This window comes from Streptosporangium sandarakinum (assembly GCF_013409935.1).
GTDB classification, from domain to species: Bacteria; Actinomycetota; Actinomycetes; order Streptosporangiales; family Streptosporangiaceae; genus Streptosporangium; species Streptosporangium nondiastaticum.
Map to the genome: position 1 here is coordinate 2,337,744 of NZ_JACCCO010000001.1, position 228,192 is coordinate 2,565,935.

Below are 228,192 nucleotides of genomic sequence, written 5' to 3' on the forward strand. Positions count from 1 at the left end.
GGCACCCCGGCCAGCTCGGCCACCTGGATACGGGTGTAGCGGGGCCGGTCTCCGGCGAAGACGCTCTCGATCTGCTCGGCCGTCGGACGTCCGGTCACTTCCCCTCACCCCCTTCTCGCCTCCCCGCCCAGGAGGTTACGCCACGTGGCCGTGCCCGCCGCGCGGCCCCCGGCCGTACGGCGGGCACGGCCCCCACAGCGACCCCCGCACGGCATTCGGCCCGTACGGCGGCCCCGGGAGGCCCCTACCGTCTCCGGCGGCCCGTCCCGTCCAGGTCGCCCTTCGGCTCCGGGCCGCCCGCCCCGCCCGCGCCGTCGTCCTCGCCGTCCTCGCCGGGATCGTCGGCCTCGTCGATCGCCCGGAACAGCTCGGCCCGCACCGCCTGGAGGTGGGGGATGTCGCGCAGCTCGATCCGGCCCTGCTCGCCGGCCGACTCGACGTGGAGCGTGCCGGAGCCGAGGATCCGCTCCACCAGCGTCTGCTCCGCGCTGACCGTGTTGACCTTGGCCATCGGGATGTCGTCGTGCGACTTGCTCAGCACGCCGGTGCCGATGGACAGGCGATGCGAGGTGATCAGGTAGGAGGTGTTCTTCCACTTCAGGTACGGCACGAACGACCAGACGGTCAGCAGGCCGACGGAGATCACCGCGACCGCGATCCGGGCGTAGCCCGCGTACTCGAAGACGGGGATGTAGAACATCGCGGCGCCGGAGGCGACGACGATGACGACCAGCGCCAGGAACGGCACGACGAGCTGCCGCCAGTGGGGGCGGAACGAGCGGATGCGCTGCTCGCCCTCCGTGAGGTGGTGATCCGGGAGACCCATGGGCAAATCGTGGCACGTCCGGCCTCCGGCCGTCAGGAGGCGCGAGGACGGACGTGGACCACGTCGCCGGCGCTCAGCACGTGCTCCTCGCCCCCCGACTCCACCAGCAGGTGCCCGGAGGCGTCGACGCCGGTGGCCCGCCCGGCGAGCACCCGCTCCCCCGGCAGCTCCACCCGGACCTCGCGGCCGACGGTCGCGCCGGCCGCGAGGTAGGCGGCCCGCAGCCCGCAGGCGTCGGCGTCGCCCCGGGCCTCGGACCAGTCGCGGTAGTGGGCCTCGATCTCCCGCAGCACCGCGCGGACGAGCGGGTCGCGGTCGACGCACGCGGCGCCCTCGATGGCGAGGGAGGTCGCGGTCTCCACGGGCAGCTCCTCGGGGCGGGCGCTCACGTTGAGCCCGATCCCCACCACCACGGCGCCGTCGATGCGCTCGGCGAGCACCCCGGCGAGCTTGCGCTCGCCGATCAGCAGGTCGTTGGGCCACTTCAGGCGGACGTCCACCTCGGCGATCCGGCGCACCGCCGACGCCGCGGCCAGGCCGACGAGCAGCGGCAGCCAGCCGTGCCGGGCGGGGGGCGGGTCGGGGCGCAGCAGCACCGAGAGCGCCAGGCCGGAGCGCGGCGGCGCCGTCCAGGCCCGGCCCAGCCTGCCGCGGCCGGCGGACTGGACCTCGGCGATCAGCACGGTCCCCTGCCGGGCGCCGTCGCGGGCGGCCTGCGCGAGGTCGGCGTTGGTGGAGCCGGTCCGCTCGACGACGGTGACGCCGGACCACAGGCCGCCGGGCCGTACCAGGGCGCGGTTGAGCGCCGCCTCGGAGAGCGGCGGCCGGTCGAGGTCGGTGAAGGGCGAGTCGGGCACCCGTCCATCATCCCCCTCCCCCCGGCCGACCGTGACCGGACCGTGGCGACGACCGGGAACGACGCGGGGGAATACCGGGGAATACCGTGGGCGCGGCGGGGAAGTCAGAGGCTCCACCGGTTGCAGGCATCGTTCCGCGGGGCGAGGAAGATGAGAGACATGAGCACAAGTCGCGCCGATCTCCCTCGGCCGGGGCCGAGCACCCGGGCCCGCGTCCTCGCGGTGTCCGGCGACATCGTCAGGGAGCGGCGGGACGACCTGGCCACCGAGGAGCCGCTGGAGATCCGGCTGAGCGCCTCCCGCCACGTCGGCTCGGCCACCCCGCGGCCCCGGACGGCCGACGGGTCCACGTCCACGTCCGCGGGCGTCCCCGGGGACGCCCACCGCACCGTCGCGATCACCATGCGCACCCCCGGCCACGACTTCGAGCTGGCCGCCGGGTTCCTGTACGGGGAGGGGGTCATCACCCCCGGCGACCTGTCCTCGATCGCCTACTGCACCGACGAGGACCTGCCGCGGGAGGCCCGCTACAACACCGTCACCGTACGGCTGCGCCAGGGCAGGCTGCCCGAGCTGCCCGCCCTCGACCGGCACTTCATGACGTCGAGTGCCTGCGGCGTCTGCGGCTCCGCCGGCCTGGAGGTCCTGCGCGACCGGTGCGCGCCGCTGCCCGCGGGCACCGGCGTACAGATCGCCCCGAAGGTCCTGTACGGCCTGCCGGACCGGCTGCGCGCGGCCCAGAGCGTGTTCGGCAAGACGGGGGGCCTGCACGCGGCCGGCCTGTTCACCGCCGCCGGCGACCTGGTGGCGGTCCGCGAGGACGTGGGGCGGCACAACGCCGTGGACAAGCTGGTCGGCTGGGCTCTGATGACCGAGCGGCTGCCGCTGCGCGACAGCGTTCTGCTGGTCAGCGGGCGCAGCAGCTACGAGATCGCGCAGAAGGCCCTCAGCGCCGGGATCCCGGTCGTCTGCTCGGTCTCGGCGCCCTCCTCCCTGGCCGTCGAGCTGGCCAGGGAGTTCGGGATGACGCTGGTGGGCTTCCTGCGCGACGAGCGGTTCAACGTCTACTCGGCCCCGGAGCGGATCGCCACACCGTGAGGATCCGCTCCGGGGCGGGGCGGGTCAGCCGGTGTTCTGCAGGCCGGCGGCGACGCCGTTGACCGACAGCAGCAGCAGGGTGGACAGCCTCTCGCGCTCCTCCTCCGACACCTCGTGGTCGGCGCGGAGCCTCGACAGGGCGCGGAGCTGGAGGTGCGACAAAGCGTCCACGTACGGGTCGCGGAGCTGGACGGCGCGGGAGAGGACCCGGCGGTTCTCCAGCAGGCGGGTGTGGCCGGTGACCTCCAGGACCAGGCGGCGGGTGAGGTCGTACTCGGCCAGGACCTGCCGGACGAAGTCGTCCCGGCCGCCCAGCGCGAGATAGCGGGCGGCGATGTCGCGGTCGGTCTTGGCCAGCGACATCTCCACGTTGTCCAGCAGCGAGGCGAGCAGCGGCCACTCGCGGTAGGCGGCGCGCAGTTCGTCCAGGCCGATCTCGTCGATCACCGCGGCCAGGCCGCTGCCCAGGCCGTACCAGCCGGGCAGGTTGACCCGGGTCTGCGCCCAGGCGAACACCCACGGGATGGCCCGCAGGTCGTCCAGGGAGCGCGGCGCGCCGAGGCCGCGCCGCGCCGGGCGGGAGCCCAGCCGCAGCGAGCCGATCTCCTCCAGCGGACTGACCAGGGAGAACCACTCGGGGAAGCCGGGCGCCTCGGTCAGCGCCCGGTACGCCTTCTCCGAGGCCGAGGCGACCTGCCGGGCCACCCCGCGGAAGCGCGCGGCGGCCTTGGCCGTGCGGGCCTCGGCGGACGGGGTGGAGGCGAGCAGCACCGCCGAGGTGACCTGCTCCATGTGGCGGCGGGCGATGGCGTCGTGCCCGTAGCGGGCGAAGATGACCTCGCCCTGCTCAGTGACCTTGAACCGGCCGCCGACCGAGCCGGGCGCCTGGGCGAGCACGGCGCGGTTGGCCGGTCCGCCGCCGCGGCCCAGGGCCCCGCCCCGGCCGTGGAACAGCGTCAGCCGCACGTCGTGCACGACGGCCCAGGCGGCCAGCGCCTCCTGCGCCTCGTACAGCTTCAGCGTCGCCGCGGCGGGCCCGAGCTCCTTGGCGGAGTCGGAGTAGCCGAGCATGACCTCCAGGCGGCGCTCGCCCGTGGCCAGGCGGTCCCGGACGGCGGGGATGTCGAGCATGCCGGTCAGCACGGCCGGGGCGTTCGCCAGGTCGGCCCCGGACTCGAACAGCGGGACCACGTCGAGCGTGGGCGCCCGGTCGCCGAGCGCGTGCCGGGCCAGCTCGTACACCGCGGCGATGTCGTCGGCGGAGCGGGTGAAGGAGACGACGTAGCGGGAGGCGGCCGTCACGCCGAACCGCTCCTGGATCCAGGCGACGGTCCGGATGGTGGCCAGCACCTCCTCGGTCCGCTCGGAGGTCCGCCCGGCCTGGATCTCGGCCAGCGCCTCGGCGTGGACCTGCGAGTGCTGGCGCACCTCCAGCTCGGCCAGGTGGAAGCCGAACGTCTCCACCTGCCAGATCAGGTGCTGCAGCTCGCCGTACGCCTGCCGGGCGGCTCCGGCGCCGGCCAGGGACGTCTGGACCAGCCGCAGGTCGGCCAGCAACTCCTCGGGTGAGCGGTAGGCCAGGTCGAGGCCGCGCTGCCGGGTGGCGGCGACGCGGGCGGCGACGAACAGCAGCCACTGCCGGTGCGGCTCCCGCGGCGAGCGGGTGGCCATCTCCGAGACCAGCTCGGGGTGATGGTCCTCGGCGGCGGCGAGCGCCGCGCGCAGCTCGGGCGAGGGCGGGGTCTGGCCGGCGTTCAGGGTGAGGGTCCGGCCGATCCGCTGGGCGGCGTTCTCCAGGGCGATCAGCACGTGCTCGGCCTGGATGAGGATGGCGTCCCTGGTCACCCTGGCGGTGACGTTGGGGTTGCCGTCGCGGTCGCCGCCGATCCAGCTCCCGTAGCGGATGAAGGCGCGGGCCTTCGGGGCGCGGGCGCCGGTGTCCACGCCGAGGGCCGCGTCCAGCGAGCGGTAGACCATCGGGACCGCCCGGAACAGGGTCTCGTCGAAGGCGGCCATGGCCGTGCGGACCTCGTCGAGCGGGTTGAGCTTGGTGGACCTGAGCTGGGCCGTCCGCCACAGCAGGTCGATCTCCTCCAGCAGCCGCCGCCGGGTCTCGGCCCGCTCGGCGGCGCCCCGGCCGGGGCTGTTGTAGTCGGTGAGCCGGCCGCTGATCCGCTGGATCGCGGTGACCACCGCGCGCCTGCGGGCCTCGGTGGGGTGGGCGGTCAGCACCGGGTGCAGCCGCAGCCCCTCCACCAGCTCGGCGACCCTCTCCTCGCCGAGTTCCTGCACGGCCTGGGCGATGGAGTCGGGCAGCGGCTCCTTCCCGGTGTCGCGGACCCGGAGGGTGCGGATGCGGAAGTGTTCCTCCGCGAGGTTGACCAGGTGGAAGTAACAGGTGAACGCCCGGGCGATCTGCACCGCCCGATCGATCGGCCATTCGGCGACCAGGGCGGTGACCTCGTCGCCGGAGATCTCCCCGCGGCGGGCCGCGATGACGGCCTTGCGGAGGCGTTCGACGTCGGCGAGCAGGTCGTCGCCGCCGTACTCGGCGATGACCTGCCCCAGGAGCTCTCCGAGGAGCCGCACGTCCGCGCGCAGCTCCTCGGGCATCTCGGTGACGGCGGAGGAACGCTCTGCCTGCTGCGCGGCCTGCGCTGAGCGTTCTGCCTGTTCGTTCGCGATGGCGGGCATGCTCGCCAGCGTATCCAGTCCGTTATCTCCCGTGAGGAGCGGTCTCACCTATTGGACTAGACCACTGGCGGAATCCGGCGCGGGCCGCCCGCCCGGTGTGAGACGCGGGCGGGCGGGTGCGGGGCCGGAACAGGCGCGCGCCGAGGTGGGCGCGGGACCGGACGCGCCGGGCGGTCAGTTCGCCCGGGAGGTGGCGGCCAGGATCTCCGGGTAGCGGCCGAAGGCCAGCCCGCCGGCGAGCCGCCGCCCGCCCCAGGAGACCAGCAGGCCGTACGGCACCGCCAGGACGCAGAACCAGGGGGACGCCAGCAGCACCGGCAGCACGATCGGCAGGGACAGCACGCCGCCGGCGATCAGCCCGCCGAAGGAGGCGGCGAAGGCGACGCCGCCCTGCCCCGGCGCGGCGCCGGTGAAGGCGTTCAGCCGCTCCGGCACGGTGTACGGGATCAGCACGCTGGTCAGGGCCCCCACGCCGAGCCCGGCGCCGAGGACGCCCCAGGCGGTGAGCGCGGCGGGGACGGCCCACGGGAGCTCGCCCGCGAGGAGTGCCGCGACGACCGCCAGCACGGTCAGCAGCGGGACCGCGATCGTCGCGACGGCCAGGTGCCGCCCGGCGATGTCGGTCCGCCAGTCACGGGCCGAGCCGTAGGCGACGGAGTTCATCCACAGCGAGCGGCCGTCGATGCCGAAGAGGTTGATCGACTGCAGGGCGATCATCAGCGCGCCGATGCAGCCGGGGGCGATCGCGAGGACGGCGAGGCTCGGCACGGCGCGGCCGTCGCCGTTCATGGTGAACGCCATGATGCCGGTGACCACGATGGCGGCGAACCAGCCGACCCGGCCGCGCGGGTCGCGGCGGGCGTACTTGAGCTCCTTGGTCGCGACCGCGGCGAGCGGGCCGTCCGGCAGGACGCGGGCCAGCAGGCCCCGCGAGCTGCGGACGGTGGACGCCTCGGTGGAGGCGTCCGCCGTGACCAGCGCCCGGCGGAGCGCGGCGATCCACAGCCGGCCGATCACGAGGACCAGGACGGCGAGTACGGCCAGCTCGGCGAGGGCGGCCGGGCCGCCGTCGGCGACGGCGTGCGCGGCCATCCCGGACGGGGTCCAGCGCAGCGCCGACGCCAGAGCGCCCAGCATGGCGAGCGGGTCGGCGGCCAGCCCGCCGTTGACCAGCAGGTTGGGCAGCTGGGCCACCAGGACGACGAAGATCGCGGAGACGGCGAGCACGTCGCGGCCCCGGCGGGTGCGCAGCACGCCGGACAGGGCCGTGGTGACCAGCCGTGAGAGCACGATGCACAGGGCGAACTGCAGCAGCACCGCGACGGCGCCCACCACGGCGCCGCCGGCCCCCGTGGCCAGGCCGGCGACCGCGCCGAACGCGGCCACCAGCGTGGCCAGCGGCCAGACGCCGGTGATCGAGGCGGCGAACATGCCGGTCGCGAGCTGCCCGGTGCGCAGCGGGAACAGCGCCAGCCGGGACGGGTCGAGGGTGTCGTCCAGGCCGAACGCCAGCAGCGGCACGACCGCCCAGCCGATCAGCTGCATGGTGAACAGCACGGTCGTGACGTCCCGCGCGGTGTCGGCGGGCGCCGCGCGGAGCGCGGCCAGGAGGAAGAACCCGAAGCCGGCCACGACCACCGCGGCGATCACCGAGAAGACGAACCCGGCCAGGCGGGCGCCACTGCCGCGCAGGCCCCCGGCGACCAGCCGGAGCTTGAGCCGGACGAAGACGCCGGGTCCCACCCGCACCGCGTCGGTGGTCCGCACCGGCCGGTCGTCCCCGCCGACGGTCCCGGTGCCCGTGCCGCTCATGCCGCTCATGCCGCCGTCCGCGCCGCCGTTCACGCCGAGGTCGCGCCCAGCCATGACAGGCCCTCCTCCCCGCCACCGTGGCCGTGGGCGCCGACCAGGCCGAGGAACGCCTCGTTGAGGCTCCGCCCGGCCCGGACCTCGTCCAGCGGGCCCTGCGCGACGATCTGCCCGCGGCTCATCACCGAGACCCAGTCGCACAGGCGCTCGACCAGCTCCATGACGTGGCTGGAGAAGACGACGGTCGAGCCGGAGGCGGTGTAGCGCCGGAGCACCTCGACCAGCGTGTTGGCGCTGACCGGGTCCACCCCCTCGAACGGCTCGTCGAGGAAGAGCACCGCGGGGTTGTGCAGGAGCGCCGCGGCGAGCCCGATCTTCTTGCGCATGCCGGTGGAGTAGTCGACGACGAGCTTGTCGGCCGAGTCGACGAGGTCCATGACCCGCAGCAGTTCCGCCGACCGCCGCTCGACCTCCTCCTTGGGGATGCCGCGGAGCTGGCCGTTGTAGGCCAGCAGCTCCCGGCCGGACAGCCGTTCGAACAGCCGCAGTCCCTCGGGCAGGACGCCGATGCGGCCCTTCACCGCGATCGGCTCGCGCCAGACGTCGAGGCCGTCGATGTGCGCGGTTCCGCCGTCCGGGCGCAGCAGGCCGGTGACCATGCTCAGGGTGGTGGTCTTGCCCGCGCCGTTCGGCCCGACCAGGCCGGCGAAGCCGCCCCTGGGCACGATGAGATCGACACCGCCCACGGCCACCTGCTGGCCGAATCTCTTGACGAGCTGCCGGGTGCGTACCGCTTCGACGATGTCCGTCATGACCCCTACTCTGCCGTTTGTCGCTTTCGGAGGAAGTATTCCAGTCCGCTGAACGAATGAGCGCCCCCGATAGTTCGAGAGGGCCCGGGACGGTTACCCTCGCAGGGAGTTGACGACAAGGGTGAGGGACCGATGAGCGCTGAGCCGGTGGCCACCGGAATCGACATTCACACCACGGCGGGCAAACTCGCCGACCTGGAGCGGCGTCTGGACGAGGCGAAGCACGCCGGTTCCGAGCGCGCGGTGGCCAAGCAGCACGCCAAGGGCAAGATGACGGCCAGGGAGCGGGTCCTCGCCTTCCTGGACGACGACAGCTTCGTGGAGTTCGACGAGCTGGCCCGGCACCGGTCGGGCAACTTCGGCCTGGAGCGCGAGCGCCCGTACGGCGACGGCGTGGTGACCGGCCACGGCACGGTGGACGGCCGTCCGGTGGCGGTGTTCGCCCAGGACTTCACGGTCTTCGGCGGCTCGCTGGGCGAGGTCTTCGGCGAGAAGATCGTCAAGGTCATGGACCACGCGCTGAAGACCGGCTGCCCGGTCGTCGGCATCAACGACTCCGGCGGGGCCCGCATCCAGGAGGGCGTGGTCTCCCTCGGCCTGTACGCCGAGATCTTCAAGCGCAACGTCCACGCCTCCGGCGTGATCCCGCAGATCTCGCTGATCATGGGCCCGTGCGCGGGCGGCGCGGTCTACTCCCCGGCGCTCACCGACTTCGTGCTGATGGTGTCGGAGAAGTCGCACATGTTCATCACCGGCCCCGACGTCATCAAGACCGTCACCGGCGAGGAGGTGACGTTCGAGGAGCTGGGCGGCGCGCACACGCACAACTCCCGGTCGGGCGTGGCGCACTACGAGGCGTCCGACGAGGAGGACTGCCTGGAGTTCGCGCGGGCGCTGCTGTCCTACCTGCCGTCCAACAACCTGGACGAGCCGCCGGTCTTCGAGACCGAGCCGGTGCTGTCGGTCACCGACGCCGACCGCGAGCTGGACACGCTGATCCCCGACTCGGCGAACCAGCCCTACGACATGCACACGGTGCTCGAACACGTCCTGGACGACGGGGAGTTCCTGGAGGTGCACGCGCGGTTCGCGCCGAACATCGTGGTGGGCTTCGGCCGCGTCGAGGGACACCCGGTGGGGATCGTCGCCAACCAGCCGATGAGTTTCGCCGGCACGCTGGACATCGCGGCGTCGGAGAAAGCCGCGAGATTCGTCCGCACTTGTGACGCTTTCAACATTCCCGTGCTGACATTCGTAGATGTTCCCGGATTCCTTCCTGGAACCGATCAGGAATGGAACGGGATCATCCGCCGCGGCGCCAAGCTGCTCTACGCCTACGCCGAGGCGACCGTCCCGCTCGTCACCGTCATCACCCGCAAGGCGTACGGCGGCGCCTACGACGTCATGGGCTCCAAGCACCTGGGCGCCGACGTCAACCTGGCCTGGCCCACCGCGCAGATCGCCGTCATGGGCGCGCAGGGCGCGGTCAACATCCTCTACCGGCGCGAGCTGATGGCGGCCGACGACCCCGACGCCGAGCGCGCCCGGCTCGTCACCGAGTACGAGGACACGCTGGCCAATCCCTACCTCGCGGCCGAGCGCGGGTACGTCGACGCCGTGATCCGTCCCTCCGACACCCGCGTGCAGATCGTCCGCGCGCTGCGCGCCCTGCGCAACAAGCGCGCCACCCTTCCGCCGAAGAAGCATGGGAACATTCCGCTGTGACCGAGCTGAAGATCGTCCATGGTGAACCCGGGCCCGAGGAGGTCGCGGCGCTGGTGATCGCGATCACCTCGCGGACCGCACCGGAGGGTAAAACCGTACGAAAGCCCGGAAACTGGCGCGATCCCGCTTACCGACTGCGAAAGCCGCTCCCCACCGGACAAGGCGCCTGGCGATCGAGCGGATTACCGCGATAGATCTCGGGAACAGGGTGTCAAGCCGCACGAGAGTTGGGACTATCTAAGAAATGGGCGCATATAGCCAGCCGATCAGCTAGTCCGAGGCCTGGAGGACGACATGACCATCCTGGACCTCACCTCGCACCCCGTCATCGCGAAGTACGCCGTCCTGGTCGACGTGGGATACCTGTACGCCGCGGCGGGGGAGGTGTTGCTTGGCGCCAAGGAGCGCAAGGAATACCGCGTCGCGGCCGACGAGCTGATCCAGGCGCTGCAGAAGCACGCCGAGACGCGCATCCACGGCGAGCTGCTGCGGATCTACTGGTACGACGCCGCCCGTGACCGGGTGCCGACCGTCGACCAGCGCGTCATCGCCCAGCTCCCGTGGGTCAAGGTGCGCCTGGGCAACCTCAACGCGCGCGGGCAGCAGAAGGGCGTGGACGCGCAGATCCGCAGCGACCTGGAGGCGCTGGCCCGCCACCACGCGGTGAGCGACACAATCCTGCTCGCCGGGGACGAGGACATGGTCCCCGCCGTCGAGGCCGCCCAGGCGTACGGCGTGCGGATCCACCTGTGGGGGGTGGAGCCGCCGTACGGCACCAACCAGGCCGAGCGCCTGGTCTGGGAGGCCGACACGGTCGAGATCATCAGCGCCGACTTCCTGCGCTCCTTCTTCAGCCGCGCCCCCGCCCCGGTCCCGGTCGTCCCGGCCACCCCCTCCCCCGCCCAGGTCTTCGCCGGGCGGACGCCCGCCTCGATCAAGCCGAAGGTCTCCCCCGGCCAGGCCGCCAAGCTCGGGCCCAGCCGCCCGCGGGTCGAGGAGGTCGGCGAGCACGTGGCCCAGAAGTGGATCCTCACCCGCGGCCGCGACAACATCCGCGACCTGCTGCCGGGCCCGCTGCTGCCCACGGTGATCGACACCGAGCTGCTGATCGAGGCGGAGAAGGAGCTCGGCCACTCGCTGCGCCCCTACCCCGAGGCCCGGGTGTGGCTCCGCGACGGCTTCTGGGCCCGCGTCTACCGCGAGTTCGAGATCGGAGTGGGCATCTCCTCCCGCTGAACCCGATCCCGGTTCCCCCGGCACGGCTCCGGTCCGGTCCCGCGTCCCGGGCCCGGTCCCGCCGATCCCAGCTCCGCCGGCTCCGGTCCGGTCCCGCCGATCCCGGTTCCCCCGGCCCCGGCCCCGGTCCGGTCCCGCCTCCCGGACCCGATCCACGGTCGCGTCCGATTCCCGCCAGCCGTCCCGCCTGTGCTGGGACTAGCGTTTCAGGTGTGTCCACGACAGAGCTCGACTTCGACTCCTGTTACCGAGCGGTGGCCGCCCGGGACGCCCGCTTCGACGGGCGCTTCTACACGGCGGTCACCACGACCCGCATCTACTGCCGCCCGGTCTGCCCGGCGCGCACCCCGACCTCGCGCAACGTCCGCTTCTACCGCCACGCGGCGTCCGCCGAGGCCGCCGGGTTCCGACCCTGCAAGCGCTGCCGGCCGGAGCTCAGCCCCGGCGACCCCGGCTGGGACCACCGCGGCGACCTGGTGGGCCGGGCGCTCCGCCTGATCGACGAGGGGGCGGCCGACGACGGCGGGATCACCCGGCTGGCCGGGCGGCTGCACATCACCGAGCGGCACCTGCACCGGCTGTTCGCCGCCGAACTCGGCGTGGGGCCGCTGGCCGTGGTCAGGACCAAGCGCCTGCTGCTGGCCAAGCAGCTCCTGACCGAGACCGGGCTGCCGATCAGCGACGTGGCGTTCGCCGCGGGCTTCGGCAGCGTCCGGCAGTTCAACGCGACCATGAAGGAGACCTACGGCTTCACCCCCGGCGAGCTGCGGGCCACCGCGGGCCGCGCCGCCTCCGGCAACGCGCTGACGCTCCGGCTGCACCGGCGCGAGCCGTACGAGGCCGGGGCGCTGATGCGGTTCCTGGCGGCGCGGGCGATCCCCGGGCTGGAGCGGGCCGACGAGATCTCCTACAGCCGCGCGGTGCCCCAGGGGACGATCACCCTCACCCCGCTCCCCGACCACGTCCGGCTGGACGTCACCCTCGACGACACCCGCCACCTGGCCCGCGTCGTCGCCCGTGCCCGCCGCCTCCTCGACCTCGACGCCGATCCCGCGGCCATCTCCGACGCCCTCGGCGCGACCGCTCTCGCGCCGCTGGTCGCAGCCCGGCCCGGGCTGCGCGTCCCCGGCGCCTGGGACGGCTTCGAGGCCGCCGTCCGCGCCGTGATCGGCCAGCAGATCTCCGTCGCGGGCGCCCGCACCATCCTGGGCCGCCTCACCGCGCGTGCCGGCCGTACGGCCGGCGGCGAGATCAGCGGCGCGATCGGTGCGATCGGTGCGGCCGGCGGCGCGGGCGAGGTGAACGGCACCGGTGCGAACGGCACCCGCGCGGGCGGCACCGGCGCGGGCGGTCCGAACCTCCTGTTCCCCACCGCCGCCGACCTCGCCGAGGCCGACCTCGCCGGGCTCGGGCTGACCGGGCGACGGGTGACCACGCTGCGTGCGCTCGCCGCGAAGGTCGCCGGCGGCGAGATCGACCTGGACGGCGCGCAGGAACCGGCCGAGGCGGTCGCCCGGCTGCTGGAGGTGCCGGGGATCGGCCCGTGGACGGCCGGTTACATCGCGCTGCGCGCCCTGCGCGACCCGGACGCCTGGCCCCGGGGAGACCTCGGGCTGCGGCGCGCCATGGTGAGCCTGGGCATTCCCGAAGATCACATCGAGCGGTGGCGGCCCTGGCGGGCCTACGCCGCGCTGCACCTTTGGAGTTCAGAATGACGACTACGACGATCGAGGCGCAGGTCCTGCCCACCCCGACCGGACCGCTGTCGCTGCTCTCGCACGAGGGGATCCTCGTCGCGGCCGGCTTCACCGCCGACCCGGAGGAGATGTTCGCCAGGCTCTCACCTGCGATGCGGGCTCACGGCCTGACCAGGGTGGACGACCTGGGCCACGCGGCGCGGGCCGTACGCGACTATCTGGACGGCGACCTGACGGCACTCGACACCGTCGAGGTGTCCCAGCCGGGGTCGCCCGGGCGGCAACGGCTGCTGACCGCGCTGCGGGAGGTCCCGGCCGGGACCACGGTCACCTACGCCGAGCTAGCCGAACGGGCGGGCATGCCGAGGACGGCCGCCCGGGCGGCCGGCGGGGCGTGCGCGCAGAACCTGATCGCGCCGTTCGTCCCGTGCCACCGCGTCCTGCCGTCCATCGGGGGCTTCGGCGGCTACTACTACGGCACCCCGGTCAAGCAGTGGCTGCTCACCCACGAGAAGGCCCTCGGCTGACCACCCGCACCGCCCGGACCGGCCGGGGACGGGACTCGCCGGGACGCGGTACGGCCCGCCGCCCGTGCCCGTTCCGCGATCCCGGCCGGCCCGGCGACGTGCTCCGTACCTCAGTCGGTCCCGGTGACGGTGCTCTGCACCTCGCCCACCTCGACGTCGCGGGTCGCGCCGACCTGGATGGGGTCGTAGGCGAAGGGCACGACGCCGCCCTGCCCCTGGGCCGTCACCTCCCACACCGAGGTCACCGTCAGCTCGTAGACGCGACGCGGCTGGTCGACCGAGGCGTGGAGGTACTGGACGCCGCAGGTGAACTCCCCGCCCTTGGCGTACGGCTTGCCGGTCGGCCCGCAGTCCGTCATGACCTTGGCCCGGTCGTCGGTCGTCCCGGACTTGATCGTCATGTCGTTCAGGTTCGCGGTCACCGTGGCGCTCATGTAGCCCGGGATCGTGGCCGTCACCGACCTGGTGGTCTGGCCGGCGTCGTCGAGCCAGACCCAGGTCGGCAGGTTGACGTAGCTCTTGACGTCGGGGTTCAGCTTGATCTTCGGCTCGGGCACGGTCAGCGCGGCGCGGGCGATGTCGAGGAGCTCCTGCATGGTGATCCCGTTCGGCGGGGTCGTGTTCGGCGGCACCCAGATCTCGGGCTCCATGCCGCCGAAGCAGGCGACCCCGGCGTCGGTGCCGTCGTGCGCGACGTGCCACCAGCGGCCCTCCTGGCCCACCTTGTCCTTGTACTTGTCCAGGTAGGCGTCGTCGGGGGTCTCGCCCCAGGTCTTCTCCGCGCGCTGCTGACGGCCGTTGCGGAAGTTCATCTCGTCCTCGGCGTTGTTGCCCGGCTCGTACCAGCAGTGGCGCTTGACCTGGTATCCGTCGCTCTTGGCGCCCAGACCGGACCCGGACAGGCGGATCTGGGAGTTGTACAGCTCGATCCTGCTCGTGTTGCCGCTCTGGCTGGTCCGGACCCCGCCGCCACCGCCGCCGTCCGGCTGCGGGCCGGGGGCGAGCAGGAGCAGGCCCGCGACGGCCACATTCACGATCATCGAAGACACCCCTTCGCCGGTTCGCCGGGCAGTTCCTCGTACTGGAGCAGCACGATCCGCCAGACGCCGTCGTCGCCGCGGCGCATCCCGGCGGTCTGCAGGAACGGCCTCCTGGTCCAGGACGGCTGCCGGCGGACCGCCTTCCCCGTGCCGGCGTCCAGGAGCCGCATGCCGGTCTCGTCGATGCACGCCTTGAAGGTCGCCCCGCGGCCGTCGGCCGCGGCGACGTTCATCGCGTAGATCCGGGAGACGCCCCGCAGCGACGTGTGGTGCTCCAGGAACCGTCCCACCCACTCGCGGCCCTGCCAGGCCCCTTCGTCCCGCATCGCGTTCAGGTAGGCGGTGTCGGCGCCCCGGGTGACTACCGCGCTGTACGACCCGGCGCGGTAGTCGCGGAGCGCTTTGACCATCCCCGCGGTGTCGGGGTCGGACACCGCGGGCCACTCGACCACCACCCGCACGTCGGGGGAGATCACGATGGTCTCCTCCTTCGGCCCGGAGACGGCGCCGTCCGTGCGCCGAGGACCGCCCGTGCCCTCCGGGGCGGGGCTCCCCGCCGCGTCCCGCGACGCGCCCGGCGGGTCGGCCGGGAGGTCGACGGGGGTGAACGGCCGGGCGGGCGGCGAGGAGCAGCCCACCGGCGCGGCCAGGGCCAGCGCGGCCAACGCTCGCATGACGGTCACGTTAGGAGCGCCCGCCGCACGGAACCACCGGTATGCACGAATCAGCATGGTTCCGCTCCTCCCTCCGTCCCCGGTCATCCCTGTCCCTCGTCCTTCCACGTCTCCGGCTCTTCCCGGCCGCCACCGCGCTCCCCGCCCGGCGGCGCCGTACCGCTTCCGACCGGTCATGCCGACGGCGCCGAACGCACCCGCCACGAGGGCAGCAGTTCGTCGATGAGCGCCTCGGTCTCCGGCGCCATCCCGCCCCCGCCGGGCCGGTCGGAGCGCCGGTGCAGGCCGTCCGCCACGGCCCGCAGCCTGGCGGCGTCGCCGGTGAGGTGGGTGGCCCTCAGCAGGTCCCGCCAGAGCCCCTCGTCGTCGGGGGCGAGCAGCAGCCCGGCCCGCGCCGCGCCGACGGCCCGGTCGGCCTCGCCGCGGGCCAGCCGTACCTCGCAGAGCCGGTGGGCGGCGTCGGCGACGGCGGCGGTCACGTCGTACTCCAGGTCGTCGGCGGCCAGCCAGGCGTACCGGCCGCGCGGGCGGTCGGCGAGCAACGGGCCGCGCACCAGGCCCAGGGCCTTCTCCAGCAGTACGGCGCGCATGGTCGGGTCGGCCTGCGCCCGGCGCGCGAACGCGCGGAACAGCGACCAATCGGTCCGCACCTCCGGGCCCAGCCGGAGCCGGCCCGCGTCGTCGGTGTGGAGGTTGGGCCGGCCGGAACGGTCGGTGCCCAGCCAGTCCACGACCCGGGCGATGGTGGCGTCCCGGACCGCGGACTGCACGCCGCGCGGCCACAGGATGCCGCCCAGCACGACCGGGTGGACGCCGCCCGGGTGGGTCGCGAGGTAGACGACGAGCTCCACGGCCAGGGCGGCGCGGCCCTCCTCCATCGGCGGCGGGCCGAGCACCTCGGCCGGGCCGAGGATCCGCACCTCGACCGAGGGCGCCCCCGCGGCCGGCTGCTGCTCCGGCTCGTCGGGCAGCGGCTCGCCGTCGAGCCGTTCGGCCGTGCGGAACAGCTCCACCAGGGAGCGGTAGTGGCGGCGGGGCAGGAGCTGGGCGGTGACGTCGAAGCCGAGCGCGTCGACGAGCGCCCGGCCGTCCTCGGTGATCTCCCAGTTCCAGGTGGCGTGCGGCGCCTCGCCCGCCACGACATACCCGGCGGCCGTCCGGACGCCCTTCCTGGCCAGCAGCGCCAGGCGGCGGCCCTCCTCGGCGGTGGGGGCGACCGCGGACAGCACGTAGTGCGGCGGCCAGATCGGGTCGGCGGCGCGGCCGTGGATCCGGCCGGTGAGCACGTCGTCGCCGTGGCCGCGCTCGTTCGCGGTGGCCTCCAGCTCGGGCAGGACGTCCGCGAGAGTGCCCGCGCACCGGATCCGGTCGGGGGCGATCACGGCCAGTTCCTCCCCGAAGCCGACCAGCGTGACGCGCATCCGGTCGGACCAGCGGTTGGTGGCCAGCTCCACGGCGAGCGCGGCGAGCGCCGAAGTGGTCCGTTCCCCCTTCAGGCTGATCAGGCCGTGGGCCGCCTCCAGGTCCACGAGCACCCGGCCCTCGCCGTTGGAGCCGAGCGAGACCAGCCCCGGGTACGGCGCGGGCGCGTCGGCGAGGGACCGTTCGTCGATCATCCGGCCCTCCTGGGCGGGCAGCCGCCAGACCTGGCCCCCGTCGCAGGAGACCCAGGGGGCGGGGGCGTCCTCCTGCGGCGGGTGGATCCACAGGTCGAGGGTCTGCGCGGACAGGTACGCGGCGTAGACGGTCGGCGGGACGCGCCGCTGCTCGGCGAGCGACCTGCCGAGGAGCCGCAGCCCGAGGTCGAGCATCCGGCTGCCCGGCGCGTCGGCCCCGATCCGGAGCGCGACCTCGGCCTCGGCGGCGTCGTCGCGCGGCCGGACGACCCGGCGGCCGAGCGCCCGCTCCCAGAGCTGCCGCCTGCGCCTGCCGCCGAGTGCGGCCAGCACCCCGGCCGCCAGCAGGGAGGCCCCGGCGAGGTAGTCGAGCAGCGGCGCCCCGGTCTCGGGCTCGGCGGCCCAGTCAGGGGGGACCGGCCGCTCCGTGGCGCTCCCGCGGCCGGGGTCGCCCGGCGCGTGCTCCCGCCCGGTGGCGTGCTCACCGGTCCGAGCGGGGTCGGTGCGCTCGCCGGTCCGGGACGGCTCCGCGGTGCCGCGTTCACCGGTCCGGGACGGCTCCGCGGTGCCGCGGCCGGTCTCGGCGGGGGCGGGCCGTTCCGCACGGCCGGAGTCGCCGGGCCGCGTGGTGACGGTCCCCTCGCCGGTCCGGCGGTCGCCGGAGCCGTCGCCGGGCAGGACCGAGGTGTCCTGGGGAGGGGAGACCTCCGCGTGCCTCCCGGTCCGCGTCTCCTCCCCCGCCGGGAGGTCCCGGGTGCCGGGCGTGACGTGCTGGGTGCGCCCGTCGAGCTCGGCGGGCTTGTACGGATGATCCTTGAGGGTCTCGTCGCGCGGCTGGTCCACCGGGACGACGTGCACGTTCCTGGCGTCGTCCGGCATGTCGAGCACCCAGCCGGGCCTGATCAGGTCGGCCATGTGCAGGCGGCTGCCGTCGGGCTGCTCCTTGTGCTGGTTGAGCCGGTAGACCTCCGGGTAACGGCGGCCGTCGCCCAGGCACTTCTCCGCGATCTCCCACAGGCTCTCGTGGTGGCGGCCGTGCGGCGGCTGCACCACGTACACCTTCTTGACCTTCGCGACCGGCGCCAGCGGCGCCCGCTGCTCCCCGGAGACCGGGGCCGGCAGGGCCGACAGCGCGTCCGCGGCGGCCGCGGCGACCGGGGGACGGGGCGGCGGGCCGCTGGGCCGGGCGATCGGCACCACCACCGCCGACACGGTGAACAGCAGCAGCGCCGCCGAGACCAGCCGGTTGGCCAGCGCCTGGGTGCCGCCGGAGAACGGGACCTGGGCCGGCATGCCGACCCGGCGTATCCCGGCGTAGACCTCGACGATCACGCAGGCGGTCAGCTGCAGCCAGGCGAGCCAGACCAGCAGCACCAGGATCGCGATGATCGTGCTGGTGCCGACCTGGCTGGTCAGCACGTCCAGGTCGAGCAGTTCGGGAGGGACGGGCGGCCCGGCCAGCCGCAGCAGGGCGTAGGGGACCCCGCCGACGAGCGCGACCAGCAGGACCAGCGCGCCGAGTCCGGCGAGCACGTCGCCCGGCGTGCGTCTGGGCCTGATGCGCACGGGCTGTCGCGGTGGCATGCCTCTCCCTCTCAGTTCCCCTCCTCGTCCAGGTTCGCCCCGTCCAGGGGGCCGGGCGGGCGGTACGCCCCGATCGGTATGGCTCGCCGGTCGCGGCGGGCCGGGGCGGTGCCCGGGTGGGGCGGGGCGGGCCATCAGGCGTCGTCCCCGGTGTCCGGGCCCGCGGTGGCCTCTGCCTTCATGTCGGAGCCCGGAAAACCGAGCGCGGCGAGGAAGACCGCCTTCCAGGCGACGGTGACCCCCACGGTGACCTCCGCCTGCCCGGCGCCGACGGAGCACCCGGCGATCCGGACGTCGCCGGTGGCGTGGGCGGAGACGATCTCCTCGGCCTCGGCGCAGACCTCGCCCTCGTCCATGAGCCGGACCTGGCCGGTGGCGCGCAGCGTCTCCTCGTCGATCCGGTCGGCCGCGGCCCGGGCCGCCTGCTCGGCGATGTCGGCGGCCCGCAGCCGGGCGTTGATGGCGGCCCCGCCGTCCACCAGGAGTCCGGCGAGCAGGAAGACCGCCACGGAGAAGACCACCGTGAAGACCGACATCGACCCCCGCTCGCCCGCCCGCCGGACCGGTCCGGGACGCGCTGGACGCCCGGGAGACCACGGATGACCGGGAGGCTCGGCGTGCCCGGGGCACGGCGCCCGCCACCGCATGGCGTTCACCCGCCGTCCTCCTCCACCCTCCGGAACTCCTCCAGCGGGACCACCGAGTCGCCCTTGATCTCCTTGGCCGCGCCGAAGCCGAGGAAGCTCAGGTCGAGGGAGCAGGTGACCGCGGCCCGGACCCGGCCGCCCATCTCCCATCGGCTGCCCTCCAGGCTGACCTGCGGCTCGCACTGCCCCGACAGGGAGTCCTGCGCCGCCTGTTCCGCGGCGGACTCGGCGTCGGCGAACGAGCGCTCGACCGAGGCGGCCCTCGCCGCGTCCCTGGCCGCCCCGTTGACCTCACCCTGGGCCTCGACCAGCCGTCCGGCGCCGACGAGCAGCAGCAGGAACAGCAGGAAGACCGGGGCCAGCAGGACCGTCTCGGCGGTCAGCGAGCCGCGCTCGCCGCACCGGCCGCATCGGCCGTACCGGGCTACGGGTGTCCTGCCGCGCCGGCCGTGACGCGGGCCGCCGGCCCGGGGCGGCGGCCGTCCGCCGAGACTCGCGAAGGCGCTCACGGGCATCCCTCGCTCCCGTCGTCGGGCCGGAAGCACTCGACGGGGCCTCCGAACCGCGCGGTGATGGTGAGCGTCCTTTCCGGAAGCAGCGGGACCACCTGGACCGCGGTGGCGGTGATCTCGACGCCGCGCCGGCCGTTCTCGTCCCACGCCGTCACGGCGGCGCCCTCCAGGAGTTTCGGGCCGACCGCCCGGAGCACCTGTTCGGCCCGGGAGGTGGCGTCCGACTCCCAGGAGTCGGTGTCGATCCGGGCGAGGCGGGCCCCCTCCCTGGCGGCGGCGTCGGCGACCTGCCGCCCGTGGAACCACAGGGCGAACTGCACGACGAGCAGGATGATCGCCAGCACCACCGGCATGATCATCGCCAGCTCGACGGCGGCGGCCCCTCGCTCTCGGCGACGCTCAGCCGTCACCGAAGCCACCGCCGGCCCCTTCCCCGCCGCCCCCACCGCCGCCGCCTCCACCCCCGCCGAACTGGTTGGAGATCTCGGCCTGCTTGCCCTCGACGAGGGTCTTGATGAGGGTGGCCAGGCCGAGCGCGACCCCGGCGATGATCGCCGTGATGATGACCCACTCGACGGCCGAGGCGCCCCGGGTGGGGGCGTTGCGGGCCCGCTCGATCCTCGTGCTCAGGAACGCGGCCGTATAGACGATCCACGGATGGTTGCTCAGCATGGTCAGGACCCCAACATCTTCATAGCGGCCGGGTAACTCAGGAAGATCACGAAGCCCGCGCAGAGCAGGAGCTGGGCGACGAGCATCGACTGCGAGCGCTCGCCGGCCTGCCCCTCCACCTCGGCGAGCTCGCGGCGCCGCAGGGTCGCGGCGCGGGCGGTCAGGGACGTGCGGACCTTGGCGCCGTCGTCGGCGACCAGCCCGAGCGCGGCGGACAGGTCGCGCAGCTCGTCGACGTTGATCTCGTCGCCGAGCTGCCCGAGCGCCTGCCAGGGGGTGATGCCGACGATCCGGGCGTTGCCCAGGGCCTCGCGGATGCGGGCCATCGCCCAGTTGGCGCCGTCGTCGTCGGCGTTCGGGCTGCCCACCGAGACCGCCATCATCAGCGCCTCGGGCACGCCGCGCCCGCCCGCGAGGTTCATCGCGACCAGATCCAGAAAGGCCCCGACGACGTGCCGGAAGTCACGGCGCATCCGGGCGGCGTCCCTCTTGATCTGAAGATCGGGCAGCACGAAGAAGACCCCGGCGACCGCGAGCGCGGCCCACAGCGGCACGGTCAGCGAGATGCCCCACCCCATCAGCACCAGCCAGCCCACCAGCAGCGGGAACGCCAGCAGCCCGGAGGCGGCCAGCAACGCCTTGGTGGCCAGGAACCCCTCGAACGACCTGCCGAGCAGCGCGAGGTCGGCCCGGGCCGAACGGGCCTCCCAGCCGCGCGCCGCGTAGAAGCGCGCCAGCCGCTCCCCCAGGGAGCGCCGGAAGGCGCTGACCTCCTCGTCGGGCAGGACGAGCCGGGCGCGCGGCGCGTCGGTGCCCTCCCGGGCGGCGTCCAGCGCCAGCAGCCGCGTCACCAGGCCGGGCCGGGCCGGGAACAGCGCCCGGACCAGCAGGAACAGGCCGAGCCCCAGCACGCCGCCGGCGAGCACGCCCTCGGTCATTCGTGCACCTCCCCCGTGGACGGCAGGCCCAGCAGCCGGGCCGGCTTGTCGAAGCGGGCCAGGCGGCGCATCCAGGCGAACCCGGCTCCGAAGAACCCGGCGACCACCACGAGCACGGCCTGGCCGAGGGTGCTGTCGTACTCCTCGACGTAGGAGGGGTTGAACACCACCAGGGCGACGGCGAAGGCGACGGCCGTGCCGACCACGATCTGCACGCTGCGCCGGGTGGAGCGGCGCTCGGCCTCGACCCGGCGGCGCATGTCGAGCTCCTCGCGGGCCGACACGGCCAGCGCGCCCAGCACGTCGCGCAGGCCCGGCCCGCGCAGCTTGGAGTTGAGGATCAGCGCGGCCACCACCAGGTCGGCCGAGGGGTCGTCGAGCTCGTCGGCGAACAGCCGCAGCGCGTCGGGCAGCGGCATGCGGGTGTGCAGGCGGTCCACCAGGGAGCGCAGATGCGGGCGGAGGGTGGGGGCCGCGGCCCGGATGGAGGAGGGGATGGCCTGCTCCAGTCCGGCGGCCCCGGCGATGGTGTCGCGCAGGGACTCGGTCCAGGCCGCCAGCCCCTCCAGCCGCCGCATCGCGGTGCGCTCCTCGGCCGCGCCGCCGTACAGGCCGCGCCAGCCCAGGGCGAGCAGGACGGCGCCCACCGCCATGACCGGCCAGCCGGTCACCACGAGTACGACCACCCCGGCGATCGCGCCGACCGCCGAGCGGGTGGACAGGGCGCGCAGGACCTCCTTGCGGCGGGGGCCGCGACCGGGGACGGCCGGGCGGGGGCGCACGCCGTACAGGGCGAGGCCCAGCAGGAACAGGCCCGCGCCGACGGCCGCGCCGGCGAGCATCACCAGCGGGTCGAGCAGCCCGGGCGGGACGGCGATCATGACCAGCCTCCCGGGTCGTAGCCGTGCCGGGCCAGCTCCTCGGCGCACGACAGGGGGGCGTGCGGCACGACCCGGCCGTCGGGCGCCTGGGCGAACACCTCCGACGACAGCACCCGGCCGTCCACGCCTGCCACCTCGCGCACGCTGGAGACGAACCGGCGCAGCCGGCCGCCCGCGGCGTACTCGTTGCGCTTCTCGATGAAGACGACGAAGTCGATCGCGCCCGCGATGAGCATGTGGGTGGCCTCGATCGGCAGCCGTTCGGTCGCCTGCAGGGCGTAGGTGGCGATGCGGTTGAAGACCTCCATCGAGGAGTTGGCGTGGATGGTGGACAGCGAGCCGTCGTTGCCCTGGGTCATCGCGTTGAGCATGGTGACGATCTCGTCGCCGAGGACCTCGCCGACGATCACCCGCGAGGGGTTCATGCGCAGGGAGCGGCGGACCAGCTCGGCCATGCTGATCTCGCCCTGGCCCTCGGAGTTGGGCAGCCTCTGTTCGAAGGCGACCACGTTGGGGTGCAGTTCGGGGAACTGGTCGAGGCCGAGCTCCAGGGCCCGCTCCACCGTGATCAGGCGCTCGGTGGCCGGGATCTCGTTGGCCAGCGCGCGCAGCAGGGTGGTCTTCCCGGCGTTGGTCGAGCCGGAGATCATGATGTTCTTCCGCGCGGCCACCGCGGCCGCCAGGAAGCGGCCCAGCTCCGGGGTGAGCGTGCCGTTGCCCACCAGGTCGCTGAGGAAGACCTTGCCCAGCCGGGCGCGGCGGATGGACACCGCCGGACGGACCGTGACGTCCATGACCGCCGAGAGGCGGGAGCCGTCCGGCAGGCGCAGGTCGAGCTGGGGGTTGGCGGTGTCGAACGGCCTGCTGGACAGGCCGCTGTAGGCGGCGAGGATCTGGATCAGCTCGACCAGCTCGTCGTCGCTGTCGGCCACCGGCTCGGCCAGGCCCTCCCGGCCGTCGGCGTAACCGACGAAGACGCGGTCGCAGCCGTTGATGTCGATGTTCTCGACCTCGGGGTCGTCCAGCAGCGGCTGCAGGCGGCCGACGCCGAACAGGGCCGCGTGGATGCCGGCGGCGAGCGCCTCCTCCTCCTCGGCCGTGGGCGGGGTACGGCCGACACCGATCTCGCCGCGGGCGAACTCCTCCAGCACCTGGGCGATCAGCGCCCGGGCGAACTGGCGCTCGTCCTCGCCGGTCATCGGCGCCAGGCCGCTGGCCTGGTCGAGGCGTCGCTGGTGGGCCAGGCGGTCGCCGACCTCCTGCCGGAAGCGCTTCACCAGGGTGTGGTCGACGGTCATACGGCCGGCTCCGGGGCTCGGACGGTGGCGACGACTCGGGCGGCGAGCTCGCGCGCCGTACGGATGATCAGAGAGCGGTCCAGCCGGCCGCCCCACTGGCCGCGCAGCAGCTCGGCGCCCTTGGGGTCGTGCGCGAGGCCGCTGACGAAGGCGACCCGGCGGCCGGTGGCGGTGACGATCCGGCGGACCTCCTCGATGGCCGTGCGGTACTGACGGGGGTCGGCGATCACCACGACCGCGATCTGCGGGTCACGGGGCATGACATGCAGGCGCTCGCGCAGGTGGGCGACGTGGTCGAGGCTCGCCCGGGTGAACAGCAGCACCAGCTCCGCCTCGGCGACCAGCTCGGCCGTCTGCGGGTGCCCGCCGAGGCGGCCGCAGTCGGCCAGCACGTCGGCGCCCGGCACCGCGGCCAGCGCCCGGCCGAGCGGCCCCCACAGCCAGGTGAGCCCGGCGGCCTGCTCACCGTGGGTCAGCCCGGCCAGCACGTCGAGGCCACCGATGATCTTCTGGGTGTGCTCGTGGATCTGCTCGGGCCGCAGGCCGCGGCGGGCCGTGGCGCCCAGGGTCAGCAGTCCCCGGGCGGGGTTGAGGACCCCGCCGTCGGCGGCCGGGAGGCGGTAGGCGAGGTCTCCCCCGGCCGGGTCGCACTCGGCGAGCAGCACCGGGTGCGGCCAGACGGCGCCGAGCGCGGTGGCCGCCGTGGTCACGCCCGGGGCGCCCTTGTCGGCGGCCAGCACGATGAGCGCCACCTCAGCGCGCTCCGGGCAGCTCGGCCAGCGCGATCTCGCCGCTGGAGGCGTAGGCGGCGACCGTCGGGGAGATGGAACTGTCCACGATCACCGTGACCAGGCCGGACGACCTGCCCTGGGTCTGGCCGGACCCGCCGACCTGGTGGACCAGGGCGTTGGGGGCCAGCACCCGGCTGGTGGCGTTGCCGCCGCCGCCCCGGCTCGGGACGTATATCACCTGGACCCGGTCGCCCCGCTCCAGCGTCCCGGGCATCTGGCCGGGCTTGAGGGAGAGGCCGACCTGGGCCTTGCCGGGGCCCAGCTCCCTGCTGGCGGAGACGACCATGTCGCGGGTCAGGAGGGTGCCGGGCAGAAGGGTGACACGGGCGAAGTTGCGGGCGACGAGGGCGCGGTCGGCCCAGGCGACGTAGCCGACGCCGGTGTCGGCGATCTGCGCCTCGCGCATCACGGCCTCGGTGAAGGGCTGACCCGCGCCGACCTGCTGGGAGATCACGATCGCGGAGACCCGGTCCCCGCTGCGCATGACCAGGAGGGTCGTGGCGAGCGCGCCGCCCAGGATGAGCAGTACGGCGAGGGCCGCGAGGGCGGGTTTGCGCTCGCGCGGGGGCACGGGGAGCTTGCGCGACGCCGGGCCGGAAAGGGAACTCGCCGACCCCGGCCGCTCGGCGTTCAGCGGTACGCGGCTCGCCGGCTTTTCACTGGTCCTCATGGGCAGGGGGACTCCCAGAGTGATTAACGCGTTGGGACTACTGGTCGAATTTACGCCATTATGCGCACCATGCCGATGAAGCGCCGGACAAAAGCCGGGTCCCATGCTCGTTTGATAGGAACAGGTCTGTCAACGGCGGCTCCGGAGAAGCTATCCCTTTCGCCACATGACAGGGGGCATATCCGGGTGATAAGGACATGAATTAATGCACATATCTACTGTCCCAATATTCCCCTCGGTCCCTGTGGTCCCGGCCGTACCGTTCCACCGCCGGGCGCCGCGCCGCTCCGTCCGGCGACCGATTCGGGCGCCGCGCCGTCTCCCCGGTGTCACCGTGCCGGGCGCGGCGCCGAGCGGGGCGTCACGCCCCCGGCCGCCAGGCGCTCCGCCATCGACCGCCCGGACCGCCCGGGATCGCCCCAGCCCCACGCCAGCTTTGACGGATTTAAAGTGAAAAATCCCTTTTGTCGGATGTAGTGCCCTCGGGAGTGGGGGAAACCGCCGGGTTATCCACAGGAAGGCATGACCCGTCCCCAGTCCGCTCCCGTCCCAAGGAACATCGAATCCCATTAGAGACGCCATGACCGGCCGGTAACACCCGACGGTTGTCCACAGGCGGGCACGTTTTCCACATACCGCCCCGGGACCCGCGGCATTGCCGCAAACACCTCGTCCCGGGCGGTTCCCGCTCTGTACCGTGGACCCGGCCCCTGACCGAGGAGAGCGGCGATGCGCATCATGCTCACCGTGCTCGGCGAGCACGCCGACCGCGACGTCGTGATCGAGGCGGACGAGACCACCACGGTGGGCCGCCTGGCGGAGTCGCTCTCCGGGCAGGGCGGCGAGCGGCCGACCAACGTGGTCCGGCTGACCCGCACAAAGGCACCGTACGGCCTGGGCCGTGACCCGGCCGCCGCCGAGCCGCCGGACCTCTGGCTCGACGGCCGCGCCCTCGACCCCGGAGCCCCCGTCCTCGGCCTGCTCCGCGACGGCGACCTCGTCACCCTCGACCGCGACCTGGCCGGCGCCACGATCGCCGAGGAGCCCGGCGGCATCGTGGAGATCCGCGTCGTCGGCGGCCCGGCCGCCGGGTCGGTGCACCGGCTGGGCCTGGGCGTCCACGTCGTCGGCTCCGACCCCGCCTGCGCGGTGTCCGTCCCCGACCCGGGGCTGCCCGCCGAGGCCGCGGTGATCCGCCTCACCCCCGAGGCGATCACCGTGGAGCCCGCCCCGGGAGGCCGCTCCGAGGCCGGCGCGGGAGACGGGCCGCGTATGGGAGGCGGGCCGCACACGGGACGCGGATCCCGCGCGGGAGGCGGGGCCGGCGCCGCGCCGCGCCTGGACCGCGAGCCCCTCGACGGCCCCGTGCCCTGGCCCGAACACGCCCTGCTGACCTGCGGCACGACCGTGCTGACGCTGACCGCCGTGGAGCCCCCCGACGCCCACCTGGACGCCCAGCCCGACGGCGGCCTCGCCTACAACCGGCCGCCCCGGCTCCGCTCCCCCGGCGGCGAGCGGCGCTTCGAGGTCCCGGCCGAGCCGAAACGGGCCGAGGGCATGCGGCTGCAGCTGCTCGCCGCGTTCCTGCCCCTCCTGCTCGGCGTCGGCATGGCCTGGGCGACCAAGACGTGGTACTACCTGCTGATCGCGCTGATGACCCCGCTCATCATGATCGGCCAGTGGGTGAGCGACCGGCGGCACGGCCGCAAGCAGTACCGCAGGGAGCTCAGGCGCCACCGGGAGCGGATGCGGGAGTTCGAGGCCGCCGTGGAGGCGGCCCGCGCCGCCGACGAGGCCGAGCGCCGCGCCGCCGCGCCCGACCCCGCGGAGGTCCTGCTCACCGCGACCGGTCCCCGGCGGCGGCTGTGGGAGCGCCGCGACCACGACCCCGACGCGCTGCGCCTGCGGGTCGGCCTCGCCGACCTGCCGGCCGGCCTGGAGTTCGTCCCCGAGCGGTCCGCGCCCGCCGACTTCGTCCCGCCCGACCCCCCGGCCTGCCACGCGGTGCCGGTGGCCCTGGCCATGCGGCGGCTGGGCGTCGCCGGCCTGACCGGCCCGCGGCCCCGGGCCGCCGGGCTGGCGCGCTGGCTGGTGGGCCAGGCCGCCGTCCTGCACAGCCCGCGTGACCTGGCGATCGTGGTGCTGTCGGCGCACGGCGACGGCGAGGAGCGGTGGAACTGGGTGCGCTGGCTGCCCCACTGCGCCCCGCACGGCGGCGAGGACTGCGTCGCGCTGGTCGGCGCCGACCCCGAGGCCGCGGCCCGGCGGGTGAGCGAGCTGGTCACGCTGATCGAGGAACGGCTCGGCGAGGAGGACAACCCGGCCGCCCGGATCGGCCGCGCCCCGGCGGGCTGGGCCGACCTCGGCGGCGGGACCGGGGCCGGGCGGGACGAGCCGGTCCCGGTCTACGACGAGCGCCCCTACGACGTGCTGGTCGTCCTGGACGGCGCGCAGGTCCTGCGCGCCCTGCCCGGCATGCCGCAGGTGCTGCGCCAGGGCCCGCGGGCCGGCGTGTACACCCTGGCGATCGACGACGACCAGCGGCTGCTGCCCGAGGAGTGCGCCACCGTCGCCGACGTGGCCGCCGACGGCACCGTACGGCTGCGCGGCGGCGGACTGGACGGCATCGGCGGGATCCTCGCCGACCAGGTCACGGCCACCTGGTGCGACCGGCTGGCCCGGGCCCTGGCGCCGCTGCGCGACGTCAGCCGCGACGACTCCGCCACGGCCCTGCCCGGCTCCGCGCGGTTGCTCGACGTGTTGCGGCTGCCGTCGGTGTCGGGCGAGGCCCTGGCCGGGCGCTGGGGCCGCTCCACCGAGGCGCTGATCGGCGTCGGCCCCGACGGGCCGTTCTCGGTCGACCTGCGCGTCGACGGCCCGCACGCCCTCATCGCCGGCACCACCGGCGCGGGCAAGTCGGAGCTGCTGCAGACGCTCATCTGCTCCCTCGCGGTGGCCAACCGGCCCGACGAGATGACGTTCGTGCTGATCGACTACAAGGGCGGCGCCGCCTTCAAGGAGTGCGTACGGCTCCCGCACACCGTCGGCATGGTCAGCGACCTCGACGGCCACCTGACCCAGCGGGCCCTGGCCTCCCTCGCCGCGGAGATCCGGCGGCGCGAGCGGCTGCTGCTGTCCGCCGGCGCCAAGGACATCGAGGACTACCACGAGCTGCGCGACGCCCAGACGGCCCGCGCCTCCCGCGACCTGCTCGTCGCCGGGGGCGGCGCCCCGCTCACCCCGCCCACGCCGCTGCGCGGCCGGGGCGCGCAGCTGCCCCCACTGCCCAGGCTGGTGCTGGTCATCGACGAGTTCGCGGCCATGGTCACCGAGCTGCCCGACTTCATGACCGGGCTGGTGGACATCGCCAGGCGGGGCCGCTCGCTCGGCATCCACCTCGTCCTGGCCACCCAGCGGCCCGGCGGCGTGGTGACCGCCGACATCCAGGCCAACACCTCGCTGCGGATCGCGCTGCGGGTGACCGAGGCCGCCGAGTCCTCCGACGTCATCGACCGGCCGGACGCCGCGCACATCCCCAAGTCGGCTCCCGGCCGGTGCTACGTCAAGTCGGGCGCGGGCGCGGCCGTCGCCGTGCAGACCGCGCGGATCGGCGGGCGCGGCCCCGGCGCGGCGAGCGAGGTCAGGGCCCGGGTCACCGAGGTCGGCTGGCGGGCCCTGGGGCACCCGCCGGCCGCCCCGGACGCGGCGGCCGAGGGGGCGGCCGTCACCGACCTGTCCGTGCTCGCCGACGCCCTGGCCGACGCCGCCCGCGTCGCCGGCGTCCCCCGGCAGCCGAGCCCCTGGCTGGACCCGCTCCCCGACCTGGTGGTCGCCCCGGGCCTCCCGGAGCCTGAGGGGGCGGCGCCGTACCGGCCGGGGAAGGAGGAGGTGCCGCCGCTGGCCTTCGGCGTGACGGACCTGCCGTGGGCGCAGGACCGGCGGGCGCTGACGCTGGACCTCGCCCGCGGGGGGCACCTGCTGCTGGCCGGCTCCCCCCGGAGCGGGCGCTCCACCGCGCTGCGCACCCTGGCCGGGGCGATCGCGGCGGGCGCGTCCCCGGAGGACGTGCACCTGCACGTGATCGACTGCGGTTCGGGGGCGCTGCTGCCGTTGATGACGATGCCGCACTGCGGCGCGGTGGTGACCCGCGACCAGCTCGACCGGGTCGAACGGCTGCTGACCCGGCTGCGCGCCGAGGTCGGGCGGCGCCAGCAGCTCCTCGCCGAGGCCGGTCACGCCTCGCTGGCCGAGCTGCGCGCCGGCTCCACCGGCTCCCCCGGTTCCACGGTCTCCTCCGGGCTTCCCGTTCCTCCCGGCGAGCGGCCGCCCTGGCTGGTGCTGATGCTCGACCGGTGGGAGGGGTTCGTCGCCGCGTTCGAGAACTACGACTACGGCCGGCTGGTCGAGGCCATGATGCAGCTGCTGCGCGAGGGTCCGGCGGTCGGGTTGCGCGCCGTGGTGACCGGCGACCGGTCGGCGCTGATCGGCCAGATCTCCACGGTGTTCGACGACCGGCTGATCCTGCGGCTGGCCGACCCGGCCGACTACGGCCTGGCCGGGCTGCCGGTCAAGGACCTGCCCGCCGCGCTCGCCCCCGGCCGCGCGGTGTCGGCCGGCGAGCACGGCGTCGTCGAGCACCAGATCGGGCTGCTGTGCGACGACCCGTCCGGCCCGGCCCAGGTCGCCGAGCTCCAGGCGCTGTCACGCGCGATCCCCGCCCGCTTCGGCGGCGACCTGGCGGCGTCCCCGGCGGGTGCCGGCGCGGCCACCGCCGCGGCCGGGCCCGCCGGATGGGTCTGGGACGGCGAGCCGCCGCTGCGGGTGGACGCGCTGCCGACCCGGATCACCGCGGCGCAGGCCATGGCGCTGGCGCCGTCGCACGAGCCGCCCTCACCGCTGTGGGCCCTGCTCGGCGCCGGCGGCGACTCGCTGACCCCCATGGGCTTCGACCTGCTGGCCCACGGCCCCGGCGCGGTCGTCGCGGGCCCGCCCCGGTCCGGCCGGTCCTCGGCGCTGGTGACCGCCGCCCGCTCACTGCTGGAGCGCGGCACGCCGGTGATCGCGGTCGCCCCGCGGCGCAGCCCGCTGCGCGACCTGGCGGACGTCCCCGGCGTGGTGGCCGTCCTCGGCGCGGACGGCGACCTGGAGGGGGCCGTCGCCGGACGGGAGCGCTACGTGGTCGTCGTCGACGACGCCGAGCTCGTCTCCCCCGACTCGCCGCTGGGCATGACCCTGGAGCAGGTGCTGCGCACCGGCCGCGACGGCGAGCACGGGCTGATCCTCGGCGGGGCCACCGGAGACCTGACCACCGCCTACCGGGGCTTCGTCGCCGAGGCCCGCAAGTCCCGGACCGGCCTGCTTCTGGCGGTGCAGAGCCCCGCCGACGGCGACCTGTTCACGATCCGGCTGCCGCGCGGCGCGGTCGGCGGCCCGCCCGGCCGGGGCCTGCTGGTCACACTCGGCTCGACGACCCCGATCCAGACCGCCCTGCCCGGCTGAGCCCGTCGTCAGACAAAGAGCTCGATCTCGCAGTGGGCGATGTTCCCCCGGGCGAGACGAGCGTCACTGGTGATCAGCGGGCAGGAGAGCGCCTCCGCGAGCGCGATGTACAGGGCGTCGTAGGCACTGTGGTTGCCGCGCAGCTGCCAGCCTCGGCGAAGATACACCTGGGCGGGGACCCGTTCCAGAGGCATGATCTCAAGAAGCCCGATCGCGACCTCGGCGCGGTCGACCGCGAGCTTGCCCGACAGGGTGAGCCCTCGCAGGACCGAGAGGATCTCCGCATCAAGGTGGGTGGGAGCCGCGAGAGCTTCTCCGACCAGCCGTTTCCGCACTGTGTCTGCGGCCGGCCCCTTCTCGGCGAGAACCTTGATCAGTGCACTGGCGTCGACCACGATCACCGCCTGGATCTCCCTCTGTCCAGTTCCTCGATGACGTCCTCGGCGGAGAAGGTGTCGACCGCATTGGCAGCGGCACGGTCCAGGATCTCTTCCAGGCTGGGGCGGCCCGCGTCGGACACGAGCTTGCTCAGCAGGTACTCCTGCAAAGACTGCCGGGCACGCATGGCCCGTTCCTTGTAGGTGAGGTAGACCTCGTCCGGAACGTTACGAATCTGGATGGTTGCCATAGCGCTATTTTAGCGCTGATGCGCTGGAGTAGCGCTATGGCGACCAGGCCGACGGGTCAGCGGGTGGCCGACTCGATGTTGCCGCGGTAGGTGTTGATGACCCGGGACGCCTCGGCGAGCTCCTCGGACATCCGCTGGAAGGCCGCGCGGTAGTTCTGCCAGGCCTCGCTGAACCGCTGGGCGCCGGGACCGGTCCAGGCGGTGCCGACCTTGCCGGCCTCCCGGTCCAACGCGGCCATCGTGGCCCTCACCTGGTCCGCCTGCTGGGTGAACTGGGTGGCCATCTGCTGCATTTCCGCGGGATTTCCGCCGAGCAAGTTCTGGCTCATGCCCGTCTCCTTCGGGATCGGTGTCGGGGATCACCAAACGAAATCACGATAAGCGACCGGACCACAATGATTTCCCGAATATGCGCAGCGGCTATGGATCTTCCTTCCGCCCGAAAGCCCACCCGAAAGGCCGCCGCGGTTCTCATCCGGTTTCTCATACCGGTCCGCGTGTCGCGGGGACGGCCGCCGGACGGCGGGACGACCGGCGGCCGGCGAAACGGTCACCGGACCGAGCAACCCGGACGAGACCCGGCGATCAGATGACGCTTACACTCCGTTGAAGGCCCGCCAGGCCGATGCTCCATCGGAAGACCCGCCAGGCCGTACGAACGCACGAAGGGAATACGTCGGTGCACAAGGTCCTGATCGCCAACCGTGGTGAGATCGCGGTGCGGATCGCCCGCGCGTGCAGGGACGCCGGACTGGCCAGCGTCGCGGTCTACGCCGACCAGGACCTCGACGCGCTGCACGCGCGGGTCGCCGACGAGGCGTACGCGCTGGGCGGCCAGTCCCCGGCCGAGACCTATCTGGACGTGGACAAGCTGCTGCGCGTCGCCCGCGACAGCGGCGCCGACGCCGTCCACCCGGGCTACGGCTTCCTCGCCGAGAACGCCGCCTTCGCCCAGGCCGTCATCGACGCGGGCCTGACCTGGATCGGCCCGCCGCCGTCCGCGATCACCGCCCTCGGCGACAAGGTCCAGGCGCGTCACATCGCCCAGGCGGTCGGGGCGCCGCTGGTGGCCGGCACCCCCGACCCGGTCTCCGGTCCCGAGGAGGTGCTGGCCTTCGCCGCCGAGCACGGCCTGCCCATCGCGATCAAGGCCGCGTACGGCGGCGGCGGGCGCGGCCTGAAGGTGGCCAGGACCGCCGAGGAGATCCCCGACCTGTACGACAGCGCCGTCCGTGAGGCCGTCACCGCGTTCGGCCGGGGCGAGTGCTTCGTCGAGCGCTACCTCGACCGCCCCCGCCACGTGGAGACCCAGTGCCTGGCCGACGCCCACGGCAACGTGGTGGTGGTCTCGACGCGCGACTGCTCACTGCAGCGCCGCCACCAGAAGCTGGTCGAGGAGGCCCCCGCGCCGTTCCTGACCGCCGAGCAGGTCGAGCTGCTGCGGTCGAGCTCCAAGGCGATCCTGCGCGAGGCCGGCTACGTCGGCGCGGGCACCTGCGAGTTCCTCGTGGGGCAGGACGGCACCGTCTCCTTCCTGGAGGTCAACACCCGGCTGCAGGTCGAGCACCCGGTGACCGAGGAGGTCGCCGGCGTCGACCTGGTGCGTGAGATGTTCCGGATCGCCGACGGCGAGCCGCTGGGCTACGACGATCCGCCGCTGCGCGGCCACTCGTTCGAGTTCCGGATCAACGCCGAGGACGCCGGGCGCAACTTCCTGCCCGCGCCGGGCACCATCACCGCGATGCGCGTCCCGTCCGGGCCGGGCGTGCGGCTGGACGCCGGCTACGAGGCCGGGATGACCGTGCCGCAGTCCTTCGACTCCCTGGTCGCCAAGCTGGTCGTGACGGGCGCGACCCGCGAGCATGCGCTGCAGCGCGCCCGCCGGGCGCTGGCGGAGTTCGAGATCGAGGGCATGCCGACCGTGCTGCCCTTCCACCGCGCCGTCGTCGAGGACCCGGCCTTCACCTCCGATCCGTTCTCGGTGCACACCCGCTGGATCGAGACCGAGTTCGCCACGCCCATCGAGCCGTACTCCGGCCCGGTGGCCGACTCCGGCGCGCCCGCCGAGCGGGAGCACATCACCGTCGAGGTCGGCGGCAAGCGCCTGGAGGTCGTGCTGCCGGCCGGGTTCGCCGCGCCGGCCCCGGCCCGGGGCTCCGCCAGGCCGCCCCGCCGGGGGAACCCCGGTGGGGCGGGCAAAAAGGCCGCGGTCGGGGGCGACAGCCTGGTCAGCCCGATGCAGGGCACCATCGTCAAGGTGGTGGCCGCCGACGGCGACACCGTCGCGGCCGGCGACACCGTCGTGGTGCTGGAGGCGATGAAGATGGAGCAGCCGCTGACCGCGCACAAGTCGGGCACCGTCACCGGCCTGTCGGCCACGCCCGGCCAGACCGTCACCGCGGGCGCCGTGATCTGCGACATCAAGGACGCCTGACCGGAGTCCGCCGGCGGCGCGGAGGATGCCGCGCCGCCCCATCAAGGACGCCTGACCGGCGTCCGCCGGCGGCGCGGAGGATGCCGCGCCGCCCCGGGCGCCCCGCGGGACGTCTGGAAGGGATACGGTCGGGAAGTGGGGAACTCTGACGTCCGCTTGTTCGTCCTGAAGGGCGAAGGAGGCTTTCTTGCCGTGACCACGACAAAAACCGCACCGGGCCGACTCGGCGCCGCGCTCGTCGCGATGCTCGCCGGGCTGCTGGCCGTCTTTATGATCGCCCCGGCCGCCCACGCCGCGGCGCCCGACCCGGGCACGATCGCCTCGGGTCTGAAGGACGGCGACCACTTCTACGTGGACCCCGCCTCCGGCATCCCCGCGAACGCCGCCGACAAGATCCGCGGCGCCGTCGAGCAGACCTCCTCGGTCTACGTCGGGCTGCTGCCGGAGGGGGCCGTCACCAGTTCCTCGCAGGCCAGGACCCTGCTGACCTCCATCCGCAAGGACATCGGCGGCAAGTCCACCATCCTGCTGATGAGCGGCAAGACCCCGTTCGGCGTCTCCAACATCCGGGGCGTCGACGTCGACGAGCTGCTGGGCCGGGCCAAGACCGGCTCCAGCCCCACCGACAACGTGGTCAACTTCGTCAAGCTGGCCGATGACGCGGCCACCGGCGCCGGGCTCGGCTCGGGTTCCGGCTCCAGCTCCTCCTCCGGCTCCGGAGGCGGCGGGGGTGGCGTCCTGGTCGGCATCCTGGTGCTGGCCCTGGCCGGCGGTCTCGGCATCTTCTTCTACTCCCGTAAGAAGAAGAAGCAGCGCGAGGCCCGCGAGGCGGCGGAGCTGGCCGCGGTCAAGCAGACCGTGGACGAGGACGTCACCAAGTTCGGTGAGGAGATCACCGACCTCGACACCGACGTCAAGCTGCTCGGCGACGGCGCCCAGCACCAGCAGGACTGGCAGCGCGCCCTCGACTCCTACGAGCGGGCCAAGGTGGAGCTGGACGCGGTCAAGCGCCCCGACGAGCTGCGCAACGTGACCTCCACGCTGGAGGAGGGCCGCTACGCCCTCGCCTGCGTCAAGGCCCGCGTCAACCACCAGCCGCTGCCCGAGCGGCGTTCCCCGTGCTTCTTCAACCCGCAGCACGGCCCGTCCGCCCGCGACGTGCGCTGGGCCCCGCCCGGCGGCGCGGTGCGCGACGTCCCGGCCTGCGCGGCCGACGCCGAGGCCGTCGAGCGCGGCTTCGAGCCGCAGACGCGCCAGGTCATGGTCAACGGCGGCTACCGCCCGTACTACGAGGCCGGCCCCGCCTACCAGCCCTACGCCTACGGCTACTACGGCGGCTTCGGCGACATCATGACCGGCATGCTCGTCGGCACCATGCTCGGCGGCATGATGGGCGGCGGCTGGGGCATGGGCGGCTACGGCATGGGCTACGAGCAGGGCGTCGCCGACGCGGGCGGCGGTGCCGACTTCGGCGGCGGCGGAGACTTCGGCGGCGGCGGCTGGGGTGACTTCGGCGGCGGCGGAGACTTCGGCGGCGGCGACTTCGGCGGCGGCGACTGGTGACCCTCCGGTGACCGGTTGACGGCCGCCTCCTGAGACGGCGAAGACGGGCGCGTTCCCCGCGAGGGGACGCGCCCGTCCGCATGTCCGGACCTCACCCGCCCGCCTCCGCCCGGCACACGTCCGCGCCGCCGGGTTCGTCGGACGGCCGGGCGCCTCATCCGTCGGACGGCCCGGCGCGTCCGCGCCGCCGGACGGTCAGGTGCTCCCGCGCACCGTCAGCCGGGGGGCGAGCAGGGTGGCGTCCGGTACGGCGGCGCCCTCCAGCTTGGCCATGAGCAGCCGTACCGCCTCGCGGCCCACCTCCTCGGCCGGGACCAGCACCGACGTGAGCGCCGGACCGGCCCGCTCGGCGATGTCGTCGGGGCAGATCGCCACCACCGCGACGTCCTCGGGGACCCGCCTGCCGTACTGGCGCAGCGCCCCGAGGACGTGGCCGACCGCCGCCTCGTTGTGCACGACCAGGGCCGACAGTCCCGGCCGCGTCTCCAGCAGCCGCCGCACCGTCTCCGCGGCCTCCCCGAAGCCCTCCTCGCACGGCAGCGCCGTACCGGTCATGCCGTGCCCGGCGACGGCCTCGGTGAACCCCTCCCTGGTACGGCGGGCGAACCCGGTGCCGCGCTCGTAGACCACTGAGGGGGCGCCGAGCAGCGCCACCTCCCGGTGCCCCCGCTCGGCCAGGTGCTCCACGCAGAGCGCGCCGGCCCGGTGGAAGTCGAGATCCACGCAGGTCAGCCCGGCCGCGTCGGCCGGGAAGCCGATCAGCACGCTCGGCTCGGCGAGCTCGCGCAGCAGTGGCACCCTGCTGTCGTGCAGTTCCACGTCCATCAGCACCAGGCCGTCGGCCAGCGCGCTCGCCGCCGCCCTGCGCAGCCCCTCGGCCCCCTCGTCCGCGGTCAGCAGCAGCACGTCGTGGTCGTAGCCCCGGGCCGCGGTGACCACCGAGGTGGCGAACTGCATCAGCACCGGGACGTGCATCCCGGCCCGCAGCGGCAGCACCAGGGCGATGACGTTCGCCCGCCTGCTGGCCAGCGCCCTGGCCCCGGCGTTGGGGTGGTACCCGAGCGCCCGCACGCTGTCGAGGACCCGCCGCCGGGTGTCGGCGGAGATCGACCGCTTCCCGCTGAGGACGTAGGAGACCGTGCTCACCGCCACCCCGGCGTGCCGGGCGACCTCGGCGATCGTCACCGTCCGCCCGCTCATGCGCCTCCTCGCCGACCGGCCGCGGGAACGCGCCCGCCGGCCGGAAGGACGCCGCCCCGTCCGGCGGCCCGGGGGACGCGCCCGCGGGCGCGCCGCGCCGTCCGCTCGCCGCACTCGCTCACGCGTGCTCTCCGAAGGTGAAGCCGGCCAGGGTGATCCCAGCATTCTCGAACACCATATAGAGGTCACGAACCCCGCGGACATCGGCGAGCCCGGTGCGGACCTCGGTGAAGTCTTGACATCCTCTCCGCCCTAAAGGACGGAGATTCCCGCCTGCCGCGTGGGCTTCGGGTGGGTCACTGCTTCGCCGCGCTGCGCCGGAACGGGTCCCGGTCTTACCTGCGCTCCACAGTCGTTTAGCCTCTCCGCCCGTCCGGCGGCGAGAATGTTGATCGCAGCGTTGATGCCCCGGTCGTGGGTCGTGCCGCACGGGCAGGTCCAGGACCAGACGTTCAACGGCATCGATCCGGCGATGGTGCCGCATGCTGAGCACAGCTTCGAGGAGGGGGACCATCGGTCGATCTTCCCGAGGTACCTGCCGTATCGTGCGGCCTTGTACTCCAGCATGCCGACGAACTGTGACCAGCCCGCATCGTGCACGCTCTTGGCCAGCTTCGTACGTACCATGCCGGACACCGCAAGGTTCTCCACGTAGACCGCTTGGTTGTCGCGGATCAACGAGGTGGAGAGCTTGTGCGCCCAGTCTCGGCGTGTATCGGTCACCTTGGCGTGCGCCCGCGCGACCTTGAGTTCGGCCTTGGCCCGGTTCGCGGAGCCCTTCTCCTTGCGGCTCAGCGCTTTCTGCGCCTTGCGGAGCTTCTTCGCCGCACGCCGAAGGATGCGCGGATTCGCCACCTTCCGGCCGTCCGAAGTGATCGCGAAATGGGTGAGACCCAGACCGATACCGATCTCGGAATCGGTCTCGGGCAGCGGCTGGTGCGAGGTCTCGACGACGAACGATGCGAAGCATCGGCCCGCTGCGTCCTTGACCACCGTCACTGACGATGGATCGGACGGCAGTGATCGGGACCAGCGCACCGTCACGTCCCCGATCTTCGGCAGGCGCAGTTTCCCGCCCGCCGTGACCGCGAACCGGGCGTTCTTGGTGAACCGGATCGCCTACCGGTTGTCCTTTTGGACCGGAACCGGGGCGGGGCGACCGGGCGCCCTTTCCGTTTCCCGGTGACCGAGGCGAAGAAGGTGCGATACGCGGTGTTCAGGTCGGCGAGCGCCTGCTGAAGAACCACCGAGGACACCTCGCCGAGCCATGCCCGGTCCGGCGTCAGCTTCGCTTGGGTGATAACCCGCTTCGCCAGGTCCCCGTCGGAGATGTACGGCAAGCCCTGCTCACGGGCGTCCCGCCGTGCGCGCAGCCCGTCGTTGAACACGTCCGCGCGCACCCGAACGCCCGCGCCAGTGCTTGGCGCTGATCCGGCGTCGGGTAGAGGCGGAAGTTGTACCGGAGCTGCACACCATGATCCTGCCATTGGTCTATGGCCGAATATGGAGACATCAGAACCGGCAGGCACTGTGTTTTCGTCCTGCACGCTCACTTGGTTTTCGTGACCAAGTTCCGGCACCGGGTGTTCACCGGAGCCCACCTGGAACGCATGGAAGAGATCATGCGGGGCGTGTGCGGCGACTTCGAGACCGGGCTGCGCGAGTTCAACGGCGAGAGCAACCACGTCCACCTGCCGGTGAACTTCCCGCCCAAGATCGCCCTGTCCAAGCTGGTCAACTCCCTGAAGGGCGTGTCCTCCCGCAGGATGCGCCAAGAGTTCCCCGAACTGGCCCGCCACTACTACCGGGCGAACAAGTTGTGGTCGGGTTCCTACTTCGCCGGGTCGGTGGGCGGCGCACCGCTCAGCGTCCTGCGCCAGTACATCGAGCAGCAAAACCTGCCGAGTTAGGCCAGGCCGTGCAGGGCCTCGGTGCCGGTGCGGAAGCCCTCCACGCCCAGCCGGGGGACCGGCGCCTGGTACTGGTGCGGCAGGCCGACCTTCTCCTCCGGTGTCAGGCGGTCCCGCAGGTCGGCGACGCGCGCGGCGAGCGGGAGTCCGGGGTCGCGGAAGGGTTCGTTCATGGGGGGACCGTCCTCTGGGGGATATCGAAGCGCTTCGAAAGCCGGGCCGGGTGGAGGCGCTCAAGTCCGTCGAAGCGCTTCGATGATTGATCCGGGAACGCTCCGCTCATCACATGCGCGTTTCGAACGGAGCTTCCCCGAGGGTGCACGCCGGTGCGACCCAGGTCAAGAGATCCGCGGCAAACGCCCCGAATCCACCAGGTCGAGCACCCGGGCGGCGCCGCCGAGCGCGGCGGCGCCGTACCCGAGGGCCGAGGCCACGACGCGGCAGCCGCCGGCGTCCGGCGCGATCACCCGCCCGCGCGCCTCGGCCTCGATCTCGGGCAGCAGCCAGGGGGCGAGGGGCACGTAGTAGCCGCCGAGGACGACCACCTCGGGGTTGAGGAGGTTGGCGATCATCGAGACGCCCCGGCCGAGGTCGCGGCCGACGCCGGCCAGGACGGCGAGGGTGTGCGCGTCGCCGGTCCGGGCCAGCCGGACCGTCTCCTCCAGCGCGACCTCCACCTCCGCCGGCGAGAGCGCCGCGTGCTCCAGCACCGCGCCGATCCCGGCCACCGCCTCCAGGCAGCCCCGCCGGCCGCAACGGCACTCGGCGCCGAGCGGGTCGAGCTGGATGTGGCCGATCTCGCCGCCGTAGCCCCGCCCGCCGCGCCGCAGCCGCCCGTCGAGGATGACCCCGGCGCCCACCCCGATCCCGCCGGTGAGGTACACCAGGTCAGCGGTCCCCGCCCACGGTCCGAAGCGGTGCTCGGCCAGCGCCGCGAGGTTGGCGTCGTTGTCCACCTGAACCGGGAACCCGGGGTCGCGGAGCGCCTTGGCGAGGTCGCCGCACAGGTCGGCGTCGCGCCAGCCGAGGTTCGGCGCGACGCGGACGACCCCGTCGGTGCCGACCAGGCCGGGCACGGCCACGGTGAGGCCGAGGACCTGCCGCTCCTCCCGGGCCATCCGGGTCGTCACGCGGCGGACGAGCCCGGCGACGACCGCCATCGCCTGCGGCACCGTGACGTCCGGCCCCTGGAAGGAGCGCCGCCAGGACAGCAGCCGCTCCCCCGACAGGTCCACCGCCACGGCGGTGACGTAGTCGACGTTGATCTCGACGCCGATCGCCGCGTACGGCGAGCCGTCGAGCACCAGCATGGTCGCCGGGCGGCCGACGCGGTTCTCGGTCAGCCCGGTCTCCCGGACCAGCCTGCGGTCGATCAGGTCGGCGACCAGGCTGGAGACCGTCGCCTTGTTCAGGCCCGTGGAGGCGGCGATGTCCGCCCGCGAGCAGGGGGCGTGCTCACGCACGAACCGCAGGACGACGGCGAGGTTGGTGGCCCGAACGTCGGCGAAGTCGGCCGGCTGCGGGTCGCTCGTAGATGTGATCAAGGTCAGTCCCGTTCCGGCTCGGCCAGGCTGGCCCCATCATGCACCATCGTTCACCGATCCGTGGCCGCCCCCCCGCGGACGCCGGGTCGGCGCTCCCTTGTGGCGGGGGTCAGCCTCGACTGATTTGTTTGGCCATCAGGCGAACTAACTCTATCGCGACCCCTCTTCCGCGGACACTCCCCTGATCCCCGAGCCGACGAAGGGAAAGCGCATGAAGATCCTGCGGGACAACGGCCGTGCTTAGGAACGCGTCGAGGACCGGACCGGCGGGTGACCTGACCTCACCCGCCGGCACCGGCGCCTCCAAGCATGTCGGTAAAAGGGCCTTCTCGACAAGCCCGGGTGCCCGTGTCCCTTTTCGGGGCCGGCTGCGTCACGACTGTCAGCTGCTGCTGATGACGCTGCCCGCGATCGGGCTGCTGATCGTCTTCCACTACGTCCCACTGCTCGGCAACGTCATCGCCTTCCAGGACTACTCGCCCTACGTCGGCATCGCCGACAGCCCGTGGGTCGGGATGTCCAACTTCCAGTGGCTGCTGCTCGACGACGGCTTCTGGGACGCGACGCTCAACACCCTGTCGATCACCGCGTTCCAGCTCGTCTTCTACTTCCCGGTGCCGATCGCGCTGGCCATCCTCCTCGACAGCGTGGTACGGCCCCGCCTGCGCGTGTTCATCCAGGGCATCGTCTACATGCCGCACTTCTTCTCGTGGGTGCTGGTCGTCACGCTGTTCCAGCAGATGTTCGGCGGCGCCGGGCTGCTCTCGCAGATCCTGCGGGACCACGGCCACAGCGGCTTCGACATCATGACCGACCCGGACACCTTCATCCTGCTGGTGACCGCCGAGACGGTCTGGAAGGACGCCGGCTGGGGGGCGATCGTCTTCCTGGCGGCGCTGGCCGCCATCGACCAGAATCTCTACGAGGCCGCGGCGGTGGACGGCGCCTCGCGCTGGCGCCGGATGTGGCACGTCACGCTGCCCGGCCTGCGCCCGGTGATCGTCCTGCTGCTGATCCTGCGGCTGGGCGAGGCGCTGAACGTCGGCTTCGAGCAGTTCTTCCTGCAGCGCGACGCGGTCGGCCGGGACGCCGCCGAGGTGCTGGACACCTTCGTCTACTGGCGCACGCCGCTGACCGGCGAGTGGAGCTACGGCGCGGCGGCGGGGCTGGTCAAGGGCGTGGCCGGGCTGATCCTGATCGTCATCGCCAACAAGGTCGCCCACCGGTTCGGAGAGCAGGGGATCTACAAACGATCATGACGACCTCACCCCCCCGGGCCGAACGGCCCGGCCGCGCCGGCGGGCTCGCCAAGGGATTCGTGCTCACGCTCGTCGTGGCGGCCGTCCTCTTCCCGATCTACATGGTCGTGCTGACCAGCCTGTCCACCCAGGAGGCCGTGTCGAGGGCCGGCGGGCTGGTCACGGCGCCCGGCGAGCTGTCCCTCGCCGCCTACCGGCAACTGTTCGCAGGTGGCGTGGTCACCCGGGCGGTCCTGGTCAGCCTCGGCGTGACCGCGGCCGGCACGGCGATCAGCCTGGGCGTCACGGTACTGGCCGCCTACGGCCTGTCCCGGCCCGGCTCGCTGCTGCACCGGCCGCTGCTGTTCCTCGTCCTGCTGACGTTCCTGTTCGGCCCCGGGCTGATCCCGAACTACCTGCTGGTCAGCTCGCTCGGCCTGGCTGAGCCGCGGGCCCGCCGTACCGGGACCCCTTCCGGGTACGGCGGGCCCGGCCGTGTCCGTCGGCGCGGGTCAGACCGCGTCCGTCAGCGCCGCGAACTCCTCGTCGCTCAGCTCCAGGGTCGCCGCGGCGACGTTCTCCTCCAGGTGCGCCACCGAGGAGGTGCCCGGGATGGGCAGCATCACCGGCGAGCGCCGCAGCAGCCAGGCCAGCGCGAGCTGCGACGGCGTGGCGTCGTGCCGTTTGGCCAGGGCGTCCAGCGGGCCGCCCTCCCTGGCCAGCTCGCCGGTCGCGAGCGGGAACCACGGGATGAAGGCCAGGCCGTTCGCCTCGCAGCGCGCGAGGACCGGATCGGCGTCGCGCGCGGCGAGGTTGTAGAGGTTCTGCACCGAGACGATCGTCGCCGTCTCACCGGCCCGCTCCAGTTCCTCGACGCCGACCTCGCTGAGGCCGATGTGGCGGATCTTGCCCTCCCGCTGGAGCGCGGCCAGCTCGCCGACCTGGTCGGCCAGGGGCACCATGGGGTCGACGCGGTGCAGCTGGAGCAGGTCGATCCGCTCGACGCCGAGGTGGCGCAGGCTCAGCTCGACCTGCTGGCGCAGGTACTCGGGCCGGCCCACCGGGCGCCAGTCGTCGGGACCGGAGCGGGTCAGGCCGGCCTTGGTGGCGATCACCAGGTCGTCCGGGTACGGGTGCAGGGCCTTCCTGATGAGCATCTCGGACACGAACGGGCCGTAGGAGTCGGCGGTGTCGATGAAGTTCACGCCCAGCTCGACCGCGCGGCGGAGCACCCGTACGGCCTCCTCCGGGTCGCGCGGCTCGCCCCAGACCCCCTTGCCGGTGAGCTGCATGGCGCCGTAGCCGAGGCGGTTGACGGTGAGGTCGCCCCCGATGGCGAACCGGCCGGAGGCGTCCGCGGGACGGGTCGTGGTGGTCATACGCTGTCTCCCCCAGGAAGCGAAGTGTGAAGATTTGATCGCTTTAGCCCTATAAAGGGCTACCTGGGGGCGTTACCCGCTAAATCCCCTTTTCACCATGGGCGAGCTGGTCGTCGAGGACACGTCTGGCCTGGCGGACGATGGCCTCGTCGACGAATCGGCCGTCGGGGAGGGCGACCGCCCCGGTCCCGGCCGCCGCCACGATCTCGCGGGCCGCCGCGACCTCCTCCTCACCGGGGCGGTAGGCGTCGCGGATGACCGGGAGCTGGGCCGGGTGGATGGCGGCCCGTCCGCGGAAGCCCATGGCCCGGCCGGCGCGGCACGACTCGGCCAGACCTTCGAGGTCGCGGAAGTCGGTGTAGACCGACTGGGCCGGCGCGGGCAGCCCGGCGGCCCGGGCGGCGACCACCAGCCGCGACCGCGCCCAGGACAGCCCCGCCTCGTCGCTGACGCCCAGGTCGGCCCGCAGGTCGGCCTCCCCCAGGCCGATGCTCGCCACCGCCGGGTCGGCCGAGGCGATCTCGTAGGCCCGTTCAAGGCCGAGAGCGGACTCGATGAGCGGGTGCAGCTCGGCGCCCGGCACGGCGGCGGCGACGTCGCGCATCTGACCGGCCGACTCGGCCTTGGGCACGCGGATGCCGGCCGTACCCGCGGCCAGGGCGCCGACGGCGCGCAGGTCGGCCTGGCCCCAGGCGGTGCGGGTGTCGTTGATCCGGACCTGCACGCGCGGCCGCGGGGTGGCGAGCAGCGCCACGACCTCGGCCCTGGCCAGGTCCTTGTTGCCGGGGGCGACGGCGTCCTCCAGGTCGACGATCACCACGTCGGCCGGGCCGGCGAGCGCCTTGGCCACCAGGTCCGGCCGCTCGGCGGGCGCGTACAACCAGGTCAGCATCACACCACTCCCCTGTCGCGCAGCGCCTCGATCTCGGCGGGCGAGAGCCCCGCCTCCGTCAGGACGCCGATCGTGTCCGCGCCGTGGGCGCGGCCGGTCCAGCGGATCTCGCCGGGGGTGTCCGACAGCCGGAACATGACGTTCTGCATCCGCAGCGGTCCCAGCTCGGGGTCCTCCACGGTGGTCACGGCGTCCAGGGCGGCGATCTGCGGATCGGCCAGCACGTCGCGCACGTCGTAGACGGGCGCCACCGCGGCCTGCGCCTCCTCGAAGGCGGCGAGCACCTCCTCGCGGGTGCGCGCGCCGACCCACGCGGCGACGGCCTCGTCCAGTTCGGCGGCGTGCTCGGCCCGTCCCGCCCCGGTGGCGAACCACGGCTCGGTGATGTACTCCGGCCGCCCGACCAGGCGCATGACACGCTCGGCGATGTTCTGCGCCGAGGTGGACACCGCGACCCAGGAGCCGTCCGCGCACCGGTAGGTGTTGCGCGGCGCGTTGTTGACCGACCGGTTGCCGGTGCGGGGCGGCACGATCCCGAGCCGATCGTAGATCGTCGGCTGCGCGCCGAGCACGGTCAGGATCGGCTCGATGATCGACATGTCGACGACCTGCCCGGAGCCCCCGGACCCGCGCGCGTGGAGCGCCGTCATCACGGCGTAGGCGGTCGCGAGCGCGCAGATGCCGTCGGCCAGGCCGAACGGCGGCAGCGTCGGCGGCCCGTCCGGCTCGCCGGTCATCGCGGCGAACCCGCTCATCGCCTCGGCCAGCGTGCCGAAGCCGGGCCGTCTCGCGTACGGGCCGAACTGGCCGAACCCGGTGACGCGGGCGAGCACCAGGCGCGGGTTGACCTCGCGGAGCCGGTCGTAGGAGAGGTTCCACCGCTCCAGCGTTCCCGGGCGGAAGTTCTCGATGATCACATCGGCGTCACGCGCCAGGGTGAGGAGCAGGTCCTGGCCCTCGGGCACCGACAGGTCGATGGTGATCGTCCGCTTGTTGCGGCCCAGCATCTTCCACCACAGGCCGCCGGGTCCGTGTCCCCGCGAGGAATCCGGTTTGGCGGGATGCTCCACCTTGATGACCTCGGCGCCGAAGTCGCCGAGCATCATGGCCGCCATCGGTCCCGCGAACAGCGTCGCGAGGTCGAGGACGCGGATCCCTTCCAGGGCTTTCACTGTCGTTCCTCCAGATTCACGGCGCGTCCCCCGGCCGGGGCGGCCGGAACCGGTGTCCGGTGGCCGTCCGGGCCCGGGGCGCGACGGGTTCGGCGTTCGGCGGCGGGTTGGGTGTTCAGTGGCGGGTTGGGCGTCCGGACGGGACTTCCGGGCGCCGCGGGCGGGCTCCGGCGGGGGTCATCGGAGCGCCGCGTCGATCTCGGCACGGCCGGGCATGGAGGTGCTGGCCCCCTCCCGCTGCACCGACAGGGCCGCCGCCGCGGCGGCGAAACGCAGCGCCTCCTCCTGCGGCCTGCCCTCGGCGCGCGCCACGGCCAGCGCGCCGACGAAGGTGTCCCCCGCGGCGGTGGTGTCGACCGCCCGCACCGGTACGGCGGGCACGCGCAGCCGCCCGCCGGCGCGGGAACCGTACAGCGCCCCTTCCGCGCCGAGGGTGATCACCGCTTCGGGGACGAGTTCCAGCAGCGCCTCCAGCGCCTCCCGCGGATCGGCGAGGCCGGTGAGCGCCTCGGCCTCGTGCTCGTTCGGCACGATCAGGTCCACGGCGTCGAGCAGCTCCCGGGGCAGTTCCCGGGCGGGGGCCGGGGTGAGGACGACGGGGACCCGCGCCTGGCGGGCGGCGGACACCACGGCCTCCATGGGCAGTTCGAGCTGGAGCAGCAGCGCGTCGGAGCGGGCGATGACCGCGAGATCCTCCGCCGAGGGGGCGGTGACGGCGCCGTTCGCACCGGGGACCACGATGATCGAGTTGCCGCCGTCGTCGTCGACGACGATGTGGGCGACGCCGGAGGAACCCGGCACGACCCGGAGGCGGCTGACGTCGACGCCCGCCGATCCGAGCGTCTCGCGTACGACGGGCCCGAAGGCGTCGTCCCCGACCGCGCCCATGAACGCGACGTCGGCGCCGGCCCGGGCCGCGGCGACGGCCTGGTTCGCCCCCTTGCCGCCGGGGACGGCGGCGAACGCCCGCCCGGTGACCGTCTCGCCGCGTTTCGGCACGACCGGGGTGTAGGCCACCAGGTCCATGTTGGCGCTGCCGAAGACCGAGATCATGCCCTCTCCTCCGCGATGGCCAGGGTGCGGCCGGTGAGCCGGTCGAAGCCGATGCCGTCGAAGCCCCGCAGGCTGCTGGCCAGCCGGTTCCCCGGCTTCCACCGGTCGGGGACGCCGGAGGCGCCGAGCAGCCCGCCCACGATCGAGCCGACCGTCGCCCCGGCCGAGTCGGTGTCCCAGCCGCCGGCGACGGCCCCCGCGATCGACGCCGTGAAGTCGCCGCGCCCGTGGACCAGCGCCGCCGCGATCAGCGCCGCGTTGTTGATCGTGTGGACCCAGTGCAGGTCGCCGTGGCGTTCGTACAGCCGGTCGACCACCCGCTCGAAGTCCGGCTCCGACGAGGCGTCCTCGACGGCGTCCCGTACCGCCCGGGCCAGCCGCGACCCGGCCGGCACGACGGAGAGCCCGGCGGCGACCACGTCCTCGACCGAGGAAGCCACGAGGGAGTGGGCGCACATGGCGGCGACCATCATCGCGCCGTAGACGCCGTTGCCGGTGTGGCTGAGGCGGGCGTCCCGCCAGGCGAGCGCGGCGGCGGCCGCCGGATCGCCCGGATTGACCCAGCCGTAGACGTCCGCCCTGATCAGGGCGCCGATCCACTCCCGGAACGGGTTGCGGTGCGTCGCGGTGCGGGGCGGCTCGATCCCGTCGAGCAGGTTGCGGTACGCCGCCCGCTCGGCGGTGAAGACCCGGCCCGCGGGCAGCTCGTCCAGCCACATGGTGGCCACGTCGGCGGTGGTGAAGTCGCGGCCGAAGCGTTCCAGCAGGGCGAGCCCGAGAAGCGGGAAGTTCAGGTCGTCGTCCTCGGGCACGCCGTCGATGTTCTCGGCGAGCGAGTTGACGGCGCTGCGCCTGTTCCACGGCCAGCGGGCCGTCACCTCGTCCGGCAGGCCCACCGCGGTGAACCAGCCGCGGATCGGCCAGTTGCCCGTGGCCTCGGCGATCTCCCTGATGCCCTCGCGGGGGATCTTCTCCACGGGTTTGCCGAGCACGCATCCGGCGGCGCGTCCCAGCCAGGCGCCGAGCAGCCGGTCGGGGAGCCGGGCCGGGTCGGCGGCCACGCGGGGGAAGCCCCCGGGGGCGGCCAGGGTGATCTCGGCGAGCCCGGTGGGTTCGGGGAGCGGGGAGGGGATCGCCGCCAGCTCGTCCAGCAGCGCACCGGCCAGCTCGCGCAGCGCCGGGCCGGCCGGCCGCGGGGAGGCGCCCGCCCTGGGCGGCGCGTCGTGCCCTCCGGCGGCGTGCCAGCGGGCGGCGAGCGCGGCGGCCTCCGGGAGGCGGCCGTCCTCGGCCGCCTGACGCAGCTCGTGGCCGACCAGGTCCTCCGGCTGCACCCAGGTGAGCCGGATCAGGCGGTCGGTCACGCCGTCCCTCCCGCCGTAACGTCCCGGATCAGGGAGGCGAAGGCGGCCTCGTGCGCCCGCCGTGCGGCGAGGTCGTCCGCGTGGACCCGCCGGGCCACCTCGGCGATGGACACGCCGGGGGCCACCAGGTCGATCCTGCTGGCCTCCGCCACCGGACCGAGCCACTCGGACGGCACCGCGGCGGCTCCGCCGAGCGCCCCGGCGATCGCGCCGCCCATGCTGGCGATCGAGTCGGCGTCGCGGCCGTAGTTGACCCCGCCGAGCACGGTCTCGCGGTAGTCGCCCTTCGCGATGAGCAGGAACGCGAGCGCCAGCGGGATCTCCTCGATACTGTGCAGGCGGCTCGGCCGGCGGGCACCGAGGCCCTGGTCGCGGTAGGTGTCGGCGACGGTGTCGTAGGGGGCGACGGCCTCGCGCAGGGCGTCGAAGGAGCCCTCCCAGTGGTCGAGGCCGCGGGCGCGGTCGCAGACGGCCTCGATGGCGGCCCGCGTGCCGTCCTTGGCGAGCCGCAGGCAGGTCGCGACCACCGAGTCGGGGGTCGCGCCCGGGCGCATGGCCTCGGCGACGGCGGCGGCCAGCACTCCGGCGGCCTCCCGGCCGTAGCTGGACTGGTGGGCGCCGGCCAGGTCGATCGCCTCGGCGTACGCCCCGTCCGGGTCGGCCGCGTTGACGATGCCGACGGGTGCCATGTACATCGCGGCACCGCAGTTGACGATGTTGCCGACGCCGGCCTCACGCGGGTCCACGTGGCCGTAGTGCAGGCGCAGGACCAGCCACTTCTCGGCGAGGAAGACCCGCTGCAGGGGCAGCGCCTCGGCCTCCAGCTCGGGGATCCAGCGCTTCTCGCCCATCATCTCGGGCACCAGGTGCTCGGCCGCCGCGTACGCGTCGAGATGACCGCCCACCTTCTCGTAGACGCGGATGAGGGCGTGGGTCATGAGGGTGTCGTCGGTGACGTGGCCGTCGCCCTTGTGGTAGGGCGCGATGGGACGGGCGTTACGCCAGTCCTCGAAGTACGGCGGGACGATGCCCGTCACGTGGCCGCCGTAGCGCCGGCGTATCTGCTCGGGCGTCCAGCCCTCGGTCGCGCCGCCGATCGCGTCGCCGACCGCGGCGCCCGCCACGCATCCGACGGCCTTGTCGGTCAGCAGGTCCTCCAGCGGCGTCATGCCAGTCCTCCAGCGATGTCGATGAGATCCGTTCCGGCCAGATCGGGGATGCCGCAGCCGACCAGTGTGCGGGCCGTGGCGCACCAGCCCTCCGGCAGGGCCTGGTAGCCGGTGTGCGCCCCGGTGAGAGCCCCGGCCAGCGCCGGAGCGGAGTCGGCGAGCGACGACAGGCACGCGGCGGCGGGCACGGCCGCGCTCAGCGCGCCCGCGGACACCTCCGCGAGCGCCAGGGCGGCGGCGACCGTCTGGGCGGCCGCGACGCCGTAGCTGTAGACGTGGTCCAGCAGGGCCGCGTCGAGGGCCGGGACCGCCGCGAAGGGGTCGCCCGCCTCGCGTGCCACCGCGAGCGCCGTCCGGGTCATGTGGCCGATCGCGGTGTCCTCGGGCAGCTCGGCCAGGGCCGCCTCCACGGCCGAGGGCATCGGCCCGCCCGCGACGAGCTCCGCGATCGCCGCCGCCATCGCCGCGGCGGCGTGGACGCCGTCCCCGGCGTTGGTGACCGAGGCGTCGGCCCGCGGGTCGGCGCTGGCCGCCCCGAAGGCGACGGCCCGGATCGCCGCCGCGTCGTCGAAGAAGTGCGGGTTGTCGTGCCCGCTGGCGGGCGGCCGCTTGCCGGCGGCCAGGTTGTCGAGCGCCGAGCGTACCGAGATCCGTACCCGCAGGTCGGAGCGCTCCGCGAGCCTGCCGAACGCCTCCGCCCGGTCCTCGTGGATCGTCAGCGCGGTCCAGGCCAGCCACTCGGCGTCGTCGGACGGCCCGATCGCCAGCGGCTCGACCGGCTGGTTCAGTGAGAACGGCACGGGCAGCGTGGTGACCCGGTGCTCCTCGGCGAAGGCGTCCAGCTCCCGCTCCAGCCGCCTGCTCCAGGGCGCCAGCAGGGTGGAGCGGTGCCGCGCCGACGGCCAGCCGGCCGCGTCGCCGATCGCGAGGCCGACGAAGGCGCCGCGGATCCTGTCCCCCGATGACATGTCTCTCCTCTACTTCTCGTACCGGCCCGCGGACACGCTCACGCCACCCTCCCCGTCGCCGCCACCAGGTCGGTGGCCGCGTCGAGCACGTGCCGCCCGGCGACGACCGGGAGGCACCTTCCCGTGGCCGGGCCGATCTCCGCGGCCCAGCGTTCCGGAACGGCGGCCTCGCCGCGCCCCGCCCCCGCGAGGGCGCCCGCGATGGCCGCGGTCGTGTCGGCGTCCCTGCCGAGGTTGGCGGCGGAGACGACGGACCCCTCCACCTCTCCGGCCCCCATGAGGTAACCGGCGAAGGCGAGGGCGACAGCCTCGGGCGCGAGGTCCGTCCAGGGGTAGTGGCGCACCACCACGGCCGCGTACAGCTCCTCCACCGAGCCGGTGGCGACGGCCTCGACGGCGGCCCGCAGGTTGCGGGAGGTCCAGGAGTCCTCGGGGACGGCGGCGATCCCGGCCTGGACGACCTCGCCGGGGGCGGCGCCGGTCATCGCGACGGCCACCGCCGCCGCGACCGCCTGGCCTCCGTACACGCCCTCGCCGCTGTTGCTCACCACGCCGTCCACCGCCACCAGCCGGGCCGCCTCCGCGGGACGGCCGGCGGCGAAGATCCCGTACGGCGCGGCGCGCATGGCCAGCCCGTCCGACCATCCGTGCGGGTGCCACAGGCCGGACAGCGGCGGGGTGAGGCCCCGGCGGAGCGCCTGGATCGCGCCGAGCTCGGAGAAGCCCGCGCCCCGCATCGGACCGTCGATGCCCGGGATGATCTGCTCGCGGTACTCCCTGGCCACGTCGGCGGGGGTCATCGCCGCGCCGTACCGGCAGAGCAGGGAGGCCGCGAAGAGGGTGTACTCGGTGTCGTCGGTGCCGCCTTTGCCGGGCTCGATCTCGGTGAGACGGCCCCAGCGCCGGGCGATCTCCTCCGGGGCGAGGTTCTCGGCGGGGCGCCCGAGGGCGTCGCCGGCCGCGAGGCCGAGCAGGCACCCCCGGGCGCGGGTCAGCATCACTTGTTGTACCGCTCCAGCACCTTGTTGCCCTCGTCGACGAGCGTCTTGGCCGCCTCGTCAAGGGTGATCTTGTTGGCGAAGTACTGCTGCAGGGCGGGGGTGGCCACCTTGCTCTTCCACTCGTCGAACCCGTTCACCTTGAGGTAGGGCGCGACCACGAGGTTCTTGGCGGAGGCGGTCGCCACGTTCCAGCCGTTCTCCTCGGTGGTCATGGAGGGGTCGCTCGCGGCCTTGACGCTGGTCGGGAGCAGCCAGTCACCCTTGGCGAGCTTGGCCTGGTTGGTGCTGTTGAGGAAGAAGGAGATGAACTTCGTCGCCTGGTCGGGGTGCTTGCTGTCGGCCGCGACGGACAGGGTCTGCGAGGCGGCCCCCTGGTCGGCGCTGGTGCCCTTCAGCGGCGGGATCGTGACCCACTCGAAGCCGGGCGGCGCCTGCTCGACGACCTGCTGCCGCAGGTAGACGCTCGCGGGGAGCATGGCGTACTTGCCCGCGTAGAAACCCGGCAGCGGGTCGGCGGTGCCCATGCCGAGCGCGGACGGGTCGGCCGTCTTGTCCTTGTAGAGCTGGTCGTGGACGCGCTGCATCACCTCGCGCTCCTCGGGCCCCACCTTGACCGTCGCCTTGGTGCCGTCGGTCTGGAAGAAGGTGCCGCCGAAGTTGAGCGCGAGGTTGAGCACCTTGTTCACCGGCGTCTTCAGCGGCCAGGCCACCCCGAAGGTGTCGCCCTTGGTGAGCTTCTTGCTGATCTCCTCGAACTCGTCCCAGGTCCACGGGTCCTCGGGGGTCGGGACGGGCACCCCGGCCTTGTCGAGCAGCTTCCTGTTGGCGATGATGACCTGCGACTCCTGGAGGAACGGCACGCCGTACACGCCCTGGCCGCCCTTGCCGTCGCCGAAGGTCACGGTGTCCCAGGCGGCCTGCGGGATGTCGCTCTTCAGGTCGGCGGGCAGCTTGCCGGAGAGGTCCAGGAGATAGCCGCGGGAGGCGAAGCCGGCCAGCGCGGGGGAGTCGTCGTGGATGACGTCCGGCGGGTCACCGGCCTCGAACGACGTGACGAGCTGGTCGTTGACGTTGTCCCAGCTGCCCTGGATGTACTCGACCTTGATGTCGGGGTTGGCCTTGTTCCACTCGTCGACGATCTCCTTGTTGGCGGCGACGGACTCCTTCTGCCAGGCCAGGCTCAGGAACTTCAGGCTCACCGGCTCACCGGCCTTGCCGCCATCGCCACCGTCGCCCGACGAGCAGCCGGCGGTCAGGGCGGCGATCGCGGTGGCGGCCGCCACGAGTGCGGTTCTGGTACGCAACGGACTCTCCTATCGAGGGGTACGGCTCCGCCGGGTCCGGCTCGGCTCGCCCCGCTGGTGTCGGGGGGTTTTTGAAGATCGGCTATCCCTTGACGGCACCGGCCAGCAGGCCGGACCTGAGCCGTCTCTGGATGATCGCGAAGAACGCCAGGCTCGGGATCGTGGCGAGCAGCGACGCCGCGGCGAGCGGGCCGAGACGCACGACGCCTTCGGCGCCGGTGAACTTCACGAGGGTCAGCGGCAGCGTGGCCACGTCGGGGTCCTTGAGGACGACCAGGGCGAAGAGGAACTCGTTCCACGAGGAGATGAAGGCGAACAGCAGCGTGGCCACCACACCGGGGGCGAGGAGCGGCGCCACGATCCTCACCAGCGCGCGGATCCGGCCCGCGCCGTCGACCGCCGCCGCCTCCTCCAGCTCGCGCGGCACGGACCGCACGTATCCCTGGAGCATCCACAGCGCGAACGGCAGCGTGAAGGTGACGTGCACGACCGTGAGGCCGGGCAGCGTGTTCACCAGGTCCAGGCTGCGCAGCACCATGAACAGCGGAATGATGATCAGGATGAAGGGGAAGACCTGGCTGACCAGCACCCATCCGATCGCGAACTTGTTGACGAGCGAGCGGTGGCGGGCCATGGAGTAGGCCGCGGGCAGGGCGAGCACGACCGTCAGCACGGAGCTCGCGACCGCGACCACCAGGCTGCGCAGCGCGCTGCCGACGATGTCCTGCTCGGTGAACGCGTCGGCGAAGTTGGTGAGGACCGGGTGACGCGGGATCCACGTCGGGGTCAGGCTCGCCATCTCCTGCGACGTCTTGAGCGCCGTGGACAGCAGCCAGAGCAGCGGGAAGGCCAGGAAGACCATGTACCCGAGGAGGGCGAGGTACTGCAATGGCCTGCGCATGTCAGCTCACCTCCCGCATCTGCCGGCCGATGTAGAGACCCAGTACGGCCAGCACGACGATCACGATCGCGACCCCGAGGGTGGCGGCGTAGCCGAAGAAGCCGTAGCGGAACGCCTCCTCGTAGGCGAAGAGCATCGGCAGCCGGGTCTGCCCGCCCGGACCGCCCTGGGTGAGGACGTAGACCAGGCCGAACTGGTTGATGTTCCAGACGAAGTCGAGGGAGGTGATCGTCACGATGACCGGGCGGAGCTGCGGCAGCGTGATGCTCCAGAAGCGGCGCCACGTCGTGGCCCCGTCCACGTGGCCGGCCTCGTGCAGTTCCCTGGGCACGCCCTGCAGCCCCGCGAGCAGCACGACGGTCGTCTGCGGCATGCCGGTCCAGATCCCGACGACGATCACCGCGGGGAGCGCGATGGAGAAGTCGTTGAGCCAGTCGACGTTGTGGTCGAGCAGCCCGGCCCCCTGCAGCGTGCTGTTGAGGATGCCGGCGTTGGGGTGGTAGACGAGCCGCCACATCAGCCCGATGACGACCGGCGGCATCGCCCACGGCACCATGGCGAGCACCCGGGTGAACGCCCGGAACCGCAGGTTCTCGTTGAGCAGCAGGGCGAGCCCCAGCGCGGCCACGAACTGCAGCACGGTGACCGAGACCGCCCAGATCAGGCCGATGCGGAACGACGCCCAGAAGTCTCCGTCGGTGAGGAGGTCGCCGAAGTTCGACAGGCCCACGAACGAGGTCACGGAGTTGCGCCCGGACCTGGCGTCGGTGAAGGCGAGGTAGATGCCGTAGAGCAGCGGGCCGACGCTGAAGATCAGCACCGGGATCAGCGCCGGCAGCATCAGGAGGAGCGTCTCGCGCCCCTGCCGGCTCTTTTTGGGCCTGCCGCGGCGATCCGCCGCGGGCTCCCGTGTTCTTTCGGCCGTCAGGGTCATGGAGTCTCCTCCCCCATGGTCGAGGCGCGGGTCACGAGGCGGGGTTCGACGGTGACCGTGCGGGGTGCCCGGCCGTCGCGGTCCAGGCGGTCGAGCAGGAGCTCGGCGGCCGCCCGGCCGCGCTCGGCCGAGCCGAGCGAGACGCTGGTGAGCGGCGGCCAGGCGATCGTGGCGAGGTCGGTGTCGTCCATGCCCGCCACGGCGACGTCCTCGGGCACCCTCCGTCCCGCGCGCCGCAGGACGTCGAGCGCCCCGAGGGCGATCAGGTCGTTGGCGCACAGCAGCGCGTCGAGGTCCGGCACGCGTTCGAGCAGGCGGGCCGCCGCCCGGGCGCCGTCGGCGCGGTAGAAGTCACCCACCTCGACGAGGTTCCGGTCGTACGGCAGGCCGAGCGTCTCCAGCGCCTCGGCGTAGGCGGCGGAGCGGGCCGCGCCGGGAACGGTGTCCAGCGGGCCGTTCACGAAGCCGATGCGGCGCCGGCCCAGGCCGTGGAGGTGCTGGACGACGAGCCGCACGCCGGCCCTGGAGTCGACCCGCACGTTGTCCACCGGGGTGCCCTCGGGCACGGAGCCGATGACCACGATGGGCGCGCGGGCGGCGGCGAACATCTCCAGGTGCCCGTCGGTCACCCTCAGCGGGATCATGATGAGCCCGTCGATGTACCGCTCCCCGAGGCCGCGGAGCACGTCGATCTCGTCGGCCGCGTCCGCGTTGGTGGAGTGCAGGACGAGCCGGTAGCCGGCCGCCTTGAGCATCGGCTGGATCTCCCGGACCATCGCGAGGTAGACCGGGTTCCCTATGTCGGCCATCGCGAAGCCGATCTGGTTGCTGCGCCGTGACTTCAGCGACCTCGCCGCCGAGTTCGGCACGTAGCCGAGCTCGCGCGCCACGCTCATCACGCGGCGTTCGGTCTCCGCCCTGGTGGGGAGGCCGTTGAGCACGCGTGACACCGAGGCGATCGACACGCCCGCCCGCCGGGCGATCGTCGTGATCGTCGGCTCGTCACTCATGTCCCACCTCGGCCTCCGAAGACGGTAAACGTTTTCAGTAGGCGGCGTCACGTCTCTGAAAACGTTTACGGATGGAGGACATGTAACGCCCATGTTTCCGGCAGCGTCAAGTCACAATCGGGTAAACCGGACAAAAGTCCGGTCAGCCCCGTCCGGGCCGCGGCGGCCCCGCCCCGGGCGGGGCCGCCCCCTAGACGGCGGTCAGGACGACCGGGACGTCGGCGCCCACCACCTCGACGCCCGTGACGCGCGCCCCCCCGAGACGGTCACCCGCAGCCCGTCCCCCTCGGAGACGGCGGTGATCACGGTGTCCCCGTCGACGTCGGAGACGACGGCGCCGCTCTCCCCCACCCCGCAGGCGACCAGCGTGATCTCCCCGAACGGCCCGTCGCCCACGGCCTCCCCCGGGTCGGACAGGACGGGGATGAGCGCGCCGTACCGGACGAACAGCGGGATCCGGTCGAGCGGCGCGGAGACCGTCACGTACCGGCCGCCGGAGAGCACCTCGCCCGTCCAGTGGTCCACCCAGTCGCCCTCGGGCAGGTACACCTTCCGCACGCCGTCCGGCGAGGTCATCGGGGCCACCAGCAGGTCGCGGCCGAGGAGGTACTCCAGGTCGGCCTGCCAGGCCACCGGGTCGCCGGGGTGGTCCACGCACAGGGCCCGCATCATCGGCGCCCCGGTGCGCGCGGCCTCGACCGCCGCGGTGTAGATGTACGGCATGAGCCGGTGGCGCAGCCTCAGCGCCGCGACGGCCTCCGCCTCGACCTCGGGGAACTCCCACGGTTCCCGGCTGGTGGTGCCGTGCAGGCGCACCAGCGGCGACAGCGCGCCGAACTGCATCCAGCGGACGTACAGGTCGTCGGTCGGGCGGCCGGTGAAGCCGCCCGCGTCGTGGCTCCAGAACGGGACGCCGGACAGGCCGTGCGACAGCCCGCCGCGCAACGTGCTGCCCATCGCCGGGTAGCTCGTGTAGGTGTCGCCGCCCCACTGCGCCGCGTGCCGCTGGCCGCCGAGGAAGGACGAGCGCGCCCACACCATGCCGTGCCCGGCGACCTCCCTGGTCACCTCGGAGACGAGGTCGTTGAACAGGAGCGCGTAGACGTTGTGCAGGTCGGCGCCGGTCATCCCGTTGGAGGCGACCGCGTCGTGCGGCACGCCCTCGGCGAAGTCGGTCTTGAAGACCCGCACGCCCTGCTCCAGCAGCGGCCGCAGCAGTCCCCGGAACCACTCGGCGGCCGCGGGGTTCGTGAAGTCCACGATGCCGCAGGGCGGGTAGGAGCCGTGCCAGCAGCCGGCCACGTAGACCTCGCCGTCCGGTCTCCTCAGGAAGTGGCCGTTCTCCGCCGCCTCGGCGAACGCCGGGCTCAGATGGGAGACGTACGGGTTCATCCACAGGCATACCTTGAAGCCCATCCGGTCCAGCTCGGCTAGCATCGCGCCGGGGTCGGGGAGGTTCTCCGCGTCCCACCGCAGGTCCGACCAGTGCCCGTCGGTCTGCCAGTAGGTGTCCAGGTGCAGCACGTCGCACGGGATGCCCCGCTCCCGGATCGTCCGGGCCCGGTTCAGCACCCGCTCCTGGGTGTCGACGAAGAACCCCGAGGAGATCCAGGTGCCGAACGCCCATTTGGGCGGCAGCAGCGGCGGGCAGGTCAGCCGGTCGAACCGGTCGAGCACCTCGGCGGGGGCGGGCCCGGCGATCACGTAGTAGTCGATGAGGTCGTCCGGCACCACGATCTGCACGCAGCTGTGCGTGGACTGGCAGACGTCGAACTCCACCGGCGTGCCGCTGTCCACCATCACGCCGTAGCCGCGGCTGGACAGGTAGAACGGGACGTTCTTGTAGGCCCGCTGCGACTCGGCGCCGAAGGCGTCGAAGTTCCACATGACAGGCCGCTGGCCGCGCTTGTCCAGCGGGGTGAACGACTCGCCGAACCCGCCGAACGCCTCGTCGGCGGGGGCGGCGAAGCTCTCGTGGTAGGCGGCCACCGCGCCGTCCGCGCTGGAGCGGCCGAACGGCAGCGTGCGCATCCGGCCGCTGATGTCGGTGTGGCCGCGGTCCTGCTCCAGCAGGGTCGCCCCGGAGGCGTCGGTGAACCTCAGGTGCCAGGGCGACAGGGTGATCTCGGCGCGCAGCGAGCCGGCGTCGACGGTGATCGCGCCGTCGCCGGTCTCCACCCTCGCCCCGGCGAACCCGCCCGGGGTGACCATGGAGATCGCGGCGGCCGACCGGGTCCGCGCGTCCGCGTCCTGGCCGAGCCGCACCCGGATCACCCCCTCGCCCGCCACGCCCACCTGGGCCACCAGCGTCTCGCCGGTGGAGGTCGCGGCCTTAGCGTCACCGAGGCGCCGCCGGACGCCACCGCCTCGGCGGCGGTCAGCGTCGCCGGGCCCGCCTCCCCCCGGACGCGCACCGGGAGTTCCGGGGGGTCGGCGACGAAGTACTCGTGCGCGATCAGGGGAGGGCGATAGGGCATGGGGGCTCCAGCGCTTCGGTGCTTCCGGTCCGCGGGTCGGTGCGTTCCCGGTTCGCGAATTAGTTTGGCGTCTAGCCCAACGAACGTCAACGGCGCCTCCGGCCGCCCCTTAAGGCGGGACGAGGGGACGTAGCAGAATTAGTTTGGCTTCCATCCGAAATAGGGGACGTGACGTGGACTGGCCCAAGGGGATCGGCGGACTGTGCTACGGCGGCGACTACAACCCCGAGCAGTGGCCCGAGGAGGTGTGGAAGGAGGACGTCGCGCTGATGCGCCGGGCCGGGGTCAACCTGGTCAGCGTGGGGGTCTTCTCCTGGGCCCGGCTGGAGCCGTCACCCGGCTCCTACGACTTCGCCTGGCTGGACCGGGTCCTCGACCTGCTGCACGGGGCGGGCGTCCGGGTGAACCTCGCCACCCCCACGGCCTCCCCTCCCCCCTGGTTCGGCCTGGCCCACCCCGACGCGCTCACCGTCACCGCCGACGGCACCCGGCTCACCCACGGCAGCCGCGACACCTACTGCGTGAGCGCGCCGGCGTACCGGGAGGCGTCGGCCCGGATCGCCGGCGAGCTGGCCCGCCGCTACCGCGGCCACCCGGCCCTGGCCATGTGGCACGTGCACAACGAGTACGGCACCGGGTGCCACTGCGACCACGCCGCCGCGGCCTTCCGCACCTGGCTCCGGGGCCGGTACGGCACGCTGGACGCGCTGAACGACGCCTGGACCGGCTCGTTCTGGAGCCAGCACCACTCCGCGTGGGAGCAGGTCATGCCGCCCCGCGCCACTCAGTACCTCCCCAACCCGGCGCAGACGCTCGACTTCCGCCGGTTCCTCTCCGACGAGATGCTCGCGCACTTCCGCGAGCAGAAGGCGGTGCTGCGCGAGCACACCCCCGACGTCCCGGCGACCACCAACTTCGTCCTCGGCGACTGGGTTCCGGTGGACCACCGGCGCTGGGCCGCCGAGACCGACCTGGTCGCCGTCGACCACTACCCCGCCGCCGACCCGCCGCAGGAGACCGCGTTCGCCGCCGACCTGGCGCGCGGCTGGGCCGGCGGGCGGCCCTGGCTGCTGATGGAACAGGCGGTGGTGACCTACACCGGACTCCGGATGATCGCCAAGCGGCCCGGGGAGATCACCCGGCTGAGCCTGTCGCACATCGCGCGGGGCTCGCGCGGGGTGATGTTCTTCCAGTGGCGGGCCTCGCGCGGCGGGGCCGAGCCGTGGCACGCGGGCATGGTCCCGCACGCCGGCGAGGACTCCCGGATCTTCCGCGAGATCACCGAGCTCGGCGCGCTGCTGCCCTCCCTGGAGGAGGCGTGCCGGGCGCCGGTCGAGGCCGGGGCGGCGGTCCTGTGGGACGCCGAGGCCGGCTGGGCCCTGCAGGCGCCGGGCCTGCCGTCCACCGGGCTGGACTACACCCGGGCGGTACGGCAGGCGCACCGGGTGCTCTACCGCGGCGGCGTCACCGCCGACGTCGTCCACCCGTCGGCCGACCTGTCGGCGTACCGGCTCGTGCTCGTCCCCGCCCTGTACCTGATCTCCGACGACGACGCCGCGAACCTGCGCCGCCACGTCGAGGGCGGCGGCACCCTCGTGGTCACCTACCTCAGCGGCGTCGCCGACCTCTGCGCCAGGGTCCGGACGGGCGGCTACCCCGGCGCACTGCGCGACCTGCTCGGCGTCCGGGTCGAGGAGTCCCACCCGCTGCCCCCGGGCACCGCCCTCTACGTCTCCACCCGTCTCCCCGACGCGGACCTCTCCCGCCTGCTGGGACTGGAGCCGTCCCCCCTTGAGCTGGTACGGCGTGGCGAATGGGTGTTCGCGGTCAACCACGGAGACGATGAACAGCAGGTCCCGGACGGTCCGCTGCTTCCTCCCGGTGGCTACGCCGTACGGAGGGCACGGCAGGGGTGAGCGGGCGCCGGGGCGGGCACGACGGCCCGCCGCGCGGCCGGGACCGCCCGAAGGAGGTTCCCCGTGCGCCGTCGCCGTCCCGTGCCCCCCGCACCCGGCCTCCGGGCTCCCGCGCCGCCGATGCCCGTACCCGGCGTCTGTGCGTCCCCGGCGACCGCCGTCGCGGCCCTCGCCCTTGTCGCCGCGGCGGTGACGCCGTCCTGCGTCCCGCTCCCCCCGGCCGCCGCGGCCGGCGCGCCCGGGGGCCGGGACGGTCCCTGCCGTCCGGGAGAGGGCCACGACCTGAGAGACGGCGACTTCACCCGCGCCCCGCTCCCGGCCGGCCTGCGCTGCGCCGACCTGAGCAGGGCCGTACTGAGCGGCGTGACCCTAGCCCACGAGGACCTGACCGGAGCGATTCTGCGCGGCGCCGACCTGCGCGGCAGCGACCTCACCGGGGCCTCGCTCCGCTACGCCGACCTGCGCGCCGCCGACCTCACCGAGGCGCAGCTCGGCGAGGTGCGCGCCGACCACGCCGACCTGCGCGGCGCGTACCTCGCCGACGCCGAGGCCGTGCAGGCGAGGTTCCCGCACGCCGACCTCACCGGGGCCAAACTGGTCCGCGCCAACCTGGGGCAGGCCGACCTCACCGGGGCCAAGCTGGTCGGCGCCAACCTGGAGGAGAGCAACGCGGAGCAGGTGGCGGCGGTCGGGGCCGACTTCACCCGGGGCAGGCTCGGCGGGACCGACCTGAACCAGGCCGGGCTGGGCGACGCCACCTTCACCGGCACCGACCTCACCGGCGCCGATCTCGGCCAGGCCGACCTGCGCGGCGCCGACTTCACCGGGGCGGTCATCGAGGGGACCACCTTCGACCAGGCCCGCGGCGTGGACCTGGCGGGCGCCCGGGGCTTCCCGGCGGGCCTCCGCGACCCGTGGAACCGGCGGCCCAGGTCCGCGGCGTCCAACCCCCAGGTCGGACCGCCGGAGACGGACCTCCTGCCGGAACGGCCCGCCGTCGGGCCCGTCATGGTGGCCTTCAGCGCGGCGGGCATGATCCTGCTGCTGGCGGGCTGGGCCGTACGGACCCGGTGGCGGCGCCGCCGGCGCGGCTGAGCCGCGGCGCGGCCCGGACCACCGCCGGCGGGGTCAGATGCCGCTGGGGGTCATCGGCTGCATCAGGCGGCGGGCCGCCTCGGTGATGGAGCCGGACAGCGAGGGGTAGACCGCGAAGGTGTGGGCGACCTGGTCGACGGTGAGCCGCTGCTGCACCGCCAGCGAGACCGCCAGGATCAGCTCGGACGCGCGGGGGGCGACCACCACGCCGCCGAGGACGATGCCGGTGTGCGGGCGGCAGAACAGCTTCACGAAGCCGTCGCTGAACCCCTGCATCTTCGCCCGGGCGTTGGTGGCCAGCGGCAGCTTGACGACGGTGGCCTCGATCTCGCCGGCCTCGATCGACTTCTGGGTGACGCCCACCGCGGCGATCTCCGGGTCGGTGAAGATGTTGGAGGCGACGGTGGCCAGGCGGAGCGGCTGCACCGCCTCGCCGAGCGCGTGCCAGACCGCGATCCGGCCCTGCATCGCCGCGACCGAGGCGAGCATCAGCACGCCGGTGCAGTCGCCGGCGGCGTACACGCCGGGCGCCGAGGTGCGCGAGACCTTGTCCACCTGGACGAAGCCGCCCCGGTCGAGGGTGACCCCGGCCTCCTCCAGGCCGATGCCCGCGGTGTTGGGCACCATGCCGACCGTCATCAGGCAGTGGCTGCCCTCGGCGGTGCGGCCGTCCTCCAGCGTGACGACCACGCCGTCGGCGGTGCGCTTGACCGACTCCGCGCGGGAGCGGCCCATGACGTTCATCCCGCGCCGGCGGTAGACCTCCTCCAGGACCTCCGCGGCGTCGGCGTCCTCGTTGGGCATCATCCGGTCACGCGAGGACACGAGCGTGACCTCCGAGCCGAGCGAGCGGTAGGCGCCCGCGAGCTCCGCGCCGGTGACGCCGGAGCCGACCACGATGAGGTGCTCGGGCAGCTCCCCGAGGTCGTACAGCTGGCGCCAGGTGAGGATGCGCTCGCCGTCGGGCTCGGCGCCGGTGAGGATGCGCGGGGTCGCGCCGGTGGCCACGATGACCACGTCGGCCCGGATCGTCCGGTCGCCGGCCCTGACCACCTGCGGGTCGACCAGCCGCCCGGGTGCCCGGACCACCTCGACCCCCTCGGCCGCCAGCCTGGCCGCGATGTCGGCCGACTGGGCGCGGGCCAGCTCCTTGACGCGCCGGTTGACCTCCGGCATGTCGGCGATGACGCCGCCGGCGTCGCCGTCGGGGCCGCCGGTGTAGTGGACGCCCAGCATGCTGGCGTCGAGGAGCGCCTGCTTGCGCACGGAGCTGGCGATCAGCGTCTTGGACGGCACGCAGTCGGTGAGCACGCAGGCCCCGCCGGGACCGTCCTGCTCGACGACCGTGACCTGTGCGCCGAGCTGCGCGGCCACGAGTGCCGCCTCGTAACCGCCGGGTCCGCCGCCGATGATAACGATCCTTGTCACATCCCTATTCTTCCGCATTACCGGACCGGTCGGCTCGCCGTACCCCGGGAAAGCCGCGGAACCCACGGCGACGGCGGGGAAAATCGACACCGGCCGAGCCTGCGTGATCGCCGGGCGGTTCTTCGATTAGTGTTTGGTGCCGTGCCTGTCTACGCCGCCTACGGCAGCAACATGGACCCGAAGCAGATGGCCCAGCGGGCCCCCCACTCCCCCATGCGGGGATCGGGCTGGCTCCAGGGCTGGCGCCTGACGTTCGGCGGGAACGACCTCGGCTGGGAGGGCGCGCTCGCCACCATCGTGGAGGAGGCCGGCGAGCAGGTCTTCGTCGTCCTCTACGACGTGCCCGAGTGGGACGAGACCACCCTCGACCAGTGGGAGGGGGCCGCGGCCGGCCTCTACCACAAGGTCAGGCTCCGGGTGCAGACCCTGGAGGGCGAGGTCGTGGCCTGGTTCTACGTGCTCGACGGCTACGAGGGCGGGCTGCCCTCCGCCCGCTACCTCGGCATCCTGGCCGAGGCGGCGGAGAAGGCCGGGGCGCCCGACGACTACGTCCGGGCGCTGCGTGAGCGCCCCTGCTCCTCCCTGGGGAGCTGAGCGACGTCCCGCCCTAACGGCGAGTAACCTCTGATGCGTGACGAATGACCCTTATGCACTCGCCGAGGACGCCGCGACCGCTCTCAAGGACGCCCTGGGAGTCGAGTCCGTCGATGTCGCCCTGGTGATGGGTTCGGGCTGGGTCCCGGCCGCCGACGCGATCGGTGAGACGATCGCCGAGGTCCCGGTGACCGACCTGCCCGGGTTCGCCCCGCCCCTGGTCGCGGGCCACGCGGGCCGGATCCGCGCGGTGCGGACCGCGCTGGGCAAGATCGCGCTGATCTTCCTGGGCCGCACCCACCTCTACGAGGGCCGCGGTGTGGAGCCGGTCGTGCACGGCGTGCGGACCGCGATCGCCGCCGGCGCCCGCACGGTCGTGCTGACCAACGCCGCGGGCGGTCTGCGCCCGGAGACGCAGGCGGTCGGCGAGGCCGTCCTGATCAGCGACCACATCAACCTGACCGGGGCCAACCCGATCACCGGCGCCACCTTCATCGACCTCACCGACGTCTACACCCCGCGCCTGCGCGACCTGGTCCGCGAGGTGGACCCGTCGATGGCGGAGGGCGTCTACATCGCGTTCCGCGGCCCGACCTACGAGACCCCGGCCGAGGTCCGCATGTGCCGGGCCCTCGGCGGCGACATGGTCGGCATGTCCACCGTGCTGGAGGCCGTCGCCGCCCGCGAGGGCGGGGCCGAGGTGCTGGGGATCTCGCTCGTCACCAACCCGGGCGCCGGGCTGGTGGGCGAGCCGCTGAACCACCACGAGGTGCTGGAGGTCGGCCGCGCCACCGCCTCGCGCATGGGCGGGCTGCTGTCGAAGGTCGTCGACAAGCTCTGACCCCCGTCCCGGCCCGCGAGGAGGCCGGGACGCCGAGAAACCACCCGGCAGGGCCCGCGGGGCGGGCCGGCCCGATGACGGACCCGGCGGAGGCGGCGGGCCGCCGCCGGCAGGAGGCGACGTTGAACAGCGATCTCGTACGGCGCGCGCGGGACTGGCAGGCCCAGGACCCCGACCCGGAGACCCGCGCCGAGCTCGGCGCGCTGCTGGAGGGCGGTGACGGGGCGGCGCTGCGCGAGCGGTTCGGGGCCAAGCTGGAGTTCGGCACCGCGGGGCTCCGCGGTGAGCTGGGCGCCGGTCCCAACCGGATGAACCGGGTCACCGTCATGCGCGCCGCCGCGGGCCTGGCCCGGGTGCTCGGGCCGGGCAGGCACGTCGTGATCGGCTACGACGCCCGGTACAACTCCGACGTCTTCGCCCGCGACACCGCCGCCGTGCTCACCGGCGCCGGGCTGCGCGCCTCGGTGCTGCCCGGCCCGCTGCCCACCCCGGTGCTGGCCTTCGCCGTGCGGCACCTCGTCGCCGACGCCGGCGTGATGGTCACCGCCAGCCACAACCCGCCCCGGGACAACGGTTACAAGGTCTACTGGGGCGACGGCTCGCAGATCGTGCCGCCGGTGGACCGGGAGATCTCCGACGCGATCGACGCCGTCGGGGACGTCTCCCGGCTGCCGCTCGGCTCCCCCGACGACGACACCTGGACCACGCTGGGCAAGGAGATCGTGGCCTCCTACGTGGACGCGGTCACCGCGCTGCCGATCGGGGACGCCCGCGACCTGAAGGTGGCCTACACGCCGCTGCACGGCGTGGGCGCGGTGACGCTGACCGGCGCCTTCCTGGCGGCCGGGTTCGAGGCCCCGGTCATCGTGGACGCCCAGGCCGCCCCGGACCCCGGCTTCCCCACCGTCGCCTTCCCCAACCCGGAGGAGCCGGGCGCGATGGACCTCGCGCTGGAGCTCGGCGGGCGGATCGGCGCGGACATCGTGCTGGCCAACGACCCCGACGCCGACCGCTGCGCGGTGGGCGTTCCCCTGCCGGACGGCGGCCACCGGATGCTCACCGGCGACGAGCTCGGCGCCCTGCTGGGCGAGCACGTGATCCGGAACACCTCCGGCGACGAGCGCCTGGTCGCCACCACCATCGTCTCGTCGTCCCTGCTCGGCAAGATCGCCGCCGGGTACGGCGTGCGCCACGCCGAGACCCTCACCGGCTTCAAGTGGATCATGCGGGCCGCGGGCGGCGACCTCGTCTTCGGCTACGAGGAGGCGCTGGGCTACAGCGTCGGCACCGACACCGGTCTGCCGGTGCACGACAAGGACGGCATCGGGGCGGCGCTGACCGTCGCCGGGCTGGCCGCCCGCGCCAAGCGCGACGGCCGCACCCTGCTCGACCTGCTGGACGACCAGGCCCGCCGGTACGGCCTGCACGCCACCTCCCAGCTCTCGGTCCGGGTGGACGACCTGTCCCTGATCGCCGGCGCGATGGCCGGGCTGCGCGCCACGCCGCCGGCCGAGCTGGGCGGCCGGAAGGTCGAGTCCGCCGACGACCTGCGCGAGGGCGCGGGCGGCCTGCCGCCCACCGACGGCCTGCGCTACCGGCTGTCCGGCGGCGCCCGCGTCGTCGTCCGCCCGTCGGGCACCGAGCCCAAGCTCAAGTGCTATCTGGAGGTCGTCGTCCCGGTCACCGGGGAGGTCTCCGAGGCGCGGACCCGGGCCGCCGCCGACCTGGACGCCCTCCGCGCCGACCTGTCGGCCGCCCTGGGCCTGTAGGGGCCGGGGTCCCCCGTGGGGCCCGGTTCCGCTCCTTCCCCGGAACCGGCGCCCGAGTTCTCGGTGACCGCCGCGGACGATGGTCTCATTTCTGAGACACTCAGAAATGAGACCATCGTGGCCGTCGGACGGGTCCGCTCAAAGAGCGAGGAAGACGAGCGGACCACGGCGTCCGTCGTCCGCCGTCGAGTCAGAGGACATCGATGGGCCGGCATCGTGGTCCCGCTCAGGACGGTTCACCTGGCTTTGGTGACTATCTGTCCCACAGGGCGCTGATGGGCAACGCTGTCAGCCTGTCTCCGAACGACAGCGATCTCACCCCGGTGTAGAAGACGAACCCGTGGACGAAGCTCTCACCGAGGCTTTCACGCAGTGCGATAAGTCCCTTGAAGTCATCCTGCTTGACGGCATCGGTCGCCTTGGCCTCCACGCCGACGACCCGCCCATTGTTCCGTTCGAGGACGAGGTCCACTTCGGCGCCCTGGCTGACCCTCCAGTGGTGAAGACCCACGGGGAACGGCGCCCACGTGGCCTGCTTCGCGATCTCGTTGACGATGAACGACTCGACGAGAGGTCCGCGCGCCGGGGAGACCCTCGCGGCGAGGCCATCCGCGTCGACGCCGATCAGATGAGCGGCGAGGCCGGTGTCGGTGACGTGAAGCTTGGGGCGGCGAACCGCCCGAGCCGTGAGGTTTCTGGACCATGCCGGAATCTGGCGGATCAGGAAGACCGTCTCCAGCAAACCGAGGTAGCGGCTGACCGTGGTCCGGTGGAGCTGGAGATCACTGCTGATCTTCATGATGTTCGGCTCCTGCGCGGTGCTCGCCGCCGCGAGGCTGAGCAACTGCCCAAGATTGCTCGGCTCGTCGACCCTGGCCATCTCCCTGATGTCCGTGTCGATGACCGACTGGACGTAGGTCCGGTACCAGCTGCCCCGGGTGAACTCCGACCTCATTCCGATCGCCTCGGGATAGAACCCTCGGCAGACGAGCTCGAAGTAATCCCTGCGCTCATGGTCACTGAGCGAGGACGAGCGCAACGCCTCGGGGTTGTCGAAGGCGGCGACCAGAAAGGACCCACCGGTGGGAGCCAGCTCCTCCTGCGCGAAGGGCCAGACCTCCAGGATGCCGGCTCGCCCGGCCAGGGACTCGCTCAACGACGGCGTGGAGAGGAATCTCGTGGATCCCGCCAGGACGAACTGGCCGCGCTCGGGGTTTCGGTCGACCTCCGCCTTGATCGCCAGGATCAGGTCGTCTCCTCCTCGCTGGATCTCGTCGATCATCATCGGGCGCGATCCATCGGTGATGAAGGCGGATGGGTCAGCCTGCGCGGCCGCTCTCAGCGGACCATCATCCAAAGTGAGATACGTCCCGCCTCTTCCGGCATTGAGTTGCTGGAGCAAGGTCGTCTTACCCGACTGTCTCGGCCCGTTGACGATCACCACCCGGAAGGCGTCCAGAAACTCCTCCGCGTGCCCGATCACACGACGTGAGATCAACTCGGACATGGTTCCCCTCCCCTCGGCAACGGACTCAGCATAGACCGCACCGACATTTCACGGGGCATGTAACCGACAGTTCACAGAACATCGGCCGACATTCGACGGCCCCTTGAAATCACAGCTCAGAAGGGAAAGCCGACATTTCACGGGGTGCCTGACCGACACTCCACGTACCGCCAACCGACATTTGACGGAACGAGAAACCGACAGATTTCGCCGTCGCTCGACACAGACCGAGGGAGGATGCGTCCTCCGGTGGCGGGCCGCGGCCGGAGGGATGGAACAGAGGGAGCGGCGGGCGGGGGCGGCGCGCCGGCCGTCCCCGCCCGTGGCCCGTCGGGTCGGAACGACCCGGTGTCTCCCGTCAGGAGACCACCACGGCGGCGACCACCACGGCGAGCGCGCCCAGCAGGGCGATCATGGCGGCCGGCGCCCAGGTGAGCCTGATCGGAGCCCGCCCGGCGTCCCCCGCGTCCCCGGCGGTCGGCGCCGTACCGGAGCCGGGGGCCTTCGCCGTACCGGAGGCACCCGCCGCGCCGGCGGTCTGTGCGGCGGCGAAGGCGGCGGCCCGGCGGGCCGACTCGGCCCGCTCGGCGATCTGCTCGGCCACCCAGTCCGCGTGGGTCTTGCCCGCCAGCAGCTGGGCCGCGGCCTGCTCCCCCTTGGTGGGCGTCGCCTCGGTGCGGAACCGTCCGCCGGTGCGGGCGGGCCGCGCCCGCCGCGCGGCCGAGGCCCGCTCTCGGCCGGAGGTCTGCGGCGTCCAGCAGCGTACGACCGTGTCACCGGAGGTGATCTTGATCGAGTGGGAGACCGTGACATCGTCCACGGCCGTCCAGGGGAGGAACGTGTCCCTGAACGGGTTGCGCACCAGCACGCCGTCCTCGGCCAGGACGACCCCGGGCCGCAGGCAGGTGATGTAGACCAGCGCGGTGATGACCGCCAGCACCGCGCCCGCGACCATCGACTCCGGCCCGCTGTAGCGGACGACGAGGTCCACCGCGTTGAGCGCGGCGAACACCATCCAGACCCAGCCGAGGATCAACGCGGCCCTCGACCGGAACACCTGCTTCATACCACCGACCCCACTCCCGGAGCCCCGCTCACGCCTGCCACTTGAGCCGCGCGAAACCGGGCTTGATGACGCCGTTGATCAGCGCGAGACGCTCGTCGAACGGCAGGAACGCCGACTTCATGGCGTTGATCGTGAACCACTGCAGGTCGTCCCAGCCGTAGCCGAACGCCTCCGACAGCTTGGCGAACTCCTGCGAGACGCTGGTGCCGCTCATCAGCCGGTTGTCGGTGTTGACGGTGACCCGGAAGTTCAGCCTCCGCAGCAGGCCGATCGGGTGCTCGGCGATGGACGGCGCCGCGCCGGTCTGCAGGTTGGAGGTCGGGCACATCTCCAGCGGGATGCGCTTGTCGCGGACGTAGGCGGCGAGCCGGCCGAGCTTGGCCTCGCCGTCGCCCGTCACCGTGACGTCGTCGATGATCCGCACCCCGTGGCCGAGGCGGTCGGCGCCGCACCACTGGATCGCCTGCCAGATCGACGGCAGCCCGAACGCCTCGCCGGCGTGGATGGTGAAGTGGGCGTTCTCCCGCTGGAGGTACTCGAAGGCGTCGAGGTGCCGGGTCGGGGGGTAGCCCGCCTCGGCACCGGCGATGTCGAAGCCCGCCACGCCGACGTCGCGGTAGCGGACCGCGAGCTCGGCGATCTCCATGGACCTGGCCTGGTGGCGCATCGCGGTGAGCAGGGTGCCCACCCGGATGTCACGGCCCTCGGAGCCGATCCTGAAGCCCTCCAGTACGGCCTCGATGACCTCCTCCAGGCTGAGCCCGGCGGAGGTGTGCTGCTCGGGGGCGTAGCGCACCTCGGCGTAGACGACGCCGTCGGCCGCGAGGTCCTCGGCGCACTCGGCGGCGACGCGGACCAGCGCCTCGCGCGTCTGCATGACACCGACGGTGTGGTCGAAGGTCTCCAGGTAGCGCTCCAGCGAGCCGGAGTCGGACGCCTCGCGGAACCAGGTCCGCAGTTCCTCCGGATCGGTCGTGGGCAGCCGGTCGTAGCCCGTCTCGCGGGCGAGTTCCACGATGGTCTCCGGCCGCAGACCACCGTCGAGGTGATCGTGGAGCAACACCTTCGGAGCCCGGCGGATCTCCTCAAGGGTGGGTAGCTGACTCATCTCGCCATCTTACGTCGCAGGTCGGAACGGAAATCTTGCAGGCGGATCGATCCCGCCCGCCGGAAGGCCCGGCGGGGACCCCTCCCACGTGGGAGGAGCCGCGGGGCCGTGGACACGAAAGGAGGCGCCGCGCGGCACCGCCCGGGGCCGGGCCTACTCCTCGCGCCCGGCGCCCTCGGGCGAGAAGGCGGGCAGGCAGACCGCGACGTACTCGGCGCCCTCGGGGCCGCTGCTGTAGCGGATCTTCTCCCCCGGATCGCTCACGAACGCCTGCCCGGCGCCTACCTCGGTCGTGCCCCCGGCGTGCTCGACGATGACGGTGCCCCTGAGGACCAGCGTGTACTCGGTGAACTCCGGCGTCTGGGCCGGCTCCTCCCACCCCGCCGGGGCCTTCATGTGGGCGATCGAGACGGTCTCGTCACCGCTGTTGACCCGGCCGACGTACTCGTCGATCACCTTGCCGCCGGGGACCGGGATCCGCGTCGCGCTGTCGATTCTGCGTACCATCCGACCAGTTTGTCACTTTCCCGGCCGCGGACCAGCCGTGAATCGGGCGGGAATCGGCCGGAACCGGCCGGGGAGCGGCCGGGGAGCGGCCGGGGAGCGGTCAGTGGGCGACGTCGATAACCAGCCGGTTCGGGCTCCGCTGCTCCGTCACCCGGAATCCCGCCCGGTGGTCCAGGACGATGCCGACGCCCACCACGCCCTCGAAGTCGCCGGTCTTGACCACGTTCTGCACGTTGCCCAGCCCGGCCTGGAAGATCGGCCCGCCCGTCCAGGTGGGTTTCCCGGAGCCGCCGTGCGCCGCGGCCGGCCGCATCCTGACCTCCAGGTAGGCCCCGCCGGTGGCGTCGATCGGGTCGCCCGACCCCTCCTGGACCAGCTTGGGCACCCAGCGCACGGTGTACCCCGGCAGGGCGCCCTTCACGTCGATCACCACGCGGTCGAACCCGTCGTGCTCGGCGAACCGCGCGCCGGTGACGATCGGCGACTCGTCGAGGTCGCGCTCGACCTCGATCTCCCGGGTGCCGGTCGGGGGTTTCCGCCCCGGCCGCGCGGCGGATGTGGCGGCCGGGGAGGACGGCGGCGCGGCGGGGGCCGAGGAGGCGCCCGGCGCCCCGGGGGCGTCCGAGGTCGCCGTGGCGGCCGGCGGGTCGGCCGGCGTGAAACCGGTGTCCCGCGCGGCGGCGCCGCAGCCGGCGGCCGGCAGGCCGAGAAGGACGAGGGTGAGGGCGACGCGGATGCGCTTCATGGTGGGCCTCCTACGTCTTAGATGCCCCGGGAGCGGGGGCGGTTCACCCCGTGGACGGCACCGGCCACCGCGCCGCTTCGATCATCGCAGGTCAGACGGGGGAAAGCGCCGGAACCACGTCAGACGGTCTCCAGCACCCTGTCGTCCGGCGTCCCGCCGTCCGCCGCGGGGACGGCCGTACGGGCACGGCGGAGGCCGGTGAGCGCGACCACCAGCCCGGTCAGCCCGAGGATCGCCGAGACGGTGATCGCCGCGCGGAAGCCGTCGAGCGGGTCGGCGCTCGTGTTCGAGGTGAGCACGGCCGTCACGACGGCCAGCACGACCGCCCCGCCGACCTGCCCGGAGGTGTTGAGCAGGCCGGAGGCCAGCCCCTGCTCGTCGTCGGCGACACCGTTGGTCGCCTGGATGTTCAGCGACGGGAAGGACAGCGCGAAGGCGATGCCCAGCAGGACCATGCCGGGGATGACCAGCGTGACCAGGTCCGGGTCCGCGTTCACCCGGAGGAAGAAGGCGTAGCCGCCGGCCAGCGCGGCCGAGCCGATGACGATCAGCCGGGCGGTGCCGAACCGGTCGGCCAGGTCGCCCATCTTGGTGGAGGTCACCGCCACCAGCAGCCCGGCGGGCAGGAACGCCAGCGCGGTCGCCAGGGCCGACCAGTGCAGGAAGTTCTGGAAGTACTGCATGGCCACGAACTGGAAGCCGACGTAGGAGCCGAACAGGATGACCAGGCCGAGGTTGGCCCGGACGATCGGGCCGGACCGCAGGATGCCGAGCCGTACCAGCGGGTGCCTGACCCGCCGCTCGGTGACCACGAACGCGACCAGCAGCGCCACCACCCCGGCCAGCGAGCCGACGGTGCGGACCGAGCCCCAGCCGGCCTCGGGGGCCTGGACCACGGTGAACACCAGCAGCAGCATGGAGGCGGTGATGGTGACGGCGCCGATGAGGTCGTGGCCGCCCTCGGCCCGCTCCTCTTCGCGCCGGGGCAGGAACCGCAGTGCCGCGACCAGCGCGATGACGGCGACGGGGACCGGCATGAGGAACGTCCAGCGCCAGCCGAGCTGGGTCAGGAAGCCCGAGATGACCAGGCCCAGGGAGAAGCCGCTGGCGCCCGCGGCGGTGAAGACGCTGAGGGCCCGGTTGCGGGACGGGCCCTCGGCGAAGGTCGTGGTGATGATGGACAGCGCTGCGGGGGCGGTGAAGGCGGCGCTGACGCCCTTGACGAACCGGGCGGCGATCAGCAGGGTCCCGTCGCTGACCACGCCACCGAGGAGCGAGGCCACCGCGAAGACGGCCAGCGCGGCCAGGAAGACCCGGCGCCGGCCGAGCAGGTCGGCGGTGCGGCCGCCCAGCAGGAGCAGCCCTCCGTAGCCGAGCACGTAGCCGCTGACCACCCACTGCAGGGCGGAGGTGGAAAGGCCCAGGTCGGCCTGGATGGACGGCAGGGCCACGCCGACCATCGACACGTCGAGGGCGTCGAGGAACACCACGGCGGAGAGCACCGTGAGCGCGGCCCAAAGGCTCGCGTCCCAGCGTTCGTCGGGGGAGGAATGGATCATGCCGCATACTTTTCCATGCAGATGCATCTAATGCAAACGAATTTAATTCTTGTGCATTAAATGTTCACACATGGTACGATCCGCGCATGAGCGAGGAGTCCCTGGTCGGCGCCTGGCGCGAGGTGCTGGCCAAGCACGCCACGACCTCCTGCGTGCTGGAGCGCGAGCTCTCCGAGCGGCACGGGCTCGGCATGAGCGAGTTCGAGGTCCTGGAGCGCATGGTCGAGGGCGGCCGGGAGAAGTACCGCGTCCAGGAGGTGGCCGACGCGGTCCACCTCAGCCAGAGCGCCTGCTCGCGGCTCATCGCGCGCCTGGAGAAGGCCGGGCTGGTGCGCCGCGGGATGTGCGAGGCCGACCGGCGGGGCGTCTTCGTCCTCATCACCGACGAGGGCCGCGCCCGCCACGCCGAGGCCAGGCCCACCCACCGCGCCGTCCTGGCGGAGGTCTTCTCCCCCGCGGAACGTCTCACCTCCCCCGCCTGAGCCGCCCGGCGCGCTTCCGCGCCGTCCCGCGCCGTCCCGCGCACCTCCGAACCGGCCCGCACGCCTTCGAGCCATCCCGCACGCCCGCCGGCCCCCGGGCCCGGCGCGCCGGCGGATTCGGCTTCGCCCCGCCCAATATCCTGTCTCTCAAGATATTGTGGGAACATGAGCCCGCGAACGATGACGGAACCCGCGTTCCTCGTCCTCACCGCCCTCGTCGACGAGCCCCGCCACGGCTACGGCATCGTCCAGGAGGTCGAGAGGCTGTCCGGGGGGCGGGTCGAGCTGAAGATCGGCACGCTGTACGGCGTGCTGGACCGGCTGGCCGCCGACGAACTGGTGGCCCTGGACCGCGAGGAGGCCGAGCGGGGGCGGCTGCGCCGCTACTACCGCCTCACCGAACCCGGCGCCCGCGCCCTGGAGGCCGAGGCCGTACGGCTGGCCGGGAACGTCGAGGCCGCCCGTACCCGGTTAAGCGCCCGGCACGCGGGAGGCATGGCGTGAGCGAGCGCGACGAGCGAACCGGCGAGCACGGCGGCCCCGCGCACGCGACCGGCGAAGGAGAAGGCGTGAACGAGTACAGCGGCCTGCTCGAAGAGCGTTACCGCCGCGTGCTGCGGCTGCTGCCCGCCTCCTACCGCGCCGAGCGCGAGGAGGAGATGGTCGACGCCTTCCTGGAGGGTTCGGGCGGCCTGACCGACGCCGACGACCCCCGGCCGCGCTGGCCGGAGATCGCCAGCGTCGCCGCCCTGGCCGTGCGGGTGCGCCTCGGCGCGGGCGGCGCGGGGCCGCGGCAGCTCGTCCGGGGCGAGGCGGTCCGCCTGACGGCCGTGCTGGGCCTCGCCTTCTTCGCGATGAGGAGCTGCGACTGGCTCATCGACCTGCTGAGGTCGTACGGGGTCTTCGGCACGCCGCCCGCCGCCCCCGTCTCACCGGAGGACCCCGGGACGGCGGAGCGGGTCCGCGACATCGTCGGGTTGTTCGGCGCGCTGCTGCCGATCGCGGCCCTCGTCGCGCTCGTCCGGGGCCGTCCTCGCGTCGCGAAGGTCACGGCACTGATCTCCGTGGCCCTGGCGCCGCTCTCCGCGGTCCTGTACTACGGCCCCGGCCTCCAGGCACCGAGCGCCGCGTTCTGGGACATGTTCGCCCAGACCACGGCTCCGCACCTCCTGCTGCTCCTCGTCCCCATGCTGGCGCTCCTGTCCGGGTTCCACCGCGACGCGCCGCGGACGCCGTCCTGGTGGCCGGTCCTGTGGGCGCTGCCCGCCGCGGCGGTGCTCAACCTCGCCTTCAACGCCCTGGCCCCGATCGCGCTGGCCGCGCAGACCGACTTCCGGGTCTGGTCGTGGATCTGGCCGTGGTGGGGCGAGCCGGGGCTGGCCTGCCTGGCGCTCCTGGTCACGAGCCTGATCCGCGCCGTGATGTGGCTGAGGGGCGACGCGGGCAGGAACCCCGCCTGGCCGCTGGCACTGGCGGCGCTGTCCGTGCCGGTGGCGCTCGTCCGCCTCCTCGACCTGGTCACCGGGCCCGACCCGGCCACCGCCACGATGATGGCGGTGGACATCGGCCAGCTCGCCGCGGTCACGCTGTGCGGCCTGGTGTCCGCCGTCCTGGCCGCCCGTTCGATGCCCGCCCCGCCGCCCGCGGCCGCTCAGGCCGCCCCGCCGGAGAGCGCGGCCTGAGCACACCGACGCCCGCGGTCCGGCGGCGAGCCGGACGGCGGGCGTCGGGTGACCGGTCTCAGGCGGTGACGCGGTCGATGACCAGCGGGAGCAGGCCCGGGTCGGCGGTCTCGCCGACCGTGTAGGCGCCCTCCAGCGCCGCCAGCGCCCGCTCGAAGCGGGAGGCGTCGTCGGCGTGCAGGGTCATCAGCGGCTGCCCCTCGCGGACCTCGTCGCCCGGCTTGGCGTGCAGCGTGATGCCCGCGCCGAAGGACACCGGGTCCTCCTTGCGCTCCCGGCCCGCGCCGAGCCGCCAGGCGGCCAGGCCCACGCCGTAGGCGTCCAGCGTGGCGAGCACGCCGGAGGCGGGGGCGAGGACCTGCGTGGTCTCGGCGGCGACGGGCATCGGGGCGTCGGGGTCGCCGCCCTGGGCGCTGATCATCCGCCGCCAGACGTCCATCGCCGAGCCGTCCCGCAGCGCGTCCGCGGGGTCCTTGCCGCCGGCCAGGCCCGCGGCGTCGAGCATCTCGCGGGCCAGCCGTACGGTCAGCTCGACCACGTCGGCGGGGCCGCCGCCGGCGAGGACCTCGACGGACTCGGTGACCTCCAGCGCGTTGCCCACGGCCAGGCCCAGCGGGCGGTCCATGGCGGTGAGCAGCGCGACCGTGGTGACCCCGGCGTCGGTGCCCAGCTCGACCATGGTGGTCGCCAGCTCGCGGGCCCGCTCGGGGGTCTTCATGAACGCGCCGGAGCCGACCTTGACGTCCAGCACCAGCGCGCCGGTGCCCTCGGCGATCTTCTTCGACATGATCGAGGAGGCGATCAGCGGGATCGCCTCGACGGTGCCGGTGACGTCGCGCAGCGCGTAGAGCTTCTTGTCGGCCGGGGCCAGTCCCTCGCCCGCCGCGCAGATGACCGCGCCGGCCTCGCCGAGCACGTCGAGCATCTCGGCGTTGGACAGCGAGGCCCGCCAGCCCGGGATGGACTCCAGCTTGTCCAGCGTGCCGCCGGTGTGGCCGAGGCCGCGGCCGGACAGCTGGGGCACGTAGCCGCCGCACGCGGCGACCAGCGGGGCCAGCGGCAGCGTGATCTTGTCGCCCACGCCGCCGGTGGAGTGCTTGTCGGTGGTACGGCCGGGCAGCGCCGACCAGTCCATCCGGTTCCCCGAGCGGATCATCGCGGCGGTCCACTCGGCGATCTCCCGCCGGGTCATGCCGTTGAGCAGGATCGCCATCGCCAGGGCGGACATCTGCTCGTCGGCGACGACGCCCCGGGTGTAGGCGTCGATCACCCAGTCGATCTGCGCGGTGGACAGCTCGCGGCCGTCCCTCTTGGTGACGATGACGTCGATGGCGTCCACGGTCAGTCCCCCCGGCTGAGGTTGTCGGGCCCGAAGGCGTACGGCAGGATCTCCGCCATCGGCTTCGGACCGTCCACGGTCTCCACGAGCAGCTCGCCGCCGCCGAACTCGTACAGCAACTGGCGGCACCGGCCGCACGGCATGAGCAGCTCCTCGTGCCCGTCGACGCAGGTGAAGGCGACGAGCCGGCCGCCGCCGCCCGCCTGCAGCGCCGACACCAGGCCGCACTCGGCGCACAGGCCGACGCCGTAGGAGGCGTTCTCGACGTTGCAGCCGGACACGATCCGCCCGTCGTCCACCAGGGCGGCGGCGCCGACCGGGAACTTGGAGTAGGGCGCGTACGCGTTGGTCATGGCCTGCACCGCCGCGGTCTTCAGCGCCGCCCAGTCGATGCCCGTCTCGTCGGCCTTGCCCATGGAGGATCCCCCAGATGTCGTGGTCACTTCGCCTGTCCCCTGCGGTACGGCACGCCGTTCGCGGCCGGCGGGCGCAGGCGCTGCGCCGCCAGTGACAGCACCAGCAACGTGGTGATGTGCGGGGTGACCGAGGTGAACTGCGCCGCGATCGTGTCGGTCAGCGCGAACACGGCGAACACCGCGACCGCGGCGACGGCGGTGATCAGCGCCGCCCGGGTGCGGTGCTGCCGGACGAGCTGGTAGACCGCCAGGCCGGCGATCAGGATCGCGACGAGCAGCAGCAGCGCGTGCACCGACTCGCCGCCCCGGCGGAGCTGGAGCGCGTCGGTGTAGCCGAACAGCGCCGCGCCGGCCGCCAGGCCGCCCGGACGCCAGTTACCGAAGATCATCGCGGCGAGGCCGATGAAGCCGCGGCCGCCGCTCTGTCCCTCACGGTAGGCGCTGGCGGCCACCAGCGACAGGAACGCCCCGCCGAGGCCGGCGAGGGCGCCGGAGACGACCACCGCGACGTACTTGTAGTAGTACACGTTGACGCCCAGCGACTCCGCCGCCACCGGACGCTCGCCGCAGGCGCGCAGCCGCAGGCCGAAGGCCGTCCGCCACAGGACGTAGAACGTCAGCGGGACGAGCAGGATCGCCAGGATGGTGAACAGCGAGACGTTCGTGGTCAGGCCGCGCAGGATGCCCGCCAGGTCCGACAGCAGGAACCACTGCTTGGACTCCAGCGAGGTCAGCGCGTCGGAGACCCCGGGCAGGCTGACGGTCCCCGGCTTGGGAACCGGCGGCGACTGCGTGTCGCCGCCGCCGGGCATCTCGGCGAAGGTGATCTTGGACAGGAACTGGGTGACGCCACCGCCCAGGATGGTGATCGCCACACCGGAGATGATGTGGTCGACCCCGAACGTCACGGTCGCGATCGCGTGCAGCAGGCCGCCCAGGGCGCCGCCGACCGCGCCGGCCACCACGCCCGCCCAGGGGTTGGCGAAGTGGATCGCGCCCCAGGCTCCGCACCAGGTGCCCATGATCATCATGCCTTCGAGGCCGATGTTGACCACGCCGGCCCGCTCGGACCACAGGCCGCCGAGTCCCGCCAGGCCGATCGGCACGGCCAGCGCGACCGCCGCGTTGACCGCTCCGGCCGAGGTGAGGTCGCCCGCGCCGGTGAGGACGCGGACGACCGACAGCAGGACGACCAGGGCGCCGAGGCCGAGCAGCAGGAGCCGCCAGGTCAGCCGGAACTTTCCGGTCCCGCCCGGCTCCTGGACCCGCCCCTTCTCGACGGTGAGGGCACCTTCGCTCATGCCGACGCTCCTTCAGGCTGAGCCGGGGTCTTGCCGGCCAGTTCCTTGCTCACCCGGCGCTGCCCGGCGGAGATCTGGTAGCGGTGGACCAGCTCGTAGGCGACGATGACCGAGAGGACGATCGTGCCCTGCATGATGGCGACGATCTCCGGGGAGATGTCGTGCAGCTGCAGGATGTTCGACGAGGCGTCCAGGAAGCCCCACAGCAGGGCGCCGAGCGCGATGCCGACGGGGTGGTTGCGGCCCAGCAGCGCGATCGCGATGCCGGTGAAGCCGAGACCGGTGGGGAAGTCCAGGCTGTAGCTGTAGGACGCGCCCAGCAGCTGCGGCATGCCGATCAGGCCCGCCATCGCGCCGGACATGATCATCGCGATGAGGACCATCTTCCTGACGTTGACGCCGCTGGCCACCGCGGCCGACTCCGAGCGGCCGGTGGCGCGCAGGTCGAAGCCGAAACGGGTGCGGTTGAGCAGGACGTGGTACAGCACGCCCATGGCGACCGCCAGGAGGATCAGCCCGAACACCTTCGTCCCGGTCCCGGGGATGATCTCCAGTCCGGGTACCCGGGCGGCCTCCGGGATCGGCTTGGTGCCGATGTTGTTGCTGCCCGCGACCTCGACCGCGAGGCGGTCGGTGTTGAGCAGCCAGGCGCCGAGGGCGGTGGCGATGGCGTTCAGCATGATCGTGGAGATGACCTCGCTGACACCGCGCCGGACCTTCAGCAGGCCGGCGATCGACGCCCAGCCGGCGCCGACCAGCATGGCGACGACGATGACGAGCACGGTGTTCAGCGGGCCGGGCAGGACGGCGGCGCCGCCCACGGCCGCGGCGATGAGCGCCGCGAGGCGGTACTGGCCGTCCACGCCGATGTTGAACAGGTTCATCCGGAACCCGACCGCCACCGCCAGCGCCGACAGGTAGTACGTCGTCGCGTAGTTCAGGGTGAGCACCATCGTCCGCGGCTGCACGCCGTAGTCGACCATGACGCCGAGCGTCTCCAGCGGCGGGCCGCCGGTGACCAGCAGGACGATCGAGGTGATCAGGCCGGCGAAGACGATGGCCAGGACGGGCGCGGCGAGCGAGAGCAGGCCGCCGAGCCTGACCCGGCCGAGCAGCCGGTCGGTGAAGCTCGACCCGGCGGGGCTCATGCGACCACCCCGGCCGTGCCTCGCGTTACGCAGATGTTCATGCCGCCTCTCCAGCACCGGTCATGGCCGACCCCAGCCGCTCGGGGGTCACGTCCCGCGGATCGACGTCCGCGACGATCCGGCCGCGCAGGATCACCTTCAGCGTGTCGGACAGGCCGATGAGCTCGTCCAGGTCGGCCGAGATCAGCAGTACGGCCAGGCCCGCGGCGCGCGCCGCGCGCAGGTGGTCCCAGATCGCGGCCTGGGCTCCGACGTCGACGCCGCGCGTCGGGTGGGACGCGATGAGGAACACCGGGTCGCCGCTCATCTCCCGGCCGACGATCAGCTTCTGCTGGTTGCCGCCGGACAGCGCCGCGGCGTCCACGTCGATGCCGGGGGTGCGGACGTCGTACTCCTCGACGATGCGCCGGGTGTCGGCGCGGGCCCCGGACCGGTCGATCCAGGGACCCTTGACGTTGGGCCGGCGCGTCTGGTGGCCGAGGATGCGGTTCTCCCACAGCGGGGCCTCCAGCAGCAGCCCGTGCCGGTGGCGGTCCTCGGGGATGTAGCCGATGCCGGCCTCGCGGCGGCGCAGCGTCGGCCAGGCGGAGATGTCCTGCCCGCCGAGCCGGATCTCGCCCTCGACGGCCCGCATTCCCATGATCGCTTCGACGAGCTCGGCCTGGCCGTTGCCCTCGACGCCGGCGATGCCGAGCACCTCGCCCTTGCGGATGTCGAAGCTGACGTCGTCGACGACGGGACGGCCGTCGGCGGAGCGGACCGTCAGGCCCCGCACCGACAGCTCGACCGTGTCGGTGACGGTGGACTCGCGGGTCTCGGGGCTGGGCAGCTCGCTGCCGACCATCAGCTCGGCGAGCTGCCGGGCGGTGACGTCCTTGGGATCGACGCTCGCCACGGTCGTGCCGCGCCGGATGACGGTGATCGCGTCGGCGACCGACAGCACCTCGTCGAGCTTGTGGGAGATGAAGATGATCGTGAGACCCTCGCGGACCAGCCCGCGCAGGTTGGCGAACAACTCGTCCACCTCGTGGGGCACGAGCACGGCGGTCGGCTCGTCCAGGATGAGGATCCGGGCGCCGCGGTAGAGGACCTTGAGGATCTCCACCCGCTGCCGGGCGCCGACGCCGAGGTCCTCGACCAGGGCGTCGGGATCGACGCCGAGGCCGTAGGAGCGGGAGATCTCCCGGATCCTCTCGCGGGCCGAGCCGAAGTCGAGGCCGAGACCGCCCTTGCGGGGCTCACTGCCCAGGACCACGTTCTCCAGGACGGTGAGGTTGTCGGCGAGCATGAAGTGCTGGTGGACCATGCCGACGCCGACCTCGATGGCGTCCGCCGGGGAGCGGAAGCTCACGGGCTTGCCGTTGACGCGGATCTCTCCCTCGTCGGGGCGCTGCATGCCGTACAGGATCTTCATGAGGGTGGACTTGCCCGCGCCGTTCTCGCCGACGACGGCGTGGACGTGCCCCTGTCGCACGGACAGGGAGATGTCGCGGTTGGCCACGACCCCGGGGAATCTCTTGGTGATTCCCTCGAGCTCGACGGCCGGGGTCGAGGTGCTGATGACGGCCTCCTCCGCACGGACGGCCCAGGTCACGGAAAGTGAGTGAGGGTGGGAACGGACGGAAGGGCCCGGGGAGTCGTCCACCGGGCCCTTCATCACTGTCGGCTCAGAAACGAGATCCGGTCAGGAGTTCTTGTCGGGGACCGTGATCTCGCCGGAGATGATCTTCTGCTTGTACTCGTCGAGCTTGGTCTTGATGTCGTCGATCTGACCACCGGTGGTGGAGTAGTCGACGCCGCCGGCCTTGAGGTCGTAGGTGATCGCGCCGCTCTTGACCGCGCCGTCGGCGTAGCTCTTCAGGAAGTCGAAGACCGCGACGTCGACCTTCTTGACCATCGAGGTCATGATGACGCTCTGCAGTTCGGAGGCGGCGGTCTTCGCCTGGTCGGAGTCGACGCCGATGGCCATGCCCTTGGCGGCCTTGGCGGCCTCGAACACGCCGCCGCCGGAGCCGCCCGCGGCGTGGTAGACCACGTCGGCGCCCGCGTCGAACATGCCCTGGGCGGCCGTCTTGCCCTTGGCCGGGTCGTTGAAGCCGCCGAAGTCCGGCGGCTCGCTGATGTACTTGCTGTCGATCTTGATGTCGGGCTTGACCGCCTTGGCGCCGGCCATGAAGCCCGCCTCGAACTTCGCGATCAGCGGCACCCGGACGCCGCCGACGAAGCCCACGTGGTCCTTCTTGCTCTTCAGCGCCGCGGCGGCGCCGACGAGGAAGGAGCCCTCGTGCTCGGCGAACATCAGGTTGGAGATGTTGGGGCCGGTGGCGTCGGCGTCGTCGACGATCGCGAACTTGGTGTCCGGGAACTCGGCGGCGACCTTCTTGAGCGGGCCGGAGTAGGCGAAGCCGATGGCGATGATCGGGTTGTAGCCGCCGTCGGCGAGCAGGCGCAGCCGCTCCTCCTTGGCCGCCTCGGTCTCGCCGTTGCCGGCCTCCAGCTCCTTGGTCTCGGCGAGGCCCAGCTCGCCCTTGGCCTTGTCCAGGCCCGCGGCGGCGGCGTCGTTGAACGACTGGTCGCCGCGGCCGCCGATGTCATAGGCCAGGCCGACCTTGGCGCCCTTGCCGCCGCCGGCGGCGGCGCTGCTGCTCCCGCCGTCAGCGGGCTTCGCCGACGAATCCTCGCTTCCACCACACGCGGCAGCTCCCATGAGCATGCTGCCCGCCAGTACGGCGGCGGCCAGCCTGCCGTATCGGTTCTGAAGCAAGACGGACTCCCTTCGCGAATTCGTGCACGCGCGAAGAGACGCACGGCAACCCTGCACGGAAGATAGTTGGTTGACCAGCGTTGACCAAACCAGGACACGAGTCCGAAACAGGTCCGTTATGCAGCTCAGGCCGCCCTGTGACACAGGGCGGCGGCCCCGTCTACCTACCGGTAATGTCGGTCGTCGCGCCGAACCGCCCGTCGCTCGGTGGTTTCCCCTCCGGGGGCCGCCCACCGGACCGTTCCGGCCACCGCCCCCGGTGTAGCGCATCTCACATCATGGACGGGATCGTAGATCTTTCCGGCGGGCCGGTCTCCGGCGTCCCGTACGGCCGCCCACCCGCCCCGCCGGGGTACGGCGCGGCCACCGGGAAGGCCGTCGGCCGGGACGTCAGTTGTCGGCGTTCAGCGACACGAGCGGCTCGCCGCTGCTGGGCCGCTGCCCCTCCCACAGGGCGGTGAGCGCGGTGGCCGCGAGGAAGCGCACCCCGGCGCCGATGCAGCTCTCGTCCACGTCGAAGGTGCCCTGGTGGATGTCGGCCAGGTGCGGCGAGCCCGGGGTGCGGGTGCCGAGCCGGGCATAGGCGCCGGGGATCGACTCGAGGTACCAGCCGAAGTCCTCGCCGCCCAGGCTCTGCTGGGTCGGCGCGGGAGCCCCGTCGCCGAGCACACCCTGGGCGGCCTCGGTGAGCATCTGCACGCTGACCGGGTCGTTGACCACCGGCGGGACGCCCCGGATGTAGTCCATGTGCGCCTCGACGCCGTAGGCGCCGGCGACCGAGTCGAGCAGGCCCTTGATCAGGTCGGGGGCGGCGTGCCAGGCGTCCTCGTCCAGGCAGCGCACGGTGCCCTCGGCCACGCCGTCGTCGGGGATCGCGTTGGCCACCGAGCCCGCCTCGACCCGGCCCCAGACCAGGCTCAGCGACGAGCGCGGGTCGACCCGGCGCGACAGCGCGGCCGGCAGCTCGGTGAGGATCTTGGCGAGCGCGAAGACGAGGTCGGCGGTGAGGTGCGGGCGGGCGGTGTGGCCGCCGGGGCCGCTGACCCGGATGGAGACCCGGTCGCAGGCGGAGGTGATCGGCCCGGACTTGAGGCCGACCCTGCCGACGTCCAGGCGCGGGTCGCAGTGCAGGCCGAAGATGCGGTCGACACCGCTGATGCCGCCGGAGGCCATGACCTCCAGCGCCCCGCCGGGGAGCTCCTCGGCCGGCTGGAAGATCAGCCGGACCCTGCCGGGCAGCAGCCCGGCCTCGGCCTGCTGGGCCAGGAAGAGCGAGGTGCCGAGCAGGACCGTGGTGTGCACGTCGTGACCGCAGGCGTGGCACACGCCCGGGACCGTCGAGCTGTAGGGCACGTCCTTCTCGTCGGGCACGGGCAGCGCGTCGATGTCGGCCCTCAGCCCCACGGTGGGCCCGTCTCCGCTGCCGACCTCGCAGATCACGCCCGTGCCGCGGGGAAGCACCGCGGGGACGAGGCCGGCCGCGATCAGGCGGTCGGCGATCCGCTGCGTGGTGCGGTACTCGGCGAAGGCGAGCTCCGGGTGCATGTGCAGGTCACGGCGGAAGTCAATGAGCTCCTGCTCTGACCCGGCGAGAAACGCGTCGAGCTCTCCCCGGAGATTACGCCCCCGCATTGTGCACCTTCCCATCCGCGTCAGCGGCTTCGAACGTCGCGGCAATCATGAACAACTGCCCCGGAATCACGTGATCCAACGGGCAGCCTGAAAACGGCCGTCGCGCCGATGGGCCGGAGTGGATGCGTGGACCGCGCCGGCGCGAATCAAGGAACGCCGACACGGAGGTGCGAGCCAGTGTGAGGCGACCGGCGTACCGACGATGACATCGACTTTATCCCTCCCACGCGGCCCCTCGCCGCCATCTGGACCAAATGTTTTGTCGCCCCGTGGCCTTCTCGGGCACCTTCTGACCCGTTGGAACCAGGGGTGATGACCCGTATTGGCCATGCCGGTAGCCGTACCGGGGGGTGGGAGGGGTACCCGGGCGCCGGAGACCGCCGGGGGACGCCGGGAGCGGCCCCCGGGAGGCGGGCGCCGGAGGCGATTGCTGCAAGTGGACGCCGGAGGTGAGAGGGGGACGATCCGGGGAAGCAGGGCGGAGAGACGGCCCCGGGCGAGAACCCCGGCATGCCGGGCCGCCGCATGCGCCGGGGGAGTGGCCCGTATCGGCTCCCTTGAAACATCAACGAACTGGCAATTTACGTCACCTCAGGTGCCAGTGATCGAACCCGGCGGAGTGATGCTACCGATAGGAATGCGTGCTTCACTCCGCATATGATCGCTCACATCCCGTTTGGGGAGAATCACTCCAGATTGAGCATCTTCGAACCGGATGAGGGGACCTTGGTGGTCATCCCATCGCTGTCCCTGCCCCAGGACGAGCTGCGCAGGATCACCGGCGCCCTCTGCTACGAGGAGCGACTGCTGTTCCTGCTGCTGACACTCAGGCGCCCCTCCGTCGAGATCGTCTACATCACCTCGATGCCCGTGGACACCGCGATCGTGGACTACTACCTCGGTTTCCTCGACGACCCGGACGAGGCCCGCACGCGCCTGCAGATGATCAGTCTCGACGATCCGGACACCCGGCCGCTGAGCGCGGCGCTGCTGGACCGCCCCGACCTCCTCGACCGGATCCTCGACCGGACCGCCGGCCGGCCCGGCGGCGCGTGCCTGGTGCCGTTCGTGGTCAGCGAGTACGAGGAACGGCTCGCCGGGCTGCTCGGCCTGCCCGTCTACGGCCCGGCCACCTCACTGGCCCACCTGGGCTCCAAGAGCGGCGGGCGGATGCTGGCCGAGGAGGCGGGGGTGCCCACCGCCCGGGGCTTCTCCGACCTGCGGTCGCTGACCGAGGTCGAGCACGCGGCCCGCGCGCTGGCCCCGGCCTCCAAGCTGATGGTCAAGCTCAACAACAGCTACTCCGGGCTGGGGAACGCGATCGTCATCAAGGACGACCGGCCGCTCACCGCCTGCCCCACGAGCTTCTCGGCGGCGGACGAGACCTGGACCACGTTCGCCGAGAAGATCGCCGAACGGGGCGCGGTCATCGAGGAGTTCGTCCAGGGCCGGCCGCTGCACTCCCCCAGCGCCCTGGCCATGGTCACACCGGGCGGCGGTCACGGCGTCATCGCCACGCACGAGCAGGTTCTCGGCGGCCCGAACGGCGACGTCTACAAGGGCTGCGTCTTCCCGGCCCGGCCGGAGTACCGCGCCGAGGTGGCCGCCTGCGCCGAGCGGATCGCCGGGGTCCTCGCCGCCCGCGGGGTGGTCGGGCTGTTCGGCGTCGACTTCTTCGCGGTCAAGACCGACGGCGGCTACCGGGCGCTGCTGTGCGAGGTCAACCTGCGCATCGGCGGCACCACGCACCCCCTGGGCGCGGCGATGCTCAGCACCGGCGCCGTCTACGACCCGGCCTCCGGCACGCTGCGGTGCGGAGACCGCGCCAAGCACTACGTGGCGACCGACAACTGCGACGCCGAGAACCTGCGGGGCCGCACCCCCGGGGACGTCGTCAAGCTGGTGCACGACTTCGGGCTGGGGTTCGACCGCGAGCGGCGCACGGGCAACGTGCTGCACCTCATGGGAGCGATCTCCCAGTACGGCAAGCTCGGCTTCACCAGCATCGGCGACTCGGCGGAGGAGGCCGCCGAGCTACACCTTCGGACGCTGGACGCCCTCCGCCGGGCCGTGTAGCGCGCGCGGGTCCGAGGAGCCGCGCGGGCCCCCCGGGCCCCGTAGTCCCCGCACGCCGATCGTGCCGATGACGAGCGCGAGGAGGATGTTGACGGCCACCAGCACGCCGTGCACCACGTAGAAGGACGTCGGGTGCCCGTCGGCGAGGTTGAAGCCAAGATTGATCCACTCGAAGATCATGAAAGCGGCGACGCCGACCAGGAATCCGGCGATCTTTCGCGACATTTGCATGGCTTCAGTATCGCGGTGCGACATTCACCCCTGGTCAGGGCGTGGGTGGGCTTCTCCGAAACCGGGCGAAGCTACCCTGAGATCACTATGGGGATGAGACATGCCGCGCCCGCGGGGGCGCTGATCGCGGCGACCGCCCTCCTCGGCGTTCCCGCCCACGCGGAGGCCGCCTCTCCGGCCGCTCCGGCCCGCGCGAGCAGCGGGCCGGCCGCGCCCGCCCGCACGGGCGACGCGCAGGTCACGGCCGCCGGTGCGGACAGCGCGCCGGTCGCGCCCGCCCGCGCGGAGAACGGGCCGGTCGGCGGCGCCGACCTCGGCAGGCACGGCGTGATCGCGCCTCTCGGGGCGAAGGCCCCGCCCAAGACGGCCGCCCGGTCCTACGTGATCGCCGACGCCGACACCGGCGAGGTGCTCGCGGCCAAGGACCCCCACGGCCGGTTCCTCCCGGCGAGCACGCTCAAGACCCTGACCGCGCTCACCCTCATCCCGAAGATCGACAAGAAACTGAAGATCAGACCGAGCCTGAACGCGGTGAACCAGGAGGGCAGCGCCGTCGGCCTGGTCGCGAAGCCGCTCTACACCGCCGAGGACCTGTTCAAGGCCCTGATGCTGGTCTCGGGCAACGACTGCGCGATGGCGCTGGCCGAGGCCAACGGCGGGCTGGACAAGACCCTGCGGGAGATGAACGCCGAGGCCAAGCGCCTCCAGGCGTACGACACGGTGGCCAAGACGCCCAGCGGGCTGGACAAGCCGGGCCAGAGCAGCTCGGCGTACGACCTGGCGCTGATCGCCCGCGCCGGGCTGGCCGACCGGGACTTCCGGCGCTACGTCAGCCTGAAGACCGACAAATTCCCCGCACCCAAGGGCTACTACGAGATCGGCAACCACAACAGGCTGCTCTGGCGCTACCCGGGCATGATCGGCGTCAAGAACGGCTGGACGACCAAGGCCCTGGGCAGCTTCGTCGGCGCGGCCCGCCGCGACGGTCACACGATCATCGTGTCGATCATGCGGCACGACGGCTACTTCTGGGACGAGGTCGCCAAGCTGCTCGACTGGGGTTTCTCCGCCCGCGGCAGGGTCACGCCCGTCGGGCGGCTCGTGGACCCGGTCCCCGAGGCCGCTCCGACCCCGGTCGTCCCGGCCGCGCCGCAGGTGCGCGCGAGCGCCACCCCGGCCGCCGCCGCCCGCGAGCCCGCGGGCGGCCCCTCCCCGGTCGTCTGGTACGCGCTGGGCGCCGTCCTGCTCGGCGGCACGACCTGGCTGGTGTACGGCCTGCGCCGCCGGCGCCGGGCGGACTGAGGCCCGCCCGCGGGACCGCCCGGGGCGGATCGAGGCCGGCCGGGACGGGATCGGGGCCGGTAGGGAGCATCGGCGCCCGTCAGGCCCGGTCCCGCGGGTCCTCGCCGGGCCGTTCGCCGTCGGACCGTTCATCGTCGGACCGATCACCGTCGGACCGATCACCGTCGGGCTGATCGGCACCGGGCAGGACGCCGGCGGGCAGGGCGCCGGACGGGACGGGCGTCGGCTCGGGCGGCGGGCCGAACATGGCGGTCTCCGTCCACGCCGCCGCGAAGAGGATCACCCTGGCCGACAGGTTGATCCACACCAGCAGCCCCACCATCACCGCGAACACCCCGTAGATGGGGTTGTTCAGCGTCCGGGCCAGGATGAAGGTGGCGAGCTGCTTGAGCAGGCCGAAACCGATCCCGCCCAGCAGCGCGCCGCGCAGCAGCGCCTTCGTCGGCTGCCGGGAGCGGCCCACCCAGCGCAGGATGATCAGGAAGAGGACGACGTCGGCCAGCAGGCTCACCGCGAGGCCCGCGAGCCGGACCGCCGTCCAGCCGACCGGCGAGCTTTCCAGCCCCAGCCACCCGGCCACCGTCCCGCCCGCCTGGGTGGCGAAGCTGCCGACCAGCACCGAGGTGATCGCGGTGACGCCGATCAGCACGAAGGCGGCCAGGTCGCGGAGCTTGGCCAGCAGGAAGTTCAGCGGCGGCTCGGTGGTCATGGAGACCTGGCGGAGCGCGCCGCGCAGCGCGTCGATCGCGCCGAGCCCGGCGTAGAGCAGGCCGATGAGGCCGATGATCCCGGCGCTGGCCCGCGAGTCGGCGATCTGCTTGATCGGAAGCCTCGACGACAGGCCGGGGAGGTAGGCGTCGATGGCCTTCTGCAGGGCCACGGTGGCGTTGACGTCCAGCGTCAGGAAGTAACCGAAGACCGCGAAGGCCAGCGCGATGATCGGGAAGAACGACAGGAACGCGAAATAGGTCACCGCCCCGGCCAGCCGGTCGCCGGACTGGACCTGGTAGCGCTGCACGCTCCGGATGAGGTGATCGACCCAGGGCCACCTGATCCGGTTGTCCTCGATGACGCCCCGGCCCCGCTCGCGGATCACCCGGATCCGCTCCTGCACGCTCTTCACGTGCTCTCCCTACCCGGATCATCGCGGCGCAGCGCGCGGACGCACCGCCCGGCGCGGGCGTCCCGCCCGGGTCACCGTACGGGGGTTCCGTTCCGGGCGCGGGAGCGCCGCGCCCGGCGCTCCCCCGCGTCCGGCGACGATCCGGGAGGGGGCGGGGAGGCGGTCAGAGGGCGGGCAGGAAGCCGACGCGGTCGCGGACCTTCGCCATCGTCTCGGCGGCCACGGCGCGGGCGCGGGCGGCGCCGGTCGCGAGCATCCGGTCGAGCTCGGTCTCGTCGGCGAGCAGCTTCTCGGTCCGCTCCCGGATCGGCGTGAAGGTCTCCATGACGGCCTCGGCGACGTCCTTCTTGAAGGTGCCGTAGCCCTGCCCGGCGTACCGGGCCTCCAGCTCGGGGATCGGCGTGCCGGTCAGCGCGGACTGGATCCGCAGCAGGTTGGTGACGCCGGGCTTGTTCTCCTCGTCGGCGACGACCTCCGAGCCGGTGTCGGTGACCGCCCGCATGACCTTCTTGCGGAGCGTGGAGGGCTGCTCCAGCAGGTCGAGGATGCCGGTGGGCGAGGAGGAGGACTTGGACATCTTGGCAGTGGGGTCCTGGAGGTCCGTGATCTTCTCGACGCCCTTGACGATGTGCGCCGCGGGCATCGTGAACGTCTCGCCGAAGCGGTGGTTGAAGCGCTGCGCGAGGTCGCGGGTGAGCTCCAGGTGCTGCTTCTGGTCGGCCCCGACCGGGACCTGGTCGGCCTGGTAGAGCAGGATGTCGGCGGCCTGCAGGATCGGGTAGGTGAACAGGCCGACCCCGGCCGAGCTCTCGCCGTACCGGGCCGACTTGTCCTTGAACTGGGTCATCCGGGCGGCCTCGCCCATGCCGGTGAGGCAGATCAGCACCCAGGCCAGCTCGGTGTGCTCGCGGACGTGGCTCTGGACGAAGACGGTGGAGCGCTCGGGGTCCAGGCCGGCGGCGAAGAGCTGGGCGGCGGCGACGCGGGAGCGCCTGCGCAGGACCTCCGGCTGGTGCTCCACCGTGATCGCGTGCAGGTCGACGACGCAGTAGAAGGCGTCGTAGCCCTCCTGCATGGCGACGTACTGCCGCACCGCACCCAGGTAGTTGCCCAGGTGGAAGGAGTCGGCGGTGGGCTGGATACCGGACAGGACACGAGGACTGGCCATAGCATGCAATTCTGTCAGCTGTCGGGAGTGGTCGGTGCCTCCACCGTCCCCGCCGACCCGGCCGGTCCGGCCGCTCCCGCCGGTTCCGCCGGCTCCGCCGGAGGGAGGCGGCGCTTGACGCGGACCCGCGAGACCCTGCGGCCGTCCATGCCGGTGACCGACAGCTCGAACCCGGGGATCTCCACCCGCTCCCCCATCGCCGGAAGATGGCCCAGGGTCGCCATGACGAACCCGCCGAGGGTCTCGTAGGGGCCGTCCGGCAGGCGGATCCCGGTCTCGGCGGCCACCACGTCGAGGTTGGCCAGGCCGTCCAGCTCGACCTCCCCGGCCGGCAGCACGACCGGCTTGTCCTCCACGTCGTGCTCGTCGCGGATGTCGCCGATGAGCTCCTCGACCAGGTCCTCCATCGTGACGATGCCGGCGGTCCCGCCGTACTCGTCGACCACGATGGCCAGGTGGTGGCCCTCGCGGCGCATCTCCGACAGGGTGGCCATCAGCCGCTTGGTGGTGGGCACCAGCTTGACCGGGCGGATCGGCACCAGCTCGCTGATCGGCTCGATCGATCCGGTCAGCACGGGGTCGAGCAGGTCGCGTATGTGGACGAACCCCACGACGTCGTCATAGGAGTCGCGGTAGACGGGGAAGCGGGAGTGCGGCATCGCGGCGGCCAGGACGGCGGCCTCGGCCAGCCGGGTGTCGGCCGACATGAACTCCACCTCGGTGCGGGGCAGCATCACCTCGCGGAGCTGCCGCTTGCCGGCGGCGAAGACCTCCGCGATCAGGTGACGCTCGTCCGCGGTGAGCTCCTGGTGGCCGACCACCATGTCGCGCAGCTCCTCGGTGGTGATCGCCTCCCGGTCCTCCTCGGGGTTGCCGCCGAGCAGCTTGACCACGCCGTCGGTGGACTTCGACAGCGCCCAGATGACCGGCCGCGACAGCGCGGCCATGCGGTCCAGGAACGGCGCGACCAGCAGCGAGATGCCCTCGGCGCGCTGCAGGGCGAGCCGCTTGGGCGCGAGCTCGCCCAGCACCAGGGAGAAGTAGGAGATGGCGAGCGTGACCAGCACCAGGGACAGCGGGGCGGCGACGGTCGCGGGCACCCCCCAGCCGGCCACCGCCGGGACCAGGCCCCGGGCGAGGGTGTCGGCGCCGAACGCCGCCGACAGCATGGTCGCCACGGTCACGCCGATCTGCACGGCCGACAGGAAGCGGTTGGGATCGCGGGCCAGCCGGGCCGCCCGCGCCCCCCTGCGCCCCCGGGAGCCGAGCCTGCGCACCTGGCTCTCCCGGAGGGAGACCATGGCCATCTCGGCGGCCGCGAAGAAGCCGCCGATCAGTATGAAGAGCAGCACCAGGGCGATGTTCGCCACGACGCCGTTCATGAGTACGTCTCCATCATGACCGTCGCCCGTTTCGACTGTGCCCGATATTTGATGTGACAGCATATGCTGGCACCAGGCGTACATAAATAAACAATTACAAACACCACCAAACAGGAGGGTCTGTGAAGCTGCTGGTCACCGGGGGGGCCGGATACATCGGAAGCGTCGTGGCGGCCCAGCTCGTCGAGGCGGGCCACCAGGTCACCGTTCTCGACGACCTCTCCACCGGGCACGCCGACGCGGTTCCGGCTGGCGCGCGCTTCGTCGAGGGCTCGATCACCGACGCGGCGGACGCGCTGGCGGGCATGGACGGCGTGCTGCACTTCGCGGCCAGGTCCCTGGTGGGCGAGTCGGTGCGCGAGCCCACCCTCTACTGGAACCACAACCTCGGCGGCACCCTGGCCCTGCTGGACGCGATGCGCGCCGCCGGGGTCGGCCGGATCGTCTTCTCCTCCACCGCCGCCGTGTACGGCGAGCCCGAGCGCTCCCCGATCGAGGAGAGCGACCCGACCCGGCCCACGAACCCCTACGGCGCCTCCAAGCTCGCGGTGGACACCGCGCTGACCGCCTTCGCCGGGGTGTACGGCCTGGCCGCGGTCAGCCTGCGCTACTTCAACGTGGGCGGCGCCCACACCGCCCGCGACGGTCGCTCCTATCGCGAGCGGCACACCGTGGAGACCCACCTGATCCCTAACGTTCTCGCCGTCGCGCTCGGCGGGCGCGAGTCGGTCGACGTGTTCGGCACGGACTACCCCACCGCCGACGGGACATGCGTGCGCGACTACATCCACGTGGCCGACCTCGCGCGGGCGCACCTGCTGGCGCTGGACGCCTGCGCGCCGGGCGAGCACAAGGTCTACAACCTGGGCAGCGGCACCGGCTTCTCGGTGCGGGAGGTCATCGAGGTCTGCCGCGAGGTCACCGGCCACGCGATCCCGGCGGTCGTCCGCGAGCGCCGGCCCGGTGACCCCGCCGTGCTGGTCGCCTCCTCCGCGAAGATCCAGAGCGAGCTGAGGTGGAAGCCGGAGCGCACGACCCTCCCCGAGATCGTCGCCGACGCCTGGGCCGCCCTGCCCCGCTGACGGCCCCGTACGGCGGGCCGAACGCGTCCGGCGGGCGACCGCCGGGCGCGCCGGCCACTCCGTGCGGCATGCCGGGCGCGCCCGGCGGGCGGCCGATGCCGTCGGCCGCCCGGCGTCCCCCGGCACGGGCCCTAGCGAAGGTCGATGCGGGCGATGTTGTTGGCGGGACGGCGGTCGCCCACGTGCGGGGAGTAGACCGTCGCCCTGGCCCGCGGCGCCCGCCCCGCGGCGCGCAGGGCGAGCCGCAGGCCCACCCGTTCGCCCGAGCCGACCGCGCCCAGCCGGCAGCCGACGTGCCCCTCGGAGGGGTGGCAGCGCGCGCCCCGCACCGACAGCAGGCGGGCCGCGCCGGTGTCGAAGAAGACCGTGGCGTCGCGGACCGTCCGGGGCCCCCTGTTGCGGACCACCGCGCCCATGGTGACCCGCCGTCCGGCCCGCCGCTCGCCCGACAGCCGCACCGCGAGGTCGGCGCCCTCGTCCACCGGGGTGACCGCCCGGGCGACGTTGTCGGCCTCGTTGGCGTCCACGACCTCGGAGGAGAGCGTCGCGGTGGCCGTCAGCGGGCCGCCGGCGCCCGGGCGGACCAGGCCGCTGACGGTCACGCCGCCGGTCTCGCCGGCCAGGACGTCGCGCTGGGAGGGGCAGACCACCTCCCGGGCGGTGGCCCCGGGCCGGCACTCGGCCACGTCGACGCGCAGGACGTCCACCCCCCGGGGCAGGCGCACGGTCAGCAGGGGCAGCACCGCGTCCTCGGGGCCGTTGTTTCGTACCTCGGCCCGGTAGACCAGGATCTGGCCGGGCTGCGCCGGCTTGGGCGACGACACCAGCCGGACGGACATGTCCGCCCCGATCGTCTTCTTCTCCTGGCGGGACAACGACGGCGCCATTCCCCACGCCCCCAGCAGGGCAAGACTGATGAATCCCGCGACGACCCCCGCCGTACCACGCGCCATGACCACCGATCCCCCGAGCATCAATGATCATTTAACGCCGGTGTGCCGCCTTCCCGCGGGAATGACACGCCGCCGGGACGGATTTCGGCACGTCACGGGCCCGGTCCGGCACGGAACCGCCGTACCGTCGCGATCGCGGGAAAGCGAAAGGGGCCCCGGACGGCCGGAGCCCCTTTCACGGGCTTCGCCGGGCACTCACCCGGCGAGGTGGTCGCGCGGCTCAGATGAGGCCGAGCTTGCGGACGGCGTCGCGCTCCTCCTCCAGCTCGCGCACCGAGGCGTCGATGCGCTCGCGGGAGAAGGCGTCGATCTCCAGGCCCTGGATGATCTCCCACCGGCCGCCGCGCGAGGCGACGGGGAAGGAGGAGATGAGACCCTCGGGCACACCGTAGGAGCCGTCGGAGACGATCGCGGCGGAGGTCCACTCGGTGCCGTTGACCCAGTCGTGGACGTGGTCGATCGCGGCGTTGGCGGCCGACGCGGCGGAGGAGGCGCCCCGGGCGTCGATGATCGCCGCGCCGCGCTTGGCGACGGTCGGGATGAACGTGTCACGCAGCCACGACTCGTCCACCTGCTCGGCGGCGATCTTGCCGCCGACCTCGGTGTGGAACAGGTCAGGGTACTGGGTGGCGGAGTGGTTGCCCCAGATGGTCATCTTCTTGATGTCGGCGACCGCGACCCCGAGCTTGGCGGCGAGCTGCGACAGCGCGCGGTTGTGGTCGAGGCGGGTCATCGCGGTGAAGCGCTCGGCCGGGACGTCCGGGGCGTGCTGCTGGGCGATGAGCGCGTTGGTGTTGGCCGGGTTGCCCACCACCAGCACGCGGATGTCGTCGGCGGCGTGGTCGTTGATGGCCTTGCCCTGCGGGCCGAAGATGCCGCCGTTGGCCTCCAGCAGGTCACCCCGCTCCATGCCCGCCTTGCGCGGCATGGCGCCGACCAGCAGCGCGACGTTGGTGCCGTTGAACGCGACGTTCGGGTCGTCGGTGATCTCGATGCCGCGCAGCAGCGGGAACGCGCAGTCGTCGAGCTCCATCGCGGTGCCCTCGGCCGCCTTGACCGCCTGCGGGACCTCCAGCAGGCTCAGCGTGACCGGGACGTCGGCGCCCAGCAACTGGCCCGACGCGATGCGGAACAGCAGCGCGTAGCCGATCTGACCGGCGGCGCCGGTGACGGTGACCTTTACGGGAGTCTGGGCCATGACCTTCCCCCACTCGAGGATGAACTGTGACGCTCGGATGTTACCCGTCGAGTGTTCCCGGCCCTGAGGCACCCATCCGGATACGGCCCCCGGGCAGCGCGGCCAGCGCGGCGAGCGCCACGGCCGACCCGCCGGCGGCGAGCCAGGGGATCACGCTCGCGGTGGCCGCGGCGTGCGCGGCGGCCGTCCCGCCGACCGGCGCCTCCGCGGCGAACACGGCGGTGTAGAGGGTCCCGGCCAGGGCCAGCGCGACGGCGCCGCCGATCTGCCGGAAGAAGGTCAGGTTCGCGGTGGCGGTGCCGATGAAACGCGGCGGGACCGACATCTGGACCGCCACGGTCAGGCCCGACAGCATGGGCCCCATGCCCAGGCCCAGCAGGCCCATCCAGCAGGCCAGCGTCAGGGCGGAGGTGGCGGGCGTCAACCCGCCGCAGAGCAGGGCGCCCAGGGCGATCAGGACGGCGCCCGCCAGCAGCCACGGCTTGTACCGGCGGGTCCTCGTCATCAGGGCGCCGGTGACCACGCTGCCGGCGACCATGCCGAGCATGAGCGGGTAGACCCGCACGCCCGACTCGGTGGCGCTGACCCCCAGGGCCTCCTGGAAGTAGCGCGGCAGGAACACGACGGCGGCGTAGAGGCAGAACGCGGTGGCGAACGAGGCGGCGTTGGCCAGCGTGTAGGTCCGCACCCGGAACAGCGCCAGGGGGACGATCGGCTGAGCCGCGCGGCGCTCGACGAGGACGAACACGACCAGGAGCAGGACGGACGCGACGATCGGCCACAGCACGGGCCCGCTGGTCCAGGTGTGGCCGTCCGCGCCCTTCTCGGTGAGGCCGACCAGCAGCGCGCCGATCGCCGCGCTGAACACCGCGATGCCCAGGTAGTCCGGGCGGACGCCGCGCCCCTGCCCGGCGACCCGGGGCAGCCTGGCGACGATGATCGCGGCGACGCCCAGGCCGACGGGGAGGTTGACCAGGAAGGCCCAGCGCCAGCCGGTGTGGTCGGTGAACAGTCCGCCGAGGAACGGCCCGGCGACGTAGCTCAGCGCCATGACCCCGCCCAGCGCGCCCTGCACCCGGCCGCTCTTCTCCGGCGGGAACAGGTCGGCGACCAGGGCCAGGGAGAGCGGCAGCAGCGCCCCGGCGCCGAGCCCCTGCAGCCCCCGGAAGGCGATGAGCTGACCCATGTCCTGGGCGAGGCCGCACAGGACGGAGCCGAGCAGGAACAGCCCGATGCCGGTCAGCAGCAGCGGCTTGCGGCCGTAGGTGTCGGAGAGTCCGCCGTACAGCGGGACGGTGATCGTGGCGGTCAGCAGGTAGGCCGTGACGACCCAGGTGTACAGGTCGCCGCCGCCGAGGTCCTGGACGATCCGGGGCAGCGCGGTGCCGACGATCGTCTGGTCCAGCATCGCGAGGAACATGCCGCCGAGCACGGCGACCAGCAGCAGGCCGTTCCCGGAGCGGCCCGGGGCGGGCGAGGCCGGAGGGGCCGTCGCGGCGGTGACCGAGGGGGCCTGGGGCGGGGATGGGGATACGCCAGAAGACACACGTCGATATTTACGTGTCACTTTTTACATGTCAACTCTTAAGTATGATGAGGGCATGTCACTCCGGATCGCCCTCCTCGGCCTGCTGACCACCTCCGGCCCTTCGAGCGGCTACGACCTGGCGAAACGGTTCGAGAGCTCGATCAACCACGCCTGGCAGGCCCGGCACAGCCAGATCTATCCGGAGTTGAACAAGATGGCGGCCGACGGGCTCGTCACGGTTGAGGAGGAGGGCCCGCGGGGCCGCAAGACCTACACGATCACCGCCGAGGGCCGCCGGGAGCTGCGCGAGTGGCTCCTGGAGGGGACTCCGTCGCGGTCGATCCGCAGCGAGGGCGCGCTGCGGGCGTTCCTGCTGCCCACGCTGGAGCCGCACGAGGCCGCCGCGCGGCTCCGCGCCGAGGCGGAGGTCTACACCGCCCGGCTGGCCGAACTGGAGGCGCTCATGGCGGCGAAGGCGTCGTGGAAGCGGCCCGGTTTCGGGGAGCACGCCCTGGAGCTGGGCATCCGCCAGACCCGGGTGGTGCGCGACTGGGCCGAGGAGACCGCGGCGGAGATCGAGCGCGCCGCCGGGGACCCGCCCGGCGGGGAGTGACGAGCGGGGGTCAGCGGCAGGCGGCCATGGCGGGGATGCGGCGCTCCCTGGTGGGGAACCTCACCCGGGAGAGGTGCCGGTCGAGCAGCTTGCCGATCGTGCCGTTGCCGTACAGGTCGGCGACCACCCCCCGTACGGCCTCGCAGGTGCGCACGTCGCCCCTGCGCATGGCCACGGCGTAGCGCTCGTCGGTGAGCCGCAGGCCGAGCACCCGGTAGCGGACGCCCTCCCGGGCGGCGAACCCGGCCAGCACCAGGTCGTCGCCCGCGATCCCGTCGACCTTTCCGGTGGCGAGCATGTTCACGCACTCGGTGTAGTTCTGGGCGGGGACGACCGTGAGCCGGCCCGCCTCCTTGCGCACCCGCTCGGCCGCGGCGCCGTCGGGTCCGCACAGCCGCCCGCCCTCCAGACCGGCCGCCGAGGTGATCGGGGAGGAGTCCTTGACCAGCACGTCCGTGTGGGCGACGTAGTAGGGCCCGGCGAACGTGACGTCGTCGCCCGGGGTGATCGGATAGGTCGAGATGACGAGGTCGAGGGCGCCGGAGGCCAGCAGGGCCGGCCGCTCCTGCCGGCTCGTGGCCCGGAACTCGATGTTCCCCCGGGGCACCCCCAGCGCCCTGGCGATCTCGACGGCGAGGTCCACCTCGAAACCGCTCCACCCGCCGCCGCTGTTCAGCGCGATGCCCGGCAGGTAGTCGCGCAGCCCCACGGAGAGCCTGCGGGTCCGGGCCGCCTTGTCGGCCACCGAGGCGAACTTCGTCGGCGACGGGGACGACGAGGGTACGGGCCCGGTCCGGAAGGCGGCCCAGGGGTGCCAGCCAGCGGCGGTCGCGGCGACCGCGCCCCCGCCCAGCAGGACGACCAGGGCGAGAACGGCGATGACGGCCCGGCGCCGCCCGGACGGCCGCCCGGACCCGCCGGAGCCCGGAACCGGGACGCCGGCTCCGGTTCCGGCTCCGGCTCCGGAGTCCGAACCGGGAACGGGAACGACGGCGGGACCGGGGCCGGGGCCGGGCATGGGAGGCGGGCCCGTGGCGGAGCCGGACGGGACGGTGGCCCGCCGTCCCGGCGGCGCGGCGGGCGGCACGGGCGTGGCTCCGCGAGGCGTGGCGGGCGGCACGGGCGTGACGCCCGGGGTGGGCAGCCGCATGGGCCTGGTGGACTCGTCGACGCCGGAGCCGGCGTCCGCCCCGGGAGCCGTGCCCGCCCCGGGAGCCGCTCCCGTCCCGGAGGCCGTACCCGGTCCTGACGCCGTCGTCGGCCCGGACACCGCGCCCGGCCCGGAGTCCGCACCCATGGCGGGGGACGGGCCGGTCCCCGTGGCCGGGAGCGGCCCGGAGACCGGGTCGGCGGCCCGCACGCCGCTGCTGAGCAGGGCCGGGGAGACGTTCCCCGACTCCGGGCGGCCCAGCAGGCGCAGCAGGATCTGGTCGGCCGAGGGTCGCGCGGACGGAGCCTTGGCCAGCGCCGAGCGGACCACCCCGCGCAGCGGCTCCGGCATGGCGGTGACGTCCACCTCGTGGTTCAGGATGCGGTTGAGCACCATGGCGAGCGACTTCCCGGCGAAGGCCGTCTCGCCGGTCGCGGCGAACGCGATCGTCGCCCCCCAGGAGAAGACGTCGCTGTGCGGGCCGACGTCGTCACCGGAGATCTGCTCGGGCGCCATGTAGGCCGGGGTGCCGATGGCGCGGCTGGTGATCGTGCCGGTGGAGTCGAGGATGCGGGCGATGCCGAAGTCGACCACGCGCGGCCCGTCGGCGGCCAGCAGCACGTTGTCCGGCTTGAAGTCGCGGTGCACGATCGACGCGTGGTGGATCGCGGTGAGCGCGGTGGCCGTGCCGACCGCCAGCCGCTGCAGCGCGGTGCCGCGCAGCGGGCCGTCGCTCTCCACGGTCTCCCGCAGCGACCTGCCCTCGATGTACTCGCTGGCGATGTAGGGGGTGTCGCCCTCGACGTCGACCTCGATCACGGCGGCCGTGCAGAACGAGGAGACCCGCCGCGCGGCGCGCGCCTCCCGGGCGAACCGGGACCGCGCGATCGCGTCGCCGGAGAACTTCACGTGCAGGAGCTTGATCGCCGCCCGCTCCCCCGACTCGCTCTCGCCGAGGTAGACGATCCCCTGGCCGCCCTCGCCGACGCGGCCGACGACACGGAACCGACCGAGCCGTCGAGGCTCCCAGGCCTCCAGTGGCGCGATCTCCGGCATGCCGTCCCCATGATTTCGTTAATGCCCGACCAGCTGAACTTTACGGTGTCCCGGGCCTCCCCCGAAGTGAGCTCGGATTCCCCGCCGCCCTTCCCGGCGCGGACCCCGCCGCCCCTTTCCCGGGCGGGCCCCGGACGGGGTGTGGGCATGACCACTCGTCCGTTGATCGCCATATCGCCCCGAGATGGCGCGGAAACCGCTTAGATCGCTACCGTTGACCGTCCCCTCAGGTAAGGCCGGAGCAGAGAACCCCATGCGCCGATATATCGGTTATCGTGACTTCGTCGAGCGTGACCAGCGTTCCCTGGTCGGCACGGCACTCCTCCTGACCGGCAGTCACGAGCAGGCCATCCGCCTGACCCTGTGGTCCTTCCACACCGTGGGCCTCACCTGGCCGCCCACGCCGTGGGAGAACCCCACCACGCACGCCCAGGTCACCCTGTACCGCCGCTTCCTCCGCAAGCCGAGCGCGGCGGGCAACACCGCCCTGGTACGGCTCCCACCCCGGCAGCGCGTCCTGGTCGTCGCCTGCCTGCACGACGGCCGGTCCCGCGCCGAGATGGCGGACCTCCTCGGCCTGCCCGTGGAGACCGTGGAGAAGGAGCTCGACGAGGCGGTGGACACCCTGACCAAGGGTGACGTGGCGCGTCTCACCAAGCGGCTGGCCACGCAGGCGGGCGAGGCGTCGGTGCCCGACCTCACCACGCGGGCCCTGCGCGCCCTGCGGCGCCGCCGCAGCCGGGGCGCCCTTCTGGCGATGGCCGCGGTCCTGGTGCCGATCGGCATGATCGCCGCCTTCGTCCTGCTGCCGCCGGGGATGGCGTGGACCTCGTCGCTGCGCGGGCACTCCACCCCGACGACCGGGGAGAGCGTGGCGGCCACGCCCACCCCGCGCACCATGCGGGCGGCCCCCACGCCCGGACCCACGCCGGAGCCGTGGAAGCCGCCGCGCACCCCCCTCGCGATCCGCTACGCCATCCCCGCGAAGTGCCCGGGCGGCGCCGTACCGGCGGGCGGCGCGGGTGATGTCACCTGCGCCGGCTGGACGCTGGAGCTGTCCGACGCGGACCGCTCGGAGCTCGCGTCCGCCACGTGCGGGCGGCCCGGCCGCTGCGAGTCCACGCTGCGCGTCGGGGACGCGGCGCAGCAGCTGGCGGGCGGCGGCGAGAAGGGCCTGCGGGTGGAGCCGGCCGTCAGCCCGGACGGCCACCGCGTGGCCTATCTCAGCGCCGCCGAGCGCAGGTACGTCGCCCACGACCTGCGGACCGGGGTCAAGCGGTACCTGTCCCCGGTGCTGGCGCCCTCCGACGTCGCGGCGGGCACCCGGGTGAGCGTCTCGGCGGACGGCCGGCGGTTCACCGTGGAGCTGGGCGGGCGGCGGCTGCGGACCGACTTCGCGACCGGGAGGTCCGCGTCCCTGCCGGACGGGCGGCGGGCGGCCACCGTCCAGGCGGCCGGGTGGCTCCGGCAGAACTACCGCGTCTGGTGCGACTCCCCCAACGGCCGGCACTCGGCGGCGGTGAGGGCCGCCGGGGACGGCGGGGAGCGGGCGGGCGCCGGGGATCTGCACATCATCGACGCCGGGTCGCGGCAGGTGGTCAGGCGCCTGCCGCTGCCCGCCGCGAAGCGGCCGGCCGAGTCCGAGGTCGTCGGCTGGCTGGGCACCCGGGAGGTCGTCGTCAGGCTGAAGGAGAAGGACGGCGGCCGGACGGCCTTCTACCGGGTGGACGCCGTCACCGGCCGGACCCGGCCGGTGGAGGGCCTCCCCGACGGGGAGCCCATCGTGTTCGGCGCCCTGACGGCGCCCTGAGCGTCCCCGGGCGCCTCTCCGGGCGTTCCCCGTCCGGGAGCCGTCCCGGGGCTCTGGAAGGCCGGGAGACGCAGAAGGGCCGCCCCCGCGGGGGCGGCCCTCTCCGTGGTTCCGCGCCCCTCCGCATCCGGGAAGGGCCCTGGACGGATCCCGACGGATCCTGACGGATCCCGGCGCGTCCTTACGCGGCCATCTTCTTCTTGAGGTTCTCGTCCAGGGCCGCCAGGAAGTCCTGGGTGGTCAGCCACTTGGCGTCGCCGCCGACGAGGAGGGCGAGGTCCTTGGTCATCTGGCCGCCCTCGACGGTCTCGATGCAGACCTGCTCCAGCTTCTCGGCGAACTCGATGACCGCGGGGGTGTTGTCGAGCTTGCCGCGGTGGGCCAGGCCCCGGGTCCACGCGAAGATCGAGGCGATCGGGTTCGTGGAGGTGGGCTTGCCCTGCTGGTGCTGGCGGTAGTGGCGGGTCACGGTGCCGTGGGCCGCCTCGGCCTCGACGGTGCGGCCGTCGGGGGTCATCAGCACCGACGTCATCAGGCCCAGCGAGCCGAAGCCCTGCGCGACGGTGTCGGACTGGACGTCGCCGTCGTAGTTCTTGCAGGCCCAGACGTAGCCGCCCTCCCACTTGAGCGCCGACGCGACCATGTCGTCGATCAGGCGGTGCTCGTAGGTCAGGCCGGCGGCCTCGAAGTCGGCCTTGAACTCGGTCTCGAAGACCTCGGCGAAGATGTCCTTGAAGCGGCCGTCGTAGGCCTTCATGATGGTGTTCTTCGTCGACAGGTAGACCGGGTAGTTGCGGGACAGGCCGTACCGCATGGAGGCGCGGGCGAAGTCGCGGATCGACTCGTCCAGGTTGTACATCGCCATCGCGACGCCGGGGCCGGGGAAGTCGTACACGTCCAGCTCGATCGGCTCCGAGCCGTCCTTCGGCGTGAAGGTGAGGGTCAGCGTGCCCTCGCCCGGGACCTTCAGGTCGGTGGCGCGGTACTGGTCGCCGAACGCGTGACGGCCGACGACGATCGGCTTGGTCCAGCCGGGGACGAGCCTCGGCACGTTGGACATGATGATGGGCTCGCGGAAGATGACTCCGCCGAGGATGTTGCGGATGGTCCCGTTCGGGGACTTCCACATCTTCTTCAGGCCGAACTCCTCGACCCGGGCCTCGTCCGGCGTGATGGTGGCGCACTTGACGCCGACGCCGTACTGCTTGATCGCGTTCGCCGCGTCGATCGTCACCTGGTCGTCGGTGGCGTCGCGGTGCTCGATCCCGAGGTCGTAGTACTTCAGGTCGACGTCGAGGTAGGGAAGGATCAGCTGGTCCTTGATGAACTGCCAGATGATCCGGGTCATCTCGTCGCCGTCAAGCTCGACGACCGGACCCTCTACCTTGATCTTGGGCATGCGTGTGGTTCCCCTTCTGAACTGATCACGGGCCAGAAGTCCTTTTGAGGCTCACTGGCCGTTGAGGCTATCGGACGGGCGGGAACGCCCCGCGCTCCGCCCGTCGCTCGGGCACCGCCGCTTCCGCGCTCATCGCGAGGTGAGCTCCGTCCAGGCGAGCGCCACGGCGCCGCCCATCAGGGCGACGCCGAATACGGCGAGGGTGAGGGTGTCGGTCGCCCTGCGGCGCACGGCCAGGATGCCGCCGCCGCCCGAGAGCCGGACGAGGGCGGCCAGCACCATGATCACACCGAGGGCGAACCCGCCCCATCGGGGGTCGCCGACCACGGCCGTGGACGCCACGGCCAGGACAGCGCCCAGCAGGACGATCGGGTAGGGCCCCCACCGCTCCTGCCGCGGTCTGCTTCGGCTCATCGCTCGCCCCCGTGGCCGCCGCCCTGTCCGGGGGCGGCCGGTTCGTTCGTCGTCATGTGCGTCCGGCTCACCGCTCGCCTATCGGCTTCCACTTCTGGTCGCGCTCGCCGACGTACTCGCTGTCGGGGCGGATGAGACGGTTGTCGGAGTGCTGCTCGATGACGTGCGCCGTCCATCCCGACATGCGGCTGACCGAGAAGACCGGGGTGAACAGGTCGGTCGGTATGCCAAGGTAGTGGTAGACGGTGGCGGCGTAGAAATCGACGTTGGGATAGAGGCCCTTCGTCTCGAAGACGACCTCCTCCATCTCCTTCGACATGCGGTACAGGGTGTCGTCGCCGGACGCCTCCGCCAGCTCCCGCGACATCCGGCGCAGGTGCGTGGCGCGGGGGTCCTCGGTCTTGTAGACCCGGTGCCCGAATCCCATGATCTTCTCGCCCGCGGCGAGCCTCTCCCGTACGGCCCGCGCGACCCCGGACGGGTCGAGGGCCTGGAGGGTGCGCATGACCTGCTCGTTGGCGCCGCCGTGCAGCGGGCCCTTGAGGGTGCCGATGGCCGCCACGATGGCCGAGTGCATGTCCGACAGGGTCGCGGCGCAGACGCGGGCGGCGAACGTCGAGGCGTTCATCGTGTGGTCGGCGTGCAGCACCAGGCAGGTGTCGAAGATCTCCACCGCGCGCCGGTCGGGGACGCGGCCGGTGATCTGCAGCAGGAAGTTGGCCGCGATCCCCAGCTCGGGATCGGGCTCGGGGAGGTCGGCGCCCGTCCTTTCGGCGTGGTAGCGGGCCACCAGCACCGGTTGCCGCGCGGTCAGCCGGGCCGCCTTGCGCAGGTTGGCCTCGGGGGCGTTGGAGTCCTTGTCGGGGTCGTCGCCGCCGGCCAGCGAGACCAGCGTGCGCAGCGCCTCCATCGGCGACTGGCGCCCGGCGACCCGCGGGAGGCACGACTCGGCGAGTTCGCCCAGGCTCCGGCTCCCGGCGAGCTCCGCACCGTAGGCCGCGAGCTCCCCGGCGTTCGGGAGCCTGCCGTACTGCAGGAGATGGGCGGTCTCCTCGAAGGTGGTGCGGCCGGCCAGGTCGTGGATGTCATAGCCACGGTAGAAGAGGCGACCGGCCTGACCGTCGATGTCACTGATCGCCGTGGAGGCGGCCACGACATCGGCGAGGCCTTTGGTGGGCTTGTCCGCCATAAGTGTTTCCTCCGCTTATCTTGTACGGAGTCTACCTGTGAGCAGGGGAAACCCTCTCAGGAGGGCAAGACGAATTTCAAAGCCGATTCTCCTTCTGGCAAAGGAGATTCCCCATCACCTCGTTTGGGTAAGCCGAGGCTGTAGGAATAGTTACGGCGGGCTACCTGGGGAGGAACTGCCGTGGAGGGGCCGTTCATACGCATCGAGGACACAGGCGAGGTGGTCCCGTTGCGCCCCGAGATCACGACCATCGGACGTGGCCGGGGAGTAGACATCCGGCTCACCGATCCGAGCGTGTCCCGGCTGCACGCGGAATTCGTCCGGCGCGGACCCTACCTGTACGTCGTTGACCTGGGCCTGTCCCGCAACGGCACGCGGGTGAACGGCAGGCCGATCGCCCGGAGGGTCCTCGACGACGGCGACGTCGTCTCCTTCGGCGCCGCGCGCGGCCGGATCGGCGGGGTACCGCGCGAGGACTTCGTCCCGGAGGTCGAGCTCCGCAGGGCCGCGGCCCCGGAGCTGACCAGGCGGGAGGTCGACGTGCTGACGTCGCTGTGCCGCCCGGCGCTCTCCGACGAGGCGTTCGTCGCGCCGGCCACCGCGCGGGAGATCGCCGACGACCTGGTGGTGACGGAGGCGGCGGTCAAGCAGCACCTCCTGCGCCTCTACCAGAAGTTCCGCATCCCGGAGGGGACCAACCGGCGCACCAGGCTGGCCAACGAGGTCGTCGCCCTAGGGCTGGTCAGGCCGACCCCCGTGGTGCCGCCCCAGCGTTCGGGCGGCGCGGTGGAGTCGCAGGCCGCGGGCACCCCCGGTGGACGCCGCGCGTCCTGAGCCCGGCTCAGCCCGCGGCGACCTGCCTCTCGGCGGCCTCGACCACGTTGCTGAGCAGCAGGGCCCGGGTCATCGGCCCCACCCCGCCGGGGTTGGGGGTGAGGAAGCCCGCGACGTCGGCGACGTCGGGGGCGACGTCACCGGCGATCCTCCCGTCGACGCGGGAGACGCCGACGTCGAGCACGGCGGCGCCGGGCTTGACCATGTCGGCGGTGATCAGGTGCGGCACGCCCGCCGCGGCGACGACGATGTCGGCGCGCCGGGTGTGGGCCGCCAGGTCCTGAGTGCCGGTGTGGCAGAGGGTGACGGTGGCGTTCTCCGTCCGGCGGGTCAGCAGCAGGCCGAGTGAGCGGCCCACGGTGATGCCGCGGCCGACCACCACCACCTCGGCGCCCTTGGTCGGCACGCCGTACTCCTGCAGGAGCAGGACGATGCCGTGCGGGGTGCACGGCAGCGGCGCGTCCACCGTGTGGACCAGGCGGCCGAGGTTGATCGGGTGCAGGCCGTCGGCGTCCTTGGCCGGGTCCATCCGCTCGATCAGCGCCATGGTGTCGAGGTGGCGCGGCAGCGGGAGCTGGACGATGTAGCCGGTGCACTCCGGGGAGGCGTTGAGCTCGTCGACGACGGCCTCGACCTCGGCCTGCGTGGCGGTCGCCGGCAGGTCCCTGCGGATGGACGCGATGCCGACCTCGGCGCAGTCGCGGTGCTTGCCCGCGACGTAGATCTGGCTGCCCGGGTCGTCACCGACGAGGACCGTGCCGAGACCGGGGACGACGCCCCGCTCCCGCAGCGCGGCCACCCGCCGCGCGAGGTCCGCCTTGATCTTCGCCGCCGTGGCCTTGCCGTCCATAGTCCGCGCGCTCATGGGCCCCATCCTTCCACGAGGCGGCGCGCGGCCCCGCCTCAGGTGAGGTCGTCGGCCGCCCGCTCCCGGCGCTCGATGATCCGGCGGGTGAAGGGGATGACCTCCACGATCTTCGCCCCCAGGTACGCGGCACCGGCGGCGACGATCAGCAGGAGCCAGGGGCTCTGCCAGAGTCCGCTCATGATCACAAAAGCGTTCAGGATGACGGCAAGCAGCGACATGAGCGATCTCCACGCGCAGGCGACACGAATCGCTTCACATTAGCCGCGCCCTAAACCTGTTTTGACCAGAAGTTTCTGTCTTCTTGGCCACTTCCTTGTCTCCGGTGCCCGGCCGTCCCAGCCGCGACGCCCGCGCACGAGCACCGCATGAGCACCGCATGAGCACCGTATGGGCGCCGCCCGGACGCCGTACGACCCCGGGCGGAACACGGGGCCGTACGGCGCGGCGGGCGGAGACGTCAGTGGAAGAAGTGACGGGTCCCGGTGAAGTAGAGGGTGACCCCGGCGGCCTGGGCCGCGGCGATCACCTCGTCGTCCCTGATCGACCCGCCGGGCTCCACGATGGCCCGCACCCCGGCCTCGATGAGCACCGCGGGGCCGTCCGCGAACGGGAAGAACGCGTCGGAGGCCGCCACCGAGCCGCGGGCCCGGTCACCGGCCCGGGTGACGGCGAGCTGCGCCGAGTCCACCCGGTTGACCTGGCCCATGCCGACGCCGACGCTGGCGCCGTCCGCGGCGAGCAGGATCGCGTTGGACTTCACCGAGCGGCACGCCTTCCAGGCGAAGGCCAGGTCGGCGAGGACCTCCGGGGAGGCCGCGGGGCCGGCCTTCAGCTCCCAGGCGGCGGGGTCGTCGCCGGGGGCGTCCACCCGGTCGGCGGTCTGCACCAGCAGGCCGCCGTCGATGCGGCGGAACTCCGTACGGTTGCCCGGCCCCTCCGGACAGGCGAGCAGCCGGATGTTCTTCTTGCGGGTGAGCGTCTCCAGCGCCCCGGCGCTGAACGACGGCGCGACCACGACCTCGGTGAACACCTCGGCGATCTGCCCGGCCAGCTCCTCGGTGACCTCGCCGTTGACCGCGATCACGCCGCCGTAGGCGGAGACCGGGTCGCAGGCGTGGGCCTTGCGGTGCGCCTCGGCGACATCGGCGCCGACCGCGATGCCGCAGGGGTTCTGGTGCTTGATGATCGCCACGGCGGGCTCGGCGAAGTCCCAGGCCGCCCGCCAGGCGGCGTCGGCGTCGAGGTAGTTGTTGTAGGACATCTCCTTGCCGTGCAGCTGCTCGGCGTTGGCCAGGCCGTCCCGCCCGCCGGAGTACAGCGCCGCGCCCTGGTGCGGGTTCTCGCCGTAGCGCAGCGGCGTCCTGAGCGTCCAGGCGGCGCCCATGTAGCGCGGCCAGGCGCCGTCCTCCGCCGCGTAGACGTCGGAGAACCAGGAGGCGACCGCGGTGTCGTAGGCGGCGGTGTGGGCGTAGGCGGCCGCGGCGAGCCGGCGGCGCTCGGTCACGGTGAAGCCCCCCTCGGCCACCGCGGCGAGCACGTCGCCGTAGGCGCCCGGATCGACCACGACGGCGACGGTGCCGTGGTTCTTGGCCGCGGCGCGGATCATCGCGGGGCCGCCGATGTCGATCTGCTCCACGCACTCGGCGTCGGACGCGCCGGAGGCGACCGTCTCCTGGAACGGGTAGAGGTTGACCACCACCAGCTGGAACGGATCGATCTCCAGCTCCTCCAGCTGCTTGACGTGGGCGGGGTTGCCGCCGTCGGCCAGCAGGCCCGCGTGCACGCGCGGGTGGAGGGTCTTGACCCGGCCGTCGAGGCACTCGGGGAAGCCGGTCAGCGTCTCGACCGGGGTGACGGGAACGCCGAACGAGGCGATTCTGGCGGCGGTGCCGCCGGTGGAGACGATCTCCACCCCAGCGGCGTCGAGCCCCCGAGCCAGCTCCTCCAGCCCGCTCTTGTCATAAACGGCGATCAACGCGCGCCGGATGGCGATGCGGCTCACTTCCTGGTCCTCCTGATCGATTCCGGTCTTGTCCGGGGCGCCCGGCTCATGTGCCGGGTCGTCCTCTTCCGGCGCGTCCGGCTCACCGGCCGGCACGTCCGAAGCGAAAGTTCCTGCCGGTGATGGTCCATCCCTCGCGGGCCATCCGGCCGACGACGCCGACGAGCAGGCCGCGCTCGACGGTCTTGATGCGCTCGTGCAGGGCCGCCTCGTCGTCGCCGTCCAGCACGGGCACGGCCTCCTGGGCGATGATCGGCCCGGTGTCGACGCCGGCGTCGGCGAGCATCACGGTGCAGCCGGTGACCCGCACGCCGTACGCCAGGGCGTCGCGGACGCCGTGCGCGCCCGGGAAGGCCGGCAGCAGGGCGGGGTGGGTGTTGAGCACGGGGAAGGCCGAGAGCGTCGGCGTGCCGAGGATCTTCATGAACCCGGCGCAGACCACGAGATCGGGACGGTGGCCGGCGATCCGGCCGGCGAGGGCGCGGTCCCAGTCGTCGCGCGTGGGATGATCGGCCAGTTTCTCGACGAAGGTCGGGACGCCTGCCCGCTCCGCGCGGGCCAGCCCCTCGATCCCGTCGCGGTCGGCGCCCACGGCGACGACCTCGGCGCCGTACGCCGGATCGGCCGCGGCGTCCAGAAGGGCCTGTAGGTTGGTTCCAGAACCGGACACGAGAACCACAAGCCGAACGGCCTGGGATGACACCGACACACTCCATTCGGACGGGGATTCACGCCGCTGCAAGGGTATCTGCCTGTCCGCAGCCGCTATGCAAGGAGGTCAGGTGACGACACCGGTCAAGGCACGTCCGACGGAGGGGGCGGGACGGCGGGCACTCTGGCTCGCGGTCGCCGCGGTGATCCTGACGATTCTGCTCCCCCTCGCGGGAATCGTCATGTCGGTCATCGCCCTCGTGGTCTCGATCCGCGCGGTCCGGACCCTCCGGTCGGAGACCAGGCCCGCGGGCACCGGCGTGGTCGGGATGGTCGTGTCGGCCCTGGCGCTGCTGCTGGCACTGGCGCTGGCGGCCACGCAGTTCTACTTCCGCGACGAGCTGGCCGCCTACACCGACTGCCGCACGGGCGCGGGCACCGTCGCCGCGCAGAACGAGTGCGTGCAGCGCCTGGAGCGGGCGATGGAGAAGAAACTCCCGTTCGTCCAGCCCGGCGAGCTCCGGCTGCCGATCGCCCCCTGACCGGCCGCCGGTCCCGGTCCGGGTCGTCCCCGGGCCGGGCGTCGGCCCCGGTCCGCGTCGCCCCCTGAGCCGGGCATAGGCCCCGGTCCGCATCGCCCTCCCTCCTGAGCCGGATCCCGGCCCGCCGGCCCCGCCACGGTGGAGATCCGGGGTCCGGGCTCTGTTCCGTGGGTCCTCACCCCGGAGGGGATCCGCGATCTAGTCGCGGTCCCAGGCGTAGGGGTCCACGTAGATCACGTGGCCGCCGCGGTCGTCCGACTCGTCCACGATGTCGCGCCGGGGCGGGCGCGGCGGCGCGGGGCGCGGCACCCTGGGACCGGCCTCCGTCGGCTTCACGGCCTTCACCGGCTTCACAGGCTTCTCGGCCTTCGCGGTCTTCACAGGCTTCGTGGTCTCCGCGGGCTCCTGCGGGTCCGCCGCCGAGGCGTGCTCGTCCTCCCAGTCGTCCCTGACCACCGGGATCGGCTGGGTGTCGCACTCGGTGGCGTCCAGCCAGTGGCCGGGCAGCGCGCGGGGCTCGTCCGGCTCGGCCAGCCCGACCCGGCCGGCCACCGCCCCCGCGGCCCGGAACAGCCTGGCCCCGGCCCGGCGGACCGGCGCGGTGGCCGTGCCGACCCTGGCCGCGGCCCGGACCACGGCCGCGTTGTGCCCCCGGAAGATCAGCCACCAGTTGGTCAGGCCCGCCGAGATGCCGGCCGCGACGCCGACCTCCAGCGTCACAGAAAGCATCACCTCCCAGCCCGCGGGCCCCACCGCGGACAGGCGCGCCCCGCCGAGCGAGCCGCCGGACAGCGCGGCCAGCGCCCCGGCCGCCGCGCCGGTCACCACCCCGCAGACGAAGCCCCACAGCGGCGCGCCCTCGTAGGAGGGTGAGGGGGCGATCCGCACCCCCAGCACGCCGGCCACCGCCCCCGCGGCGAACGGCAGCGCGATCACCGCCATCACCCACGCCGGGGTGGGGCCCGCCTCGGGCAGCGCGCCCAGGACCGGCAGGCTCGGCACCGTGCCGAGCTGGACGCCGGTGGGCGCGACCAGCGTGCCGGCGCCGAGGCTGAAGCCCGGCCCCGCGATGTAGGCCATGCCCCAGGCGAAGGCGTTGAGCAGGTAGAGGCCCTGCAGCAGCAGGAGCAGCAGCCCGCCGACGAAGCCGGGCGCGAGGACGTCCGACAGCTCCCGGACCTGGTCGAAGTTGACCGCGACGGCGCCGAGCACCAGGGCGGCCCCCGCGACCAGCATGATCCCCAGCGCCGCGGCCGAGCTCACCACGACCGAGCGCACCCGCTCGGGCAGCAGGCGCAGCATCGACCGCCACGGCCCGATCGTCCGGGCGACGGCCGCCGAACCCGCGAGGAAGGCCAGCACCAGGTGGCTGACCAGGGTGTCGCCGAGATAGGGCTGGGTGATCTCGTTCCGGGTGACCAGCGCGATCACCCCGGCCAGCAGCGCGTACGGCGCGGCCAGCGAGACACCCGCCTGGGCGATCAGAACCAGCTGCGCCCGGCGGCGGGCGTCGGCCTGTTCCTTGGGGCTGTTCCTCGGCAGCCGGGCGGGCAGGCGCAGCCGCAGGTCGGCGTCGCGGGCCATCCAGATCCCGGCCCGGTACAGCAGGAAGGCCGGCAGGACCGTCAGCCCGAGCGGGAGCAGCCCGATCGAGCCGCCGGGGATCTCGAACCCGGCGTGGTGGGCCGCCAGCCAGAGCTGCGCCGCGGCGCGGAACACCCCGGGCAGCCCCGGGCCGAGCGAGCCGCGGGGGGAGGCGACCCAGCCGACCAGGGTGAGCGTGGTGAGCACCGCCAGTCCCACGCCCAGGGTCCACGCTGCGGCGAGCATCCCGGAAACGGGAAGCGGGCGGCGGACGTCGTCGTCGTCACCCGTGACGCCGGGCAGGGGGAGGCGGCTGAGGACGTTACGGGGAGCCGTCCGGAGCTGATCGAGAAGGGCCGTCACGATAACCGATGGTCTCAGGATCTTCCGCGCGGACGAGACTCATCCCCCCGCGTGTCGCGGGTCGTACGGAAAACGGGAAGGCGAGCCGTACGGAAAAGCGGGACCGAGGGGGTGGAACGACGGAGGGGCGCACGGCGGAGGGACCGTACGGCACGGGCGGGCCGTACGGCGGGAGCGGGCCGTACAGCGGGAGCGGGCCGTGCGGCGGGGGCGGCCGGGTCGGGAAACGGGAGAGGCGCCCGCGGACGGCGGGCGCCTCTCACCGGTGAGCCGGACGGGCCGCTGAACCGGGCGGGCCGCGACACGGCCCGCGGACCGGCTAGCGGTTCTGCATGACCTCGCGCATCAGGCGGGCGGTCTCGCTCGGGGTCTTGCCGACGCGGACGCCGACCTTCTCCAGAGCCTCCTTCTTCGCCTGGGCGGTGCCGGCCGAGCCGGACACGATCGCGCCGGCGTGACCCATGGTCTTGCCCTCGGGGGCGGTGAAGCCCGCGACGTAGGCGACGACCGGCTTGGTCACGTGCTGCTCGATGTAGGCGGCGGCCCGCTCCTCGGCGTCACCGCCGATCTCGCCGATCATGACGATCGCGTCGGTGTCCGGGTCGTCCTGGAACGCCTGGAGAGCGTCGATGTGCGTGGTGCCGATGACCGGGTCGCCGCCGATGCCGACGGCGGTGGAGAAGCCGAAGTCGCGCAGCTCGTACATGAGCTGGTAGGTCAGCGTGCCCGACTTCGACACCAGGCCGATGCGGCCGGCGGTGGTGATGTCGGCCGGGATGATGCCGGCGTTGGAGGCGCCGGGCGAGGCGATGCCGGGGCAGTTCGGGCCGATGATGCGGGTCTTGTTGCCCTTGGCGACGGCGTAGGCCCAGAACTCGGTGGTGTCGTGGACCGGGACGCCCTCGGTGATGACCACGCAGAGCGGGATCTCGGCGTCGATGGCCTCCTTGACCGCGGCCTTGGTGGCCGCCGGCGGCACGAAGACGACCGAGACGTCGGCGCCGGTCTTCTCCATGGCCTCGGCGACGGTGCCGAAGACGGGCAGGCCCTCGTGGGTGATGCCGGCCTTGCGGGCGTTCACGCCACCGACGACCTTGGCGCCGGAGGCGAGCATGCGGCGGGTGTGCTTGGTGCCCTCACCGCCGGTCATGCCCTGAACAATGATCTTGCTGTTCTCGTTGAGCCAGATGGCCATTACGCACCTACCGCGGCGAGCTCGGCGGCACGCTTGGCCGCATCGTCCATCGTGTCGACCAGCTCGACGCCGGACAGGGCGGCGTCGGCCAGGATCTTGCGTCCGAGCTCGGCATTGTTGCCGTCCAGCCGGACGACCAGGGGGCGGCTGACGGTCTCGCCGCGGTTCTCCAGGAGCTGGAAGGCCGAGACGATGCCGTTGGCGACCGCGTCGCAGGCGGTGATGCCGCCGAAGACGTTCACGAAGATCGACTTCACCGACGGGTCGGAGAGGATGATCTCCAGGCCGGCCGCCATGACCTCGGCGGAGGCGCCGCCGCCGATGTCGAGGAAGTTGGCGGGCTTGGGCTGCCCGGGGAACGCCTCACCGGCGTAGGCGACGACGTCGAGGGTCGACATGACCAGGCCCGCGCCGTTGCCGATGATGCCGACGCTGCCGTCGAGCTTGACGTAGTTGAGGTCCTTGGCCTTGGCCGCGGCCTCCAGCGGGTCCTCGGCGGCCTTGTCCGCGTAGGCCTCGTGCTCGGCCTGGCGGAAGGTGGCGTTGTCGTCGAGGGTGACCTTGCCGTCGAGGGCCTTCACCTGGCCGTCGGCGGACAGGATCATCGGGTTGACCTCGACCAGGGAGGCGTCCTCGTCGACGAAGACGGCCCAGAGCTTCTCGATGATCTCGGCGGCGCCGTCCAGCGCCTTCTCCGGCAGACCGCCGGCCGCGGCGATCTCACGGGCCCTGTCGCGGGTCACACCGTCCAGCGGGGACACGGGGACCTTCGCGACCTTCTCGGGGGCGGTGTGCGCGACCTCTTCGATGTCCATGCCGCCCGAGGCGGAGCAGATGGCGAGGAACGTGCGGTTGGCGCGGTCGAGCAGGAAGGAGAAGTAGTACTCCTCCGCGATCGCGCTGGCCTCCTCGATCAGGACCTTGTGGACCGTGTGGCCCTTGATGTCCATGCCGAGGATCTGGTCGGCCTTCTGCTCGGCGTCGGCGGCGTCGTCGGCGACCTTGACGCCGCCGGCCTTACCGCGGCCACCGGTCTTGACCTGAGCCTTGACGACGACACGGCCGGTCAGCTGCTCGGCTGCCGCGCGCGCCTCCTCCACGGTGTGCGCGACGATACCGCGCGGCACCGGGATGCCGTACTCCGCGAAGAGCTCCTTCGCCTGATGTTCGAACAGGTCCACGAGGGTCCGTCCTTGCTTGTCCGGCTGGTGTACTGAAAATGTCTGCGGGCCGGCTCCGTGGTGTGAGGGGAGCCCGGCGGTTTTTGCGCCAATGAAGCCTAGCCCCCCGCGCGCATGACCAGGTCACCGGGTCCGCGAACGGCTACGGGCGGGGCCACTGGGGCAGGGGTGGCGAATGTCCTGGGGATCATATCGGGACGCGGCGGGGAAGCGTCCGCGAAAACGGCGGGCGAGGCCGCCCCGGCGCCGGGGACCGCCCCGGGTGCCGAGTGCGGGCCGGACGCCGGGGACCGCCCGGATACCGGGGGCCGTCCGGATGTCAGGTGCCGGAGGCCACCGGATCGCCGGGGGCCGCGCCTCGCGGGTCAGACCCGCGTGGGGATCGCGCCCCGCACCCACTCCACGATCTCCTGGGTGGTCGCCCCGGGTGTGAAGACCCGGGCCACGCCCATCCGTTCCAGCTCGGGCAGGTCCGCCTCCGGGATGATCCCGCCGCCGAAGACGACGATGTCACTCGCGTCGTTCTCCGCGAGCAGCTCGATCACCTTGGCGAAGAGCGTCATGTGCGCGCCGGAGAGGATGGACAGCCCGATCGCCGCGGCGTCCTCCTGGATCGCGGTGCGCACGATCTGCTCGGGCGTCTGGTGCAGGCCGGTGTAGACGACCTCCATCCCGGCGTCCCGCAGCGCCCTCGCGACGATCTTCACACCTCGGTCGTGCCCGTCCAGGCCGGGTTTGGCGATGACGACGCGGATCCTCGGCTCGGCGTCCATCCAGACCTCCTTGTCCGTGTCCCACGCGTGACGTGGGAGCTGAGCTGACGGCAGCCTAACGGCCGCGCCCGGAGTACTCCGGGGCGCGTGCCCGTCACGGTTCTCCGGGGCCGCGCTTTCTGGCGGATCTTTCCCACCAAAAGTGCTTTTCACCACTTTTATTGTTATGAATGCCTGCATTCCACATGACATGCCATAGGGTTTCTGATCTTCTATCCTCAGGAGGAAGACCCCCATGAAGCGATGGATCATCGTGGCGGCCACCGCGCTGGCGGTACCCACCGCCGCCGTTCCCGCCGCCGCCAAGGCCGCGCCCGCCGACCCGGCGGCCGCGCTGCAGGCGCGGTTCGTCGCGGGACACGGCGTGCGGATCGTCGAGAGCGGCCGGACCTACTCCGGCCGGGAGCTCCTCTCCGCCCAGAAACGCCGCGGCACCGTGGAGTTCGGCCCCTCCGGCGTCGCGGGCCACGACGTCCTGTCGAAGTCCGACCTCCCCGGGGACGACGCCACGCCGCTGCGCACGCGCACCATCGGCGGGGACACCTACCTCAGCGGCGGGATGATCGGCAGGAAATGGGTCAGGTCCTCCGCCCGCGCCGCCTCCCCCTTCTTCACCCCCGTCATGCTCCTGGAGCCGGCCACGCTGAAGTCGCTGCTGCCCGCCGGGAAGAAGAGCGGCTCGGCCGGAAAGAAGGCCGGCCCGTCGACGTTCAAGGGGACGACCACCCTCGGCGCGCTCTACCGCGTCTCGCCGTCCTACCGCGCCTCTCTCGGCGGGAAGCGGCCCGCCGCCGCCGTGGCGGCCACGAAGGTGAGCTGGCGCCTGTGGCTCGGCCGCGACCGGCTCCCCGCCCGGCTGGTCACCTCCTGGGCGGTGCCGCCGCGCGACATGCGCGTGACCCGCGTCAGCGACGTGCGCTTCTCCTCCTGGGGGACCCCCGTCACCCTCACCGCGCCCACGCCCGCCCCCGCCTCCGGGGAGGCGGGGAGCTGATCCTCCGGCCCCGGACACCGAGCCGCCGGTCCCGGAGTCCTGGAGGCCGGGTCACCGGCCCCTGACGTCCGGAACGACGGCCATCCGGAACATTCGGGACATCCAGGGCATCCGGCTCCCCGGCGCCCGGTGGGCCCCGGCGTCCGGGAGGGCCGTCAGAGCTTCTCCACCGGCGCGTAGGCCAGGAGCAGGGTCTTCTCGCCGCCGCTGCCGAAGTCGATCTTCACCTTGGTCTTCTCCGCGACGCCGTCCACCGACACGACCGTGCCGAGGCCGAACTTGTCGTGGGTGACGCGGTCGCCGGGGGTGAGGCTGGGGATCTGCCGGCCCCCGGGCTTCTTCGCGGGCGCGGCGGCGCGCGGCTCCCGGCGGGTGGCGGCGCCCCAGGCGTTCTTGCCCGGGTCGGTGCGCCAGTCGACCAGCTCGCCGGGGATCTCGGAGACGAACCGGGACGCCGGGTTGAACGCGGGCGCCCCCCACGCGCTGCGCACGGCCGCCCGGGAGACGTAGAGCCGCTGCTGGGCCCGGGTGATGCCGACGTAGGCCAGGCGGCGCTCCTCCTCCAGCTCCTTGGGCTCGCCCAGCGAGCGCACGTGCGGGAAGACGCCGTCCTCCATGCCGGTGAGGAACACCACCGGGAACTCCAGGCCCTTGGCGGTGTGCAGGGTCATCAGCGTGACCACGCCCTGGCCGCCGTCGTCGGCGGGGATCTGGTCGGCGTCGGCCACCAGTGAGACCTGCTCCAGGAACTCCACGAGGGTGCCCTCGGGGTTGGCCTCCTCGAACTCCGAGGCCACCGAGATCATCTCGTCGAGGTTCTCCAGGCGGCTCTCGTCCTGGGGGTCACCGGAGGCGGCGAGCTCGGCGCGGTAGCCGGTGGCCTCCAGCACCTCCTGGGCCAGCTCCGACGGCGGCATGGTGGCGGCCTTGGCGGTCAGGTCGTCCAGCAGGGCGAGGAACTCCTTGATGGCGTTGACCGAGCGGGTCGCCATCCCCGGCGCCTCCTCGGCCCGCCGGAGCGCCTCGGCGAAGGGGATACGCTCCCGGGCGGCGAACGCCTCCACCATCGCCTCGGCCCGGTCGCCGATGCCGCGCTTGGGCACGTTGAGGATGCGGCGCAGCGAGACGACGTCACCCGGGTTGGCCAGCACCCGGAGGTAGGCCAGCAGGTCGCGGACCTCCTTGCGCTCGTAGAAGCGCACCCCGCCGACCACCTTGTACGGCAGGCCGGTGCGGATGAACACCTCCTCGAACACGCGGGAGGCCGCGTTGGTGCGGTAGAACACCGCCACCTGGCCGGGCGTGACGCCCTCGTCGTCGGAGAGCCGGTCGACCTCCTGCGCGACGAACATGGCCTCGTCGTGCTCGTTGTCCGCGACGTAGCCGACGATCTTCGGGCCGGTGCCCTGGTCGGACCAGAGGTTCTTCGGCTTGCGGCTCTCGTTGCGCGCGATCACCGCGTTGGCCGCGCTCAGGATCGTCTGGGTGGAGCGGTAGTTCTGCTCCAGCAGGATCGTCTTGGCGTCGGGGTAGTCGCGCTCGAACTCCAGGATGTTGCGGATCGTCGCGCCGCGGAAGGCGTAGATCGACTGGTCGGCGTCGCCGACCACGCACAGCTCCGCCGGGGCGATCCCGGCCGTGCCCTCCCTGACCAGCTCGCCATCGGCGGTGCGCAGCTCCGGGGTGCCGACCAGCTCGCGGATCAGCGTGTACTGGGCGTGGTTGGTGTCCTGGTACTCGTCGACCATGACGTGCCGCCAGCGGCGGCGGTAGTGCTCGGCCACGTCGGGGAAGAGCTGGAACAGCGTGACCGTCATCATGATGAGGTCGTCGAAGTCCATCGCGCCGGCCTCGGTCAGCCGCCGCTGGTAGGTGCGGTACGCCTCGGCGAGCGTGCGCTCCAGGTGGCTCGCCGCCTGCCCGGCCGCCGTCTCGTAGTCGATCAGCTCGTTCTTGAAGTTGCTGACCTGGGCGGAGAACGACCGCGGCGGGTAGCGCTTGGGGTCGAGGTCCATCTCGCGGCAGACCATCGCCATCAGCCGCTGGGAGTCGGCCTGGTCGTAGATCGAAAAACTCGTGGGGAAGCCCAGCCGCCCGGCCTCCCGCCGCAGGATCCGCACGCACGCGCTGTGGAAGGTCATCACCCACATCGCCGCCGAGCGCGGCCCGATGAGCCGGTCGACCCGCTCCTTCATCTCCCGGGCGGCCTTGTTGGTGAAGGTGATCGCCAGGATCTCCTGCGGCCGCGCGCCCCGCTCGGCCAGGAGGTAGGCGATGCGGTGGGTCAGCACCCGCGTCTTGCCCGACCCCGCGCCCGCGACGATGAGCAGCGGGCTGCCGTGGTGCACCACGGCCTCGCGCTGCTGGAGGTTGAGCCCGTCGAGCAACGGGTGGGTCACTGAGGCGGCTGGGATCGACACGTCACCTAGATTAGGCCGACCGGCCGACAACCGCGGCCCGCGCCCCAAAGGAATGCCGACAGGCCCGCAGGAAGTTGCGAGAATCACGTACTAGCCGGATATCAGCGGAAGGGTCAGGCATGCTGTCTGAGAACGAGATAGGCCGGGTGCTCGTCGTGACCGCCCACCCCGACGACGTCGACTTCGCCGCCGCGGGCACGATCGCCCAGTTCACCGACCGCGGCGTGGAGGTCGTCTACTGCATCGTGACGGACGGCGACGCGGGCGGATTCGACCGCGAACTGGACAACACGGGCATGGCCGAGCTGCGCCGTACCGAGCAGACGGCCGCCGCCAAGGCCGTCGGCGTGACCGACCTGCGCTTCCTCGGCCACCGCGACGGCACGCTGGTGCCCGGCCTGGAGCTGCGGCGCGACATCGCCCGGGTCATCCGCCAGGTACGGCCCGACCTGGTGATCACTCACACCCCCGAGCGCAACTACTCGTTCATCGCCCCCAGTCACCCCGACCACCGCGCGGTCGGCGCCAGCGCCCTCGACGCCGTCTACCCCGACGCCCGCAACCCGTACGCCTTCCCCGAGCTGCTGCGCGACGAGGGACTGGACGCCTGGACGGTCCGGGAGGTCTGGCTCAACGGCGGCTCCTCCCCCGACCACTTCGTCGACGTCACCGGCACCTTCGACCGGAAGATCGCCGCGTTGCGGGCCCACGCGAGCCAGACCTCCCACGTCGAGGGCTTCGAGGAGTTCCTGCGGTCGCGCTTCTCCCAGATCGCCGCCGAGGCCGGTCTGCCCGAGGGCAGCTACGCCGAGGGCTTCCAGCGGGTCGTCACCGAGTGACCGCGGCCCGGCCGCGGGCCGCCGCGGGCGGGTCGCCGGGGGCCAGGCGGGCGAACAGGTAGCCCAGCGAGTTGGTGGCGAGGTGCAGCAGCGCCGGCGCGGCCAGCCCGCCCCGGCGGCGCAGCTCGCCGAAGAGGAGCCCGGCGAGCGCGGTCGTCGCCACCGACCCGGCCACCACCCGCGCCGTCTCCGCCCCGGACGGCCGCCGCGGCCCCGACCGCACCGGACGTACGGTCCCGTCGGTCCCGTAGGTCCCGTGTCCCGTTCCGGGGGCGCCCGCGAGAGGGGCGGCGGCCGGATCCGCCTGCGTCCCACCGGCGGCCAGGCGGGTCAGCGCGGGATTGGCGGTGGCCATGTCCACCGCCGGGAGCACGTGCCACAGGCCGAACAGCGCCGAGGAGACGGCGGTCGCCGTCCGGGGGCCGTGCGAGCGGGCGACCAGGGCGGGCAGCACGCCGCGGAAACCGGCCTCCTCCAGCAGGACCGTGCCGAACGGCACCTGCAGGAGCGTCTCCTCCAGGACGCGGGCACGCGACAGCGACAGCGCCCGCTCGTCGCGGAAGAGACGGCGGGTGGCCGGGAGGGCGACCCCCGCCGCGTAGACGCCGGCGACGGCCGAGGCGAGGAGGCCGCCGATCCGCAGGCCCCGGGCGGGGTCGCGGAACCCGATCTCGGCCCAGGTGATCCCGCGGCTCCGGGCCAGGGCCAGCAGCGCGCCGGTGGCCGCGGCCGAGGTCAGCGGGGCCAGGCGCGGCGCGATCCGGTTGTTGAGCACGTTGGCCGCCGCCAGCACGGCCACCGCGCCCGCGAGCGCCGCCCCGTCACCTCCGCCGCCCGCTTTCCGGCCCGCCACCGCGCCCCCGGGTGCGGCCCCCTCGTCTCCGCCGTCTGCTCCGTGGTCCGTCGCGCCGGTCTCCGGCCCTTCCCCGGAACCCGCCGGACGTCGCCCCGCCCGTCCCCGCGCCGCCTCCGCCTCGCCCATGCCTCCCCTTCCGTCCCCCCATGCCTTCGTCCCGGGCGGTCCCGGCCCCGGTCTCAGCCGGCCGCGGGCCGCCGCCATCCCGCGGGGAACCGCAGGCCGCGCCGCTCCCGCACGGTCAGGCCGCCCCAGATGCCCTCCGGTTCCCCGCTTCGCACGGCGTAGGCCCGGCAGTCGGCCAGCACCGGGCACCTGGCGCAGACCGCCTTGGCCCGCGCCTCCTGCTCCGCCGACTGCGTCAACGGGAAGAACAGCTCGGGATCGCTCGCGCGGCAGGCACCCCGTACGGCCCAGCCGATCTCGGGCGTCATCCTGCGCATGGCCCACCCCCCTGGTCGATCACCGGACCTCAGCGTAGGCCGCGTGCGGTGGTACGGCATCAGCCTTCCGGTGGATTCACCCGTAACCGGGCGGGCGTACCCCGGGGCCCCCGGCCCGTCCGTCACCCCGTTCCGCCCCGCCCCCGCCGTGATCGCGCACCGGAGGGCGCGCCGGACGCGACCGGGCGGCTCAGCGGGCCTCGGCGGGGCTCACGCGCGTCTCTCGGCGCGTCACAACGCGTCCTCAGTGGGTCTCAGCGGGTCTCACAGGATGAGGTGCCCTCGTTGTAGCCCCGGGCGAAGACCTGCTGACGCTGCTGCGCCGTACCGTGGGCGTCGGGGCGCAGCCAGTCGTCGGTGGGGTCTCCGGCGGCGGCGAGGTTGAGCAGCAGCTCGTCCTTGTCGCCCGGCTCGGCCTGGAGGGCGTTGCCCCTGACCAGGGCGCCCAGCGTGCCGCCGGCGTAGCAGTCGGCCTGCAGCTCCCGCTGGATGCTCAGGCCGCCGGCGTTGTTCAGCTGGGCCTGCACGGCGTGCCCCAGCTCGTGCGGGATGATCACGTAGACGGAGCCGTCGCCCATCCGGTCGTACAGGTCGCGCATCCAGTTCTCGTCGTAGGCGACGAAGTGCCCGAAGGGGCAGTAGAAGGCGTTGTCCGGCACCGCGGGCTGGCCACCGCAGGCGGGGCCGTTCTGCCCGGTGTAGGGGATGAAGGCGCTGATGGGGCGGTAGCTCAACCCGGCGGCGGCGAAGGTCTGCTTCCAGTACTGCTCGGCGAGCCCCTTGGCCAGGCTGACGTCCGACTCGAAGTCCTGCCCGAGCGGGGCGGGCGTGGTGGCCTCGACGCTTCCCCGGTCGTCGCCGGGCCGCTCCCCGCCGGTCTCCGTGGGTTCGCTGCCGCAGGACACGGTGACGGCCAGCAGGAGGAGCGCGAGGACGACGCGGCGGAAGCTGCTCATACCCCAATCGTGGCCCAGTGGGTGGCGGTGTGCGCGGTACACACGCGATTACGTTCCGACACGTCCGCTGATCACGACGTGCGGAGCGGGTGGGACGGGTGGGATGAACGGGGCCGGCGGACGGGCGGGCCGTACGGGGCCGGCGGCGTGCGGGATGAGCGGGTCGTGCGGAGCCGGTGGGCGGGATGAGCGGGTCGTGCGGAGCCGGTGGGCGATCGGGGCGGGCGGGACGGGTGTCAGGGGGACGGCCAGGTGTGCACGGGCTCGTTGGTGTGCATGTGCTCGACGTAGCTCAGGGTCATCCGGCGCAGGGCCTCGTGCCGGTCGGCGCCGCCGTACGCCTCCACCGCCTCGGCCTGCCAGTGGGCCCCGGTCCTGCCGGTCACGCAGCGCCTCTCGATGATGCCGAGGAGCCGGTCGCGGACGGCCGGCTCCACCTCCCACCGGTCGAGCCCCTCGTGGGCGAGCGGCAGCAGCCGCCGCAGGACCAGCTCGGCGGCGGCCACCTCGCCGAGCCCCGGCCAGTAGAGCCGGGCGTCCAGGCCGTGCCGGGCGGCGGCGTGCAGGTTGTCGGCGGCGGCGGCGAAGGACATGCGCGTCCACACCGGGCGCTCGGTGTACGGCAGCACCCCCATGAGGCCGTAGTAGAAGGCGGCGTTGGCGGCGATGTCCGCGACCGTGGGGCCCGCGGGCAGCACCCGGTTCTCCACCCGCAGGTGCGGGACGTTGCCGACGACCGCGTAGACCGGCCGGTTCCACCGGTAGACGGTCCCGTTGTGCAGGGTCAGCTCGCCGAGCTGCGGGGTCACGCCGCGGGACAGTTCCTCGCGGGGGTCGGCGTCGTCGCACAGCGGCAGCAGCGCCGGGAAGTACCGGGCGTTCTCCTCGAACAGGTCGAAGACCGAGGTGATCCACCGCTCCCCGAACCACACCCTGGGCCGCACCCCCTGGGTCTTCAGCTCCACCGGGCGGGTGTCGGTGGCCTGCTCGAACAGCGGGATCCGGGTCTCCTGCCAGAGCCTGCGGCCGAACAGGAACGGCGAGTTGGCCGCCACCGCGACCTGGGGGCCCGCGACGGCCTGGGCCGCGTTCCAGTTGGCGGCGAACGCCTGGGGGCTGATCTGGAGGTGGAGCTGGAGGCTGGTGCAGGCGGCCTCGGGGGTGATGCTGTCGGCGTAGGCGTCGAGGACCTCCTCGCCCTCGATCAGCAGGTGCAGGTCCTCGCCCCGGGCCGCGAAGATCTGCTCGTTGAGCAGCCTGTAGCGGGGGTTGGCCGACAGTGTGCCCTCGTGCATGTCGCTCTCGCGCAGCGTGGGCAGGATGCCGACCATCATCAGGTGCCCGCCGACCGTCCGGGCCCGTTCCTCGGCGTGGTTGAGGCGGTCGCGCACCACCTTCTCCAGCCGGGCGACGCCGTCCCCCGACAGGGCCTCCGGGCTGACGTTGATCTCCACGTTGAACTGGCCGAGCTCGGTGCCCCAGTCCGGCTGCGCGATCGCCGCCAGCACCTCGGCGTTCTTCATCGTGGGCTCGCCGCGCTCGTCGACGAGGTTGAGCTCGATCTCCAGACCGGCCCTGGGCCGGTCGAACTCGAACCTGGACTCCCGCAGCATCTGCGCGAAGACGTCGAGACATCGGCGAACCTTCTCCCGGTATCGCCGCCGATCGTCCCGGCTGAACACCATCGCGGGCACGTCACGACCCATACTTCGCATGGTCGCACATGGTGGCTCGTTCAAGAATGGGCGGAATGTCAGCCTTAGCCCCGGGAAGGATCGGCGATGCGTCCTCCCCCGGCCTCGTTCCCGGTGATCCGGCCTCGTTCCCGGCGGTCCGTGGGAGCGCGCGGCCCCGCCGCCCCACCCACCACGCCGTCGGCGCCGTCCGGGGCGGCGCCCCTCTCCGGCGGGCGTGAAAGCGATCCGGCGGATCGGGAGACAAGAGATGCCTGCTTGTCCGGCGGGCGTGAAAGCGATCTCGCGGATCGGGAGATAAGAGATGTCCGCTTGGTCGCGTCCGGAAGGTTGGAGATGACGGGGGAAGCATCGTGACGGCGCTGTCGTGGGCCGCCCGGGAGCCCGGGTCCGCCGTACCAGCCGCGCCCGCCGCGCCTGTCAAGGGCTGTCTCGCCGAGGGGGAGGCGTTCAGCGAGGTGTTCGACGCCCACTTCGACGAGATCCACGGCTACGTCGCCCAGCGGCTCGGCCCGGACCACGCCGAGGACGTCGTCGCCGAGGCGTTTCTCGTCGCCTTCCGCAAGCGCGCGCAGTACGACCCCGCCCGCGCCGGCGTGCGGGTGTGGTTGTACGGCATCGTCACGAAGCTCGTCGCCAGGCACCGCCGGCTGGAGGCGCGCACGCTGCGGGCGATGGGCCGCTACGGCGCCGACACCGAGGCGCCGGGTCCGGAGGACCGGGTGGCGACGTGGGTGAGCGCGCAGAGCCTGCGGCCGAGCCTCGCCGCGGCGCTGGCGGAGCTGTCGCAGCGCGACCGCGACGTGGTGCTGCTGGTCGCGCTGGCCGGGCTGAGCCACGAGGAGGTCGCCGCCGCGCTCGGCATCCCGTACGGCACGGTCGGCTCGCGGCTGAGCCGGGCCAGGAGGAAGCTGCGCGCGTCGCTGGGCGGGACCAACCCGATGCTGGTGCCGGAGGAGGCCGAGCGTGGATGAGCTGGAGTGGGTCCGCGACCTGTACGGCGAGCCGCCGCTGAACCCGGCGGCCAAGACGCGGGTTCGGAAACGGCTGGACGCCCGGCGTTCCCGCCGCTGGCGGATGCCGTGGATGATGCCGCTCGCGGGGGCGGTCGCGACGCTGGCCGCGGTGCTGCTCACGTACGGCGTCACCGGAGGAGCGGACCGGCCGCACGATCCCGCACGGGACGTCGTGGCCGGGCGCGGCCCGGCGTCCGGCGCTCCCACGACCGGCCCGTCGGCGGGGTCCGGCAGGTCGGTCCTGCTGGCGGCGGCGACCACGGCGGCATCGGACCCCGCCCCGCGGGGCGCGTACTGGCGTGTCACGCGGCGGACCGGCGGGAAGACCACCACGTTGTGGGCGGCGCGCGACGGCCGCGCCTGGATCACCGGGCCGGACGCCGACGCCGCCCCCCGGCCCGTCACGAAGCCGTTCACCATGGCCGGCAGGGCCCTGTCGCTGCGCGACATCGAGCGGCTGCCCACCGGGACGGACGCGCTCAGGCGGCGGGTCGCGGCGCTGCTGCCGCCCGGCTCCGGTGAGGGGCTGCTGGCCGACGCGGTGAGCGGGCTGCTGTGGAGCAAGCCCTCGCCGCCCGCCGTACGGGCCGCGGCCTACCGGCTGCTCGCCGACCTGCCGAACGTCCGCTATCTGGGTCAGGCCACCGACCCGACGGGCCGGCCGGGCCGGCTGTTCGCGTTCACGCTGGACGCCTCGGGCGCGCAACGCCGCCTGGTCATCGACCCGGTCAGCTCGCAGGTGCTGTCCAGCTCCGACGGGGCGGACGGCGGCGGCCGGAACGCGTCGGCCGAACGGGACGAGATCGTCCTGGCCGCGGGCTGGACCGACGACGTCCCCCCTCCGTGACGCCGCCTCGGTGACCCCGACCCCGTGACCCCGACCCTCTGAACCCGACCCCGTGAGCCCGGCCCCCTGAGCCCGGCTCCGTGAGCCCGGCGCGCCTTCGCGCGCCCGCGCGCCGCCGGGGCGCGCGATCTCCTTCGTCCGACCGGGCGCGGCTTCGGCGTGCCCGGAAACCTTCGGGAGCGCGCCGTGTCCGGCGTGCCCGCCGCCCCTGGGAGTACGCGTGTTCCGACGTGCCCACCGGTCCTGTGGCCCGGTCGTCTGCCTGTCCGGTGACTTCCCCGCGATCGACGTGGAGGAGGTGACGCGCGGCAGGGTCCGGCTCGCCGGCCTGCCGCCCGCCGACCTCGGCCAGGAGGTCGACTGGCGGGCCGACCCGTACGGCAGGCGGTCATGGATGCTGAACCTGCACACCCTGCGCTGGGCGGGCGGGCTGGTGGCCGCCCACGAGCGTTCCGGCGACCCGGCCCCGCTCGACCGGGCCGCCGCCCTCGTCGAGGACTGGATCCGGCGCAACCCGCGCGACCGGCCGGACACGAGCTCGTGGGCGTGGGCCGAGCACGCGGTCGCCCTGCGCGCGCCCGTCCTGGTGTGCCTGAGCGAGCACGTGGACACCCCGCCGGTGCGGGACAGCCTGCGGGAGCACGGGCGGCTGCTGGCCGATCCGGCGCTTTACCGGCACGGTCACAACCACGGCCTCGACCAGGACATCGCGCTGCTGGTCGTCGGCGTCCGGCTGGGCAGGGACGCCTGGCGTGACCTGGCGGTGCGCAGGATGACGGCCTCCGCGGAGCTGGCGATCGACGAGGAGGGGGTGCTGCACGAGCAGGCGCCGAGGTACGGGCACTACGTTCACCGGCGGCTCGGGGTGGCGCTGCGGGCGATCGAGCGGAGCGGCCTGGCGGTCTCGCCCCGGCTGGCCGCCCGGCGCGCCGCGCTGGAGGCGTACATCACCCACGCCACCCAGCCGGACGGGCGGCTGACGCCCATCGGTGACAGCCCGGCCGACCTGCGGCCACCCCGGTTCGAACACGCGGAGCCGCCGGTGCGCGTGTTCACCGCCGGCTACGTCTTCGGCAGGACGGCGTGGGGCGATCCCCGGGCGGCGTTCTACTCGATCAGGTTCGGGCCGGGGCGGCGGCTGCACGGCCACGAGGACCACCTGGGGGTCACCTACCACGCGCGGGGACGGCCCGTACTCGTCGAGGGGGGCTTCCACTCCTATGAGCGGACCGGCTATGTGGAGTGGACGCGCTCGCCGGAGGCGCACAACGTGCCCGTCGTGGCCGGGGCCCGCTTCCGGCCGGGTACGGCCACGCGGCTGACCGCGCGGGAGGAGGGGCCGTCGCGGCAGGTGTTCCGGCTCACCGACGACGCCTACGGCGTGGTCCGCACCCGGGAGGTGCTGGTCGAGCACCGGCGCGACCTGATGGCGGTGTTCGACTCGGTGCCGGCCGGTTCCGCCGTGCGGAGCCTGTGGCACTTCGACCCGTCCCTGGAGGTGCTCGACCGGCGCGACGGCGTTGTGGTGCTGGGCGACGGCGAGCGGCGGGTGACGCTGTTCCAGTTCACCGTCCCGCAGGCCGGGCCGCCGCGGCCGGCGGGCGGGCAGGGGGTGCGACCCGGTCTGATCGCCACCGGCCACCTGCGCACCGCCGAGTCGGTGACCGTCGTCTCCCCGGAGGCCTCACGGCTGCTCACGCTCATCGTGCCGGGCGGGACCGAGCCGCGGGCCACGGTCCGTGACGGCCTGGTCACGGTGGACGGCGTGCCCGTGCCCGTACCCCTGCTCGGTGCCATGGGCGGCGACTCCCAGCCCTCCGAGCGATGAAACAGCACTCACATACAGGGATCGAACGCCCATCAAGGCATGGCTCGTACAGACCGCGGCACTCCAGACCGCACCGGCCGTCCGCGCGAGCGGCCCGAGCGGCCCGGCGCCGTACGGCGAGCCGGCGGATCGGCGCCGCGCGGCCGGTCCGGGACGGGCCGCGCGGGCGGCCGGCCGTACGGCGCCGGCCGATCAGACCAGGCGGCGCGCGGTGGCCCAGCGGGACAGCTCGTGGCGGTTGGAGAGCTGGAGCTTGCGCAGCACGGACGAGACGTGGGTCTCCACCGTCTTCACCGAGATGAACAGCTCCTTGGCGATCTCCTTGTAGGCGTAGCCGCGGGCGATCAGCCGCAGGACCTCCCGCTCGCGCTGGGTCAGCGAGTCGAGCTCGGGGTCGATCGGCGGGGCCTCACTGGAGGCGAAGGCGTCCAGCACGAAACCGGCCAGCCGCGGGGAGAACACCGCGTCGCCCTCGGCCACCCGGCGGATCGCGTCGGTGAGCTCACGGCCGCTGATGTTCTTGGTGACGTAGCCGCGGGCGCCGCCGCGGATCACCCCGATGACGTCCTCGGCGGCGTCGGAGACCGACAGCGCCAGGAAGCGGACCTGCGAGCCCGCGCCCAGGACGCGGCGCAGCACCTCCTGGCCGCCCCCGCCGGGCATGTGCACGTCGAGCAGGACCACGTCCGGCGTCAGCTCGCCGATCGCCCGGACGGCGGACTCCACGTCCTCGGCCTCGCCCACCACCTCGATGGAGTCGCCCAGCTCGGCGCGGACCCCCGAGCGGAACAGCCGGTGGTCATCGACGATCAGAACCCTGATGGCGCTCATGCACCCTCCCCACGCGCCTCGCGGACCGCCCGCACCGGCCGCCGCCGCTCCCGGCCCGCTCGGTCACGCCTTCTCCAGCTTCATGGTCAACATGACTTCGGTGCCCTCTCCGGGTTCGGTCCGGATCCGGGCGCCGCCTCCGTGTCGTTCCATCCGGCCGATGATCGACTGGCGGATGCCCATCCGGTCCTCGGGCACCTGGTCCATGTCGAACCCGGCGCCCCGGTCCCGGACGAAGACGGTGACCTCCTCCGGCTCCGCCTCGGCGTAGACGGAGATGACGGAGGACCCGGAGTATTTCGCCGCATTGACCATAGCCTGTCTGGCCGCCTGCATCATCGCCGACAGCTCGGGGGTCAGCGGGCAGTCGCCCACGCAGACGACCTCGATCGGCACGCCGTGCGCGTCCTCCTCCTCCGCCGCGACCCGGCGCACGGCCGCGGCCAGGGACGCGTCGGCGTCCTGCTTGGGCTGGTAGAGCCAGTTGCGCAGCTCACGCTCCTGGGAGCGGGCCAGCCGCGCCACTTCGCGGGGGTCCTCGGAGTTGCGCTGGATCAGCGTCAGCGTGTGCAGCACGGAGTCGTGGACGTGCGCGGCCACCTCGGCGCGCTCCTCCTGCCGGATGCGCTCGCGGCGCTCGCGCTGCAACTCCTTCCACAGCCCGGCCAGCCAGGGGGCCGCGATGAGCGCGACACCGCCGACGACCACGAGCGTGAACACGATGCCGGGCTTGGCCGCGTCCAGCTCGTCGGTGGCCACCAGGAAGCCGATCGCGCCCACGACGACCAGCACCAGGCCGGCGAACGTGCGCACCCGGTTCCGGCGCACCTGGCCGACCGTCGTGCTCATCCAGCGCCGCCGCCGGTCGGGGTCGGCCTGCTGCCACAGGATCAGCGAGCCTATCCCGCCGACCGCGATCGGCCAGGCGCCGATCCCGCCCGTCCGGGCGCCGGTGAGCCAGCCCAGCGCCAGCAGCGCCAGCCCGACCGCCGCGTAGGAGGCGACCTGGCTCCAGTCGCGGGCGGGCTCCTTGCCCTCGTACGGCTCGCGCGGCGTGAACAGCCACAGCGCCGCGTACGCCACCGCGCCGACCCCGTCCAGGACGGTGAGCAGCACGAACGCCAGCCGCAGCACGACGGGGTCGAGCCGCAGCTGGGCGGCGGCGCCCTCGGCCACCCCGGCCACCAGGCGTCCCTGCACGGGGCGCACCAGCCGGGGGAAGGGGTCGGGCTCTCCGGAGGTCACCGGGGCCGCGTCACGAATCGTCTCTCGGTCAGCCATATCGCCTGCATCGTCACATGGGAGAGTCTGCCAGCGCATCAGGCGTTCCCCTGAGGCGACCCTGACGGCGGCCCGCATCCTCGGGGACGGTTCAGGGGTGTCCCGGATGCGACCCGGGAGGCAGAAAGGCCACGATAGGTGACATGACCGATTCCGGGAACGCCCACGACCCGGCGAGCACCCCCACCGGCTCGTCGTCTCCCTTCACCTCCGGGACCGGCCCGTCGTCCCCCCTCGCGTCCGGCGGGCGGGGGCCGCTCCGGCGCGGTGACGAAGGCCGCATGCTCACCGGCGTCTGCGCCGGTCTCGGCCGTCACACCGGTGTCGACCCGCTGCTGTTCCGCCTCGGCTTCGCCATGCTGGTCCTCGGCTCCGGCATCGGCATCATGCTGTACGTGGCGGCGTTCCTGCTGATGCGGGAGCCGGACGGCGGCCCGGGATACATGGAGCAGTGGACCCGGCGTTCCTTCGACGGCGAGACCGTGCTGGCGCTGCTGGCCGGGGTGTTCACCCTGGGTCTGATCGTGAACGTGTCCTCCGGCGGCATCGGAACCGGCACGGTCGTGGTCGGCACGCTCTTCGCCATCGCCCTGATGGCCGCGCACTCGCGCGGGGTCGATCTGCTGGCCACGCTGCGGTCCCTGCCGGAGCGGCTGCGCGGCAGCCGAGTCCCCGACGGGTCCGGCACGCCGTACGGCGGCCCCCACGGGGGTTTCCGGGACGAGCACCGCGAGCCGCACGCCGGCCCGTACGGCGGGTCCCTCGCGGGGACGGCCGTCTTCGACCCGGCCCGGCCGGCCGCCTTCGCGGAGGGACCGCACGCCGCGCCGCCGGAACCGGCCGCGCCGGTCCGGCCGGCCGGACCCGCCGGGAGCCGCCCTGCGGCGGCGCCCGGCCCGTCCGGGGTCACCGAGCGCCGCCCGGCGCCCGAGGGCATGCCCGCCGGGCCCGAAGCCGCGCCCGGAGCCGCCCCCGCCGGGTCGCCGGCCGGAGCCTCCCCCGCGGAGCCGCAGACCGAGGTGTTCCCCGGGGTCGGCCCGGTCCCGGGATCGGAGCCGGAGCCTCAGACCGCGGTGTTCCCCGAGGTCGGCCCGGTTCCGGAGCCGGAGCCGGCGGCCGCGGCATCAGTCGGGTCGCCGCCCGGTGAGGACGATCGGCCCGCCGGGCCGTCGCCCACCGGCTCTCACGCGGGACCGTTCGCCTCCTCCGCCTCTCCGGCGGGGCCGTTCACCCCCTCCTACGACTCCTCCGGCGAGCCGTTCTCCCCCTACGGGCCCTACCGGCCGCTGGACCCCGGCAGGCGGCAGCCGTACGACCGCCCCTACGACCGCCCCTACGGCGGCCCTCCCGGCGGTTACGACGACCCCTACGACCTCGCCCTGCTCGGCGGGCCGGTCGAGACGTCCGTCCGGCATGAGCGGCGTGAGCGGCCCGAGCGGCCCCGGTCGTTCGTGGCGGGCGTCACCCTGATCCTCGCGTTGATCGTCGGCGGGATCACCCTGGCGGCCCAATCCGCCTCCGATGCGGCCGGCATGACGGTCGCCGGCGGCGCGGTGCTGGTCGTCATCGGCGGCGGCCTCCTCGTCGCCGCGTGGTTCGGCCGTGGCGCGGCCCTCGTCGCGGCGGGCACGCTCATCTCGATCGCCGTGCTGACGGCGTCGCTGCTGTCCGGGATGCCGGGGCGCTTCGGCACCTACGACTGGGCGCCGGCCACGATGTCGGAGATCACCGGGAAGGGCGGCGGGGACTACGCGATCGGCGTCGGCGACGGCACCGTGGATCTGAGCGCGCTGCAGCTCCCGGCGGGCTCGCGCACGCTCGTGGAGGCGTCGGTGGCGATAGGCGAGATGCTGGTGATCGTGCCGCCGACGGCGCGGGTCGAGGTCGAGGGAACCGCCAAACTGGGCGACGTGAAGATCGATCAGATGGTCCAGGGCGGCACCGGCGTCCGGCACGTCAGGGTGCTGAAGCCGGAGGCGCCGCCGAAGGGCGCCCCGGCGACCATCGTCCTGCGGATCAGCGCGGGCATCGGAGACGTGGAGGTACGACGTGCGGCCTGAGATGGAGCGGCCCCGCCGGCGGCGGGCGCACCGCACGGACTGGATGGCCCTGCTCAGCGGAATGATCTTCATCGCGGCCGGGGTCGTCCTCATCGACCGGCCGTCGGTCGAGCCATTGATCATGCTCCCGGCCGTCCTGGCGGGCCTGGGCCTCGCGGGGCTGGTCGCCATCCTCGCCCGGCTGATCCGCCGCTGACCGGCCCCGGCGGCCCGGCGGCCCGGCGAACCGGCGAACCGCGGTTCGCGCCTTGCGGTTCGCGGCCGGGACCGGCGGCCCGGCGGTCACCGTCTCACGGTTGCGAGTGCCGTCACGCGTTAGAGTTGGAGGATGCCGATTCTGGAGTTCGTCAGCACGGTCCGCGCGACGCGGGCCGGGCTGACGGACACGCTCTCCGACGTCGCGGGCACGACCGCATGGTGCCGCGAGCACGCCGCGGAGCTGGACCTCCCCGCCGGGTTCACCGCCTCCGAGGAGGTGCGCCGCGAGCTGGTCGAGCTGCGGCAGGCCGTACGGGCCCTGTTCGCCAGGGCCGTCGCCCCCGGCCCGGCGAGCAGGGCGGACGCCGGACGACTGCCGGGGTTCGCCGAGTCCCTCGACCTGGTCAACGCCACCGCGCTGGCCGTCCCGACCGCTCCCCGGCTGGAGTGGCCCACCGGACCGGACCCCTCGGTCCCGCCGGATTCGCCGGGCTCATCGGCTCCTCCGGTCCCGCCGGAGTCGTCGGCCCCGTCGGACCTTTCATCCTCTTCGGCACCATCGGCCCGGAACGTCCCGGCCGTGGCGGCGGGCGACTCCGCCCGAGCCCGCGCCGCGCTCGCGTCCGCGGCGATCGCGTTCCTGGCCGGCCCTCGTCGCGAGCTGCTCCGCGCCTGCCCGGCCCCCCGATGCGTGCTCTATTTCGTCAGGGAGCACGCCCGCCAGGAGTGGTGCTCCGTGGCCTGCGGCAACCGGGCCCGCGCCGCCCGCCACTACCGCCAGCACCGGGACGACTGACCCGCGGTCCCGCCGTGGGCACGGCACGGCCCGCTCGTCCTCGCCTCCGGATCCCACCCCCCGGATCCCACCCTCCGGCGGACACGCGTCCGCCCGGGTGCGGCGGTCCCCCGCCGCACCCGGGCCGTCCGGCCGCCGCCGTCAGCGGGCCGCGCCCACGGCCGCCGTCCCGGTCGCCACCTCGGTCGCCGTCCCGCTCGCCGTCCTGGCCGGAGCCGTCGCGCGGCCGTCGGCCCGCCACAGGTCGTACGCCAGCCAGAGACCGCCCGCGGCGAGCAGCGCGCCGTGCGCGATCCGGACCGCCGGGGAACCGTAGAACTGCGGGATGAACAGGGCGAACCCCACCGCCAGCGGGAGACCGCTCCACCGCCGGAGAGCACCGGAGCGCCGGATCTCCACCGCGGCCATGACGACGCCCACGGCGAGCAGCACGAGCCCGGCGGCGAACACGGTGACCGCCGCGGGCGCGAAGCGGAACTGGTCGACGAGCTCGATCAGGGTGACGTCCCGGTCCCGTACGGCCCGCGCCCCGATCACCTGCAGGCCGAACGTCTCGGCGCCGTAGTAGGGCAGCGTGAGGCCCGCGCCGAGCCATGCCACGACCGCCGCGGGCAGGAGGCGGCGCCCGCCGAGCACGAGGTACAGGCCGAGGATTCCCAGCGAGACGAGGACGAACCCGATCGATGCGGCCAGGTGAGCGGCCGCCCAGGAGGGGGAGGCCATCGCCGCGGCGCCCTCCAGGGTGGTCTCGTCGGCGTAGGGCCGGGCGGCCTGGTAGAGCAGGAAGAGGACGCCGCCTGCGGCGAAGGCCGAGGCGGTGAGCCGGGCACGGTTCATGGGGGGCTCCTGAGGCCGAATAGGCGGAACGGCGCTTATTTACGAGAGCGATGCTCTCACTATGGAGCGACAGACTCAAGAGCAGCGCTCTCTTTTATGACCACTGGTTCCCCGCCTCTCTCCGGAAGCGTCGTGGACAGAAAGCCCGCCCCCCGGTCCACCAGGCGAAATGACTTCACCTTCCGGCGGACGAACACCTCTTCCCGGCGACCATGTGACCCATATCACTAATTTCTAACGCCTTAATGAAGATATAAGCGTTATATTTTCCTTCGACTTCTAACGGAAGAATCCGTTAGAACGATGAGAGAGGGCATCCATGAGCTTCCAGACCGGCCACATCGGCCTCAACGTCTCCGACCTCGACCGGTCGAGGGACTTCTACGTGAAGATCTTCGGCTTCGAGATCGTCAGCGAGTCCGGCCGGGAGGACCGCCGCTTCGCCCTCCTCGGCCTCGACGGCGCGCTCGTGCTGACCCTCTGGCAGCAGAGCGAGGGCCGCTTCGCCACCGGTCTGCCCGGCCTGCACCACCTGTCCTTCCAGGTGCCGGACATCGAGGCCGTACGGCGGGCCGAGAGCGTGGTCCGGGAGCTCGGCGCCACGCTCCACCACGACGGTGTGGTGCCGCACGGCGAGGGCGCCTCCTCCGGGGGGATCTTCTTCGAGGACCCGGACGGCATCCGGCTGGAGATCTTCGCGCCCGACGGGGCCGGTGACCGCCCCGCCCCGACCACCGGCGCCCCGACCTGCGGATTCTTCTGAGAAGACGGGGAGACTTCTGCTGGGACGACCGGAGAGAACGGGCATGAGAACAGCGCTGAGACACCCGGGGGAGCTGGCGGTGCGGCGGCGGGCCGGGGTCGACGCCGACGACTGGGGGTCGGCCGGGACCCGGCCGGAGATACCGCCGGTGGCGGCCGGCTTCCTCGCCGCGCAGCGGATGCTGCTCATCGGGGCGACCGGCCGGGACGGGCGGCCGTGGGCGACCCTGCTGACCGGCCCGGCGGGGTTCGCCCGGGCCGTGGACGACCGGACCGTCGTGATCGACGCCGTCCCGGGCGGGCACGACCCGCTGGCCGGCCTGGCGGAGGGCGAGATCGGGATGCTCGCCGTCGAGCCGCACACCCGGCGGCGGATGCGGGTCAACGGCACGGTGCGCCGGGACGGCGGGCGGCTGACGATCCGTACCGAGCAGACCTACGCCAACTGTCCCAAGTACATCCAGTCGCGGGCCGTCACCGGTGAGGTCGCCGGGCCTTCCGCGGGGGCTTCGGTGACCGGCGCTCTCACCGCCGGTCACCGGGCGTGGATCGAGGCCGCCGACACGTTCTTCGTCGCCACCCGGGCCACCGGGTTCGGCGCCGACCTGTCGCACCGGGGCGGCGCCTCCGGGTTCGTCCGGGTGACCGGCGAGCGGCGGCTGGTCTGGCCCGACTACGCGGGCAACGCGATGTTCATGACGCTCGGCAACCTGGAGCTGGACGACGCCTGCGGCCTGCTCTTCCTCGACTGGGAGGGCGGCGACGCGCTGCACCTGACCGGGCGGGCGCGCGTGGAGTGGGACCCGGGCGACGTGCCGGGCGCGCAGCGGCTGGTCGCGTTCGACGTCGAACGGGCCGTGCACGTGCGCGGGGCGAGCCCGCTGCGCTGGACGTTCGAGAGGCACTCCCGCTTCAACCCGCCGGTCCGCCCCGCACCCGGGACGGACCCGGCGGGCCCCGGAGAGGCGGAGCCGGAAGAGAGAGGGGACATCCGATGAGGGTCGTGGTGGACCGGGAACTGTGCCAGATACACGCCCAGTGCGTGTTCGCCGCACCGGAGGTCTTCGAGCTGGACGACGACGACCGGCTCATTTACGTCACCGAACCGGGCGACGAGCTGATCGGCGCGGTCGAGGAGGCCGCGCGGGCCTGCCCCGTGCAGGCGATATCCCTGGAGGAGACGTGAACTTCACCGAGGAGACGGCCCGGGCCAAGGTGCGGGCCGCCGAGGACGCCTGGAACACCCGCGACCCCGAGCGGGTCGCGCTCGCCTACACGCCCGACTCCGTCTGGCGCAACCGCGACGAGTTCCTCACCGGCCGCGTGGAGATCCGGGAGTTCCTGACCCGCAAGTGGGCCAGGGAGCTGGACTACGCGCTGCGCAAGGAGCTGTGGACGTTCGGCGGGAACCGCATCGCCGTACGGTTCCAGTACGAGTGCCACGACGCCGACGGCCGGTGGTGGCGCAGCTACGGCAACGAGCTGTGGGAGTTCGCCGACGACGGCCTGATGCGGCGCCGCGAGGCGAGCATCAACGACGTCCCGATCGACGAGGCCGACCGCCGCATCCGCGGCCCGCGCACCGGAGAAGATGACCTTCCGCTGGCGTGAACCCCGGCTTCGCGAAAACCTTGACCGGGCAGGACAGGGGCGTACGTTCACTCATGTCGGCTTCCATCTCTCCCGCCCCGCCAGGGGCTGCCTGGAGGACGTATGCCCCGGATCACCGTCAGCGTCGACGGAGTCACCTACGAGGAGGAGGTCGAGCCGCGTCTCCTCCTCGTCCACCTGCTCAGAGACCGCCTCGGCAAGACGGGGACCCCTGTCGGCTGCGACACCGGCAACTGCGGCGCCTGCACGGTGACGCTCGACGGCCGCAGCGCCAAGAGCTGCTCGGTGCTGGCCGTACAGGCTGACGGGAGTGAGGTCGTCACGGTCGAGGGCCTGGCGCGGGACGGCCGGTGGCACCCCATGCAGGAGGCCTTCCACGCCGAGCACGCCCTGCAGTGCGGCTACTGCACCCCGGGCATGATCATGGCGGCGATCGACCTGCTCCGCGACGACCCCGACCCCTCCGAGGAGGCCGTCCGCCGGGGCCTGGAGGGCAACCTGTGCCGGTGCACCGGTTACACCAACATCGTCCGGGCGGTACGGCGCGCCGCGGCGGAGATGTCGCGGGTGCCGCATGAGCGGGCGCCGGGCGCCGCGGAGGGTCGGGAGGCGGCCGCGTCATGACCGAGCAACTCGACGCCGGCCTGGTCGCCGGGCGGATCGCCGAGAGCGGTCAGGTGAGCGAGCCCTCCGCCGAGCGCGAGATGGGCCGGGCGCGCAGGCGCAAGGAGGACGCCCGGCTCGTCACCGGCCGGACCATGTGGACCGACAACATCCAGCTCCCGGGCATGCTGTACGTGGCGTTCCTGCGCAGCCCCATGGCGCACGCCAGGATCACCGGCGTCGACGTCTCCGCCGCGCGTTCCCTGCCCGGCGTGGTCGCCGCCTACTCCGGCCGCGACCTCGCCGAGGAGCAGGGCAGCCTGCCGTGCGCCTGGCCGGTCACCGAGGACATCGTCATCCCCGACCACCCGCCCATGGCGGTGGACGAGGTCCGCTACCCCGGCGAGGCGGTGGCCTGCGTGGTCGCCACCGACCGGTACCGGGCCGCCGACGCGCTGGAGGCCATCGCGGTCGACTACGAGCCGCTGGACCCGGTGCTCGACATGACCGAGGCGCTCGCCGAGGGCGCCCCGAAGGTCCACGAGGCCGGAAACCGGGCCTTCACCTGGAAGTTCGCCGGGGGTGACATCGACGCGGCGTTCCGCGACGCCCCCGTGGTGATCGACCGCGCCTACGTCCAGCAGCGCCTCATCCCGACCGCGATGGAGCCCAGGGCGGTCGTCGCGACCACCGACGGCGACGGCTTCACCCTCTACTCCGCCACGCAGATCCCGCACGTGCTGCGCGTCATGCTGGCGATGACCACCGGCATCCCCGAGCACAAGCTGCGCGTGGTCGCCCCCGACGTGGGCGGCGGCTTCGGGTCCAAGCTCCAGGTCACCGCCGAGGAGGTGCTCGCCCTGCTGCTGGCCCGCAGGCTCGGCAGGCCGGTGAAGTGGACCGAGTCCCGCTCGGAGGGCAACCTCACCGTGCACCACGGCCGCGACCAGCTCCAGCGGATCGCCGTCGCCGCCGACCGCGACGGGCGGATCAGGGGCGTGCGGGTGGAGCTGCTCGCCGACATGGGCGCCTACCTGATGCTGGTCACGCCGGGCGTGCCGCTGCTCGGCGCGTTCATGTACAACGGCATCTACAAGATGGACGCCTACGACTTCACCTGCACGGGCGTCTTCACCACCAAGATGCCGACCGACGCCTACCGGGGCGCCGGCCGCCCCGAGGCGACCTTCGCCATCGAACGGGCCGTGGACGAGCTGGCCCACGAGCTCGGCATGGACCCCGTCGAGGTACGGCGCCGCAACTGGATCACCCGCGAGGAGTTCCCGTACACCACGATCGCCGGGCTCACCTACGACTCCGGCGACTACGAGGCCGCGACCGAGAAGGCGCTGGCCATGTTCGGCTACGACGGGCTCCGGGCCGAGCAGGCCGACCGGCGCGAGCGGCACGACCCGGTTCAGCTCGGCATCGGCGTCTCCACCTACACCGAGATGTGCGGGCTGGCGCCGTCACGGGTGCTCGGCTCGCTCAGCTACGGCGCGGGCGGCTGGGAGCACGCAGCGGTCCGGTTGCTGCCCACCGGCAAGGTCGAGGTCGTCACCGGCACCAGCCCGCACGGACAGGGGCACGAGACGGCCTGGAGCCAGATCGCGGCCGACGCCCTGGGCGTGCCGTTCGAGGACGTCTCGGTGCTGCACGGCGACACCTCCGTCGCGCACCGGGGCATGGACACCTACGGCTCCCGCTCGCTGGTCGTCGGCGGCGTCGCCGTGCTCGCCGCCTGCGAGAAGGTCAAGGAGCGGGCCCGCGAGCTGGCCGCGCACCTGATGGAGGCGTCCGCCGACGACGTCGAGTTCGACGGCGGGAGGTTCCGGGTTCGCGGGACCGACGAGGGGCGGACCATCCAGGAGCTGGCGCTGGCCGCCTTCGCCGCGCACGACCTGCCCGGCGGCTTCGAGCCCCGGCTGGACGCCGAGGCGACCTTCGACCCGGACAACTTCTCCTTCCCGCACGGCACCCACCTGTGCGCGGTCGAGGTGGACACCGAGACGGGACGGTGCGCGATCCGGTCGTACGTCGCCGTGGACGACGTGGGCTCGGTGGTGAACCCGCTGATCGTCGAGGGCCAGGTGCACGGCGGCATCGCGCAGGGCGTCGGCCAGGCGCTGTTCGAGGAGGCCGTCCACGACGCCGACGGCAACCTGGTCACCACGACGATGGCCGACTACCTCATCCCGTCCGCGGCGGACCTGCCGGAGTTCACCACCGACCGCACCGAGACCCCGGCGACGAGCAACCCGCTGGGCGTCAAGGGTGTCGGCGAGGCCGGGACGATCGCCTCGACCCCGGCCGTGGTCAACGCGATCGCCGACGCGCTCCGCCCGTACGGCGTGCGCGACGTGCGGATGCCGTGCACGCCGGAACGGATCTGGCGGGCGCTCGCCGAGGCTGAGGTGACCGTTCCGGCGCAGTCCCGGGCCGCCGTGCCGTCCACGTCCGAAATCGCACCCGAGGGAGGCGCCCGGTGATCCCCGCGCCGTTCGACTACATCCGGCCCGCGTCGGTGGAGGACGCCTGCCGGGTCCTTGCCGACGCCGAGACGGCGGGCGACGAGGTCAAGGTGCTGGCCGGCGGCCAGTCCCTGCTGCCGCTGCTGCGGCTGCGGCTGGCCTACCCGTCCGCGCTGGTGGACCTCGGGCGGCTGCCCGAGCTGCGCGGCGTGGCGGACCGCGGCGACCACGTGTACATCGGGGCGCTCACCACGCACGACGAGGTGATGCGCTCCGGCGTCGTGCGCGAGCACGTCCCGCTGGTCGCGCTGGCCACCGCCACGGTGGCCGACCCCGCCGTACGGCACCGCGGCACGTTCGGAGGGTCGATGGCCCACGCCGACCCGGCCGGTGACCTGCCGGCCGTCGCCCTCGCGCTGGACTGCGTGTTCGTCGTCCGGTCGAGCGACGGCGAGCGGGAGATCCCGGCCGCGGAGTTCTTCGTCGACTACCTGGAGCCGGCGCTGGAACCGGGCGAGGTGCTGCTCGGCGTCCGGGTGCCCAAGCTCGGGTCCGGCTGGGGCTTCCACTACGAGAAGTTCCACCGGACCGCCCAGGCGTGGGCGACCGTCGGTGTGGCGGCGGCCGTACGGCGCGGCGACGGCGGGACGATCGAGGAGGCGCGGATCGGGCTGACCAACATGGGCCCGACCCCGGTGCGGGCCCGGGTGACCGAGGTCGCGCTGCGCGGCGTCGCCCCCTCCCCCTCCGGTTCCAACGGGAGCGACCCGCTCCGGGATGCCTGCGCCCAGGCGGACGCCGGCACCTCGCCCCCGGCCGACCTGCACGCCCGGCCCGACTACCGCCGCCATCTGGCCCGGGTGCTGACCCGCCGGGCGGTCGGAGCCGCGCTCGGCTGAGCCACCGGGGAGTCCGTCGCCCGGCGGGTGGGGTTCGCCTTCCGGCGGGTGGGGTTCGCGTGCCGATGGGCGAGGGTTCGCCCCCCGGCGGCTGGGGTTCGTGTTCCGTCCGCCGGGAGTTCGTCTCCCGGCGGACGGGGCAGACAAATGGGTGGAAGCCGCCGGTCCGATGCGGGAAGGTCCGCACCGAACCGGAGAACGGCGGATCCGGCCGGTGCGATTGATGCGGTTGTTCGGTTGGTCCAGGTTGGTCCGGTGACGAGGAGTGGATCGATGGCGATGCGGTTCGAGCACGAGTTCACCGTTCCGGTTCCCGTCGAGCAGGCGTGGTCCGTGCTGCTCGACGTCGAGCGGATCGCGCCGTGCCTGCCCGGGGCCGCACTGGAGAAGGCGGAGGGCGACTCCTTCACCGGCCGGATGAAGGTGAAGGTCGGGCCGATCACGGTGACCTACCGGGGAGAGGCCGCGTTCGAGAACGTGGACGAGAACGCCCGGACCCTGGCCCTGCGGGCCTCGGGCCGGGAGGCCCGCGGCTCCGGCACGGCGAACGCGACGGTCACCGCGCGACTGCGCCCCGATGACGCCGGAGGCCCCGGACGACCGGGCGCGGAGGGGACGGCGGGCACGGCGGGCTCCGAGGAGGTCGCCGCGGGTTCGGCGAGTTCGGTGGAATCCGGAGGCACGGCCGGTTCGGCCACCCGGGTCACCGTCGAGACCTCCTTCAAGGTGACCGGCCGCCCCGCGCAGTTCGGCCGGGGCATGATGGGCGAGGTCGGTGCCAAGCTGATCGACAGGTTCGCGGCCAACCTCGCCGCGCTGCTGGAGGCCGGTGAGACGGGGCCCGCCACGGCGGACACCGTCCCCCTGCCGCCGATCCCCGCACCGGAGTCCGCCGTCCCGGCGCAGGCCCCGCCCGGCCGGACGGCCAGCACCCCCGAGGCGAACGGCCAGGGCACGGCCGGAACACCGCGGACGGACGGGCAGGGCAGGGCCGGCACCCCCGAGGCGAACGGTCAGGCCACGGCCTATCGGGCCGCCGACGGCCGGAAGGAGTCGCCCCGCCACCTCACCGCCGTGCCCTCCCCGACCGAGACGCCCGAGGGATCCGAGGCTTCCAGGGAGCCGGAGAGAGCTGACACGCCGGAGACGGCCGGCGCCTCCGAGAACCTGGCCCCGGTCACGGAGCTCTCACCGGCCGGGGCCGAGCGGGCCGCCGGCCGGGACACCCACCCGGCCGGCACCTCCCGGACCTCCCTCACCGCGGACGAGGAGGCCCTCGACCTGATGGAGATCGCCGGCATCCCCCTGCTCAGACGTGCCGCCCCGCTGCTGGGGGCCGTGGCGGGCCTGGCGGTCGCGGCCTGGCTGACCCGCAGGGCCCTGCGCCGCCGCTGACCCGCCCGCCTGCTCGTGCCCCTTCCGCTCCGTCTCTCACGGTGTCGCCCACGGTGCAGACGATCGGCTCAGCGCAGGCACCCCTTCCCGCTGTCCGGATCACAGCCCTTCGGAACGGCCGGTTCGTCGTCGGTCCAGCCGAGCCGCTTGACCACCCTGGAGTACACGCCGGTCCCCGGAAGGGTCTTCCGGCCGGTGGCCGGGGCGGGCGGCACCTCCCGAACCCCCAGCGGGTCGCCCGTCTCCCGGTCGATCACGAGCTGCTTCTCCGGCTCGCCGGGCCCGCCCCCGCGCAGGACGGCCACCCCCACCCGTCCGTCGGCGTCCCGGATCCCGTCCACGACCCGGGCCCCGGGCAGCCCGGCGAGCATGCGGTAGACGGCCGCTCTGGTCCCCGGCGTGGCCGGGGTGTCCAGGAGGAGGCTCTCGCCGATGCTCCACAGCCAGTCGTCCCGCTCGGCGGCCTCCGCCCGCACCACCTGTGCGGGCACGTCCTTCTTCCTGGCCTTCCATTCGGCGGGCCAGTACGACAGGAGCCTCTCCCTCAGCGCCGCGGGGTCGCGGGGAAGGTCGCGGATCTCCCGCGCGCTGAGCTCCAGGGTCGCCCGCTGGAGCACCTCCTCCGCGTCGGTGACGATGTACCGCGTCTTCCCGGCGGGGAGCATGTCGTTCTCGCAGTCGGTGTCCGAGCCGCAGAGCCGGGGCGAGCCGGCTTTCTTCCACTCGGCCCGGTCGGCGGCGGTCACCGGCCGGGTGCCGAGCCCGCTGGCCACGATGACCCGTTTCCGGCCCGGTCCCACCCACAGGACCTGTCCGCCGCGTTCCTCGACGAGGAACGTGTGCCCCGCGACGCTGACCCGTACCCGGTTGGAGTGCTCCGTCTCCCCGCGCCAGTACCGGCGGCCGGTCGCCTCCGGCCGCCGGGCCAGCCGGTCGGCGGCGGCGGCGAGCACCTCACCGGCGCTCGCCCGCGTCATCGTGACGGCCTGCCCGGCCGGGTCGCCGCCGAGCCTCGGGACGACCGTGACCGTGCCGATGACCGCGACGGTCGCGGTCGCCGCCACCAGCACCCCGGCCCACCGGGGGACCCTCCGGGGTTTCCGACCGCCCAGCACTCGCGCCCTCGCCTCGGCGACCTTCGCCGGGTCGGGCGGCGTGACGTCGGGCATCACCGCGTCGACGAGCCTGAAATCATTCATCGGACCTCCGTCCCGAGCGACGTGTGCAGCTTGTTCCTGGCCCTGCTGAGCCGTGAGGCCACGGTGCCGTAGGCGACCCCGAGGGCCTGGGCGACCTCGTCGTAGGTCAGCCCGCCGTACGCGACGAGCAGCACCACGTCGCGCTCGCCCTTCGACAGGCCCGCCAGCGCCCCCGAGAGCCGGCCGACCGTCACCCCCGCCGTCACGCGGTCGGCGATCCGCTGGTCGTGGCCGTCGTCGTCGGGTGGCGGGCCGGTCCTGGCCAGGGCCCGGTAACGCCGTACCTCGGCCCGGCGGTGGCGGCCGATCAGGTTGGTGGCTATGCCGTACAGCCAGGGGCGGACCCCGCCCCGGGCGGGGTCGAACCGGTGGCGGCGGCGGAAGGCGATGAGGAAGGTCTCGGCGGCGAGGTCCTCGGCGGTGTCGAGGTCGAGCCGCCGTCCGATGTAGCGGCGGATCTCCTCGTAGTGCGCGTCGAAGACGGCGCCGAACCGCTCGGGGTCGGCGACCGACGCGGCGTCGGGGACGGTGATCATGCAAGGGTCTCCCTTGCCGGAAGGACAGGACGTCTCTTCTTGCCCTTCACCCACCGCCCCCTTCCCGGATTTTTCACCCCTTTCCGGGTTCTCAGCCGCACACCTCTACGGCCGTTCGCCCGGCTCGTCGACGATCCCGGCCCGCAGATGCGCGGTCCACACGACGGGGGTACCCGCCTTGACCTCGCGTGTTCCGGCGGGGGTGGTGTAGGTGCGGGTGGCGACGGTCTCGCCGTACGTCCCCAGATAGGTGTACTCCTCCGGATTCAGGATGATCTCGAAGCGCTCCCACCGCCCCGTGTAGGCGAACGCGACCCCGTGCCGGCCGGCCGCGTCCACCGCGTCCTGCTTGACCGACACGCCTTCGATCATCGGCAGTGCACGGAACAGCGCGGCCCGCACTTCCGGTTCGAGCGCCTGTTCGTTCATGACCCGGGAGATCGTCTCGACGATCCGCTGCTCGTCCGGTACGTCATCGCCGGGCGGCGCGGGAGTCTCGGCGACGGCCGCCCTGATCCGGGCGAGCACCCGCTCCGGTGTGACGGGCGCCTCGGCCAGGTCGGCGGCGGTGACGCCGGGACCGGCCTCGTGGATGACGAGCCTGCCCTTGCCGTCGTCCAGGGCCGTCTGCCTGCCGTCCACGCTGTTCCACAGCTCCAAGGTGGTCCGCTTTCATTTCCCAGGGCGGCCCTGGTCTTCCTCCGGGCCCGGTGCAGGCGCGAGCGCACGGTCCCCATCGGGATGCCGAGCGCCTCGGCGACCTCCTCGTACGACAGGTCGCCCCACGCCACCAGCAGCAACACGTCGCGATCGCCCCGAGACAGGCCCGCCAGCGCCCCCGCCAGCACGCGGTCCTTCTCCTGGGCCGCCACACGGTCGACGACCGCGTCCGCCATCGGTTCCGGCGGCGGGTCCTGGCCCGTACGGCACAGCGCCCTCAAGTACCGTTCCTCGCTGCGCCGGTGCCTGGCGATCAGCCTGGTGGCGATGCCGTACAGCCACGGCTTGGCCAGCCGCTGCGTCAGGTCGTAGGACGCGCGCCGCCGGAAGGCGATCAGAAACGTCTCGGCCGCGATGTCGTCGGCCGCCTGGGTGCCGAGCCGACGGGCCGCGTAACGGTGGATCTGCCGGACGTAGCGATCGAAGATCCCGGCGAACCACTCCGGATCGTCGTGCGAGCGACGGATGAGTTCCGCATCACCGTCCTCCTCCACCCTCTCGGCCGATTCTGTTCGTGTCATGCCTGCTGTCTCCCGGTGGGCCGGACCCGGTTCTCACCGGGTCCGGCCCCGCCCCGTGCCGGTGCGTGACCTTTCCGGCCCGCGGCGGGCGGCCCCTGCCTCCCCGGGGATCGACGGCTTCCCGGGACGGTCCTCAGGGCAGGAGCGGCGCGTCGCCGGGCGCCGTCGGGGCGAGGCGGTAGTGGGTGTCCTCGATCGGGGGGTACGGCTCGGGCAGCGGATGGGTGCCGGTGCGGCCGGACGGGACGAAGCCGAAGCGCTCGTAGAAGCGGCGGGCCTGGCCGTTGCCGGTCGCGACCCACAGGCCGATCTCCTCGTGCCCGGCGGCGCGCAGCCGGGTCACCGCGTCCGCCAGCAGGGCCCGTCCGAGTCCGGCGGACTGCGCCTCGGGCAGTACGTAGAGGGAGAAGACCTCTCCGCCGCCGATCTCCTCGTCCCGGCAGTGGCCGAAGTTGACGAAACCGGTGATCTCGCCCTCCGTCTCGGCGACCACGAGCGGCGTGCGTCCTTCGGCCAGGGCGTTGGTCAGCCCCCGCTCCATCCGGACCACCCGGTCCGGATCGACTCCGAGCGCGCCGAGGTAGCCGTCGGGCATGAGGCCGCGGTAGGCGGCTCGCCACGTCGTCACCCGCACGCGTTCCACGGCCGCCACGTCCTCCGGAGCACCGGGCCTGATCTTGAGTTCCATGGCGGAATGATCCGGTGCCCGGCGGGCGCGGGCAACGGGATATCGCGCGGCATGGCGCGGGACGGACAGGAAGCCTCGTATCACCGGCCCCGATTCAGGACACGACCCTGACCCGGGTGGCCTGCTCCTCCTGGACCCCGCGGGCGGTACGCAGGAAGTCGAGGATGACGGTCAGTTCGTCCGGCCCGTACTTCCGCAACGCCTGGGCGCCCGCCTGACCGACGGGGACGAAGATCTCGGCCTCGGCCGACCGGGCGGCGTCGGTCGCGGCGACCAGGACGCGGCGGCGGTTGCCCGGATCGGCGGAACGGACCACCATGCCCGCGCGTTCCAGCCGGTCGATGACCGTGGTGGTGGCCGCAGGGCTCAGCTTCAGCGCGACGCTGATCCGGCCTGCGGGCACCGGGCCTTCGGCCAGTACCACGTCGAGGCAGCGCAGGTCGGTGCGGTTGAGGCCGAGCCGGGCGGCGGCCGCCTCGTCGAAGGCGTCGAAGCTCTGCTGTAGCCGCCGGAGCTCCATGGCGATCTCTCCGACGACATCATGTTTCGACATTCGAATCTTTCTGTTATCGTACATTTCGTTGAACGAAACGAAGATATCACTCGTGGAGGCACCGCCATGCACTCGACCGCCCCCACCGGATCCGCCTCCGGCACGCGAACCGGCGACACCGCCCAGATCGAAAAGCTCTTCACCGACTTCATGGCGGCCTGGACGGCGGGTGACGCTCAGGCGTTCGGCGCGCTGTTCACCGAGGACTCCGAGTACGTCTCCTACGACGGCACCATCGCCCGCGGCCGCCGGGCCCACCAGCACAACCACGACAAGCTCTTCCGCGGCGTCCTGGCCGGTTCGGCGCTGGTCGGCGACCTGGAGTCGGTCCGCCACCTCACGCCGGACGTGGCGATCGTGCACGGCACGGCCTCCGTCCTGATGCCCTGGCGGTCCACGCTCCCCAGGCGACGGCTGTCACGGCAGACCATCGTCGTGGTGCGGACAGAAGCGGGCTGGAGGATCGGCGCCATTCACAACGGCCGCGTCCGCCCCGTCACCGTTCCCGGACCCGACGCGTTCCCCTCCAGGATGTCCAAGCTGATGGCGCGCGTCGCCCACCGGCTCGGCCTCGGCCGGCGCTGACCCAGCGGACCCGTCGGGCCCCCGGGGCGGCGCCTGTCGGGCGCGGGTAAAAACTCCGGTGCGCAATGCGCAAATCCGACGAACCCCCTCTCGGTCCAGGGAACATCTCGAAATGTGATCAATCCGCCGGACTGCAGCGTGGTCGTCATCACCTGTGACGACGCCGCCCGCCTGCCCCGGGCCGTGGGATCCGTGCTCGGCCAGTCGCTGCGGAACATCGAAGTGATCATCGTGGACGACGCGAGCACCGACGGCACCGAGCGGGTGGCGCGTGAGCTCCAGCGGGCGGACGCCCGGGTCCGCTACCTGCGCCGCGACGTCAACAGCGGCGGCTGCGGCGCACCGCGCAACCAGGGGGTGGCGGCGGCCCGCGCCCACCACGTGATGTTCCTCGACAGCGACGACCGGCTGACCCGGCACGCCTGCAAGAGCATGCTGCTGGAGGCCGAGCGGACCGGCGCCGACTTCGTCACCGGGCAGATCTCCCGGCTGTACGAGGCGAGCGGCCGGACGCGCCCCTACTACCCGCACCTGTTCGCCCGGCGCAGGACCGTCGAGGGGATCGCCCGCGAGCCCGAGATGTTCCTCGACTCCTTCAGCACCAACAAGCTCTACCGGGCCGAGCTGCTGCGGCGGCTGCCGTTCCGGGAGGACCTGCACTACGAGGACCACGTCTTCAGCGCCGAGCTGTACTGCGCGGCGCGCCGGTTCGCCGTGGTGCCGTGGGTCGTCTACCTGTGGCACCGGGTCCCCACCGGCGACCCGGGGAAGCCGTCGATCTCGCTGCGCGTCACCGACATGGACAACGTCCGGCACCGGGTCCGGGCGGCCCGGCTCAGCGACGACGTGCTGCGCGGGAACGGCCTGGGCGACCTGGTGCCCGACCGGCGGCGCCGGTTCCTCCGGCAGGACCTGCGGGTCTACCTCGACCCGCTGCCCCGCCGCGATCCGGCGTGGGCGGCGGAGTTCGCCGCGGTCGTCGGCCCCTACCTGGCGGAGTTCGGGCCGCGGGAGTTCGCGGGGATCGACCCGGTCGTGCGGGTCTGCTGCCGTCTCATCGTCACCGGGCGGGCCGACGAGCTGGTGGTCGCCGCCCGGTCGCTCAGCGATCCGGAGGTCCCGCCGCGCTTCGCCGTACGGCGGGACGGGCGGACCTACTGGGCCTTCGGGCCGCCGGGGGCGGACGGGACATCCGGCGGGGGCCGCGAACGGGCTTCTTCAGGGGAGCCGGTGCCGGTCGGGGAACCGGGCGCCGCCGCACCGGCCGGGGAACGGGAGCCGGGCGCGGCGATCCCTCCGGAGGAGATGGACATCACCGCGCTGCGGATGGCCGAGCTGCCGTTCGGCGGCTCCCGGCTCCGCCACGAGGCGGCCGTGACCTCGGTCAGCCCCGTGAGCCCCGTGAGCGCGGGGACGGGCACGGGCGCGGGTTCAGGGACGGGCGCGCGTGCGGGGACGAGCATGCGTGCGGGAAAGGGCACGGGTACGGGTGGTCGCACGGGGACGGAGGTCACCCTGACGATCCGCACCTACGACCCGTTCGGGGTGCTGGCCGCCAACCCCGGCTGGCGCGCGTACCTCGACGTCGCGGGCCGCCGGACACGCCTGTCCCCGCGGCGGCGGGACGACGGCGTCCACGTCAGCGAGGTGACCGTCGACCTGGCCGCGCTCGGGCGCGACCGCCCCGGCACGGGACTTCGCGGACTCCGCGTGCTCGACGTGTTCCGCGAGTTCGGCCATGACCCGCGGGTCGTGGTGGTCCGCCCCGACGGCCGCTCCACCGCCGGCCCGCTGCTCGCCGACCCGGGGACCCGGCCGGTCACCGTCACCCTCCTCTGGTACACGGTCGTCCTCGGAATGGAGGGCCGGGCCGGGTTCCTGCGGGTGCGCCGCCGCAGGCGGAGCGCGCTGCGGCCCGCGGCCCGGGTGGCGCGGGCCGGCCGCGCGGCCGTACGGCGGGCGATCCGGCGGGCCGGGGACCCGCGGGTCAAGCTCGGCGTCTACCGGTGCCTGGTCAGGGTGGTCCCGCCCCGCCGGGACCTGGTGCTGTTCGAGTCGGACGTCGGCGCCGGCTGCACCGGCAATCCCCGCTACGTCTACGAGGAGCTGCTGCGGCGGCGGGCCCCGTTCACCATGGTGTGGTCGGTGGCGCGGAACCGGCGGAACTTCCCGGCCGGCGCGCGCCTGGTGCGGCGGCTGAGCTGGCGCCACCTGTGGACCATGGCCAGGGCGGGGTACTGGGTGGACAGCCACGGCATGCCGCTGGACTTCCCCAAGCCGGCTCGCACCCGCTACCTGCAGACCTGGCACGGCCAGGGCATCAAGACCGTCGGTTTCGACGCCCCGGACCTGCGGGCCGACTTCCCCGGACCGCGGGCGCGGTGGCGGGCGGCGGTGGCCCGGTGGGACGCGCTGGTCTCGCCGAGCGCGGAGTTCGAGCGGATCTTCCTGCCGTCCAACGGCTACCGCGGCCCGGTGCTGCGGTACGGCTCACCCCGGTGCGACGTGCTCGTGCGCGGCGACGACGAGGCCGTACGGCGGGCGCGGGACGAGCTGGAGATCCCGCCGGGACGGAAGGTGCTGCTGTACGCGCCTACCTACCGGGACCACGACCTGTTCTCCGGCCGGTCGGTCCGGGCCGACCTGGATCTGATGGCCCGGGAGCTGGCCGGCGAGTGGGTGGTGGTGCTGCGCCCGCACCCCGTCGAGCGGTACACCGTGCCGCGTCACCTGCGCCACTTCGTCCGCCCGGCCGGGTCGTATCGGGAGGTCAACGACCTCATCCTGGCCTCGGACGCGCTGCTGACCGACTACTCGTCGCTGATGTGCGACTACGCCGTCACCGGGCGGCCGATGCTGTTCCTGATCGACGACTGGGACGAGTACCGGCGCCTGGAGCGGGGCGTCCGCCACGACCTGCCCGCGATCGCCCCCGGACCCTGCCTGACCACGACGCGGGAGGTGGTGGACGCCCTGCGGGACCTGCCGTCGGTGTCGGCGTCGTTCGCCGCCCGGTACGCGGAGTTCCACGCGCTGTGGTGCGCGGAGGAGAAGGGGCACGCGTCGGCGAAGGTCGTCGACGCCTTCTTCGGCGTCCCGCCGGAGCCCCGCCCCGGGCGGAACGGTCCCGGCGGGAACGGGCGTGCCCGCCGGTCCGGGCGGCTCACGGTTCGGAGCGACCTGTTCCGGGCGGCCGGGGCGTGGCTTCGGGAGGCGGGCCGGTGACGTCGGTGGTGTTCGCGTGCCTGGACGCCGACACGCTCGGCGGGATCCAGCGGGTCACCCACACGGTGGCGCAGGGCCTGGCCGGCCGGGGCTACGACGTGCACGTGGTGGGACTGCACCGCGCCGAGGCGCCCGTCCGCTACGTGGACCGGCCCGGCTACCGCCACCACGTGATCCACGCGACGCCGGCGGGCGCGGGCCGGATCTCCCGGGTGGCCGCCCGGCGGGAGCGCCGGCGGCTGCGGGAGGTGTTCTGGCAGGCGGGGCCCGGTTTCGCGGTGCTCACCTCGCCGGGCGTGGTGCCCCGGGTCACCGGCGTGCTGCCGGACCGGCTGCTGCCGATCGGCCAGTACCACGGCTCCTACGAGCACGCGCGGGGCTCCTGGCACCTGCGGGCGGTCGGCGACCGCTACGGCGAGCTGGAGGCGGCGGTGTTCCTCAGCGAGGACGACGCGCGGCGGTTCGCCGAGCAGGCGCCGCTGCCCAACACGTGGGCGATCCCCAACCCGCTGCCCGGCCGGCCGTACCGGGCCTCCGGGCTGGACGGCCGCCGGGTGCTGGGGGTGGGCAGGCTGGAGGGGGTCAAGCGGTTCGACCGGCTGATCTCCGCCTTCGCCGAGGCCGTCCGGGCCGTGGACGGCGGATGTCCCTGCGGGCCGTCGTACGGCGAGGCGACGGCGCGCGACCCGGCGGACGGCGGGCGTCCCTCCGGGCCGTCGTACGGCGAGGCGGCGCACGACCCGGCGGACGGCGGCGCCGCCGACGGGCGGTGGGAGCTGCACCTGGTCGGGGACGGCGCGGAGCGGGAACGGCTGCGCGGGCACGCGGCGGCGTGCGGGGTGGCGGACCGGGTGGTCCTGCGCGGCGTGGTGCCCGCGTCCGGCATGGAGCGCGAGTACCTCGCCGCGTCGCTGCTGGCCCTCTCCAGCGAGCACGAGGGGCTGCCGCTGGTCGTGGGCGAGGCCGCGTCCTGCGGCGTGCCGGCGGTGGCGTTCGACGTGTCGGGCGGGGTGCGGTCGCTGGTCGTCCACGGGAGGACCGGGCTGCTGGTCCCCCCGGCCGACGTGCCGGCCCTCGCGGCGGCGCTCGCCCGGCTGATGGTCTCCGGGGACGAGCGGCGGCGGCTGGGCGCCGCCGCCCGCGCCCACGTCGAGGCGTTCCGCCCCGAGCGGGTCCTGGACCGCTGGGAGGCCCTGTTCGCGCAGGTCACCCGTTGACCGAGACGGGTTCGGTGCGCGGCTGGGGCACCCCGGCCAGCACGATCTGGGCCGAGGTGAGCCGCGCACCCAGCGGGTTGGGCTCGCGGAGCCGGATCAGCCGGTCGAAGGCCACCCGTTTGACCCGGGCCAGCTTCCGCTTGGCGGCGGTGCGCTCGTAGGCGACCATCCGCGCGGCGTCGGTCCTGGGCGCCCCGCTGAGCTCGTAGCCGTAGGCCTGGAGCCGCTCGCCGAGGACGCTCTCGCACAGGGACACCTCCCACGGGTCGAGGCGGTCGCGCCAGGAGCCCGTCCTGGCGGTGGTCACCTCGTCGTGGGTGCGCGAGTGCCAGGTCTTGCGCTCCGGGACGGCGATGTCGGCCACCCGCTGCGGCTCGCACATGGCCGGGTCGTAGTCCTCGCCGAGGAACTCGCACAGTCTGCGCAGCTGGGCCTCCGGCGCCGAGGTGAGGTCCTCGTAGCGCAGCTCGTGGTAGCTGCCCGCGGGCAGCTTCGGGGCGCCGTGCCGGGCGAAGTCGATCGCCTCGGCCCACGCCGCCACCGCGCTGTAGACGGTGCCGTTGTACCAGGGCATCTCCTTCAGCGACGCCACGCAGTCGCGGCCGTCCCTGATCAGGTGGACGAACTGCGCGTCCGGGAAGAGCCGCAGCAGCACCTCGACGTGCTGGAAGTACGACGGCCGCTTGTCGCCCCAGCGCGGCCTGCCGTGCCGGGCCGCGTAGGCGCGCAGCACGGTGCCCAGCGCCGAACCCAGCGTCGGCGGGCCCTCGACGATCTCCTCGACGACCTTCTCGCCGTCCAGCCCCAGCTCGTGGAAGCGGGACTGGCGGCGGTTGACCACCCACTCGGCCAGCTCGCGCCTGCGCGCCGGGTCCTCCAGGTCACCGAAGTGCAGCCGCCGCTGATAGGCGGTGACCATGAACCGGGTCTCCGGGGGGATCGCGATGCGGTGGTGGGCGTGCGTCATGAGCTGGAGCAGCGTCGTGCCCGAGCGGGGGCAGCCCACGATGAAGATCGGCCGGTCGGATTCCATCGGTCAGACCTTCGCCAGTTCGCCGAGCTGCCGGGTGGTGAGCTGCGCCGCCACCGGGCTCGGCTCGCGGAGCCGGTTGACGCGGTCGCGGAGCTCCTTGCGGCGGCGTGCCCAGCGCCGCTTGGACGCCGCCTTCTCGCACGCCTCGACGTGCGCCTTCTCGGCTTTGGGGGCGCCGGACGGCTCGTAGCCGAACGCCTGGAGCCGCTCGCCCAGCACGGTCTCGCAGACCGAGATCTCCCACGGCTCCAGCCGGGTCCGCCAGGAACCGGACCGGGCGGTGGTCACCTCGCCGTGGGTGTTGCTGTGCCAGACCTTGTGCTGCGGGATCGCCACCCGGGCCACGTGGGACGGCTCGCACATCGCCGGGTCGTAGTCCTCGCCGAGGAACTCGCACAGCCCGGCCAGCTCGGTCGCGGGGTCGGCCGTCAGGTTCTCGTAGCGCAGCTCGTAGTAGGAGTCGGCCGGGAGGTTCTTCGCGTGGCGGCGGCCGTAGTCGATGGCCTCGGCCCAGTTGACCACCGCGTGGAAGATGTCCTTGGTGTACCAGGGCATCTCCTTCAGCGACGCCACGCAGTCGCGGCCGTCCCTGATCAGGTGGACGAACTGGGCGTCGGGGAAGAGCCGCAGCAGCAGGTCCACGTGGTGGTAGTAGCTGGGCCGCTTGTCGCCCCAGCGGGACTTTCCGTACTGCTCGGCGTAGGAGCGGAAGGCGATGCCCATCGCCGAGCCCAGCGTCGGCGGGCCGGCGACGATGTCCTCGATCAGCTTGTCGCCGTCGAGCTTGAGCTCCTTGAACTTGGTGTCCTTGTCGTTGACGATCCACTTGGCCAGCCGGCGCCGGTTCCCCGGCTCGCGCAGGTCGCCGAAGACGAACCTGCGGTAGTAGCCGGGCACCACGAACCTCGTCTCGGGCGGCACCGCGATGCGCGGATGCGAGTGCAACATGAGTTGCAGCATGGTGGTGCCCGAGCGCGGGCACCCGATGACGAACACAGGTCGGTCTGACTGCATGACGACGAACCCCCGTAGAAGATGATCAGACAGCTACGCGCTGCATGCTCTCCGGGCGCGGTGCGGAGGGCACCGCCCGGGCGAAAAGCCACATTCGGTGGATCAGGAAGACCTCGTTCAGCAGGAGCAGTCCCCCTGCCACGGCGACCACCGGCAGCAGCGCCACCACCCCGATGAGCGGGGCGACCACGAACACCGCCGCGTGGAACTCGATGCCGCTGATGAGGTGGCTGCGCACCCGGTGCCGGGCGAGGAACCGGTCGGCCCTGCGGCGCAGCGTGGGTCTCCTGGCGGACCTGGGCGGCCGGGGCTCCACCGGGTGGGACCCGGCCTGGCGCTCGGCCTGGCGTTCGGCCTGGCGTTCGGCCCGGTTCTCCCTGACCACCTCGCGCACCCGCTTCATCTGCGGTGCGTTCACGTAGCGGAACAGGTCGAGTACGGCGACGCCGGCGCCGAGCAGGATGTAGGCCAGGTCCCCCGTCGCCGTGTACTGCCCGAACGCCAGCCCCCCGGCGCAGCAGACGACCCGGATGCGGTCGCCGACGTAGTCGAGCCAGAGGCCGAAGGCGGTCCCCGTCCCCTTGAGGCGGGCGATCTTGCCGTCCATGCAGTCGACCATGAAGCTCACGTAGAACAGCGCGGCCCCCGCCACGAGCTGTCCGAGCGCGAAGCACGCCGCCGATCCCATCCCGAGGGCCAGTGACAGACGAGTGAGCCCGTTGGGGGTGACGGAGGTGCGGTTGGCGACGAACAGGGTGAGCCTGCACGCCACCGGATCGACCAGGAACACCGTCCACCAGGAGTCTCTTCGTTTGCGGGTCGCGTGAACGTCGTTCAACGAATAGGCCCTCATGCGTCCAAGCATGGCGACACATGGTCGCTTCACATCTACGCTCTGTAACTACCGGACGATGTCCATGCCAGTTCTTGACCGTCCCGCGCCGTTGAGATCCGCGGCTTTGGGAAAGGGAGGGACCGGACCGGCCGGCCGGACACACGGCCCGCGTCCCTCCCCCGCCGCCGCGGGAGAGGCGCCCCGCGCGGTCAGCCGAACACGCGGTCCACGACCCGCGCCGCCGCGCCGCCGTCGTCGAGCGGGCAGAACCTCGCCCGGAACTCCTCGTACAGCGCCGCGTACTTCGCCTCCGCCTCGGCGGCGCCCCTGATCGCCGCCGTCACCTCCTCGGTCGTGCGGGCCAGCGGGCCGGGCGCGTCGGCCTCGAAGCCGAAGGTGAAACCGCGCAGCTCGTCGCGGTAGTGCTCCAGGTCGTGGACGTGGAACACCATCGGCCGGCCGGTCACCGCGAAGTCGAACATCGCCGCCGAGTAGTCGGTGACCAGCGTGTCGGCGACCAGATACAGCTCGGTGGCGTCCGGGTAGCCGGAGACGTCCCGGACGAAGTCCCCGCCGGTCCGGGGCACCCGGTCCACCACGTTCGGGTGGCGGCGGATCAGGAGCACGTGGTCACCGCCCAGCTCCTCGTACATCCGCTGGAGGTCGAGCCGCAGGTCCAGCCGGTAGCGACCCCTGGCGTACAGCTTGTCGTCGCGCCAGGTCGGCAGGTGCAGGACGACCCGGCGGCCCTCGGGCAGGCCGAGCCGCGCCCTGATCCGGGCGGCGTCGCCGTGCCGCAGGACGTCGTTGCGGGGCAGGCCGGTCTCCAGGATCTCCCCGTCGAAGCGGAAGGCGCGCCGCAGGACCGGGGTGCACCACGGGCTCGGCGAGATCAGGTGGCTCCACTGGGCGACCTTCCAGGCCAGCCGTTCGTGGTGGTCGGGCCGGGCGAGCGGCATCCGCTCGACGTCGAAGCCGACGCGCTTGAGCGGCGTGCCGCGGCCGGTCTGCAGCACGACCTGGTCGGGGCGGCGCTCGAACCAGCCGGGCAGGTCGACGTTGGTGACGACGTAGCGGCAGCGGGCCAGCGCCTCGTAGTGCTCGCGCCCGTACCGCCGGACCGGCGTGACCCCCTCGGGCAGCTCCACCTGGCCGTCGCGGACGCTCCACAGGAACTCCAGGTCCGCGCCGCGCCGCCGCAGCTCCTCGTAGATCGCCCGGGGGCTGTCGGAGAACTGCCGCCCGCCGTGGCTGTCGAACAGGACGGCGTCCCGCCGCGGCTCGGCGCGCCGGGCGGGGTAGAACTCCTCGCGCAGCAGCCGCTGCTGCTTGGGCCGCCCCTCGGCGCCCAGGTCGCCGCCGACCGTGAGCACCGCCTCCGCCATCAGGTCGGTGTCGAAGGTGAAGGTGCGGTTGCCGGTGGCGTGCTCCAGCGGCTCGGCCTGGTGGAACTCCACCCGCATGTCGCCCGCGGCGGTGCGGACCGTGAAGCCGTGCGCGCCCGACGGCAGCGGCAGGCGGCCCCCGAGGGTCTCGGACGCCTCGGGGGTCACGGTGACGCGCTCGCCGTCGATCGGGAACAGCCGCTCGCTGAACCGGCCGCGCGAGGTGACGACCAGCCACGCCGGGCCGTCGATCGGGCGCATCGGCGCGCCGGCGAGCTCCAGGTGGCCCCGCTCGCTCCACCAGACCCGCTCGACGTGGAAGGTCGGCCGCTGCTCGCGCAGCACCAGCCCGCCCGACGCCGACCGGCTCACCACCACGTCGCGGCCGTGCCTGCGGTGCAGGCCGCGCTCCACACCGTCGTCGACGACCAGCGGCCGGGCGGGCCCCACCTGGGGGACGACGTCGAAACGCCACTCGGCCCCGGGGTTCAGGGCGCTCATCTCCAGGCTCGACGGGTCCAGGTCCGGCCACCGCTCGGACAGCACCCCGTCGAGGTCGATCATCGCGTCGAACGTCCCGCCGTCCGAGATGATCATCGGGTAGCGGCGGTCACGCCCGCCCTGGGGGCGGGTGAGCCGCAGGTGCGGGCCGGCGCCCAGGTCGTCCTCGCACCGGCCGCTGATCCACAGCCTGCCGTCGACCACCCGGTGCCCGGTGACCCGGGCGGCCGGCCGGTCGACCCGCAGCCTGAGCTCGTCGGCGGCCGTCCACTCCGTCCACACCGCCGTCCCCCGGTCGTGCTCGGCGAGCACCGGCCGCCGCGCGGCCGGGCCGGGCTGGCCCAGCGTGGCGCGCCGTACCAGGCCGCGGTGCAGGACACGCAGCTCGACCCGCCACGACGAGCCCGCGGGCAGCTCCGCCGTGTCGATCGCCAGACGGAACCCGCACCAGTCCTTACGGCGCCGCGGGCCGGTGTCCACCAGCGACGGGCCGCGCCGCCTGCGCACCCGGAGCCGGACGCGGCGGCCGGTGTCCTCCTCGACCAGCCAGGCGGCGATGTGCTGCTGGATCCGCTTGCGGGGACGCAGATGACGCGGCGAGATCCGGCCGTCGACGACCAGCCGGTCGTCCTGCCGGCGCAGCTCGTCCACCCGCTGACGCAGGTCCAGCTCCTTGCGCATCCGGGTGACGGACCCGGGCAGCGGCACCGGGCAGTTGAGGTGGTAGCCGCGCACGCCGCCGCCGGTGACGCGGGTGTTCGCCTTGGCGGTCCGCTCCCACTCCAGCACCCGCAGCAGGTCGTCCACCCGGTCCTGCCGTACCAGCTCCCACTTGACGCGGCGCGGCGCGGGGACGGAGGCGAGGACCTTCGGGCCGGCCTCCTCCAGGTAGGCGCGGGCCAGGTCGCTGAAGCGCCGCCGGAAGTCGTCGTCGGCCTGGTCGAGCACCTGCAGGAAGTTGGGCAGGTCGCTGTCGAGGACCATCCGGTCCCAGGCGGGCAGGTGGCGGGCGCGGCCGGTCCGGACGAGGAAGTCCCGCACCGAGCGGACCGCGGCGAAGCGGTCCTCGACGCCCTTGACGTGCGCCCGGTTCTGGGTGATCGAGGTGCTCTCCCCCTCGCGTTCCCGCCACAGGTAGACGGGGACGCTCAGCACGTCCACGGCCTCGGCGAGGAAGTGCGCGGGCAGCGCGACCGCGATGTCCTCCCACAGCACCCCCTCGGGGAAGCGCAGGTCGTTGCGGTCCCAGAAGGCGCGGCGCCACAGCTTGTTGGTGACCAGCCGGTCCTTGAGCAGGATGTCGTCGCGGGTGACGTGGGTCCGCCTGGCCGAGCGGGTGAAGATGGCCCGGTGCATCGGCGACTGGCGCACCCCGTGGCCGCTGAAGCGCAGCACGTTGCCGGTCGCCAGGTCCGAGCCGCTCTCCAGCAGGGCGCACGCCATCGTCTCGATCGCGGTCGGCGGGAGCAGGTCGTCGCTGTCGAGGAAGGCGAGGAACTCGCCGGAGGCGTGCCGGACACCGGTGTTGCGCGCCGCGCCCAGGCCGCCGTTCTCCTGCCGGACGAGCCGGAACCGCCCGTCGCGGGCGGCGAAGGCGGCGGCGATCTCCGCGCTGGAGTCGGGCGAGCCGTCGTCCACCATGACGACCTCGATGTCGCTCCAGGTCTGCGCGGCCACCGACGCCAGGCACGCCTCAAGGTACGGTTCCACGTCGTAGATGGGCACGATGACGCTCACTAGGGCCACGATCGGTCCTCCGGTAGTCGGAAATCGCCCGGCCCAGCATGGCCGCGTCCGCGGTCCGGCGGGCACCGGAATGCGGCCGCGATGGAACGAGCTGACCGAGTCTTGACCGTCCCTCGCGTCTCCGTGCGGCCGCGCGCGGGGTCCGGCGGGGCCGCCGGGCGGGCGGGTGGCCGCGGGCGTCTCCCAAAGGGAAGGCACCGCTTCCCCACCGACGGGTCAAGGCTGGGAATGCACACTCCCTAGCAAGTCGCGATGACCCTCCGCAATCGCCCCCCGGTCCGACACGATCGATTCGCCGGGCCGCCGGTCGCCGGAAACGGCCGGGATCGACCGGGAACGGGGAACCGGAAACGGCCGGGAACGGGGAAATCGTCCGCGGGGGGAAGCGCATGGAGTCGACAGTCATCGTGGGGGCGGGGCCCGCCGGGCTCACCGCCGCCTACGAGCTGACCCGGCGGGGCCTGCCGTGTGAGGTCTTCGAGGCCGACCACGTGGTCGGCGGGATCAGCCGGACCGTGGAGCGCGACGGCTGGCGCTTCGACATCGGCGGCCACCGCTTCTTCACGAAGGTGGCGCGGGTGGAGGAGTTCTGGAACGAGATCCTCGGCGAGGAGGACTTCCTGCTCCGGCCGAGGATGAGCCGCATCCACTACGGCGGCCGTTTCTTCGACTACCCGCTCCGGGCGTCCAACGCGCTGCGCAACCTCGGCCCGCTGGAGTCGGCGCGCTGCGTGGCGTCCTACGCCGGGGCCCGGCTGCGCCCGCCCGCCGACCAGTCGACGTTCGAGGGCTGGGTCACCGCCAGGTTCGGCCGCCGGCTGTACGAGATCTTCTTCCGCACCTACACCGAGAAGGTGTGGGGCGTCCCGGCGGCGAGCATCCAGGCCGACTGGGCGGCGCAGCGGATCAGGAACCTCTCGCTGGGCCGGGCCGTGCTCGCCGCGCTGCGGCCGGGCCGGGGCGGCACCGAGGTCACCAGCCTGATCGAGGAGTTCCGCTACCCCCGGCTGGGGCCAGGCATGATGTGGGAGGCCTGCGCCGAGCGGGTCCGCGAGCGGGGCTGCCCGGTGCGTCTCGGCGTCCGGGTCGGGCGGGTGCGCCGCGGCTCCGGCGGCCTGGTGGTCACCGTCCTGGACGGCGGCGTCAGCCGGGAGGTCCGCTGCGACGCGCTGATCTCCTCCATGCCGCTCGGCGACCTCGTCCGGGCGTTCGGCCCGGACGTGCCGGACGTCGTGGCCGAGGCCGCGGCGGGCCTGCGGCACCGCGACTTCCTGACGGTCGCGCTGGTGGTGCCCGAGCGGTTCTCCTTCCCGGACAACTGGATCTACATCCACTCCCCCGAGGTACGGCTGGGCCGCGTGCAGAACTACGGCTCCTGGTCGCCCTACCTGGTGCGGGAGGGCCTGACGTGCCTGGGCCTGGAGTACTTCGTCAACGAGGGCGACGACCTGTGGGACGCCCCCGACGACGACCTCGTGGCCTTCGGCACCGGGGAGCTGGAACGCCTGGGCCTGGTCACGCCCGGCGCGGTCCGGCAGGGCTACGTGGTGCGGATGCCGAAGGCGTACCCGGTCTACGACGCCGGCTACGCGGGCCACGTCGAGACGATCAGGAAGTATCTCGACGTGGAGTGGCCGGAGGTCCACCCGGTGGGCCGCAACGGCATGCACCGCTACAACAACCAGGACCACTCGATGCTCACCGCGATGCTGGCCGTGGAGAACGTCGCCGACGGTGCCCGGCACGACGTGTGGGAGGTCAACGTCGACGCCGACTACCACGAGGAGCGCTCCGGCCCCGGCTCCTCCGGCGGCGGCGCCGCCCCTGCGGGCACCGGCCGTGCCGCCCCCGTCCTGGTGGAGACGGCCGCCCCGCATCCGTGATCCGCCCCGCGTCCCCGGCTCCTCCCGTGGCTTCCGCCGCGTCCCGGGCCCTTCGGCCCGTCCCGGGCTTTCCGCCCCGTCTCCGGCCCGGCCCTTCCGCCGGGCGGGCGGCGGGCCCCGCGCGGCGGGACGCCCGCCGGACCCCTGCAAACCCCCTTACATCCGACCGGAGTTCGCATCCATGACACAGCGTTCCACGGTTCCGGACGTCAGCGTGGTCGTCATCACCTACGACGACGCGCCCCGGCTGCCGCGAGCCGTACGATCCGTCCTCAGCCAGACCCTCAAGAACCTCGAAGTGATCATCGTGGACGACTGCTCCGGCGATGACACCCCGGCGGTGGTCGCGGCGCTCGCCCGGGAGGACCCGAGGGTCCGTTGCATCCGGCTGCCGGCCAACAGCGGCGGCTGCGGCGCCCCCCGCAACGCGGGCATGGACGCCGCGGCGGCGCCGTACGTGATGTTCCTCGACAGCGACGACGAGCTGCCCCGCCACGCCTGCAAGAGCCTGCTGCTGGAGGCCGAGGCGACCGGCGCCGACTTCGTCATGGGCACCGTGGAGCGCGTCGACGAGGGGACCGGGAACACCACCCTCTGGTACCCCCGGCTCTTCGCCGAGCGCCGGGTCGTGCACGGCGTCCGCGCCGAGCCCGAGCTGCTGTTCAACTGCCTGGCCACCAACAAGCTGTACCGGCGGGCCTTCCTGGAGGCGACCGGCATCCGCTTCCCCACCGGCATCCACCACGAGGACATCGTCTGGTCCACGGAGCTGTTCTGCCACAGCAAGCTGTTCGCCGTCGTCCCCTGGCCGGTCTACCGGTGGCTGCTCGCCGCCGCCCCGGCGACGACGTCGATCTCCTCCCGGCGGCACGAGCTGGAGAACGTGCGGCAGCGGATCGCGGCGGCCGAGCTCACCGACCGGGTGCTGGCCGCCACCGGCTCCCTCGACCTGAAGGAGGACAAGGACTTCCGCTTCCTCTCCCACGACCTGCGTCTCTACCTCGGTGACCTGCCCCGGCGCGACCCGGGGTGGATCGCCGCGTTCGCCGACATCGTCGTCCCGTACGTGGACACGCTGGAGCCGGCGGCCGTCCGGCGGTCGAGCCGGGCCGAGCGGGTGTGCGTGCAACTGCTGCGCGAGGGCCGCCACGAGGAGGCCGCCGTCGCCGCCGTCGAGCTGGGCGGCAGGTGGGTCCCGCCCCGGGCCGTCACCGGGCACGGCGCCCGCGTCTTCTGGGGGGAGACGGTCCCCGCGACCGAGCGGGGCCGCGAGGAGCTGGACGTCACCGAGTCGCACCTGGGCGAGCAGCCGCTGGCCTCCGCGCTGCTCCGGCACGAGCTCGCCGACCTGGAGGCGTCCGGCGACCGGATACGGCTCCGCCTGCGGACCTACGACCCCGGCCGGGTGCTCGACGGCCGCGCGCCGACCGCCCGGCTGCGGATCGGCGGCCGGAAACGGACGATCGCCGCGCTACCGGCCGAACCCGTGCCGGCCGTGCCGCGCGGCGGGCCCGCGTCCGGACCGGCCGCACCGTACGGCGGGCCCGCGTCCGAACCGGCCGCGCCGCACGGTGAGCCCGCGCCCGCCGGATCCGCGCCGGACGGATCCGCGCCGGACGGGACACGGGAGTGGGAGGTGACGCTCGACCTGTCCGCGCTGGACTGGCCGGAGGACGCGGTGAAACCCCAGTCGGTCGAGCTGTCGCTCGCCGAGGGCGGGCGTTCCTGCTCCCGGCCCGTGCTGGCCTTCCCCGACCTGTCGTTCACCTCCACCGGCACCCTGTCCGCCGGCCGTCTGGTGCTGGAGGCGTCGGCCGACGTCCCGTTCCGCCTGACCGCGCGCCGGATCGGCCCGGCCCCCCGGCGGGGGCGGCTCGCGCGGGCGGCCGAGCTGTGGCGGGACCTCCCGCTGCGCCTGGCCACCCCGCGCAACCTGGGCCGCTTCTACCGGCTGGCCGCCGCGCTGACGCCGGTGGACCGGCGGCTGGCGGTGTTCGAGTCGGCCGAGGGCGGCGCCTACACCGGCAATCCCCGCTACGTCTACGAGGAGCTGCGGCGGCGCGACGCCCCGATCAGGGTCGTCTGGTCGCACACCGGCGACACCGCGCACTTCCCCCGCGACGCCGTACTGGTCAGGCGCAACACCTTCCGCCACGCGTGGTTCCTGGCCCGCGCCCGCTACTGGGTGGACAGCCACAACCTCCCGTACTGCTACCGCAAGCGCCGGGCCACCCGGTACCTGCAGACCTGGCACGGCCAGGTGTTCAAGAAGATGGGCCTGAACGATCCCCGGCTGCGCGCCCAGCCGGCCATGGCCAGGAGGTACGCCGAGGCGGTGGCGCGCTGGGACGTCCTGCTCACCCCCGGCCCGGACTTCCGCCGCGACTTCGGCGACGCCAGCGGGTTCACCGGTGAGGCGCTGCACGCCGGGTATCCCCGCACCGACGTGCTCGTCCGGCACGACGAGCCCGAGCAGCGCGAGCGGGCGCGGCGGACGCGGGAGTTCTTCGAGGTCCCCGAGGGCAGGCGGGTGATCCTCTACGCGCCCACCTACCGCGACGAACGGCGCTTCAGCGGGGAGTCGATCCGGCTGGACCCGCAGGTCCTGGCCGCCGAGCTGGGCCGCGACTGGGTGATCCTGGTGCGCGCCCACCCCTTCGACCGCTTCACCGTGCCGGACCCGCTCGGCCACCTCGTCCGGGACGCCTCGTCCTACCCCGAGGTCAACGACCTGATGCTGGCCTCCGACGTCCTGGTGACCGACTACTCCTCGATCATGTTCGACTACGCCTGCCTGGGGCGGCCCATCCTCTACTACGCCGACGACTACGAGCACTACGCCACGGACCGGCGGGGCGTCTGCTTCGACCTGGAGCGGCTCGCCCCGGGACCGCTGCTGCGCAACCCCGGCGAGCTCGTCGCCGCGCTGAACCGGCTCGACACGGTCACCGAGCGGTACGGCGAGCGCTACGCGGACTTCCGCGCCCGCTGGTGCGCCCTGGACGACGGGCGGGCCGCCCGCGCGGTCGTGGACGCGTTCTTCCCCGAAGCCCCCCGATCCCCCGAAGTCCCCCGACTCCCGGAGGCCGCCCGATGAACCGTGCCTCCTCCGCAGACCGCTCGATGGACCGCACGCCTCCCGGAGGCCACCCGATGAGCACCGCACGACCGCGCCGCGTCTTCTTCGTCAGCACCGACGGGGACTCCATGGGCGGCTCCCAGCGGGTCCTGCACACCCTGGCGCAGGGGCTCGCCGAGCGCGGGCACGAGGTGACGCTGGTCAGCATCAACCCCTCCCGGCAGCCGCAGTCCTACGTCGCCGACCCCGCCTACCGGCACGTCACGCTGTACGGCACGCCCGCCCCGGAGGCGCCCGCCCGCCGGCTGCCGTTCCCACGGCGCGCGGGCAGGCCCCGGCGGTCCCCGGACGAGGTGACCGCCGCCAAGCGGAGGCTGGCCGGGCTGGCCGAGGAGGTCACCGGCGGCTACATGGTCGTCGCCTCGCCGTGGGCCGCCCACTGGATCTCCGACGTGCCCATGCCGCATCTCGCCATGATCGGCCAGTACCACCAGACCTACGAGGACGCGGCCGGCACCCCGCACCTGCGGCTGATCAGGAAGCACTACGCCCACTACGACAAGGCCCTCTTCCTGTGCGAGGAGTACGCCGCGGCCTTCACCCGCCACCGGCTCGCCAACTGCGGGGTCATGCCCAACCCGGTCGGCGTCTTCCCGGACGAGCCGGCCCCGCTCCGCGCCCCGCGGATCGTCTCGGCGGGGCGGCTGGTCAGGCCCAAGCGGATCGACCTGCTGATCGACGCCTTCGCCGCCGCGGCCCCGTCCGCCGCCGAGCCGTGGGAGCTGCGGATCGTCGGCGACGGCCCGGTGCGGGCCGCCCTGGAGGAGCAGGCCCGCGCCACGGGACTCGGCGACCGGATCGTCTTCCGCGGCCAGGTGGCGGACGTCGAGGCCGAGTATCTCGGCGCCTCCGTCGTCACGCTGACCAGCGACGCCGAGAGCTGGGGGCTGGTGCTGGCGGAGGGCGCCGCCTGCGGCCTGCCCGCCGTGGCCTGCGACATCTCGGCCGGGGTGCGCGCGCTCGTGGCCGACGGGGACAACGGCCTCCTGGTCGGGCCGGGCGACGCGCGGGGGTTCGCCGCCGCGCTGGAACGCCTGATGTCGGACGGGGAGCTGCGCCGGAAGATGGGGGCCCGGGGCCGGGAGCGGATGCGGGGGTATCTCCTGCCGCGCGTCCTGGACCGGTGGGAGGCGTTGTTCGACGAGATCGACCGCTGAGGGGGCCGGGGGCCGTGCCGTACACCGGAGGGATCGGGGCGCGGGCCGCCCGCGGGGTCAGCGAAGGTCAGCGGGGTGACAGCAGGGCCCGCGTCTCCCGCAGGAACGTGGGGACCAGCAGCACCCCGATGATGATCGGCGTCACCATGAACCGGAAGTCCTGGGCGGTGTTGGTGAGGAGCACGCCGAGCTGCTGGGCGCAGACCACGGCGGCCACCGCGGCCACCGCCCGGCTTCCGGTGCGCCGCCGGGCCAGCGCGGCCGTCGCGTAGCAGAGGTAGCACCAGAGGGCTCCCCGCCACAGCAGCCATTCGAGGCGGTGGGCCCCGGCCGCGTCCAGGGCGGACAGCGCGGCGGCCCGCAGCCCCTCGGAGAGCGGCCGGCCGCGCATGACCGCGGCGACCGGGGTGCCCTCCCAGCCGGGCGGGAGCACCGGGTCGCGCAACGAGAACCGGTAGAGCTCCCCGCCGGGCTCGCCGGCGGTCGAGCCGACCTGCCAGGCGAGCGCGGCGCGGCAGAGCCGGGCGTCCAGGATCACGCCCGGCGCGCGGACCAGCAGGCCCCGCCAGAGGTCCATGACCTCCGAGACGCGCCGCTCGGCCTCCCGGCCGTCGAAGTCCGGGTCGAAGTAGACGCGGGACACGGTGTGGCAGGTCGCCCCGCGCAACCAGGTGTCGATCGGGGCGATCCCGGCCAGCAGCTCCCGCTGCCCGCGGTCGAACAGTCCGGGGCGCTCGGCGTAGGCCACGGCGAGGTCGCCGAAGACCGTCTGGTAGGCGAAGACGCGCGGCGGCGGGGCGACGCCGAGGGCCGGGTAGCCGGTGCTCATCAGCAGCGGCGGCACCGCCACCGCGACGGCCGCGACCGCCGCGGTCCACCGGCGCGCGGCCGGCAGCAGCGGGACCAGCAGGACCGCGGCGATCAGTGCCACGACGAAGCCGTTGTTGCGGAACAGGCCCGCCCCGAGGAGCTCGGCGCCCAGTGCGGCCAGGCGGGGGTCCCAGCCCCGGCCGCGCGGGCGCGGGCGGGCGGGGGCCGGGACGCCGTCCGGGGCCGTGGCTCCCGACGGGGTTCCGTCCCCGTGCCGGGTCCCGGCGCGCGGCCGGGCCGCGATCCCGGCGGCCGTCCCGGCGGCGAACAGGACGCAGATCGTGAACGGCACGTCCTTCCACATGGTCACGGTGAAGGCGCCGAGCGGCGGGAGCAGCGCCGCGCAGCCCACCGCCGCGACCAGCCACCGCCGGCGCGGGCCGTACGGCCCGAGGGCGCCGGCGAGGTGGGCCAGCGCGGCGGACATGGCCGTCGTCTGCAGGAGGGTCACCGGGGACAGGTCGCCGGTGACCCGCAGGGACAGCCGGAGCAGGGCGTCGTAGGCGACCGAGTGGGTGGCGGTCCAGGGCCCGGTGGTGACGTGCCGGACGTAGGAGACGGTGTCGGGGCTCATCAGCCCGGGGTGGAGGGCGAGCCACCAGCCGAGCAGCACGAGCTGGCCGGTCGCGTAGCAGGCGAGCGGGAACCATCGGTCCCGGGCCGGCGTGCCGCCCCCGCCGTCCCCGCCGCCGTCCGGCCCGCTCTCCCCGGCCGGACGCGGCCCCGCCGTAGTGATCGTCATCGTCTTCCCAGCGCCTCGGGGCGGGGGGTCGTGCCCATCATCGGGTACGCCGGGGGTCCGTTCGGGCCGTTATACCCGGCCGTGACCGCATGAGTTGTCAAGTTTGCCGTTGGACGGGGACGGGCTCATCCGCCTGTTGTCTCCCGGCGCACCTGACCATCAAACCACCACAAAACACTTATTCAGTGACATAAAACCGGGCTTTTCACAGGACATCGTGACGCATAGGCCCCAGAAGCCATCGGGAGCCTCGATAAGATTCCCATTCAACCGACGTCAATTTGACCCGGAGCCCCCTCATGAAGTCTCCTGTCCGCATGCTGCTGGCCACGTCATGTGCGCTGGCCCTGACCTCCGTCCCGGCCGTCGCCTGGAGCGCGACGCGGAGCGGTTCCGACATCACGGCGAAGCCGGCGAGCACGCCGAAGCCCTCGCCCAAGCCGACGGCCAAGCCCTCGCCCAAGCCCTCGGCCAAGCCGAAGCCCGCGCCGGTGGACTGCGCCAAGGTCAAGTGCATCGCGCTGACCTTCGACGACGGCCCCGGCAAGTACGCCGACAAGCTGCTCGACACCCTCAAGAAGTACGACGCCAAGGCCAGCTTCATGCTGGAGGGCCAGTACGCGAAGTCCCGCCCGGCGTTCGTCAAGCGGATGGTGACCGAGGGCCACGACATCGGCAACCACAGCTACACCCACCCGCACCTGCGCGAGCTGTCCGAGGACCGGATCCGCGAGGAGCTGAACAAGACCGTCGAGGTCGTCAAGAAGGCCTCCGGCAAGGCACCGGCCATGATCCGCCCGCCGTACGGCGAGCTGGACAACCGGGTGGTCGAGATCGCCAAGGAGATGGGACTCCCGATCGTCCTGTGGAACGGCGGCTCCCGCGACTGGGCCACCAAGAACGAGAAGGCCATCTACGACGAGGTGCTCAAGAACGCCAAGCGCGACGGCGTCATCCTGATGCACGACTGGGTCCCGCAGACCGTCACGGTGATGCCCAAGCTGCTCGCGGCGCTGAAGAAGCAGGGCTACCACATGGTGGGGATCTCCGCCATGCGCGGCGTGAAGGACCTCAAGCCCGGTGACATCTACCCGGTCGGCAGCGAGAAGGACGACGACCTCTCGTCCGACACGCCGCTCGACGGCGGTGGCGAGTACGCCGAGTCGCCCGAAGACGGCCTCTGAGACCATCTCCGGGCCACCCGCCTGCCCAGCCGCTGCATGGGCACCTCCACGTAGCGGTAGGTGAGCAGGCTCAGCACCACCGCCGCGGCGATGGTCGCCACCGACACCGCCACCTGCACCGCCGGCCGCATGGCCCGGACGTCCCCGGCGACGGCCGAGACGGCCTTCAGCAGGGGGTGGTGCAAGAGGTAGAGCGAATAGCTGATCAGGCCCAGCCTGACCAGCGAGCGGGGAAGGCGACGTTCGCGCAGGGCCATCGCGCCCGCGAACGTCGCCCCCGCGAGCGCGATCGTGGTGAACCACACGCCGGGCTGGACCCACCACCAGCCCGCCTGCGGCGACCACACCGGGGCCAGCGCCACCAGTACGGTGGCCGCGGCCACCGGCCAGAGCCGGCCGGAGCCCTGCTCCCAGCGGCGGATCGCGGTCCCGGTGAACATCACGGCCAGGATCGCCGCGCCCAGCCAGGGCACGAAGCTGCTGAAGACCGTCAGCAGCACGGCCGTCACGCCGAGCACCCAGGCGGCGGTGACCCGGAACTTGCCGCTGATCAGGCAGAACATCCCCACGGCGAACACCGCGCCGGCCACGTAGGCGGGCCAGGAGCCCTTCAGCAGCGGCGCGGAGAACACCAGCCCGGCCGCCACCGCCACGGCGCCGAACCCCACCGCCAGGGTCCCGCTCCGGCGGTGCAGGCCGCCGGTGAACAGCGCGGTGACCAGGAGGTAGAAGACCATCTCGTAGGAGAGCGTCCACATGGTGTCGGCCAGGCCGCCCATGTGGAGCACGTCCAGCAGCATCGTGGCGTGCCCGAGCACGCCCGCCAGGTCGCGCGGCACCTGCTCGCGGACCGGCAGCCACACCGCCATCACCAGGACGATCGCCGCGACCAGCAGGTAGACCGGGTAGAGCCGGAACCCCCTGCCGATCCAGAACGCCCGGACGTCACCCCGGCCCTCCAGCGACACCGGGATGATGTAGCCGCTGACCAGGAAGAAGACCAGTACGCCGTACATGCCGAGGTTGAACCAGTAGGGTCGCAGGGCGGGCATGAACCACGACAGCAGGTGCTCCAGCAGAACCGCGACGGCGGCCAGGCCGCGCAGCGCGTCCAGCCACGCGAGCCGGGCCCCGGAGGTCGGTCGCGGGGGCGGGGGAAGGGCGGCGCTCGTTGACACCCGTCCCAACTTACCGGCTTGCCGGTCAGAAAAAGGATAAAAGCCCACAATTCCCAAGTGCGGCCGGAGGCGACCCGGCGGGCAGACGGATAGCGGTCCCGGCAAGTACCGGTGCATGACGGATTCCGCGATCCGCCGTTCTCCGTAACTTTGTGACCTGCGAGGACAACCGCGGGAAACACGAAGGAGAACGAGATGAACGACGTCGCCAAGCTGGTCGAGCGCTACCTGGCCACCTGGAACATGACCGACGCCGCCGAGCGCCGCGCGGAGATCGACACCATCTGGGCCGAGGAGGCCCGCTACGTGGACCCGCTCGCCGACGTCACCGGCCGCGACGCGATCGACGCCGTCATCACCGCCGTCCAGGGGCAGTTCCCCGGCATGGTCTTCACCCTCGCCGGCGACGTCGACGCCCACCACGACGTGGCCCGCTTCACCTGGCACCTCGGCCCCGAGGGCGGCGAGGCCATCGTGATCGGCTTCGACGTCGCGGTCCTGACCGAGGACGGCCGGATCCGGGAGGTCCACGGCTTCCTCGACCGGGTCCCCGCCCTCTAGGCGGCGAATACGGCGCGGCCCCGCGGAAGACCGTTCTTCCGCGGGGCCGCGCCGTATTCGCCTACTCCCACTCGATGGTGCCCGGCGGCTTGCTCGTCACGTCGAGGACGACGCGGTTGACCTCGCGGACCTCGTTGGTGATCCGCGTGGAGATCCGGGCGAGCACGTCGTACGGGACGCGGGACCAGTCGGCGGTCATGGCGTCCTCACTGGAGACCGGGCGCAGCACGATCGGGTGACCGTAGGTGCGGCCGTCGCCCTGGACGCCCACCGAGCGGACGTCGGCCAGCAGGACCACCGGGCACTGCCAGATCTCCCGGTCGAGCCCGGCGCGGGAGAGCTCCTCGCGGGCGATGGCGTCCGCCTCGCGGAGGATCTCCAGGCGCTCGCGGGTGACCGCGCCGACGATCCGGATGCCGAGCCCCGGCCCGGGGAACGGCTGGCGCCAGACCATCGCCGGGGGCAGCCCCAGCTCCTCGCCCGCCCGGCGGACCTCGTCCTTGAACAGCGTGCGCAGCGGCTCCACCAGCGTGAACCGGAGGTCCTCGGGGAGGCCGCCGACGTTGTGGTGGGACTTGATGTTGGCGGTGCCGGTGCCGCCGCCGGACTCGACCACATCGGGGTAGAGGGTGCCCTGCACCAGGAAGTCGACCGGGCCGTCGGCGAGGATGGCGCGCTGCTCGTCCTCGAACACCCGGATGAACTCCCGGCCGATGATCTTCCGCTTCTCCTCGGGGTCGGTGACCCCGTCGAGCGCCTTCAGGAAGCGCTCCTGGGCGTCGACCACGCGCAGCTTGACCCCGGTCGCCTCGACGAAGTCGCGCTCGACCTGCTCGGCCTCGCCCTTGCGCAGCAGGCCGTGGTCGACGAAGACGCAGGTCAGGCGGTCACCGATGGCCCGCTGCACCATGGCTGCGGCCACCGCGGAGTCGACCCCGCCGGACAGGCCGCAGATGGCCCGGCCCTCCGGGCCGATCTGGGCGCGGACCGCCTCGACGGCGTCCTCGACGATGTTGAGCATCGTCCAGGAGGGGCGGCAGCCGGCCGCGTCGAGGAAGCGCTGCAGCACCGCCTGGCCGTGCTCGGAGTGGAGCACCTCGGGGTGGAACTGCACGCCGTACAGGCCCCGCTCGGGGCTCTCGAAGGCGGCGACCGGCGTCTGCGCGGTGGCGGCGGTGACGACGAACCCCTCGGGGGCCGCGGAGACGCTGTCGCCGTGGGACATCCACACGGCCTGCGCGACGGGCAGCCCGGCGAACAGCACGCCCTCCTGCCGCACCTCCAGCGGGGTGCCGCCGTACTCGGCCAGACCGGTGCGGGCCACCGTGCCGCCGAGCTGCTGGGCCATGGCCTGGAAGCCGTAGCAGATGCCGAAGGTCGGCACCCCGGTCTCGAACAGGCCCGCGGGGACGGCGGGGGCGTTCTCGGCGTAGACCGACGAGGGGCCGCCGGACAGGATGACGGCCTTGGGCTTCTTGGCCAGCATCTCCTCGACCGGCATCGTGCTCGGGACGATCTCGGAGTAGACGTGGCATTCACGCACCCGTCGCGCGATCAGCTGCGCGTACTGCGCGCCGAAGTCGACGACCAGGACCGTGTCGAAATCAGACACCAAGACCCCCAAAGAAACCACAGCGGTGTCTTCAGTCTATCGGCGCTCGTCGGTACACCTGCGCCGAGCCCGAAAAGGGGCTTCGGGGCCCGGAAAAGCCGTACGGAGCACGGGGGCCGTGCCGGGTCCGCGAAGCCGTACGGAATCCGGGAGGAAGAACGGGGCGAGCCCACTGCGGGCTCGCCGCGCCTGCCGGCCAGGCAGGCGCGGGAGGCGCAAGCCCAGGACTTCACCCCTGGGTCGTTGACAGGATGTTCGGCAGCAGGCCCAGCGGCGGGGAGCCGAGGTCGAGCATGGCGGTGTGGAAGCGCTTGAGCGAGAACTCCGCGCCCCAGGCCGCCCGCGCCCGCTCGCGCAGGTCGAGGATCTCCAGCTTGCCCCAGGTGTAGCGGCCGTAGGTCGGGTCGAAGGTGGCCCGCGCCGCCTCCGACATCGCCGCCGGACCGCTGATGTGGGTGTCGGCCTCGAAGCGGCGGGCGCCCTCCTCGACCGTCATCGAGCCGGTGTGCACGCCGATCGCGCAGGCCAGCCGGGTCACCCGGATCAGCGCCTCCAGCCACACGCCGATCTCGAAGCGGGGGTCGTCGGGCGCGAAGCCCTCCTCGACGCACAGCTCCTCGGCGTAGTGCGCCCAGCCCTCGGCGAACGCCAGCGACATGAGCGTCCGGCGCACGTCGGAGGGCGCGTGACGCAGGGCCCGGCCGTGGGAGAAGTGCCCCGGCGCGACCTCGTGCACGTTGATCGCGGGCAGCGTGGTCGCGCTGAAGACCTCCAGCCACTCCTCGATGTCGCGCTCCGGCCAGGTGGGCTCCGGCGGGGTGATGTAGTACCACGAGGGGCCGTCGGGCTCGCCGGACGCGGCCCAGCACATCATCGCCATGGCCCAGCGGCGCGACTCGGGCGCCAGGCCGACCAGGCACTCGCCGTCGTGGTAGGGCACCAGGTCCTTCTCCCGGGTGAAGGCGATCGCCCGTTCGGCTCCGGTCCGCGCGGCGTCCATCACGCCGTCGATGCCGGGGTGGTCGCGGATCAGCTCGCGCGCCGTCTCCAGCGGGGGGCGACCCGCCGCGTCCAGCTTCGCGCACGACTCGGTGAGGCGCTCCATGAGCCGGTCGCGCTCGGCGTCGGCCCGCGCGGCGAGGGCGCCGAGGTCCACCGGCAGGCCGTCACCCGAGCCCATCAGCAGGGCCAGCCCCTCGGCGCCGAGCGAGGCGTCGGGGTCGCCGGAGCGGGACGCCTCCTCCACGTGCTCCACCAGCCGGGCGTGGGCCTTGAGCGCCGCCTCCCGCACGGGCTCGTCCGCGTCCTCCGGCACCCCGGCCGCCAGGCCGCGCACCGCCCCCAGCAGCGCGCCGGCGACCGGCGCGCTGAGCCGGTCGAGCGAGGCGATCGCGCCCTCCACCGCCTCGGGCCAGCGGGCGAGGTGGGCGAGCCTGGCCGCGGTCCGCTCCGCCTCCGGGGCGTACTCCCGGTCGTAGCAGGCCAGGTCGAGGTTGTTCAGGTGTGCGAGCGGGTTGCGCCGGTGCAGCTCCAGCTCGCCGAACGCGGCCCGGGTGGCCGCCTCGAAGATCTCCAGGTGCGCGGCGTCGTGCGGGTCGTCCGGCGGCGCCCCCTTCCCCAGCGCGGCCAGCCCCGCGCGCACCCCCTCGGGGGAGAGGTCCTGCACCACCCCGTCGTACTCGTGCCGCCCGGCCGCCTCCCGGGACTCGGCCACGGCCATGTCGCACACCGCACGCAGGCGGGAGTCGAGTTCACTCATGTAGGCGAAGCTATCCCAGACGACCTTCCACGCCGAGCCCCGAACCGGGAGCCGCGCGGACGCCCGCCGGCGTCGGCGACCCGCCGGGAAGCGGGCGTGCGGCGCGCGGCCCGCGGAAAACCGGTCGAGCGGCGCGGGGCGGCGGTGGGAGGATACGCCGGTGCCCCTCCACATCACCACGCTGGCCGAGCGCCCCCACCTTCGCGACGCGCTGTCGGACATGCCCAGCTCCTGGCCGGAGTTCATGTTCCACGATCCGATGGCGTCGCTGTTCTACGAGGTCGTCGAGGAGTACGCCGAGTTCGTGCTGGTCGCCGACGATGACGACGAGCCGGGGCGGCTCGTGGCCAAGGCGATGAGCGTGCCGTTCACCTGGACCCGTGACGAGCTGCCGGACGGCGGGTGGGACACCGCGATACTGCGGGCCTGGCACACCCGGCTGACCGGCGGCGAGCCCGGAACGGTGTCCGCCCTGGAGATCACCGTCCGTCCCGACCGTCTGGGGACCGGCCTGTCACCGGTGATGCTGGCCGCCCTGCGCGACAACGCCGCCCGCCTCGGGTTCGGCGAGCTGCTGGCCCCGGTACGGCCCAACGCCAAGCACCTGGAGCCGCGCACCCCGATGGCGGAGTACGCCGCCCGCACCCGTCCCGACGGCCTGCCGGCCGACCCGTGGCTCCGGGTCCACGTGCGCGCGGGCGGCACGATCGTCAAGGTCGCGCCGCGCTCGATGACGGTGCCCGGCACGCTCGCCGAGTGGCGCGAGTGGACCGGCCTGCCCTTCGACGTCAGCGGTCCGGTCGAGGTGCCCGGCGCCCTCGCTCCGGTCCACTGCGACGTCGATCAGGACCACGCCGTCTACGTCGAGCCCAACGTCTGGGTCCGCCACCGCCTCACCGCCCCGGCCTGATCAGGCGTTCTTGTTCTCCCGGTACGGCGGACCAGAAAAGATTTGACCGCCGAACGCCGTGAAGGGTCGAACATCCGAGCTCCTGTGGATGTATGACTCCGGCCTACGAGGAACTGCCCTTCAGCGAGCTGCTCCACCATCCCGCCGCGACCGCTCAAAGGCTGGACACCGTCCGGGCGTTGCGGCTGCGGCGGCGCGACGCGGGAGACCTCGCTCTGATGCGTGTGGACCAGTTGGAGCGGGACACCGCGGTCGTCGACTTCACCTCCCGCCTGCTCGCCGGGCTGGTGCGTACCGAGAACACCGCGGCGCTGCGTCAGGTTCTGCCCGAGGCACTGCCCTGGAGCACGTTTCTGCCCCCGGAGGATGTGGATGCGATGCTCACCGAACTGGTGGACACGGCGCGTGGAGCGGCGGCTCTGAAGGATCTCACCCCGATAGCGCTCCTGCTGGCCCGGTGGAGGCACAGCGCCGAGATATACGCGGATCCGGCCCCGCTCTCCATCCTCACCCGCGAACCCGACGGCGACCTCGGCCCGGCCACCGCGCCAGAGGTGAGCGGGTGAGCCCGAAGCGGGGTGATCGCGCCGCGCCTCCACCGGTCGGCGGTGAGTACGACATCCGATTCGCCAACGCCGAGGCCACGGACTGACCCTTACGGCGACGGCCGTTCGCGGTTCACGGTGCGTCAGGCCGTCCGATCCCCCGTCCCGGCGATCCGGTCGAGAAGCGCCTCCAGGGTCTTGTCGTCCGTGGAGGGGGACATGACCGTGACCCGCAGGTGACGGACTCCGCCGATCTCGGCCGAGGTCAGGTGGAAGGATCCGTCCGCCATCAGGCGCTCGCGGATCGCCGCCTGGTCGCCCGTGCCGTACCGGAAGCAGACGATGTTGCTCTGCGGTTCGTACGGGAAGACGAACCCGGGCCGCTCCCGGCCCAGCTCCCACAGGCGGCGGGCGGCGGCGTACCGGCCCGCGACGTACTCGCCGAGGCCCCGCTCGCCCCGCCAGGCGAGGTTGAGGAAGATCTTCAGGCCCAGTGCGGCCTTGGCGCACTCCACCGTCCGGCCGGCCGAGTCGAAGTCCTGGGCGCCGTAGAACAGGTAGCTCGCCCGCTGCCGGAACGCCGCGTCCAGGTCGTCCCGGCGCCGGGTCAGCACGGCCGCGGCCAGGCCGGACGTGCGCAGCATCTTGTGCGCGTCCCAGATCAGCGAGTCGGCCAGTTCGATCCCGTCGAGCAGGTGCCGGTGTCCCTCCGACAGCAGGGCCGACGCGCCGTGGGCGCCGTCCACGTGGAACCAGATCCCGTTGGCCGCGCAGAACCCGCCGACGCCGCGCAGGTCGTCGTAGAGGCCGGTGCCCGTCGCGCAGGCGTTCGCCACCAGGGCCATCGGCCGCCGGCCCGCCCGCCGTACCCGGTCCAGGGCCGCGGGCAGGCGGGCGACGTCGATCCGGCCGAGCGGGTCGGCGTCCAGCGGGAGGACGGCCCGCTCCCCCAGTCCGAGGATCGCGGCGGCGCGGGCCAGCGAGTAGTGGGACGCCTCGGGGACGAGCAGCGCGAGGTCTCCGGGCGTCCCCTCGGCCCAGGCGTCCGGCGCTGCGGCGGCGCGGGCGGCCAGCAGCGCGGTGAGGTTGGCCAGCGACCCGCCGTGGGTGAGCACCCCGCCGCCGGTCTCCCCGAAGCCGGCCTTGCCGAGCATCCAGCGCACGACCTCGAACTCGACGGTCGCCGCCGCCGCGCCCATCTCGTAGACCGCCATCGGGTTGTTGGTCACGCCGTGCACGAGGTCGGCGAGCGCGGCGGGGAAGTCGGGGGCGGCGATCTGGTGGCCGAGGGAGGCGGGGTGGTGCGGCCGGCTCCCCTCCGCGAGGTAGGCCGCCAGGAACTCCGCGTGGCTCTCCGGCGTCATCCCGCCCTCGCGGATCCAGCGTGCCAGGCCGAGCCGTTCGGCCAGCTCGTACGGCGGGCGGCGGCCCAGGACCGGTGTCAGGCCCCGCCGGCTCTCGTCCACGTGCGCGGCCAGCTCCTCGACGGTCGCCGCGGCGGCCCGCACGAACTCCTCCACATCCCACGTCACACCGGAATACTGGGTCAAGCGGTCCGTGATGGCCAATTACGGCGGGCTTTCCCGGGGTGAATCGCGGGCCGTCAGGTGACGGCGACGATCGGCAGGCGCAGCGCGCCGGGGGCGGCCTCGGGGACGACCGGGTCGCGCGGCGCGACCGGCGCGATCCGCGCATACGGCGAGCCCGGCGCGGGCCGGGGGTCGGTCTCCCCCCGGTTGGGCCACAGGGCCATGGCCCGCTCGGCCTGGGCGGTGATGGTCAGCGAGGGGTTGACGCCCGGGTTGGCCGAGATGGCGGAGCCGTCCACGACGTGGAGGCCGTCGTATCCGTGGACGCGGTGGTAGGCGTCGATCACGCCGCTGCCCGCGTCGGCGCCGATGACGCAGCCGCCCAGGAAGTGCGCGGTGGCGGGGATGTCGAACAGGTCCAGCCAGGAGCCGCCGGGCATGCCGCCGATCTCCTCGGCGGCCCGGCGGGCGAACTCGTGCCCGGCCGGCAGCCAGGTCGGGTTGGGCTCGCCGTGGCCGCGCCCGGAGCGCAGCCGCCGGCCGAACACGCCCCGGCGGACGGACAGCGTGATCGAGTTGTCCTTGGCCTGCATGACGAGGGCGATGATCGTGCGTTCGGACCAGCGGCGGTGGTCGAACAGCCTCGGCAGCAGGTGGGGCCGGCGCAGCGCCTCGCCGAGGAACTTCCGCCAGCGCGGCGTCCCCCCGTCGCCGGTGTCGCCGTCGATCAGCAGGGAGCGCAGCAGGCCCATCGCGTTGGAGCCGTCGCCGTAGCGGACCGGCTCGATGTGCGTGTGCTCGTCGGGGTGGATGGAGGAGGTGATCGCCACCCCGCGGTTGAGCTTCTCCCCCGGGCTGCCCGCCGGCCGTTCGAACCCGAGCAGCGCCTCGGAGTTGGTCCTGGTCAGCGCGCCCAGCCGGTCCGACAGGCGGGGCAGCGCGCCGGACGCCTTGAGGTGGTGCAGCAGCCGCTGCGTGCCGTACGTCCCGGCCGCGAAGACCACCTGCCCGGCCGTGAGGGTGCGGCGCCGCCACGGCGCCCCGGTCCGGGCGACCTCGACCCGGTAGCCGCCGCCGGTCAGCGGGCGGACCGAGGTGACCGTGGTCTCCGGGTGGATCCTCGCACCGGCTTTCTCGGCCAGGTGGAGGTAGTTCTTGGTCAGCATGTTCTTGGCGCCGTGCCGGCAGCCGGTCATGCACTCGCCGCACTCGGTGCAGCCCCGGCGGCGCGGTCCGGCCCCGCCGAAGTAGGGGTCGTCCACCTCCACGCCGGGCCGGCCGAAGAAGACCCCGACCGGCGCCGGGTGGAAGGTGTGGCCCACGCCCATCCGGTCGGCGACCTTCCTGACGATCTCGTCGGCGCGGGTGACGGTCGGGTTGACCGTCACCCCCAGCATCCGCCGGGCCTGGTCGTAGTAGGGGGCGAGCTCGGCCTTCCAGTCGGTGATCGACGCCCACTGGGGGTCGCGGAAGAACGGGTCGAGGGGCTCGTAGAGGGTGTTGGCGTAGACGAGCGAGCCGCCGCCGACCCCGGCGCCCGCCAGGACCATCACGCCGGTGCCCTTCTCGCCGCGCAGCACGTGGATGCGCTGGATGCCCTTCATGCCGAGCGCCGGCGCCCACAGGAAGTCGCGGACCCGCCAGGACGTCTTCGGCAGCGTGTCCTCGTCGAACCGCCGCCCGGCCTCCAGCACCCCGACCCGGTAGCCCTTCTCGGTCAGCCGGAGCGCCGCGACGCCGCCGCCGAACCCGGAGCCGACGACGAGCACGTCGTAGTTGAACATTCCGCGATTCCCTTCGGGGCGTGACGGGGGGACGCCCGGCGTGTCGGACCGGGCCGCCCCTTCCGCGCGCGGCCCGCCCTCCTACTTCAGGTGCAGCCGCTTCATGGCCTTGAGCAGCCCGGCCAGGGTGTCGGCGTACCTGTCGTACGTCATGCCGAGGATCGGTTCGAAGCCCATCCAGGTCGCCTGGCTGGAGACGGTCTGCGCCTCGGTGTACTTCAGCAGGCCCTCGGCGCCGTGGCGGCGACCGAGGCCGGAGGACTTCATGCCGCCCATGGGCGCGTCGTAGGAGGCGTAGGCCGCGCCGTACCCCTCGTTGATGTTGACCGTGCCGGCCTTGATGCGGGCGGCCAGCGCGCGGCCACGGGCGACGTCGCGCGTCCAGACGGAGGCGTTGAGGCCGTATGCGGTGTCGTTGGCCCGCTCGACCGCCTCGTCCTCGCCGGTGAAGCGGTAGAGCGACACGACCGGGCCGAAGGTCTCCTCGCGGCACAGGCTCATGGTCTCGTCCACGTCCGCCAGGATCGTCGGCTCGTAGAACAGCGGACCGAGGTCGGGCCGGGCCTTCCCGCCGGCCAGGACGACCGCGCCCTTGGCCACGGCGTCGTCCACGTGGGCGGTGACCGCGTCGAGCTGGCGGCGGGAGGTGAGGGAGCCCATCTGGACGCTCCAGTCGAGCCCCGCGCCCAGGCGCATGTTCTTCGTCTGGCGGACGAACCGCTCCGTGAAGGCGTCGTACACGGCGTCGTGGACGTAGAGCCGCTCGACGGAGATGCACAGCTGCCCGGCGTTGGTGAAGCAGGCGCGGACCGCGCCCTGGGCGGCGACGTCGAGGTCGGCGTCGTCGAGCACGAGCATCGGGTTCTTGCCGCCGAGCTCCAGCGAGCAGCCGATCAGCCGCCGGGCCGCCGCCTCGGCGATCTTCCGGCCGCCCCGGGTGGAGCCGGTGAAGGCGACGTAATCGGCGCCGTCGAGCAGCGGGTCGCCGATCTCGGCGGGCTCGCCGAGGACGACCTGCCAGATGTCCCGGGGCATGCCGAGGGAGACCAGCAGGTCGATCGTCCACAGCGTGGACAGCGCGGTCTGGGTGTCGGGCTTGTGCACCACGGTGTTGCCCGCGAGCAGCGCCGGGACGACGTCGGTGACGCCGAGCGAGAGGGGGTAGTTCCACGGCGAGATCAGCGCCACGGTCCCCTTGGGCCGGCGCGCCTCGAAGGTCCTCGTCGCGACGGGGAAGATGCCCGCGCGGCGGCGGGTCTCCAGCAGGCCGGGGGCCCGGCGCGCGTAGTACAGCGTGCAGCCCGCGACGTCGAGGACCTCCTCGAAGGCGTGCCTGCGCGCCTTGCCGGTCTCCCACTGCACGACGTCGAGGATCTCCTCGCGCCGGTCGAGGATGGCGTCGTGCAGCCGCAGGAAGGGCCGGATCCGCTCGGCGGCGGGCAGCGCGGCCCAGGCGGCGCGGGCCTCGCGGGCTCGGGCGTGGGCGGCGCGGACGTCGTCGGCGGTGGAGATGGGCAGCTCGGCGAGGACCTCGCCGGTGAACGGCGCGATGATCTCCTGGGTCTTGCCGGACGAGACCACCTGCCGGGCGACACGTTCGACCATGGTCGGGTCGAGGGTCCTGGTAGCGCCAAGGGTGACAGCCATGCTCGAAGAATATTCGGGAGCGGCCGCCCTGGCTACCGGTCGGTACACCTCCCGCCTCCGGACGGGACGCGACCCGGACCCGCCGCGGCCCGCTCCCCACCCCATCGGGTGCGATCCGGGCCCTCCCATGAACCGGGCGCGATCCGGGCCCGTCATAGGGGCATGAGGACATCCACAGGTACGGCCGGCGCCGTATCCCGCGCGGCCTCCCGCCCGGCGTCCCGCGCCGCCCTCACCCCCACCCGCACCACCCTCACCTCCACCTTCGCCGCGGCCCTCGCCGTGGTCCTGCTCGCCTCGGGGTGCGAGCAGGCGGGGCCGGGCGCGAGCCGTACGGCGCCGGTCGACCTGGGCAGGATCAGGCTGGTCTCCTACGACGGCTGCGACGACATGCTGGCGGGGCTGCGGGCGGCCGCGGCGCGGAACGTCGGCCCGTGGGGCCTGGGGCCGCCGCAGATCATGTACATGGAGGCGCGCGCGGACACCGCCGCGCCCCGCGCCAAGACCGCCGCCCCCGAGCACTCGACCACCAACGTCCACGAGGCCGGGGCGGACGAGCCCGACCTGGTCAAGACCGACGGCAAGCGGGTGATCGTCGTCAACCGGGGCGTGCTGCGGGTGGTGGACGCCGCCACCAGGAAGGTCACCGGCACGCTGAAGCTGGTGGACGGCGACCAGAATTGGGCCCCGGCCGACCTGCTGGTCAGCGGCGACCGGGCGCTGGTGCTGTTCTCCGGAGGCGGAGGCATCCCCTTCGGCGCGATCGCCAAGCGGGCGCCGAGTTCCGGGCCGCGGTACGTGCTCGTGGACCTGGCGGGCAAGCCCACGGTGACCGGCACGCTCACCGCGTCCGGGTCGCACCTGGACGCCAGGATGACCGGCTCGACGGTGCGGATCGTGGTCCGCAGCCAGCCGGAGATCGCCTTCCCCGACCCCGGCCCCGACCTGACGGACGCCGAGCGGATCCGGCACAACCGCGACGTCGTGACCAAGGCCCCGGCCGGGGCGTGGCTGCCGGCGTTCGAGACGACGGACGCCGCGGGGCGCACCACCAAGGGCACGGTCGGCTGCGAGCGGGTCAGCCACCCGGACGAGTACACCGGCACGTCGATGCTGACCGTCTACAGCGTCGATCTGGCCGCGGGCGCGAAGGGGATCGCCGCGCCGGACCCGATCAGCGTGGCGGCCGACGGCGACACGGTGTACGGCACCGCCTCCAGCCTGTACGTGACCAGCAACCCGCGCATGCTGTGGCCCCGGCCGGTCGAGCCGCCCGTGGAGGACGCGCCGTCGGCCACACCCGCGACTCCGGCGGCACCCGTTCCCCCGGTGGAGTCCACGACACCGGGGAAGCCCGCGGTTCCGGACCCGGGGACGGCGACGCCCGCGAACACCGCGCAGGCGCCCCGTGACGAGCCGACGCCGTCCGAGCCGCCGGCCGTCACCGCCGAGCCGACGCCGTCCGAGCCGCCGGCCCGGGACGAGCCGACCCCCTCCGAACCCGCCCCCGTACCGCCCACGGCCACGGCCGAGACCGCGCCCGGGACGGCGGCTCCCGAGGCGACCCCGGTCCTGCCGCCCGAGGAGACCGAGATCCACCGGTTCGACATCGGCGCGCCCGGGGCTCCGCGCTACGTCGCCTCCGGCAAGGTCCCGGGCCGGCTGCTCAACCAGTACTCCCTGTCGGAGTTCGAGGGGCACCTGCGGGTCGCCACCACCTCCGCGGACCTCTCGGGCCCGGCGGCCGGGGAGAGTGACTCCTCCAGCGCCGTGTACGTGCTGGACGCCCGGACCCTGGGAAAGGTGGGCGAGGTCGGCGGGCTGGGCCGGGGTGAGCGGATCTACTCGGTCCGCTTCATCGGCCCGGTCGGCTACGTGGTGACGTTCCGGCAGGTGGACCCGCTCTACACGCTGGATCTGCGTGACCCGAAGGCTCCCCGGGCGACCGGTGAGCTGAAGATCACCGGCTACTCCGCCTACCTGCACCCGGCGGGCGACGGACGGCTGATCGGCATCGGGCAGGAGGCGAGCGAGCGGGGCCGTACGCTCGGCACCCAGGTGTCGCTGTTCGACGTCTCCGACCCCGCCGCCCCGCGCCTGCTGTCGCGGATGTTCGCCAAGGACTCCGGCTCCGAGGCGGAGTGGGACCCGCACGCCTTCCTCTACTGGCCCGCCACCGGCGCCGCCGTCGTCCCGCTGAACTCCTGGAGCGGTGAGCGGCCCACGGGCGGCGCCCTGGTCCTGCGGATCGACGACTCCTCGGTCACCCGGACCGGCACCGTCACGCACCCCCGCCCCGGGGGCCGCGGCGACGCCCGCTTCGCCTACGACCCCGGCATCCGCCGCTCGGTCGTGATCGGCGACGACCTGTGGACGGTCTCCGACCTGGGCCTGAAGGTCAGCGCCCTGAACGGCCTCGCCGACCGGGGCTGGATACCGTTCGACTGACCGGTGGCCCGCCGGGCCGGGCCCGCCGGGCCACGCTCGGCGGGCCACACTCGGTTGGCCGGGCTCAGTTGGCCGGGCTCGGCGGGTCTCCGGGGCCGGTCGCCCTGTCGTCGCGGGCGTCGGCACCCGGAGCAACGTGACCACGCCGGACCACAGACACGTCCACCCGTGGACGAACCGGTGGCACACCGCCAGGGGCCGGCTCCGCGCCGCCGAGTTCCAGGCGTCCTCCCGCTGACCCGGCGCGTCACACCCTTTGCCGGACCGGCCCGTGCGGACCGACCCGGCAAAGGGTGAAGCCGCATTCCAGGACCCCCATTGGAAGAACCATGGTCGCGCCCTCGATCACCATTTGACTACATACAGTTACCTTCTAATGCGAGGTGTAGCGACAGGTCCCTTGAATCACTCAATAGACCAGCCTGTCCGCTTCGCCACGCCTATCACATCCATGCTTGGCAACCGGAGCAACGATGCGCAAAAAATTCACCATGGCCGCCGTGGTCGCCGGCCTCGGCCTCGCGACCGTCACCGCCCCACCGGCCACGGCCGCGTCCGACGACACCATCGTCACGTTCACCATCGACAGCGGCGACCTCACGATCAACGCGCCGGACTCGGTCGACCTGGGCTCGGTGGCCTCCGACGCCACCAGCATCTCCGGACCGATGGGCCCCGTCACGGTGACCGACAAGCGCGGCGTCCTGAACGGCTCCTGGACCGCCACCGCCATCAGCACCGACTTCACCACCGGCGCGGCCACCCCGCCCGAGACGGTCCCCAACATCAACGTCACCTACACGCCGGGCGCCGCCACGGCCACCACCGGGACGGGCACCTTCACCCCCGGCCCCGGCGGCATCATCAACGTGCCGCGCGTCGCCTTCACCGGAACCGACCTCGTCGGTGACAACAGCGCCACCTGGAACCCGACGCTCACCATCACCATCCCGGACGGAAGGGTCGCCGGCACCTACACCGGCACCGTCACCCACTCGGTCGGCTGACCCTCCCGAAACGGCGACAGCCTGTGCGCATCCACGACCTCCTCCGCGGACTGCTGGTGGCCGGGGCCATCGCCTCGGCCACCGCCACACTCCACGCCGGGGCGATCGCCTCGGCCACCGCCACGCTCCACCCCGGTGCCGCGGCGGCGGCCACCGTCGATCACACCCGCGAAAACGGCATCGGGATCCGCCTGGTCGACGCGCCGCTCCAGGCGCGCGCCGACTCGCGGGCCCGCCGCTACATCGTCGACCATCTGAAACCCGGGACGGTCATCCACCGCCGCGTCGAGGTGTCCAACACCACCGGCTCCCCCTGGGTCGTCTCGCTCTACCCGGCGGCGGCCGAGATCCGCGACCGGGCCTTCCGCTTCGCCCCCGGCCGCACCCCCAACGACCTGTCCACCTGGATCAGCACGAACCGGCACGAGATCCTGCTCGCGCCGGGCGCCCGTTCGATGGTCACCGCGACCGTCGACGTGCCGAAAGGCGCCGCCCCGGGGGAGCGCTACGCGATGATCTGGGCCGAGGTGGCCAAGGACCCGCCGCCGGGAGGAGGGCTGCGGCAGGTCAACCGCGTCGGCGTCCGGGTCTACCTGTCCGTCGGCGGCGACAACCCACCGGCCGCGGACTTCACCATCGACACGCTGACCGCCCAGCGGGCGCCGGACGGGCAGCAGATCGTCTCGGCCCAGGTGCGCAACACCGGAGGACGCGCGCTCGACCTGACCGGCGAGGTGACGCTCACCAACGGCGGCCTGACCGCGGGCCCCTACCAGGTCCGGACGGGAACCACGCTCGCCCCCGGCGACGCCGGCCCCGTCACCGCGCCCCTCACCGAACGCGTCCCCGACGGCCCCTGGCACGTCCGCTTCCACCTCGAAAGCGGACTGGTCCGGCACACCGCCGAAGCCGACATCCACTTCCCCGTCGCGGGAGCCGCCAGGATGGCCGCCGCCACCATGGACGACGGCGGCTTCCTCGTGGCGGCGATCGTCACCGCCGGCATCGTCCTGCCCGCGCTGGCGGCGGCTTCGTTCCTGCTCATCCGCGGACGACGCCGCGCCCGCCACGACGCGGCCCCGTGAGCACCTGCCTGACCACGGGGCCACCGCCGTCGTCCGCACCCGGGGGTCCAGCGGCGCGTCCTCCGGAACCGGCCTCGACAGCGCCTTCGACGCGCCCGGCGTCGTCACCTGGATCACCCGGGGCGGAAGCCACCGGGCCGGAACCGGATCTTCCGGTACGTCCTCGACGGTGGCCGGGGACCTGTCCGGAAGATCCGGGGCACCTCATGACCCGGTGACCGGCGTACCGGGTCACGCGCTCCTCGGCACCACGGCGGGCACCACGTCGGGTGCGCCGAGGCGGACCGCGTCGGCCTCCTGGTCGGTGTCCTGCTCCTGGGACAGGCGCTCGGCCTCGACCCGCTTGGTGTAGTACTCCACCTCGCGCCGGACCTGCTCCTCGCCCCAGCCCAGCGGGCCGGCGATCAGCTCGGCGGCCTCCTGCGCGACGGCCAGCCCGCGGTGGAAGGTCTCGATCGAGATGTGCGTCCGCCGGGCCAGCACGTCGTCCAGGTGGCGGGCGCCCTCGTGGGTGGCGGCGTAGACGATCTCCGCCCGGAGGTAGTCGTCGGCGCCGGCCAGCGGCCGCGCCAGCGCCGGGTCCTCCTCGATCAGCGTGAGAACCTCTCCGATCATGGAACCGTACCGCTGGAGCAGATGCTCGATCCGCGCCACGTGCAGCCCGGAGGAGGCGGCCAGCCGCTGCCGCGCGTTCCACAGCGCCTGGTAGCCCTCGGCTCCGGCCAGCGGGATCCGGTCCGTGCAGGAGCGCGGGACCCGCTGGTCGAGCCCGTGGGCCACGGCGTCCACCGCGTCCCTGGCCATGACCCGGTAGGTCGTGTACTTGCCGCCGGCCACCATGACCAGCCCCGGCACCGGGTGGGCCACCACATGCTCGCGGGAGAGCTTGGAGGTCTCCTCCGACTCCCCCGACAGCAGCGGCCGCAGCCCGGCGTAGACGCCCTCGACGTCGTCGCGGGTCAGCGGCACCGACAGCACGGCGTTGACGTGCTCCAGCACGTAGTCGATGTCCGCCCGGGAGGCCGCCGGGTGCGCCCGGTCCAGGTCCCAGCGGGTGTCGGTGGTTCCGATGATCCAGTGCCGCCCCCAGGGGATGACGAAGAGCACCGACTTCTCGGTGCGCAGGATGATCCCGGTGAGGGAGTGGATCCGGTCGCGCGGCACGAGCAGGTGGACGCCCTTGGAGGCGCGGACGTGGATCTGCCCTCGCCCGCCCACCAGCTCCTGGATGTCGTCGGTCCACACGCCGGTGGCGTTGACCACCTGCCGGGCCCGCACGTCCAGTTCGGTCCCGGCCTCCAGGTCGCGCACCCGGACCCCGGTGACCCGCTCGCCCTCGCGCAGGAAGCCGACCACCTGCGTCCGGGAGGCGACGTGCGCGCCGTAGGTGGCGGCGGTCCGCAGCATGGTCATCACGTAGCGGGCGTCGTCCACCTGCGCGTCCCAGTACTGCACCGCGCCGGTGAACGCCGACCTGCGCAGCGCGGGCGCGAGCCGCAGCGCCCTCCTGCGCGACAGGTGGCGGTGGCCGGGCACGCCCCGGGTGAACCCGAAGGAGAAACCCAGCGAGTCGTACAGCGCCAGGCCGGCCCCGACGTACGGGCGCTCCCAGCCGGTGTGCGTGAGGGGGAAGAGGAACGGCACCGGGCGGACCAGGTGCGGGGCGATCCGCTGCAGCAGCAGGGCCCGCTCCTGCAGCGCCTCCCTGACCAGGTCGAAGTTGAGTTGTTCGAGGTAGCGCAGGCCGCCGTGGATCAGTTTGGAGGATCTGGAGGAGGTTCCGGAGGCGAAGTCGCGGGCTTCCAGCAGGCCGACGCTCAGCCCGCGGGTGACCGCGTCGAGAGCGACGCCGGCGCCGACGACCCCGCCGCCGATCACCACCACGTCGAGTTCCCGGGCGGCCATCTGCGCCAGCGCGGTGCCCCGCTCTTCGGGACCGAGGCGTGCCGTGCCCGTTCGCACCGTCATGCTGCATCCCCCTGGGGGTTGGAATGTCACCTTGCGCGAGGTATTTACCCCACAAGGCCGAACGACACTACCGGGGAGTAGCACCCGGCGGTGAGATCAGCGCCACATTCGCCTGCCCCGCCGGCCGTACGGCGCGGACCGGCATCCGCCGTCGCGTCCCGGACCTCGCGCCCACGGGCCCCGTCCGTCCGCCGTACGGCGCCGCCGCACCGGCGGACCTGGCGCGGGCCGGGTGCGGTCAGGCGCGGATCACCTCCACGCCCGCCTCCGCGAACCGCGCCGCGGCCTCACCGGGCAGGCTCTCGTCGGTGACGAGGACGTCGACGGCGCCGATCGGGCAGATCCGGGCGAAGGCCCGGCGGCCGACCTTGGAGGCGTCGGCCACCACGACGACCCGGGCCGCCCGGCCGATCAGCAGGTTGTTGACCTCGGCCTCGCCCTCGTGGCGGGCCGACGCGCCCGCCTCGGGGTCGATCGCGTCCACGCCGAGGAACGCGATGTCGAGGGACACCCGCTCCAGCACCCCGGACGCCAGCGGGCCGATCAGCTCGTACGACTGCGGCCTCGCCACCCCTCCGGTCACGACGATCTTCACGTGCCGCCGCACGGTCAGCTCCGCGGCGATGTTCAGGGCGTTCGTGACGAGGGTGAAGCCGGTCTCCGGATCGGCGCGCAGGGCCAGCTCCCGGGCGACCTCCGAGGTGGTCGTGCCGCCGTTCACGCCGACGACCGCGCCGGGTTTCACCAGTTCGGCCGCGGCCCGCGCGATCCGCTGCTTCTCCCCGGTGCGGCGGGCCGTCTTGTAGCGCAGCGGCAGGTCGTAGCTGACGCTCTGCGCGACCGCGCCGCCGCGCGTGCGCATGAGCATCTGCTGCTGGGCGAGCTGGTCGAAGTCGCGGCGGACGGTGGCCGTGGAGACGGCGAGCGCCTCGGCGGCCCGCTCCACCGACAGGCGCCCCTCCTGCGAGAGCAGTTCGAGGATCGCGTTCCAGCGCTCATAGCGGCTCACGGTGCCCAGCCTGACACAGCCCGGCAGGAAACTCACCTGTGCGCGAACTTGCTCATTTCTGCTATAAATCACTCATAAACGAACCATCGGGAGGCAAGCCGTGACTGACGGGACCGCCGGAACCACTCGCACCGAAGCCGAGATCGCATCCCAGCCGGACTGCTGGCGTCGCGTCGCCGAGGTGCCCGCGGGCGCGCTCCCGCGCCGGGGCGAGCGGGTGGCCGTCGTCGGCTGCGGCACCTCCTGGTTCATCGCCCAGGCGTACGCGGCCCTGCGCGAGCGGGCCGGGCACGGCGAGACCGACGCCTTCGCCGCCTCCGAGGCCCCGGCCGGGCGCTCCTACGACCGGGTGCTCGCCCTGACCCGCTCGGGCACCACCACCGAGGTGCTGGAGCTGCTGGAGCGGCTGCGGCCCACCGGCACGCCGACGACGGCGATCACCGCCGACCCCTCGACCCCGATCATGACGCTGGCCGACGAGGTCGTGGTGCTGGACTTCGCCGACGAGGAGTCGGTCGTGCAGACCCGCTTCGCCACCACCCAGCTCGCCCTGCTCCGCGCCCACCTCGGCGAGGACGTCTCCGGCGCGATCGCCGACGCCGAGCGGGTGCTCTCCGAACCGCTGCCCGACGAGCTGATCTCCGCCGAGCAGTTCACGTTCCTGGGCCGCGGCTGGACGTACGGCCTGGCCCTGGAGGCCGCGCTGAAGATGCGTGAGGCGTGCCGGGCGTGGACCGAGTCCTACCCCGCTATGGAGTACCGGCACGGGCCGATCAGCATCGCCGGGCCCGGCCGGGTCACCTGGATGCTCGGCGAGGCCCCCGACGGCCTGCGCGGCGAGGTGGAGGCCACCGGCGGGTCGTTCGTGGAGAGCGGCCTCGACCCCATGGCCGAGCTCGTCAGGGTGCAGCGGGTGGCAGTGGCGCGGGCCCGCGCCGCCGGTCTCGACCCCGACCGGCCGATGCACCTGACCCGCTCCGTCATTCTCCCCGGCTGACGCAGAAGGGGCGGGGAGGAACCCCATGGCGGTGCGCATCGTGACGGCTCCCGCCGTACCTCCGCGAACCGGGCCCACCGGGAACCGGAGAGGATAGGGCCATGAGCATCACTCTCGCCGACGCCCGTGTCGTGACCCCCGAAGGCGTGCACGAAGGCTGGCTCACCGTGGAAGACGGCCGCATCACCCACGTGGGCCGGGGCACCGCCCCCGGACCGGGCCACAGCCTCGCGGGCCGGTACGTCGTTCCGGGCTTCGTCGACATCCACTGCCACGGCGGGGCGGGCGGATCCTTCCCGAACGGCGACCAGGACGAGGCGCGCCGGATCGCCGCCCTGCACGCCCGGCACGGCACCACCACGCTGATGGCGAGCCTGGTCACCGCGAGCCTGGACGACCTGGCCCGCGCCACCTCCGCCCTGGCCGACCTGTGCGAGGACGGCCTGCTCGCCGGCATCCACTTCGAGGGCCCCTACATCTCCCGGGCCCGCTGCGGCGCGCACGACCCCGCCCTGCTGCGCGACCCCTCGCCCGGTGAGTTCGCCGGCCTGCTCGCGGCGGGCCGGGGGCACGTCCGGATGCTCACCATCGCCGCGGAGCTGCCCGGCGCGCTGGACACCGTCCGGGAGGCGGCGGCCAACGGTGTGATCGCCGCCCTCGGTCACAGCGACGCCACCTACGAGCAGACCCTCGCCGGCGTCGACGCCGGCGCCCGCGTCGCGACGCACCTGTACAACGCGATGCCGCCGCTGCACCACCGGAAGCCGGGGCCGATCGCCGCGCTACTGGAGGACGAGCGGGTCACGGTCGAGCTGATCAACGACGGCGTGCACCTGCATCCGGCGATGACCCGCCTGGCCTACGACGTCGCGGGCCCCGCCCGGACGGTCCTGATCACCGACGCGATGGCGGCGGCCGGCATGGGCGACGGCTCCTACCTGCTCGGCCCGATGAAGGTCGAGGTCACCGACGGCGTCGCCCGGCTCGCCGAGGGCGGCTCCATCGCGGGCAGCACGCTCACCATGGACGTCGCCTTCCGGCGCGCCGTCCGGGAGGCCGGGCTGTCCATGACCGAGGCCGCCGAGGTCACCGCGCTCACCCCGGCGCGGGTGCTCGGCCTCGACGACCGCCTCGGGTCCGTCTCCGTCGGCAGGCAGGCCGACCTGGTGGTCCTCACCGACGACCTGGAGGTCGCGGGCGTCATGAGGCACGGAAGCTGGATCACCGAACCCCGTTGACCTCCTGGCCCGGCCCTCCCCGGCCGGGTCGGGAGGTCCCGCCGAAAGGTTTCCGATGAGCTCCTCCGCGGCCGGTTCCGGCACGATCCTCACCGTCACGCTCAACCTGGCGCTGGACGTCACCTACGTGGCCGACGGCGTCGACTGGGACGGCGTCAACCGGGTGCGGTCCGTCCACCGCCGGGCCGGCGGCAAGGGGGTCAACGTGGCCAGGGTGCTGGCCGCCCTCGGCCGCGACGTCCTCGTCACCGGCCTGGCCGGGGGGCCGAACGGCCGGGCCGCCGAAGCCGACCTGTCCGCGGCGGGCCTGCCCGCCGCCCTCACCCCCATCGCCGCCGAGTCGCGCGCCACCCTCGCGGTCTGCGACCCCGCCCCGCTCCCGTACGGCGCGGCGCCGGCCGGTCCGGTCGGGGGCGGCCCGGCGTCGGACGGCACCGCCCCGGAGGACGCGGCCCCGGCATGGACGGCCGGTCCGCGCACCGCCCTGTTCAACGAGCCAGGCCCGACGGTCACCGAGGCGGAGCTGGACGACTTCCTGCGCGATTACGACCGGCGGCTCGGGGATGCCGCGGCCGTCGTGATCTCCGGCAGCCTGCCCCCCGGGGTTCCGGCCGGCTTCTACGCCGAACTCGCCGCACGGGCCCGCGGGCGCGGCGTCCCGGCGATCGTGGACGCCGACGGCGAGCCGCTCCGCGCCGCCCCGGCGGGCCGCCCCGCCGTCCTCAAGCCCAACGCCGAGGAGCTGGCCCGCGCCCTGTCCGCCGCGGACCTCCGGGCGCCGGGCGGTGCTGCGGAGACCGGTGGGGCGCAGGCCGGTGGTTCGGAGGCCCGCGGGACGCCGGCCGGCGTTCCGGGGACCGGGCACGCGCCGATCACCGACGCGCTGGCCGGGGCCGGAGTCCTGCGGCGCGACGGGGCGGAGTCGGTCGTGGTCTCCCTCGGCGCGGACGGGCTCCTGGCGGTGACCCCCGAGGGGGCCTGGCGGGCGGCCATGCCGTACCGGGTGGCGGGGAACCCGACCGGGGCCGGTGACGCGCTCGTCGCGGGGCTGGCGCTGGGCCTGGTGGAGGGCACGCCCTGGCCGGACCGGCTGCGCCGCGCGGCGGCCCTGGGCGCGGCCGCGGTGGCGGCGCCGGTCGCGGGCGACTTCGACGAGGAGACGTTCCGGCGGGTCCTCCCCGGCATCCGGGTGGACCCTGTCGGCCCCTGATCCGTCCGCTTCCTCACGCCGTCCCCCATCTCCCCATGAACCCCTCCCACCCCGGGCCCGGCCCGGACCCCGTAGACGAAAGGGTGACCATGCCTGTTGCCGGCATCGGAGACATCATCGACGCCGCCCCGGCGGGCGTCGGCGCGTTCAACGTCATCCAACTGGAGCACGCCGAGGCGATCGTCGCCGGCGCGGAGGCCGCGGGCATGCCGGTCGTGCTGCAGATCAGCGAGAACTGCGTCCGCTTCCACGGATCCCTGGCCCCGATCGCGGCCGCGTCGCTCGCCGTGGCCCGCGCGGCGGCGGTCCCCGTCGCGGTGCACCTCGACCACGCCACCGACCGGGCGCTGGTGGAGGAGGCCCTGGAGCTGGGCCTGGGGTCGGTGATGTTCGACGCCTCGGCGCTGCCCGACGAGGAGAACGTGGCCGCCACCGCCGAGGTCGCCGCGCTGTGCCACGAACGCGGCGTCTGGGTGGAGGCGGAGCTCGGCGAGGTCGGCGGCAAGGACGGGGTGCACGCGCCGGGTGTCAGGACCAGGCCGCACGAGGCGGTGGACTACGTCGCCAGGACCGGCGTCGACGCGCTGGCCGTGGCGGTGGGCAGCTCCCACGCCATGACCACCAAGGACGCCGTCCTCGACCTGGAACTGATCGCGAGGCTGCGCGCCGCCGTACCGGTGCCGCTGGTGCTCCACGGCTCCTCGGGTGTGCCCGACGAGACCCTGCGCGCCGCCGTACGGCAGGGCATGAAGAAGATCAACATCGCCACGCACCTCAACGTGGCCTTCACCCGCGCGGTCCGCGAGCACCTGGCGGCCGACGAGAAGGTCGTGGACCCCCGCAAGTACCTGGGGTCGGGCCGTACGGCCGTCGCCGCCGAGGTCGCCCGGCTCCTGGGCGTCCTGGCGGGCTGAGCCCCGAGATCACCGGACTCCCGGCCGCCGGAAGAGTGGGCACCGGGGGTCACGGTCGTTCCGGCCGCCGGAAGAGCGGGCACCGGGGGTCACGGTCGTCCCGACCGCCGGAAGGCCGTCGCGGCCTCCGGAGGCCGGACGCCGGAGCCGGGTCCTCCGCTCGCCGAAGGCCGCCCCGGGTTCCGCACGCCCGCCGGGCCGGTCAGGGCCAGTCCCAGCGGACGCCGACCGCACCGGGCCCGAACGGCCCGGTCACCAGGTGGACCGCGTGGTGGGCGTTGAGGGTCAGTGCGCTCTCCGCGCTCTCCGCGCTCTCCGTGTCCTCCCGCCCGCCCGGCTCCCACCCGGTGGGCCCGTGGTCGTCCGGCCCGCGGTCGTCCGTTCCATGCTCGTCCGGCCCGTGGTCACCTGGATCGCGGTCGCCCGGACCGGGGGCGTGACGGGCGAAGCGGCGGACGCGGGACGGGAGCGCGGCCGGGGAGAAGGCGACCCGCAGGACGTACTGGTCGGCGGGGAACCGGAAGGCCCGCTCGTACTCGGTGGTCTCCACGCCGCTCGGGTCGGCGAGCTCGTAGCGGATCACCTGGGTCTCACCGGCCTCCAGCGCCCGGCCGAACAGCAGTTCGGCCACCACCAGCGCGGTCGCCCCGTCGCGCCGGATCCGGCCGACCCGGCAGTCCTCCAGCGCCCTGATCCGCACGCGTTCCACGTCGCATCCCAGGTCGCCCCGGTAGACCATGATGAACCGGTCGGGGTCGTCCCGGCGGGCCCGCACCACCTGGAGCGTCTCGCGCCGCGTGGCGCTGCGGTCGGTCCCGATCTGCAGGGTCTCGTACATCGCGGTGACGTGCAGGCGGCGGTCGTCGGCCACCCCGTCCAGGTCGTGGAGCAGCGCCGACAGGGTGTGCGCCGACCCGGCGAGCGGGGCGGCGGGCTCCCCGTCGCCCGCCGGGGACCGTGCGCCCTGCCCGCGCCCCCGGGGACGCGGCGGGCCGAGAAGCCCCATCAGGGACCGCGGCGGCAGGGCGAGGATCTCCTCCAACGCGCGTACGGCGCGCAGCGACTCGGGCCGCTCCGGGCGGCGCAGGCCCTGCTGCCAGTAGCTCAGGCTCGTCATCCCGACCCGCAGCCCGCGTTCCTCCAGGTGCCGGCGGAGCCGCTCCAGGGTCAGGCCCCGCGCCTCCACCGCGGCGCGCAGCGCGGCGTGGAACGGCCCCTCGTTGAGGGCGAGGCGGAGCTGCGGATCATCCGGCACAGGGGAATGTTCACAGATTTTCCGTCATACGTCATTTTCGCGCCTGTCGCTCACATTTGTCCGACGTCGCGCGTCACACGACCGTCGCACACCGTACAGACCGTCGCGCGTCATAGACCGTCGCACACCGTACACACGGCCATCGCGCGCCATACGACCATCGCGCGTCACACGGCCATCGCGCGCCATACGACCTTCGCGCACCGTACAGACCGTCACGCGCCATACCGCCGTCACGCGCCGCGCGACCGCATCCCGGCGCCACGGACGTACCCCGGCGCCACGGCCGCGACCGGAAGGCCGCGGGCCGACCGGCGGAAGATCACGGCCGTGGCCGGCGGAAGGCCACGGCCGTGATCGGCGAAGGCGCCGGGGCGGGACGTCAGCTGCCCTGCGGGGCGACGACGACCTCGACGCGCTGGAACTCCTTCAGGTCGGAGTATCCGGCGGTGGCCATCGTGCGCTTGAGCGCGCCCATGAGGTTCATCGAGCCGTCGGCGACCGAGGAGGGGCCGTGCAGGATCTGCTCCAGCGTCCCGACCGTGTCGAACCTCACCCGCTTGCCGCGGGGCAGCTCGGGGTGCTGGGCCTCGGAGCCCCAGTGGAAGCCGCGGCCGGGGGCCTCGGCGGCCCGGGCCAGCGGCGAGCCGACCATGACCGCGTCCGAACCGCAGGCGATGGCCTTGGCGATGTCACCGGAGGTGCCCATGCCGCCGTCGGCGATCACGTGGACGTAACGGCCGCCGGACTCGTCCATGTAGTCGCGGCGGGCCGCGGCCACGTCGGAGATCGCGGTGGCCATCGGGACCGCCACGCCCAGCACGGTGCGGGTGGTGTGCGAGGCGCCGCCGCCGAAGCCGACCAGCACGCCGGCCGCGCCGGTCCGCATCAGGTGCAGCGCGGCGGTGTAGGTGGCGCAGCCGCCGACGATCACCGGAACGTCGAGCTCGTAGATGAACTGCTTGAGGTTCAGCGGCTCGGCCCGCCCCGAGACGTGCTCGGCGGAGACCGTGGTGCCGCGGATCACGAAGATGTCCACGCCCGCGTCGATGACGGCCTTGTGGTACTGGACCGTGCGCTGCGGGGACAGCCGGACGGCCGTGGTCACCCCGGCCTCGCGGATCTCCGCGATGCGGCGGCCGATCAGCTCCTCCTTGATCGGCGCGCTGTAGATCTCCTGGAGCCGCCGGGTGCCGGCCTCACCCTGCAGCTCGGCCACCTCGGCCAGCAGGGACGCGGGGTCGTCGTAGCGGGTCCACAGCCCTTCGAGGTCGAGTACGGCGAGGCCGCCGAGCCGGCCGACCTCGATCGCGGTCGCGGGCGAGACGACGCTGTCCATCGGGCTCACCACGACGGGCAGCTCGAACCGGTAGGCGTCGATCTGCCAGGCGATCGAGACCTCCTCCGGATCGCGGGTACGCCGGGACGGGACGATGCCGATCTCGTCCAGCGCGTAGGCACGACGGCCGTTCTTGCCGCGCCCGATCTCCACCTGAGTCATATGCCTGTCTTTCCCATTTCGTGCGGGTGCAGCGCACGCGATCGGGCGCGAGCCGTACCTGCCGTCTCGGCCCGCCCGCTCGGCGTGCCTGGTACGAGTCGGTCGTTTCCGTCGTCCGCCCCGGGCATCCGCGGCCGGCCCCCTACCGGCGGTGGTAGTTGGGGGCCTCGACCGTCATCTGGATGTCGTGGGGGTGGCTCTCCTTGAGGCCCGCCGCGGTGATCGGCATGAGCTCGCACCTGGCGTGCATCTCCGAGATCGTGCGGCACCCGGAGTACCACATGCCCTGGCGCAGGCCGCCGACGAGCTGGTGGGCGACCGCGGCGACCGGGCCGCGGTAGGGGACCTGGCCCTCGATGCCCTCGGGGATGAACCTGTCCTCGCCGCCGACGTCGGCCTGGGCGTAGCGGTCCTTGCTGAAGGAGGCGCCGCCGCGCTCGCGGTTGCGGACCGCGCCGAGCGAACCCATACCGCGGTAGGACTTGAACTGCTTGCCGTTGATGAAGATCAGCTCGCCCGGCGACTCCTCGCAGCCCGCCAGGAGGGAGCCGAGCATGACCGCGTCGGCGCCGGCCGCGATGGCCTTGACGATGTCGCCGGAGTACTGCAGGCCGCCGTCGCCGATCACAGGCACCCCGGCGGGACCGGCGGCCAGGGACGCCTCGTGGATGGCCGTCACCTGCGGGGCGCCGACACCGGCGACCACGCGGGTGGTGCAGATGGAGCCCGGCCCGACGCCGACCTTGACCGCGTCGGCGCCGGCGTCGACCAGCATCTGGGCGCCGGCGCGGGTGGCGATGTTGCCGCCGATCACCTCGACGCCGCTGTTGGCCTTGATCTTGGCGATCATGTCGGCGAGCCCTTTGGAGTGACCGTGCGCGACGTCGACGATGATCACGTCCGCCCCGGCCTCGATGAGGGCGGAGGCCCGCTTCTCGGCGTCGTTCCCGACGCCGATGGCCGCCCCCACGACGAGCCGTCCGTCGGCGTCCTTGGTGGCGAGGGGGTACTGCTCGCTCTTGGTGAAGTCCTTGACGGTGATGAGCCCGCGGAGCCGCCCGGTGGGGTCGACCAGCGGCAGCTTCTCGATCTTGTTCTTCCTGAGCAGGTCGAACGCGTCGTCCCTGGAGACCCCGACCGGCGCGGTGACCAGCGGCATGGGGGTCATGACCTCGCGCACCGGGCGGCTGTGGTCGGTCTCGAAGCGCATGTCGCGGTTGGTGACGATGCCGACGAGGACGCCGTCGGCGTCGGTCACCGGGACGCCGGAGATGCGGTAGGTGCCGCACAGGCGCTCGACGTCGGCGAGGGAGTCGTCCGGCGAGCAGGTGACGGGGTTGGTCACCATCCCGGCCTCGGAGCGCTTGACGAGGTCGACCTGCTGGGCCTGGTCCTCGATGGAGAGGTTGCGGTGCAGGATGCCGATGCCGCCCTGGCGGGCCATCGCGACCGCCATCCGGGCCTCGGTGACCGTGTCCATCGCCGCGGAGATCAGCGGGATGCTCAGCGTGATCCCACGTGACAGACGGGTGCGGGTGTCGGCCTCACCCGGCTGCAGGTCCGAGAAGGCGGGCACGAGCAACACGTCGTCGAACGTGAGTCCCGGTTCGGTGAACTTGGCCATCTGCAACCCTTCTGCCTCGGCGCTCTCATGGCTGGGGAAAGGCGCCGGCCCCCGTATGCAAGTTTAGGGTCTGGCTCCCAAGCAGGGGACGCCGGGCGCGAAACCCCGGGACACCGGGCGCGCGACCCCGGACGCGGGCCCCGGGCGCGGGTCCGGTTCGGCGGCCGTACGGTCGTCCCGCGCGGCGGGCCGTACGGTTCGCCGCGGGTGCCGGGCGCGGGCCCCGGCGGGTCCGGTTCGACGGCCGTACGGTTCGCCGCGGATGTCACGTCCCGGACGGCTCGGACAGTTCGGGGCCTGCCCATCGCATCGAGGTCATAAGGTGGGATAGTGCTCGACGATGTCCCACGCGACCCGTTCGCGGACGACCCCGACGACCCGGCGGCGACCCTGGGAGAGCCAGGCGACGCCGAACCGCTGACCTCAGCCGAACGCGACGAGGCCATGACCGACCTGGCCGACGTGGAGGTCTTCCGCTCCCTGCTCGAACCGCACGGCGTGCTCGGGCTGGTCCTCGACTGCCCGGAGTGCGGCGAACAGCACTACTTCGGCTGGGAGCTGCTGCGCGGCAACCTGCGCCAGATGATCGAGAAAGGCTGGCCGCAGGTGCACGAGCCCGCCTACCAGCCCGACCCGAGCGACTACGTCACCTGGGAGTACGCCAGGGGCTACGTCGACGGTGTGATCGACACCGAGGAACGCCGCTGATCGACGTCGTCGACCAGCGCCGCGAGCAGGGCGATCGCCGGATCCGCGGTGGGGACGGGCTCCCTGCGGGAGAGGGCCTCCAGCAGGGCGTCGGTCCCGGCCACGGCCGCGCCGTCGCACGCCCCGCCGTCGTCCGGCCCGCGCTCGCGCGCCGGACGGAGCGGGTGGACGGTGGTCATGCCCGCGCTCGCTCGGGGTGCTCGCCGGCCCGGCCGGACCCGCGCCGGGGACGGCGCGACCCTCGCCGGGCGCCGCTCGACGGGTTCGGGGTCAAGCCGTCGACTCCAGCTCCGCCATCGCCCTCAGCCGGGCCAGCGCCCGATGCTGGGCGACGCGAACCGCTCCTGGTGACATGCCCAGTACATTACCCGTCTCCTCGGCGGACAGGCCCGACACCACCCGCAGGATGAGCAGCTCCCGCTGGTTGTCGGGGAGCCTGGACAGCAGCCTGCGCGCGTGCTCGGCCTCGATGTAGCGCACCACGGTCTCCTCCGGGCCGGGGCCGTCGTCGGGCCCGTCCGGGAGGTCCTGCGTGGGCACGGCCGAGCGCACGGAGCTGCGCAGGGCGTCGGCCACCTTGTGGGAGGCGATGCCGAAGACGAAGGACGCGAAAGGGCGCCCCATGTCGCGGTAGCGGGGCAGCGCGGACAGCACCGCGATGCACACCTCCTGGGCCACGTCGTCCGCGATGTGATACTGACCGGAAACCCGGCCCAGACGAGCACGGCAATAACGGACGACCATTGGCCGCAACTGTGCGATCAGACTTTCGATCGCGGTTCGATCACCTTGAACTGCGAGGCTCGTCAGATCCTTGAGGTCATCCCCGTGGGCGCTCCCTTCAGATCTCGTCGCAAGCCTTACCCCTCTTTTGGCGTCGGCGACGCATCCCTCGGTCACGTTACGCATGATGCCCGTATCGCTCGGGCCTGTCCCCATGACCAACGGCTACGGATTGGTCACATTGACACGCCGATAACGGGGTGTAATCGCGCGACGACAGTAAGGGTCACGTGATGAAAATATATTTCATAGACCGGTCTAATATGTCAGTGATTTCCCATAAGGGGGTTTCTCTTACCGGCTCTCCGCCGTGACGCTTTGGGGCCCCTTTCGGGCCATCCGAAAACACGTACGGCCCGCGCCCCGAACGGGACGCGGGCCGTACCGGCCGATCGCGCGGATCAGTGGCCGTGACCGTGACCGTGGCCGTGACCACCGGCGGCGGCCGGAGCCTCCTCCTCGGGCTTGTCCACCACGAGGGCCTCGGTCGTCAGCAGCATGCCGGCGATGGAGGCGGCGTTCTGGACGGCCGAACGGGTGACCTTGACCGGGTCGATGACACCCTGAGCGATCAGGTCGCCGTACTCGCCGCTCGCGGCGTTCAGGCCGTGGCCGACCGGGAGCTCGGAGACCTTGGACGTCACGACGTAGCCCTCCAGACCGGCGTTCTCGGCGATCCAGCGGGCCGGCTCGACGAGCGCCCGGCGGACCACGCCCACACCGGTCGCCTCGTCGCCGCTCAGGCCCAGGTCGTCAAGGGCCTTGGAGACGTGGACGAGCGCGGAGCCGCCACCGGAGACGATGCCCTCCTCGATCGCGGCGCGCGTCGCGGAGATGGCGTCCTCCAGGCGGTGCTTCTTCTCCTTGAGCTCCACCTCGGTGGCCGCGCCGACCCGGAGCACGCAGACGCCGCCGGCGAGCTTGGCCAGGCGCTCCTGCAGCTTCTCGCGGTCCCAGTCGGAGTCCGACTGCTCGATGGCGACCTTGATCTCGCGGACGCGGTCCTCGATCGCCTGCGCGTCGCCGGCGCCGTCCACGACGGTGGTGGCGTCCTTGGTGACCACGACGCGGCGGGCGGTGCCGAGCACCTCCAGGCCGACGTGCTCCAGCTTGAGACCGATCTCCTCGCTGACGACCTGGCCGCCGGTGAGGATGGCGATGTCCTGGAGCATGGCCTTGCGGCGGTCACCGAAGCCCGGGGCCTTGACGGCGACGGAGGTGAAGGTGCCGCGGATCTTGTTGGTCACCAGGACCGCCAGGGCCTCGCCCTCGACGTCCTCGGCGATGACCAGCAGCGCCTTCTTGGTCTGCGCGACCTTCTCCAGCAGCGGCAGGAAGTCCGCGACGGAGGAGATCTTGCCCTGGGTGATCAGGATGTAGGGGTCCTCCAGGACCGCCTCCATGCGCTCCTGGTCGGTCACCATGTAGGGCGACAGGTAGCCCTTGTCGAACTGGAGACCCTCGGTGAACTCCAGCTCCAGGCCCATGGTGTTGGACTCTTCGACGGTGATGACGCCGTCCTTGCCCACCTTGTCGAACGCCTCGGCGATCAGGTCGCCGATCTTGGCGTCCTGCGCGGAGATCGTCGCCACGTGGGCGATCTCCTTCTTGTCGGCGACCGGACGGGCGGTCTCGACCAGCCTGTCGCTGACGGCCTTGGCCGCGAGGTCGATGCCCCGCTTGAGGCCCAGCGGCTGGGCGCCGGCGGCGACGTTGCGCAGACCCTCGCGGACCATCGCCTGGGCGAGGACGGTCGCGGTGGTCGTGCCGTCACCGGCGATGTCGTTGGTCTTCGTCGCGACTTCCTTGGCGAGCTGCGCGCCGAGGTTCTCGTACGGCTTCTCCAGCTCCACCTCGCGGGCGATGGTGACGCCGTCGTTGGTGATGGTCGGAGCGCCGAACTTCTTGTCGATGACGACGTTGCGGCCGCGGGGGCCGAGGGTCACCTTGACGGCGTCGGCGAGGGCGTTGACACCGCGCTCCAGCGAGCGGCGGGCGTCCTCCTCGAACGACAGGATCTTGGGCATGACAGTCCTCTCTGGGGGCACGTGGGAGCATCGAAGCCCCGGGCGCTCTCGCGACCCGGGGCTCGATGCGTCATCTCGGAAACGTCGGAAGCGATGAACTACTTCTCGACGATGGCGAGCACGTCACGGGCGGAGAGCACGAGGTACTCCTCGCCGCCGTACTTCACCTCGGTGCCGCCGTACTTGCTGTAGAGGACGACGTCGCCCTCCTTGACGTCGAGCGGGATGCGCTTGTCGCCGTCCTCGTCCCAGTTGCCCGGGCCCACCGCGAGGACCCTGCCCTCCTGGGGCTTCTCCTTGGCGGTGTCAGGAATGACCAGGCCGGAGGCGGTGGTCTGCTCGGCCTCAAGCGGCTGGACCACGATGCGGTCGCCGAGCGGCTTAACGGGAACCTTGGTGGCGGTCGTCACGTCGGACCTCCCCTTCAGATTTGAATGATCTAGAAGAGGCGACCAGCGGTCTGCCGTCGCGGGTGTCAGACCAGCCTCGTCGCGCTTGCATTGGCACTCTCACCGGGAGAGTGCCAATACGGAACAGTATGCAAGGAGGCCTTGACAGTCAACACGAACCGCCCGCCGACGCTCCGGGCGCCCTCGACAAGGGGACAGGAGCCCTCACCGGGGGCAACATGAGAGGGAAGCGGGACGACGGACATCGACGGGAAGTAATGCGATGGTCACGAAAAGAAACGGGAATGACGCTACGGTGGACGACGTGACCAGCACTGTCTGCGAGAAGACGGGCACGCGAGGTGACGGCCGCGACCCGCTCGCCAACTGGCCCCGCCCCCCGGCCGGCGGGTGGACCGCCGACGATCTCGACCGCCTGCCCGACGAGGGCCCGAACGGCGAGCCGGACTTCTTCAAGCACGTCGAACTCGTCGATGGAGCCCTCGTCTTCATGTCCCCCCAGAAGCGTTTCCACGAGTCCGTGATCTACGGGCTCCGCACCGCCCTCAACTCGCAGGCGCCCCATCACCTCAAAGCCGTGACGCAGATGGACCTCGTACTCGGTGAGAAGCAGCGCCCGTGCCCGGACGTCGTCGTCATCGACGCCGAGGCGGCGAAGGACCGCTCCCGCACCTCCTACAAGCCCGACGAGGTGCATCTCGTCATCGAGGTGGTCTCCCCCGAATCCAGGTTCCGTGACCGCGAGGTCAAGCCGAAGCTCTACGCCGAGGCCGGCATTCCGCATTTCTGGTTGGTGGAGGACAAGGGCGGTGATCCGGTGATCCACGTCTACCAGTTGGACCCGGTCACCCGCTCCTACATGGTCACCGGCATCCACCACGACCGCCTCAAGACCGGCGAGCCGTTCGACATCGATCTCGTCCTGACCTGCCTGCCCGACTGAGCGGGTCACCGCGCCGCGCCGACGGCCTCCGGCCAGGCGGTAGCGTCGGGCGGTGTGGACCTCGACGCATTCCGGGAACTGCTGACGCCGCGCGGCCAGGAGGCCCTCGCGGCGGCGGCCGAGGCCGCGGGTGACGGCCCGGTGGCCGCGGTGACGCGGCTGCGCAGGACCTACGACGCGGCCCTGACCTCCGCGGCGCTCACCCAGGCGGCGCTCAGGGAGCGCGCGCGGGAGAAGTTCGGTTCCGACGCCGCCGTCATGTACTTCACCCCGCACGGCCTGGAGCAGGCCACCCGCCGAGAGGTGGCCGACCACCGAGCCCGGCGCGTCCCGGCCGGCTCCCGGGTGGCCGACGTCTGCTGCGGGATCGGCGGCGACCTGCTGGCGCTGGCCAGGGCGGGCTGCGTCGTGGAGGCCGTGGACGCCGACCCGCTCACCGCCGCCGTCGCGCGGGCCAACGCCGACGCCCTGGGCCTCGGCGACCGCGTCACGGTCCGCGCGGCCGAGGCCGCCACGGTCGACCCGTCGGCCTTCGACGTGCTGTTCGCCGATCCCGCCCGCCGTACCGCGCGGGGCAGGACGTTCGACCCGATGGCCTACTCTCCGCCGTGGCCGGAGGTCCTCGGCATGGTGGCGAAGGCCCCGGCGGCCTGCCTGAAGGTCGCCCCCGGCATCCCGTACGAGTTCATCCCGGACGGCGCCGAGGCCGAGTGGGTCTCCTGGCGCGGCGACGTCAAGGAGGCCGCGATCTGGTGCGGCGGCCTGGCCGGAGACGCGGGGCGCAGGGCCACGATGCTGCCGTCCGGCGTGACGCTGACGCCGGATCCGGACGCGGAGCCCGCCCCGGTGGGCGCGATAGGCCGCCACCTCTACGAGCCGGACGGCGCGGCCGTACGGGCGCACCTGGTGGCGGAGGTGGCCCGGCAGGTGGGCGGCCGGCTGCTCGACGAGCGCATCGCCTACATCACCGGCGACACCGGGGCGACCACGCCCTGGGCGGCGCGGTACGAGGTGCACGAGATGATGCCGTTCTCGCTCAAGCGGCTGCGGGCGGCGCTGCGCGAGCGCGGGGCGGGCACCGTGACGGTCAAGAAGCGCGGCTCGGCGGTCGACGTGGAGCGTCTGCGCAGGGATCTGCGGCTCTCCGGCGGCGGGTCCGCGACGGTGGTCCTCACCCGCGTCGGGGAGCGGCCGTTCGCCCTCATCTGCAGCCCGGCCTGACCCGCGGAGAAAGGACCGCGCGCCCCGTGGTCCCCGGGGCGCGCTGGGCCGTGCCGTCAGACGTGGACGGTGGTGATCGGAAGCGAGGAGTCGGCCGGGATCTCCAGGGACGACGGGGTGACGCCCGCCGCCACCAGGTCGGAGCCCAGGGTGGCCACCATCGCGCCGTTGTCGGTGCACAGCCCCGGCCGGGGGACGCGCAGCCGCACCCCGGCCGCGTCGCAGCGTTCCTGTGCCAGGGCGCGCAGCCGGGAGTTGGCCGCCACGCCGCCGCCGATCAGCAGGTCCTGGACGCCGTGCTCGCGGCACGCCTGGAGGGCCTTGCGGGTCAGCACGTCGACCACGGCCTCCTGGAACGACGCCGCCACGTCGGGCACGTGGACCGGCTCGCCGGACCTCTCCCTGGCCTCCACCCAGCGGGCCACGGCGGTCTTCAGGCCGGAGAACGAGAAGTCGAGGGTGCCGTCGTCGTACTTGCCCCGGGGGAAGGCGATGGCCGTGCCGGAGCCGTCGCGGGCGGCCCGGTCGATGTAGGGGCCGCCGGGGAAGGGCAGGCCGAGCACCCGCGCCACCTTGTCGAACGCCTCGCCCGCGGCGTCGTCCACCGTGGAGCCGAGCGAGATGACGTCCTTGGCGACGTCGGGCACCAGCAGCAGGGAGGAGTGTCCGCCCGAGACGAGCATGGCGATGCAGGGCTTGGGCAGGGCGCCGTGTTCGAGCTGGTCCACGGCCACGTGGGCGGCCAGGTGGTTCACCCCGTACAGCGGGACGCCGAGGCCCAGCGCGTACGCCTTGGCGGCGGCCACGCCGACCAGCAGCGCGCCGGCCAGCCCCGGCCCGGCGGTCACCGCGATCGCGTCGATGTCGGAGAAGCGCAGGCCCGCCTGCTCCAGCGCCCGCTCGACGGTGGGGGTCATCGCCTCCAGGTGCGCCCGGGAGGCCACCTCTGGCACCACGCCGCCGAAGCGGGCGTGCTCGTCGACGCTGGAGGCGATCGTGTTGGCCAGCAGGGTGTGTCCCCGGACGATGCCGATCCCGGTCTCGTCGCAGGAGGTCTCGATGCCCAGGACCAGGGGTTCGTCACTCATGGATGAGATCCTTCCGCATCGTGATCGCGTCGGTGCCGTCCTGGTAGTAGCGGCGGCGCAGGCCGAGCCGGACGAAGCCGAACCGCTCGTACATCGCCTGCGCGGCGGGGTTGTCGGCGCGCACCTCCAGGAAGACCGACCGCACGCCGCGCCGTCCGGCCTCGGCCAGCAGCTCGGTGAGCAGGGCGCCGCCGACCCCGGTGCGCCGCCGGTCGGCCGTGACGGCGATGGTCTGCACGTCGGCCTGGTCGCCGGCGGCGAAGAGCCCGGCGTAGCCGATGATCCCGTCGCCGGCCTCGGCCACCACGTAGTGGCGGGTGCCGGGCTGTCCGGCGAGCTCGTCGCGGAGCATGCCCTCGCTCCAGGCGTCCGCGGGGAAGGTGTCCCGCTCGATCTTCAGCACGGCGGACAGGTCGTCCTCGGTCATCGTGCGCAGCGTCACGGTCATGTGCCGACCTTCTTGGGCGCAGCGGGCACCTGGGCGTCGGGGCGGCGGAGGTACACCGGGCGGGGCAGGCTCAGCACGGGGTGCGTGCCGCTCTCCACGACCTCGCGGACGTCGGGCTCGCCGAGCTGCTCGGCGGCCAGCGACGCCAGCGCCCCGGCGAAGGGGTACTCGGGCGCGTCCAGCAGCCGGGAGGCGCCGACGACCTCGGCGTACATCCGCGCGCCCGCGCCGACGAGCGGGAGGTCGGCGGGCAGGTCGTGGGGCCGGCTCACCGCGGGGCCGGACAGCCGGGTCCGCATGTCCTCGTAGTGGCCCCAGAACACCTCCTTGCGCCGGGCGTCGGTGGCGACCAGGAACGGCTCGGACAGCCCGCTGCCGTAGGCGACGGCGTCGAGCGTGCACACGCCGTACGCCGGGACGCCGAGCGACGCGCCGAGGGCCTGGGCGGTCATCAGGCCGACCCGCAGGCCGGTGTAGGGGCCGGGTCCGGCGCCCGCGACGACGACGGTGACGTCGGCGAGCGTGGCGCCGGCCTCCCGCAGGACGGTCTCGATCGTGGGCACGAGCAGTTCGCCGTGGCGGCGGGCGTCGACGGTCGTCGACTCGGCGAGGACCCGTTCACCGTCGTGCAGCGCTGCGGTGACGGCGGGGGTCGCGGTATCAAAGGCCAGGACCAGCACGAACAGTTAGCCTAGTCCGTCACGCGGGAGCCGGGACCGCTTCCCGGCGGCCGTCCGGGCCCGGGGCCCGTGGAGAACCCCGTGAGAACCGGGCCGTCCGCGCCTCGGGCCCGTGGAGATCGGGGCCGCCCCATCGGAATCCCGCTCCCCCGTCTCGGGCCCGCGGAGATCGGGGCCGTCCGGGCGCCGGGCCCCGGCCGGCGGCCGTCCCACCGGAATCCCGCTCCCCCCGCCGGTCCCGGCGGCGCGTTCGGGGGCGGAAAAGGATTCTCTCCACCGTAACCAAAAGTCAGACATAAGAGTAAAAGATTCACGAATGGCGTTCTATACCCTAAATTTCAAGATATTGATGATCACGAAAGCCATGAAGGGGTTTCGGCCGGTCACGGGGAGATTTTTTGAGCGACCTCCGCAAGGTACGGGTCCTCGGACCCGTGGACGCAATGGTGGACGGAACGGCCCTGGAGATAACCGGCCGGCGTCAGCGCGTCGTTCTCGCGCTGCTCGCGCTGAACGCCGGCCGGGTCGTCCCGCTCGACCTCATGATCGACGCCGTCTGGGGCGAACGTCCCCCGGCGTCCGCGCGCAACCAGATAGCCATCTGCGTCACCCGGCTGCGCCGCGTCCTGCACGGCCCGGGTGAGCAGCTGGTGGCCGCCGTGCCACCGGGCTACCAGCTCCGCCCCGAGGCCGTCACCGTCGACCTGAACACGGCGGAGGAACTGGTCAGGGCCGGCCGCGCGGCCGCGGAGGAGAACGATCCCGCGACCGCGGCCGAACGGCTTCGGTCGGCCCTGGACCTGTGGCGCGGTGAGACCCTGTCCGGCCTCGACAGCGACATCATGAGCACCGAGGCCACCAGGCTGGAGGAGTGGCGGCTCGGCGTCATCGAGGAATACCTGGATCTGCGGCTGGTCCACGGCCTCGGCGGTGAGGTGATCACCGAACTCACCGACCTGGTCGGCCGCCACCCCTTCCGGGAGAGGCTCCGCGCCACGCTCATGCGGGCGCTGTGCGGGGCCGGCCGCCAGGCCGAGGCCCTCGACGTCTACCGCCAGGGCCGTAAGCTCCTGGCCGACGAGCTGGGGGTCGACCCGGGCCAGGAGCTCCGGCTCACCCACGACGCGATCCTCCGGGGCGAGCTGGCGGTGTCCCCCGCCCCGCGCCCGTCGATCCCCGTCGTCCCGGCGGCCCCGGTGACGGCCGCCCAGCTCCCGTCCAACGTCGCCGGATTCGTCGCCCGCGAGCGCGAACTGGCCGAGATGGACCGGGTCTTCGCCGAGAGCCGCGCCGCGGGCGTGCCCGCCTGCATCGTCGTGACCAGCATGGGCGGCGCGGGCAAGACCGGCCTGGCCGTACGGTGGGCCCACCGGGTGGCCGAGCACTTCCCCGACGGGCAGCTCTTCATCGACCTGCACGGCTACACCGCGCAGACCGAGCCGCTCACCCCGGAGGCGTCCCTCGACCGGTTCCTGCGCACCCTCGGGGTCCCCGGCGAGCGCGTGCCGGCCGGGCTGGAGGACCGCGAGGCGTTGCTGCGCAGCATGCTCGCCAACCGGCGCGTGCTGTTCGTGCTGGACAACGCGCGCACCTCCGCGCAGGTCAGGCCGCTGCTGCCGGGCAGTCCCGGCTGCGCGGTCGTCATCACCACCCGCGACCAGCTCATCGACCTCGTGGTGCGTGAGGGCGCCCACCCGATGCGGCTGCCCACGCTGACCCCCGAGGAGTCCGCCGCCCTGCTCGGCACCATCGTCGGCCCCGAGCGGATCGCCGCCGACCCTTGCTCCACCGCCAGGCTCGCCGAGCTGTGCGACGGGCTGCCGCTCGCCCTGCGCATCGCGGGCGCCCGGCTCCTGGCCCGGCCGCACTGGACCCCGGCCAGCCTGGCCGCCCGGCTCGACGACGAGCAGCGCCGGCTCGCCGAGTTCAGTCACGGCGAGGTGGGGCTGCGGGCCGGCTTCTCGCTCAGCTACCAGGGGCTGAGCGGGCCGGCCGCGGAGCTGTTCCGGCGGCTGGGCCTGCTGCGAATGCCGGACTTCGCCGACTGGGTGACCGCGGCCCTGCTCGGCACCGGTCTCGGCCAGGCCCAGGTCTGCCTGGAGGAGCTGCTCGACGCCCAGCTCGTGCACACCGTGGGCCCGGACGCCTCGGGCCGCCTCCGGCACCGCATGCACGACCTGGTGCGGCTCTACGCCAGGGAACGGGTGCTGGCCGAGGAGCCGGAGGAGTGCCGCAGCGGCGCGCTGGCCCGCGTACTCGGCCGCCTCCTCGCCCTGGCGCACGAGGCCAACCGCCGGGAGCGGGGCGGCGACTTCACGATCATCCGGGGTGCGGGCGCCTACTGGGAGCCGCCGGACGGACTGGACGAGAACCTGCTCGCCATGCCGCTGGACTGGCTGGAGTCCGAACGGCACACGCTGGTGGTCGGCGTGACGCAGGCGGCCGAGTCGGGATTCCCGGAGCTGTGCTGGGAGCTCGCGCTGGCCGGCGTCACGCTGTTCGAGGCCAGGGGCTACCTCGACGACTGGCGCCGGACGCACGAGCAGGCCATCGCCGCCGTACGGCGGAGCGGCGCGCTGCTCGGCGAGGCGGCCATGTCCTACAGTCTGGGCAGCCTGGAGCTGTACTACGGAGTGAAGTCCTCCCGGCTGCTCGACACGGCCCTGGAGCTGTTCGAGAAGGTGGGCGACGCGCACGGCAAGGCCCTGGCACAGCGCTACCTCGGGCTCTCGGAGCACTTCCGCGGTCACCACGCCGAGGCGCTCGCCCGCTACGAGGCCGCGCTGCCCGCGCTCCGGGACGCCGGCGACCGCGCGGCCGAGGCGCACGTCCTCGGCTGCATGGCGCAGATCGCGATCCTGCGCGGGGACTACGAGCTCGCGAGGACCAGGCTGCGGGAGGCCCTCGCCATCTGTGAGCGGGTCGGCTACCGGCGTGGCCAGGCCCAGGCGCTGTGGCGGCTGGGCGAGCTCCACCTGCGCAGCGGTGACGTCCGGCGGGCGGCGGCGGCGTTCGAGGAGGCCCTGGAACTGGTACGGCAGCGCCGCGACGCGCTGGGCGAGGCGTACATCCTGTGCGGGCTCGGTGAGACGCAGATCCTGCAGGGGATGCTCGACCGCGGACGCGAGACCCTCTCCCGGGCCCGCCAGGTGGCGCAGGAGGCGGGACAGGCCGCGGCCCACGCCCGCGCCTGCTTCTCCCTGGCCCAGGCGATGATCGCCGGTGGGGACCCGGAGCGGGCCGTCGCCCTGCTGCGCGAGACCGCCGCCATCGCGGCCGACGACACCGCCCCCATCTGGGAGAAGCGCGCCCTGTCGGCCCTGGCGGATCTCGGCGCGCAGCCGGGCGACCTCGTCCCCTGAGTCATCCCCACATGTCGCCGCCGCTCCAGCCCCCGCTGGGGCCGCCGTGACCGTTGCCGCCGTTGTGGCCGGGACCGGGGCCGTTGCCGGGCTCCTGGCCCTGGTCGCAGGACACCGGGACGCACTCGCCGCCGGCCGGTCCCTGAGCGGCCTCCGCCGCCACCGGGCCGAGGATCAGGCCGCAGATCACCAGAGCCAGCATCGTCTTGGCCTCGCGCTTCATGTCGACTTCCTCATCTCCGTAGCGTCCGCTTGACACCTCCAGACACTAGGGGCCGCCTATTTCCCGCCAATTTCTTCGCGCTGTTCTCCCTGCTCACGGCCACGGAGCCGACCCCTTCCCCGCGCGGCGGACCTCGCGGAGAACGGCCGGGCACGGAACGGCGCGGGGAGGCGGGACGGCCGGGCACAGGACAGCGGGCACGGGCCGGCCGGGCATAGGACGGCCGGGCGCGGAGCGGAAAACAGCGGGCGCGGAGCGGAAAACAGCGGGCGCGGAGCGGAAAACGGCGGGGGCCCGCGTCCCGGATCGTCCGGGACGCGGGCCCCCGCCGGGGCGCCGGGCGGCGGGGCGCCCTCAGGCACGCCCCTGCCGCAGCGCGACGGCCACCAGCACGGCGGCGGCGAGCGCGCCCACCACCGTCCACACCCACCAGTGGCCGGCGCCCGCGATCCGGACCGCGGCGATCATGACCGCCGCGAAGGCGACCGCGACACCGCCGATCCAGGCGGGCGACGTCCGCCGCCGCGCCCCCGTCCGCCCGCGCGCGGCCATCGCCGCCTGGACGCATCCCACGACGAGCACCGCCACCCCCGCGCCGAGGATCCACGCGGCATCCCGGACCACGGTCATGCCGACGCCCATGATCAGCGTTCCGGCGGCGGCGATGAGCAGGCCCCGGCGGATCCCCGCGGACCGCCCTGTCACGACGTTCGTCATTGCTCTCTCCTTCGAATGCTGACTGTCGCACTGCCGGTTGTTCCAGTGCCGGTTGCTCCACTGCCGGCTGACGATCCGGAAGAGGTCTCCGCCGGTGACCCGGCCGCGATGACGCCGAGGAAGGCCTCCTCCCGGGGAAGGAAGCCCAGCCTGTTCATCATCATGTGCGCCTGGTGGAAAACAAGGTGCTGCGGAGTGAGACCTATGCGCATGCGGTGGGCCCGCACCAGGGAGTCGTCGATCACCTGGCCCCAGCGGCGCAGCCAGGGATCGACCGAGCTGTCGCCGCACAGCTCCCCGGTGATCGAACGGACCCGGTGCGGGTCCCGTTCGGCGTGCAGCCGGAGCTGCGCCTGCAGCTCCGGGGCGTGCCTGGCCAGGTCAGCCGTCCACCAGGCCAGGTGCCGGTGCCAGTAGCGGTCCCAGCTCACGTTGAGCCGGCGCCGGTCCGCCGGGGGCATCACCGGCTCCGGGCCGAGATCCCCCGGCCGGCCCTCCAGCATCGCCCGGACCGCCTCGCGCAGCAGGAGCACCGCGAGCGCCGCCCGTTCGGGGATCTTGCCGAACCGGGCGGTCGCCCAGATGGCGAGGTCGCTGGAGAACTCGAAGACGCGCTCCGCCAGCTCCACGCCGGGCGCTCCGCCGTACTTGCCGTACTCCGGCTCGTACAGCGCCGAGGCCAGGCCCGTTCCGGAGTCGCCCAGCATGCGGCGCATGGGGAACGGCGCCAGCCAGCCCGGATCCGCCCCGGTACCGGCCACCACCGCGTCGGCGTGGCGCTGCACCCTGGCCAGCGAACGGTGCATCCGGTCCACGGTCTCCCGGGGACCGAACACCCGTACCCGCAGGTGGGGTCCGGAGGGATCGGTGTAGCGGATGAAGAACCAGCGGAACGCGCCGTGCGCCCGCGCCTCGGCGACCAGCGGCGGCAGGACCTCGCTGACCAGCACGTCGCTCGCGGCGAACCCGCCGGTGTACAGGCGGACGAACCACCACTCGGGCACGTCGAACATCGGGTCACCCCTCCCCGGACCGGGGCGGGATCGGGGGCCGGGTCCACCGGACGAACGACACGTGCTCGGCCGCGTGCGCCCGCCCGCCGGGGCCGGGCAGCCAGTGGCCGTCGCGGCCCGGCAGGGACTCGGCCAGCGACATCGCCACCACCCCGGTGACGTCCAGACCGGCCGCGGCGTGCAGCGAGTGCGGGCTGCGGAAGCTGAGCGGGACCGGCTTGCGCTTGCCGTGCTCCAGTGAGATGCCGGGCGTCTCCAGCGAGACGAACACCTCCTCGGGGATGCCGTGCCGGCGCCGCCACCGGTCGGCGCGCAGGAAGTAGGCGTCCGGGGACTCCCCCTTGTCCGGGCGGGGGAAGGACTCCGGGCGGAGCCGCCAGGCGGCCCTGCGCGTCACGACCCGTCCGAAGCCCTCGCGCCCGACCCGCTCGACCTCCCCCACCGGTTCGGTGACCGGCTCCGACGGGCCGCGGGTGCAGGCCATCCGCGCCCCCAGCACCCACGGGTCCCCGATGACCATCAGGTAACGCGCCGGGCCCAGCACCATGTGCGCGGGCACCACGCCGAGGTAGACCGGGGCGACCGGGTCGCCCTGGGCGTCCAGGAGGTTCAGCGTGCCGGTCGCGGCGTCGTGGACCACCGACAGCTCGCTCACCGCGACGGAGTCCCCCGGGTCGGCGTGCGGCGTCTCGCTGGGCCAGGTGAGCGCGGGCATGGCGCCCGCGCAGGAGTACTGCAGCCCGTTGACGTCGGCGGAGATGACCAGCTCACGCGGCCGGGCCCGGGGGAAGTTGCCGCCCACCCAGGCGCGCAGCCGCCCGGCCAGCCCGTCCGGGCCGTCCAGGGTGGCGCGGAACCGCGACACCAGGCCGCCGGAGCCCGCGTTGAACTGGTTGACCACCAGCAGGTGCCCGCCCGCGCCGGCCGCCTCCGGGGTGGGGGCCGCGACCTGGTAGGCGACGGCGGCGGTGGGCGGCGCCGAGCTGGGGCCGACGGGCAGCCAGGCACGGTCGGTGGGCCGGCCCCTGGTGCGCGCGTCCGCGCGGACCGCCGCGAACAGCCGCCGCGTCAGGTCCGGGATGTTGGAGACCTCCATGCAGAACCGCAGGGCGTCCGGGCAGCGGCCGCCCGCGCCGTACCGTTCGACGAAGATCTCGACGAGCATGTCGTACAGGTGACTGCGGAAGATCATCGGACGCATCCGGCGGGCGAGCTCCCGCAGGTCGGCGGAGACGTGCTCGCCCAGGCCGGGGACGTCGGCGACCGCCTCGGCGTCGTCGTACACGGCGAACCCGGTCCGCTCGGCGGGGACGCCGAGGCGGCCGAGGGCGTCGGTGGCGCGCGTGGCCATCGACTCCAGCGTCCGCACCCGCCGCTCGCCGTCCTGCCCGGCCAGGGCGACGGCGTCGGCGTGCAGCTCGCGCAGCTCGCGGGCGGTCCGCGCGGCGTACTCGGTGCCGACGCGGCGAACGCACTCGGCCAGGGCGAGCATCGGGGCGCGGTCGCCGCGGGGCCACGGCGCCACGACGCGCAGCATCCCGGCGTCCAGCAGGCGCTGCAGCGCGGCGAACGGGTCCTCGCCGCCCAGCCTGATGAGGTACTCGGCGGCGCCCGCCCGGCCGACGCCGGCCAGCGACCGGATGATCGCCTGGTAGACGGTGACGTCCACCATCTCGTCGGTCCGCCACGCGAAGGCGTCACCGATCCGGTACGCCGAGACCAGCGCCCGGGGCTCGCCGTCGATCGTCCGGAGCGCCCCCATCGGCTCCAGCTCGAACGCGGTCACCAGGCGCTCGTCGCGGACCAGCGCCTGCAGCCAGGCGAAGACGTGGGTCTGCGACAGAGCGGTGGCGCTGCGGCCCGTGCTCGGCCTGCCGTGCAGGCCGACGCCGGTGAAGGTGGAGAAGGGGCTGGTCTTACGGGCGGCGCGGGCGGCGTAGGACAGCACCGAACGCGACGCCTTGCCGCCCGGCCGCAGGTCCGTCAGGTCCACGTGCCGCAGCAGGCCGGCGCTGGCGTGCGCGATGCCGGTGGACAGCGCGGACTCGGCGAGCAGCGCGCCCAGCCGCCGCCCGGCCCCCGCGGTCTCCTCCTCGTAGACGGCGGGCAGCCGGCCGAGCAGGTCCGCGCGGGTGCGGGCCGCCGCGCTCCAGCGACGGAACAGCGAGGCGTCGTCGCCGTCCAGCTCGGCGGCGATGCGGCCGAGGTCCTCCGCACCGGCCCCGGGCCGCCTGTCGCCGTGCGTGGCGCGCCTGACCTTCAGCACCAGCCGCCGCAGCGCGGGGTCGTGGTCCAGGCGGGGCACGAGCCGGTAGAGGACGTCGCTGACCGGGTCGGCCAGCCCGGCGAGGATCTCCTCGGCCGCGGCGGTCTCGTCCAGCAGCCGCCCGGTCTCCACCAGGTCGAGGTCGGCCGCGGCGGCGGGCAGCCCGCTCACCCGGTCGATCCGCAGGTCACCCACCTCGCCGTCCGCCAGGGCGTGGGCGGCGCGCTCGCCGTCCGCCAGGGCGGGGGCCACGTGCCCGGCGTCCGGCGGGACGGGCGCGGCGTGCTCGCCGTCCGGCCGGGCGGGAGGCGGGAGGATCACGGTCATCAGACGATCCCTCCGATCATGTTCCACAGGTTCCGCAGCACCAGTACGGCCAGGCCCACCGCGTACAGCAGGCACAGGGCGCCGAACAGCAGGTATCCCGCCCGCCTCCAGCGGCCCAGCGCGTGCATACCGGACGGGAGCGGCGAGCGCAGCGCCACGTGGGCCAGGTAGGCGAAGGCCCGGCCGCGGAGGTTGACCGCGCCGCTCGCGGCCGTGATGGCGTGGTAGCCGTCGGAGGGCAGCAGCGGGTTGAGGTTGACCACGGTCAGCATGGTCTGCAGGACCAGCAGCACGTAGGCGATGTCGCCCACCTGCCCCGGGACGGTCAGCGCGACGACGCCGGCGGCGCCGTACCAGACCTGGTCGTTCAGCGGACCGGCCAGGGCGATCATCACCCGGCCGCCGCGGCTCCTGACCCGGTAGGCGTCGGTCCGGTCGACGTAGGCGACCGGCATGAAGTAGAGCATCAGGCCGATCCCCGCCTCCCTGATGGGGGCGCGGAGATACTGGCAGACCAGCGCGTGCGCGGCCTCGTGGAAGATCACCTGGACGATCAGGATCGGCATGGCCGTCCACCACAGCGCGGGGTAGCCGTGGCCGGCCGGGTGGAGCAGCGCGTACAGGCCGACGACCATGCCGGCGAGCGCCGTCGCCAGCACCGCGGCGTTGAGCACCCGGACGGGGAGCCGCCGCAGCAGCGTGGCGAGCGGTTCCATGACGTGCCCGACACGGCCGGTGAGCTTGAGTCTGGGCATGTGCTCGCGGAGCGAGAATTTCATGATCTTCGATCTGCGGTCCGGCTCGCGCGGCTCGACGGTCAGCACGCCCGCCTGCCGCAGGTCGTCGAGGAAGGCGCCGACGCGGGCGCGGGCCGTCTCCCGGTCGTCCCGGTGGGCGGTGAGCCGGTCGAGGATCGCCCCGCCCGTGTTGCTGCCGTCGAGCAGGTCGAGCATGCGGACGCCGGCGGGGGTGAGGGCGAGGTAGCGCCCGGTGGCGGAGTTGTACAGGAGCGGCCGGTCGTCGATACCGGTGATCACCTCGACGTCCGGCCTGATCTGCAGCGGAACGGAGACCATCCAGTCGGTCTCGGGGCCGGCCGGACCGTGCGCCGCGGTACGGCCTGCCGCCGCCGGACCGGCGGAGGTATCCTGGGGGGCGGATCGCATAATGCGCCTTTCTGGTCTCTGCGTCGAGGGTGCTGCCTTCACCCTCGACGGCTCGCGGATCGGAGCCGCATCGCGCTGAGAGCGCTGGGAGCGCCGGGACCTCACGGGTCCCGGCGCTCCCGCGTTCGCGGGGATCAGCCCCCGCTGCTGGAGAAGGTGGAGGCGGTGCTGGCCGACGAGCCGGGGCAGCTCGCGGTGCCGGCGGTGAAGGCCGTGTTGGCGGTGGTGAAGCCCGCCGAGGTCACCTCGTCCAGTTCCTCGGTGCCCAGGTCCTCGGCCGCCAGGTCGATCCGGTCCTTGCTGACGTCGCTCATGGTTCTCTCTTTCCTTCGTGGTGGCCGGGAGCTCCCTCGCTGTGGTCGGGAGCCCCCGTGGTCAGAAGCCTTCGCCGGCCGGGAGGGCCGGGTGGGGTGCCACGGGAGCGCTGCCTTCGTTCCCGGGGCACCCGTCCCCGCGCCGTTCCCGGATCAGTTGCCGGTGCTGGAGAAGGACGACCCGGTGCTGGCCGACGACGCCGGGCAGCTGGCCGAGCCGGCCGTGAAGGCCGTGTTGGCGGTGGTGAAGCCCGCCGAGGTCACCTCGTCGAGACCCTCGGCGGCCAGGTCCTCAGCCGCCAGGTCGATCCGGTCCTTGTCGTGGTCGTTCATCTCGTTCATCTCGTTCCTCCTTGTCGATCAGCCGAAAGACGAGCCGCTGGAAGCGCTGGAAGCGGTGGAGGCGGGGCAGGAGGCCGATCCGGCGCAGCCGGCGGTGCTCCAGGTGCCCAGCAGGTTGGTGTCGGCGAGCTCCTCGACGGCGAGCTCCTCGGGCTCCTCCGCGAACAGGTCGATGTCGTTCTCGTCGGCCATGGTGGTCGGTCCTTTCAAGGGGTTGGGGTTTGGAGTTCGAGGTCGTGCGGTCTGCCGAGGAATGCCGGGTGGTGGCTCACCCCGCGTCCCCCGTGCGGGGGCGGAGGCAGGACGCTCAGGCCAGCGTGCTGGCGGTGCTCATGGACGCCAGCAGCGTGGTCTCGTCGAGCTGGTACAGGTACAGCTCGTCGTCACTGATCTCCTCGGCGAAAAGATCCATCTCCACTTCCGACTCTCCTCGGACGGTTCAGGGGGTCAGCGGGGCCGATCAGCCCCAGGTGCCCGCCGTGGTCAGCGAGCTGGCGGAGCTGGCCGGGCAGGACGCCGAGCCGGCGGTGGTCAGCGAGCTGAGGGAGGCGAGCGCGGTCTCGCCGGGGAGGTCCTCGGCCTCCACGTCGGTCAGGTCCTCCGCGTAGAGGTCCACCGGCTCGTTCTTCTTGGCGTCACCCATCTCGTTCTTCCTCTCCGTGGGTTCTTCCTCGTTCTCCGTACGGCGGGCACCGCACGGGGCTTCTCTCCGTACGGCGGGCGCCGCACGGGGGTCTTCAGGGGGCGGCCGGGTAGCCCAGCGACACCGCGAACAGCTGCCGCTGCCGGTAGCCGTCCAGGTCGACCAGGGGCCGCATGCCCGACTGCAGGAACCCGGCGAAGACGCTGCCGGCCAGGCCGTGCGCGCAGCTCTCCACCAGGGCCGCGTACGCCAGGCCGGAGGCTCTGGCCAGCAGCGTGCGGTGGCCGTGGGCGCCGTGCCGCCGCAGTGCGGTGGACAGCGAGCCGGTGACCGCGAGGATGACGGGGCTGGCGGCGTACTCGATCTGCAGCACCATCTCCTCGGCGGCCCGCCCGTCGGCGAGCCCGGCGAGCGGCACCAGGCGGGCGCCGTCCTCGTCGGCCCGGTAGAGGGCGGGGGCCAGGCCGGCGACCCGGCGGGCCGCGACCAGCACGCCCAGGCCGTTGCCGTCCGCCCACTCCTCGGGCCAGGCCTCGCGGTCCAGCCGGAACGCCGTCGCCAGGCCGGCGGCGACCACCTCGACGGGGACCGGCCGCTCGGCGTAGTCCCGGATCGACACCCGGGTCCGCAGGACGTCCTCCAGCGGTCGTCCGGACTTCGGGGCCGCCACCGGGCGGACCTCGGTGAGCCCGGCGGGGACCGGCCGGCGGGGGCCGACCGGCGGGACCGGCTCGCCGTTCCGCCTCGGTCCCGTCCGCACGTCCTCGGCGGTCAGCCTGCTCTGCTCCCGCAGCAGGGCGAAGAGCGTGGTGTGGTCGCGCAGCGAGGTCGTCATCGGGGCTCCAGCGGGTTGATCGCGAGGACCGCGGTGACCGGTTCCTCGTCGAGTTCGGCGGACAGCAGGGCGGCCAGCGCCGCGTCGTCCCAGGCGGTCACCACGCGGGTGGCGACGTCGCGGTCGGCCGCGGCCAGCCGGAGCTGGGTGAGCGTGACGCCCGCGTCCAGGTGCAGCACCCGCCAGGCGAAGGTCGAGTACTTCGACGCGACCCGGGCGAGCGCCCCGGTGACGACGACCACGGCTTCGGCGTCGGGCAGCCCCGCCACCTCGGCGTACGGGTCGGCCCAGGACAGCACGGCCAGCCGGTGGGTGTCGGCGCGGTAGCCGTACACCGCGGGGTCCAGGCCGGACACGTCGCGGACGATCACGTGGAGCTGGGGGGAGCCGAGGTTGCCGCCGGTGGGCGCCCAGCGCTGTACCTTGCGCGCGGCGGCGGCGCCGTCGTCGCGGAGGCCGCCGGCCCGCCGGAGCAGCGCGCCCAGCGTGGCCGCGTCCAGCCGGACCGGCCGCGGCACCCGCGCGGTGGCGGGCACTGGGCCGCGGACCGGGCCGAAGGGCTCGTCGGGCAGCTCCACGTGGCGGGCCGAGGGCCAGCGCTTGCACTCCACCTGCAGGGCCAGGTTGCCCGGCCGGTAGTGGATCTGGTGGTCGCGCGGGTTGGTCAGGCGGCGGGGCGGGAAGCTGACCGACTCCTCGTACCCGAGCGCCACCGGAACCTCGGTCCCGGGTCCCGCTCCGGTCGCGGAGCCGGAGCCGGAGCCGGAGCCGGAGCCGTGATCGGACCCGGGGTCGGAGCCGGAGCCGGAGCCGTGATCGGATCCGGGGTCGGAGCCGGGGTCGAGGTGGGAACCGGGATCGGAGTCGAGGTCGAGGCGGGAGCCGGGGTCGAGCCCGGGGCCGCCGCCGCACCGGGGGCAGCCCGGCAGCGCCGCCAGCGGGTAGGAGCGCTGGTGCCAGGTGCCGAGATCCACCCTCACCAGCCCGTGCAGGACGTGCGTGGAGCCGATCCGCGACAGCAGGGCGACGGCGTCGGCGGTGACGAGCGCGGCGGCGGTCTCCGCGGCGAGCCCCCGGTCCAGGGTGGCCGGCCCGCCGCCGTCCTCGGCCGCGTCGCGCTGCGCGGTGACGCAGGACAGGCACGCGGTGAAGGAGGTGTCGACGTACGGCCCGAGCCAGGCGACGTCACCGGCGAGGCGGACCGGCAGCACCGGCGTCCCGGCCCCGGACGGGTCCCCGCCGGGCGGGGGCTCCCCGTCCGTGGGCTCCCCGTCCGTGGGCTCCCCGTCCGTGGGCTCTCCGCCCGTGGGCTCTCCGCCCGTGGGCTCTCCGCCGGAGGCGATGACGAGATCCACCCCCGCGGGGTCGCCGGTCCAGGGCCGCACGGTCCCCACCCCCGCCGCGAGCAGCAGCCGCCGCACCGCGCCGGCCAGCACCGGGTCGGCGACGGCCAGGGCGACCTCGGAGGCCGCGAGCCGCCGTACGGCCTCGCCCCCGGAGACGTTCACCCGGCTGGAATCGATCGACCGGGTCAGGAAGGTCGCGACGGGTTCCGGGGTGTCCTCGGGGACCGCCGGCCCGGCGGCGTCCTCCAGCATCCCGCAGGTGTACAGCAGCGACACCGCCTGGTGCAGGTGCGCCGGCGACAGCCCCAGGTCCGTGGCCAGCTCGGCCGCCTCCCTGCGGCCGTCCAGCTCGGGCAGCAGCCGGGGGATGAGGTCCCGGGCGGCGGTACCACGCAGCGCCTGCCGGGTCGGGGTGCCCTCGACGAGCAGGCCGTCGGGCAGCGGGAGGGTCACCAGGCCGGGAACCAGGCGGGGGCGCCGGGGCATCCGGAACTGGGGGTCGGTGGCCACCGCGTGGCTCATCGCCTCCGCGGGGACCAGGCTCGGCTTGGCCATGTTTCGTCCCATCACTAGTGTCCGGCGGCCGGGGCGAGCAGCTCCGGCAGCTCGTCGGCGAGGTCGCGCCAGGTCGATTCGCGCTGGTCGGGGGTGGAACGGCAGCGGCGGCAGCCGTGCACGCCGACGACCGTGGAACGGCCCAGCGTCCCGTCGAGCAGGTGGACGTGGCGCACGTGCCCGGCCTCGGCGGCGCCGCCGTCGGCGAGCAGCGAGTCCGTCAGCCGGACCGTCAGCAGCGCCGCCAGCTCGGTGTGGTGCGGCAGGTGACCTCCGGGCCCCAGGGCGGGGTCGGCGTCGTAGGCGCCGGCCAGCACGGCGCCGAGGTGGTGGGTCGGGTCGTGCTGGCGGCGGCGCGTCGCGAAGCAGCGGGCGCAGGCGCCGTGCCCGGGGGCGGCGACCGGTCCGACCCGCAGGCGGGGGTGCTCCAGCACGACGGGGAACCAGGGCGTCCGGTAGGCGAAGGACGCGCCGTCCAGGGTCTCCTCCAGCCGCGGCGCGGGCCGGAAGGAGGCCAGCACCCGCACCCTGGCGGCCGGCCAGAGCGAGGGGTCCAGGTGGCCGTGCTCGTCGGCCGGGGTGACGGCGACGCCGTCCCGGAGCTCGCGCACCCGGCCGGCCACCGCCGCGCCGAAGCCGCCCAGCGTGATCATGTGAAGCTCGTGCATCGCGGTGTCCTTCCTCGTCAGGCGAACGGCTGGGGCAGCGGGTTGAGGTCGGCCTCGGCGTGCACCGGGTAACCCATCCGGGCCGGGGCCTCGTACAGGCGGGGATGCGCGGTGTAGCGGGCCGTGTGGACGAAGGAGAGCGGCATGAGCTGCGGGATGATCACCCGGACCACCCGGAAGCCGACGTCCCTGGCCTCGTCCGTGGTGATCTCGACGGCGATCACGTCGCAGCCGGCCGCGCCGAGCCGCTCGACCAGCAGGCGCAGGTCGCCCGCGGCGGTCCCGGTGGACAGGTCCGGCATGGCCGACAGCGGCCGGCGTTCCCGGCCGTCCAGCAGGAAGGCGAAGTCGCCGGCCCGCTCGGGCGCGCCCATGTAGGAGGCGCCGTGGAAGACGTGCAGGAACTCGTCGGGATCGGCCGGCCGGGGCCGGGGCACCTGCATGGCGATCCGCGACGACGCCGACTCCCGCATGATCTTCCCGATCGAGACGGCCGGGTCCAGGTCGGTGTTGCACATCACGAGCTGGCCCAGGACCTCGTTGTCCGGCGTCAGGTCGATGGAGTAGACCGTCGGGACGCCGAGGTCGGTGGTCGCGTCGTAGAAGTGCGTCCGCACGTGCCCGGCCCGGTGCCGCTCCACGTACGGCGCCAGCCGCCCGGGGATCTCGTCCAGCTCGATGCGCGGCCAGGGGATGCGCTGCAGCCAGGTCAGGGCGATCGCGTCCCGCTCCACCACCTCGCAGATCGCCCCCACCAGCGCCGGGGCGAGGTCGGAGTGGGCCGCGCAGCCGGTCGAGATGGGCATCGTGAGCCGCTCGGCGGCGGACTTGGCCCGGATGTGCATCCACACCATCACCGCCGGCACCCACACCGGCCGGTTCCCGGTCAGCGACCAGCCCCTGGTCCAGCGCATCGGTCCGGCCGGGTCGGGGGTGGTGACGATGCTCTTGGGGTGGGCCAGCTCCCGGGGGGAGCAGCGTGGCACCGTACCCAGGTCGAGCGCCTCGTCGCCGAGCTCCTCCGCGGTGGCCCAGCGCAGGGCCGCCTCGTCGAAGACGCAGCTGGAGTAGCGCTCCAGCGACTCGGCGACGCAGAGCCGGCCGGCGCGCTCGGTGCCGAGGCCGCCGCCCGCGCCGTCCATGCCGCCGCGGATGTCGGAGCCCGCGGCGGACTCGGCGATGTTCGGCGAGACCGCGGTCAGGTCGCCCATGGAGGCGGTGAAGATCGCGAACCGGGGTTCGCCGGGGTGGTTGGGGAGCCGCCGCACGCGGCTGGCGAGGCCGTACGGGCCCATCAGGCGGTCCAGCTCGGCCAGCGCGCCCAGGGGCTCGGCGGCGGGGGCCGCCTCGGGGCCGGCGGCGCTCGTCACCTCGGGTGCGGCGGTGCCCTTCGCTTCGGTTCCGGCGGCGCTCGTCACCTCGGGTGCGGCGGTGCCCTTCGTCTCGGTTCCGGTGGCGCTCGTCACCTCGGGTGCGGCGGTGCCCTTCGTCTCGGTTCCGGTGGCGCTCATCGCTTCTCACCGTCCGTCCAGCTGAACAGGGAGACGGCCCCGGCGGCGGCGACGAGCGCCACCCCGGCCATCACCAGCCAGCTCGTGACCACCGATCCCCCGGCCACCCCGGTCAGGTCCTGACGCAGCGCGTCGGCGAAGTAGGTGGTCGGCAGGTGCCCGGCCACGGTGCGCACCGCCTCCGGCAGGATCTCCATGGGCAGGAAGACCCCCGAGAGCATCAGCAGCACCGGCATGGCCAGCGCCAGCACGCCGTTGGCCAGCTCCGCGTTGCGCATCCGCGCCGCCACCAGGTAGCCGGCCGCGAAGAGCATGACCAAACCCAGCGCGCAGGTGACCAGGAGCCTGCCGATCGCCGACGGCTGCAGGAAACCCGTGGCCAGGGCGGCGGCCGACAGTACGGCGAGCTGGGCGAGCGCGATGACCAGCCGGACGGGCGCCTGGGCCAGGATGAAGGTCGTCCGGCGCAGCGGCGTGGTGCCGAGCATGCGCAGCGTGCCCTGCTGTCGCATCATGATCAGCGGGGTGGCGGTGCCGAAGAAGGCCAGCGACATGAACGCCATCATCAGCACCGCGGGGATGCCCGACCGGACGGGGTCGAAGCCGCCGCCCTCCGAGGGGTTGAGCGTGCCCATGAACAGGAACATCGCCATGAACAGCAGGGGGAAGACCAGGACGAAGAAGAAGCTCTTCGGGTCCCTGACCAGCTCGCGGGCGCTGGCCCGGGTCAGCTCCGCGAAGGCGCCGGGCCGGCCTCCGGCCGCGGGCGGGGTGACGGCCGTCATCGCCCGCCCCCGTTCCGCCCGGCGGGGGCGCTCTCGTGGTGCCCGGCCGCCAGCCGCAGGAAGACGTCCTCCAGGTGGCCGGTGCGGACCTCGATGTGCCGGGCGTCGAGCCCGGCGACGACGCGGACGACCTCGTCGGTGTCGGAGGTGGTGACCGTCACCCGTCCGCCCTCCGCCGAGACGCCGGTGACGCACTCCAGCGCCGAGACGGCGGCCAGGTCGGCGCCGGTCTCGAAGGACACCTCGTGGGCCGCGCCCAGCCGGTGGACCAGCTCACGGGGGGTGCCCAGGGCGACCATCCGGCCGCCGACGACGATGCCGACGCGGTCGCAGAGCTCGGTGGCCTCCGTCATGTCGTGCGTGGTGAGCAGGACCGTGGTGCCCTCGGCGCGCTCGGCCCTGATCAGCTCCCACAGCTGCTGGCGGGCCTGCGGGTCGAGCCCGGCCGCGGGCTCGTCGAGGACGAGCACCTCGGGGTTGGCGATCACCGCGACACCGAGCAGGAGCCGGCGGCGCTGGCCTCCGGAGAGGGCCTTGACGCGCGTCCCGGCCTGCTCCTCCAGCCCGATGCGCCGGAGCGTGCCGGCCACGGTGCGGGGCGCGGCGTGCAGGGACGCCCACAGCCGCAGGGTCTCCGTCACGGTCAGCGTGGCGAAGAGCGCCCCCTCCTGGGGCTGAACGCTCACCCGCCGGACGAACTCCGCCCGGTCGCGCAGCGGGTCGAGGCCGAGCACCCTGATCCGGCCCTCGGTCGGCTCCCTGAGGCCGACCAGGCACTCCACCGTGGTCGTCTTGCCCGCGCCGTTGGGGCCGAGCAGGCCGAAGACCTCCCCGGCGGGCACGGTCAGGTTCAGGCCACCGACGGCGAGGTGGGCACCGTAGGCCTTCACCAGGCCGTCGATCGTTATCGCGGTTTCCTGGTCTGGACTCGCGGGTGACTCCGTGCGCTCGGCACGTGTCCCGCTGTCGAGCATTGTCATGCCGTTCTCTCCCACTGCCGGGACCGTTTGCTTGATCTCTGGCTGTGAGAGTAGGAGCGGCTGATTTCACGGCGATTTTCCCGCCGTTTTCACCGGCTTCCCCGTCGTTTCCGCCGATGCCGGCCGACGCGCCCGGCCGTCTCCCGTACGGCGGACGGCCGGGCGCCCTCGGCCGCTCCCGGGGTCAGGTCCTGGGGTCGGCCGGTTTGACGAGGGTGGCGTAGACGATGACGTTGTCGCGGTACTCGTGGCTGTCCCAGTCGAAGTCCCCGCCGCAGGTGATCAGCCGCAGGCCGTCCTGGAGGTAGACCTTGTCGGCCGGGAAACGGTCCTTGCTCACCCGTTCGACGGAGTCCACCCGGTACTGGGCGACCTCGCCGTCGCTGCGCCTGACCTTGACGACCTGCCCCTCGCGGATGTCCTTGAGCCGGTAGAAGACCGCGGGGTCGGTCTTGGTGTCCACGTGCCCGAGGATCACCGCGGGGCCCTCGTCGCCGGGCACCGCGGTGTCCTTGACCCAGCCCGCCGCGTTCGGCTTGTCGTACGGCGGGAGCTCGACCTCGCCGTTCTTGACCCCGAGCTTCATCAGGGGCGCCTTGATGCCCAGCGAGGGGATCTCCACGCGTTCGGGCACCACCGTGTCGCGGATGTCCGGGACGTCCACGTCGGCGCCCCGGTGGAAGAGCACCATGACGAAGCCGGTGACGATTCCGGCGGTGATGACGCGTGACCAGCGGGTGGGGGCGGCCATCGGCGGTTACGGGCGGCGACGCCGGGCGATCACGACCCCCGTGCCGCCCAGCAGGGCGGCGGCCAGCAGCACCCCGGGCACCCCGAGCGGCGTGCCGTCGTCCTCCGGGCCACCGGCCGCGGTGCCGCCGCCGCCGGTGGAGGGCGCGCGGGTGCTGATGACGGTCCGGGTCGGCCGGGGCTTCGGCTTGCGGGTCGGCTCGTCGGACGCCTCCTCGCTGGGTTCCGCGGTGGGCTTGGCGCTGGGCTTGGCGTCGCCCACCACCCGGAGGCTCGCCTTGCCGGTGTCGTTGGTGCCCTCGCACCGGGCGTTGACCTCGTAGACGCCGGCCGCGGTGCCGGGGGCCACGGTGGCCTGGCCCCGGACCCACGGCCGCGCGGTCGGCGCGGCGCTCGACGAGGGGGCGGGACTGGGCGTGACCAGGATCGGGTCGAGGGTCACCGCGGTGCGGAAGATCCGGGACGACCCGGTGCCGCGGTGCTCGGGTCCGCCCTGGGGGATCGGGCAGTTGGCCAGGATCCACACCTTCTGCCCGGCCTTCACCCGGGCAGGCTGGAGCTGGACCTCGATGTCACCCCTGCTGACGGACGTCTGCGACGCCGCGGGCGAGGTGGTCGCCCCCGACCCCGAGTCCGCCTCGGCCGTGCATCCGGTCACCCCGAGAAGAGTGAGGCCGCCCAGAGTGGCCCCCAGAACCGCGGCATGCTTGACGCTTGGCACCGTCGCACTCCACTTCCCACTCCGGCCGACGACCCTCGCCCGGCACCACTGCACCTGTTCCCCTTAAAACAAGGGCAAACCCGCTTGGGACAATCATTGATCCATACCAACTGGGACGCGGAGCGGACGCGCGAGGTTCCGTCAGACGACGCCCTCCCACCGGGCGCCGACCCCGCGCAGCCGTACGGCACGCTCCTCGCCGGTCTCGCCGCGCTCGATGGAGATCTCCAGCCGGTCCTCGGCCAGGCCCTCGACCAGGCCCTCACCCCACTCCACGACCGTCACCGACTCCTCCAGCGAGGCGTCGAGATCGAGGTCGTCGACCTCCAGGTCGCCGCCCAGCCGGTAGGCGTCCACGTGCACGAGCGCCGGGCCCCCGGACAGCGAGGGGTGCACCCGGGCGATGACGAAGGTCGGCGAGGTGATGGGGCCGCGCACCTTGAGCCCGTCCGCGATCCCCTGGACCAGGGTCGTCTTGCCCGCGCCCAGCGGCCCGGACAGCACCGCCAGGTCGCCCGGGCGCAGCAGCCCGGCCAGCTCCCTGCCGAGCTCCCGCATCTCCTCGGCGGTCGCCGCGATTCTCACTTCTCGATCAACTCCCCTGCGATGGTCGCGTCCTGCGGACCGCGCCCGGTGGCCCGGTCACCCGCGCGGGCCCCCGGCACCGTCGCCGCCGTCGCCGCCGGCCTCGGCGGTCCTGTCGGCCTCGGCGGCGTTGGCGGCGGCCTCGTCGGCGAGGGCCCGCTTGATCAGGTCGCGCAGTGCGTCGTTGACCACGGTAGGCCGTTCGAGCTGGACCAGGTGCGAGCTGTCGGGAACCTCGGTGAACTGGGCGCGGGGCAGCGCAGCCGCCATGGCCTTGCTGTGGTCCACCGGCGTCAGCCAGTCCTTGTCCCCCACGATGATGGAGGTCGGCACGTCGTCCAGCACTCCCAGGGCGGCCAGCTTGTCGTGGGCCATCAGCGCCGGGTAGAAGTCGGCGATCACCTCGAACGGGGTGGAGCGGATCATCGACTCGACGAAGTCCACCACCGTGGGGCTGACGTTGGTGGCGTCGCCGAAGCCCAGGTGGCGCAGCATCAGGAAGGCCAGGTCGTTGGCCGCCTCCCGGCCGCGGTCCACCAGCGCGCCCCGGCGGCCCAGCAGCGAGACCGTGCCCGGCGTGACCGTGTGCACGACCCTGGCCAGCAGGGCGGGCAGTCCCAGGGAGACCTCGCCCAGCCTGCCGGCGGAGGTGGAGATCAGCGCGACCCCCCTGATCTTCTCCTCGAACAGCTCGGGATGGCGGTCGGCCAGCGCCATGATCGTCATGCCGCCCATGGAGTGGCCCACCAGCACGCACGGGCCGGGCACCAGCTCTTCGATCACTTCGGCGAGGTCCTCGCCCAGCCGGTCGATGAGGGAGCCGTGGTCGTCGACCGGCGCGCGCGGCGAGCGTCCGTGGGAGCGCTGGTCCCACAGCACCATCCGGTAGGAGTCGAGCAGGTCGCGCCGCTGGTAGTGCCAGGAGTCGAGGTTGAGGGTGTAGCCGTGACAGAGCACCACGGTCAGCGGGGCGTCCTCGGGGCCGTCGACCTCGGCGTGCAGGACGAGGCCGTCGGAGGCGGTGACCGCGGCGGACCGTCCGCGCAGCTCGCCGAACGGCTCGCCGGCCTCCAGGTCGGGCCGGAGCCTGATGCGGCCGATGGCGTAGCGCTTGGCGAAGGCCGCGGCGGCCACCCCGGCGGACGCGGCGCCGACGAGCGCGCCGGCGACCCCCACCCTTCGCCGTGTGGCAGTGCTCATACGACCCCCTGACGTGCCTCTCACCGGTGAACGCGCGGGACCCGCGAACCGATCCGGGTCACGATCTCATACGAGATCGTGCCGAGGGAATCCGCCCATTCCTGGGCGGTCGGCTCGCCGCGCGAGCCATCGCCGAACAGGATCACCTCGTCGCCCTCGGCCAGCGGGTCGTCCCCCACGTCGATCATGAACTGGTCCATGCAGACCCGTCCGGCGATGCGGCGGCGTCGCCCACCCGCCATCACCTCCGCCCGATTTGTCGCATATCGCAGAACGCCGTCCGCATACCCGAGGGGTACCAGTCCAAGCGTGGTCTCGCGATCCGTGACATAAAGGTGTCCGTAGGACACCCCGGTTCCGGCCGGAACCCGCTTGGTCAGCGCGATCCGCGCGGTCAGGGTCATCGCCGGGCGGAGACCGAAATCCCCGAGCCCGGGCACCGGGCTCAGGCCGTAGACCGCGATGCCGGGGCGGACCATGTCGTAGCGCGCCTGCGGCAGCGTCAGCGTCGCCGCCGAGTTGGCGATGTGCCGGATCACGTGGGACCCCGCGGCGCCCGCCTTCTCCGCCAGGGCCAGCGCGTCGTCGAAGACGGCGAGCTGGGACTCGACCGACGGGTGCCCCGGATCGTCGGCGCAGGCGAGGTGCGACCAGATCCCGACGATCTCGATCGTCCCCTCGGCCTGACGGGCCAGGGCCCGGTCGAGCAGCGCGGGCCAGTCGCCGAACGCCGCGCCGCCACGCGACAGACCGGTGTCGATCTTCAGGTGCACCCGGGCGACCCGGCCGGCGCGGACCGCCGCCTCGGCGATCCGGTCCACCAGGCCGGGGACCGCCGCCGACAGCTCCACGTCCCGGCCGACCGCCTCGTCCAGCGGCTCCCCGGGCGTGATGATCCACGCCAGGACCGGCGCGGTGACGCCGGCGTCGCGCAGTGCGAGGGCCTCGCGGATCTGGGCGGTGCCCAGCCGGGCGGCCCCGCCCTCCAGCGCGGCCAGCGCGCTGGCGGCCATGCCGTGCCCGTAACCGTCGGCCTTGACCACGGCCATGACCTCCGCCCCGGGGGCCCGGCCGGCCAGCAGGGCGACGTTGTCCCGGATCGCGGAGAGGTCCACCCGCGCCTCGGCGGGCGTCGTCGGGAAATTCATCTTTCCAGTTTGGCAGCTCTGTCGTCCTCCCCGAGCCGGTCCATGACCTCCCTGGCCGCCCCCGGGACGCCCGAAAGGACGTCCCACGCCGAGACCGGCCCGTTCCGCCCGGCCAGCCCGTGCAGGTACGCCGCGCAGGAGGCCGCGTCGTACGGTCCCAGCCCGGCGGCCAGCAGCGCGCCCGCGACCCCGGCCAGCACGTCGCCGGTGCCCGCGGTGGCCAGCCACGAGCTGCCGGTGAGGTTGATCCTGACCGGACGCTCGTCCTCGGCGACCACGGTGGTCGAGCCCTTCAGCAGGGTCGTCACGCCCAGCTCGTCCGCGGCCCGCCGCGCGTACTCCACCCGGCGGGCCTCGATCCGCGACCGCGGCACGTCCAGCAGCCGCGACAGCTCGCCCGCGTGCGGGGTGATCAGCACCGGCGCGGAGCGGCGCAGCAGCGACCGGTTCTCGGCGACCAGCGTCAGGCCGTCGGCGTCCACCAGCACCGGGACGTCGCTCGCCAGCACCGAGCGGGCGACGGCGAGCGCCTCCGGGCCGGTGCCCAGGCCGGGCCCGAGCACCCACGCCTGCACCCGCCCCACCTCGCCGACACCCTCGCCCGGTTCGAGCGGGGTGATGACGACCTCGGGCCAGCGCGCCCGTACCTGGGCCACCGGCTCGGCGGGGCCCGCGTAGCGGACCATGCCCGCCCCGGCCCGCACCGCCCCGCCCACGGCCAGCACCGCCGCGCCGGTGTAGCGGTGGCTTCCGGCCGCGACGCCCACGACCCCCCGGCGGTACTTGTCGGACTCCACCCCCGGCCGAGGCAGCATCAGCGCCACGTCGGCGTCGGTGAGCGCCGACGCCCCGGGGTCGGGGAGGTACGGTCCCAGCCCGATGTCCACCAGCTCCACCCGGCCGGCGCGGGCCGCGCCCGGGTCGGTGAGCAGGCCGATCTTGCGGGCCCCGGACGTGACGGTGACGTCCGCCCGGACCGCCGGCCCGTCGACCCGCCCGGTGCTCGCGTCCACCCCGCTCGGCACGTCCACCGCGACCACCGTCGCGGGCCCCTCGGCGGCCAGCCGGGCCAGGGTCGCGTACGGCTCGCGCAGCGCGCCCGTCCCGCCGATCCCCACCAGCCCGTCCACCACGAGGTCGGCTCCGTCGAGGAGGCGCCGCACCCCGGCGCCCACCGCCGGGCCCTTCGCCGGACCCCGCACGGAGCCCTTCCCGGACCCCCGCGCGGGGTCCGTCGTGGAGTCCGCCGCGGAGTCCCGCGCGGGGTCCGCCGTCCCACCGCCCGCCGGGGCCGCCGGGGCCTCCCCGGCCGCGCCGCCGAGGTCCGTCACCCGGCCCCCGGCCCGCCGCAGGGCCGCGAGCCCGCCCTCGTGGGCCCGCGCCCCGGCCAGCACGGCGTGCACCCGGGCGCCCCTGGCGGCGAGCCGCGCCCCGGCGTACAGGGCGTCGCCGCCGTTGTCGCCGCCGCCGGCCAGCACCACGACGCGGGAGCCGTACACCCTCCCGAGGGCTCCGGCGCAGACGACCGCGAGGCCCGCGGCGGCCCGCTCCATGAGCGTCCCCTCGGGCAGCTTCGCCATGAGCGCCGCCTCGGCGGCCCTTATCTGATCGGAGGTGTACGCGGTCAGCATGGCTCCGACGCTATCCCGCGGCGATCTCCGGCGCATGCTCCGGCACGACCCGCCGTACGGCCGGCCCGCCGTCACCCGGCCCCGTGTCCCGCCGCGTCCGTTCCGCCCACGCGGCCCTGCGGTCCGCGGCGTTCCCGCCCCGCGCCGCCGCGCCGTACGGCCGGCCCGCCGGCCGGCCGGCCGGCCGCGGTCAGGCCTCGGCGATCACGTAGGCGATGGCCACGCCCCCGTCGTGGGTCAGCGAGAGGTGCCAGCGCCCCACGCCCAGTTGTTCCGCGACCTCGGCGACCCGGCCGCTGACGTGCAGTTCCGGGCGGCCGTGCGCGCCGCGGCGCACCTCGGCCTCCAGGTGGTCCAGCCCCGGCGGGGCGCCGAGCGCCTTGGCCACCGCCTCCTTGGCCGCGAACCGCGCGGCCAGGGAGGGCGTCGGCAGGTCCCGCTCGGCCTCGGTGAACACCCGCTCCCGCAGGGCGGGCGTCCGCGCCAGCGCTTTTTCGAGCCGGGCGATGTCCACGACGTCCACCCCGATGCCCACGATCACCGCCTCAGGCTACCGTCCGTACCCGTCTCCCGGCCGCCGCGTCACCGCGTCGCCCCGCCCGGGGCGGGCGGGGGCGGGCGGCGGCATCATGAAAAGGGCTACTCCACGGTGACCGACTTGGCCAGGTTGCGGGGCTGGTCGACGTCATGGCCCTTGGCGGTGGCCAGTTCGCAGGCGAAGACCTGCAGCGGCACCGCGGCCACCAGCGGCTGGAGCAGGGTCTCCACGGCGGGGACGCGGATCAGCGTGTCGGCGTAGGGCTCCACCGCGGTGTCCCCCTCCTCGGCGATGACGATGGTCCTGGCCCCGCGCGCCCGGATCTCCTGGATGTTGGACACGATCTTGTCGTGGATGACGCGCTGACCCGACGGGGAGGGGACCACCACCACGACGGGCAGGCCCCGGTCGATCAGCGCGATCGGGCCGTGCTTCAGCTCCCCGGCCGCGAACCCCTCGGCGTGCATGTAGGCCAGCTCCTTGAGCTTCAGCGCCCCTTCGAGGGCGACGGGGAAGCCCACGTGCCGGCCGAGGAAGAGCACGCACCGCTCGTCGGCCAGTGAGCGGGCCAGCGCGCGGACCGGCTCCATGGTCGCCAGCACCTCCTCCACCTTGGCGGGCATCCCGGCCAGCCGGTCCAGGATCTGGGTGATCTCGTCGCCGAACTTCACCCCGCGGACCTGGGCGATGTAGAGGGCCACGAGGTAGCAGGCGACGAGCTGGGTGAGGAACGCCTTGGTGGAGGCGACGGCGATCTCCGGGCCGGCGTGCGTGTAGAGGACGGCGTCGGACTCGCGCGGGATCGTGGAGCCGTTGACGTTGCAGATGGCCAGCACCCGCGACCGCTGCTCGCGGGCGTGCCGTACGGCCATCAGCGTGTCCATGGTCTCGCCTGACTGGCTGATCACGATGACGAGCGTGTCGCGGTTGAGGATGGGGTCGCGGTAGCGGAACTCGCTGGCCAGCTCGACCTCGCACGGGACGCGGGCCCAGTGCTCGATGGCGTACTTGGCGATGAGGCCGGCGTGGTAGGAGGTGCCGCACGCGACCACGATGATCTTGCTGACGTCCCGCAGCTCCTGGTCCGACAGCCGCATCTCGTCCAGGGTGAGCAGCCCGTCGGAGCCGATCCTGCCGAGCAGCGTGTCGGCGACCGCCCGCGGCTGCTCGGCGATCTCCTTGAGCATGAAGTGGTCGTAGCCGCCCTTCTCGGCGGCGGAGGCGTCCCAGCCGACGTGGTAGTCACGCGTCTCGGCCGGGGCGCCGTGGAAGTCGGTGACCGTGATCCCCGGGCCGCGCAGCTCGACCACCTGGTCCTGACCCAGCTCGACGGCCTCGCGGGTGTAGGCGATGAACGCGGACACGTCCGAGCCGAGGAAGCTCTCCCCCTCGCCCCGCCCGACCACCAGCGGCGAGTTGCGGCGGGCGCCCACCACCACGTCGGGCTCGTCGGCGGACACGGCCAGCAGCGTGAACGCCCCCTCCAGCCTCCGGCACACCCGGCGCATCGCCTCGGCCAGCCCGTCGGCGGCGTGCCGCTCCAGCAGGTGCGCCACCACCTCGGTGTCGGTCTCCGACAGCAGCTTGTGCCCGTCGTCCTCCAGCTCGGCCCGGAGCTCGGCGAAGTTCTCGATGATGCCGTTGTGGATCACCGCGATCCTGGAGCGGCAGTCGGTGTGCGGGTGGGCGTTGCGGTCGGTCGGCGCGCCGTGGGTCGCCCAGCGGGTGTGCCCGATGCCGACCGTCGCCTCGGGGAGGGACCGCGACATCAGCGCCGAGCGCAGGTTGGCCAGCTTTCCGGCCCGCTTCTCCACGGCCAGTTCCCCGCCGGGGCCGACCAGCGCGACGCCGGAGGAGTCATAGCCCCGGTACTCCAGCCGGCCCAGACCCTCGACGGCGACCTCGACCGCCGACCGGTGACCGACATATCCCACTATTCCGCACATATCCAACCTCCCTCTTCCTGTGAGATCGACCGACGAGCCTATGGAGAACCCCCGAGAGAAACCAAGAATCCTGCCCGCCATCGGGCAGAACCTTGCCCTGAGCGGAGCTGAGCATGCCCGGACCCGCGCGGAGCGGCACCTGACCGATCAGTACGCTTGCTGGCTATGACCAACGGGTGGGAGGCGACTCCGTACGTGGAGCTGAGCCGCGAGCAGTGGAGCGGACTCCGCAGGAACACGCCGCTGACGCTTACCGAGGACGAGCTGAAGGGGCTGCGCGGCGTCGACGACCCGATCGACCTGGCCGAGGTCACCGACATCTACCTGCCGCTCACCCGGCTGCTCAACCTGCACTTCACCGGGGGCAGGCAGCGCGGCGCGGCGGTCAGCACCTTCCTCGGGACGGGCGCCGGGCCCGCGCCGTACGTCCTGGGCATCGCCGGCAGCGTCGCCGTCGGCAAGTCCACCACCGCCCGGCTGCTGCACACCCTGCTGGCCCGCTGGCCCGAGCACCCCCGGGTGGACCTGATCACCACCGACAGCTTCCTGTACCCGAACGCGGTCCTCGCCGCCCGGGACATCACGCACCGCAAGGGCTTCCCGGAGAGCTACGACCGGCGGGCCCTGGTCAGGTTCGTCGCCGACGTCAAGGCCGGCCGGCCCGAGGTGACCGCCCCGGTCTACAGCCACCTGGAGTACGACATCGTCCCCGGCGCGACGCAGACCGTCCGCCGGCCCGACATCCTCATCGTCGAGGGGCTCAACGTGCTGCAGCCCGCCCCGCCCGCCGCCCTCGCGGTCAACGACTACTTCGACTTCTCCATCTACGTGGACGCGAAAGTCGAGCACGTCCGGAACTGGTACCTCGACCGCTTCCACAAGCTGCGCCGTACCGCCTTCGAGGACCCGCGTTCCTACTTCCGGCACCTGGCCGAGTTGTCGGATCATGAGGCGACCGAGTTCGCCAGGAACGTCTGGCGCGACATCAACGAACGCAACCTCGTCGAGAACATCGCCCCCACCCGGGGCCGGGCCGACCTGGTGCTGCACAAGGGCGCCGACCATTCCGTCCGCCGGGTGGGACTGCGCCGCATCTGACGGGTAGGGGGAGTCGCGTGCTGCATCTCCGCGTGATCAGCCCGTCCGGGCGGACGGACGAGGTCCTCGGCCTGCTCGACGGCGCCGTCGGCGTGGCCAACGTCGTCGTGCTGCACGGCGCGGCCCGCTCTCCCAAGGGCGACCTCGTGGAGTTCGACATCGCCCGCGAGGCCGCCAGCGAGATGATCGACTGCCTGCGCGACCTTGACCTGGACACCCTCGGGTCCATCGCGGGCGAACGGGTCGACCTGTCGGTCTCCGAGGTGGCCACCCGCGCGGAGGAGGAGGCGCCCGGCCACGGCGACGACGCGGTGATCTGGGACGAGCTCGCCCAGCGGGTCGAGGACGACACCGAGCTGAGCTGGGCCTTCCTGGCGTTCCTGGTGATCGCCACACAGATCGCGGCGGTCGGCGTGATCGTGAACTCGCCGATCCTGATCGTCGGCGCGATGGTGCTCGGCCCGGAGTTCGGCGCGGTCGCGGCCGTCTGCTTCGGCCTGCTCAGGGGCGACCGGCACCTGATCGTCCGCGCCCTGCGCACGCTCCTCGCCGGGTTCGCGGTCGCCATAGCGGTCACGCTCGCCTGCGCGCTGGCCTTCCGCGCGCTGGGTTGGATCGACACCGGCACGCTGCGCGGGCACGAGGAGATCGAGTTCATCGTCAAGCCCGACCGCTGGTCGTTCGTCGTGGCCCTGCTGGCCGGGGCGGCCGGGGTGTTGTCCGTCACCGCAGGCAAGTCCTCGGCCCTGGTGGGCGTCTTCATCTCGGTCACCACCGTGCCCGCCGCCGGATACCTCGCCGTCGCCGTCGCCCTCGGCCGCTGGGCCGACGTGGCGGGCTCGGTCACCCAGCTCGCGGTGAACATCGCCGGCATGGTCATCTCCGGCACGGTCACCCTGGTCGTCCAGCGGGCCTACTGGGAGCGGTTCGGCGTACGGTTCCCCGCGCGCGGGCCGCGCGGCCTGGAGCGCGGCGGAGGGCCGGGGCTCCGGCGGGGCGGCCGGTAGGGGCGGGCACCGCGACCATCGGGCGGAAGCCGTACGGACGGGAGCCCGAACCGGGCGCAAAGCGGAACCGGGCGGAAGCCGTACGGACGGAAGCGAAACCCGGCGGAAGGCGGGCGGACCGGACCGGACCGACCTTTCGGCCGAGGCGGATTCGTCCGCACGGCGGAGGCTCCCGGCGCGGCCGGTGGATAGTGTCCGGGTATGACTATCCTCGCCACCGAGGGACTCACCAGACGATTTCCCCGGGTGACGGCGCTCGACGGGCTCACCGTCGACGTCGGCCCCGGCGTGACCGGCCTGGTCGGCGCGAACGGCGCGGGCAAATCGACGCTGATCAAGATCCTGCTGGGCCTGCTCGCGCCCTCGGCCGGCCGGGCCGAGGTGCTGGGCATGGACGTGACGACCCGGGGCGCCGAGATCCGCGGTGCCGTCGGGTACATGCCCGAGCACGACTGCCTGCCCCCCGACCTGTCGGCCACGGAGTTCACCGTCCACATGGGCCAGATGGCCGGCCTGCCGCGCACCGCGGCCCGCGAACGCGCCGCCGACGTGCTGCGCCACGTCGGCCTGTACGAGGAGCGCTACCGCGCCATGGGCGGCTACTCCACCGGCATGAAGCAGCGGGTCAAGCTCGCCCAGGCCCTGGCGCACGACCCCCGGCTGGTCTTCCTGGACGAACCCACCAACGGGCTCGACCCCCAGGGCCGCGACGAGATGCTGGCGCTGATCCGCAGGATCGGCACCGAGTTCGGCATCAGCGTGCTCGTCACCTCCCACCTGCTGGGCGAGCTGGAGCGGATCTGCGACCACGTCATCGTGATCGACGGCGGCAGACTGCTGCGCTCCTCCCCCATCTCCGACTTCACGCAGACCACCCGGACCGTCGTGGTGGAGGTGGAGGAGGGCCGCGACGCCCTGGCCGCCCGGCTCACCGAGCTGGGCGAGACCGTCACCCCGCACGGCCGGACGCTCCTGGTGGACATCCGTACGCCGGAGACCTTCGACACGCTCCGCGACGCCGTCTGCGACCTCGACCTCCACCTCGTCCGCATGGAGCAGGGCCGCCAGCGCATCGAGGACGTCTTCCGGGAGCCCGCCGATGCCTGACCTGCCGGACGACCGGGACCGGCCCGGCACACCCGACCTGCCGGACGACCGGAACGGCTTCGACACGCCCAGCCGTCCGGCCGGGCCCCCGGCGGGCCCCGGCCGCACCCGTGAGAGGACCGCCGTGCCCGAGACGCCTCCAGCGCCCTCCGGCGCGCCTTCCGCGGCCCCCGCGGGGGTCATCCACGACATCGGCTACCGCCACTACGACGGTGTACGGCTGGGCCGCGCCCACGCCGCCGGGGCGCTGACCCTGCACACCCTGCGCGGGGTGTTCGGGCTGGGCCGCCCGGCCCGCTCGAAGATCATCCCGTTCGCGCTCGCGACGATCATGATGTTCCCGACGGTCGTCTCCATCGGGGTCATGGCGCTGATCAAGCGGGACCCGATCATCTCCTACACCGGTTACGCGGTCACCATGCAGGTCGTGCTCGCCATCTTCCTCGCCGCGCAGTCGCCGTACACCGTCGCGCCCGACCTGCGCTTCCGGGTGCTGCCCCTCTACCTGTCGCGGCCGGTGCGGCTCCTCGACTACGTCGGCGCCAAGGTCGCGGCGATGACCGCGGCGATGTTCCTGGTCCTGGCCGTCCCGCTCACCGTGCTGTTCGTCGGCGAACTGGTCATCGACCCGCCCGGCCCGGCCCACACCTCCGACTATCTCACCGCCCTCGCCGGGGCGGTCGTCCTCGCGGTGACGCTGTCCTGCCTGGGGGTGGCGATCGCCTCCTTCACCCCCCGGCGCGGCCTGGGCGTCGCCGCGGTCATCGCGTTCTACCTGCTCACCTCGGCGGTCTCGGGCGCGCTCGCGGCGATGCTGGAGTCGGTGAACGACTACACCGCCGCCGCGTGGGCGTGGGTGATCAACCCGTTCTTCCTCGTGGACGCCGCGGTCCAGGTGGGCCTCCTCGGCGCGAAGGCCTCGGGCCCCACCACCTACCCGGCGGGCGCCGGCGTCGTCGTGACGATCCTGGCCGTGGTCGCGCTGATCGCCCTGTCCGTGACCGCCCTGATCCTGCGTTACCGGAAGGCGGCCTCGCGATGAGGATCGAACTGGCCCAGGTCTCCCGCTGGTACGGCAACGTCGTCGCCGTCAACGACGTCACCATGACCATCGGCCCCGGCGTCACCGGCCTGCTCGGCCCCAACGGCGCCGGCAAGTCGACGCTCCTGCACATGATGGCCGGGTTCCTCGCCCCGTCCAGCGGAACCGTGACCCTCGACGGGACGAAGATCTGGCGCAACCACCAGATCTACCGCTCCATCGGCCTGGTCCCCGAGCGCGAGGCCGCCTACGGCTTCCTCACCGGCTGGCAGTTCGTGCTGTCCGGGGCGCGGCTGCACCGCCTCCCCGACCCCGAGGACGCCGCCCGCAAGGCGATCGCCCTGGTCGAGATGGAACCCGCCAGGGACCGCAGGATCGAGACCTACTCCAAGGGGATGCGGCAGCGGATCAAGGTCGCCGCCGCCCTCGTCCACGACCCGCAGGTCCTCCTGCTCGACGAGCCGTTCAACGGCATGGACCCGCGCCAGCGCATGCACCTGATGGACCTGGTCACCGGCATGGGGGCGGCCGGCAAGACCATCCTGTTCAGCTCGCACATCCTGGAGGAGGTCGAGCGCGTCGCCCAGCACATCGAGGTCATGGTCGCCGGCCGGCACGCCGCCTCCGGCGACTTCCGCGAGATCCGCCGCAGGATGACCGACCGGCCCCACGTGTTCCGGATCCGCTCCAGCGACGACCGCCGCCTGGCGTCGGCCCTGGTCGCCGACCCCTCCTCCAGCGCGGTCTCCCTCACCGGCCAGGGCCTGGAGGTGCAGGCCGTCGACTTCCGGCGGTTCACCCGGCTGCTGCCCAGGGTCGCCAGGGACGCCGGGGTGCGGATCACGCAGGTCTCCCCGGCCGACGAGGACCTCGAAAGCGTCTTCTCCTACCTGATCGACAGGAGCAGCTGATGAACGGTGTCATCGCCGGGATCTCCTACCGCGCGCTGCTCGGCCGCAGAAGGATCTGGCTGCTCGTCCTGCTCCCACTGGTGCTCCTCGGCCTGGCCGTGCTGCTGCGGTGGATCGGCGAGGCCGGTGAGCAGGCGGCGGTCACGCTCATGCAGACCTTCGCCATCGGCACGATGCTGCCGCTGCTCG

The 228,192-nt window shown here is 73.3% G+C and carries 200 protein-coding genes and 1 pseudogene (2 of these 201 running past the window's edge); 69 read left to right on the forward strand and 132 right to left on the reverse strand.

Features of this window, described 5'->3' with window-relative positions:
* The 3 genes from HDA43_RS10255 to HDA43_RS10265 form a co-directional block, all read right to left on the reverse strand.
* Positions 1–98, reverse strand: the beginning of a protein-coding gene (locus HDA43_RS10255) for an adenylate/guanylate cyclase domain-containing protein (protein ID WP_179819488.1). The gene continues 880 nt to the left of window position 1, outside the view; 98 of the gene's 978 nt are visible here — the first part of the coding sequence; the start codon lies at positions 96–98; its stop codon lies beyond the left edge, outside the window.
* Between the two features lie 146 nt (positions 99–244).
* On the reverse strand, positions 245–826 hold the full coding sequence (locus tag HDA43_RS10260) for a PH domain-containing protein (RefSeq protein ID WP_179819489.1): 582 nt from the start codon (positions 824–826) through the stop codon (positions 245–247).
* 32 nt (positions 827–858) lie between these two features.
* Entirely contained in the window at positions 859–1,683 is an 825-nt protein-coding gene (locus HDA43_RS10265; protein ID WP_179819490.1) for a biotin--[acetyl-CoA-carboxylase] ligase, read from the reverse strand.
* A 159-nt stretch (positions 1,684–1,842) separates the two neighbouring features.
* On the opposite strand from HDA43_RS10265, the gene fdhD reads away from it, so the two are divergent.
* Entirely contained in the window at positions 1,843–2,781 is a 939-nt protein-coding gene (gene fdhD / locus HDA43_RS10270) for a formate dehydrogenase accessory sulfurtransferase FdhD (protein ID WP_179819491.1), read from the forward strand.
* A gap of 24 nt (positions 2,782–2,805) precedes the next feature.
* Here fdhD and HDA43_RS10275 read toward each other — a convergent pair whose 3' ends face one another.
* The 3 genes from HDA43_RS10275 to HDA43_RS10285 form a co-directional block, all read right to left on the reverse strand.
* Positions 2,806–5,475, reverse strand: coding sequence for a phosphoenolpyruvate carboxylase (locus HDA43_RS10275; protein WP_179819492.1), 2,670 nt, complete (start codon positions 5,473–5,475; stop codon positions 2,806–2,808).
* 174 nt (positions 5,476–5,649) lie between these two features.
* Positions 5,650–7,341 carry a hypothetical protein gene (locus tag HDA43_RS10280; protein WP_246423943.1) on the reverse strand — a complete coding sequence of 564 codons (1,692 nt, stop codon included), beginning with the start codon at positions 7,339–7,341 and terminating at the stop codon, positions 5,650–5,652.
* The gene (locus tag HDA43_RS10285; RefSeq protein WP_179819493.1) at positions 7,317–8,096 is read right to left on the reverse strand and encodes an ABC transporter ATP-binding protein; all 780 of its coding nucleotides are present in this window, start codon (positions 8,094–8,096) and stop codon (positions 7,317–7,319) included. Before HDA43_RS10285 ends, HDA43_RS10280 begins: the two co-directional genes overlap by 25 nt.
* A gap of 132 nt (positions 8,097–8,228) precedes the next feature.
* Between HDA43_RS10285 and HDA43_RS10290 the strand changes: the two genes are divergently transcribed.
* The 5 genes from HDA43_RS10290 (at position 8,229) to HDA43_RS10310 (ending at position 13,281) form a co-directional block, all read left to right on the forward strand.
* Positions 8,229–9,821, forward strand: a complete 1,593-nt coding sequence (locus tag HDA43_RS10290) for an acyl-CoA carboxylase subunit beta (protein ID WP_179819494.1) — start codon at positions 8,229–8,231, stop codon at positions 9,819–9,821.
* A complete protein-coding gene (locus HDA43_RS10295) occupies positions 9,818–10,015 on the forward strand; it encodes an acyl-CoA carboxylase subunit epsilon (protein ID WP_179819495.1) in 198 nt (65 codons plus the stop codon). Before HDA43_RS10290 ends, HDA43_RS10295 begins: the two co-directional genes overlap by 4 nt.
* Positions 10,016–10,115: 100 nt before the next feature.
* Entirely contained in the window at positions 10,116–11,057 is a 942-nt protein-coding gene (locus HDA43_RS10300; RefSeq protein ID WP_179819496.1) for an NYN domain-containing protein, read from the forward strand.
* Positions 11,058–11,269: 212 nt separating this feature from the next.
* Entirely contained in the window at positions 11,270–12,772 is a 1,503-nt protein-coding gene (locus HDA43_RS10305; protein ID WP_179819497.1) for a DNA-3-methyladenine glycosylase 2 family protein, read from the forward strand.
* Complete coding sequence (locus tag HDA43_RS10310) at positions 12,769–13,281, forward strand: methylated-DNA--[protein]-cysteine S-methyltransferase (RefSeq protein WP_179819498.1); 513 nt, start codon at positions 12,769–12,771, stop codon at positions 13,279–13,281. Before HDA43_RS10305 ends, HDA43_RS10310 begins: the two co-directional genes overlap by 4 nt.
* Before the next feature lie 110 nt (positions 13,282–13,391).
* Here HDA43_RS10310 and HDA43_RS10315 read toward each other — a convergent pair whose 3' ends face one another.
* The 12 genes from HDA43_RS10315 to HDA43_RS10370 all read right to left on the reverse strand — a co-directional run bounded on the left by HDA43_RS10315 (position 13,392) and on the right by HDA43_RS10370 (position 24,604).
* Positions 13,392–14,321: a hypothetical protein gene (locus HDA43_RS10315; RefSeq protein ID WP_218911672.1), complete on the reverse strand. Its 930-nt coding sequence runs from the start codon at positions 14,319–14,321 to the stop codon at positions 13,392–13,394.
* Entirely contained in the window at positions 14,318–14,995 is a 678-nt protein-coding gene (locus HDA43_RS10320; RefSeq protein ID WP_179819500.1) for a hypothetical protein, read from the reverse strand. The genes HDA43_RS10315 and HDA43_RS10320 overlap by 4 nt, the downstream gene beginning before the upstream one ends.
* 173 nt (positions 14,996–15,168) lie before the next feature.
* Positions 15,169–18,195 carry a BTAD domain-containing putative transcriptional regulator gene (locus HDA43_RS10325; protein ID WP_179819501.1) on the reverse strand — a complete coding sequence of 1,009 codons (3,027 nt, stop codon included), beginning with the start codon at positions 18,193–18,195 and terminating at the stop codon, positions 15,169–15,171.
* A 134-nt stretch (positions 18,196–18,329) separates the two neighbouring features.
* Positions 18,330–18,731: a pilus assembly protein TadG-related protein gene (locus HDA43_RS10330; RefSeq protein WP_179819502.1), complete on the reverse strand. Its 402-nt coding sequence runs from the start codon at positions 18,729–18,731 to the stop codon at positions 18,330–18,332.
* Between the two features lie 116 nt (positions 18,732–18,847).
* Complete coding sequence (locus HDA43_RS10335; RefSeq protein ID WP_312873162.1) at positions 18,848–19,351, reverse strand: TadE/TadG family type IV pilus assembly protein; 504 nt, start codon at positions 19,349–19,351, stop codon at positions 18,848–18,850.
* Positions 19,348–19,764 carry a TadE family protein gene (locus tag HDA43_RS10340; RefSeq protein ID WP_312873163.1) on the reverse strand — a complete coding sequence of 139 codons (417 nt, stop codon included), beginning with the start codon at positions 19,762–19,764 and terminating at the stop codon, positions 19,348–19,350. The genes HDA43_RS10335 and HDA43_RS10340 overlap by 4 nt, the downstream gene beginning before the upstream one ends.
* Positions 19,754–20,026 (reverse strand): hypothetical protein, encoded by a 273-nt coding sequence (locus HDA43_RS10345; protein WP_179819504.1) that lies wholly within the window; start codon positions 20,024–20,026, stop codon positions 19,754–19,756. The genes HDA43_RS10340 and HDA43_RS10345 overlap by 11 nt, the downstream gene beginning before the upstream one ends.
* Positions 20,027–20,028: 2 nt before the next feature.
* Positions 20,029–20,964: a type II secretion system F family protein gene (locus tag HDA43_RS10350; protein ID WP_179819505.1), complete on the reverse strand. Its 936-nt coding sequence runs from the start codon at positions 20,962–20,964 to the stop codon at positions 20,029–20,031.
* The gene (locus HDA43_RS10355) at positions 20,961–21,845 is read right to left on the reverse strand and encodes a type II secretion system F family protein (RefSeq protein WP_179819506.1); all 885 of its coding nucleotides are present in this window, start codon (positions 21,843–21,845) and stop codon (positions 20,961–20,963) included. Before HDA43_RS10355 ends, HDA43_RS10350 begins: the two co-directional genes overlap by 4 nt.
* Entirely contained in the window at positions 21,842–23,143 is a 1,302-nt protein-coding gene (locus tag HDA43_RS10360) for a TadA family conjugal transfer-associated ATPase (protein WP_179819507.1), read from the reverse strand. The genes HDA43_RS10355 and HDA43_RS10360 overlap by 4 nt, the downstream gene beginning before the upstream one ends.
* Complete coding sequence (locus tag HDA43_RS10365; RefSeq protein WP_179819508.1) at positions 23,140–23,895, reverse strand: CpaE/TadZ family protein; 756 nt, start codon at positions 23,893–23,895, stop codon at positions 23,140–23,142. The genes HDA43_RS10360 and HDA43_RS10365 overlap by 4 nt, the downstream gene beginning before the upstream one ends.
* A 1-nt stretch (position 23,896) precedes the next feature.
* Complete coding sequence (locus HDA43_RS10370; protein WP_179819509.1) at positions 23,897–24,604, reverse strand: CpaB family protein; 708 nt, start codon at positions 24,602–24,604, stop codon at positions 23,897–23,899.
* 729 nt (positions 24,605–25,333) lie between these two features.
* Here HDA43_RS10370 and HDA43_RS10375 point away from each other — a divergent pair.
* A complete protein-coding gene (locus HDA43_RS10375) occupies positions 25,334–30,103 on the forward strand; it encodes a type VII secretion EssC family protein (RefSeq protein ID WP_179819510.1) in 4,770 nt (1,589 codons plus the stop codon).
* Positions 30,104–30,111: 8 nt separating this feature from the next.
* On the opposite strand, the gene HDA43_RS10380 is transcribed toward HDA43_RS10375, so the two are convergent.
* From HDA43_RS10380 to HDA43_RS10390, 3 genes are read right to left on the reverse strand one after another with little or no spacing between them, the layout of a single operon-like run.
* Positions 30,112–30,504 (reverse strand): type II toxin-antitoxin system VapC family toxin, encoded by a 393-nt coding sequence (locus tag HDA43_RS10380; protein ID WP_179819511.1) that lies wholly within the window; start codon positions 30,502–30,504, stop codon positions 30,112–30,114.
* Complete coding sequence (locus tag HDA43_RS10385) at positions 30,501–30,731, reverse strand: FitA-like ribbon-helix-helix domain-containing protein (RefSeq protein ID WP_179819512.1); 231 nt, start codon at positions 30,729–30,731, stop codon at positions 30,501–30,503. Before HDA43_RS10385 ends, HDA43_RS10380 begins: the two co-directional genes overlap by 4 nt.
* Before the next feature lie 56 nt (positions 30,732–30,787).
* Positions 30,788–31,060: a WXG100 family type VII secretion target gene (locus HDA43_RS10390; protein WP_179819513.1), complete on the reverse strand. Its 273-nt coding sequence runs from the start codon at positions 31,058–31,060 to the stop codon at positions 30,788–30,790.
* Positions 31,061–31,410: 350 nt separating this feature from the next.
* Between HDA43_RS10390 and HDA43_RS10395 the strand changes: the two genes are divergently transcribed.
* Positions 31,411–33,165 carry an acetyl/propionyl/methylcrotonyl-CoA carboxylase subunit alpha gene (locus HDA43_RS10395; RefSeq protein WP_179819514.1) on the forward strand — a complete coding sequence of 585 codons (1,755 nt, stop codon included), beginning with the start codon at positions 31,411–31,413 and terminating at the stop codon, positions 33,163–33,165.
* A 192-nt stretch (positions 33,166–33,357) separates the two neighbouring features.
* Positions 33,358–34,728, forward strand: coding sequence for a hypothetical protein (locus HDA43_RS10400; RefSeq protein ID WP_179819515.1), 1,371 nt, complete (start codon positions 33,358–33,360; stop codon positions 34,726–34,728).
* A 195-nt stretch (positions 34,729–34,923) separates the two neighbouring features.
* Here the strand turns inward: HDA43_RS10400 and HDA43_RS10405 are convergent, their stop codons facing one another.
* The 3 genes from HDA43_RS10405 to HDA43_RS36855 form a co-directional block, all read right to left on the reverse strand.
* Entirely contained in the window at positions 34,924–35,928 is a 1,005-nt protein-coding gene (locus tag HDA43_RS10405; RefSeq protein WP_179819516.1) for a LacI family DNA-binding transcriptional regulator, read from the reverse strand.
* 252 nt (positions 35,929–36,180) lie between these two features.
* Positions 36,181–36,972: an RNA-guided endonuclease InsQ/TnpB family protein gene (locus HDA43_RS36850; protein ID WP_514133232.1), complete on the reverse strand. Its 792-nt coding sequence runs from the start codon at positions 36,970–36,972 to the stop codon at positions 36,181–36,183.
* A gap of 238 nt (positions 36,973–37,210) precedes the next feature.
* Entirely contained in the window at positions 37,211–37,441 is a 231-nt protein-coding gene (locus HDA43_RS36855) for a helix-turn-helix domain-containing protein (RefSeq protein WP_514133233.1), read from the reverse strand.
* Here HDA43_RS36855 and tnpA point away from each other — a divergent pair.
* Complete coding sequence (tnpA, locus tag HDA43_RS10415; RefSeq protein ID WP_179819517.1) at positions 37,422–37,838, forward strand: IS200/IS605 family transposase; 417 nt, start codon at positions 37,422–37,424, stop codon at positions 37,836–37,838. The genes HDA43_RS36855 and tnpA overlap by 20 nt on opposite strands.
* On the opposite strand, the gene HDA43_RS10420 is transcribed toward tnpA, so the two are convergent.
* Both HDA43_RS10420 and HDA43_RS10425 read right to left on the reverse strand, forming a co-directional pair.
* Positions 37,835–38,011: a hypothetical protein gene (locus tag HDA43_RS10420; RefSeq protein WP_179817691.1), complete on the reverse strand. Its 177-nt coding sequence runs from the start codon at positions 38,009–38,011 to the stop codon at positions 37,835–37,837. The two genes, tnpA and HDA43_RS10420, sit on opposite strands and share 4 nt — an antisense overlap.
* 165 nt (positions 38,012–38,176) lie before the next feature.
* Entirely contained in the window at positions 38,177–39,382 is a 1,206-nt protein-coding gene (locus tag HDA43_RS10425) for an ROK family transcriptional regulator (RefSeq protein WP_179819518.1), read from the reverse strand.
* A 275-nt stretch (positions 39,383–39,657) separates the two neighbouring features.
* Here HDA43_RS10425 and HDA43_RS10430 point away from each other — a divergent pair, with 275 nt between their 5' ends.
* Entirely contained in the window at positions 39,658–40,641 is a 984-nt protein-coding gene (locus HDA43_RS10430; RefSeq protein WP_246424285.1) for an ABC transporter permease, read from the forward strand.
* A 491-nt stretch (positions 40,642–41,132) separates the two neighbouring features.
* On the opposite strand, the gene HDA43_RS10435 is transcribed toward HDA43_RS10430, so the two are convergent.
* From HDA43_RS10435 to HDA43_RS10495, 13 genes are all read right to left on the reverse strand, one after another.
* Positions 41,133–41,999 (reverse strand): aldo/keto reductase, encoded by an 867-nt coding sequence (locus tag HDA43_RS10435; protein WP_179819520.1) that lies wholly within the window; start codon positions 41,997–41,999, stop codon positions 41,133–41,135.
* Between the two features lie 79 nt (positions 42,000–42,078).
* Positions 42,079–42,891: an HpcH/HpaI aldolase/citrate lyase family protein gene (locus HDA43_RS10440; RefSeq protein ID WP_179819521.1), complete on the reverse strand. Its 813-nt coding sequence runs from the start codon at positions 42,889–42,891 to the stop codon at positions 42,079–42,081.
* Entirely contained in the window at positions 42,891–44,063 is a 1,173-nt protein-coding gene (locus HDA43_RS10445) for a CaiB/BaiF CoA transferase family protein (RefSeq protein ID WP_179819522.1), read from the reverse strand. The genes HDA43_RS10440 and HDA43_RS10445 overlap by 1 nt, the downstream gene beginning before the upstream one ends.
* Before the next feature lie 177 nt (positions 44,064–44,240).
* Entirely contained in the window at positions 44,241–45,116 is an 876-nt protein-coding gene (gene rbsK, locus HDA43_RS10450; RefSeq protein ID WP_179819523.1) for a ribokinase, read from the reverse strand.
* A complete protein-coding gene (locus tag HDA43_RS10455; RefSeq protein WP_312873167.1) occupies positions 45,113–46,477 on the reverse strand; it encodes an ADP-ribosylglycohydrolase family protein in 1,365 nt (454 codons plus the stop codon). Before HDA43_RS10455 ends, rbsK begins: the two co-directional genes overlap by 4 nt.
* Positions 46,474–47,646: an ADP-ribosylglycohydrolase family protein gene (locus tag HDA43_RS10460; protein ID WP_179819524.1), complete on the reverse strand. Its 1,173-nt coding sequence runs from the start codon at positions 47,644–47,646 to the stop codon at positions 46,474–46,476. The genes HDA43_RS10455 and HDA43_RS10460 overlap by 4 nt, the downstream gene beginning before the upstream one ends.
* Positions 47,643–48,614: an ADP-ribosylglycohydrolase family protein gene (locus HDA43_RS10465; RefSeq protein ID WP_179819525.1), complete on the reverse strand. Its 972-nt coding sequence runs from the start codon at positions 48,612–48,614 to the stop codon at positions 47,643–47,645. Before HDA43_RS10465 ends, HDA43_RS10460 begins: the two co-directional genes overlap by 4 nt.
* Positions 48,615–48,652: 38 nt before the next feature.
* Entirely contained in the window at positions 48,653–49,612 is a 960-nt protein-coding gene (locus HDA43_RS10470) for an ADP-ribosylglycohydrolase family protein (RefSeq protein WP_179823071.1), read from the reverse strand.
* Complete coding sequence (locus HDA43_RS10475) at positions 49,612–50,919, reverse strand: ABC transporter substrate-binding protein (protein ID WP_179819526.1); 1,308 nt, start codon at positions 50,917–50,919, stop codon at positions 49,612–49,614. Before HDA43_RS10475 ends, HDA43_RS10470 begins: the two co-directional genes overlap by 1 nt.
* 82 nt (positions 50,920–51,001) lie before the next feature.
* On the reverse strand, positions 51,002–51,820 hold the full coding sequence (locus HDA43_RS10480; RefSeq protein WP_179819527.1) for a carbohydrate ABC transporter permease: 819 nt from the start codon (positions 51,818–51,820) through the stop codon (positions 51,002–51,004).
* A gap of 1 nt (position 51,821) precedes the next feature.
* Positions 51,822–52,661 carry a carbohydrate ABC transporter permease gene (locus HDA43_RS10485; RefSeq protein ID WP_246423945.1) on the reverse strand — a complete coding sequence of 280 codons (840 nt, stop codon included), beginning with the start codon at positions 52,659–52,661 and terminating at the stop codon, positions 51,822–51,824.
* A gap of 89 nt (positions 52,662–52,750) precedes the next feature.
* Positions 52,751–53,764: a LacI family DNA-binding transcriptional regulator gene (locus HDA43_RS10490; protein WP_179819529.1), complete on the reverse strand. Its 1,014-nt coding sequence runs from the start codon at positions 53,762–53,764 to the stop codon at positions 52,751–52,753.
* 201 nt (positions 53,765–53,965) lie between these two features.
* On the reverse strand, positions 53,966–56,068 hold the full coding sequence (locus tag HDA43_RS10495) for a TIM-barrel domain-containing protein (RefSeq protein ID WP_312873169.1): 2,103 nt from the start codon (positions 56,066–56,068) through the stop codon (positions 53,966–53,968).
* A 346-nt stretch (positions 56,069–56,414) separates the two neighbouring features.
* Here HDA43_RS10495 and HDA43_RS10500 point away from each other — a divergent pair, with 346 nt between their 5' ends.
* Positions 56,415–58,157, forward strand: a complete 1,743-nt coding sequence (locus HDA43_RS10500) for a beta-galactosidase (protein WP_179819530.1) — start codon at positions 56,415–56,417, stop codon at positions 58,155–58,157.
* A gap of 120 nt (positions 58,158–58,277) precedes the next feature.
* Positions 58,278–59,252 carry a pentapeptide repeat-containing protein gene (locus HDA43_RS10505; protein WP_179819531.1) on the forward strand — a complete coding sequence of 325 codons (975 nt, stop codon included), beginning with the start codon at positions 58,278–58,280 and terminating at the stop codon, positions 59,250–59,252.
* A 33-nt stretch (positions 59,253–59,285) separates the two neighbouring features.
* Here the strand turns inward: HDA43_RS10505 and HDA43_RS10510 are convergent, their stop codons facing one another.
* Positions 59,286–60,680, reverse strand: coding sequence for an NAD(P)H-quinone dehydrogenase (locus HDA43_RS10510; RefSeq protein ID WP_179819532.1), 1,395 nt, complete (start codon positions 60,678–60,680; stop codon positions 59,286–59,288).
* A 141-nt stretch (positions 60,681–60,821) separates the two neighbouring features.
* Between HDA43_RS10510 and HDA43_RS10515 the strand changes: the two genes are divergently transcribed.
* From HDA43_RS10515 to HDA43_RS10525, 3 genes are all read left to right on the forward strand, one after another.
* Positions 60,822–61,274: a gamma-glutamylcyclotransferase family protein gene (locus HDA43_RS10515; protein WP_179819533.1), complete on the forward strand. Its 453-nt coding sequence runs from the start codon at positions 60,822–60,824 to the stop codon at positions 61,272–61,274.
* 37 nt (positions 61,275–61,311) lie between these two features.
* Complete coding sequence (locus tag HDA43_RS10520; protein WP_179819534.1) at positions 61,312–62,115, forward strand: purine-nucleoside phosphorylase; 804 nt, start codon at positions 61,312–61,314, stop codon at positions 62,113–62,115.
* A 74-nt stretch (positions 62,116–62,189) separates the two neighbouring features.
* Positions 62,190–63,884, forward strand: a complete 1,695-nt coding sequence (locus HDA43_RS10525) for a phospho-sugar mutase (RefSeq protein ID WP_179819535.1) — start codon at positions 62,190–62,192, stop codon at positions 63,882–63,884.
* A gap of 253 nt (positions 63,885–64,137) precedes the next feature.
* Here the strand turns inward: HDA43_RS10525 and HDA43_RS10530 are convergent, their stop codons facing one another.
* The 6 genes from HDA43_RS10530 to HDA43_RS10555 all read right to left on the reverse strand — a co-directional run bounded on the left by HDA43_RS10530 (position 64,138) and on the right by HDA43_RS10555 (position 70,376).
* Entirely contained in the window at positions 64,138–65,391 is a 1,254-nt protein-coding gene (locus tag HDA43_RS10530; RefSeq protein WP_179819536.1) for an ATP-binding protein, read from the reverse strand.
* Positions 65,392–65,749: 358 nt separating this feature from the next.
* Entirely contained in the window at positions 65,750–66,457 is a 708-nt protein-coding gene (locus HDA43_RS10535; RefSeq protein WP_179819537.1) for a PH domain-containing protein, read from the reverse strand.
* 28 nt (positions 66,458–66,485) lie between these two features.
* Positions 66,486–67,565: an adenosine deaminase gene (locus HDA43_RS10540; RefSeq protein WP_179819538.1), complete on the reverse strand. Its 1,080-nt coding sequence runs from the start codon at positions 67,563–67,565 to the stop codon at positions 66,486–66,488.
* Positions 67,566–67,718: 153 nt separating this feature from the next.
* Positions 67,719–68,072 carry a cupin domain-containing protein gene (locus HDA43_RS10545; RefSeq protein WP_179819539.1) on the reverse strand — a complete coding sequence of 118 codons (354 nt, stop codon included), beginning with the start codon at positions 68,070–68,072 and terminating at the stop codon, positions 67,719–67,721.
* 100 nt (positions 68,073–68,172) lie between these two features.
* Positions 68,173–68,817: an AMIN-like domain-containing (lipo)protein gene (locus HDA43_RS10550; RefSeq protein ID WP_179819540.1), complete on the reverse strand. Its 645-nt coding sequence runs from the start codon at positions 68,815–68,817 to the stop codon at positions 68,173–68,175.
* Positions 68,818–68,936: 119 nt separating this feature from the next.
* A complete protein-coding gene (locus HDA43_RS10555; RefSeq protein WP_246423946.1) occupies positions 68,937–70,376 on the reverse strand; it encodes an MFS transporter in 1,440 nt (479 codons plus the stop codon).
* An 86-nt stretch (positions 70,377–70,462) separates the two neighbouring features.
* On the opposite strand from HDA43_RS10555, the gene HDA43_RS10560 reads away from it, so the two are divergent.
* From HDA43_RS10560 to HDA43_RS10570, 3 genes are all read left to right on the forward strand, one after another.
* The gene (locus HDA43_RS10560; protein ID WP_179819542.1) at positions 70,463–70,858 is read left to right on the forward strand and encodes a MarR family winged helix-turn-helix transcriptional regulator; all 396 of its coding nucleotides are present in this window, start codon (positions 70,463–70,465) and stop codon (positions 70,856–70,858) included.
* A gap of 165 nt (positions 70,859–71,023) precedes the next feature.
* Positions 71,024–71,362 carry a PadR family transcriptional regulator gene (locus HDA43_RS10565; RefSeq protein WP_246423947.1) on the forward strand — a complete coding sequence of 113 codons (339 nt, stop codon included), beginning with the start codon at positions 71,024–71,026 and terminating at the stop codon, positions 71,360–71,362.
* Positions 71,359–72,540, forward strand: a complete 1,182-nt coding sequence (locus tag HDA43_RS10570; RefSeq protein WP_179819543.1) for a hypothetical protein — start codon at positions 71,359–71,361, stop codon at positions 72,538–72,540. The genes HDA43_RS10565 and HDA43_RS10570 overlap by 4 nt, the downstream gene beginning before the upstream one ends.
* Positions 72,541–72,598: 58 nt before the next feature.
* Here the strand turns inward: HDA43_RS10570 and HDA43_RS10575 are convergent, their stop codons facing one another.
* The 7 genes from HDA43_RS10575 to HDA43_RS10605 form a co-directional block, all read right to left on the reverse strand.
* Entirely contained in the window at positions 72,599–73,879 is a 1,281-nt protein-coding gene (locus tag HDA43_RS10575) for a thymidine phosphorylase (RefSeq protein WP_179819544.1), read from the reverse strand.
* Positions 73,880–73,881: 2 nt separating this feature from the next.
* Positions 73,882–74,295 (reverse strand): cytidine deaminase, encoded by a 414-nt coding sequence (locus HDA43_RS10580; protein ID WP_179823075.1) that lies wholly within the window; start codon positions 74,293–74,295, stop codon positions 73,882–73,884.
* Positions 74,296–74,318: 23 nt separating this feature from the next.
* Positions 74,319–75,596 carry an ABC transporter permease gene (locus tag HDA43_RS10585; RefSeq protein WP_179819545.1) on the reverse strand — a complete coding sequence of 426 codons (1,278 nt, stop codon included), beginning with the start codon at positions 75,594–75,596 and terminating at the stop codon, positions 74,319–74,321.
* Positions 75,593–76,744 carry an ABC transporter permease gene (locus HDA43_RS10590; RefSeq protein ID WP_179819546.1) on the reverse strand — a complete coding sequence of 384 codons (1,152 nt, stop codon included), beginning with the start codon at positions 76,742–76,744 and terminating at the stop codon, positions 75,593–75,595. Before HDA43_RS10590 ends, HDA43_RS10585 begins: the two co-directional genes overlap by 4 nt.
* Before the next feature lie 37 nt (positions 76,745–76,781).
* Positions 76,782–78,338 (reverse strand): ABC transporter ATP-binding protein, encoded by a 1,557-nt coding sequence (locus HDA43_RS10595; RefSeq protein WP_312873172.1) that lies wholly within the window; start codon positions 78,336–78,338, stop codon positions 76,782–76,784.
* 90 nt (positions 78,339–78,428) lie between these two features.
* Complete coding sequence (locus HDA43_RS10600) at positions 78,429–79,508, reverse strand: BMP family lipoprotein (protein ID WP_218911676.1); 1,080 nt, start codon at positions 79,506–79,508, stop codon at positions 78,429–78,431.
* Positions 79,509–79,898: 390 nt separating this feature from the next.
* Positions 79,899–81,140, reverse strand: coding sequence for an amidohydrolase (locus HDA43_RS10605; RefSeq protein WP_179819547.1), 1,242 nt, complete (start codon positions 81,138–81,140; stop codon positions 79,899–79,901).
* A gap of 729 nt (positions 81,141–81,869) precedes the next feature.
* On the opposite strand from HDA43_RS10605, the gene HDA43_RS10610 reads away from it, so the two are divergent.
* Positions 81,870–83,216, forward strand: a complete 1,347-nt coding sequence (locus HDA43_RS10610) for a peptide ligase PGM1-related protein (RefSeq protein WP_312873396.1) — start codon at positions 81,870–81,872, stop codon at positions 83,214–83,216.
* On the opposite strand, the gene HDA43_RS10615 is transcribed toward HDA43_RS10610, so the two are convergent.
* On the reverse strand, positions 83,175–83,447 hold the full coding sequence (locus HDA43_RS10615) for an SCO4848 family membrane protein (protein WP_246423949.1): 273 nt from the start codon (positions 83,445–83,447) through the stop codon (positions 83,175–83,177). The two genes, HDA43_RS10610 and HDA43_RS10615, sit on opposite strands and share 42 nt — an antisense overlap.
* An 87-nt stretch (positions 83,448–83,534) precedes the next feature.
* Here HDA43_RS10615 and HDA43_RS10620 point away from each other — a divergent pair, with 87 nt between their 5' ends.
* Positions 83,535–84,749: a D-alanyl-D-alanine carboxypeptidase family protein gene (locus tag HDA43_RS10620; protein ID WP_246423950.1), complete on the forward strand. Its 1,215-nt coding sequence runs from the start codon at positions 83,535–83,537 to the stop codon at positions 84,747–84,749.
* Between the two features lie 79 nt (positions 84,750–84,828).
* Here HDA43_RS10620 and HDA43_RS10625 read toward each other — a convergent pair whose 3' ends face one another.
* From HDA43_RS10625 to HDA43_RS10635, 3 genes are all read right to left on the reverse strand, one after another.
* On the reverse strand, positions 84,829–85,872 hold the full coding sequence (locus HDA43_RS10625; RefSeq protein ID WP_179819549.1) for a YihY/virulence factor BrkB family protein: 1,044 nt from the start codon (positions 85,870–85,872) through the stop codon (positions 84,829–84,831).
* A 163-nt stretch (positions 85,873–86,035) separates the two neighbouring features.
* Positions 86,036–87,040: a tryptophan--tRNA ligase gene (gene trpS / locus HDA43_RS10630; protein ID WP_179819550.1), complete on the reverse strand. Its 1,005-nt coding sequence runs from the start codon at positions 87,038–87,040 to the stop codon at positions 86,036–86,038.
* A 14-nt stretch (positions 87,041–87,054) separates the two neighbouring features.
* On the reverse strand, positions 87,055–88,422 hold the full coding sequence (locus HDA43_RS10635) for a hemolysin family protein (protein ID WP_179819551.1): 1,368 nt from the start codon (positions 88,420–88,422) through the stop codon (positions 87,055–87,057).
* Between the two features lie 122 nt (positions 88,423–88,544).
* On the opposite strand from HDA43_RS10635, the gene galE reads away from it, so the two are divergent.
* Positions 88,545–89,504 carry a UDP-glucose 4-epimerase GalE gene (galE, locus tag HDA43_RS10640; RefSeq protein ID WP_179819552.1) on the forward strand — a complete coding sequence of 320 codons (960 nt, stop codon included), beginning with the start codon at positions 88,545–88,547 and terminating at the stop codon, positions 89,502–89,504.
* Between the two features lie 131 nt (positions 89,505–89,635).
* Here the strand turns inward: galE and HDA43_RS10645 are convergent, their stop codons facing one another.
* From HDA43_RS10645 to HDA43_RS10655, 3 genes are all read right to left on the reverse strand, one after another.
* Positions 89,636–90,478 (reverse strand): DUF11 domain-containing protein, encoded by an 843-nt coding sequence (locus tag HDA43_RS10645; protein ID WP_179819553.1) that lies wholly within the window; start codon positions 90,476–90,478, stop codon positions 89,636–89,638.
* Between the two features lie 199 nt (positions 90,479–90,677).
* Positions 90,678–91,655 (reverse strand): malate dehydrogenase, encoded by a 978-nt coding sequence (locus HDA43_RS10650; protein WP_179819554.1) that lies wholly within the window; start codon positions 91,653–91,655, stop codon positions 90,678–90,680.
* Between the two features lie 40 nt (positions 91,656–91,695).
* On the reverse strand, positions 91,696–93,201 hold the full coding sequence (locus HDA43_RS10655; protein WP_312873173.1) for an MDR family MFS transporter: 1,506 nt from the start codon (positions 93,199–93,201) through the stop codon (positions 91,696–91,698).
* Between the two features lie 55 nt (positions 93,202–93,256).
* On the opposite strand from HDA43_RS10655, the gene HDA43_RS10660 reads away from it, so the two are divergent.
* Positions 93,257–93,796, forward strand: a complete 540-nt coding sequence (locus HDA43_RS10660) for a PadR family transcriptional regulator (RefSeq protein ID WP_179819555.1) — start codon at positions 93,257–93,259, stop codon at positions 93,794–93,796.
* A gap of 10 nt (positions 93,797–93,806) precedes the next feature.
* Here HDA43_RS10660 and HDA43_RS10665 read toward each other — a convergent pair whose 3' ends face one another.
* Positions 93,807–96,002 carry a serine/threonine-protein kinase gene (locus HDA43_RS10665; RefSeq protein WP_179819556.1) on the reverse strand — a complete coding sequence of 732 codons (2,196 nt, stop codon included), beginning with the start codon at positions 96,000–96,002 and terminating at the stop codon, positions 93,807–93,809.
* A gap of 253 nt (positions 96,003–96,255) precedes the next feature.
* On the opposite strand from HDA43_RS10665, the gene HDA43_RS10670 reads away from it, so the two are divergent.
* Complete coding sequence (locus HDA43_RS10670; RefSeq protein ID WP_179819557.1) at positions 96,256–97,812, forward strand: sigma factor-like helix-turn-helix DNA-binding protein; 1,557 nt, start codon at positions 96,256–96,258, stop codon at positions 97,810–97,812.
* A gap of 181 nt (positions 97,813–97,993) precedes the next feature.
* Here HDA43_RS10670 and HDA43_RS10675 read toward each other — a convergent pair whose 3' ends face one another.
* The 3 genes from HDA43_RS10675 to HDA43_RS10685 all read right to left on the reverse strand — a co-directional run bounded on the left by HDA43_RS10675 (position 97,994) and on the right by HDA43_RS10685 (position 100,814).
* Positions 97,994–99,211 (reverse strand): NADP-dependent isocitrate dehydrogenase, encoded by a 1,218-nt coding sequence (locus HDA43_RS10675; RefSeq protein ID WP_179819558.1) that lies wholly within the window; start codon positions 99,209–99,211, stop codon positions 97,994–97,996.
* A gap of 129 nt (positions 99,212–99,340) precedes the next feature.
* On the reverse strand, positions 99,341–99,625 hold the full coding sequence (locus HDA43_RS10680) for a DUF3017 domain-containing protein (RefSeq protein ID WP_179819559.1): 285 nt from the start codon (positions 99,623–99,625) through the stop codon (positions 99,341–99,343).
* Between the two features lie 67 nt (positions 99,626–99,692).
* Positions 99,693–100,814, reverse strand: coding sequence for a citrate/2-methylcitrate synthase (locus HDA43_RS10685; protein WP_179819560.1), 1,122 nt, complete (start codon positions 100,812–100,814; stop codon positions 99,693–99,695).
* Between the two features lie 180 nt (positions 100,815–100,994).
* Here HDA43_RS10685 and HDA43_RS10690 point away from each other — a divergent pair, with 180 nt between their 5' ends.
* Positions 100,995–101,648, forward strand: a complete 654-nt coding sequence (locus tag HDA43_RS10690; RefSeq protein ID WP_179819561.1) for an FHA domain-containing protein — start codon at positions 100,995–100,997, stop codon at positions 101,646–101,648.
* A gap of 7 nt (positions 101,649–101,655) precedes the next feature.
* Here the strand turns inward: HDA43_RS10690 and HDA43_RS10695 are convergent, their stop codons facing one another.
* The 4 genes from HDA43_RS10695 to purN all read right to left on the reverse strand — a co-directional run bounded on the left by HDA43_RS10695 (position 101,656) and on the right by purN (position 105,188).
* Positions 101,656–102,513 carry a bifunctional methylenetetrahydrofolate dehydrogenase/methenyltetrahydrofolate cyclohydrolase gene (locus HDA43_RS10695; RefSeq protein WP_179819562.1) on the reverse strand — a complete coding sequence of 286 codons (858 nt, stop codon included), beginning with the start codon at positions 102,511–102,513 and terminating at the stop codon, positions 101,656–101,658.
* Between the two features lie 38 nt (positions 102,514–102,551).
* Positions 102,552–102,734 carry a hypothetical protein gene (locus tag HDA43_RS10700; protein ID WP_179819563.1) on the reverse strand — a complete coding sequence of 61 codons (183 nt, stop codon included), beginning with the start codon at positions 102,732–102,734 and terminating at the stop codon, positions 102,552–102,554.
* Positions 102,735–102,973: 239 nt separating this feature from the next.
* Positions 102,974–104,518 (reverse strand): bifunctional phosphoribosylaminoimidazolecarboxamide formyltransferase/IMP cyclohydrolase, encoded by a 1,545-nt coding sequence (gene purH / locus HDA43_RS10705; protein ID WP_179819564.1) that lies wholly within the window; start codon positions 104,516–104,518, stop codon positions 102,974–102,976.
* Between the two features lie 82 nt (positions 104,519–104,600).
* Entirely contained in the window at positions 104,601–105,188 is a 588-nt protein-coding gene (gene purN, locus HDA43_RS10710; protein ID WP_376770471.1) for a phosphoribosylglycinamide formyltransferase, read from the reverse strand.
* Positions 105,189–105,300: 112 nt separating this feature from the next.
* Here purN and HDA43_RS10715 point away from each other — a divergent pair, with 112 nt between their 5' ends.
* Positions 105,301–105,711, forward strand: a complete 411-nt coding sequence (locus tag HDA43_RS10715) for a hypothetical protein (RefSeq protein WP_179819566.1) — start codon at positions 105,301–105,303, stop codon at positions 105,709–105,711.
* Between the two features lie 198 nt (positions 105,712–105,909).
* On the opposite strand, the gene HDA43_RS35895 is transcribed toward HDA43_RS10715, so the two are convergent.
* From HDA43_RS35895 to icmB, 4 genes are all read right to left on the reverse strand, one after another.
* Positions 105,910–107,658: a cell division protein PerM gene (locus HDA43_RS35895; protein ID WP_179819567.1), complete on the reverse strand. Its 1,749-nt coding sequence runs from the start codon at positions 107,656–107,658 to the stop codon at positions 105,910–105,912.
* Between the two features lie 319 nt (positions 107,659–107,977).
* Positions 107,978–108,853 carry a succinate--CoA ligase subunit alpha gene (gene sucD, locus HDA43_RS10725; protein WP_179819568.1) on the reverse strand — a complete coding sequence of 292 codons (876 nt, stop codon included), beginning with the start codon at positions 108,851–108,853 and terminating at the stop codon, positions 107,978–107,980.
* Entirely contained in the window at positions 108,853–110,034 is a 1,182-nt protein-coding gene (gene sucC, locus HDA43_RS10730; protein WP_179819569.1) for an ADP-forming succinate--CoA ligase subunit beta, read from the reverse strand. The genes sucD and sucC overlap by 1 nt, the downstream gene beginning before the upstream one ends.
* A 365-nt stretch (positions 110,035–110,399) precedes the next feature.
* Positions 110,400–110,807 (reverse strand): coenzyme B12-dependent isobutyryl CoA mutase small subunit, encoded by a 408-nt coding sequence (gene icmB / locus HDA43_RS10735; RefSeq protein ID WP_179819570.1) that lies wholly within the window; start codon positions 110,805–110,807, stop codon positions 110,400–110,402.
* Positions 110,808–111,042: 235 nt separating this feature from the next.
* Between icmB and HDA43_RS10740 the strand changes: the two genes are divergently transcribed.
* A complete protein-coding gene (locus HDA43_RS10740; protein WP_179819571.1) occupies positions 111,043–111,801 on the forward strand; it encodes a hypothetical protein in 759 nt (252 codons plus the stop codon).
* A gap of 155 nt (positions 111,802–111,956) precedes the next feature.
* On the opposite strand, the gene pcrA is transcribed toward HDA43_RS10740, so the two are convergent.
* Entirely contained in the window at positions 111,957–114,215 is a 2,259-nt protein-coding gene (gene pcrA, locus HDA43_RS10745; protein ID WP_376770499.1) for a DNA helicase PcrA, read from the reverse strand.
* 125 nt (positions 114,216–114,340) lie between these two features.
* Between pcrA and HDA43_RS10750 the strand changes: the two genes are divergently transcribed.
* Positions 114,341–115,060, forward strand: coding sequence for a PIG-L deacetylase family protein (locus tag HDA43_RS10750; RefSeq protein WP_179819572.1), 720 nt, complete (start codon positions 114,341–114,343; stop codon positions 115,058–115,060).
* Here HDA43_RS10750 and HDA43_RS10755 read toward each other — a convergent pair.
* From HDA43_RS10755 to HDA43_RS10770, 4 genes are all read right to left on the reverse strand, one after another.
* Positions 115,050–115,913, reverse strand: a complete 864-nt coding sequence (locus tag HDA43_RS10755) for a CPBP family intramembrane glutamic endopeptidase (protein ID WP_312873177.1) — start codon at positions 115,911–115,913, stop codon at positions 115,050–115,052. The two genes, HDA43_RS10750 and HDA43_RS10755, sit on opposite strands and share 11 nt — an antisense overlap.
* A gap of 182 nt (positions 115,914–116,095) precedes the next feature.
* Complete coding sequence (locus tag HDA43_RS10760; RefSeq protein ID WP_179819574.1) at positions 116,096–116,359, reverse strand: WhiB family transcriptional regulator; 264 nt, start codon at positions 116,357–116,359, stop codon at positions 116,096–116,098.
* A gap of 254 nt (positions 116,360–116,613) precedes the next feature.
* The gene (locus HDA43_RS10765) at positions 116,614–117,315 is read right to left on the reverse strand and encodes a neutral zinc metallopeptidase (RefSeq protein WP_179819575.1); all 702 of its coding nucleotides are present in this window, start codon (positions 117,313–117,315) and stop codon (positions 116,614–116,616) included.
* A 236-nt stretch (positions 117,316–117,551) separates the two neighbouring features.
* Positions 117,552–119,021 carry a glutamate-cysteine ligase family protein gene (locus HDA43_RS10770; RefSeq protein WP_179819576.1) on the reverse strand — a complete coding sequence of 490 codons (1,470 nt, stop codon included), beginning with the start codon at positions 119,019–119,021 and terminating at the stop codon, positions 117,552–117,554.
* Between the two features lie 341 nt (positions 119,022–119,362).
* Here HDA43_RS10770 and HDA43_RS10780 point away from each other — a divergent pair, with 341 nt between their 5' ends.
* The 3 genes from HDA43_RS10780 to HDA43_RS10790 all read left to right on the forward strand — a co-directional run bounded on the left by HDA43_RS10780 (position 119,363) and on the right by HDA43_RS10790 (position 122,700).
* Positions 119,363–119,983 (forward strand): RNA polymerase sigma factor, encoded by a 621-nt coding sequence (locus HDA43_RS10780; RefSeq protein WP_312873178.1) that lies wholly within the window; start codon positions 119,363–119,365, stop codon positions 119,981–119,983.
* A complete protein-coding gene (locus HDA43_RS10785) occupies positions 119,976–120,872 on the forward strand; it encodes a CU044_5270 family protein (protein WP_179819577.1) in 897 nt (298 codons plus the stop codon). Before HDA43_RS10780 ends, HDA43_RS10785 begins: the two co-directional genes overlap by 8 nt.
* A gap of 220 nt (positions 120,873–121,092) precedes the next feature.
* Positions 121,093–122,700 carry a heparinase II/III domain-containing protein gene (locus HDA43_RS10790; RefSeq protein ID WP_312873179.1) on the forward strand — a complete coding sequence of 536 codons (1,608 nt, stop codon included), beginning with the start codon at positions 121,093–121,095 and terminating at the stop codon, positions 122,698–122,700.
* 192 nt (positions 122,701–122,892) lie between these two features.
* Here HDA43_RS10790 and HDA43_RS10795 read toward each other — a convergent pair whose 3' ends face one another.
* Positions 122,893–123,531 (reverse strand): response regulator, encoded by a 639-nt coding sequence (locus tag HDA43_RS10795; RefSeq protein WP_179819578.1) that lies wholly within the window; start codon positions 123,529–123,531, stop codon positions 122,893–122,895.
* A gap of 63 nt (positions 123,532–123,594) precedes the next feature.
* Positions 123,595–124,812: an ATP-binding protein gene (locus tag HDA43_RS10800; RefSeq protein ID WP_179819579.1), complete on the reverse strand. Its 1,218-nt coding sequence runs from the start codon at positions 124,810–124,812 to the stop codon at positions 123,595–123,597.
* 143 nt (positions 124,813–124,955) lie between these two features.
* On the opposite strand from HDA43_RS10800, the gene HDA43_RS10805 reads away from it, so the two are divergent.
* The 3 genes from HDA43_RS10805 (at position 124,956) to HDA43_RS10815 (ending at position 127,866) form a co-directional block, all read left to right on the forward strand.
* Positions 124,956–126,872 carry a PspC domain-containing protein gene (locus HDA43_RS10805; protein WP_179819580.1) on the forward strand — a complete coding sequence of 639 codons (1,917 nt, stop codon included), beginning with the start codon at positions 124,956–124,958 and terminating at the stop codon, positions 126,870–126,872.
* Positions 126,862–127,068 carry a hypothetical protein gene (locus tag HDA43_RS10810; protein WP_179819581.1) on the forward strand — a complete coding sequence of 69 codons (207 nt, stop codon included), beginning with the start codon at positions 126,862–126,864 and terminating at the stop codon, positions 127,066–127,068. The genes HDA43_RS10805 and HDA43_RS10810 overlap by 11 nt, the downstream gene beginning before the upstream one ends.
* Before the next feature lie 132 nt (positions 127,069–127,200).
* Positions 127,201–127,866 carry a CGNR zinc finger domain-containing protein gene (locus HDA43_RS10815; RefSeq protein WP_179819582.1) on the forward strand — a complete coding sequence of 222 codons (666 nt, stop codon included), beginning with the start codon at positions 127,201–127,203 and terminating at the stop codon, positions 127,864–127,866.
* Positions 127,867–128,007: 141 nt separating this feature from the next.
* Here the strand turns inward: HDA43_RS10815 and HDA43_RS10820 are convergent, their stop codons facing one another.
* A complete protein-coding gene (locus HDA43_RS10820; RefSeq protein WP_179819583.1) occupies positions 128,008–128,703 on the reverse strand; it encodes a hypothetical protein in 696 nt (231 codons plus the stop codon).
* 319 nt (positions 128,704–129,022) lie between these two features.
* Here HDA43_RS10820 and HDA43_RS10825 point away from each other — a divergent pair, with 319 nt between their 5' ends.
* From HDA43_RS10825 to HDA43_RS34915, 8 genes are all read left to right on the forward strand, one after another.
* Complete coding sequence (locus tag HDA43_RS10825; protein WP_179819584.1) at positions 129,023–129,466, forward strand: VOC family protein; 444 nt, start codon at positions 129,023–129,025, stop codon at positions 129,464–129,466.
* Between the two features lie 43 nt (positions 129,467–129,509).
* Positions 129,510–130,463, forward strand: coding sequence for a pyridoxamine 5'-phosphate oxidase family protein (locus HDA43_RS10830; protein WP_246423951.1), 954 nt, complete (start codon positions 129,510–129,512; stop codon positions 130,461–130,463).
* Positions 130,460–130,651, forward strand: coding sequence for a ferredoxin (locus tag HDA43_RS10835; RefSeq protein ID WP_179819585.1), 192 nt, complete (start codon positions 130,460–130,462; stop codon positions 130,649–130,651). Before HDA43_RS10830 ends, HDA43_RS10835 begins: the two co-directional genes overlap by 4 nt.
* Entirely contained in the window at positions 130,648–131,076 is a 429-nt protein-coding gene (locus HDA43_RS10840; RefSeq protein ID WP_179819586.1) for a nuclear transport factor 2 family protein, read from the forward strand. Before HDA43_RS10835 ends, HDA43_RS10840 begins: the two co-directional genes overlap by 4 nt.
* A 102-nt stretch (positions 131,077–131,178) precedes the next feature.
* The gene (locus HDA43_RS10845) at positions 131,179–131,700 is read left to right on the forward strand and encodes a (2Fe-2S)-binding protein (RefSeq protein ID WP_179819587.1); all 522 of its coding nucleotides are present in this window, start codon (positions 131,179–131,181) and stop codon (positions 131,698–131,700) included.
* Positions 131,697–134,168, forward strand: coding sequence for a xanthine dehydrogenase family protein molybdopterin-binding subunit (locus tag HDA43_RS10850; protein WP_179819588.1), 2,472 nt, complete (start codon positions 131,697–131,699; stop codon positions 134,166–134,168). Before HDA43_RS10845 ends, HDA43_RS10850 begins: the two co-directional genes overlap by 4 nt.
* Positions 134,165–135,049 carry an FAD binding domain-containing protein gene (locus tag HDA43_RS10855; protein WP_179819589.1) on the forward strand — a complete coding sequence of 295 codons (885 nt, stop codon included), beginning with the start codon at positions 134,165–134,167 and terminating at the stop codon, positions 135,047–135,049. Before HDA43_RS10850 ends, HDA43_RS10855 begins: the two co-directional genes overlap by 4 nt.
* Positions 135,050–135,322: 273 nt before the next feature.
* Complete coding sequence (locus tag HDA43_RS34915; protein WP_246423952.1) at positions 135,323–136,444, forward strand: SRPBCC domain-containing protein; 1,122 nt, start codon at positions 135,323–135,325, stop codon at positions 136,442–136,444.
* Between the two features lie 68 nt (positions 136,445–136,512).
* On the opposite strand, the gene HDA43_RS10865 is transcribed toward HDA43_RS34915, so the two are convergent.
* The 6 genes and pseudogenes from HDA43_RS10865 to HDA43_RS10890 all read right to left on the reverse strand — a co-directional run bounded on the left by HDA43_RS10865 (position 136,513) and on the right by HDA43_RS10890 (position 140,661).
* Positions 136,513–137,643: a CU044_5270 family protein gene (locus HDA43_RS10865; protein ID WP_179819590.1), complete on the reverse strand. Its 1,131-nt coding sequence runs from the start codon at positions 137,641–137,643 to the stop codon at positions 136,513–136,515.
* Entirely contained in the window at positions 137,640–138,179 is a 540-nt protein-coding gene (locus HDA43_RS10870) for an RNA polymerase sigma factor (RefSeq protein WP_179819591.1), read from the reverse strand. Before HDA43_RS10870 ends, HDA43_RS10865 begins: the two co-directional genes overlap by 4 nt.
* A 105-nt stretch (positions 138,180–138,284) precedes the next feature.
* Positions 138,285–138,839, reverse strand: a complete 555-nt coding sequence (locus HDA43_RS34920; protein WP_246424451.1) for a hypothetical protein — start codon at positions 138,837–138,839, stop codon at positions 138,285–138,287.
* An 80-nt stretch (positions 138,840–138,919) separates the two neighbouring features.
* Positions 138,920–139,420, reverse strand: a pseudogene (locus HDA43_RS10880) (RNA polymerase sigma factor); the annotation flags it as partial.
* A 133-nt stretch (positions 139,421–139,553) separates the two neighbouring features.
* Entirely contained in the window at positions 139,554–140,108 is a 555-nt protein-coding gene (locus HDA43_RS10885) for a GNAT family N-acetyltransferase (protein WP_179819594.1), read from the reverse strand.
* Positions 140,109–140,202: 94 nt separating this feature from the next.
* Positions 140,203–140,661, reverse strand: coding sequence for a MarR family winged helix-turn-helix transcriptional regulator (locus tag HDA43_RS10890; protein ID WP_179819595.1), 459 nt, complete (start codon positions 140,659–140,661; stop codon positions 140,203–140,205).
* Positions 140,662–140,727: 66 nt separating this feature from the next.
* On the opposite strand from HDA43_RS10890, the gene HDA43_RS10895 reads away from it, so the two are divergent.
* The 3 genes from HDA43_RS10895 (at position 140,728) to HDA43_RS34930 (ending at position 145,688) form a co-directional block, all read left to right on the forward strand.
* Positions 140,728–141,246 (forward strand): SgcJ/EcaC family oxidoreductase, encoded by a 519-nt coding sequence (locus HDA43_RS10895; protein ID WP_179819596.1) that lies wholly within the window; start codon positions 140,728–140,730, stop codon positions 141,244–141,246.
* 114 nt (positions 141,247–141,360) lie between these two features.
* Entirely contained in the window at positions 141,361–144,471 is a 3,111-nt protein-coding gene (locus HDA43_RS34925; protein ID WP_312873180.1) for a CDP-glycerol glycerophosphotransferase family protein, read from the forward strand.
* Positions 144,468–145,688, forward strand: coding sequence for a glycosyltransferase (locus HDA43_RS34930; RefSeq protein ID WP_312873181.1), 1,221 nt, complete (start codon positions 144,468–144,470; stop codon positions 145,686–145,688). Before HDA43_RS34925 ends, HDA43_RS34930 begins: the two co-directional genes overlap by 4 nt.
* Here HDA43_RS34930 and HDA43_RS10915 read toward each other — a convergent pair.
* From HDA43_RS10915 to HDA43_RS36365, 4 genes are all read right to left on the reverse strand, one after another.
* Positions 145,678–146,721 carry a sulfotransferase family protein gene (locus HDA43_RS10915; protein ID WP_179819597.1) on the reverse strand — a complete coding sequence of 348 codons (1,044 nt, stop codon included), beginning with the start codon at positions 146,719–146,721 and terminating at the stop codon, positions 145,678–145,680. The two genes, HDA43_RS34930 and HDA43_RS10915, sit on opposite strands and share 11 nt — an antisense overlap.
* Positions 146,722–146,724: 3 nt before the next feature.
* Positions 146,725–147,735 carry a sulfotransferase family protein gene (locus HDA43_RS10920; RefSeq protein ID WP_179819598.1) on the reverse strand — a complete coding sequence of 337 codons (1,011 nt, stop codon included), beginning with the start codon at positions 147,733–147,735 and terminating at the stop codon, positions 146,725–146,727.
* A gap of 25 nt (positions 147,736–147,760) precedes the next feature.
* Positions 147,761–148,573, reverse strand: coding sequence for a CDP-alcohol phosphatidyltransferase family protein (locus HDA43_RS10925; RefSeq protein ID WP_246423953.1), 813 nt, complete (start codon positions 148,571–148,573; stop codon positions 147,761–147,763).
* A gap of 206 nt (positions 148,574–148,779) precedes the next feature.
* Complete coding sequence (locus HDA43_RS36365) at positions 148,780–152,202, reverse strand: bifunctional glycosyltransferase/CDP-glycerol:glycerophosphate glycerophosphotransferase (protein WP_179819600.1); 3,423 nt, start codon at positions 152,200–152,202, stop codon at positions 148,780–148,782.
* A 389-nt stretch (positions 152,203–152,591) separates the two neighbouring features.
* Here HDA43_RS36365 and HDA43_RS10935 point away from each other — a divergent pair, with 389 nt between their 5' ends.
* The 3 genes from HDA43_RS10935 to HDA43_RS10945 all read left to right on the forward strand — a co-directional run bounded on the left by HDA43_RS10935 (position 152,592) and on the right by HDA43_RS10945 (position 158,381).
* Complete coding sequence (locus tag HDA43_RS10935) at positions 152,592–154,085, forward strand: NAD(P)/FAD-dependent oxidoreductase (RefSeq protein ID WP_179819601.1); 1,494 nt, start codon at positions 152,592–152,594, stop codon at positions 154,083–154,085.
* 181 nt (positions 154,086–154,266) lie between these two features.
* On the forward strand, positions 154,267–157,182 hold the full coding sequence (locus tag HDA43_RS10940) for a CDP-glycerol glycerophosphotransferase family protein (RefSeq protein WP_179819602.1): 2,916 nt from the start codon (positions 154,267–154,269) through the stop codon (positions 157,180–157,182).
* A gap of 56 nt (positions 157,183–157,238) precedes the next feature.
* Positions 157,239–158,381, forward strand: coding sequence for a glycosyltransferase (locus HDA43_RS10945; protein WP_218911679.1), 1,143 nt, complete (start codon positions 157,239–157,241; stop codon positions 158,379–158,381).
* 67 nt (positions 158,382–158,448) lie between these two features.
* On the opposite strand, the gene HDA43_RS35910 is transcribed toward HDA43_RS10945, so the two are convergent.
* Positions 158,449–159,993 (reverse strand): hypothetical protein, encoded by a 1,545-nt coding sequence (locus HDA43_RS35910; RefSeq protein ID WP_179819603.1) that lies wholly within the window; start codon positions 159,991–159,993, stop codon positions 158,449–158,451.
* Positions 159,994–160,292: 299 nt separating this feature from the next.
* On the opposite strand from HDA43_RS35910, the gene HDA43_RS10955 reads away from it, so the two are divergent.
* Positions 160,293–161,177, forward strand: coding sequence for a polysaccharide deacetylase family protein (locus HDA43_RS10955; RefSeq protein ID WP_179819604.1), 885 nt, complete (start codon positions 160,293–160,295; stop codon positions 161,175–161,177).
* Here the strand turns inward: HDA43_RS10955 and HDA43_RS10960 are convergent.
* A complete protein-coding gene (locus tag HDA43_RS10960) occupies positions 161,081–162,355 on the reverse strand; it encodes an acyltransferase family protein (RefSeq protein ID WP_312873182.1) in 1,275 nt (424 codons plus the stop codon). The two genes, HDA43_RS10955 and HDA43_RS10960, sit on opposite strands and share 97 nt — an antisense overlap.
* A gap of 195 nt (positions 162,356–162,550) precedes the next feature.
* On the opposite strand from HDA43_RS10960, the gene HDA43_RS10965 reads away from it, so the two are divergent.
* Complete coding sequence (locus tag HDA43_RS10965) at positions 162,551–162,916, forward strand: nuclear transport factor 2 family protein (RefSeq protein ID WP_179819606.1); 366 nt, start codon at positions 162,551–162,553, stop codon at positions 162,914–162,916.
* Between the two features lie 61 nt (positions 162,917–162,977).
* Here the strand turns inward: HDA43_RS10965 and guaA are convergent, their stop codons facing one another.
* Both guaA and HDA43_RS10975 read right to left on the reverse strand, forming a co-directional pair.
* Positions 162,978–164,549, reverse strand: coding sequence for a glutamine-hydrolyzing GMP synthase (guaA, locus tag HDA43_RS10970; RefSeq protein ID WP_179819607.1), 1,572 nt, complete (start codon positions 164,547–164,549; stop codon positions 162,978–162,980).
* Positions 164,550–164,757: 208 nt separating this feature from the next.
* Positions 164,758–166,287, reverse strand: a complete 1,530-nt coding sequence (locus HDA43_RS10975) for a DUF885 family protein (protein WP_179819608.1) — start codon at positions 166,285–166,287, stop codon at positions 164,758–164,760.
* A 160-nt stretch (positions 166,288–166,447) separates the two neighbouring features.
* Between HDA43_RS10975 and HDA43_RS10980 the strand changes: the two genes are divergently transcribed.
* Together HDA43_RS10980 and HDA43_RS10985 are read left to right on the forward strand one after the other, a co-directional pair.
* On the forward strand, positions 166,448–167,197 hold the full coding sequence (locus HDA43_RS10980; protein WP_179819609.1) for an N-acetyltransferase: 750 nt from the start codon (positions 166,448–166,450) through the stop codon (positions 167,195–167,197).
* Positions 167,198–167,289: 92 nt separating this feature from the next.
* Complete coding sequence (locus HDA43_RS10985; protein ID WP_179819610.1) at positions 167,290–167,763, forward strand: hypothetical protein; 474 nt, start codon at positions 167,290–167,292, stop codon at positions 167,761–167,763.
* Between the two features lie 122 nt (positions 167,764–167,885).
* On the opposite strand, the gene HDA43_RS10990 is transcribed toward HDA43_RS10985, so the two are convergent.
* The 3 genes from HDA43_RS10990 to HDA43_RS11000 all read right to left on the reverse strand — a co-directional run bounded on the left by HDA43_RS10990 (position 167,886) and on the right by HDA43_RS11000 (position 172,702).
* Positions 167,886–169,274: a pyridoxal phosphate-dependent decarboxylase family protein gene (locus HDA43_RS10990; RefSeq protein ID WP_179819611.1), complete on the reverse strand. Its 1,389-nt coding sequence runs from the start codon at positions 169,272–169,274 to the stop codon at positions 167,886–167,888.
* A gap of 71 nt (positions 169,275–169,345) precedes the next feature.
* Complete coding sequence (locus tag HDA43_RS10995) at positions 169,346–171,055, reverse strand: GMC oxidoreductase (RefSeq protein WP_179819612.1); 1,710 nt, start codon at positions 171,053–171,055, stop codon at positions 169,346–169,348.
* Positions 171,056–171,136: 81 nt separating this feature from the next.
* Positions 171,137–172,702 carry a succinic semialdehyde dehydrogenase gene (locus HDA43_RS11000; RefSeq protein WP_179819613.1) on the reverse strand — a complete coding sequence of 522 codons (1,566 nt, stop codon included), beginning with the start codon at positions 172,700–172,702 and terminating at the stop codon, positions 171,137–171,139.
* A 162-nt stretch (positions 172,703–172,864) separates the two neighbouring features.
* Between HDA43_RS11000 and HDA43_RS11005 the strand changes: the two genes are divergently transcribed.
* The 3 genes from HDA43_RS11005 (at position 172,865) to HDA43_RS11015 (ending at position 177,242) form a co-directional block, all read left to right on the forward strand.
* Complete coding sequence (locus HDA43_RS11005) at positions 172,865–175,150, forward strand: beta-propeller domain-containing protein (protein WP_179819614.1); 2,286 nt, start codon at positions 172,865–172,867, stop codon at positions 175,148–175,150.
* 473 nt (positions 175,151–175,623) lie between these two features.
* On the forward strand, positions 175,624–176,157 hold the full coding sequence (locus tag HDA43_RS11010; RefSeq protein WP_179819615.1) for a hypothetical protein: 534 nt from the start codon (positions 175,624–175,626) through the stop codon (positions 176,155–176,157).
* Positions 176,158–176,180: 23 nt separating this feature from the next.
* Positions 176,181–177,242, forward strand: a complete 1,062-nt coding sequence (locus HDA43_RS11015; RefSeq protein ID WP_179819616.1) for a COG1361 family protein — start codon at positions 176,181–176,183, stop codon at positions 177,240–177,242.
* A 231-nt stretch (positions 177,243–177,473) separates the two neighbouring features.
* Here HDA43_RS11015 and HDA43_RS11020 read toward each other — a convergent pair whose 3' ends face one another.
* Positions 177,474–179,210, reverse strand: a complete 1,737-nt coding sequence (locus HDA43_RS11020) for a glycerol-3-phosphate dehydrogenase/oxidase (RefSeq protein ID WP_179819617.1) — start codon at positions 179,208–179,210, stop codon at positions 177,474–177,476.
* A 238-nt stretch (positions 179,211–179,448) separates the two neighbouring features.
* A complete protein-coding gene (locus HDA43_RS11025) occupies positions 179,449–180,219 on the reverse strand; it encodes a DeoR/GlpR family DNA-binding transcription regulator (RefSeq protein ID WP_179819618.1) in 771 nt (256 codons plus the stop codon).
* Between the two features lie 100 nt (positions 180,220–180,319).
* On the opposite strand from HDA43_RS11025, the gene HDA43_RS11030 reads away from it, so the two are divergent.
* The 4 genes from HDA43_RS11030 to HDA43_RS11045 all read left to right on the forward strand — a co-directional run bounded on the left by HDA43_RS11030 (position 180,320) and on the right by HDA43_RS11045 (position 184,578).
* Positions 180,320–181,216: an SIS domain-containing protein gene (locus tag HDA43_RS11030; RefSeq protein WP_179819619.1), complete on the forward strand. Its 897-nt coding sequence runs from the start codon at positions 180,320–180,322 to the stop codon at positions 181,214–181,216.
* 101 nt (positions 181,217–181,317) lie between these two features.
* A complete protein-coding gene (gene nagA, locus HDA43_RS11035; protein ID WP_179819620.1) occupies positions 181,318–182,454 on the forward strand; it encodes an N-acetylglucosamine-6-phosphate deacetylase in 1,137 nt (378 codons plus the stop codon).
* Between the two features lie 55 nt (positions 182,455–182,509).
* Positions 182,510–183,664 carry a 1-phosphofructokinase family hexose kinase gene (locus HDA43_RS11040; RefSeq protein WP_179819621.1) on the forward strand — a complete coding sequence of 385 codons (1,155 nt, stop codon included), beginning with the start codon at positions 182,510–182,512 and terminating at the stop codon, positions 183,662–183,664.
* 89 nt (positions 183,665–183,753) lie between these two features.
* Positions 183,754–184,578, forward strand: coding sequence for a class II fructose-bisphosphate aldolase (locus HDA43_RS11045; RefSeq protein WP_179819622.1), 825 nt, complete (start codon positions 183,754–183,756; stop codon positions 184,576–184,578).
* A 202-nt stretch (positions 184,579–184,780) separates the two neighbouring features.
* On the opposite strand, the gene HDA43_RS11050 is transcribed toward HDA43_RS11045, so the two are convergent.
* The 3 genes from HDA43_RS11050 to guaB form a co-directional block, all read right to left on the reverse strand.
* Complete coding sequence (locus HDA43_RS11050; protein WP_179819623.1) at positions 184,781–185,833, reverse strand: hypothetical protein; 1,053 nt, start codon at positions 185,831–185,833, stop codon at positions 184,781–184,783.
* Positions 185,834–186,215: 382 nt separating this feature from the next.
* The gene (locus HDA43_RS11055; protein ID WP_179819624.1) at positions 186,216–187,334 is read right to left on the reverse strand and encodes a GuaB3 family IMP dehydrogenase-related protein; all 1,119 of its coding nucleotides are present in this window, start codon (positions 187,332–187,334) and stop codon (positions 186,216–186,218) included.
* 142 nt (positions 187,335–187,476) lie between these two features.
* Positions 187,477–188,958 (reverse strand): IMP dehydrogenase, encoded by a 1,482-nt coding sequence (guaB, locus tag HDA43_RS11060; protein ID WP_179819625.1) that lies wholly within the window; start codon positions 188,956–188,958, stop codon positions 187,477–187,479.
* 330 nt (positions 188,959–189,288) lie between these two features.
* On the opposite strand from guaB, the gene HDA43_RS11065 reads away from it, so the two are divergent.
* Positions 189,289–189,666: a DUF5319 family protein gene (locus HDA43_RS11065; RefSeq protein WP_179819626.1), complete on the forward strand. Its 378-nt coding sequence runs from the start codon at positions 189,289–189,291 to the stop codon at positions 189,664–189,666.
* Here HDA43_RS11065 and HDA43_RS11070 read toward each other — a convergent pair.
* The 4 genes from HDA43_RS11070 to groES form a co-directional block, all read right to left on the reverse strand.
* On the reverse strand, positions 189,627–189,845 hold the full coding sequence (locus HDA43_RS11070; RefSeq protein ID WP_179819627.1) for an anti-sigma-D factor RsdA: 219 nt from the start codon (positions 189,843–189,845) through the stop codon (positions 189,627–189,629). The two genes, HDA43_RS11065 and HDA43_RS11070, sit on opposite strands and share 40 nt — an antisense overlap.
* A gap of 91 nt (positions 189,846–189,936) precedes the next feature.
* Positions 189,937–190,575 carry a sigma-70 family RNA polymerase sigma factor gene (locus HDA43_RS11075; RefSeq protein WP_179819628.1) on the reverse strand — a complete coding sequence of 213 codons (639 nt, stop codon included), beginning with the start codon at positions 190,573–190,575 and terminating at the stop codon, positions 189,937–189,939.
* A 275-nt stretch (positions 190,576–190,850) separates the two neighbouring features.
* Entirely contained in the window at positions 190,851–192,476 is a 1,626-nt protein-coding gene (groL, locus tag HDA43_RS11080) for a chaperonin GroEL (RefSeq protein ID WP_179819629.1), read from the reverse strand.
* Positions 192,477–192,574: 98 nt separating this feature from the next.
* Complete coding sequence (groES, locus tag HDA43_RS11085) at positions 192,575–192,886, reverse strand: co-chaperone GroES (RefSeq protein ID WP_179819630.1); 312 nt, start codon at positions 192,884–192,886, stop codon at positions 192,575–192,577.
* Between the two features lie 304 nt (positions 192,887–193,190).
* Here groES and HDA43_RS11090 point away from each other — a divergent pair, with 304 nt between their 5' ends.
* Positions 193,191–193,829 carry a Uma2 family endonuclease gene (locus HDA43_RS11090; protein ID WP_312873183.1) on the forward strand — a complete coding sequence of 213 codons (639 nt, stop codon included), beginning with the start codon at positions 193,191–193,193 and terminating at the stop codon, positions 193,827–193,829.
* 54 nt (positions 193,830–193,883) lie between these two features.
* On the forward strand, positions 193,884–195,050 hold the full coding sequence (locus tag HDA43_RS11095; RefSeq protein WP_179819632.1) for a class I SAM-dependent methyltransferase: 1,167 nt from the start codon (positions 193,884–193,886) through the stop codon (positions 195,048–195,050).
* A 56-nt stretch (positions 195,051–195,106) separates the two neighbouring features.
* On the opposite strand, the gene tsaD is transcribed toward HDA43_RS11095, so the two are convergent.
* From tsaD to tsaB, 3 genes are read right to left on the reverse strand one after another with little or no spacing between them, the layout of a single operon-like run.
* Positions 195,107–196,138: a tRNA (adenosine(37)-N6)-threonylcarbamoyltransferase complex transferase subunit TsaD gene (gene tsaD, locus HDA43_RS11100; RefSeq protein WP_179819633.1), complete on the reverse strand. Its 1,032-nt coding sequence runs from the start codon at positions 196,136–196,138 to the stop codon at positions 195,107–195,109.
* The gene (gene rimI, locus HDA43_RS11105; protein WP_179819634.1) at positions 196,131–196,586 is read right to left on the reverse strand and encodes a ribosomal protein S18-alanine N-acetyltransferase; all 456 of its coding nucleotides are present in this window, start codon (positions 196,584–196,586) and stop codon (positions 196,131–196,133) included. Before rimI ends, tsaD begins: the two co-directional genes overlap by 8 nt.
* The gene (gene tsaB / locus HDA43_RS11110) at positions 196,583–197,266 is read right to left on the reverse strand and encodes a tRNA (adenosine(37)-N6)-threonylcarbamoyltransferase complex dimerization subunit type 1 TsaB (RefSeq protein WP_179819635.1); all 684 of its coding nucleotides are present in this window, start codon (positions 197,264–197,266) and stop codon (positions 196,583–196,585) included. The genes rimI and tsaB overlap by 4 nt, the downstream gene beginning before the upstream one ends.
* A 398-nt stretch (positions 197,267–197,664) precedes the next feature.
* Here tsaB and HDA43_RS11115 point away from each other — a divergent pair, with 398 nt between their 5' ends.
* Complete coding sequence (locus tag HDA43_RS11115) at positions 197,665–200,628, forward strand: AfsR/SARP family transcriptional regulator (protein ID WP_179819636.1); 2,964 nt, start codon at positions 197,665–197,667, stop codon at positions 200,626–200,628.
* A gap of 1 nt (position 200,629) precedes the next feature.
* Here the strand turns inward: HDA43_RS11115 and HDA43_RS11120 are convergent, their stop codons facing one another.
* From HDA43_RS11120 to glmS, 23 genes are all read right to left on the reverse strand, one after another.
* Positions 200,630–200,851, reverse strand: coding sequence for a hypothetical protein (locus HDA43_RS11120; protein WP_179819637.1), 222 nt, complete (start codon positions 200,849–200,851; stop codon positions 200,630–200,632).
* Between the two features lie 354 nt (positions 200,852–201,205).
* Positions 201,206–201,568 (reverse strand): hypothetical protein, encoded by a 363-nt coding sequence (locus HDA43_RS11125; protein ID WP_179819638.1) that lies wholly within the window; start codon positions 201,566–201,568, stop codon positions 201,206–201,208.
* Positions 201,565–202,581 (reverse strand): lantibiotic dehydratase C-terminal domain-containing protein, encoded by a 1,017-nt coding sequence (locus tag HDA43_RS11130; protein ID WP_179819639.1) that lies wholly within the window; start codon positions 202,579–202,581, stop codon positions 201,565–201,567. Before HDA43_RS11130 ends, HDA43_RS11125 begins: the two co-directional genes overlap by 4 nt.
* A 4-nt stretch (positions 202,582–202,585) precedes the next feature.
* Positions 202,586–205,174 (reverse strand): lantibiotic dehydratase, encoded by a 2,589-nt coding sequence (locus tag HDA43_RS11135; protein ID WP_179819640.1) that lies wholly within the window; start codon positions 205,172–205,174, stop codon positions 202,586–202,588.
* Positions 205,174–206,250 (reverse strand): PqqD family peptide modification chaperone, encoded by a 1,077-nt coding sequence (locus tag HDA43_RS11140; RefSeq protein WP_179819641.1) that lies wholly within the window; start codon positions 206,248–206,250, stop codon positions 205,174–205,176. The genes HDA43_RS11135 and HDA43_RS11140 overlap by 1 nt, the downstream gene beginning before the upstream one ends.
* A 224-nt stretch (positions 206,251–206,474) precedes the next feature.
* Positions 206,475–206,654: a thiocillin family RiPP gene (locus HDA43_RS11145; protein ID WP_179819642.1), complete on the reverse strand. Its 180-nt coding sequence runs from the start codon at positions 206,652–206,654 to the stop codon at positions 206,475–206,477.
* A gap of 153 nt (positions 206,655–206,807) precedes the next feature.
* Complete coding sequence (locus HDA43_RS11150) at positions 206,808–206,996, reverse strand: thiocillin family RiPP (RefSeq protein WP_218911682.1); 189 nt, start codon at positions 206,994–206,996, stop codon at positions 206,808–206,810.
* 18 nt (positions 206,997–207,014) lie between these two features.
* Positions 207,015–207,188, reverse strand: coding sequence for a thiocillin family RiPP (locus tag HDA43_RS11155; protein ID WP_179819643.1), 174 nt, complete (start codon positions 207,186–207,188; stop codon positions 207,015–207,017).
* A 268-nt stretch (positions 207,189–207,456) separates the two neighbouring features.
* The gene (locus tag HDA43_RS11160) at positions 207,457–207,639 is read right to left on the reverse strand and encodes a thiocillin family RiPP (protein WP_179819644.1); all 183 of its coding nucleotides are present in this window, start codon (positions 207,637–207,639) and stop codon (positions 207,457–207,459) included.
* 94 nt (positions 207,640–207,733) lie between these two features.
* Positions 207,734–208,474 (reverse strand): nitroreductase family protein, encoded by a 741-nt coding sequence (locus HDA43_RS11165; protein ID WP_179819645.1) that lies wholly within the window; start codon positions 208,472–208,474, stop codon positions 207,734–207,736.
* On the reverse strand, positions 208,471–210,375 hold the full coding sequence (locus HDA43_RS11170) for a TOMM precursor leader peptide-binding protein (protein ID WP_179819646.1): 1,905 nt from the start codon (positions 210,373–210,375) through the stop codon (positions 208,471–208,473). Before HDA43_RS11170 ends, HDA43_RS11165 begins: the two co-directional genes overlap by 4 nt.
* A 14-nt stretch (positions 210,376–210,389) precedes the next feature.
* Positions 210,390–211,043: a TOMM precursor leader peptide-binding protein gene (locus tag HDA43_RS11175; RefSeq protein WP_179819647.1), complete on the reverse strand. Its 654-nt coding sequence runs from the start codon at positions 211,041–211,043 to the stop codon at positions 210,390–210,392.
* 17 nt (positions 211,044–211,060) lie between these two features.
* Positions 211,061–212,554 carry a YcaO-like family protein gene (locus HDA43_RS11180; protein WP_218911683.1) on the reverse strand — a complete coding sequence of 498 codons (1,494 nt, stop codon included), beginning with the start codon at positions 212,552–212,554 and terminating at the stop codon, positions 211,061–211,063.
* On the reverse strand, positions 212,551–213,339 hold the full coding sequence (locus tag HDA43_RS11185) for an ABC transporter permease (RefSeq protein WP_179819648.1): 789 nt from the start codon (positions 213,337–213,339) through the stop codon (positions 212,551–212,553). Before HDA43_RS11185 ends, HDA43_RS11180 begins: the two co-directional genes overlap by 4 nt.
* On the reverse strand, positions 213,336–214,319 hold the full coding sequence (locus HDA43_RS11190; protein ID WP_179819649.1) for an ABC transporter ATP-binding protein: 984 nt from the start codon (positions 214,317–214,319) through the stop codon (positions 213,336–213,338). Before HDA43_RS11190 ends, HDA43_RS11185 begins: the two co-directional genes overlap by 4 nt.
* 184 nt (positions 214,320–214,503) lie before the next feature.
* Positions 214,504–215,070 carry a class F sortase gene (locus tag HDA43_RS11195; RefSeq protein ID WP_179819650.1) on the reverse strand — a complete coding sequence of 189 codons (567 nt, stop codon included), beginning with the start codon at positions 215,068–215,070 and terminating at the stop codon, positions 214,504–214,506.
* Between the two features lie 6 nt (positions 215,071–215,076).
* Positions 215,077–215,727 (reverse strand): hypothetical protein, encoded by a 651-nt coding sequence (locus HDA43_RS11200; RefSeq protein ID WP_179819651.1) that lies wholly within the window; start codon positions 215,725–215,727, stop codon positions 215,077–215,079.
* A 204-nt stretch (positions 215,728–215,931) separates the two neighbouring features.
* Positions 215,932–216,348: a tRNA (adenosine(37)-N6)-threonylcarbamoyltransferase complex ATPase subunit type 1 TsaE gene (tsaE, locus tag HDA43_RS11205; protein ID WP_218912107.1), complete on the reverse strand. Its 417-nt coding sequence runs from the start codon at positions 216,346–216,348 to the stop codon at positions 215,932–215,934.
* A gap of 84 nt (positions 216,349–216,432) precedes the next feature.
* Positions 216,433–217,575, reverse strand: a complete 1,143-nt coding sequence (locus HDA43_RS11210; protein WP_179819653.1) for an alpha/beta fold hydrolase — start codon at positions 217,573–217,575, stop codon at positions 216,433–216,435.
* 20 nt (positions 217,576–217,595) lie between these two features.
* Positions 217,596–218,723 (reverse strand): alanine racemase, encoded by a 1,128-nt coding sequence (gene alr, locus HDA43_RS11215; protein WP_179819654.1) that lies wholly within the window; start codon positions 218,721–218,723, stop codon positions 217,596–217,598.
* Entirely contained in the window at positions 218,720–220,354 is a 1,635-nt protein-coding gene (locus tag HDA43_RS11220) for an NAD(P)H-hydrate dehydratase (protein ID WP_179819655.1), read from the reverse strand. The genes alr and HDA43_RS11220 overlap by 4 nt, the downstream gene beginning before the upstream one ends.
* A 190-nt stretch (positions 220,355–220,544) precedes the next feature.
* Positions 220,545–220,895, reverse strand: a complete 351-nt coding sequence (locus tag HDA43_RS11225) for a holo-ACP synthase (protein ID WP_179819656.1) — start codon at positions 220,893–220,895, stop codon at positions 220,545–220,547.
* 98 nt (positions 220,896–220,993) lie between these two features.
* On the reverse strand, positions 220,994–222,838 hold the full coding sequence (gene glmS, locus HDA43_RS11230; protein WP_179819657.1) for a glutamine--fructose-6-phosphate transaminase (isomerizing): 1,845 nt from the start codon (positions 222,836–222,838) through the stop codon (positions 220,994–220,996).
* Positions 222,839–223,003: 165 nt separating this feature from the next.
* Between glmS and coaA the strand changes: the two genes are divergently transcribed.
* The 6 genes from coaA to HDA43_RS11260 all read left to right on the forward strand — a co-directional run.
* Positions 223,004–223,936: a type I pantothenate kinase gene (gene coaA / locus HDA43_RS11235; protein ID WP_179819658.1), complete on the forward strand. Its 933-nt coding sequence runs from the start codon at positions 223,004–223,006 to the stop codon at positions 223,934–223,936.
* Positions 223,937–223,953: 17 nt separating this feature from the next.
* Entirely contained in the window at positions 223,954–224,943 is a 990-nt protein-coding gene (locus HDA43_RS11240; RefSeq protein ID WP_179819659.1) for a DUF389 domain-containing protein, read from the forward strand.
* A 201-nt stretch (positions 224,944–225,144) separates the two neighbouring features.
* The gene (locus HDA43_RS11245) at positions 225,145–226,050 is read left to right on the forward strand and encodes an ABC transporter ATP-binding protein (RefSeq protein WP_179819660.1); all 906 of its coding nucleotides are present in this window, start codon (positions 225,145–225,147) and stop codon (positions 226,048–226,050) included.
* Entirely contained in the window at positions 226,043–227,092 is a 1,050-nt protein-coding gene (locus tag HDA43_RS11250) for an ABC transporter permease (protein ID WP_246423955.1), read from the forward strand. Before HDA43_RS11245 ends, HDA43_RS11250 begins: the two co-directional genes overlap by 8 nt.
* Positions 227,089–228,003, forward strand: a complete 915-nt coding sequence (locus HDA43_RS11255) for an ABC transporter ATP-binding protein (protein ID WP_179819661.1) — start codon at positions 227,089–227,091, stop codon at positions 228,001–228,003. The genes HDA43_RS11250 and HDA43_RS11255 overlap by 4 nt, the downstream gene beginning before the upstream one ends.
* Positions 228,003–228,192: the 5' portion of an ABC transporter permease gene (locus HDA43_RS11260; RefSeq protein WP_179819662.1), read on the forward strand. 527 nt of this gene lie beyond the right edge of the window; only the first 190 of its 717 coding nucleotides appear in the window; it begins with the start codon at positions 228,003–228,005; its stop codon lies beyond the right edge, outside the window. The genes HDA43_RS11255 and HDA43_RS11260 overlap by 1 nt, the downstream gene beginning before the upstream one ends.

What these genes read in the sequence shown, in the direction of transcription:
- HDA43_RS10865 (WP_179819590.1), bottom strand. Translation starts at nt 137,643, where the DNA reads ATGAATGATTTCAGGCTCGTCGACGCGGTGATGCCCGACGTCACGCCG.
- HDA43_RS35910 (WP_179819603.1), bottom strand. Translation starts at nt 159,993, where the DNA reads ATGACGATCACTACGGCGGGGCCGCGTCCGGCCGGGGAGAGCGGGCCG.
- HDA43_RS11165 (WP_179819645.1), bottom strand. Translation starts at nt 208,474, where the DNA reads ATGACGACCTCGCTGCGCGACCACACCACGCTCTTCGCCCTGCTGCGG.
- HDA43_RS10360 (WP_179819507.1), bottom strand. Translation starts at nt 23,143, where the DNA reads ATGACCGTCGACCACACCCTGGTGAAGCGCTTCCGGCAGGAGGTCGGC.
- HDA43_RS11160 (WP_179819644.1), bottom strand. Translation starts at nt 207,639, where the DNA reads ATGGGTGACGCCAAGAAGAACGAGCCGGTGGACCTCTACGCGGAGGAC.
- HDA43_RS10260 (WP_179819489.1), bottom strand. Translation starts at nt 826, where the DNA reads ATGGGTCTCCCGGATCACCACCTCACGGAGGGCGAGCAGCGCATCCGC.
- HDA43_RS10975 (WP_179819608.1), bottom strand. Translation starts at nt 166,287, where the DNA reads ATGAGTGAACTCGACTCCCGCCTGCGTGCGGTGTGCGACATGGCCGTG.
- fdhD (WP_179819491.1), top strand. Translation starts at nt 1,843, where the DNA reads ATGAGCACAAGTCGCGCCGATCTCCCTCGGCCGGGGCCGAGCACCCGG.
- HDA43_RS10560 (WP_179819542.1), top strand. Translation starts at nt 70,463, where the DNA reads ATGAGCGAGGAGTCCCTGGTCGGCGCCTGGCGCGAGGTGCTGGCCAAG.
- HDA43_RS10945 (WP_218911679.1), top strand. Translation starts at nt 157,239, where the DNA reads ATGAGCACCGCACGACCGCGCCGCGTCTTCTTCGTCAGCACCGACGGG.
- HDA43_RS11055 (WP_179819624.1), bottom strand. Translation starts at nt 187,334, where the DNA reads ATGACTCAGGTGGAGATCGGGCGCGGCAAGAACGGCCGTCGTGCCTAC.
- guaB (WP_179819625.1), bottom strand. Translation starts at nt 188,958, where the DNA reads ATGGCCAAGTTCACCGAACCGGGACTCACGTTCGACGACGTGTTGCTC.
- HDA43_RS10330 (WP_179819502.1), bottom strand. Translation starts at nt 18,731, where the DNA reads ATGTCGGTCTTCACGGTGGTCTTCTCCGTGGCGGTCTTCCTGCTCGCC.
- HDA43_RS11175 (WP_179819647.1), bottom strand. Translation starts at nt 211,043, where the DNA reads ATGCACGAGCTTCACATGATCACGCTGGGCGGCTTCGGCGCGGCGGTG.
- HDA43_RS10325 (WP_179819501.1), bottom strand. Translation starts at nt 18,195, where the DNA reads ATGCCACCGCGACAGCCCGTGCGCATCAGGCCCAGACGCACGCCGGGC.
- HDA43_RS11245 (WP_179819660.1), top strand. Translation starts at nt 225,145, where the DNA reads ATGACTATCCTCGCCACCGAGGGACTCACCAGACGATTTCCCCGGGTG.
- HDA43_RS10915 (WP_179819597.1), bottom strand. Translation starts at nt 146,721, where the DNA reads ATGGAATCCGACCGGCCGATCTTCATCGTGGGCTGCCCCCGCTCGGGC.
- HDA43_RS11150 (WP_218911682.1), bottom strand. Translation starts at nt 206,996, where the DNA reads ATGAACGAGATGAACGACCACGACAAGGACCGGATCGACCTGGCGGCT.
- HDA43_RS10460 (WP_179819524.1), bottom strand. Translation starts at nt 47,646, where the DNA reads ATGACGCCGCTGGAGGACCTGCTGACCGACAAGGCCGTCGGATGCGTG.
- HDA43_RS10545 (WP_179819539.1), bottom strand. Translation starts at nt 68,072, where the DNA reads ATGGTACGCAGAATCGACAGCGCGACGCGGATCCCGGTCCCCGGCGGC.
- HDA43_RS10590 (WP_179819546.1), bottom strand. Translation starts at nt 76,744, where the DNA reads ATGAGCCCCGCCGGGTCGAGCTTCACCGACCGGCTGCTCGGCCGGGTC.
- HDA43_RS11120 (WP_179819637.1), bottom strand. Translation starts at nt 200,851, where the DNA reads ATGAAGCGCGAGGCCAAGACGATGCTGGCTCTGGTGATCTGCGGCCTG.
- HDA43_RS10435 (WP_179819520.1), bottom strand. Translation starts at nt 41,999, where the DNA reads ATGACCACCACGACCCGTCCCGCGGACGCCTCCGGCCGGTTCGCCATC.
- HDA43_RS10285 (WP_179819493.1), bottom strand. Translation starts at nt 8,096, where the DNA reads ATGACGGACATCGTCGAAGCGGTACGCACCCGGCAGCTCGTCAAGAGA.
- HDA43_RS10955 (WP_179819604.1), top strand. Translation starts at nt 160,293, where the DNA reads ATGAAGTCTCCTGTCCGCATGCTGCTGGCCACGTCATGTGCGCTGGCC.
- HDA43_RS10670 (WP_179819557.1), top strand. Translation starts at nt 96,256, where the DNA reads ATGCGCCGATATATCGGTTATCGTGACTTCGTCGAGCGTGACCAGCGT.
- HDA43_RS10385 (WP_179819512.1), bottom strand. Translation starts at nt 30,731, where the DNA reads ATGGCAACCATCCAGATTCGTAACGTTCCGGACGAGGTCTACCTCACC.
- HDA43_RS11250 (WP_246423955.1), top strand. Translation starts at nt 226,043, where the DNA reads ATGCCTGACCTGCCGGACGACCGGGACCGGCCCGGCACACCCGACCTG.
- HDA43_RS11005 (WP_179819614.1), top strand. Translation starts at nt 172,865, where the DNA reads ATGAGGACATCCACAGGTACGGCCGGCGCCGTATCCCGCGCGGCCTCC.
- HDA43_RS10895 (WP_179819596.1), top strand. Translation starts at nt 140,728, where the DNA reads ATGCACTCGACCGCCCCCACCGGATCCGCCTCCGGCACGCGAACCGGC.
- HDA43_RS11255 (WP_179819661.1), top strand. Translation starts at nt 227,089, where the DNA reads ATGAGGATCGAACTGGCCCAGGTCTCCCGCTGGTACGGCAACGTCGTC.
- HDA43_RS10370 (WP_179819509.1), bottom strand. Translation starts at nt 24,604, where the DNA reads ATGAGGACCAGTGAAAAGCCGGCGAGCCGCGTACCGCTGAACGCCGAG.
- HDA43_RS10505 (WP_179819531.1), top strand. Translation starts at nt 58,278, where the DNA reads ATGCCCGTACCCGGCGTCTGTGCGTCCCCGGCGACCGCCGTCGCGGCC.
- HDA43_RS11070 (WP_179819627.1), bottom strand. Translation starts at nt 189,845, where the DNA reads ATGACCACCGTCCACCCGCTCCGTCCGGCGCGCGAGCGCGGGCCGGAC.
- sucD (WP_179819568.1), bottom strand. Translation starts at nt 108,853, where the DNA reads ATGGCCATCTGGCTCAACGAGAACAGCAAGATCATTGTTCAGGGCATG.
- tsaD (WP_179819633.1), bottom strand. Translation starts at nt 196,138, where the DNA reads ATGAGTGACGAACCCCTGGTCCTGGGCATCGAGACCTCCTGCGACGAG.
- HDA43_RS11180 (WP_218911683.1), bottom strand. Translation starts at nt 212,554, where the DNA reads ATGAGCGCCACCGGAACCGAGACGAAGGGCACCGCCGCACCCGAGGTG.
- HDA43_RS10555 (WP_246423946.1), bottom strand. Translation starts at nt 70,376, where the DNA reads ATGATCCATTCCTCCCCCGACGAACGCTGGGACGCGAGCCTTTGGGCC.
- HDA43_RS10440 (WP_179819521.1), bottom strand. Translation starts at nt 42,891, where the DNA reads ATGCTGACCTGGTTGTACGCGCCCGCCGAGCGGCCGGACCTGGTGGCC.
- HDA43_RS10920 (WP_179819598.1), bottom strand. Translation starts at nt 147,735, where the DNA reads ATGCAGTCAGACCGACCTGTGTTCGTCATCGGGTGCCCGCGCTCGGGC.
- HDA43_RS10665 (WP_179819556.1), bottom strand. Translation starts at nt 96,002, where the DNA reads ATGCCGGAGATCGCGCCACTGGAGGCCTGGGAGCCTCGACGGCTCGGT.
- HDA43_RS10935 (WP_179819601.1), top strand. Translation starts at nt 152,592, where the DNA reads ATGGAGTCGACAGTCATCGTGGGGGCGGGGCCCGCCGGGCTCACCGCC.
- HDA43_RS10375 (WP_179819510.1), top strand. Translation starts at nt 25,334, where the DNA reads ATGCGCATCATGCTCACCGTGCTCGGCGAGCACGCCGACCGCGACGTC.
- alr (WP_179819654.1), bottom strand. Translation starts at nt 218,723, where the DNA reads ATGAATTTCCCGACGACGCCCGCCGAGGCGCGGGTGGACCTCTCCGCG.
- HDA43_RS10695 (WP_179819562.1), bottom strand. Translation starts at nt 102,513, where the DNA reads ATGAGCGCGCGGACTATGGACGGCAAGGCCACGGCGGCGAAGATCAAG.
- tnpA (WP_179819517.1), top strand. Translation starts at nt 37,422, where the DNA reads ATGGCCGAATATGGAGACATCAGAACCGGCAGGCACTGTGTTTTCGTC.
- HDA43_RS10675 (WP_179819558.1), bottom strand. Translation starts at nt 99,211, where the DNA reads ATGCCCAAGATCAAGGTAGAGGGTCCGGTCGTCGAGCTTGACGGCGAC.
- HDA43_RS11130 (WP_179819639.1), bottom strand. Translation starts at nt 202,581, where the DNA reads ATGTTCGACGTGCCCGAGTGGTGGTTCGTCCGCCTGTACACCGGCGGG.
- HDA43_RS11155 (WP_179819643.1), bottom strand. Translation starts at nt 207,188, where the DNA reads ATGGCCGACGAGAACGACATCGACCTGTTCGCGGAGGAGCCCGAGGAG.
- icmB (WP_179819570.1), bottom strand. Translation starts at nt 110,807, where the DNA reads ATGGACGCCGAGCCGAGGATCCGCGTCGTCATCGCCAAACCCGGCCTG.
- HDA43_RS10290 (WP_179819494.1), top strand. Translation starts at nt 8,229, where the DNA reads ATGAGCGCTGAGCCGGTGGCCACCGGAATCGACATTCACACCACGGCG.
- tsaE (WP_218912107.1), bottom strand. Translation starts at nt 216,348, where the DNA reads ATGCGGGAGCTCGGCAGGGAGCTGGCCGGGCTGCTGCGCCCGGGCGAC.
- HDA43_RS10580 (WP_179823075.1), bottom strand. Translation starts at nt 74,295, where the DNA reads ATGGGCAAGGCCGACGAGACGGGCATCGACTGGGCGGCGCTGAAGACC.
- HDA43_RS11220 (WP_179819655.1), bottom strand. Translation starts at nt 220,354, where the DNA reads ATGCTGACCGCGTACACCTCCGATCAGATAAGGGCCGCCGAGGCGGCG.
- HDA43_RS11140 (WP_179819641.1), bottom strand. Translation starts at nt 206,250, where the DNA reads ATGGTCTCCGTTCCGCTGCAGATCAGGCCGGACGTCGAGGTGATCACC.
- HDA43_RS11185 (WP_179819648.1), bottom strand. Translation starts at nt 213,339, where the DNA reads ATGACGGCCGTCACCCCGCCCGCGGCCGGAGGCCGGCCCGGCGCCTTC.
- HDA43_RS10995 (WP_179819612.1), bottom strand. Translation starts at nt 171,055, where the DNA reads ATGTTCAACTACGACGTGCTCGTCGTCGGCTCCGGGTTCGGCGGCGGC.
- HDA43_RS11040 (WP_179819621.1), top strand. Translation starts at nt 182,510, where the DNA reads ATGAGCTCCTCCGCGGCCGGTTCCGGCACGATCCTCACCGTCACGCTC.
- HDA43_RS11000 (WP_179819613.1), bottom strand. Translation starts at nt 172,702, where the DNA reads ATGGCTGTCACCCTTGGCGCTACCAGGACCCTCGACCCGACCATGGTC.
- HDA43_RS11145 (WP_179819642.1), bottom strand. Translation starts at nt 206,654, where the DNA reads ATGAGCGACGTCAGCAAGGACCGGATCGACCTGGCGGCCGAGGACCTG.
- HDA43_RS10870 (WP_179819591.1), bottom strand. Translation starts at nt 138,179, where the DNA reads ATGATCACCGTCCCCGACGCCGCGTCGGTCGCCGACCCCGAGCGGTTC.
- HDA43_RS10765 (WP_179819575.1), bottom strand. Translation starts at nt 117,315, where the DNA reads ATGAGCAGCTTCCGCCGCGTCGTCCTCGCGCTCCTCCTGCTGGCCGTC.
- HDA43_RS10845 (WP_179819587.1), top strand. Translation starts at nt 131,179, where the DNA reads ATGCCCCGGATCACCGTCAGCGTCGACGGAGTCACCTACGAGGAGGAG.
- HDA43_RS11210 (WP_179819653.1), bottom strand. Translation starts at nt 217,575, where the DNA reads ATGAGCACTGCCACACGGCGAAGGGTGGGGGTCGCCGGCGCGCTCGTC.
- HDA43_RS11020 (WP_179819617.1), bottom strand. Translation starts at nt 179,210, where the DNA reads ATGACGGTGCGAACGGGCACGGCACGCCTCGGTCCCGAAGAGCGGGGC.
- rimI (WP_179819634.1), bottom strand. Translation starts at nt 196,586, where the DNA reads ATGACCGTGACGCTGCGCACGATGACCGAGGACGACCTGTCCGCCGTG.
- HDA43_RS10315 (WP_218911672.1), bottom strand. Translation starts at nt 14,321, where the DNA reads ATGATCGTGAATGTGGCCGTCGCGGGCCTGCTCCTGCTCGCCCCCGGC.
- HDA43_RS10985 (WP_179819610.1), top strand. Translation starts at nt 167,290, where the DNA reads ATGACTCCGGCCTACGAGGAACTGCCCTTCAGCGAGCTGCTCCACCAT.
- HDA43_RS10770 (WP_179819576.1), bottom strand. Translation starts at nt 119,021, where the DNA reads ATGGGTCGTGACGTGCCCGCGATGGTGTTCAGCCGGGACGATCGGCGG.
- HDA43_RS34915 (WP_246423952.1), top strand. Translation starts at nt 135,323, where the DNA reads ATGGCGATGCGGTTCGAGCACGAGTTCACCGTTCCGGTTCCCGTCGAG.
- HDA43_RS10685 (WP_179819560.1), bottom strand. Translation starts at nt 100,814, where the DNA reads ATGGCGGACAAGCCCACCAAAGGCCTCGCCGATGTCGTGGCCGCCTCC.
- HDA43_RS10420 (WP_179817691.1), bottom strand. Translation starts at nt 38,011, where the DNA reads ATGAACGAACCCTTCCGCGACCCCGGACTCCCGCTCGCCGCGCGCGTC.
- HDA43_RS10740 (WP_179819571.1), top strand. Translation starts at nt 111,043, where the DNA reads ATGAAGCGATGGATCATCGTGGCGGCCACCGCGCTGGCGGTACCCACC.
- HDA43_RS10470 (WP_179823071.1), bottom strand. Translation starts at nt 49,612, where the DNA reads ATGCTGACCCGCGCCCGGGGGTGCCTGCTCGGCCTCGCGGCCGGCGAC.
- HDA43_RS10820 (WP_179819583.1), bottom strand. Translation starts at nt 128,703, where the DNA reads ATGAACCGTGCCCGGCTCACCGCCTCGGCCTTCGCCGCAGGCGGCGTC.
- glmS (WP_179819657.1), bottom strand. Translation starts at nt 222,838, where the DNA reads ATGTGCGGAATAGTGGGATATGTCGGTCACCGGTCGGCGGTCGAGGTC.
- HDA43_RS10320 (WP_179819500.1), bottom strand. Translation starts at nt 14,995, where the DNA reads ATGCGAGCGTTGGCCGCGCTGGCCCTGGCCGCGCCGGTGGGCTGCTCC.
- HDA43_RS10940 (WP_179819602.1), top strand. Translation starts at nt 154,267, where the DNA reads ATGACACAGCGTTCCACGGTTCCGGACGTCAGCGTGGTCGTCATCACC.
- HDA43_RS10830 (WP_246423951.1), top strand. Translation starts at nt 129,510, where the DNA reads ATGAGAACAGCGCTGAGACACCCGGGGGAGCTGGCGGTGCGGCGGCGG.
- HDA43_RS10275 (WP_179819492.1), bottom strand. Translation starts at nt 5,475, where the DNA reads ATGCCCGCCATCGCGAACGAACAGGCAGAACGCTCAGCGCAGGCCGCG.
- nagA (WP_179819620.1), top strand. Translation starts at nt 181,318, where the DNA reads ATGAGCATCACTCTCGCCGACGCCCGTGTCGTGACCCCCGAAGGCGTG.
- HDA43_RS10680 (WP_179819559.1), bottom strand. Translation starts at nt 99,625, where the DNA reads ATGAGCCGAAGCAGACCGCGGCAGGAGCGGTGGGGGCCCTACCCGATC.
- HDA43_RS10485 (WP_246423945.1), bottom strand. Translation starts at nt 52,661, where the DNA reads ATGCTGCCGGCGCTGATCCCGGTGCTGATCTTCAGCGTCGGCCCGCTG.
- HDA43_RS10605 (WP_179819547.1), bottom strand. Translation starts at nt 81,140, where the DNA reads ATGCGGGGGCGTAATCTCCGGGGAGAGCTCGACGCGTTTCTCGCCGGG.
- trpS (WP_179819550.1), bottom strand. Translation starts at nt 87,040, where the DNA reads ATGGCCAGTCCTCGTGTCCTGTCCGGTATCCAGCCCACCGCCGACTCC.
- HDA43_RS10565 (WP_246423947.1), top strand. Translation starts at nt 71,024, where the DNA reads ATGAGCCCGCGAACGATGACGGAACCCGCGTTCCTCGTCCTCACCGCC.
- HDA43_RS10890 (WP_179819595.1), bottom strand. Translation starts at nt 140,661, where the DNA reads ATGTCGAAACATGATGTCGTCGGAGAGATCGCCATGGAGCTCCGGCGG.
- HDA43_RS10525 (WP_179819535.1), top strand. Translation starts at nt 62,190, where the DNA reads ATGACGGACCCGGCGGAGGCGGCGGGCCGCCGCCGGCAGGAGGCGACG.
- HDA43_RS10345 (WP_179819504.1), bottom strand. Translation starts at nt 20,026, where the DNA reads ATGCTGAGCAACCATCCGTGGATCGTCTATACGGCCGCGTTCCTGAGC.
- HDA43_RS10835 (WP_179819585.1), top strand. Translation starts at nt 130,460, where the DNA reads ATGAGGGTCGTGGTGGACCGGGAACTGTGCCAGATACACGCCCAGTGC.
- HDA43_RS10700 (WP_179819563.1), bottom strand. Translation starts at nt 102,734, where the DNA reads ATGTCGCTGCTTGCCGTCATCCTGAACGCTTTTGTGATCATGAGCGGA.
- HDA43_RS10795 (WP_179819578.1), bottom strand. Translation starts at nt 123,531, where the DNA reads ATGAGCGCCATCAGGGTTCTGATCGTCGATGACCACCGGCTGTTCCGC.
- HDA43_RS11125 (WP_179819638.1), bottom strand. Translation starts at nt 201,568, where the DNA reads ATGACGAACGTCGTGACAGGGCGGTCCGCGGGGATCCGCCGGGGCCTG.
- HDA43_RS10585 (WP_179819545.1), bottom strand. Translation starts at nt 75,596, where the DNA reads ATGAGCGAAGGTGCCCTCACCGTCGAGAAGGGGCGGGTCCAGGAGCCG.
- HDA43_RS11135 (WP_179819640.1), bottom strand. Translation starts at nt 205,174, where the DNA reads ATGACCGTGATCCTCCCGCCTCCCGCCCGGCCGGACGGCGAGCACGCC.
- HDA43_RS10850 (WP_179819588.1), top strand. Translation starts at nt 131,697, where the DNA reads ATGACCGAGCAACTCGACGCCGGCCTGGTCGCCGGGCGGATCGCCGAG.
- HDA43_RS11010 (WP_179819615.1), top strand. Translation starts at nt 175,624, where the DNA reads ATGCGCAAAAAATTCACCATGGCCGCCGTGGTCGCCGGCCTCGGCCTC.
- HDA43_RS11190 (WP_179819649.1), bottom strand. Translation starts at nt 214,319, where the DNA reads ATGACAATGCTCGACAGCGGGACACGTGCCGAGCGCACGGAGTCACCC.
- HDA43_RS10800 (WP_179819579.1), bottom strand. Translation starts at nt 124,812, where the DNA reads ATGGCTGACCGAGAGACGATTCGTGACGCGGCCCCGGTGACCTCCGGA.
- HDA43_RS10550 (WP_179819540.1), bottom strand. Translation starts at nt 68,817, where the DNA reads ATGAAGCGCATCCGCGTCGCCCTCACCCTCGTCCTTCTCGGCCTGCCG.
- HDA43_RS36855 (WP_514133233.1), bottom strand. Translation starts at nt 37,441, where the DNA reads ATGTCTCCATATTCGGCCATAGACCAATGGCAGGATCATGGTGTGCAG.
- HDA43_RS10635 (WP_179819551.1), bottom strand. Translation starts at nt 88,422, where the DNA reads ATGAACGGCGTCGTGGCGAACATCGCCCTGGTGCTGCTCTTCATACTG.
- HDA43_RS10750 (WP_179819572.1), top strand. Translation starts at nt 114,341, where the DNA reads ATGCTGTCTGAGAACGAGATAGGCCGGGTGCTCGTCGTGACCGCCCAC.
- HDA43_RS10310 (WP_179819498.1), top strand. Translation starts at nt 12,769, where the DNA reads ATGACGACTACGACGATCGAGGCGCAGGTCCTGCCCACCCCGACCGGA.
- HDA43_RS10615 (WP_246423949.1), bottom strand. Translation starts at nt 83,447, where the DNA reads ATGCAAATGTCGCGAAAGATCGCCGGATTCCTGGTCGGCGTCGCCGCT.
- HDA43_RS10300 (WP_179819496.1), top strand. Translation starts at nt 10,116, where the DNA reads ATGACCATCCTGGACCTCACCTCGCACCCCGTCATCGCGAAGTACGCC.
- HDA43_RS10535 (WP_179819537.1), bottom strand. Translation starts at nt 66,457, where the DNA reads ATGAAGCAGGTGTTCCGGTCGAGGGCCGCGTTGATCCTCGGCTGGGTC.
- HDA43_RS10885 (WP_179819594.1), bottom strand. Translation starts at nt 140,108, where the DNA reads ATGGAACTCAAGATCAGGCCCGGTGCTCCGGAGGACGTGGCGGCCGTG.
- HDA43_RS10480 (WP_179819527.1), bottom strand. Translation starts at nt 51,820, where the DNA reads ATGCGCAGGCCATTGCAGTACCTCGCCCTCCTCGGGTACATGGTCTTC.
- HDA43_RS10280 (WP_246423943.1), bottom strand. Translation starts at nt 7,341, where the DNA reads ATGGCTGGGCGCGACCTCGGCGTGAACGGCGGCGCGGACGGCGGCATG.
- HDA43_RS10350 (WP_179819505.1), bottom strand. Translation starts at nt 20,964, where the DNA reads ATGACCGAGGGCGTGCTCGCCGGCGGCGTGCTGGGGCTCGGCCTGTTC.
- HDA43_RS10465 (WP_179819525.1), bottom strand. Translation starts at nt 48,614, where the DNA reads ATGTCATCGGGGGACAGGATCCGCGGCGCCTTCGTCGGCCTCGCGATC.
- HDA43_RS10620 (WP_246423950.1), top strand. Translation starts at nt 83,535, where the DNA reads ATGGGGATGAGACATGCCGCGCCCGCGGGGGCGCTGATCGCGGCGACC.
- HDA43_RS10405 (WP_179819516.1), bottom strand. Translation starts at nt 35,928, where the DNA reads ATGAGCGGGCGGACGGTGACGATCGCCGAGGTCGCCCGGCACGCCGGG.
- HDA43_RS10490 (WP_179819529.1), bottom strand. Translation starts at nt 53,764, where the DNA reads ATGAGTGACGAGCCGACGATCACGACGATCGCCCGGCGGGCGGGCGTG.
- HDA43_RS10355 (WP_179819506.1), bottom strand. Translation starts at nt 21,845, where the DNA reads ATGATCGCCGTCCCGCCCGGGCTGCTCGACCCGCTGGTGATGCTCGCC.
- HDA43_RS10760 (WP_179819574.1), bottom strand. Translation starts at nt 116,359, where the DNA reads ATGCGCAGGATGACGCCCGAGATCGGCTGGGCCGTACGGGGTGCCTGC.
- HDA43_RS10650 (WP_179819554.1), bottom strand. Translation starts at nt 91,655, where the DNA reads ATGGCCCAGACTCCCGTAAAGGTCACCGTCACCGGCGCCGCCGGTCAG.
- HDA43_RS10825 (WP_179819584.1), top strand. Translation starts at nt 129,023, where the DNA reads ATGAGCTTCCAGACCGGCCACATCGGCCTCAACGTCTCCGACCTCGAC.
- HDA43_RS11075 (WP_179819628.1), bottom strand. Translation starts at nt 190,575, where the DNA reads ATGCGTAACGTGACCGAGGGATGCGTCGCCGACGCCAAAAGAGGGGTA.
- HDA43_RS10660 (WP_179819555.1), top strand. Translation starts at nt 93,257, where the DNA reads ATGTCACTCCGGATCGCCCTCCTCGGCCTGCTGACCACCTCCGGCCCT.
- HDA43_RS11170 (WP_179819646.1), bottom strand. Translation starts at nt 210,375, where the DNA reads ATGGCCAAGCCGAGCCTGGTCCCCGCGGAGGCGATGAGCCACGCGGTG.
- HDA43_RS10965 (WP_179819606.1), top strand. Translation starts at nt 162,551, where the DNA reads ATGAACGACGTCGCCAAGCTGGTCGAGCGCTACCTGGCCACCTGGAAC.
- groL (WP_179819629.1), bottom strand. Translation starts at nt 192,476, where the DNA reads ATGCCCAAGATCCTGTCGTTCGAGGAGGACGCCCGCCGCTCGCTGGAG.
- HDA43_RS10530 (WP_179819536.1), bottom strand. Translation starts at nt 65,391, where the DNA reads ATGTCCGAGTTGATCTCACGTCGTGTGATCGGGCACGCGGAGGAGTTT.
- HDA43_RS10645 (WP_179819553.1), bottom strand. Translation starts at nt 90,478, where the DNA reads ATGCTCGGGGGATCGGTGGTCATGGCGCGTGGTACGGCGGGGGTCGTC.
- coaA (WP_179819658.1), top strand. Translation starts at nt 223,004, where the DNA reads ATGACCAACGGGTGGGAGGCGACTCCGTACGTGGAGCTGAGCCGCGAG.
- HDA43_RS10540 (WP_179819538.1), bottom strand. Translation starts at nt 67,565, where the DNA reads ATGAGTCAGCTACCCACCCTTGAGGAGATCCGCCGGGCTCCGAAGGTG.
- rbsK (WP_179819523.1), bottom strand. Translation starts at nt 45,116, where the DNA reads ATGATCTCGGTCTTCGGCAGCGCCAACATGGACCTGGTGGCCTACACC.
- HDA43_RS10390 (WP_179819513.1), bottom strand. Translation starts at nt 31,060, where the DNA reads ATGAGCCAGAACTTGCTCGGCGGAAATCCCGCGGAAATGCAGCAGATG.
- HDA43_RS11045 (WP_179819622.1), top strand. Translation starts at nt 183,754, where the DNA reads ATGCCTGTTGCCGGCATCGGAGACATCATCGACGCCGCCCCGGCGGGC.
- HDA43_RS11195 (WP_179819650.1), bottom strand. Translation starts at nt 215,070, where the DNA reads ATGGCCGCCCCCACCCGCTGGTCACGCGTCATCACCGCCGGAATCGTC.
- HDA43_RS10805 (WP_179819580.1), top strand. Translation starts at nt 124,956, where the DNA reads ATGACCGATTCCGGGAACGCCCACGACCCGGCGAGCACCCCCACCGGC.
- HDA43_RS10815 (WP_179819582.1), top strand. Translation starts at nt 127,201, where the DNA reads ATGCCGATTCTGGAGTTCGTCAGCACGGTCCGCGCGACGCGGGCCGGG.